General features: G+C 55.5%; 186 protein-coding genes, 1 tRNA gene and 26 pseudogenes (1 of these 213 cut by a window edge). 110 read left to right on the top strand and 103 right to left on the bottom strand.

Annotated elements, in window-relative coordinates; genetic code table 11:
* The 5 genes and pseudogenes from HAPAU_RS16420 to HAPAU_RS20245 all read right to left on the bottom strand — a co-directional run.
* Positions 1–204: the start of a sugar phosphate isomerase/epimerase family protein gene (locus HAPAU_RS16420; protein WP_211263611.1), read on the bottom strand. Its footprint begins 570 nt before the window's first position; 204 of the gene's 774 nt are visible here — the first part of the coding sequence; its start codon is at positions 202–204; the stop codon falls past the left edge of the window.
* Positions 201–1241, bottom strand: coding sequence for a Gfo/Idh/MocA family protein (locus HAPAU_RS16415; RefSeq protein ID WP_066384980.1), 1041 nt, complete (start codon positions 1239–1241; stop codon positions 201–203). The genes HAPAU_RS16420 and HAPAU_RS16415 overlap by 4 nt, the downstream gene beginning before the upstream one ends.
* Positions 1242–1321: 80 nt before the next feature.
* Positions 1322–2299, bottom strand: coding sequence for a Gfo/Idh/MocA family protein (locus HAPAU_RS16410; RefSeq protein WP_066384978.1), 978 nt, complete (start codon positions 2297–2299; stop codon positions 1322–1324).
* A gap of 5 nt (positions 2300–2304) precedes the next feature.
* Positions 2305–3297: a Gfo/Idh/MocA family protein gene (locus tag HAPAU_RS16405; protein WP_084383837.1), complete on the bottom strand. Its 993-nt coding sequence runs from the start codon at positions 3295–3297 to the stop codon at positions 2305–2307.
* A gap of 241 nt (positions 3298–3538) precedes the next feature.
* Positions 3539–3929 (bottom strand): annotated as a pseudogene (locus tag HAPAU_RS20245) (zinc ribbon domain-containing protein); the annotation flags it as partial.
* Positions 3930–4033: 104 nt separating this feature from the next.
* On the opposite strand from HAPAU_RS20245, the gene HAPAU_RS16400 reads away from it, so the two are divergent.
* A complete protein-coding gene (locus HAPAU_RS16400; protein WP_157078521.1) occupies positions 4034–5614 on the top strand; it encodes a hypothetical protein in 1581 nt (526 codons plus the stop codon).
* Positions 5615–5672: 58 nt separating this feature from the next.
* Here HAPAU_RS16400 and HAPAU_RS16395 read toward each other — a convergent pair whose 3' ends face one another.
* Positions 5673–6992 carry a neutral/alkaline non-lysosomal ceramidase N-terminal domain-containing protein gene (locus HAPAU_RS16395; RefSeq protein WP_066384975.1) on the bottom strand — a complete coding sequence of 440 codons (1320 nt, stop codon included), beginning with the start codon at positions 6990–6992 and terminating at the stop codon, positions 5673–5675.
* A gap of 132 nt (positions 6993–7124) precedes the next feature.
* On the bottom strand, positions 7125–9140 hold the full coding sequence (locus HAPAU_RS16390; protein ID WP_066384973.1) for an alpha/beta hydrolase family protein: 2016 nt from the start codon (positions 9138–9140) through the stop codon (positions 7125–7127).
* A gap of 105 nt (positions 9141–9245) precedes the next feature.
* Here HAPAU_RS16390 and HAPAU_RS16385 point away from each other — a divergent pair, with 105 nt between their 5' ends.
* Complete coding sequence (locus tag HAPAU_RS16385; protein WP_066384971.1) at positions 9246–10694, top strand: hypothetical protein; 1449 nt, start codon at positions 9246–9248, stop codon at positions 10692–10694.
* A 6-nt stretch (positions 10695–10700) separates the two neighbouring features.
* On the opposite strand, the gene HAPAU_RS16380 is transcribed toward HAPAU_RS16385, so the two are convergent.
* Positions 10701–12164 carry an amidase gene (locus HAPAU_RS16380; protein WP_066384969.1) on the bottom strand — a complete coding sequence of 488 codons (1464 nt, stop codon included), beginning with the start codon at positions 12162–12164 and terminating at the stop codon, positions 10701–10703.
* Between the two features lie 558 nt (positions 12165–12722).
* On the opposite strand from HAPAU_RS16380, the gene HAPAU_RS16375 reads away from it, so the two are divergent.
* Positions 12723–13616 (top strand): Gfo/Idh/MocA family protein, encoded by an 894-nt coding sequence (locus HAPAU_RS16375; RefSeq protein WP_066384967.1) that lies wholly within the window; start codon positions 12723–12725, stop codon positions 13614–13616.
* 107 nt (positions 13617–13723) lie between these two features.
* A complete protein-coding gene (locus tag HAPAU_RS16370) occupies positions 13724–15004 on the top strand; it encodes a DegT/DnrJ/EryC1/StrS family aminotransferase (RefSeq protein ID WP_066384965.1) in 1281 nt (426 codons plus the stop codon).
* Positions 15005–15106: 102 nt separating this feature from the next.
* On the opposite strand, the gene HAPAU_RS16365 is transcribed toward HAPAU_RS16370, so the two are convergent.
* Both HAPAU_RS16365 and HAPAU_RS16360 read right to left on the bottom strand, forming a co-directional pair.
* Positions 15107–16168: a Gfo/Idh/MocA family protein gene (locus tag HAPAU_RS16365; protein WP_066384963.1), complete on the bottom strand. Its 1062-nt coding sequence runs from the start codon at positions 16166–16168 to the stop codon at positions 15107–15109.
* Positions 16165–17145, bottom strand: coding sequence for an LLM class flavin-dependent oxidoreductase (locus tag HAPAU_RS16360; RefSeq protein ID WP_066384962.1), 981 nt, complete (start codon positions 17143–17145; stop codon positions 16165–16167). Before HAPAU_RS16360 ends, HAPAU_RS16365 begins: the two co-directional genes overlap by 4 nt.
* Positions 17146–17376: 231 nt before the next feature.
* Between HAPAU_RS16360 and HAPAU_RS16355 the strand changes: the two genes are divergently transcribed.
* The 3 genes from HAPAU_RS16355 to HAPAU_RS16345 all read left to right on the top strand — a co-directional run bounded on the left by HAPAU_RS16355 (position 17377) and on the right by HAPAU_RS16345 (position 21631).
* Positions 17377–19260, top strand: a complete 1884-nt coding sequence (locus HAPAU_RS16355) for an ABC transporter substrate-binding protein (protein ID WP_169802677.1) — start codon at positions 17377–17379, stop codon at positions 19258–19260.
* 225 nt (positions 19261–19485) lie between these two features.
* Positions 19486–20568 (top strand): ABC transporter ATP-binding protein, encoded by a 1083-nt coding sequence (locus tag HAPAU_RS16350; RefSeq protein ID WP_066384960.1) that lies wholly within the window; start codon positions 19486–19488, stop codon positions 20566–20568.
* Positions 20555–21631, top strand: coding sequence for an ABC transporter ATP-binding protein (locus HAPAU_RS16345; RefSeq protein ID WP_066384956.1), 1077 nt, complete (start codon positions 20555–20557; stop codon positions 21629–21631). The genes HAPAU_RS16350 and HAPAU_RS16345 overlap by 14 nt, the downstream gene beginning before the upstream one ends.
* Before the next feature lie 40 nt (positions 21632–21671).
* Here the strand turns inward: HAPAU_RS16345 and HAPAU_RS16340 are convergent, their stop codons facing one another.
* Complete coding sequence (locus tag HAPAU_RS16340) at positions 21672–21902, bottom strand: hypothetical protein (protein ID WP_066384955.1); 231 nt, start codon at positions 21900–21902, stop codon at positions 21672–21674.
* A 385-nt stretch (positions 21903–22287) separates the two neighbouring features.
* On the opposite strand from HAPAU_RS16340, the gene HAPAU_RS16335 reads away from it, so the two are divergent.
* From HAPAU_RS16335 to HAPAU_RS16325, 3 genes are all read left to right on the top strand, one after another.
* Positions 22288–23187: an ABC transporter permease gene (locus HAPAU_RS16335; protein WP_245634193.1), complete on the top strand. Its 900-nt coding sequence runs from the start codon at positions 22288–22290 to the stop codon at positions 23185–23187.
* 16 nt (positions 23188–23203) lie between these two features.
* Positions 23204–24226, top strand: coding sequence for an ABC transporter permease (locus tag HAPAU_RS16330; RefSeq protein ID WP_066384954.1), 1023 nt, complete (start codon positions 23204–23206; stop codon positions 24224–24226).
* Positions 24227–24738: 512 nt separating this feature from the next.
* Complete coding sequence (locus tag HAPAU_RS16325; protein WP_157078520.1) at positions 24739–24978, top strand: hypothetical protein; 240 nt, start codon at positions 24739–24741, stop codon at positions 24976–24978.
* Between the two features lie 59 nt (positions 24979–25037).
* Here the strand turns inward: HAPAU_RS16325 and HAPAU_RS16320 are convergent, their stop codons facing one another.
* Both HAPAU_RS16320 and HAPAU_RS16315 read right to left on the bottom strand, forming a co-directional pair.
* On the bottom strand, positions 25038–26366 hold the full coding sequence (locus HAPAU_RS16320) for a right-handed parallel beta-helix repeat-containing protein (protein ID WP_157078519.1): 1329 nt from the start codon (positions 26364–26366) through the stop codon (positions 25038–25040).
* 156 nt (positions 26367–26522) lie between these two features.
* Positions 26523–27698 carry a hypothetical protein gene (locus tag HAPAU_RS16315; RefSeq protein ID WP_066384950.1) on the bottom strand — a complete coding sequence of 392 codons (1176 nt, stop codon included), beginning with the start codon at positions 27696–27698 and terminating at the stop codon, positions 26523–26525.
* Between the two features lie 432 nt (positions 27699–28130).
* On the opposite strand from HAPAU_RS16315, the gene HAPAU_RS16310 reads away from it, so the two are divergent.
* The 3 genes from HAPAU_RS16310 (at position 28131) to HAPAU_RS16300 (ending at position 31094) form a co-directional block, all read left to right on the top strand.
* The gene (locus HAPAU_RS16310; protein ID WP_066384948.1) at positions 28131–28991 is read left to right on the top strand and encodes a GNAT family N-acetyltransferase; all 861 of its coding nucleotides are present in this window, start codon (positions 28131–28133) and stop codon (positions 28989–28991) included.
* A gap of 57 nt (positions 28992–29048) precedes the next feature.
* Complete coding sequence (locus tag HAPAU_RS16305) at positions 29049–29819, top strand: AAC(3) family N-acetyltransferase (protein ID WP_066384947.1); 771 nt, start codon at positions 29049–29051, stop codon at positions 29817–29819.
* Positions 29820–29900: 81 nt separating this feature from the next.
* Positions 29901–31094: a GNAT family N-acetyltransferase gene (locus HAPAU_RS16300; RefSeq protein WP_066384945.1), complete on the top strand. Its 1194-nt coding sequence runs from the start codon at positions 29901–29903 to the stop codon at positions 31092–31094.
* A 47-nt stretch (positions 31095–31141) separates the two neighbouring features.
* On the opposite strand, the gene HAPAU_RS16295 is transcribed toward HAPAU_RS16300, so the two are convergent.
* A complete protein-coding gene (locus tag HAPAU_RS16295; protein WP_066384944.1) occupies positions 31142–32113 on the bottom strand; it encodes a Gfo/Idh/MocA family protein in 972 nt (323 codons plus the stop codon).
* 181 nt (positions 32114–32294) lie between these two features.
* On the opposite strand from HAPAU_RS16295, the gene HAPAU_RS16290 reads away from it, so the two are divergent.
* Both HAPAU_RS16290 and HAPAU_RS16285 read left to right on the top strand, forming a co-directional pair.
* Positions 32295–32531, top strand: a complete 237-nt coding sequence (locus tag HAPAU_RS16290) for a hypothetical protein (protein WP_066384943.1) — start codon at positions 32295–32297, stop codon at positions 32529–32531.
* Between the two features lie 98 nt (positions 32532–32629).
* Positions 32630–33556 (top strand): dihydrodipicolinate synthase family protein, encoded by a 927-nt coding sequence (locus tag HAPAU_RS16285; RefSeq protein ID WP_066384941.1) that lies wholly within the window; start codon positions 32630–32632, stop codon positions 33554–33556.
* A gap of 12 nt (positions 33557–33568) precedes the next feature.
* Here HAPAU_RS16285 and HAPAU_RS16280 read toward each other — a convergent pair whose 3' ends face one another.
* The gene (locus HAPAU_RS16280; RefSeq protein ID WP_245634192.1) at positions 33569–34663 is read right to left on the bottom strand and encodes an RNA-guided endonuclease InsQ/TnpB family protein; all 1095 of its coding nucleotides are present in this window, start codon (positions 34661–34663) and stop codon (positions 33569–33571) included.
* A 145-nt stretch (positions 34664–34808) separates the two neighbouring features.
* Here HAPAU_RS16280 and HAPAU_RS16275 point away from each other — a divergent pair.
* Positions 34809–36105: pseudogene (locus tag HAPAU_RS16275) on the top strand (RNA-guided endonuclease InsQ/TnpB family protein).
* 74 nt (positions 36106–36179) lie between these two features.
* Here the strand turns inward: HAPAU_RS16275 and HAPAU_RS23240 are convergent.
* The 3 genes and pseudogenes from HAPAU_RS23240 to HAPAU_RS21175 form a co-directional block, all read right to left on the bottom strand.
* A pseudogene (locus tag HAPAU_RS23240) lies at positions 36180–36293 on the bottom strand (helix-turn-helix domain-containing protein); the annotation flags it as partial.
* A 6-nt stretch (positions 36294–36299) separates the two neighbouring features.
* Positions 36300–36527 carry a hypothetical protein gene (locus HAPAU_RS16270; RefSeq protein ID WP_066384939.1) on the bottom strand — a complete coding sequence of 76 codons (228 nt, stop codon included), beginning with the start codon at positions 36525–36527 and terminating at the stop codon, positions 36300–36302.
* Between the two features lie 3 nt (positions 36528–36530).
* Positions 36531–36683 (bottom strand): DUF2080 family transposase-associated protein, encoded by a 153-nt coding sequence (locus HAPAU_RS21175; protein WP_157078518.1) that lies wholly within the window; start codon positions 36681–36683, stop codon positions 36531–36533.
* A gap of 159 nt (positions 36684–36842) precedes the next feature.
* Between HAPAU_RS21175 and HAPAU_RS16265 the strand changes: the two genes are divergently transcribed.
* Positions 36843–37550: a Cdc6/Cdc18 family protein gene (locus tag HAPAU_RS16265; protein WP_245634190.1), complete on the top strand. Its 708-nt coding sequence runs from the start codon at positions 36843–36845 to the stop codon at positions 37548–37550.
* A 128-nt stretch (positions 37551–37678) separates the two neighbouring features.
* Here the strand turns inward: HAPAU_RS16265 and HAPAU_RS16260 are convergent, their stop codons facing one another.
* The 5 genes from HAPAU_RS16260 to tcuA form a co-directional block, all read right to left on the bottom strand.
* Positions 37679–38878 (bottom strand): tyrosine-type recombinase/integrase, encoded by a 1200-nt coding sequence (locus HAPAU_RS16260; RefSeq protein WP_066384935.1) that lies wholly within the window; start codon positions 38876–38878, stop codon positions 37679–37681.
* Between the two features lie 1584 nt (positions 38879–40462).
* Positions 40463–41233 carry an IclR family transcriptional regulator gene (locus HAPAU_RS20235; protein ID WP_084383832.1) on the bottom strand — a complete coding sequence of 257 codons (771 nt, stop codon included), beginning with the start codon at positions 41231–41233 and terminating at the stop codon, positions 40463–40465.
* A gap of 214 nt (positions 41234–41447) precedes the next feature.
* Positions 41448–42434: an aminopeptidase gene (locus tag HAPAU_RS16240; protein ID WP_066384929.1), complete on the bottom strand. Its 987-nt coding sequence runs from the start codon at positions 42432–42434 to the stop codon at positions 41448–41450.
* A gap of 237 nt (positions 42435–42671) precedes the next feature.
* Entirely contained in the window at positions 42672–43805 is a 1134-nt protein-coding gene (locus tag HAPAU_RS16235) for a 2-methylaconitate cis-trans isomerase PrpF family protein (protein WP_066384927.1), read from the bottom strand.
* Positions 43802–45211, bottom strand: coding sequence for an FAD-dependent tricarballylate dehydrogenase TcuA (gene tcuA / locus HAPAU_RS16230; protein WP_066384925.1), 1410 nt, complete (start codon positions 45209–45211; stop codon positions 43802–43804). Before tcuA ends, HAPAU_RS16235 begins: the two co-directional genes overlap by 4 nt.
* 111 nt (positions 45212–45322) lie before the next feature.
* Here tcuA and HAPAU_RS16225 point away from each other — a divergent pair, with 111 nt between their 5' ends.
* From HAPAU_RS16225 to HAPAU_RS16205, 5 genes are all read left to right on the top strand, one after another.
* A complete protein-coding gene (locus HAPAU_RS16225; protein ID WP_066384923.1) occupies positions 45323–46435 on the top strand; it encodes a zinc-dependent alcohol dehydrogenase in 1113 nt (370 codons plus the stop codon).
* Between the two features lie 967 nt (positions 46436–47402).
* Positions 47403–48380, top strand: coding sequence for an aminopeptidase (locus HAPAU_RS16220; RefSeq protein ID WP_066384922.1), 978 nt, complete (start codon positions 47403–47405; stop codon positions 48378–48380).
* 102 nt (positions 48381–48482) lie between these two features.
* A complete protein-coding gene (locus HAPAU_RS16215) occupies positions 48483–49535 on the top strand; it encodes a Bug family tripartite tricarboxylate transporter substrate binding protein (protein ID WP_084383831.1) in 1053 nt (350 codons plus the stop codon).
* Between the two features lie 91 nt (positions 49536–49626).
* Positions 49627–50250, top strand: coding sequence for a tripartite tricarboxylate transporter TctB family protein (locus tag HAPAU_RS16210; RefSeq protein WP_066384919.1), 624 nt, complete (start codon positions 49627–49629; stop codon positions 50248–50250).
* On the top strand, positions 50247–51773 hold the full coding sequence (locus HAPAU_RS16205) for a tripartite tricarboxylate transporter permease (protein WP_066384918.1): 1527 nt from the start codon (positions 50247–50249) through the stop codon (positions 51771–51773). The genes HAPAU_RS16210 and HAPAU_RS16205 overlap by 4 nt, the downstream gene beginning before the upstream one ends.
* A gap of 59 nt (positions 51774–51832) precedes the next feature.
* Here HAPAU_RS16205 and HAPAU_RS16200 read toward each other — a convergent pair whose 3' ends face one another.
* Positions 51833–53275 (bottom strand): SLC13 family permease, encoded by a 1443-nt coding sequence (locus HAPAU_RS16200; RefSeq protein ID WP_066384915.1) that lies wholly within the window; start codon positions 53273–53275, stop codon positions 51833–51835.
* A gap of 131 nt (positions 53276–53406) precedes the next feature.
* Between HAPAU_RS16200 and HAPAU_RS16195 the strand changes: the two genes are divergently transcribed.
* From HAPAU_RS16195 to HAPAU_RS16185, 3 genes and pseudogenes are all read left to right on the top strand, one after another.
* Positions 53407–53844: a universal stress protein gene (locus HAPAU_RS16195; RefSeq protein WP_066385200.1), complete on the top strand. Its 438-nt coding sequence runs from the start codon at positions 53407–53409 to the stop codon at positions 53842–53844.
* Positions 53837–54814 carry an NAD(P)-dependent oxidoreductase gene (locus tag HAPAU_RS16190; protein WP_066384914.1) on the top strand — a complete coding sequence of 326 codons (978 nt, stop codon included), beginning with the start codon at positions 53837–53839 and terminating at the stop codon, positions 54812–54814. The genes HAPAU_RS16195 and HAPAU_RS16190 overlap by 8 nt, the downstream gene beginning before the upstream one ends.
* A gap of 180 nt (positions 54815–54994) precedes the next feature.
* Positions 54995–55168 (top strand): annotated as a pseudogene (locus tag HAPAU_RS16185) (NADP-dependent isocitrate dehydrogenase); the annotation flags it as partial.
* A gap of 152 nt (positions 55169–55320) precedes the next feature.
* On the opposite strand, the gene HAPAU_RS16180 reads toward HAPAU_RS16185, so the two are convergent.
* A complete protein-coding gene (locus HAPAU_RS16180) occupies positions 55321–56115 on the bottom strand; it encodes an SDR family oxidoreductase (RefSeq protein ID WP_066384912.1) in 795 nt (264 codons plus the stop codon).
* Between the two features lie 816 nt (positions 56116–56931).
* Here HAPAU_RS16180 and HAPAU_RS23070 point away from each other — a divergent pair.
* Positions 56932–57225, top strand: a pseudogene (locus HAPAU_RS23070) (hypothetical protein); the annotation flags it as partial.
* 247 nt (positions 57226–57472) lie between these two features.
* On the opposite strand, the gene HAPAU_RS22450 reads toward HAPAU_RS23070, so the two are convergent.
* The 4 genes from HAPAU_RS22450 to HAPAU_RS22820 all read right to left on the bottom strand — a co-directional run bounded on the left by HAPAU_RS22450 (position 57473) and on the right by HAPAU_RS22820 (position 59758).
* Positions 57473–57901, bottom strand: a complete 429-nt coding sequence (locus HAPAU_RS22450; protein ID WP_245634189.1) for a type II toxin-antitoxin system VapC family toxin — start codon at positions 57899–57901, stop codon at positions 57473–57475.
* Between the two features lie 25 nt (positions 57902–57926).
* On the bottom strand, positions 57927–58211 hold the full coding sequence (locus HAPAU_RS20225; protein ID WP_084383830.1) for an AbrB/MazE/SpoVT family DNA-binding domain-containing protein: 285 nt from the start codon (positions 58209–58211) through the stop codon (positions 57927–57929).
* 176 nt (positions 58212–58387) lie between these two features.
* Complete coding sequence (locus tag HAPAU_RS16165) at positions 58388–59629, bottom strand: RNA-guided endonuclease InsQ/TnpB family protein (protein ID WP_066384906.1); 1242 nt, start codon at positions 59627–59629, stop codon at positions 58388–58390.
* Positions 59630–59758, bottom strand: coding sequence for a hypothetical protein (locus tag HAPAU_RS22820; RefSeq protein WP_281177895.1), 129 nt, complete (start codon positions 59756–59758; stop codon positions 59630–59632).
* 52 nt (positions 59759–59810) lie between these two features.
* Between HAPAU_RS22820 and tnpA (HAPAU_RS16160) the strand changes: the two genes are divergently transcribed.
* The 3 genes from tnpA (HAPAU_RS16160) to HAPAU_RS16155 all read left to right on the top strand — a co-directional run bounded on the left by tnpA (HAPAU_RS16160) (position 59811) and on the right by HAPAU_RS16155 (position 61746).
* Positions 59811–60209 (top strand): IS200/IS605 family transposase, encoded by a 399-nt coding sequence (gene tnpA, locus HAPAU_RS16160; RefSeq protein ID WP_066384904.1) that lies wholly within the window; start codon positions 59811–59813, stop codon positions 60207–60209.
* A gap of 227 nt (positions 60210–60436) precedes the next feature.
* Positions 60437–61312 (top strand): ParA family protein, encoded by an 876-nt coding sequence (locus HAPAU_RS20220; protein WP_084383860.1) that lies wholly within the window; start codon positions 60437–60439, stop codon positions 61310–61312.
* Positions 61309–61746: a hypothetical protein gene (locus tag HAPAU_RS16155; RefSeq protein WP_066384903.1), complete on the top strand. Its 438-nt coding sequence runs from the start codon at positions 61309–61311 to the stop codon at positions 61744–61746. Before HAPAU_RS20220 ends, HAPAU_RS16155 begins: the two co-directional genes overlap by 4 nt.
* A gap of 173 nt (positions 61747–61919) precedes the next feature.
* On the opposite strand, the pseudogene HAPAU_RS16150 reads toward HAPAU_RS16155, so the two are convergent.
* The 4 genes and pseudogenes from HAPAU_RS16150 to HAPAU_RS16135 all read right to left on the bottom strand — a co-directional run.
* Positions 61920–62736, bottom strand: a pseudogene (locus HAPAU_RS16150) (RNA-guided endonuclease InsQ/TnpB family protein); the annotation flags it as partial.
* Between the two features lie 480 nt (positions 62737–63216).
* Positions 63217–63461, bottom strand: a pseudogene (locus HAPAU_RS23065) (transposase); the annotation flags it as partial.
* A 416-nt stretch (positions 63462–63877) separates the two neighbouring features.
* Positions 63878–64660: an IclR family transcriptional regulator gene (locus HAPAU_RS16140; RefSeq protein WP_066384901.1), complete on the bottom strand. Its 783-nt coding sequence runs from the start codon at positions 64658–64660 to the stop codon at positions 63878–63880.
* 252 nt (positions 64661–64912) lie between these two features.
* Positions 64913–66067 carry an ABC transporter ATP-binding protein gene (locus HAPAU_RS16135; protein WP_066384900.1) on the bottom strand — a complete coding sequence of 385 codons (1155 nt, stop codon included), beginning with the start codon at positions 66065–66067 and terminating at the stop codon, positions 64913–64915.
* A 150-nt stretch (positions 66068–66217) separates the two neighbouring features.
* Between HAPAU_RS16135 and HAPAU_RS16130 the strand changes: the two genes are divergently transcribed.
* Positions 66218–67477, top strand: a complete 1260-nt coding sequence (locus tag HAPAU_RS16130; protein WP_066384899.1) for a mandelate racemase/muconate lactonizing enzyme family protein — start codon at positions 66218–66220, stop codon at positions 67475–67477.
* A 468-nt stretch (positions 67478–67945) separates the two neighbouring features.
* Here the strand turns inward: HAPAU_RS16130 and HAPAU_RS16125 are convergent, their stop codons facing one another.
* Together HAPAU_RS16125 and HAPAU_RS16120 are read right to left on the bottom strand one after the other, a co-directional pair.
* Positions 67946–68818, bottom strand: a complete 873-nt coding sequence (locus HAPAU_RS16125) for a carbohydrate ABC transporter permease (RefSeq protein WP_066384898.1) — start codon at positions 68816–68818, stop codon at positions 67946–67948.
* A gap of 1 nt (position 68819) precedes the next feature.
* On the bottom strand, positions 68820–69791 hold the full coding sequence (locus HAPAU_RS16120; RefSeq protein WP_084383829.1) for a carbohydrate ABC transporter permease: 972 nt from the start codon (positions 69789–69791) through the stop codon (positions 68820–68822).
* A gap of 198 nt (positions 69792–69989) precedes the next feature.
* Between HAPAU_RS16120 and HAPAU_RS21170 the strand changes: the two genes are divergently transcribed.
* The 3 genes from HAPAU_RS21170 (at position 69990) to HAPAU_RS16110 (ending at position 72826) form a co-directional block, all read left to right on the top strand.
* Positions 69990–70145, top strand: coding sequence for a hypothetical protein (locus HAPAU_RS21170; protein WP_157078517.1), 156 nt, complete (start codon positions 69990–69992; stop codon positions 70143–70145).
* 4 nt (positions 70146–70149) lie between these two features.
* A complete protein-coding gene (locus HAPAU_RS16115; RefSeq protein WP_245634188.1) occupies positions 70150–71217 on the top strand; it encodes a YeiH family protein in 1068 nt (355 codons plus the stop codon).
* Between the two features lie 322 nt (positions 71218–71539).
* A complete protein-coding gene (locus HAPAU_RS16110; RefSeq protein ID WP_084383828.1) occupies positions 71540–72826 on the top strand; it encodes an ABC transporter substrate-binding protein in 1287 nt (428 codons plus the stop codon).
* Positions 72827–72997: 171 nt separating this feature from the next.
* Here the strand turns inward: HAPAU_RS16110 and HAPAU_RS16105 are convergent, their stop codons facing one another.
* Complete coding sequence (locus tag HAPAU_RS16105; protein ID WP_066384892.1) at positions 72998–73882, bottom strand: dihydrodipicolinate synthase family protein; 885 nt, start codon at positions 73880–73882, stop codon at positions 72998–73000.
* Positions 73883–74045: 163 nt separating this feature from the next.
* On the opposite strand from HAPAU_RS16105, the gene HAPAU_RS16100 reads away from it, so the two are divergent.
* From HAPAU_RS16100 to HAPAU_RS16090, 3 genes are all read left to right on the top strand, one after another.
* Entirely contained in the window at positions 74046–75506 is a 1461-nt protein-coding gene (locus tag HAPAU_RS16100; protein WP_211263609.1) for an aldehyde dehydrogenase family protein, read from the top strand.
* A 126-nt stretch (positions 75507–75632) separates the two neighbouring features.
* On the top strand, positions 75633–78035 hold the full coding sequence (gene yicI / locus HAPAU_RS16095; RefSeq protein ID WP_084383827.1) for an alpha-xylosidase: 2403 nt from the start codon (positions 75633–75635) through the stop codon (positions 78033–78035).
* An 85-nt stretch (positions 78036–78120) separates the two neighbouring features.
* Positions 78121–78351, top strand: coding sequence for a hypothetical protein (locus tag HAPAU_RS16090; RefSeq protein WP_066384889.1), 231 nt, complete (start codon positions 78121–78123; stop codon positions 78349–78351).
* A gap of 580 nt (positions 78352–78931) precedes the next feature.
* Here the strand turns inward: HAPAU_RS16090 and gfo6 are convergent.
* On the bottom strand, positions 78932–80017 hold the full coding sequence (gene gfo6 / locus HAPAU_RS16085; RefSeq protein WP_066384887.1) for a D-xylose 1-dehydrogenase Gfo6: 1086 nt from the start codon (positions 80015–80017) through the stop codon (positions 78932–78934).
* Between the two features lie 99 nt (positions 80018–80116).
* Between gfo6 and HAPAU_RS16080 the strand changes: the two genes are divergently transcribed.
* Positions 80117–81304 carry a threonine synthase gene (locus HAPAU_RS16080; protein WP_066384885.1) on the top strand — a complete coding sequence of 396 codons (1188 nt, stop codon included), beginning with the start codon at positions 80117–80119 and terminating at the stop codon, positions 81302–81304.
* A 121-nt stretch (positions 81305–81425) separates the two neighbouring features.
* Here the strand turns inward: HAPAU_RS16080 and HAPAU_RS16075 are convergent, their stop codons facing one another.
* The 4 genes and pseudogenes from HAPAU_RS16075 to HAPAU_RS20205 form a co-directional block, all read right to left on the bottom strand.
* Positions 81426–84494, bottom strand: a complete 3069-nt coding sequence (locus HAPAU_RS16075; RefSeq protein WP_066384883.1) for an FAD-binding and (Fe-S)-binding domain-containing protein — start codon at positions 84492–84494, stop codon at positions 81426–81428.
* 896 nt (positions 84495–85390) lie between these two features.
* Positions 85391–85907 (bottom strand): annotated as a pseudogene (locus HAPAU_RS23235) (IS6 family transposase); the annotation flags it as partial.
* 449 nt (positions 85908–86356) lie between these two features.
* Complete coding sequence (locus tag HAPAU_RS20210) at positions 86357–86695, bottom strand: cupin domain-containing protein (RefSeq protein WP_084383826.1); 339 nt, start codon at positions 86693–86695, stop codon at positions 86357–86359.
* Positions 86696–87338: 643 nt separating this feature from the next.
* Positions 87339–87536 (bottom strand): AbrB/MazE/SpoVT family DNA-binding domain-containing protein, encoded by a 198-nt coding sequence (locus HAPAU_RS20205; protein WP_084383825.1) that lies wholly within the window; start codon positions 87534–87536, stop codon positions 87339–87341.
* A gap of 640 nt (positions 87537–88176) precedes the next feature.
* Here HAPAU_RS20205 and HAPAU_RS16070 point away from each other — a divergent pair.
* Both HAPAU_RS16070 and HAPAU_RS16065 read left to right on the top strand, forming a co-directional pair.
* Positions 88177–88839, top strand: a complete 663-nt coding sequence (locus HAPAU_RS16070) for a helix-turn-helix domain-containing protein (RefSeq protein ID WP_066384881.1) — start codon at positions 88177–88179, stop codon at positions 88837–88839.
* 1171 nt (positions 88840–90010) lie between these two features.
* Positions 90011–90316 (top strand): hypothetical protein, encoded by a 306-nt coding sequence (locus HAPAU_RS16065; protein ID WP_066384879.1) that lies wholly within the window; start codon positions 90011–90013, stop codon positions 90314–90316.
* A gap of 162 nt (positions 90317–90478) precedes the next feature.
* On the opposite strand, the gene HAPAU_RS20195 is transcribed toward HAPAU_RS16065, so the two are convergent.
* The 7 genes and pseudogenes from HAPAU_RS20195 to HAPAU_RS21150 all read right to left on the bottom strand — a co-directional run bounded on the left by HAPAU_RS20195 (position 90479) and on the right by HAPAU_RS21150 (position 96829).
* Positions 90479–91222, bottom strand: coding sequence for a YqcI/YcgG family protein (locus tag HAPAU_RS20195; RefSeq protein WP_084383824.1), 744 nt, complete (start codon positions 91220–91222; stop codon positions 90479–90481).
* A 25-nt stretch (positions 91223–91247) separates the two neighbouring features.
* Positions 91248–92108, bottom strand: coding sequence for an adenylyl-sulfate kinase (cysC, locus tag HAPAU_RS16060; RefSeq protein ID WP_066384877.1), 861 nt, complete (start codon positions 92106–92108; stop codon positions 91248–91250).
* Entirely contained in the window at positions 92108–92491 is a 384-nt protein-coding gene (locus HAPAU_RS16055) for a hypothetical protein (protein ID WP_066384875.1), read from the bottom strand. The genes cysC and HAPAU_RS16055 overlap by 1 nt, the downstream gene beginning before the upstream one ends.
* Entirely contained in the window at positions 92482–93705 is a 1224-nt protein-coding gene (locus HAPAU_RS16050; RefSeq protein ID WP_066384872.1) for a sulfotransferase domain-containing protein, read from the bottom strand. The genes HAPAU_RS16055 and HAPAU_RS16050 overlap by 10 nt, the downstream gene beginning before the upstream one ends.
* Before the next feature lie 1141 nt (positions 93706–94846).
* Positions 94847–96115, bottom strand: a pseudogene (locus HAPAU_RS21155) (RNA-guided endonuclease TnpB family protein).
* Positions 96112–96678 carry a hypothetical protein gene (locus HAPAU_RS16040; protein WP_157078515.1) on the bottom strand — a complete coding sequence of 189 codons (567 nt, stop codon included), beginning with the start codon at positions 96676–96678 and terminating at the stop codon, positions 96112–96114. Before HAPAU_RS16040 ends, HAPAU_RS21155 begins: the two are co-directional and overlap by 4 nt.
* Positions 96671–96829: a DUF2080 family transposase-associated protein gene (locus tag HAPAU_RS21150; protein ID WP_157078514.1), complete on the bottom strand. Its 159-nt coding sequence runs from the start codon at positions 96827–96829 to the stop codon at positions 96671–96673. Before HAPAU_RS21150 ends, HAPAU_RS16040 begins: the two co-directional genes overlap by 8 nt.
* A gap of 53 nt (positions 96830–96882) precedes the next feature.
* Between HAPAU_RS21150 and HAPAU_RS20185 the strand changes: the two are divergent.
* The 7 genes and pseudogenes from HAPAU_RS20185 to gvpM form a co-directional block, all read left to right on the top strand.
* A pseudogene (locus tag HAPAU_RS20185) lies at positions 96883–97014 on the top strand (transposase); the annotation flags it as partial.
* 682 nt (positions 97015–97696) lie between these two features.
* The gene (locus tag HAPAU_RS16030) at positions 97697–97957 is read left to right on the top strand and encodes a hypothetical protein (protein WP_066384866.1); all 261 of its coding nucleotides are present in this window, start codon (positions 97697–97699) and stop codon (positions 97955–97957) included.
* Between the two features lie 377 nt (positions 97958–98334).
* Entirely contained in the window at positions 98335–98850 is a 516-nt protein-coding gene (gvpH, locus tag HAPAU_RS16025) for a gas vesicle protein GvpH (RefSeq protein WP_066384865.1), read from the top strand.
* Complete coding sequence (locus HAPAU_RS16020; RefSeq protein ID WP_066384863.1) at positions 98843–99628, top strand: hypothetical protein; 786 nt, start codon at positions 98843–98845, stop codon at positions 99626–99628. The genes gvpH and HAPAU_RS16020 overlap by 8 nt, the downstream gene beginning before the upstream one ends.
* 7 nt (positions 99629–99635) lie before the next feature.
* Positions 99636–100097, top strand: a complete 462-nt coding sequence (gvpJ, locus tag HAPAU_RS22815) for a gas vesicle protein GvpJ (RefSeq protein WP_066384861.1) — start codon at positions 99636–99638, stop codon at positions 100095–100097.
* Complete coding sequence (locus tag HAPAU_RS16010) at positions 100094–100423, top strand: gas vesicle protein K (RefSeq protein ID WP_066384859.1); 330 nt, start codon at positions 100094–100096, stop codon at positions 100421–100423. The genes gvpJ and HAPAU_RS16010 overlap by 4 nt, the downstream gene beginning before the upstream one ends.
* Before the next feature lie 115 nt (positions 100424–100538).
* Positions 100539–100811, top strand: a complete 273-nt coding sequence (gene gvpM, locus HAPAU_RS16005) for a gas vesicle protein GvpM (protein ID WP_066384858.1) — start codon at positions 100539–100541, stop codon at positions 100809–100811.
* 128 nt (positions 100812–100939) lie between these two features.
* On the opposite strand, the pseudogene HAPAU_RS23055 reads toward gvpM, so the two are convergent.
* Positions 100940–101946 (bottom strand): annotated as a pseudogene (locus HAPAU_RS23055) (RNA-guided endonuclease InsQ/TnpB family protein); the annotation flags it as partial.
* Positions 101947–102011: 65 nt separating this feature from the next.
* Between HAPAU_RS23055 and gvpA the strand changes: the two are divergent.
* The gene (gene gvpA, locus HAPAU_RS16000) at positions 102012–102272 is read left to right on the top strand and encodes a gas vesicle protein GvpA (RefSeq protein ID WP_066384857.1); all 261 of its coding nucleotides are present in this window, start codon (positions 102012–102014) and stop codon (positions 102270–102272) included.
* A gap of 242 nt (positions 102273–102514) precedes the next feature.
* Here the strand turns inward: gvpA and HAPAU_RS15995 are convergent, their stop codons facing one another.
* Complete coding sequence (locus HAPAU_RS15995) at positions 102515–102820, bottom strand: hypothetical protein (protein WP_157078512.1); 306 nt, start codon at positions 102818–102820, stop codon at positions 102515–102517.
* 740 nt (positions 102821–103560) lie between these two features.
* Between HAPAU_RS15995 and HAPAU_RS15990 the strand changes: the two genes are divergently transcribed.
* Both HAPAU_RS15990 and HAPAU_RS21140 read left to right on the top strand, forming a co-directional pair.
* The gene (locus HAPAU_RS15990) at positions 103561–104343 is read left to right on the top strand and encodes a 3-oxoacyl-ACP reductase family protein (protein ID WP_066384853.1); all 783 of its coding nucleotides are present in this window, start codon (positions 103561–103563) and stop codon (positions 104341–104343) included.
* Positions 104344–105915: 1572 nt separating this feature from the next.
* Positions 105916–106503 (top strand): hypothetical protein, encoded by a 588-nt coding sequence (locus HAPAU_RS21140; RefSeq protein WP_157078511.1) that lies wholly within the window; start codon positions 105916–105918, stop codon positions 106501–106503.
* A gap of 328 nt (positions 106504–106831) precedes the next feature.
* Here the strand turns inward: HAPAU_RS21140 and HAPAU_RS15985 are convergent, their stop codons facing one another.
* On the bottom strand, positions 106832–107119 hold the full coding sequence (locus HAPAU_RS15985; RefSeq protein WP_066385197.1) for a PadR family transcriptional regulator: 288 nt from the start codon (positions 107117–107119) through the stop codon (positions 106832–106834).
* 193 nt (positions 107120–107312) lie between these two features.
* Here HAPAU_RS15985 and HAPAU_RS15980 point away from each other — a divergent pair, with 193 nt between their 5' ends.
* The 3 genes from HAPAU_RS15980 to HAPAU_RS15970 all read left to right on the top strand — a co-directional run bounded on the left by HAPAU_RS15980 (position 107313) and on the right by HAPAU_RS15970 (position 109790).
* Positions 107313–107633 (top strand): hypothetical protein, encoded by a 321-nt coding sequence (locus HAPAU_RS15980; RefSeq protein ID WP_066384851.1) that lies wholly within the window; start codon positions 107313–107315, stop codon positions 107631–107633.
* Entirely contained in the window at positions 107634–108158 is a 525-nt protein-coding gene (locus tag HAPAU_RS15975; RefSeq protein ID WP_066384849.1) for a hypothetical protein, read from the top strand. It abuts the gene before it with no gap.
* A 174-nt stretch (positions 108159–108332) separates the two neighbouring features.
* Entirely contained in the window at positions 108333–109790 is a 1458-nt protein-coding gene (locus tag HAPAU_RS15970; RefSeq protein WP_066384847.1) for an MDR family MFS transporter, read from the top strand.
* A 1250-nt stretch (positions 109791–111040) separates the two neighbouring features.
* On the opposite strand, the gene HAPAU_RS15960 is transcribed toward HAPAU_RS15970, so the two are convergent.
* Positions 111041–111328 (bottom strand): helix-turn-helix transcriptional regulator, encoded by a 288-nt coding sequence (locus tag HAPAU_RS15960; protein WP_066384844.1) that lies wholly within the window; start codon positions 111326–111328, stop codon positions 111041–111043.
* A gap of 490 nt (positions 111329–111818) precedes the next feature.
* On the opposite strand from HAPAU_RS15960, the gene HAPAU_RS21135 reads away from it, so the two are divergent.
* Positions 111819–112220, top strand: coding sequence for a DUF7344 domain-containing protein (locus tag HAPAU_RS21135; RefSeq protein WP_157078510.1), 402 nt, complete (start codon positions 111819–111821; stop codon positions 112218–112220).
* A 460-nt stretch (positions 112221–112680) separates the two neighbouring features.
* Here HAPAU_RS21135 and HAPAU_RS15955 read toward each other — a convergent pair whose 3' ends face one another.
* Complete coding sequence (locus HAPAU_RS15955) at positions 112681–113334, bottom strand: helix-turn-helix domain-containing protein (RefSeq protein WP_169802676.1); 654 nt, start codon at positions 113332–113334, stop codon at positions 112681–112683.
* A 713-nt stretch (positions 113335–114047) separates the two neighbouring features.
* On the bottom strand, positions 114048–114581 hold the full coding sequence (locus HAPAU_RS15950) for an Rrf2 family transcriptional regulator (protein ID WP_066384842.1): 534 nt from the start codon (positions 114579–114581) through the stop codon (positions 114048–114050).
* Between the two features lie 296 nt (positions 114582–114877).
* Here HAPAU_RS15950 and HAPAU_RS15945 point away from each other — a divergent pair, with 296 nt between their 5' ends.
* Complete coding sequence (locus HAPAU_RS15945; RefSeq protein WP_066384841.1) at positions 114878–115234, top strand: PadR family transcriptional regulator; 357 nt, start codon at positions 114878–114880, stop codon at positions 115232–115234.
* Between the two features lie 835 nt (positions 115235–116069).
* Here HAPAU_RS15945 and HAPAU_RS21130 read toward each other — a convergent pair.
* Positions 116070–116218 (bottom strand) — tRNA-OTHER (locus HAPAU_RS21130).
* 176 nt (positions 116219–116394) lie between these two features.
* Positions 116395–116654: pseudogene (locus HAPAU_RS23050) on the bottom strand (RNA-guided endonuclease TnpB family protein); the annotation flags it as partial.
* 627 nt (positions 116655–117281) lie between these two features.
* Here HAPAU_RS23050 and HAPAU_RS15940 point away from each other — a divergent pair.
* From HAPAU_RS15940 to HAPAU_RS20160, 8 genes are all read left to right on the top strand, one after another.
* The gene (locus tag HAPAU_RS15940; protein ID WP_066384839.1) at positions 117282–119276 is read left to right on the top strand and encodes a CocE/NonD family hydrolase; all 1995 of its coding nucleotides are present in this window, start codon (positions 117282–117284) and stop codon (positions 119274–119276) included.
* Between the two features lie 306 nt (positions 119277–119582).
* Positions 119583–120188 (top strand): DUF1326 domain-containing protein, encoded by a 606-nt coding sequence (locus HAPAU_RS15935; protein ID WP_066384837.1) that lies wholly within the window; start codon positions 119583–119585, stop codon positions 120186–120188.
* Positions 120189–120214: 26 nt separating this feature from the next.
* A complete protein-coding gene (locus HAPAU_RS15930; protein WP_066384835.1) occupies positions 120215–121015 on the top strand; it encodes a DUF2182 domain-containing protein in 801 nt (266 codons plus the stop codon).
* 490 nt (positions 121016–121505) lie between these two features.
* A complete protein-coding gene (locus HAPAU_RS20170; protein ID WP_157078508.1) occupies positions 121506–123380 on the top strand; it encodes an asparagine synthase-related protein in 1875 nt (624 codons plus the stop codon).
* A gap of 157 nt (positions 123381–123537) precedes the next feature.
* Complete coding sequence (locus HAPAU_RS20165) at positions 123538–125292, top strand: asparagine synthase-related protein (RefSeq protein ID WP_084383821.1); 1755 nt, start codon at positions 123538–123540, stop codon at positions 125290–125292.
* A gap of 810 nt (positions 125293–126102) precedes the next feature.
* Positions 126103–127362 (top strand): RNA-guided endonuclease InsQ/TnpB family protein, encoded by a 1260-nt coding sequence (locus tag HAPAU_RS15920; protein ID WP_066384832.1) that lies wholly within the window; start codon positions 126103–126105, stop codon positions 127360–127362.
* A gap of 170 nt (positions 127363–127532) precedes the next feature.
* On the top strand, positions 127533–127883 hold the full coding sequence (locus HAPAU_RS15915; protein WP_066384829.1) for a helix-turn-helix domain-containing protein: 351 nt from the start codon (positions 127533–127535) through the stop codon (positions 127881–127883).
* On the top strand, positions 127870–128265 hold the full coding sequence (locus HAPAU_RS20160) for a PIN domain-containing protein (RefSeq protein WP_084383820.1): 396 nt from the start codon (positions 127870–127872) through the stop codon (positions 128263–128265). The genes HAPAU_RS15915 and HAPAU_RS20160 overlap by 14 nt, the downstream gene beginning before the upstream one ends.
* Positions 128266–128409: 144 nt before the next feature.
* Here the strand turns inward: HAPAU_RS20160 and HAPAU_RS15905 are convergent, their stop codons facing one another.
* From HAPAU_RS15905 to HAPAU_RS15865, 9 genes and pseudogenes are all read right to left on the bottom strand, one after another.
* A complete protein-coding gene (locus HAPAU_RS15905) occupies positions 128410–128643 on the bottom strand; it encodes a hypothetical protein (RefSeq protein ID WP_066384826.1) in 234 nt (77 codons plus the stop codon).
* 331 nt (positions 128644–128974) lie between these two features.
* Positions 128975–130063: a CNNM domain-containing protein gene (locus tag HAPAU_RS15900; RefSeq protein WP_066385193.1), complete on the bottom strand. Its 1089-nt coding sequence runs from the start codon at positions 130061–130063 to the stop codon at positions 128975–128977.
* Between the two features lie 95 nt (positions 130064–130158).
* On the bottom strand, positions 130159–131265 hold the full coding sequence (locus HAPAU_RS15895) for a CNNM domain-containing protein (protein WP_066384824.1): 1107 nt from the start codon (positions 131263–131265) through the stop codon (positions 130159–130161).
* A 184-nt stretch (positions 131266–131449) separates the two neighbouring features.
* On the bottom strand, positions 131450–131644 hold the full coding sequence (locus HAPAU_RS15890; protein ID WP_157078507.1) for a hypothetical protein: 195 nt from the start codon (positions 131642–131644) through the stop codon (positions 131450–131452).
* Between the two features lie 1375 nt (positions 131645–133019).
* The gene (locus HAPAU_RS15880; protein WP_066384818.1) at positions 133020–133307 is read right to left on the bottom strand and encodes a PadR family transcriptional regulator; all 288 of its coding nucleotides are present in this window, start codon (positions 133305–133307) and stop codon (positions 133020–133022) included.
* 1316 nt (positions 133308–134623) lie between these two features.
* A complete protein-coding gene (locus HAPAU_RS15875) occupies positions 134624–135166 on the bottom strand; it encodes an Lrp/AsnC family transcriptional regulator (protein WP_066384814.1) in 543 nt (180 codons plus the stop codon).
* 1098 nt (positions 135167–136264) lie between these two features.
* The gene (locus HAPAU_RS15870; protein WP_066384812.1) at positions 136265–137617 is read right to left on the bottom strand and encodes a hypothetical protein; all 1353 of its coding nucleotides are present in this window, start codon (positions 137615–137617) and stop codon (positions 136265–136267) included.
* 1288 nt (positions 137618–138905) lie between these two features.
* Positions 138906–139145 (bottom strand): annotated as a pseudogene (locus HAPAU_RS20155) (helix-turn-helix domain-containing protein); the annotation flags it as partial.
* A 168-nt stretch (positions 139146–139313) separates the two neighbouring features.
* Complete coding sequence (locus HAPAU_RS15865) at positions 139314–139781, bottom strand: hypothetical protein (RefSeq protein ID WP_066384810.1); 468 nt, start codon at positions 139779–139781, stop codon at positions 139314–139316.
* Positions 139782–140232: 451 nt separating this feature from the next.
* Between HAPAU_RS15865 and HAPAU_RS20150 the strand changes: the two genes are divergently transcribed.
* Both HAPAU_RS20150 and HAPAU_RS15855 read left to right on the top strand, forming a co-directional pair.
* Complete coding sequence (locus HAPAU_RS20150) at positions 140233–140604, top strand: helix-turn-helix domain-containing protein (RefSeq protein ID WP_084383818.1); 372 nt, start codon at positions 140233–140235, stop codon at positions 140602–140604.
* Complete coding sequence (locus HAPAU_RS15855; protein ID WP_066384804.1) at positions 140601–141050, top strand: type II toxin-antitoxin system VapC family toxin; 450 nt, start codon at positions 140601–140603, stop codon at positions 141048–141050. Before HAPAU_RS20150 ends, HAPAU_RS15855 begins: the two co-directional genes overlap by 4 nt.
* Before the next feature lie 650 nt (positions 141051–141700).
* Here the strand turns inward: HAPAU_RS15855 and HAPAU_RS15850 are convergent.
* Both HAPAU_RS15850 and HAPAU_RS23045 read right to left on the bottom strand, forming a co-directional pair.
* Positions 141701–142359: pseudogene (locus HAPAU_RS15850) on the bottom strand (alpha/beta hydrolase).
* A pseudogene (locus tag HAPAU_RS23045) lies at positions 142356–143299 on the bottom strand (ring-cleaving dioxygenase). The pseudogenes HAPAU_RS15850 and HAPAU_RS23045 overlap by 4 nt, the downstream one beginning before the upstream one ends.
* Positions 143300–143503: 204 nt before the next feature.
* Here HAPAU_RS23045 and HAPAU_RS20140 point away from each other — a divergent pair.
* Both HAPAU_RS20140 and HAPAU_RS15840 read left to right on the top strand, forming a co-directional pair.
* Positions 143504–143848 (top strand): winged helix-turn-helix transcriptional regulator, encoded by a 345-nt coding sequence (locus tag HAPAU_RS20140; RefSeq protein WP_084383858.1) that lies wholly within the window; start codon positions 143504–143506, stop codon positions 143846–143848.
* A gap of 93 nt (positions 143849–143941) precedes the next feature.
* Positions 143942–145105 (top strand): low temperature requirement protein A, encoded by a 1164-nt coding sequence (locus HAPAU_RS15840; protein WP_066384802.1) that lies wholly within the window; start codon positions 143942–143944, stop codon positions 145103–145105.
* A gap of 12 nt (positions 145106–145117) precedes the next feature.
* On the opposite strand, the gene HAPAU_RS15835 is transcribed toward HAPAU_RS15840, so the two are convergent.
* Positions 145118–145657, bottom strand: a complete 540-nt coding sequence (locus HAPAU_RS15835) for a class I tRNA ligase family protein (RefSeq protein ID WP_066384800.1) — start codon at positions 145655–145657, stop codon at positions 145118–145120.
* Positions 145627–145713: a hypothetical protein gene (locus tag HAPAU_RS23040; protein WP_368085901.1), complete on the bottom strand. Its 87-nt coding sequence runs from the start codon at positions 145711–145713 to the stop codon at positions 145627–145629. The genes HAPAU_RS15835 and HAPAU_RS23040 overlap by 31 nt, the downstream gene beginning before the upstream one ends.
* Between HAPAU_RS23040 and HAPAU_RS15830 the strand changes: the two genes are divergently transcribed.
* Positions 145675–145956 (top strand): hypothetical protein, encoded by a 282-nt coding sequence (locus HAPAU_RS15830; RefSeq protein WP_368085900.1) that lies wholly within the window; start codon positions 145675–145677, stop codon positions 145954–145956. The genes HAPAU_RS23040 and HAPAU_RS15830 overlap by 39 nt on opposite strands.
* 392 nt (positions 145957–146348) lie before the next feature.
* Here HAPAU_RS15830 and HAPAU_RS15825 read toward each other — a convergent pair whose 3' ends face one another.
* On the bottom strand, positions 146349–147158 hold the full coding sequence (locus HAPAU_RS15825) for a CPBP family intramembrane glutamic endopeptidase (protein ID WP_066384798.1): 810 nt from the start codon (positions 147156–147158) through the stop codon (positions 146349–146351).
* A gap of 319 nt (positions 147159–147477) precedes the next feature.
* On the opposite strand from HAPAU_RS15825, the gene HAPAU_RS22420 reads away from it, so the two are divergent.
* Together HAPAU_RS22420 and HAPAU_RS15815 are read left to right on the top strand one after the other, a co-directional pair.
* A complete protein-coding gene (locus HAPAU_RS22420) occupies positions 147478–147627 on the top strand; it encodes a hypothetical protein (protein WP_245634181.1) in 150 nt (49 codons plus the stop codon).
* Between the two features lie 436 nt (positions 147628–148063).
* Entirely contained in the window at positions 148064–148414 is a 351-nt protein-coding gene (locus HAPAU_RS15815; RefSeq protein WP_066384796.1) for a DUF7344 domain-containing protein, read from the top strand.
* Between the two features lie 505 nt (positions 148415–148919).
* Here HAPAU_RS15815 and HAPAU_RS15810 read toward each other — a convergent pair.
* A complete protein-coding gene (locus tag HAPAU_RS15810) occupies positions 148920–149351 on the bottom strand; it encodes a universal stress protein (protein WP_066384795.1) in 432 nt (143 codons plus the stop codon).
* Between the two features lie 420 nt (positions 149352–149771).
* Here HAPAU_RS15810 and HAPAU_RS21845 point away from each other — a divergent pair, with 420 nt between their 5' ends.
* Complete coding sequence (locus HAPAU_RS21845) at positions 149772–149912, top strand: DUF7563 family protein (protein WP_169802674.1); 141 nt, start codon at positions 149772–149774, stop codon at positions 149910–149912.
* Positions 149913–149987: 75 nt separating this feature from the next.
* Here the strand turns inward: HAPAU_RS21845 and HAPAU_RS23035 are convergent, their stop codons facing one another.
* Entirely contained in the window at positions 149988–150194 is a 207-nt protein-coding gene (locus tag HAPAU_RS23035; protein WP_084383816.1) for a helix-turn-helix transcriptional regulator, read from the bottom strand.
* 1010 nt (positions 150195–151204) lie between these two features.
* Here HAPAU_RS23035 and HAPAU_RS15805 point away from each other — a divergent pair.
* A complete protein-coding gene (locus tag HAPAU_RS15805) occupies positions 151205–153796 on the top strand; it encodes a penicillin acylase family protein (protein WP_245634180.1) in 2592 nt (863 codons plus the stop codon).
* A 126-nt stretch (positions 153797–153922) separates the two neighbouring features.
* Here the strand turns inward: HAPAU_RS15805 and HAPAU_RS15800 are convergent, their stop codons facing one another.
* The 3 genes from HAPAU_RS15800 to HAPAU_RS15790 all read right to left on the bottom strand — a co-directional run bounded on the left by HAPAU_RS15800 (position 153923) and on the right by HAPAU_RS15790 (position 156781).
* Complete coding sequence (locus HAPAU_RS15800; RefSeq protein ID WP_066384788.1) at positions 153923–155431, bottom strand: hypothetical protein; 1509 nt, start codon at positions 155429–155431, stop codon at positions 153923–153925.
* Positions 155432–155918: 487 nt separating this feature from the next.
* The gene (locus HAPAU_RS15795) at positions 155919–156494 is read right to left on the bottom strand and encodes a VIT1/CCC1 transporter family protein (RefSeq protein ID WP_066384786.1); all 576 of its coding nucleotides are present in this window, start codon (positions 156492–156494) and stop codon (positions 155919–155921) included.
* Positions 156494–156781, bottom strand: a complete 288-nt coding sequence (locus HAPAU_RS15790; RefSeq protein ID WP_066384785.1) for a DUF211 domain-containing protein — start codon at positions 156779–156781, stop codon at positions 156494–156496. Before HAPAU_RS15790 ends, HAPAU_RS15795 begins: the two co-directional genes overlap by 1 nt.
* A 370-nt stretch (positions 156782–157151) precedes the next feature.
* Here HAPAU_RS15790 and HAPAU_RS23030 point away from each other — a divergent pair, with 370 nt between their 5' ends.
* On the top strand, positions 157152–157340 hold the full coding sequence (locus tag HAPAU_RS23030; protein ID WP_368085898.1) for a DUF5786 family protein: 189 nt from the start codon (positions 157152–157154) through the stop codon (positions 157338–157340).
* 13 nt (positions 157341–157353) lie between these two features.
* Positions 157354–157491 carry a DUF7563 family protein gene (locus HAPAU_RS23310; protein ID WP_449267239.1) on the top strand — a complete coding sequence of 46 codons (138 nt, stop codon included), beginning with the start codon at positions 157354–157356 and terminating at the stop codon, positions 157489–157491.
* Positions 157492–157827: 336 nt separating this feature from the next.
* Here HAPAU_RS23310 and HAPAU_RS15785 read toward each other — a convergent pair.
* Positions 157828–158292: pseudogene (locus HAPAU_RS15785) on the bottom strand (cytochrome P450); the annotation flags it as partial.
* A 372-nt stretch (positions 158293–158664) separates the two neighbouring features.
* Between HAPAU_RS15785 and HAPAU_RS15780 the strand changes: the two are divergent.
* The 6 genes and pseudogenes from HAPAU_RS15780 to HAPAU_RS21840 all read left to right on the top strand — a co-directional run bounded on the left by HAPAU_RS15780 (position 158665) and on the right by HAPAU_RS21840 (position 165126).
* A complete protein-coding gene (locus HAPAU_RS15780; RefSeq protein ID WP_211263608.1) occupies positions 158665–163392 on the top strand; it encodes a multicopper oxidase domain-containing protein in 4728 nt (1575 codons plus the stop codon).
* Positions 163393–163485: 93 nt separating this feature from the next.
* Positions 163486–163641, top strand: a complete 156-nt coding sequence (locus HAPAU_RS15775) for a hypothetical protein (RefSeq protein WP_245634179.1) — start codon at positions 163486–163488, stop codon at positions 163639–163641.
* Between the two features lie 273 nt (positions 163642–163914).
* Positions 163915–164208, top strand: a pseudogene (locus HAPAU_RS23025) (MarR family transcriptional regulator); the annotation flags it as partial.
* Positions 164205–164303: pseudogene (locus HAPAU_RS23020) on the top strand (type II toxin-antitoxin system PemK/MazF family toxin); the annotation flags it as partial. The pseudogenes HAPAU_RS23025 and HAPAU_RS23020, both read left to right, overlap by 4 nt.
* A gap of 149 nt (positions 164304–164452) precedes the next feature.
* Positions 164453–164620, top strand: coding sequence for a DUF1931 family protein (locus tag HAPAU_RS15770; RefSeq protein WP_066384780.1), 168 nt, complete (start codon positions 164453–164455; stop codon positions 164618–164620).
* A gap of 365 nt (positions 164621–164985) precedes the next feature.
* The gene (locus HAPAU_RS21840) at positions 164986–165126 is read left to right on the top strand and encodes a DUF7563 family protein (protein ID WP_169802673.1); all 141 of its coding nucleotides are present in this window, start codon (positions 164986–164988) and stop codon (positions 165124–165126) included.
* Between the two features lie 17 nt (positions 165127–165143).
* Here the strand turns inward: HAPAU_RS21840 and HAPAU_RS23015 are convergent.
* The 4 genes and pseudogenes from HAPAU_RS23015 to HAPAU_RS15755 form a co-directional block, all read right to left on the bottom strand.
* Positions 165144–165278: pseudogene (locus HAPAU_RS23015) on the bottom strand (CoA-binding protein); the annotation flags it as partial.
* A 203-nt stretch (positions 165279–165481) separates the two neighbouring features.
* On the bottom strand, positions 165482–166141 hold the full coding sequence (locus HAPAU_RS15765; protein ID WP_066385191.1) for an alpha/beta hydrolase: 660 nt from the start codon (positions 166139–166141) through the stop codon (positions 165482–165484).
* Between the two features lie 254 nt (positions 166142–166395).
* A complete protein-coding gene (locus HAPAU_RS15760; RefSeq protein ID WP_066384775.1) occupies positions 166396–167685 on the bottom strand; it encodes an MFS transporter in 1290 nt (429 codons plus the stop codon).
* Between the two features lie 4 nt (positions 167686–167689).
* A complete protein-coding gene (locus tag HAPAU_RS15755; RefSeq protein ID WP_066384772.1) occupies positions 167690–168802 on the bottom strand; it encodes an MBL fold metallo-hydrolase in 1113 nt (370 codons plus the stop codon).
* Between the two features lie 90 nt (positions 168803–168892).
* Between HAPAU_RS15755 and HAPAU_RS15750 the strand changes: the two genes are divergently transcribed.
* Positions 168893–169627 (top strand): helix-turn-helix domain-containing protein, encoded by a 735-nt coding sequence (locus HAPAU_RS15750; protein ID WP_066384765.1) that lies wholly within the window; start codon positions 168893–168895, stop codon positions 169625–169627.
* Between the two features lie 159 nt (positions 169628–169786).
* Here the strand turns inward: HAPAU_RS15750 and HAPAU_RS15745 are convergent, their stop codons facing one another.
* The 3 genes from HAPAU_RS15745 to HAPAU_RS15740 are packed head-to-tail and all read right to left on the bottom strand — an operon-like array spanning position 169787 to position 171377.
* Positions 169787–170569, bottom strand: coding sequence for a methyltransferase domain-containing protein (locus HAPAU_RS15745; protein ID WP_066384764.1), 783 nt, complete (start codon positions 170567–170569; stop codon positions 169787–169789).
* A gap of 12 nt (positions 170570–170581) precedes the next feature.
* A complete protein-coding gene (locus tag HAPAU_RS20120; RefSeq protein ID WP_084383812.1) occupies positions 170582–170755 on the bottom strand; it encodes a DUF1059 domain-containing protein in 174 nt (57 codons plus the stop codon).
* Positions 170756–170768: 13 nt separating this feature from the next.
* Positions 170769–171377 carry an OsmC family protein gene (locus tag HAPAU_RS15740; protein ID WP_066384761.1) on the bottom strand — a complete coding sequence of 203 codons (609 nt, stop codon included), beginning with the start codon at positions 171375–171377 and terminating at the stop codon, positions 170769–170771.
* Between the two features lie 560 nt (positions 171378–171937).
* Between HAPAU_RS15740 and HAPAU_RS15735 the strand changes: the two genes are divergently transcribed.
* Complete coding sequence (locus HAPAU_RS15735) at positions 171938–172912, top strand: calcium/sodium antiporter (RefSeq protein WP_066384759.1); 975 nt, start codon at positions 171938–171940, stop codon at positions 172910–172912.
* A gap of 379 nt (positions 172913–173291) precedes the next feature.
* Here HAPAU_RS15735 and HAPAU_RS15730 read toward each other — a convergent pair whose 3' ends face one another.
* Entirely contained in the window at positions 173292–174077 is a 786-nt protein-coding gene (locus HAPAU_RS15730; RefSeq protein ID WP_066384756.1) for a helix-turn-helix transcriptional regulator, read from the bottom strand.
* A gap of 56 nt (positions 174078–174133) precedes the next feature.
* On the opposite strand from HAPAU_RS15730, the gene HAPAU_RS15725 reads away from it, so the two are divergent.
* Positions 174134–174511: a hypothetical protein gene (locus HAPAU_RS15725; protein WP_066384755.1), complete on the top strand. Its 378-nt coding sequence runs from the start codon at positions 174134–174136 to the stop codon at positions 174509–174511.
* On the opposite strand, the gene HAPAU_RS15720 is transcribed toward HAPAU_RS15725, so the two are convergent.
* Positions 174501–177209, bottom strand: a complete 2709-nt coding sequence (locus HAPAU_RS15720) for a phosphoenolpyruvate synthase (protein WP_066384753.1) — start codon at positions 177207–177209, stop codon at positions 174501–174503. The genes HAPAU_RS15725 and HAPAU_RS15720 overlap by 11 nt on opposite strands.
* Positions 177210–178471: 1262 nt before the next feature.
* On the opposite strand from HAPAU_RS15720, the pseudogene HAPAU_RS15715 reads away from it, so the two are divergent.
* From HAPAU_RS15715 to tnpA (HAPAU_RS20115), 3 genes and pseudogenes are all read left to right on the top strand, one after another.
* Positions 178472–179632 (top strand): annotated as a pseudogene (locus HAPAU_RS15715) (RNA-guided endonuclease InsQ/TnpB family protein).
* A gap of 173 nt (positions 179633–179805) precedes the next feature.
* The gene (locus tag HAPAU_RS15710) at positions 179806–180372 is read left to right on the top strand and encodes a hypothetical protein (protein WP_245634178.1); all 567 of its coding nucleotides are present in this window, start codon (positions 179806–179808) and stop codon (positions 180370–180372) included.
* A 587-nt stretch (positions 180373–180959) separates the two neighbouring features.
* Positions 180960–181246: pseudogene (gene tnpA / locus HAPAU_RS20115) on the top strand (IS200/IS605 family transposase); the annotation flags it as partial.
* A 729-nt stretch (positions 181247–181975) separates the two neighbouring features.
* Here tnpA (HAPAU_RS20115) and HAPAU_RS15705 read toward each other — a convergent pair.
* The gene (locus HAPAU_RS15705) at positions 181976–183355 is read right to left on the bottom strand and encodes a M28 family peptidase (RefSeq protein ID WP_066384752.1); all 1380 of its coding nucleotides are present in this window, start codon (positions 183353–183355) and stop codon (positions 181976–181978) included.
* Positions 183356–183550: 195 nt separating this feature from the next.
* On the opposite strand from HAPAU_RS15705, the gene HAPAU_RS15700 reads away from it, so the two are divergent.
* From HAPAU_RS15700 to HAPAU_RS15680, 5 genes are all read left to right on the top strand, one after another.
* Positions 183551–185206: an ABC transporter substrate-binding protein gene (locus tag HAPAU_RS15700; protein ID WP_211263606.1), complete on the top strand. Its 1656-nt coding sequence runs from the start codon at positions 183551–183553 to the stop codon at positions 185204–185206.
* Between the two features lie 70 nt (positions 185207–185276).
* Positions 185277–186254, top strand: coding sequence for an ABC transporter permease (locus HAPAU_RS15695; protein ID WP_066384748.1), 978 nt, complete (start codon positions 185277–185279; stop codon positions 186252–186254).
* 4 nt (positions 186255–186258) lie between these two features.
* Positions 186259–187239, top strand: coding sequence for an ABC transporter permease (locus HAPAU_RS15690; protein WP_066384746.1), 981 nt, complete (start codon positions 186259–186261; stop codon positions 187237–187239).
* The gene (locus tag HAPAU_RS15685) at positions 187236–188273 is read left to right on the top strand and encodes an ABC transporter ATP-binding protein (RefSeq protein ID WP_066384745.1); all 1038 of its coding nucleotides are present in this window, start codon (positions 187236–187238) and stop codon (positions 188271–188273) included. Before HAPAU_RS15690 ends, HAPAU_RS15685 begins: the two co-directional genes overlap by 4 nt.
* A gap of 2 nt (positions 188274–188275) precedes the next feature.
* The gene (locus HAPAU_RS15680) at positions 188276–189382 is read left to right on the top strand and encodes an ABC transporter ATP-binding protein (protein WP_066384744.1); all 1107 of its coding nucleotides are present in this window, start codon (positions 188276–188278) and stop codon (positions 189380–189382) included.
* A gap of 65 nt (positions 189383–189447) precedes the next feature.
* Here HAPAU_RS15680 and HAPAU_RS15675 read toward each other — a convergent pair whose 3' ends face one another.
* The 5 genes from HAPAU_RS15675 to HAPAU_RS15655 form a co-directional block, all read right to left on the bottom strand.
* Positions 189448–190503, bottom strand: coding sequence for a succinylglutamate desuccinylase/aspartoacylase family protein (locus HAPAU_RS15675; RefSeq protein ID WP_066384741.1), 1056 nt, complete (start codon positions 190501–190503; stop codon positions 189448–189450).
* 335 nt (positions 190504–190838) lie between these two features.
* Positions 190839–192296: a metallopeptidase TldD-related protein gene (locus HAPAU_RS15670; RefSeq protein ID WP_211263605.1), complete on the bottom strand. Its 1458-nt coding sequence runs from the start codon at positions 192294–192296 to the stop codon at positions 190839–190841.
* Positions 192297–193174: 878 nt separating this feature from the next.
* Positions 193175–194182, bottom strand: a complete 1008-nt coding sequence (locus tag HAPAU_RS20105) for a threonine ammonia-lyase (RefSeq protein ID WP_084383810.1) — start codon at positions 194180–194182, stop codon at positions 193175–193177.
* Between the two features lie 154 nt (positions 194183–194336).
* Positions 194337–194576: a hypothetical protein gene (locus HAPAU_RS15660; protein ID WP_066384737.1), complete on the bottom strand. Its 240-nt coding sequence runs from the start codon at positions 194574–194576 to the stop codon at positions 194337–194339.
* A gap of 200 nt (positions 194577–194776) precedes the next feature.
* Positions 194777–195397: a DUF7509 family protein gene (locus HAPAU_RS15655; protein WP_066384735.1), complete on the bottom strand. Its 621-nt coding sequence runs from the start codon at positions 195395–195397 to the stop codon at positions 194777–194779.
* 98 nt (positions 195398–195495) lie between these two features.
* Here HAPAU_RS15655 and HAPAU_RS20100 point away from each other — a divergent pair, with 98 nt between their 5' ends.
* On the top strand, positions 195496–195909 hold the full coding sequence (locus HAPAU_RS20100; RefSeq protein ID WP_084383809.1) for an ArsR/SmtB family transcription factor: 414 nt from the start codon (positions 195496–195498) through the stop codon (positions 195907–195909).
* Between the two features lie 529 nt (positions 195910–196438).
* Here HAPAU_RS20100 and HAPAU_RS20095 read toward each other — a convergent pair.
* Together HAPAU_RS20095 and HAPAU_RS22810 are read right to left on the bottom strand one after the other, a co-directional pair.
* Entirely contained in the window at positions 196439–199417 is a 2979-nt protein-coding gene (locus tag HAPAU_RS20095; protein WP_169802672.1) for a bacterio-opsin activator domain-containing protein, read from the bottom strand.
* Between the two features lie 197 nt (positions 199418–199614).
* Positions 199615–199761 (bottom strand): rubrerythrin-like domain-containing protein, encoded by a 147-nt coding sequence (locus tag HAPAU_RS22810; protein WP_157078532.1) that lies wholly within the window; start codon positions 199759–199761, stop codon positions 199615–199617.
* A 344-nt stretch (positions 199762–200105) separates the two neighbouring features.
* Here HAPAU_RS22810 and HAPAU_RS21110 point away from each other — a divergent pair, with 344 nt between their 5' ends.
* The 7 genes from HAPAU_RS21110 to HAPAU_RS15610 all read left to right on the top strand — a co-directional run bounded on the left by HAPAU_RS21110 (position 200106) and on the right by HAPAU_RS15610 (position 211423).
* A complete protein-coding gene (locus tag HAPAU_RS21110; protein ID WP_157078505.1) occupies positions 200106–202232 on the top strand; it encodes a hypothetical protein in 2127 nt (708 codons plus the stop codon).
* 629 nt (positions 202233–202861) lie between these two features.
* The gene (locus HAPAU_RS15635; protein WP_066384727.1) at positions 202862–204235 is read left to right on the top strand and encodes a diaminobutyrate--2-oxoglutarate transaminase; all 1374 of its coding nucleotides are present in this window, start codon (positions 202862–202864) and stop codon (positions 204233–204235) included.
* Entirely contained in the window at positions 204232–205719 is a 1488-nt protein-coding gene (locus HAPAU_RS15630; protein WP_066384726.1) for a pyridoxal phosphate-dependent decarboxylase family protein, read from the top strand. Before HAPAU_RS15635 ends, HAPAU_RS15630 begins: the two co-directional genes overlap by 4 nt.
* Positions 205716–207545: an IucA/IucC family protein gene (locus tag HAPAU_RS15625; RefSeq protein ID WP_066384723.1), complete on the top strand. Its 1830-nt coding sequence runs from the start codon at positions 205716–205718 to the stop codon at positions 207543–207545. Before HAPAU_RS15630 ends, HAPAU_RS15625 begins: the two co-directional genes overlap by 4 nt.
* Positions 207542–208198: a GNAT family N-acetyltransferase gene (locus HAPAU_RS15620; protein ID WP_066384720.1), complete on the top strand. Its 657-nt coding sequence runs from the start codon at positions 207542–207544 to the stop codon at positions 208196–208198. The genes HAPAU_RS15625 and HAPAU_RS15620 overlap by 4 nt, the downstream gene beginning before the upstream one ends.
* Positions 208195–209580 carry a lysine N(6)-hydroxylase/L-ornithine N(5)-oxygenase family protein gene (locus HAPAU_RS15615; protein WP_066384719.1) on the top strand — a complete coding sequence of 462 codons (1386 nt, stop codon included), beginning with the start codon at positions 208195–208197 and terminating at the stop codon, positions 209578–209580. The genes HAPAU_RS15620 and HAPAU_RS15615 overlap by 4 nt, the downstream gene beginning before the upstream one ends.
* Before the next feature lie 4 nt (positions 209581–209584).
* Complete coding sequence (locus tag HAPAU_RS15610) at positions 209585–211423, top strand: IucA/IucC family protein (protein ID WP_066384716.1); 1839 nt, start codon at positions 209585–209587, stop codon at positions 211421–211423.
* 106 nt (positions 211424–211529) lie between these two features.
* On the opposite strand, the gene HAPAU_RS21105 is transcribed toward HAPAU_RS15610, so the two are convergent.
* A complete protein-coding gene (locus HAPAU_RS21105) occupies positions 211530–211832 on the bottom strand; it encodes a hypothetical protein (RefSeq protein ID WP_157078504.1) in 303 nt (100 codons plus the stop codon).
* Between the two features lie 206 nt (positions 211833–212038).
* Positions 212039–212286: pseudogene (locus HAPAU_RS23010) on the bottom strand (hypothetical protein); the annotation flags it as partial.
* Between the two features lie 93 nt (positions 212287–212379).
* On the opposite strand from HAPAU_RS23010, the gene HAPAU_RS15600 reads away from it, so the two are divergent.
* A complete protein-coding gene (locus HAPAU_RS15600) occupies positions 212380–212640 on the top strand; it encodes a hypothetical protein (RefSeq protein WP_066384711.1) in 261 nt (86 codons plus the stop codon).
* Positions 212637–213137, top strand: a complete 501-nt coding sequence (locus HAPAU_RS23005; RefSeq protein WP_368085897.1) for an HTH domain-containing protein — start codon at positions 212637–212639, stop codon at positions 213135–213137. Before HAPAU_RS15600 ends, HAPAU_RS23005 begins: the two co-directional genes overlap by 4 nt.
* Positions 213138–213470: 333 nt before the next feature.
* On the opposite strand, the pseudogene HAPAU_RS15590 reads toward HAPAU_RS23005, so the two are convergent.
* Positions 213471–213973: pseudogene (locus HAPAU_RS15590) on the bottom strand (zinc ribbon domain-containing protein); the annotation flags it as partial.
* 180 nt (positions 213974–214153) lie between these two features.
* Between HAPAU_RS15590 and HAPAU_RS15585 the strand changes: the two are divergent.
* Positions 214154–215473, top strand: a complete 1320-nt coding sequence (locus HAPAU_RS15585) for a PQQ-dependent sugar dehydrogenase (protein WP_084383807.1) — start codon at positions 214154–214156, stop codon at positions 215471–215473.
* Positions 215474–215501: 28 nt separating this feature from the next.
* Positions 215502–215756, top strand: coding sequence for a hypothetical protein (locus tag HAPAU_RS21100; RefSeq protein ID WP_157078503.1), 255 nt, complete (start codon positions 215502–215504; stop codon positions 215754–215756).
* Here the strand turns inward: HAPAU_RS21100 and HAPAU_RS15580 are convergent.
* The 3 genes from HAPAU_RS15580 to HAPAU_RS15570 are packed head-to-tail and all read right to left on the bottom strand — an operon-like array spanning position 215726 to position 218402.
* The gene (locus HAPAU_RS15580) at positions 215726–216730 is read right to left on the bottom strand and encodes a sulfite exporter TauE/SafE family protein (RefSeq protein ID WP_084383806.1); all 1005 of its coding nucleotides are present in this window, start codon (positions 216728–216730) and stop codon (positions 215726–215728) included. The genes HAPAU_RS21100 and HAPAU_RS15580 overlap by 31 nt on opposite strands.
* A gap of 2 nt (positions 216731–216732) precedes the next feature.
* Entirely contained in the window at positions 216733–216975 is a 243-nt protein-coding gene (locus HAPAU_RS23305) for a DUF7512 family protein (protein WP_066384699.1), read from the bottom strand.
* Complete coding sequence (locus HAPAU_RS15570; RefSeq protein WP_066384697.1) at positions 216972–218402, bottom strand: FAD-binding oxidoreductase; 1431 nt, start codon at positions 218400–218402, stop codon at positions 216972–216974. The genes HAPAU_RS23305 and HAPAU_RS15570 overlap by 4 nt, the downstream gene beginning before the upstream one ends.
* 149 nt (positions 218403–218551) lie before the next feature.
* On the opposite strand from HAPAU_RS15570, the gene HAPAU_RS15565 reads away from it, so the two are divergent.
* Positions 218552–219460, top strand: coding sequence for a helix-turn-helix transcriptional regulator (locus HAPAU_RS15565; RefSeq protein ID WP_066384696.1), 909 nt, complete (start codon positions 218552–218554; stop codon positions 219458–219460).
* Positions 219461–219874: 414 nt separating this feature from the next.
* Positions 219875–220861 (top strand): aminopeptidase, encoded by a 987-nt coding sequence (locus tag HAPAU_RS15560; RefSeq protein ID WP_066384694.1) that lies wholly within the window; start codon positions 219875–219877, stop codon positions 220859–220861.
* A 468-nt stretch (positions 220862–221329) separates the two neighbouring features.
* Here the strand turns inward: HAPAU_RS15560 and HAPAU_RS15555 are convergent, their stop codons facing one another.
* Entirely contained in the window at positions 221330–221962 is a 633-nt protein-coding gene (locus HAPAU_RS15555) for a LysE family translocator (RefSeq protein ID WP_066384692.1), read from the bottom strand.
* Positions 221963–222375: 413 nt separating this feature from the next.
* On the opposite strand from HAPAU_RS15555, the gene HAPAU_RS15550 reads away from it, so the two are divergent.
* The 5 genes and pseudogenes from HAPAU_RS15550 (at position 222376) to HAPAU_RS15535 (ending at position 225433) form a co-directional block, all read left to right on the top strand.
* Positions 222376–222657, top strand: a complete 282-nt coding sequence (locus tag HAPAU_RS15550; RefSeq protein WP_066384689.1) for a hypothetical protein — start codon at positions 222376–222378, stop codon at positions 222655–222657.
* A 24-nt stretch (positions 222658–222681) separates the two neighbouring features.
* Positions 222682–224011, top strand: a pseudogene (locus HAPAU_RS15545) (RNA-guided endonuclease InsQ/TnpB family protein).
* A 91-nt stretch (positions 224012–224102) separates the two neighbouring features.
* The gene (locus tag HAPAU_RS15540; RefSeq protein WP_066384687.1) at positions 224103–224288 is read left to right on the top strand and encodes a hypothetical protein; all 186 of its coding nucleotides are present in this window, start codon (positions 224103–224105) and stop codon (positions 224286–224288) included.
* Positions 224289–224566: 278 nt separating this feature from the next.
* Positions 224567–224872, top strand: a complete 306-nt coding sequence (locus tag HAPAU_RS20080) for a helix-turn-helix transcriptional regulator (RefSeq protein WP_394327298.1) — start codon at positions 224567–224569, stop codon at positions 224870–224872.
* Between the two features lie 288 nt (positions 224873–225160).
* Positions 225161–225433 (top strand): hypothetical protein, encoded by a 273-nt coding sequence (locus tag HAPAU_RS15535; RefSeq protein WP_066384686.1) that lies wholly within the window; start codon positions 225161–225163, stop codon positions 225431–225433.
* A gap of 519 nt (positions 225434–225952) precedes the next feature.
* Here HAPAU_RS15535 and HAPAU_RS15530 read toward each other — a convergent pair.
* A pseudogene (locus HAPAU_RS15530) lies at positions 225953–227156 on the bottom strand (RNA-guided endonuclease InsQ/TnpB family protein).
* A gap of 33 nt (positions 227157–227189) precedes the next feature.
* Between HAPAU_RS15530 and HAPAU_RS15525 the strand changes: the two are divergent.
* Positions 227190–228269, top strand: a complete 1080-nt coding sequence (locus tag HAPAU_RS15525; protein ID WP_066384684.1) for an AI-2E family transporter — start codon at positions 227190–227192, stop codon at positions 228267–228269.
* A gap of 188 nt (positions 228270–228457) precedes the next feature.
* Here HAPAU_RS15525 and HAPAU_RS15520 read toward each other — a convergent pair whose 3' ends face one another.
* Together HAPAU_RS15520 and HAPAU_RS15515 are read right to left on the bottom strand one after the other, a co-directional pair.
* Complete coding sequence (locus tag HAPAU_RS15520) at positions 228458–229147, bottom strand: TVP38/TMEM64 family protein (protein WP_066384677.1); 690 nt, start codon at positions 229145–229147, stop codon at positions 228458–228460.
* Between the two features lie 1072 nt (positions 229148–230219).
* Positions 230220–230686 (bottom strand): annotated as a pseudogene (locus tag HAPAU_RS15515) (archaea-specific SMC-related protein); the annotation flags it as partial.

The following is a 230686-nucleotide window of genomic DNA, read 5'->3' as shown; positions in this document are numbered from 1 at the left end:
GTAGGAGCCGTAGACGGGGATCTCGAGGCCGTTGGCGTCGACCTCCTCCCTGATCCGTTGGCAGTCGTCGGCCGTCCCGTCGCCGACGTGGTCGCGTCCCCAGATCTCGACACCGTCGTAGCCGGCCTCGCCGGCCAGTTCGATGACGTCCCCGACGGCGCGTTCCTTGCTCGAGATCGTGCAGAGGCCGACACGGATGCTCATCCGTTTTCACCCTCGCCGTCGATACTCGTCCCCTGCGAGTCGGGACGAATCGCCGTTCCGGACGCACTGGACTCGTAGAGCGCATCGATCACGCGCTGGACGGTCAGCGCCTCCTCGATGATCCCAGCCGGTGGCTCGCGGTTGCCCGCGACGGCCTCTACGAACTCCCGGTCCTCCGCAAGGTGCATGTCCGTCCCGCTGACGGAAACGGATTCGACCGGCTCGCCGGCATCCGCGCTCACGAGCGATAGCTCCGATTCTCCGACGACGAACGCTGCGCCGGCTTCGGAGCCGCGAACGACACACGAGCGTTCCGGAGCGCAGGTCCCGTGCCAGGAGACGTCGATCGAGATCGTTCGGCCGTCGGCCAGCCGGAGCAGTCCCGTCGCCGAGTCGTCGACGGCGTACTCGCCGTGTTCCGAGCGCACGGTACCGCTCACCTCGATTACGTCGGGATAGTCGAGGACGTGGAGTGCGAGGTCAATGACGTGAACGCCGAGATCCATCAGGACGCCGCCACCGGCGAGATCCTGGTTCGTAAACCAGCCATCGCCGCTGCCAGGGACGCCCCCTCGGCGCAGGTAGGTCACGTCGACGTGTGAGAGCGATCCGAACTCCCCGGCGTCACGAAGCGCCCGCACGCGTTCGGTCTGGCCCGAATATCGCATTGTGAACCCGACCATGCAGAACCCGTCGGCGTCACGTGCGGCGTCGGCGATGCGCCGGGCGCTTTCGACGGTGTGGGCGAGGGGTTTCTCTATGAGGACATCGACGCCGGATTCGAGCGCGTCGACCGCGACCCGCTCGTGAACGCCGTTCGGAACGCCGACGATCACCGCATCGACGCCAGACTCGAACAGCGCTTCGTGGTCGGGATAGGTCGGGGCGCCGAACTCGTCTTCGAATGTCGCTCTAGCGCCGGGATCCACGTCGGCGCCGGCGAGTTCGCCGCCGAGGGTGTCGATTCGATTCGCATGGATCTGTCCGATCGTGCCGAGCCCGACGATACCGACGCGGACCGGCGTATCAGTAGCCATCCCAGAAGTCATCGTCCGACCGGTACAAAAAGATATCCGCCGGGCTCCGTCCGCTCCCTTCGCTCAGTGCATCGCTCCGCTCAGTACTCCACGGCGACCGGTTCGTCCCGCTCGTTGGACTCGTAGACCGCGCAGACGACAGCCGCCTCCCGAAACCCGTCGTCGCCCGAGGTAAGCGGTGGTCGGTCGTTCTCGATGGCGTCGATGAAGTCCCGCAGGAGGCCGTCGTCCGGGATCGATCCCCAGTAGACACCGTCGACCCCCGCTCCCTCTCGCGTCCGTTTGAGCGTCTGATCGAAACAGTCGACGGAGATCTCACCCTCGGTCCCGATCAGGTTCAGCGTCGCGTCGCCCCAGTAATCCCAGTCGTCGGGGCGGTCCCACGAGCCGTCGAGCGTGAAGACGCTGCCGCCCGAGAGCTCCATCGAGAGGACGTTGACGTCCTCGACCGTGAGTTCGTCGTGCATCGTCGAGAGCTCGGCGAATACCTCGACGACCTCCTCGCCCGTGATCCAGCGCACAAGGTTCACGATGTGAACCGTGTGGTCCATGGCTGCGCCGCCACCGGCGTGTTCGGGATCGGCCGACCAACCGGTCAGGTGGCGGTCGCGCAGCCAGGCGCGGTTCGTCCCGACCGCGACGCGGAGGTCGCCGATCTCGCCGGCGTCGTACGCCGCTTTCGCCCGCCGTGCGGGAACGCTGAACGGGAGCGGCATGCACAGACCTAGCTGAACGTCTGCCTCGTCGCAGGCGTCGACGATCGCCCGGGCGTCGGCCACGTTCGTCGCCAGCGGTTTCTCGCAGAGGATATGGACGCCGGTGTCGGCCGCCAGTTCAACCCAGCGTCGGTGAGTCGTGTTGGTCGACGAGACGATCACCGCATCGACGCGCTCGACGAGTTCCGACGGTTCGTAGAATTCGGTGTCGTGTTCCGTGGCCGCTTCGCGACCGCGCTCAGCGTCGTCGTCGGTGACGCCGACGAACTCCACGCCCTCAGCCGCGGAGAGCCGCGACGCGAAGCCGCCGGTGTGGACGTGGGCCGTCGAGAGCAGCCCCATTCGGATCACGCCGTCACCTCCGCGACCGCGACCGGCTCGCCGCGCTCGGCAGACTCAAGCGCGGCGAGTGCGACGCGCAGGGTCTCGATCCCGTCCTCGAGCGTGATCGGCGGCTCCGAACCCGTTCGGACGCAGTCGACGAACGCCTCGAGCTCGCGCAGGTACGGGTCTTTCACGAGCGGTTCGTCGATCGGGTCGCGGTCAGGTTCGCCCGTCGCCGTCGTGCTGACGATATCGATCGGATTCACGTCCTCGCTGTCGAACTCGAGAAGTCCCTCGTCGCCAGCTATCTCGAACCGCGTCGCGAACGGGAGGTCGGGCCGTCGGGGCCAGCGGGCGTCGACGTGTCCGACGGCGCCGTTTTCGAACCGAACGGTCGCGAGCGCGTACTCATGGGCGTCCCACCGCCGACGGCGGGCGAAGACGCGCTCGATCTCGCCGATCGTCCACCGGAGGAAGTCAAAGTCGTGGATCGCCAGATCAAGCAGGACGCCGCCGCTCTTCACGTCGTCCGCGAACCAGTCCGAACGCTCCTCGAACGGCGACTGTCGGAGCGTTCGGATGTTTCCGGGTGAACCGATGTCCCCCACCCGTACTCGCTCGCGAGCCTTCGCGTACTGGGGAAAAAACCGGATTGTGTGGCCGGGGACGACCGTCGCATCCGAATCCGCGGCCGCGTCGGCGATCGCCCGTGCGTCCGCCATCGTCCGTCCGAGTGGTTTCTCACAGAGAACGTCCAGACCACGTTCTACGGCCGGTAGGACCAGTTCGCGGTGGGTGTGCGTCGGGGTACAGACGTCCACCGCGTCGAGCGATTCCGTGTCATACAGCTCGAGGGCGTCGTCGTAGACCACCGCAGCGTCGGCGTACTTGTCGGCGAACTCCGTCGGGTGGCTCGGCGACGCGACCGCTACGACCTCGACTCCGTCCATCTCGGCGTATCGCAGCGCGTGGACCGTCGCCATAAAGCCACGACCGAGGATCGCGATCCGTTCCATCACTCAAGGCCAACAGGGAGTGACACGATAAGTATTGTGACGGCCGATCGGCGGTCGCTTCCGCACGTTTCTCTACTTTCAGCACAAGCTTTCGACGTGGCTAATTCGGGAATACGATGGGTGGCAGTCGAAGACCTCAACGTGAAGCCGATGCTCGAAACCTCACAGTCGGCGAAGAACAAATAGGACGCCGCGTCAACTACCCCGGCGTAAACGCCGGGGCTTGTCGGTGAACTCCCGTTCAAGCCGAAACATCGGCGAACGTAAACTCGTCGCTTACGTTCACCGTTCCCGACTTTAGGGCGAGTTGACGGTTCGCCCGTCCATGCGGAGACTTCTGTCCCGCGCGGACATGCTTTATTCCGATATTCTTCGCCGTCGCAACGTCGCAATACGACGTTGCTGCCCGTCGGATATCATCCGACGACCGCGTTGTAGTCCGCCTGAACCTCGTAGTCACACTTCCGGCAACAGAACCGCTCCTGTTTGGGTCGGTTCCCCCGCTCGGTGTGGCCGCACTTCGAACAGCGTTGGGACGTGTACGCCGGGTCTACCTGCGTAGTCGAGATACCGAATTCGGCTGCTTTGTACTCGACGTACTCGTAGAGCCGCTGGAACGCCCATGCGTAGAACGCTTACCTACAGAATATATTTCTGATATTTATAGATTATTATTAAGGTTATTCGTTCCGGGTAGTTATACGCTTTATGCACCGTGTGTGTTACTGACATCGTTATGGATAGCACTCAAAACCGCGGCTCAGACGATGCGAACAAGGAACGACGGGCAACCGACAGGACGACTGAAACGTCCCTTAGTCGGCGGGCAGCGATGACGGCGGCGGGGATAGCCGGCATGGGACTTCTGGCCGGATCCGGATCGGCCAATGCTGCTCAAAATCAGCGATCGCGCCCGTGGAACCGGGACGTCGACGCACGGGAACACACCCTGTACGACCTAGGCACCCTCGAGATGACGGGTTCGGAGCCGATCACCAGCTTCGCGGGCGAGAACCTCTCCGTCGACGACGGCGTGCTGAACGCCACAGCCAGCGCCAACGACGTAATCAACAACGTCCGCTACGTCGACGTCGAGGAGGGTGCTACGGCGGTCCAGGAGGCCGTCGACCAGGCCGACGCTGAGGGTCACAACAAGGTCGTTGTCTACGGCGACAAGGGTGAGTGGAATCGGACGATCTACCTGCCCAGCGAGTTTACCTTCGAGATTCTCGACGGCGTCACCATCACGTCGACGATGACAGCGGAGGATACCGAGGTGTTCCACGGCGGCGCCGCGCTCATCACGAACGACGATCACGAGAACGGCAATCATGACATCACGGTCCGCGGGGGCCACATTGACTTCGCGGGCGTCGATTCGGACCAGGATGGCATCCGGTGGGGGCCCGTCTGGCTCCACACCGTCGACAACGCGCGCTTCGACTCGATCACCGTCGAGAACGTCGACTGGCGCTACGGGATGGTCTTTACCGACTGTACACGGTCGAAGATGGTCGACTGTCTCGCTCGCAACACCGGCTACGACGGTATCACCCTTCGGGGGACCTGCCGGCACGTCGACGTCGTCCGCTGTTCGACCTACGATAACGTGAACGGGCCGGGCATCCAGGCGGCGCCGAGTATCGGTGAGGGCGGCACCGGCGGTCATAACCTCAACTTCATTGACTGCCGGATGGACGAACACCTGGCGATCCACGGCGTCCGGGGTGGCATCACTGATGTCGGCATCCACGGCTGTTCGGTCCGGCGCATCGGCATCATCCAAGAGGTCGACGGGTTCCGTATTTCGGACTGCGACGTCGATACGATCGCGTTCTCGGCGTTCACCGGCGAGATCCGCAATGGCCGGGTCAATTCCTGTACCATGGCGCCGCGATACGCCGATCACGACGCCCAGATCCCGGCGGCGATCGTCCTCTGGACGTGGGACGACGACCTCATTGAGAACGTCTCCTTCAGCGACTGCACCGCGCGGAATCTCGATACGTTCGTCGAATGTCGGATCCTCGCCGAATCGTCCACGGTCAGGTACATCGACTTCACCGACTGTGCGTTCGACGTTGGCACCGGTGACGAACCGCGGGCGTTCATCGAACACACCTCCGACGGCGACCAGCCATCGGTGGGCGAACTCTCGAAGGTCCGTATCCACAGCTGTAAGGTCTGGAACGCCGATACCGCCGTCCTCGGTCCGATCAACGGCCTTCGCGTCCGGCTCTCGGAATTCCATGACGTCGGCGACCTCCACGACAGCAACGTGACGGATCTGGAGACACACCGAAACGACTGGTGGTAAGAGGAGACGAGGATCGCGACCGTCTCGCTGAGGAGCAGGCGTGGTTCATCCCGAGCAGTTATCGCTCGTCCGGCGGTCCGACTCGGCGAGCAAGCGCCGTCGCCGTCGAGAGGACCCGGTCCTCGACGCTGTGGTCGAACCTCGCGGGCAGCTCCGTCAGATGGACGAACCGGTCGGCCTCGTAGCCTCTGGCATAGAGGTCGTCGACCGTCGGGATGTAGGTCATGTAGTTGTTCGAGTAGCCCGCGACCCACAGCGGGCCCCCCAGTCGCTCCTTGAGCTTCAGCGAGTAGCTGACCAGCACTTCGCCCGTCAGCGCCACCATCGTCAGGTCGCCGCCGAACCCGATCGCCTGGATCGGATAGGGATGGCTACGTGGCAGCTCACCATGCTCGTTGAGTTCTCCGAGAAGGTGTTCGGCGTGGCGTCGCTCGTAGCGCTCCTCGGACTCGAGTCTCTCCTCGAGATCCGCTCGGGACGGGGGCTCCTCGAACTCGAGGGCGACCTCCTCCTTCACGCACCGCAACGGTCCGTGGACCTCCCGGCGCTTGGCGACGAGCGCACTCCGGACGGCCGTCGCGAGCGACTTCCCGTAGTGTTTCGTGAGTCCGAGGTCGCGCTGTGGGTAGGCCTTCTGGTCGCCGCCACACCCCTGAACGAAGACGGCAGTCGCCTCGGGATACACCTCTTCGAGGTGGTCCATTGCGTATCCCGCCCAATCGCCGCTCCACTCGCGGATGAACAGACTCGTCGGGTGACACGCATAGCCGAAGAGTATCCCCCGAAGCGTCTCACCGTCCGGCGATTCGACGGCGAGGACGGGCACGTCGTGATCGACCGGACCGTCCGGATACGGCTGGAAGCCAATCCCCTCCTCCAAGGGGAGACGTCGGTTCATCGCGATCCCACAGCGAGAGTGGCTGTACGTGAGCGACGCGGGAGCGAGGTCCCCGAGGGCTTCGCCGACAGTCTCGACGAGCGTCTCGATGAGAAACGATCGATACGCCCTGGCCTGAGCGCGCTCCTCGTCGTTCAGGGAGAAGACCTCGGTCTTTCGCTCCCGGTAGACCGGGCCGCAGTGGGTATGCGAGGCGTTCAGTAGGAGATGGGATGCGGGGAGGTCGTAGCGGTCCGCACAGACGGCCGTGATCTCCGCGTGCAGCGGCCGCGAGATGGCGAGCACCTCGACGCCGACGGCGACGAATTGCGTTCCCTTCTCGTCCTCGAGGGCGATGGCCTTCGCGTGCAACGGCTGTAACGTCCCCTCGGAAGGCTCTTCACGGGCCCCGTAGCCTGCCATCCGCATCGGTTCGGACGGCGTGATATCCACGCTCGCAGTCCCTGCGAGCCATTCGGTCGAGGCATCGGTCTCATTCATACACCCCCTCATCGACCCCCGGGGTGAAAAACACGACTGGTTTCGTAGTCGATAACGCTGCAACAATCATTCTCACGGTCTTGAAGGCGACCGGGCCTCTCTGTGCTCGATGGCTGACAGTCGGATCTCGGCTTATCGGAATCGGCTCAGATCCGTCCGCTCCCACGTCAGGTCGCGGTCCTCGAGTGCCGGTAGGAGCTGTGGCACGTCACACTCCCCGACGACGCCGTGGACGACGAGCCGAAAGTCGATGTCGTACTCTGTCGCGGTGGCGATCTCGTAGAATCCCGTCGGGACGTCCGCGGCATTGATCCGGCGGAATCGCGGGTCGGCCGCCGCGGCCACGAGCGCGTGCAACGCGCCGACACCGATCCCGTCGAGCGCGTACCCCTCCACGTCGTCGGGTTTGTCGCGGTTCCGAACGCGTCGTTCGAGATAGTCACACGCGCGGAGGACGTCGAACACTCGCATTCCGAACAGCGAGGTCCCGAGCATGAGCGCGTCGCTCGCCAGTTTGTACTCTGTCCCGTGGTAGTCGAAGTACTCGCCGCCGTTAGCCAGTGGCGTGTTCACGGCTCGTGACCGGACGGCACCGACGCCGCGCGGATCGAACGCCATCGCGATCCCCCGCTCACGGGCGTGGGCCGCGATCCGATCTTCGTGGGCACCGAACTCCTCGGTGCCGTGATCCGACAGGACGATTGTCGGAACGGTTCGCTCGGGCGGTTCGAGCGCGACAGCGACGATGCCGGCGACGAGCACGTCGGATTCGGCGTAGAAGAAAACCTTTTCCCAGCGAACACCGGCCGCCTCGTCGGTTTCGGTGTCGATGCGGCGTGGATGCAGTTTGGAGGCCGGTCTCGCGAGATCGAACCGCTCGGTGACGGTCTCGCGGACTGATTCCGCGTACGCGTCGTGGTCGTCGACGGAGGGTGCGCTACCGGCGTCTCCGTCTCGACTTCGAACGAACTCACGGTTGCGGTCGACGACGTGGGTCTCGTCTTCGTACTCGCCGTGAACCTGCCCGACTGCGGTACACAAGAGCGTCGCCTCGTCCTCGACGGGTGGATTGGCCGTCTCGAACGTCGGGGTCACACCCCGAAGGTGCTCGCGAAACCAGTTGATCATCGCCTCACGGAGCGGTGCCGAGAGGCCATGCGTGTCGTCGGCGACCGCGAGGTCCACGTTCTCGGGACTGTCGTAGAGTTCATACACGTCGCGGGCTCGCCGGAGCGTCTTTCGGCTCCCCTCGATACACAGGAAGTCCGACTGTGCGGAACCGATCAGTACGGGTTTCGGCGCGAATGCGGCGATAAAGTCGTCGTAATCGATCCCCCGTTCGATGGCCCTGTAGAGGATCTGCTCGCCGTCCTGGGCCTGCCCGGTCTTCATGTACTCCTCGCGGGACGTAACGAAGCAACACGGGACCGCCACGTCGAGTCGGTCATCCGCGAGCATCAGAAAACCCGTCTGCATACCGCCGCCGGAGTTCCCGGTCGCACCGAGTCGGTCTTCGTCGACGTCTGAACGGCCTTCGAGGTAGTCGAGCGCGCGTACCATGTCCCAAATGAGGTATCGCGCGAGGTTCGACCCGGCGACCTGACACTGCTGGCCGAGATACGTGTGCTCGCGGAGGTTCATCCGATCGATCTCGCCCGTTTCGGGGTCGTAGCTCTGGACGCGCTCGCCCTGTCCGATTGGATCGATCGAGAACGCGACGAAGCCGTTCCGGGCGAGCTCGATACAGGCTCGCTGGTAGGCCGGGCTCGCTTTGCCGGTCGCGGCGTGGCCGCACAGGAACAGTACCGCCGGGAACGGCCCGTCACTGTCGGGCCGGTAGAGGTTACCCGTCACGTGCATTCCCGGCAGGCTCTCGTAAACGATCTTCTTGACCGAGTACCCCTCCCGATTCACCACGCCGGTACACTCGGCGCACAACGACGTTCGTTCCTCGGGCAACCCGCCCAGTGCGTCGAGAAACGCCGCCCGAACGCGCTCAACGCGGCGCTCGTGGTCGGCCACCGACCGGATCGCGTCCTTTCGTTCTCGTATGGCTTCGAACTGCGCTTCGGCCCGTTCGCGGAGGTGTCTCGGGAGTTGGTCGCTCACGTCGTAGAACCCGTCGAGGTTTGCTCGAAAGCTGTCCATTACCCTCCCTCTCGCCACCGCTCCCTTCAACGTTGTGGCGATCCTCGAACCCTTGACCAGAACGACCACTCATACTTATCCCGTCGGCCGTCCGTCTTGGTTGATATGGAGATCGACGTGAAGCGAGCGGAGCGGTACGTAAGTAACCTCGACAAGCGGATGGCGTTTCATTTCGGAAACGTCGTCGCGACCGAAGGCCCCCACCACTTCCTTGAACTCACCCTCGGGATTGACGACGAAGAGGCGACCGGACTCTCGATGGTCGGGATGGCCCCGATGTGGTTCCTCAAGGAGCCTGAACTCTCGCTTGCCGAGGCGACGACGGCCCTTCTCGACGTCTTTCGGGCTGCGACCGAAACGGCCCTTCGTCAGGAGCCGTCGTCGACTGTCTTCGACCTCTGGTACGACCTCTTCGAGCGCCAGCGGGTGTGGGCTGTTGGGACGTCACACCCGCCGTTGCTGTGGGCCTACGGCGTGAGCATGGTCGAGCAGGCGGTGATCGACGCGTTCTGTCGCCATTATGGGATCACGTTCGCCGAGGCGGTCCGTAGCGACGTATTAGGCGTCGAACCTGGCCGGATCTACGACGAACTCGAGGGGGTCTCCCTCGCGACCTATCTGCCTGACGAGCCGACCCGCGATGCCGCAGTCCGGCACACGGTCGGTCTTTCAGACCCGCTCGAACCCGACGAGATGAGCGAGGACGACCGTCTGGACGACGGCCTTCCGCAGGCGCTCTCGACGTACGTGGATCGACAGGGGATCGATCACTTCAAAATCAAGCTCTCGGCCGATGCGGAGCGCGACGCGGATCGCCTCGCGCGGATCGGAGCCGTCCTTGAGGCGAGTTCACTTGAGTCGTATCGGTGTACACTCGACGCCAACGAACAGTATGACACCGTCCGTGCGTTCAAGGACCAATGGGAGCGCCACGCAACCGATCCCTCTCTCGCGGCGGTCGTCGATCACGTCGCGTACGTTGAACAGCCCCTTCCCCGGGCGGCGGCGCTGACCGACAGGACCCGCGACGTACTCACCGACTGGGAGGGGCGACCGCCGATCATCATCGACGAATCTGACGACGACCTCGACAGCGCCGGGCGTGCCCTCGAGTGTGGTTACGCGGGGACGAGCCACAAGAACTGCAAGGGCGTCTTCAAGGGGTTGATCAACGCCTCCCTGATCGAAAAGCGCCGCCAGGAGGATGGCGGCGAGTACCTCATGAGCGGCGAGGACCTGACGACGATCGGGCCGGTCGAACTGCTTCAGGACCTCGCCGTGATGGGAACGATGGGGTTGGACCACATCGAGCGCAACGGTCACCACTACTACCGCGGATTGAGCTTCCTTCCGGAGGATCTCCAGACCCGGGTTCTCGAGGCCCACGACGACCTCTACCGCCGTCACGAGGACGGATTCGTCACGATGGCCGTCGAGGACGGGCGGTTCCGGTTCGGAAGCGTCATCGACGCACCGTTCGGCCGGGGCTTCGATCTCGATCCGTCCCGATTCACGCCGGTCGAGGAGTGGGACGTCGACTCGATGCTCGCGTAGGATCGCTCAGGTGTCGAGTTTCGTCCGGTAGGCGTCGGCCCACGGCCGTTGTCGTTCGAACGCCGCACTCGCCGCGAGGACCGCCTCATCGCCGAATCGCGGGCCGACGAGTTGCATGCCGATGGGGCCCTCGTCGAGGAACGCCGCCGGGATCGACGCGGCGGGATGGCCGGTCATGTTGATCGGCCACGTCAGCAGCCACCCCGCCTGCGGATCGACCTTCTCCCCGTCAACACGGACGTTTTCGAGCGAATCGTTTTGAAGCGGGGGTCTCGAAAGCGTCGGCGTGACGAGGAGGTCGTAGTCGTCGAAGACGTCCTGAATGCCGTCGAACAGGACGGTCCGAACCTGATTCATTCGCCCGATATCGACCGGTGAGAACCGTCGACCAGCCTCGATCCGGTCGCGGAACGACGCCGGGACGGCGGCGGCCGCATCACCGAGGAAGTCGATCCCGTGTCGTCGTTCGATGGAATCCGCGATCTTGGCCGAGAATGCCTGCATTAACCCGAAGCGTGTCTTCTCGGCGAGTTCTTCCAGCGGATAGCCGAGATCGATATTGACGCGGTCGACGGTCGCACCTTCCCGTTCGAATGCCGATAGAACATCCTCAATTCGCTCGCGAACGGTTCCGGCGACCGGAAACACGCCGAGATCGGGGCTGTAAGCGATCGACCAGTCGTCGAGGGACCGGTCGAGGGCCCCGCGGTAGTCCGTGTCGCTCGCCGGGAGCGAGAATGGATCACGCGGGTGCGGATCGGCCATGACTTCGAGCGCGATCGCGGCGTCGGTGACCGACCGCGTCAGAACCCCCTTGTCGATGAACGGGGAGTGATACTGGAACGGGTTCGGCCGTGCCGGTTTGGGAATCCGGCCGAACGAGGGTTTCAGTCCGTAAACACCACAGCACGCCGCCGGGATCCGAACGGAGCCTGCGGCGTCGCTGCCCTGTCCGATCGCGACCATCCCGTCGGCCACGGCCGCCGCACTCCCGCCCGAGGAGCCGCCAGCGTTGCGCGCCAGATTGAACGGCGTCGATGTCGGCCCGACAAGTAGGTTGTCCGTCACCGGCCGGTGGCCGAATTCCGGCGTGTTGGTCTTTCCGACTACGATCGCGCCGGCATCCTCAAGTCGCTGCACGAACACGGCTGTGTGTGTGGCGACGTTGTCGGAGAACGCCTGACAGCCGAACGTGTGGTGAATCCCCTCACGAAAACCGGTGAGGTCCTTGAGCGCGAGCGGAACGCCGTGAAGCGGTCCGATATCGTCGCCGCGTTCGAGCGCCCGCTCGGCCTCGCGAGCCTGCGCTCTGGCGTGGTCGGTCGCCACCGTGATGAACGCGTTCACGTCGTCATTCCGGTCGTCGATACGTGCTAAAGACGTGTCGACGACCTCGAGCGGCGAGACGTTACCGTCCCGTATCCGCGCTGCCAGTTCGGATGCGGGTGCGTACCGAAGGTCAATGGTCATCGATTGTATGAGAAGGTCCGGGCAGCGAGAAAAACGTACTGGTCGATCGAGCGTCGAACGGATCACCGCCGGCTCGCGACAGAGATGGGTACACACCTTGACTACCGTCGTCCTCATCGCGTTTTGTATCGACAAACGCTGTGCGTCGATCACACTTACTATCTTACGCCTGTACAACTGTAAATGACGATGCCATTGCAGCTCGCGACGATTTGTAAACACTAATTCGTACACTTCTATATTATATTTCTAATAACGAAAATATGTGGTGCGCTCGACTACGGTTTCGAGCAGCTCCGCCGTGTCTTGCATCTCGGAGCGCGATTTGTTTAGTATTACAAAACTTCTATGAGTGGTGTTACCAAGGGAATCGTTTGTCAGCGAGTCGGGACTGTTCGAGTCACTCCGTATCGTTTCCGGGCGCTCATCAACAACGAATCACTTTCCGACCACCGCTCGCATGGCTGCGGCCGGGGAGACGTTCGATAGGCATCGTTAAGGAGGTAGGGGGGTATCGTGGGGACAGCGAGTCTGCTTCGAGGTAGCTCGTAGAAATATATGATCGACGTCGGCATCATCGGGCTCGATACGAGCCATTCCGAGAAGTTCGCTGAACTGCTATCGAGCCGGTCAGATACGACCGTTCGTGGGGTCTGGGACGGCGGCGACGTCCGCCCCGATGCGTACACCGAGGCGTTCTGCCGGGATCACTGTTCGTCCCGGTACGATCGTCCTGAGGAGATGATCGATCACGTCGACGCAGTGATGATACTGACGGTCGACTGGGATCGCCATCGACCGATCGCGGTCCGATTCCTCGAGGCCGGCGTTCCGACGTTCGTCGACAAGCCGATCGCCGGTTCGATCGACGACATTGAGACGCTGCGACGTACCGTCGAACGGAACGGGACGCCGTTCTGTGGTGGTTCGGCCGTTCCCTCCCATCCTTCCCTGGCAATCATGCGTGGAGACGCCGGGACACACGATCTGTTCGCCGCCGGTTACAACGACCCGTTCTACTACGGCGTTCACATCACCGACGCCGCACGTACGATCTGCGGTGCAGACTGGACCCGAATTGTCTCCGCCGATCACGGTGTGGCGACGACCGTCACCTTCGCCGACGGATCGAGCGCGACGCTCCGGTTCGACGGCCCGACCGAGAACGCGGCGTTCGGATTGCTTGACGTCGGAGGGGCGACCCGCACCGCTCGAATCGACGCTACCGCGGAGGAACTCAACCGGATGTACAATCCGTTCATCGAGGCGTTCGTCGAAACCGTCCGTGGAAATCGCGACGAGAGCGGTCGGCTGTTCGACGCCGCGACGCTCCTCCTCGGCGTGCAGGCCGCATTGGAATTCGACGTGGTGGTCACTCCCGAGAGCCCGCTGTTGGCCGATCTCACACGAGATGGGAGGTCGTTTACGGATACCTACGAGCCTCTCTACTGATCGATTCGGCCGTTCAACTTCGTCTCTTTGCCTCTTCGTCCCTGCAGCCTACTGAAATGATTGACTAGCTGTTTTATATGAAATGAACTACAACCGATGAATACGATATGTCCAGAGCGAGCACCCTTGCGGTCGATGGCGGTGATCCGGCCGTCACGATCGACGACCCGGAACGCTGGAAGCGCCCGATCGAGGCCGAAACGGAGATTGTCACGGACCTCCTCGAAGCGGGAGCGATCTCCGGATCGGGTTCGGGCTTTCCGCTCGAGTTCGAAGCGGAGTTCCGGGAGTACAGCGGCGCCGAGTACTGCCTGACCGTTGATCACGGTTCGACGGCGATCGAGAGCGCGTTCTACGCGGTCGGCGTCGGTCCCGGCGACGAGGTCATCACCCCGACAGTGGGCTACATCGGCGCGTACGCCGGCGCGCTACATCTCGGCGCGCGACCGGTCTTCTGTGAGATCGATCCTAAGACGCTGCTGCCGGACCCGGCCGACATCGAGCGCCGGATCACCGACCGGACCGCCGCGATCGCGATCACCCACTGGAACGGGCGAGTTTGCGATATGGACGCGATACTTGATATCAGCGATCAACACGACATCCCGATCGTCGAGGACGCCGCCCACGCACACGCCTCCGAATGGAAGGGCGAACATATCGGGAGCGTCGGCGACATCGCCTGCTTCAGTCTGCAGGGCGTCTCGCCTCACGGAAAGCCGATCGCCGCCGGCGAGGGCGGTATCGTTACGACCAACGTCCGGGAGTACTATGAGCGACAACTGTCGTACTGTCACCTCCATCGATCCGGCGTCAACGATGAACTCACGCTCGAACCCTACGATGGACTCGACTGGGAAGTGCTGGGACTGAAGTATCGCGCCCACCCGCTCGCACTCGGCATCGCGAAAGTCGGTCTCGAGAACCTCGATTACCGGGTCGAGCGGCGGTTGCGATATCGCGACCGGCTGTTCGAACGCCTCGAGGAGCTACCGGGTGTCAGACCGGTGTGGCCGTACGAGGAGTCCGAGACGGATGGCCTGTACGGTGGACTAAAAGTGGTCCTCGAACCCGACGAACTCGGCCGATCCCCGGAAGTCGTCGTCGAAGCGCTCACGGCAGAGGGCGCACCCGTCCGCGGTCCGGGATTCTCGTACATGGAACACCGCCGGACGATCTTTCGGGAAGGGTACGACCTCTGGGGACGCGGCCGGAGCCCGATCGACGGCGAGTTTTGCGGCCTCCCCGCCTACGAGGGATATCAAGAAGGCGACTTCCCGATCTCAGAAGCGCTCGACGAGCGCGTGGTCACCGTCGCCTCGTATATCGAACCGGAAGAGGGGTTCGTTGAGCAGGTCACCCGCGCCTTCGAGAAGGTCGCCCGATAGCACGGAGACCACGCTCCTTCTCGCGATCGGACCAGCGCGAGCGCCAACGGAATCGATTATCAGGACACGATATCGCGTGACCGCGTACGTCGAATCCGACACCTACGCCGTTCCAACGTCGACCCAGCGTCCCGTTTCGGCGGACTCGTAGGCCGCATCGAGGATCCGGAGAACGACCAGTGCGTCAGCGAGCGTCACCGGCGGGTCGCCGTCACCGTCACAAGCGTCGAAGAACGACTCGACGAACTCCCTGCCCCACGCACCGCCGTATCCCGGTTCCGGGTCGTAGTCATAAGTGATCGTTCGGTGTGGGGTGCTGGCCCACTCGCCACTCGTGTCGTCGAGTTCGAGTATCGTCGTCCCGTCGAAGCCGAACTCCCGCCCCATCGGGTCCCAACTGCTCCGACCGGCGGTCCCGTAGATGTCGAGTTTGGTATCGTAGAGGGTCTTACTCAGATAGTAGCCACACTGGAGCGTACCAAGTGCCCCGCTCGCCGTCTCGAATTGGAGCGTTGCGCCGTCCTCAACGTCGACGCCGTCGGTTCCGGCGACCATACTGGCGTTGACGCGGCTGATCGGCTCCTCGAGAAGTCGCGTGAGCAACTGGATCCAGTGGATTCCGAGCCACTGGAGGATACCACCTCGACTTGCCTCTTCGTCGAAGATGAAGTGTGACGTCTCCCGGTAGGCCAACTGGGAGGCGACGAACCGCGCGTCGAACGCTCGCAGTTCGCCGAAGAATCCGTCATCAACGAGTGAGGCGAGTTCCTGTGCGATCGGGTGGGATTGCCAGGGATACGAGACGCCGACCGTCGCGTCGCCTTTTTCCACGCGCTCTATGAGAGGTTCGAGTTCTGCTGCGGTCCGAGCCGCCGGCTTTTCCGTATAGACGTCGACGCCGGCCTCGAGTGCCCGGTCAATCGCGGCTGGAGTGTCCCGATTGGGTACTGTTAGAAACACGACGTCGGGAGCCGACGCCGCCAGCAGCGACTCGAGGTCGTCGTAGACCGGAACGTCGCCGAGACTCGGAACCGAGGATGGATCGAACGCGGGGTTGGGTTCACACGCGCCCGTAACCCTCACCGGCAATTCTCCGAGCGTCCGCAGGTATGGGTCCGCGTGGTGGTGGTCCAGGCCGACATAGCCGATGGTTTGGTCGGTCATTGAAACGCCGGCATGACCTTGGTTCCGAAGCGCTCGAGCGTCCCGAGGGTGACGTCCTGTGGCTGTCCGGGGAATTGGCAGCGAAGGTATATCTGGTCGACACCGAGGGCCTCGTACTCGCGGAGCTGTTCTATGCAGTCATTAGGCGACCCGAGGACGAATTTCTCCTCTAACTCCTCGTAGTCGACTTCGACGTTGTTCTCGTCCATGTAAGTCTGCCCCCAGCGAGCGTACCACTCATACATCTGCAGGAGGTACGGCTCGATTGTCTCACGGGCGTCCTCGACCGAGTCGCTGACGAAGCAATCGCGCATCAACACAACGTCGTGATCCGACCGCACCTCGTCGAACTCGTCGAGGGAGTCCTCGTAGACGCCGATCTGGTGTCGGAGGTTCTCGGTTGTCGACGAAGCGCTGGCGATCCAGCCGTTGCCGCGGTAGGCGGCCCGCTTGATGGCAATGTCGGCGTGGCCGCCGATCCAGACCGGGAGTTCGGTCTCCGGACGTGGACTGATGAAGATATCGTCGAACGACCAGTACTCGCCATCGTGGCTCACGCTCCCCTCATTCCAGAGGCGTTTGAGGATGTGAAGCGATTCGATAAAGGCTGAACTCCGGTCATTCATCGGTACGCCGAATGGTTCGATCTCCCGCTCCCGGTAGCCGATGGCCGCCCCGAAACGCATTCGACCACCTGAGAGACGATCAATCATCGCGACCTGTTCGGCGAGGTGGAGCGGATCGTAAAGCATCGGCAACATCGCCATCGTCGACAGGTCTAGTGTCTCCGTCCGTGCCGCGATCGCCGCCAGTGCAGTGATTGGCTCGACGAACCCCTCCTCGTGAAGATGCCGCTCGCCGAGGGCCGCACCGTCGAATCCGAGGCGTTCCATTGACTCGACCTGTTCGTACAGGTCCGTCACCGAGAATTCGCTCTCGGGTGTGTAGTACTGGTTTAGAAAGACGCCAAATTTCATGCGATACTCTCCTCCGTCCAATCCGTCTGACAGGCATACATGATCCGTCCTCGTCGAAGCACCCCATCGTAATGTACGTTATGATGGTCGGAATATCGCCATCTACGGTGCTACAGCCGCCGATATCAGACGTCTCGTTCTATATATTATATTTCGTATTGTAACTATTGATAGCATAGAGAAATTCAAAGGCGGAAAAAGCTTATTACAGAGTAGATGAAGGTATTGTCCATGGTTGATAATACCAATCGCCGCCACAGGTATCTCTCGAGGCTTGACTCAATCGACCGACGGCAATTCCTCGCCCTGACGGGGGGGACGGCCGCTGGACTTGCAGGCTGTATGGGAAGCGAAGGCGGAGAGACGAATGGCAACCCCACGCTAACTCGTATCTCGGGGAGTACTCTTCCCGACGAGTACAACTGGAGCCCGTACGGCGAAAACTGGCCGTCCCGGATGGTCGATTTCGCTAACGACCGCCTCTATATTCCGTACAACGACGGCGAAGTCGGGACGCCAGCCCTTGAATCGTGGGACTACGACGGGAACGAACAGGTCTTGACGAAACGGCTCCGGGACGATTTGGCGTTCTGGAACGGCGATCAGTACACCGCAGAGGACATGTACACCTGGGAGGAGATGAACCGTCTCATGTCTCCTGAGGGAAGCGAATACGAGGAAATCTGGCAGGAAGATAAGTTGACGATCAAATACCGGCTGAAAGAGCCGAAGAACCCTGCCCTCATCGAGACGCTGAATCTCGGCGTTGAAATGGGTGAGAACCTCCACACCCTCAATACGGCGACCTGGAAACCATACCTCGAGCGGCTGCAGGACGCGTCATCGGACGGCGCTCGGGACGAGGTCGCAGCGGAGATCCTCGATGTGACCATCGGGATGGACCAGTACATGGACGAGGGGCTCGGAACAGGTTCCTACGAGATTGTCGACTGGTCTATGGAGGCGGTCACATTCGAACCCGCCGAGCACCACCGCTATTCCGACGCTGTTCAGATCGAGCAGTACGAGGAACTGATCGCGGGAGGGGCCGCGGAGGACGAGTTAATAATGAACCAGCAGATCGATCTGGGAACGGTCGCACTGGAAGACAAGTACGCGGGGGGGCTTCCGGACCACTATCAGAACATCGCCCAGTACCCCTCGAAGTTCATGTACAAGGTATTAATCAACTGGAACCACACCGACGCCCTCGCCGACTACGCGGTGCGTCGTGCGATGGCGGCCGTTATCGATACGCAGAACGTGGTCACGAACTTCGAGACTGGGTTCCCGATCGAGGTACACACGGGGATCGAACGGGAGTGGAACAAAACGTATGTCGGCAACGATCTCGATAACTTCATCGACTACGCACCGAAAACCTCTGACTACGACCTCGCAGACGGATTCCTCGAACAGGGTGGCTACAGCAGGGAAGACGGGACGATATACGGGCCCGACGGCGGCGAGATCGACCCGATTGTCATGACGATCGGTACGGATGGCTTCTTCAACGTGCCGGGTCAGACTGTCCGTGGTCAACTCGAGGAATACGGCTTCCCGATCGAATTCGAAGGCGCGGAGCAATCGACTGTGAACGATCGGATCGAAGAAGACATGGACTGGGGAATCAGCATGTACAGCCACTACGCCGCCGACACGCTCCACCCAGTTAGTTTCTTTCGAACACACCACCTCTTTGGGTTACGGCTCGCGTCGACGACGGCGCTGGGTGGCGACTCTGCGGCCCGTGGACAGATCAACGAGTGGCTCGACGAGGGCCGCACCCACTCGCCCTACAACGGTAAGGCGTTACTGTGGGAGGTTCCGACCGAGATCGGCCAGCAGGATCTTTCCGGTGGGACCGAGGAGATCAACCTCCATGAGACGGTACAGGAGATCCACAGGACCGACGATACCGAGTGGACAAACGACCAAATCAAGAAGCTCTGCTGGATGTGGAACTTCTATATGCCCGATATCGACGTTCTGTACCGTGAATCTGGGCACTGGGCGAACACGAAGGACTTCGACTGGCCGATCGGCGACCGCAGGCTTCAGACCAACAACGGCCCGTATCCGTTGATCAAAGACGGAACGGTCGGCTACAAATAAACAACCACGGGTCGGATGATCCGTGGCTTTTAGGATCGATCTTATTTGGTTCGTCACAGTTCGCTTGATTCAATTATCTTTATCCTATCATATAGTATCATCTAACACAAAATTTATATAATGATATCACTACACGTTCGTATGGAAAAACTGCCGGCTTCATTCTCGGGGCGTGGCGTTGCTGGCAGCAGTAAAGCGAACAGTGTTCGCGAACGGTGAGAATCTGTGACGATACGCAAAACCCAACGACCGACTGCACGCAAGAATCAGCACGAACTCCTGCTCGAGGTCAGAAACGCGTCCGTCTCGTTCGATATGGACCGGGGCACATCAAAGGTACTGGACGACGTCTCGATCGACATCTACCGCGATGAGATCATCGGTGTCGTTGGCGAGAGCGGGAGCGGGAAATCGATGTTCGCTTCCGCGTTGCTGGACGCGGTCGTCGAGCCCGGCGTTCTCTCGGGCGAGGTCATCTATCACCCACCCGATGGCGAACCGTACAACATCCGTAAACTCAGCGATCGGGACCTCAAGAGATTCCGCTGGGAGGAGATCTCGATGGTATTCCAGGGTGCGATGGACTCGTTTAATCCGACGATGACGATCGGTGAACACTTCGAGGAGACGCTTTACGCCCACGACTACGAGCTCGAGGCGGGGATGGAACACGGTCGCACCCTGCTCAAGGACCTGTATCTCGACCCGGATCGCGTGCTGGAGTCGTACCCCCACCAGCTCAGCGGCGGGATGGCACAACGAGCGCTAATTGCACTCAGTTTACTCCTCAAGCCGAACGTGCTCGTGATGGACGAACCAACTGCGGCGCTGGATCTGCTCATGCAGCGCTCGATCACAAGCTTGCTCTCGAAGCTCCACGAGGAATACGACATCACGATCGTCTTCATCACGCACGACCTCCCGCTGGTCGCGGATCTGGCGGATCGGTTGGCCGTCATGTATGCGTTCCAGTTCGTCGAGGTCGGCCCGTGTCATGACGTTCTGAAAGACGCCGCACACCCGTACACGAGGGCGCTCCTCAAGGCCGTCCCGAACCTCGCCGCGGCGCTCGACGAGATGCAGCCGATCGAAGGCGACAGTCCGGATCCCGTCGACGTTCCCATAGGGTGTTCGTATCACTCCCGGTGTCCGCTCGCAAACGAGCAGTGCGTCGAAACTCAGCCGGCGTTTCGGAACGTGAGCGACCGACATCGAGCAGCCTGTCATCACTGGTCGGAAGCACGGGAGGTACTCCCCTACACGCTCAGCAATGAGACGCCCGAGGTGATGTTCGATGACGCGAAGTGAGGAGACGGTGGTTTCCCTCGAGAACGTCGGTGTCGAGTTCTCGAATGCATCCCTGTTCCAGACGCTTCGTGGAGATCGGGAGGTAGTGAAGGCGGTCGACGACGTCTCGCTTGACATCCGCGAAAACGAGGTCATCGTCCTCGTCGGCGAGAGCGGATGCGGGAAGACCACGTTCGGAAAGACAGCCGTCGGCCTCCAGCGACCGACCAGCGGCTCCGTGAAATACCGGGGACAGGACATCTGGGACGCGAAGGACGGAAACGGCGACGTCACCATTCCGTTCCCGGAGATTCGGAAGTCATTGCAGATCATTCACCAGGATCCGGGCAGTTCGCTGAATCCGAACAGAACGATCCTCAACTCCCTCTCGGTACCGCTCAAAGAACAGTACCCACAGATCGGTACCGAAGAACGGGAAGAGCGGATCTACAAACTGTTGGAATACGTCGGGATGAAACCAGCCTCGTCGTATGCGTCCCGCTATCCCCACCAGCTCAGCGGCGGCGAACAACAACGGATTGCATTGGGCCGAGCGCTGTTGATGAATCCAGACCTAATACTCGCGGACGAAGCCGTCAGCGCCCTCGACGTCTCGCTGCGGATCGAGATGATGGACCTCATGCACGATCTACAGCGGGAGTTCAACACCTCGTATCTAAACATCTCACACGACCTCGCGAACGCCTACTACTTCGCCGAGAAGGTCGGTGGGCGGATCGGGATCATGTACCTCGGAAAGCTCGTCGAGATCGGCCCGGCCGAGGAGATAATCCGAAACCCCCGACATCCGTATACTAGAGTGCTCCGATGGGCGACACCCGTAATGGACCCGGATTCGATAACGGAAGAATCCGACGAGCCACCAATCCGACAGATCGACATTCCGGACCCGAAAAACCCCCCGAGTGGCTGCCGGTTCCACACGCGTTGTCCCGAGGCGCGTGAAACTTGTGTAAACCGCGTCCCCCAGTTAACCCAGACCGGCGAGACCATCGAATCGGGGGTTGCCTGCTTCAGGCGCGACGAGAGGGACGAGTATTGGCAGAGCGACGAGATAGCGTAACCCACAATTCCAATCACAATCGGTTTCTAATGTTCACCCATTACCCATGACGCTTAGCGATCAATATCCCGACGCCACACAGGCCGATGACGAACACGAGGGTTCCGATATTCACGACAGTAATGTAATAGGCTCCGCTTCCCGGCGCAACGACGGTAAGCGAGACGACTGACAGGAGGAGGAACACGATTGAGAACGCGATACCGAGGACAAAGTAGTGTCTGTACGCACCGATCTCCCTCGCCAGCTCATCGGTGAACGAACGTCCCATACCGTCGAAGGCTTCTATGCGGCGATAAGTATTGTGGATTGAGCTATCCCGACAGTCCGGCTAAGCGGCGCTTCGACTTCGGGGAAACACTTCGTCCACATCGAATCTCACCGTCGATTCCTGATCGTCTCCGTTCGCGAAACGCTCTCAGTGATAAGCGTACACTGCTTCGAACTAAGAGCGGGCGACGTCACCGGAAACGAAATTTTGTCCTGTGGTCACACTGGACGTAAAACTTATACTCTGTCCAAGTGAGATATACTTTATGAACTATTACGCTAAGAGAATAGGTCAAGCAATAATTACATTATTTTCCGTGATAACAATAACGTTCGTTCTATATCGTTTGATGCCCGGTGGTCCGCTTGAGGCGATGCGAGAGCAGATGATACGGGACGCTGTCCAACAGGGCCAACCCGTCAATATCGATCAGGTAAACCGGATCATCGAACTTCGGACAAATGTCGATCCGGAACAGCCCATTCACGTCGCCTATTATCAGTATCTGGTGGACATCATCGTCTACCAGGACTTCGGCGAATCCATCTGGCGACGCGAACCCGTCTTCGACATCCTCTTTAGGGCGATGCCGTGGTCGATATTCATCAGCGTCTATAGTCTCTTGATCGGGTTTACCGCGAACATCCTCCTTGGAGCGGTGATGGCCTACAAGGAGGGAAGCTACTTCGATAATGTCGGCTCGATCGGTGCGACGTTTCTCAACTCGGTTCCCTACTACGTTGGTGCCATCTTGATGCTCTCGTTTCTCGGCTTCCAACTCGAGTTGTTTCCAACCAGAGGGAGATACGACCCGAATACCGCCCCCGGATTCAACATCTACTTCATGGCGAGCGTCGTCCACCATTCCATCTTACCGATCGCTTCAGGCATCATTGTCGGGTTCGGTGGAACCGCACTGTCGATGCGCGGTAACTGCATCCGTGTGATCGGCGAGAATTACCTCCACGTCGCACGGCTCCGGGGCATCAGCGACAATCGGATCGCCCTCCGGTACGTCGGACGGAACGCGATCTTGCCCCTGTATACGCGGTTCATGCTCGGTATCGCCGCGATCTTCAGCAGTTCGATCATCATGGAACAGATCTTCACTTATCCCGGGATCGGCTGGTACACGTTCGAGGCACTCACCCAGCGGGACTACCCGCTTCTCATGGGGTTACTCATATTCTTCTCGACGATCACCATCATCGGGATCCTGATAGCCGACCTCACGTACGGCGTGGTCGATCCACGAGCGGGAACGAGCGATCGCGAAGCATACTGAACACGGAGCACCAACAATGTCAGACGAAAACGACACGATGACCGACGGAGGAACAGTCCCGGACTTCCTCGTAGACACACCCGCATCGTCCAGACCGAACGTCTCGAGGATGGAACGCGCGACCCGGTTCGTTGACCGATATTTCCTGACACAGGCCAGAATCGCGTGGACCGATTGGCGAACCCGGTTTGGCATCATTGTCCTCGGTCTGTTCGTCTTTACCGGAACAGTGGGCGTCCATCTCGTTCCTGAACCAGGGATCAACGAGGCCGAAACGTACATGACATGGTTCCAGTCGTGGAAGTACCCGCTCGGTACTGACAACATGGGCCAACCGATCCACAAGCAACTCGTCCACTCGACGCCGGCCGTTCTCAAGATGGGCTTGGCTGGCGCCATCTTCGCGGCCGGCGTTGCAGTCGTTGTCGGAACGGTCGCTGGATATAGGGGCGGGTTCACAGACTACGTGCTAATGCTGGTCTCCGATATCCTGATGGTCATTCCGGGACTGCCGCTCATCGTGGTGCTTGCGGCAATCTGGCAGCCGCGAGACCCGTTTACGGTCGGCGTGATCTTGGCGATAGACAGTTGGCCGGGATTGGCGAGAACGATCCGATCACAGGTCCTGACGCTTCGTGAGGAGGAGTATGTGGAGGCGTCCCGTTCGATGGGCGTTTCGATCCCGTCGATCCTGCAAAAGGACATCGTTCCGCAACTCATGCCGTACGTGTTGATCAACTCTGCACAGGCAGCTAGGGGGGTCATTTTCGCGTCGGTTGCGCTGTACTTCCTCGGATTTCTCCCGTACACGGAGATGAACTGGGGGGTCATGATGAATGAAGCCTATTCGACGGGTGGCGCGCTCTCGAACCCGCAACGTGCGGCACACTGGCTGTACCCACCGATGCTGGCGCTCGTCCTCCTCTCGTTCTCGCTGGTGTTGCTCTCTCAGGGGCTTGATAGGGTCTTCAACCCCCGCCTCAGAGCGCGTCACTCGAAAACCGTCGATGACGACGGAGCGGAGGTAATGAACCGGTAATACCGTACTACTCTTCCCGTGTCTACCCGGAATCCGTCCAGCTGGATACGGGCGTATTTGGTATCGGAGCACTCACTGTGGCAGCGTTCATATTACAACGCGAAGCGAGCGGCGAAGTCGGGCCGATGGCACGGCCTTCACGGTTCAAGTGGGACGATCATTCATGGTGAGCGTCATCATGTGTTTGTCCCACCGAACAGCGTGAGAACCCGTAAGTCGCCTCCGTGGGTCGGTAGCTGAACCCAACGGAGGAATCTCGTCCCTTTAGCGGCGGGAGGATATCAACTGTATGGCTGGCGGTTCTCCGCGCTGACGTACTCCGTTGGCAATGGTTTCCCCTAAATTGCGAGGCGGAGGCCTCTTCCTCAACGAAGTGAGTGAAGCGAACGGAGTAGGGAGGGGAGGAGCCGACAATTCCGCAACGAACAACGTTCCCTCATTGTCCGAATTAGTATTCATCTGGGGAGACCAACATTTATATATCAATAGAGAGAATGATGAAAACACATCACATGGTAACAGATACAACGACGAAATCGCGCGAGGGGTTTTCGGCCGGTGTCGCATATCTCGAGAAGGTCCGACGGTCGAAGCCGCTACAGGGAGTCGTCTTTGGGCTGGTGCTGGTCGGGATCGGGCTGGTACTACAGGTCGGGGTGATGGCCGGAATGATGGGTATCTACGGTATTTCTGCGATTCTCGTCTCCACGGTCGCGTACGTCGCGTTGCGGGTGTTGAGGCGGGAGCCGTGATCGGGTGACTGATTGGAATAGTCCTACGGTTTGGGTAACAGTTCGGAGATGCGGGACCGTCACTCTCCGTTCGACTGTCGGCTTCGATCACGTCGAGGATCCCACGCGGTGCCTGCCAGTCCGATGTCGGCAACGGGGTCGAGTTTTCCAGTGATGTTGTTGAAGGCGGTAATCGCAGTGTAACGGTCGGTCCATTGGCGTATTGCACCGCCGCCGTCACCGGTTCCTTCGTCCGCGCTAAACGGCGGTGCTCGACTGGTGAAAAACCAGTTGCCGCGCACGTAGGCTCGTTCCCGTGGAACGCCACGAATGACCACTGCTGGCTGTGGAGAGCCGCTACGGATGCCCTCCTCTGACAGCACGACGTTGTTGTCGATGATCATTCGGACGCCGGCCTGGGGTTCGTCCATATCGTTGACGGTCCCCCCGTGAACGTCTATCGGTGCCAGACGAGTCCGCGGGCCGAAGAGGTTATTGCGAACGACGTAGTTGACAGGTAGGTCGCCGCCGACCCCGACAACGGATCGACGGTTATTATCGAAGTAGTTGTACTCGAGCAACGGGTCACCGCCGTAGACGTTCACGCCGTATCCAAGCGATGGCGAGGGGTTGTTCACGAACTCACAGTGATGGACGTATATGCCGTCACACCGGTAGTCGCCCCACATACCGACGCGGATGCCCGTGTACGTGAACCCGGAGAACTGGCAGTTGTCGATCTCGATCCTGTCGTCGTCGTCGATCGTCAGTGCCCATGTGATGCCAACGTCGTAAATGCTGCTTACGTCCCGCTCCTCGAGGTCCCAGTACTCGTGTTCGGGACCCGAGAAGCGAATACCCGTGATCCGAATGTCGTCACCGCCCGTCTTGAGGAAGGTGTTGAACTCGTTGTGGTCCTGATAGAGCAATGCACCCTCCGATCCGTCTCGACCACGATCCGACGCGATCGTCACACCGGATGCGAGCGTACACGAGAGGCCGGTCACGTCGATCGCGGCGTCACCCTCGATCCAGATCGTCGCATCGGATTCGGCAGCGTCGGTCGCGTCTTCGAGCTGATCGGCTGTCGAGACGACGTAGTCGCCGTCCGACCGAGCGAACGTGCCTCCATGCGGATAGCCGCTCGCACCGGCGAACTCGTCGGCGTTGTAGGCCGCACCGCCGCCAACAGCCGGATCGAACGGTCGTCGAACGGCTTCGTTGTCGAGTTCGAGGAGTTCGACTGTAGAGAGTTCAACGAGGTCGTCTGCGGTGTTGATTCGATTGGACGATTCCTCGGTGTCGTCCCCGCGACTCAGGTCTGATCGAACCCCGCGTCCCGGTGTCGTTCCGCCTAGAAGCATGCCGCTTGCGATCCCAACCGACGTGAAGAAATTGCGTCTGTCCATGTGAATCCGGATTATTATTTAATCTAGAAGTATATAAAATTAATTAAAATATATGAGGCTAAAATAAAGGACAGAACGATCCAATCAAGAATCGAGTTCGGACAGTACACACGGATCGGTTAGGAAGTGAACCACCGTGGGATTAGATTCCATTGATCAGGATCCCTCTATCGCCGATTCGATCCAGCGACGTTGGGTTTCGGACAGTAGACCGTGGTGGTAGAACGACAGCGGTCCGTCCACGTAGTCTTTGAGGGTGTCGACGAGTGCGTGCAGTTCAGACGCGGTTTCGACGATAGTCGGGTCGAGCGTCAGACCAGCGTCGACGGGACAATCGACCAACTCCTTAAGTTTCAGAACCCGCTCCCGAGCAACCGTCGGATCCGAAACGTAGCACATCGCAGTCATGCGGTCGAGAGACGCATCGAGTCGGTCGGGTCTGACGCCTGCGGACCACACGTCCTTGGGATCGGCACCGCCGGGTGACTCCGCGACGTAGTAGTTCATCGGGACGGTCCCGGCGGCGTCGGCGAGTCGCTCGACGAACGCCTCGACGACCGACGCCCGGAACTCGAACAGCGCGTCGAGAACCGCTTCCTCCCGGATCAGGGCGTCGAGCGATGGAGTCTCGGTCGTCGGATCCCTCAACGCTCTCTCGAGGAGATCTCTAACGCGCGCTCTCGCACGAGCGAGGTCGATCGGGTGTGATTCGGCCGCGTACTGGCACCCGTCACAGAAACACTGCGAAAGCAGCATCATTTCGGCCGGATCGGTCAACACCTGTCGCTTGTCGTGACCAAACTCCTGTCCGTGGCCGTGGAACGCGCTCGGGAACCCGATCGACTCGAGGTGAACTCCATCGATGGACCGGTCGACGAGTGCCTCCACGACCGTCGCAAAGTAGTCCCGAACCGCTGGGTGGGACGGACACAGCGAGTGGTCGTGGCTGTCGCCGAACGCGCTTTCGATCCGATACTCGGGGTTTGTCGTCCCGAGGCGGGTATTGTGTAGACACACCGTCCACGCGTTGACAGCGAGTCCATGATCGTGTGCGACGGCCGTGATCTCCGCGAGCGGGTCATCGAAGCCCTCGATGGCCACCGGAGATGGGGTGACAGGACACTCGTCGAACCGATCTGCGTCCGGCGAGAAGTGACATCCACCTGGGAACTGCCGGAAGAGCGCGTGTGGGAACTGGGGCTGGAGCGACCGAACCGAGTGGTAATGGCTCGAGACGGTTATTTCATCGAGACCGCGTTCGACGATCCCCTTACATGTCTCGTCGAGACCCTCTTGGGCCATCGTCCACGGATAGGTCCACAGTGCTGGCATACTCCGCACGAGGGAGACCGATGGTAAAACGATTTGTGTACCACTAACGGTGGATGTCCGGCATGAACTGTTTCGTATCACTAAACTCATTGTGCCGTGATAGCGATCTATGTGTCGACTGGCGCCGCGAATCGCATCCGTCGTCGCGTCAATCCGGGGTTCGCCTGAAAATATTTGGCGATAGTAAACAGACTACTAATCACCGATATTCAGTCTCAACCGTCCCTATTCGGCGTCCATGAGCTTCGAAGTCGGGAGGAGATTACATCTCTTACACTCGTACGATTGTAACAGTCGGCTCTACTATTGTCGATCGACGTTTTGAGGTCCCAAACGACGTTATAGCGGTATCGTCCGATCACTCGCCCAAAAATGCTGACTCACTCGACACTACCTTTAGGCTCCTGTAATGTGTACTGAAATCACTATCCCATGATTATCGAGATCGATCGATTGACGACCGAAGATGTCGACGACGCCTGGCGACTGTCGTCACAGGTCGGCTGGAATCAGACGAGCGACGACTGGCAGCGTCTTCTCAAACTGTTTCCGACTACTTGTTTCGCAGGCCGTCTCAACGGCGAACTCGTCGCGACGAGTACGCTCGCGACGTATGGGGACGTCGGCTGGATCGGCATGGTTCTCGTCGACGAGGCTCATCGACGGCGCGGGTACGGCAGCAAACTCTTCGAGCGGGCGCTCGATGCCGGCCACGATCGATCGCTCGAAGTAATCGGCCTCGACGCGACCGACGCGGGCCGGGAGGTGTACCGGCAGTACGGGTTCGAGACGGTCGTCGGAATCGATCGATGGGCCGGGTCCCTCCGGCGACTGGAGGCCGATGAAATCGAGGGTCACGACGCTGATCACGGTCATGTCGAGCCGATAGAGACGGTCGAGCCGATCGCCAACTTCGACCGCACGCACGTCGGTACCGATCGACGTGTACTACTCGAACACGTGATCGCCGCTGATGATGCGTTCGCACTGCGCGTGAACCGTAATGGGCGGACCCGAGGCTACGCCGTGGCCCGGTCCGGCCGCAGGCAGCAACAGGTCGGCCCGATCGTTGCGGTAGACGGCATCGACGTATTGGTACTCCTCTCGGGCGTCGCAAAACGGGTCGATGGGCCGGTCATCGTCGACGCCCTCCGTGGCGAGCGAACCGAGTCACTGTTTCGCCGGTTCGGACTCGACGTCCAGCGCCGACTCCACCGGATGACGGAGGGGAACCCGCGGTCGGTCCTCGATGGGGATGCGGTCGTGGCCGCGGCGGGATTCGAGTGGGGCTGATCCGTAAGGGACCCCTTGTCGAAACGGCTTTGATGGTTCGGCGCGGTCGTGAGGTCGATGTCGCTCTCACAGGACGAGCTCCGGGCCGGCCTTCGCGGTCTCGGACTCGAGTCCGGATCGCGGGTCGTCGTCCACAGTTCCCTCAGCAGTCTCGGCCGTATCGAGGGCGGGGCCGAGACGGTCGTCAGTGCACTCCTCGATGCCGTCGGCTCCGACGGAACGGTTGCAGTACCGGCGTTCACGAGGTACGACGAGCCCTACGACCCCGACGAGTCGCCGTCGATGACGGGTGCGGTGACGGAGGCACTTCGCCGGCGCGACGGGGCCGTCCGGAGTCCGCACCCGACGAAGTCCATCGCGGTCATCGGTCCCGACGCAGACGCGCTCGTTGCCGACCACGCCCCGGCGAACTCGATCGGTCCCGGAAGCCCGCTCCACCGACTGCTCGATCGGGACGGTCGCGTGCTCCTCCTCGGTGTCGACCACACCGCGAACTCCGCGATCCACGTCGCTGAACGGCTCGCAAACGTCTCGTACCGCGATCAGACCGCATGGACGGAGACCACCATCGATGGCTCGATCGAATCGGTTGAGGTCAATCGAGTCCACTGCTCCCGCGGGTTCGAGGTGGTCCGCCCGCTTGCCGATCACGCCGGAATCGTCTCGCGCGGCGAGATCGGCCGGGCGAACGCACGATTGCTCGACGGGCATGCACTCCTCTCAGTCGTTGTCGAACTGCTCGAAGCCGATCCCGGGGCGCTCCTCTGTTCCGTTCCCGACTGCGATCGCTGTCAGTACGCGCGCGAACGGATCGCCGACACCGACTGACCGAACAGTCGGTTCCGACTCGCTTCGGAAAGCGCTCTGTCGGCCACAACGGTGTTATCGGTTCGGCTGAAACCAACTCTCATGACCGCGTCCCTCGACGGCCCGCGACTTGCCCGACCCGACGAGTTTCGGGAGACGATGGCGCTCACGAACCGATGTTTCGGGTTCGAACCCGGCGGACTCGAGGAGCGGATGCCCCACTGTTTCGACGCGGCTCACCCCGAACGACACGCGATCATCGAGGCGAACGGCAACATCGTGAGTCACGTCGCCTGCGTTCCCGTGGAGCTACGAGCTGGCGACGCACGCGTCGAATGCGGCGGGATCGCCGGCGTCGCGACCGATCCGAATCACCGCGGAAACGGGTATATGCACCGATTACTCGAGTTCTGGCTCGACCGCCTCGATGATCGCGGCGTGCCGGTCGCAGAACTCGAGGGCGACCGGGTGCGCTACGGGCGTTATGGATGGGAGAATGCCGGTCGGGAAGATCAGTATCGAGTGACGGAGCGTTCGTTCGTCGCTGCGTTCGGAGAGAGATACGCCGACTTCGAGGCCGTTCGGCGCTTTCGCCCGCGGACCGACCTCGCGTTAGTGCAACGTATTCACGAGTCCGAACGCTACCGCGTGAACCGCGACCGCCGTCGCTTCGCTCGCCTCCTTGAACAGACCGGACTCGAGACGCTCATCTATGACACGGCTCGGCCGGCGTATCTCTGTTATCGCGGCGACAACCCCGTATCCGTCCTCGAGTTCGGCGGCTCTCGCGACGGGATCACGGCGTTGCTCGGTCAAGTCCTCGACGCCATGGCAGACGACATCGTCGTTTATACGCATTCACGCCATCCCTTAACTGGACTCTTTCGTACCGTCGCGACCGACTGGAGCCAGCACCCACACCGAAAACTGAACGTGCTCGATCTCCCGGCGACGCTCGCCGCGTATCGGCCGCTGCTGGAGGAACGATGGTTGAACACGGTCGATGCGTTCGGAAGTACTGCAGGGGACCTCACCTTCGAAATGGTCGACTCGACGGGTCGATCCGGGGATACCACAGTCGCTACGGACCAGCAGTCGACGACAATCATGTACGACGCGTCGGGTGTGAGCGTTAAGCGAACCGACCGCAACCAAGACGTTTCGCTCGGCCGGCGGGAAATGGTCGATCTGCTCTTCGGTTCACAGGACGCCTTCCGCTCGATTAAGCGATCAGAACCGTTTTTGGACGCTGTCTTCCCAGTCGAGTTTTATTTTTGGCAAACGGAGACGATCTGAGGACCCGGTTCGATTCGACGACGACCACCGATGGGCCCGGTCGTCGATCAGGAACGGCGCGTCTCGCCGACCGTGGCGATCTCACCCGTTTCGGCAGCGTCGATGACCGTCCAGTTGAGCGACAAGGTCCGGAGCGCGTCGGCGAATTCGGATCTAACGTGAGACTGATCGCCCGAACGCACCGCCTCGAGGAACGCCTCGACCTCGCGCCCGTATCGGTCGGTCGTGAAGTCGTAATGGATCTCGTCGCCGGCGACCGAGCCGGTTAGTTTCTGGGCAGCGTAGTCGAGTCGGAGCGAGACGTCATCACCGAGGACATCGAGTTCGGCGACCCACTCGGGGGAGGTAACGCCCGAACTGACCGTGCTAACGATCCCGTTTTCGTGGTCCAGTCGCGCGGCCGTCGCGTCCGGATAGTCGATCCCGTCGGTTCTGAGGCGATCGGTTCCGCTCGCGGACACCCGCTCGACGTCGCCGCCGAGATAGCGGATCGTATCATAGATGTGGGTCGTCCGCGTAACGATCTCCCCGCCCGAGAGGTCGAGTTCATTTCCCCACGAACTGGCGAGCAGGCCGCTCCAGTACCGGCCGTTCAGGAGGGATATCTCGTGGCTCTCGAGGAGTTCGAGCGCGACGTCGGTGATCTCGTCGTACCGAAATACGTAGCCGGTCCCGGTGAGGATATCGGCCTCCTCGATCGCTGCCAATGTCTCTCTGCCCTGGTCGGGTCGCAACGCGACGGGTTTCTCGACGAAGACGTCGATGCCGCGTTCGGCGGCCAACGACGCCTGATCATCGTACGCAAAAGGCGGGATCGCGATAAAGACGGCGTCGAGCGCTTCCTCGGCGTACAGCGTCTTGTGGTCGGTATAGACCGACGCACCGCGTGGTTCTGCCACCTCAAGAGCGGCCGCTTCGTTCACATCACAGATACCGGTGATGGTCGCATCGTCGACTGCGTCTACCTTTTCGATCAGCATACCGGCCATCTTGCCGGCTCCGACGAATCCGATCTCCATGCCACCTACTGCATCGAAACCCTCTTGTAATCTTCGATATATGTAAAATTATATAAATTAATATATATTGAATGAAATCCGACGGTTCTGTCGGTGGGTTCGCGAGCGCCGGTGGGCCGTGACTCGCGAGAGGATGAGACGGGAAACACCTTTGCTGGCGCGCATCCACGGGGAGAACGTCATGGATACACGCGAAGCGATATCGAGAGCGAATCTCGTTCGATACGTCTACACGCTCGGCGTGATGGTGACGGGCGTCTTCCTCAGCCAGCAGTCGGGTGGGTTCGACAGCTCGCTGCTTTGGGTGTCGCTGTTCGTCGTCGCGCTCGGCTGGGTCGGGTACTATCATGTCGTCATCGTCCCCCGATTCGAGCATCTTGATGGGCACAAGCAGGACGTTCCTGACCACGGCGGGTAAACTACCTATGCTGATCGTGGTCGATCAGTCATGTCTGCAGGGTGATGATTGGCCGGAAACATAATGAGCCGGCAGCGTAGACGTTCCCGGAGCGACGCATGAGCTACGACGAGTTACAAACCGATCTGGCTGCTGTCGCCTTCACGACAGCGACGCCGTTCAGTGACGACGGAGACGACGTTCTCATCAACGAAATAGAGACTACTGCACGGACACTGTACGACGCTGGTGCTCGCGTCTTCGTCCCGTGTGGCAACACCGGCGAGTACTACTCGCTTTCACGGACCGAACGGATCGATGTCGTTCGGACGATGGTCGAGTCACTTCCCGACGATGCGACCGTCGTCGGCGGAGCGGGCGGCAGCACGAAAGACACGATCGAACTGCTTGAGGCCTACGAGGACGCAGGGGCCGACGCAGCCATGATCATGAGCCCCGCTCACGCCTACGTTCACGAACGGGGACTGATCAAATACTACCGAACGCTCGCGTCGGCGACCGATCTCGGGGTCGTTCTCTACAAGCGCGGGCCGTACATCACCGAACGGGTTATCGACGAGCTCGCGTCAATCGAGAATATCGTTGCCGTAAAATACGCTATCAACGATGTGAAGGCCTTTTCAAGAATGGTCGAAACCGTCTCCGGCGACCTCGTCTGGCTCAATGGTGTCGCAGAGCGGTACGCGCCGGCGTATGCGCTTGAGGGCGCAGACGGGTTCACGACTGGGATCGGTAACTTTGTCCCCGGACCCGTACTGGAACTGTCTAGAGCGCTTGCTGAAGACGACTGGAACCGGGCGAAACGGATTCGGGATGTGCTTCGACCGTTCGAGGACTTCCGCGAGGAGGCTGGAGATCGGCCGCCGTTCGGGGCCGCAAAAAACGTCCCCGCAGTAAAATTCGGACTGGATCGACAGGGCATGTACGGCGGCCCCGTCCGCGAACCGCTCGTTGAGCTTTCCGAGGAGGATCAAGACCGTGTTAAAATGTACATCGACGAGATCGAACGGGCCAACCTCGAGTGACTCCTCCCCGCCCTAAAGGGCGGGGCTTCCTGTTTCAACGACGCGCTTTGCAGACACCGAATGGGTGTCCGTAGGGAGCGCAGTCTCCGCAGGCGTTGATTCGGGACAGCCCGTCCCTACCTTCTTGAAACCGCGAGAAAGAATGTTCAGTGCCGCGTTCGCGTCTCTATCAGCTTCGAACCCGCATGAGGGACACGAGTGCTCGCGTACCCATAGCGGCTTCTCGGTTTCGACGCCACAGTTGGAGCACTCTTTCGTCGTCCCTCGTGGATTGACGGGGACGAAGTACGTGCCTTCGCGTTCGCACTTGTACTCCAACATTCTGAGGAACGTCCCCCATGCCGCTCCAGCGCGGTTACGAGAGTTTGATGGGAGTTCCATCAGCCCTTTCGCGTCGAGATCTTCGACGGCTACGAGGTCGTATTCCCGAGCGTAGTAGTTCGAGAGCTTGTGAAGGAAGTCCCGGCGCTTTCGCTTCAGGTCAGCGTGACGCCGAGCAACGACGCGCTGTTGCTTCTCGTAGTTCGCGGAGCCGTGTTCTTTCCGCGAGAGCTTCCGTTGCTCGCGTTCAAGCCGTTCGCGTTCGTCGGACAGGTCGAGTGAGCCGACGGTCACGCCGTCGGTATCGTGAGCGTACTTGAGAATCCCCACGTCGATGCCGACACACCGCTCGGGATTCTCGGGCTTCGGTGGCGCGTCGTTTTCGGTTTCGATGCCGAGGACGGCGAACCACACCCCCGTGGGTTCTTTCTTGACCGTCACCTGCTTGACCGTTGCATCGTCGGGAAGGTCGCGGTGGAGTCGAACGGGTATTTCCCCGATCTTTGAAAGTCGTAGGACAGCCTGACCACTCGTGTTCTTGAGTTCGAAGCCGGACTGTCGGTACGTGAACGATCGGTACTCATTCGGTGCCTTCCACTTGAGCGACCCGACTGTTCGACCGTTGTCCTTCGCGTCTTTGAGGCGTGAGAGGTTGTCATACAATCTCTCGACGACGTTCTGAAGCGTTCGGGAGTAGAGGTCGGACAGCTCGGTCCACCACTTCTTGATCGACGGGAGTTCGTTGATCTCGCCGTACTTCGTAGTTCCGTTGGTTCGGTTCAGCATAATTCGAGGTGGAGCCTCCGAGCTCGAGGAGCGAGCGAAGCGAGCGAGTAGGTCGGAGAGGAAACCGACAAAAGACGACACAACCGCACGACGGTAGCTACCCGACTCCCGAAGCTATAAGTACCGTCGGGTGTTAATCTGAAACATGGAGGTGCGTCGAACCGCGCCGGTCAAACTCATCGTTCCCGATGAGCGCCGCGACGACCTCCACGAATCCGCCCGGCAGTTCCTTCACTGCGCGAACCGTGCCGCCGAGTTCTGTTGGGACGACGACTCCTACGCGAACTGCGTTACGGCGAACACGACCGCACGGGACGCGCTCTACAAGGAACTCCGAGAAGAAACGGACCTCACCGCCAACCTCGTTCAAGAAGCCATCCGACGCGCCGTCCAAGCGACGAATGGGTGCGTCGAACGGTGGAAACAAGGCAAACGAGTGAGTCAGCCGGAGTTCACGTCATGGAGCATGGTCTACGACAAGCGGAGCGCGACCTTCTACCGCGACCGTGTGTCCCTCTCGACTGTCAACGGGCGCGTCGAGTGCGACTTCGAACTTCCGGCGGACAGTCCGACGCCCTACGAGCGATATATTCTCTCGGAGGACTACGAGTTCCGGGCGAGCACACTGCAATACGACAAGGCAACCGACGAGTTCTACTTCCACATCACGACGCGGGAGTACGATACCGATGAGTCCGAGGTTTCGGAGGATACCGAGCACCAAACAGTCCTTGGTATCGACCTCGGCGTCAACAGCCTCGCGGTGGCCTCAACCGGTACGTTCTGGCAGGGCGACGAGTACGACCACTGGTGTGGCGAGTTCGAGAAGCGACGTGGTGAGATGCAACAGCGCGGGACGCAAGCCGCGCACAACGCGCTCCTTCGCCTCGGCAAACGCGAAGAAGCGTGGCGGAAGCAGTATATCCACACGGTCGCTAACGAGATCGTCACGGAAGCCGTCGAGAACGGGTGTGACGTAATCGCGTTCGAGGACCTCACAGACATCCGCGAGCGGCTTCCGCACGCGAAGTGGCACCACATCTGGGCGTTCCGACGGTTGTTCGAGTACGTTGAATACAAGGCCCCGGAGCGTGGCGTCACGGCGAAGCAGGTTGCGCCGAATCACACGTCCCAACGCTGTTCTCGGACGGACTGCGGGTTCACGCACCGAGACAACCGTGACGGCGAACACTTCCACTGCCAGAAGTGCGGATATGAGGTCAACGCGGACTACAACGCGGTCGTCGGATGATATCCGACGGGCAGCAACGTCGTATTGCGACGTTGCGACGGCGAAAAACATCGGGCTACGGTACGCCCGCAAGCGACACCACAGACTCCGTTCCTCGCCCAAGCCGGGGGGCGGAGACGCACCAGTAGACGTGCGTGTGAATGGTGGGACGTTGAACGGCAAGAGTCACCGGCAGATTGCCGGCGACTGATTGTCGGGAGTCCACATCAAAGCCCCACCCTCAAGGACCGAGGCGCGTATGCGCCGAGGGAGTAGGGTGGGGTAGTTTACCCGATGAAGGTAGTGGTTGTACACCTGCCGGTACAGGTCGCGGTGTCGGTCTAACACCTCTCGGACCGCGTTGGACGGGTCGAGTCTGTACCGGTAGTTGTAGCGCACAGTTGCCTACGCGGTGTACACGCCGTATTTTTCTTCGGCGTTCTCTGCGTGGTGGGGATTTTTGTCCCGGCACTCGGGACATATGTCGATATACCCATCTGCGGCTGTGTCGTGCTTCTCGTGAAAACGTTTGGTCGCCGCTTCCTGATCGCGGAAGCATCCGATCAGGTCAACGGTTGCCCGATCACTTGTTTCCCCACAGATGTAGCAGGTGAGTGGTGTATCAACGGTCATGGTCTACTCGCCTGAATCGGCATCGGGTTCGGAGATACGGACGACCTTCACGTCCGCTCCGATCCACCGTTTCGGGACGAGGACGTGCGCTCCGTTTCCGACCGGGCGAACGTCTCGGTCGAGGACTTCGTAGCCCTCGATTTCGTGCCGATCCATTAACTGTGTATATACTTCGTTACAACTTAAATCTACCGATTGCGTGGGCCTGCGGGTCGGCAGTATCGCATTGATGAAAGATGATGACGGCGCTGTATCCCCGCCCTAAAGGACGGGGTTTTAGCGCCTGCAATTCAGATAACCGTCGATGAGGACGAATTGATCGACCTAGCAAGTCAACTTCAGCCGATCCTTCGCCGCCGAGCAGCCAAAGCGTTCCGCGATACCGAACTCATTCCAATTGACGAGGTCGACAGCGCCATCGAACAAGTAGGGAGTATCGTTGAGATTGATAAATCTGGTCAGGAGTATCTATTTCAATGTGATGTATTAACTGACGATATAATCCTGCTCATTGCTGCACTGTCCGCCCAAGATACCGGAGACGCCCGCCAAGCGATCAAATACCTTCGAAAGGCTGGCGAACTAGCCGACAAACACAACGACGAGCAAGTTAGTACTGATCACGCTCGTGAAGCTCAGGCACTGGTCGAGCGTGAAGCCGTTGTTAAGGCGATGCGAGAAATGACGACGCAGTCCCATCTCGCGCTTGCAGCCCTTACTGCACTGGAACTCTCCGGGGATGCACCTGTACGTGCCAGGCCCATTTACGGCGTCTACAAAACTATCGCTTCACAGATTGATGCCGATAAACTCGGTCAGCGTCGGTTCAAAGACCATCTCCGTGAACTAGATATGCAAGGTATTGCTGACGGTGAAAAGGTAACTGCAGATTCGATAGGTGGGCCAGCCTGGGAATACCAGCTACAAGTTGCTAGCGAGATCGCTGTCGAGGTTATCAAAGATACAGCTCGGTTCGCCGATATTGACTTTCACAGAGTCAGCTCTGATCGCATCAACTCTTAGGCCACTCAATGACCCTTTCAGGTCACCCCACCGTTTCAGCAATTCCGGTTTCTAACGATTCATATTGTTCGCTCTATTGATGTACACACCCCCATTTCATCAATTCACTCGCTTCCAGACTGACCTGTCTAAGTGTCTTCAGATTGGTTGAGCATCTCGCTTGCGCGTTTGGCTCCTTCAGTCGCATCGATATGTGAATAATGGTCTTTGGTCGTTTCGAGACTCTGGTGGCGCATCAAATCCTGTGCGGTGCCACGATCCATTCGATAGAACGTATCGCCAATCCCACGGCGAGCCCCGTGAAGCTGGAGATACCCGGGACCCTCCGGTGGAGTCGGAATATCGAGCTCTGCGGCCTCACAGAGGCGTTTCATCACGCTTCGAGCGCCCGTCGTTGTGATCGCGGGTGGCGTGATACAGTACTCTCGTAACACCACCTCGATTGGATTCTCTTCGAGAATCGCTTCTATCGACTCTTCGTCCTCATTCTCTACTTCGCGAAGATGCGTTCGAGCACACTCATAGAGCGATGGGGCGTGTCTCGTCGGGAAGACGGGCCAGTCATCAGTCGGTGGATCGTTGATCGTCCGATAGCGTTCGACAGCGGGGATCGCTTGCTCGAGTAACCAGGCCGACTGGCGTTGTTGGTTTTTCCCGAGCACAGAGATCGTCTGTTCGTCGAGATCGACGTCGCGCCAGCGAATGCCTTGGCGACCGGTGCGGTTGTCGTGTTCGGAGCGAAAGACCTCGGATGCACGCACTCCTGTGAACGCGAGCACGGCGACGAGAGCGCGATCTCGTGCCTCGACATCGGCGTCGAGTCCTTTCTCATCGATGGCGTCGTGAGCGCGTTCGTTGACGTAGTTGAGAATCTGTGTCCGTTGCTCCGGGGTCCAGAACTGTTGTTGGGATTGTTGGGAGACGGACCGATCGGGCATCGATTCCTGGGCAAGCCCGGCTCGTGCGTAGTTCTCTTGGAGATAACCCCACTTGGAGGCCCAACTGAGAAAGGCTGAGACCGTGTTGTAGTAGGTCCAGGCGGTTGAGCGGGCGATTCCACTGTCGGTCGTCTCGGCTTCGTTCGCGGCGACACGACGGCGGAGGTGTTCGGCGTAGTGGGCGAGGACGGTTTCGTCGAGTTGCTCGAAGTGCTCGATGTCCCGTTGGTTGAGCCACTCAATCCAGCGAGTAATGACTCGTTTGGCATTGCGCCGGTAGTTTCCTGAGTCGTCGCCTTTGGCTTTAGCCTTGAGAAACTGCGTGAGTCCTTTTTCGAGCGATGGAGAGTCTTCTGTAGTGGTTGAACCCTGGGATTGTGGATTTGGCATGGGATTAGATGAAGTGAGGGCGTGGGGGATAGTAAATCCACTGTTGACTTTTGGCTTAATCAAAAGTAGATCACCGAATCGATGAATCGGCTGTATTCCGTAGATACGATGCTGCTATCTCGATAACAACATTTTATAAACTCCATGACGCTACATAGAATCTGTGCTATACGATTGTTGAAAGTGTTGGAATCACTTTTCACAAGAAGCCAAATAGCGAGGAGCAGGAGTAAACCGAATGCAACAGTAGCGGTGAGGAGGCCACCGAGTGCACGGAAGACAGGCGTCACATCCGTTCGGCTGACCCGGAGGCCGACGAATGACGCAATATTGATCGCGTATAGAAGCACAATCCCGACAAGCGCGGCGAGAACGATCTCACCAACAATCTGCTTACCGATCACGACAGCAGCAGTGGCGACAGCGACAACACACAGCGTGACATAAGGTACATTTGGTCGATTGCTCGTCGCGGCGAAGCACTAGGTAAGGTATTACAGTCGATGAGCGCCTGGAGGACACATGTAGATCTGGTCATGCCAACGAGTATCATTATGAAAATAGCTACGAGCGGCAACGCGTAATTCGCGAGAATCGGGAATCCCACACCGAGGACAACTGCCGACAGCAGCGTGGTCATCACGTTGTTCCCACTCGCGAACGAGGTCGGCGGGACCATGAGGTGAAGAGAGCATGACCATTGTATAGAACAGCGTCGTGATGAGGAGACTTCCGATAATTGCACGGAGAATAGCCCAAGACGGCTGTTTTACGTGAAAATAAGCGCAAAGCCTCGCCCTTCAGGCAGGGATACGCGCTGTACACTCCGCCAATCGACTGAAGTCTACAGTATAGTCGGCATCGTACAGTAGTTCAAGCCAATCACGTAAAGTATCAATCGGAAGCACCGGGGCCGCTTCCCACCGATATTGACGATTCCACACCCAGCGGTGACAAACCCGCCGGGGAGTACGTGGTTGAGATTCGTACGCTATCCTCACAGTACCCCTACCTGTCAATCGAGACGGGCGGCAACGCCTGCGTAAACGAGGTGGAGACGGCATACAAAAGTCTGCCCCGTTCGCGGTTGCACCTCGCCATCTCCGGCGGGGTACGGTTGATGGCACGACCTGTGTCCGCCCGCCGTCTAAAGGGGGTGGTCGCACGGTATTCGGACGCCTCGGTCTAGGCGGTATCGGGTGTGGCACAAGCAGATACCACGTCCCTCTCGGGCGCGCGAATACGCCTGCCCGTTGTTTCAAGGGCCGACTTGTGGCGCACGAACCTGTACTTTCCATACGGGAGAGATAGTTGCCTTCGGAGACTGACGGAACGGCCCGACGCCCCACGGAGGAATCCTCGTCGTTCACAGCGGGGAGGGTGCCAAAGTGGAGTAGTTTTACCGACTTATCAGTCACTCTTGAGTATTGTGAGCGGTTGGAACCGAACTCTTAGAGTCGAACCTCCCGATTGAGGCTGTCGCTAAGGAAATGCCTTATGAGACAGATATTTTATACAAGGCTTGTGACCCCTGTCGTCCTTCTTGAAGAGATAGAGACCTATATTACAAAAATACGGGTGTAATCATCCAGCATATTCGAGATTGAGTTCGATCTCATTTGTCGCTCCAAGGAGGAGATCTGGAATTTCCTTTTGCAGTTTATCGCCTTTGAACCGTTGAGCAGGTCCTGAGATGCTTATCGCACCGAGAACAGATCCATCTGAACGTTGGATAACTGTTCCGGCCGCATTCAGCCCTATTACTGATTCCTCCCTGTTGAAAGCCACCCCCCGTTCTTTGATTGCCTCAAGTTCCTCAAAGAGGGCTTTCCGATCTGTAATTGTATTCGGTGTTACTTGTGGCAGACCTTGCGTGTCAATGATTTCTTCAACTCGCTCCTTCGGTAGAGCTGCGAGGATTGCCTTGCCTGCTGCGCTACAATGAAGCGAGCCACGTTTACCGATATGGGCATCTGTCTGAACCGCATTTTCGCCTACGGATGCGTGGATATAGACTCGTTGGCCGTGTTCCTCCGTAATAAACTGGACCCGTTCGTTCGTCATCAACGCGAGTTGCTGGACCTTGTCCTTCGCAAGTTGATAGCCCCGTTCGCTGTATTGGATGTAGCCGCCGATAGTAAGAAACTGGAGACCGAGTTGGTAAACATCCCCTTCTTTCGTCACGTAATCGCGAGCGCGCAGCGTTGTGAGATGCCGATGGACCGTACTCGGCGCGGCATCGAGATATTCTGCGATCTCCTCTATGCGACCTCCCTCAAGTTTGTAGAGTGCCTCAACTACTTCCAAAGATGTTTCAGTCGTCTTGAGCCGTGATTCGATCGGTTCGTTTGTCATATTCGCCTCTTAGCAACCCTCCTATATAATATTCCGCAAAATGGGATACCTACTCCCGTAGAATATACTTTCAAGCTTGTATCGTGAATAATAGTGGTAAACGAACTAGCGATCCCATTCTGCGGAATGAGATGAGAACGATGAATAACTATTGCCCACGGCGCAGCTACTAGTCTGAGTTATCTTCAAAAGCGGATGGGCGATAGCTGCCCGGTTACTCCAGCAACTCTCGCCGCAACGCACCGTCGTCTACCACTGTTGTACCATCAAGTTTCACAGTCGGTGATTTAATCACGCCATCGAGATGGATATCACTCTTCAGCGTCCCACCAAGTGACTCGTTATCCCCGACTGCGAAATGGATCGTCCCTTCGCGTTTCTTGTCTTCTGCGGTGTTCCCGATCAGCTTCGCCTTCGGGTTCGTTCCGATGGCGAACTCGGCGAGGTTTCGAGCGTTCTCGTCGGCTCCCTCAAAGATCTCCTCTAGTTCTTCTGCTTGTGTTCCCCCTTGAACGTCGGTAACGAATCCGTTTTCGAGCGTCAGCTCGATCGGCTCTTCGAGATGCCCGAGGTTGTCCATCGCGACGTCGATAACGATCGTTCCGTTTGCCGTTCCTTCCGCTGGGTGTGTCGGTGCCTCACCCGGAGGGAGCGTCGCGAAGCCGTACTCCTCGTGGAAGTAGCCGTCAAGAGAGAACGACTGACATCCCTCTATACTGAACTCTACGTCCGTTCCTTGATCGCTGGTAACGACGGCCTCCTCGGCGTCCGTGATGATCTGAGCCATCGCTTCCGTTCGGCGCCGAAGCGCCTCGAAATCGACTGTCATCGCGCCATCGACCATCATGTCCTCAGTAACCCCCCGAAGCACTCCTATTCGAGTTCCCTCCCCCGCCGCTCGAAGCCGGGCCCGCGTATGGGTGATCGCGTGTGTCGTGCAGGTGAACGCCACGTCGGCCGTCGCCATCGCGTCAGCAACGGTATCGAGGGGCTCGTTTCCGTGACTTTCTAGTAACGGCATGACCGACGTCACGACGTCGGCGCCGACACCGTTTGCGGCTGTCGCGATACTCTTGCCGACGCCGAACGTCCTCGGATCCGTGAGAACCAGCACCTCCTCGTCGGTTTGAACGTTCAGACACTGTTCGACGATCGAACGCGAGGCTGTAGCCATCTCTAGCTCAAGCATGTCCTGTGGCATTACCTCACAGTATCGCTGATAGGTAATATATCTTCGTTTATTAATTAGAAGCCGCTGGCTCTATTGGAACCTCTTGCAGCCGTGCGATGTGCTGAGCAGCTTGTTTCGCATCGAATCCGTGAACTCCGATACGAAGAGTCGCTCTTCTCACTGTCACCGCTAAAGGATTTCAACAGAGCCAACCCGCTGGAACTGATCGCCACCGGTGAAATGGAGGAGGCCGGAGAAAGGTCCGCGCTAGTCGGTGTAGAAACCGGTGCCTTCCATCAGACGACGCTGTGTTCGGTACACCGTGACGCTCTCAACTGTCTCGGTTTCCACATTCACGTCCGCTGTTGCGGACATGGTCCCCTTCGGATGACCGAGCGTCACCGTCTCGCCCTCGAGAGCAGCCACCTCATTCGGAATGGTCCCCGGGAGAAGCGCCGCCGCAGCGGTACAGGAAACGCCGGTGACCGCGTAGACCGGATGGAGCTTCTGCATGCTCATATAACGGGCGACGAGGTTCACCTCGTCTGCCTGTACGGAATCGCCCTCGGGGGTCTCGTAGTCCGTCGGCTCGGCCACGAACACGAGCTTCGGGTACCCTGGCGATTCCACCGAGGCCCGCTCAAGGTCGTCGACGAGGCCGAGTTCCGCACAGATCGTCCCCCGGATCCGTTCGAGACGCTCGAGCAGTTCCGGATCGTTGTCGATCTTCTCCTGTCCTTCGGTCGCTGTGAGTCCGATATCGGCTGCTCGCACGAACGCGATCGGCGTCGTTACGTCGACGACGCTGAGTTCGAGCAACTCCCCGTCGATCTCGCGCTCGATCGTTGGCCCGCCGAGCGGGAACAGCTCGTCGGTGACGGCGCCCGCTGGTTCGAGGAAGGACGTATCGATCCGGGCCCCGGTCCCCGGGACGCCGTGGATCTTGAAGTCGCCGCGCGAGGCCGCCCGGCCGTCGTCGGTCAGCGGGACGTGCTGGTCGATGTACGAGTCGGTGTTGGTGTTGTAAAGGCGTAGGTCCGCCACGTCGGCCTCGGGGTCGACGTCGACGAGCCCCTCGTCGATGGCGAACGAGCCGATGGCACAGGTGAGGTTTCCGCAGTTGCCGCCGTAGTCGATCACCGGCTCGTCGATGGCCACCTGTCCGAACGTATACGAGACGTCCGCAGCCTCGTCGTCGGACGCCTCGACGAGCATCAGCTTCGAGGTCGTCGACGTCGCCCCGCCCAGACCGTCGATCTGTCGATCATCCGGGCTGCCGAACAGCGATAGGATGGCCTCGTCACGACCCTCTTCCGGTACCTCCTCAGCTCGGATAAACACGCCCTTGCTCGTCCCACCGCGGACGATCGCACACTCGAGTGCCCGTTGATCCCCGATCATTGCCCTTCCTCCACGTACTCCGCGCTCTCCTCGGCGGCGATCCGGCCGAAGACGGCGCCGTTCGCGAGGCCAGTGCCGCCGGGGTAGTTGTCGAAGAAGAGCCCACCGGTCGTGTTGCCCGCGACATATAGCCCGGGGATGGGGCGACCGATCGTATCGAGCGCGCGCGCCCGCTCGTCGGTCGCCGCGCCGCCGAAGCCGAAGGTGATGCCGCCAGTGACGCGATAGCCGTGATACGGCGGCTCCTCGAGGGGGAGCGCCCAGTTGGTCTTCTCGAGGTCGAGTCCCTCGGTTCGGTTGCCGTCGAGCGAGTCGGGATCGAACTCGCCGGGGTCGGTCGCCGCGTTGAACTCCTCGACGGTCTCGGCGCCCTCGGTGGGCGATTCACAGCCGAGCTCCTCGAGGACGCTCTCGACGGTGTCGCCGGTGACCCAGTCGCCGGGCCCCGTCGCGCGCATGTGCTCGGTGAGCGAGTCGTCGATAAGGATGTACGCCTCGTGGCCAGGCTCCTCGAAGATGAGCCGGCCGAGCTTGGCGTAGGTGTGCGCGCGGGCGTCCTCTCCCTCGTCGAAGAATCGCTCGCCGTCGTTGTTGATCAACAGGCCGTACTGATAGCCGTCGACGCGGTTTGCGCCGCCCTCGTAGTCAGGTGCTTCGCTGTCGATCAGCGCCATATGTGCCCCGCCCCACTGACCGGTCGCACGGCCACCTGCGTCAAGTACCATCTCGATCCCCTCCCCGGTGTTGTACCGGCTGCCACGTACCTTCATCGCATCGTAGTCGGAACCGTAGTACCGGGTCCGCTTCTCTTCGCTTGATTCGTACCCGCCGGCAGCAACGACGATAGCGTCCGCCTCGTATTCAACGTCCCCGTCGTCGGTTCGTGCCCGCAGTCCCGCCACCTTGCCATCCTTGAACAGAAGCTCGCGAGCCTCGGTTCGGTATTCGAACGTTGCGCCCTTGTCCTCGGCCGCCTCAACGAGCGCGCTCACCAGCTGTTCTCCATCAAAGAACGTCCGCGCGACCGTGTACCCGGAGTTGAGCGGCTCCATATCCCACTCGACGCCGCGCTCGGTGAGCCACTCGACGGTTGGGCCGATTTCGTCGACAATCGTCCGGGCCAGCTCATCGTCGGCCCGTCCATTCGTCTGGCTCATGATGTCGGCATAGAAGTCGTCTGGACTATAGTCGTCAATGTTGAACTTGTACCCATACTGTTCTAGATCAGCCTCAGTAGAGGCGACCCGGAACGATTCGCTGTGCCATGTATGTCCACCTCTCTTCTCTTTTGGGGATTTTTCCAGAACAGTAACGTCCATTCCGAGTTCGACCGCCCGGTTGGCTGCGCTTAGTCCTGCGATACCACATCCTACTACTATGAGGCGCTGATCGTTAGCTGCGTCCATCTCCACAAGGTACGTAAAAGGGAATCACTATAGACGTTTCGTCCTATAGTACGTCCTACTGGGTATTGCGCTCGTCCGAGGATATTTCTACTAGCCCGTGGACGGATCGATATGGATGCAATTGTCGTCGAAGATTTCGGATCGTTTAGTGTGGCGGATGTAGACCGCCCTGAGCCGCGGGAGAGAGAAGTACTGATTGACGTCTCACGGGTGCAATTGAGCGTGACCGAGTGTTCTCTCTATCGAGGTAAGGAGGTTGCCCATTACGATACCGTCGAACGGGCAATTACCGAGGGGGAGAATGGAGCTCAGTTGTTTGGCCACGAGTTCTGTGGCGAGGTTGTTGAGTGCGGCCCAGCTGTTGAGGAATTCAGCGTCGGCGACCGCGTGTACGCACCCGGAAAGATTCATTGTGGTTCTTGCCCGTACTGCCGTGCAGGATACACCAGCTACTGTCCCAACACTACTTCCATCGGCTACGACAGATCGGGGGCACTCGCAGAATTCGTTCGGCTTCCGATTGACCCGCTCCGACACCTCCCTGACGGCGTCTCTGATATCGAAGGCGCAGCGCTCCAGCCGTTAGCTAGCTCTGTCCTCTGTACTATCGACGCGGGGATTAGTCCCGGCGACAACGTCCTCGTTGTCGGTACAGGAGTAATGGGGTTTCAGTGTGCGTTGCTCGCTAAGCAATTCGGAGCGGGAGAGGTGTATGCCGTAGATATTAGGCAACGACCGCTCTCGATCGTTGCCAACCATGGCGTGACGCCGATAGATGCGTCCGCGACCGATCCGGTAGAAGAGATCAGGGCAGCCACGGACGGATTTGGCGCCGATGTCGCGTTCGCGGCGGTCGGTGGCGAGCAGTCACACGCTACTATGGGTGACGAACCTCTTGCCCAAGCATTTCGTGCGGTTCGATGCGGTGCAACAGTTCTTCAGGTCGGTCATGTCGAAGGAGATATCGAGATCACACCTCGTACTCTCCGTTCAAAAGCGGTTCGCTGGAAGAACCCACGAAAGGGCGTCGTCAACGTTGGTCCCGGGACCGATACCGGCGAACTCGCCACCGACCTTGTCGCCTCTGATGAAATTCCTATCGATGAGTACGTCACACATGAGTTCGACGGTCTTGAATCGTTCGGGAAGGCAGTAGATGTTACACTCGATAAACGGGAGTATGATGCGCTTGGACCGGCACAGATCATCCTCAGCGATAAGTGATGCCACACTATGGCCAACGGTTTGGACAATGCCTTGAACCGCGTCAGAATCGCCTTCGCGTCATTACCGGTAGCGAGGTTGGGGTTCCCCGCTGTGGAAGGTTTCGCTCTCGTTATGAATCGCAGCCGCCAAAACTCCGGCCTTCAGGGCGGGGATATGGCGGCGTCTTCATCTGTTCAAACGCCCGTATCGGAAAGATTAGGTGCCCTACGGACGTATACTCGGTCGTCAACCCCTCGGTTTCCCGCCGGGTCTTGACGTTCCACAAACTGACAGTTGACTCGGTGTTTGCTTCATCAAAACGTAAGCCCGTGGGACGCAGACCGACAGAAAACAATCACGTAACTCCGAGTCCTGAGCAGGAGAGGAGTAACAGCGGCGTGGCACCGCCTCCGGTTCGTTGGACCGGCAACCGTAAATCTCTCAACGAACCGCCTGTTAGTGGGCGTGGGAAGCCCGCGCCTTTAGGCGCGGGAGGATGTCACTGACGTCATAGTAATCGAAATTTTCGGTGGGCGGCCGTTCGACTATTTCTGTTCCGTACCCGAAGTCCCCTAATGAATAGAACACTGGGTATTCCTTGTAGATATCCATTTTGCCCAGTACGGCAGACCAGTACCGTCGAATATGGTTGCACCCGTGTCGATACACAGTCGTGCGAACTCGCGTGATTCGAATTGGTCATCCAAAGAGCGTGATCCGGATTGGTGTTGATACGGACGCTACGGAAACTCCAATTCGGAGTGTCTCGATCGACCAAACGGCTCGACTTTGGAGGAGTGGAGCGGCATTCGCCTCAGACCTTGATCAGGTATAGAAAGAGCGACCCAGAAGGCGTGTAAATAAGCTTAAAATTGGTACGGCGAATGATCGTCGAATATAGGAATGGATGCTCGGAAGTGAAGTACTGTGAAACAGGCTGGCCGGTTCAGGAACGTATTAGTATCCGCCTGTGTGATGTCGAGTCATGGACTCTGTCCAAGAGATGAAAGGAGCGAGTATTGTTGTTGAAACCTGTGCTGCAATCGAACCCGGTGAGGACGTCCTCGTGGTTTCTGATTGGCAGGTCGCCGATGTTGCAGAGAGAGTCGCTGCTGCTGCAAAGGAACGTGATGCGAATGTCACCATGACTCTTATGGACCCGCGAGAATATGACGGTAATGAGCCCGAGGAGGTTGTGGCAGCGGCAATGATGGAGGCAGACGTGATTATCACTCCCGTCCATCGATCCATCACTCATTCGTCGGCAGCGGCTGAAGCGAAGGAAAACGGTGCACGAATTATTAGCATGGTAAAGTTCACTGGCGAACAGCTCATTCGCGGGGGTCTATATGCGGATTATGTCGGGATGCGGCCCCATTGCGAAGAGATGGGTAGAAAGTTCGGCGAAGCTGATGAAGCGCGAATCACCTCTCCACAGGGTACGGATGTCACGGTGGGTCTGGAAGGAAGATCCGGAAACGCTCATCCCGGTATCGCTGACGAACCCGGCGAATTCACCGCACTCGTCCATATTGAGGCGAACATTGCTCCTGTCGAGGGAACAACCAACGGAACAGTCGTTTTCGACGGTGCAATTCCGAATCTGGATATCGGTGTTCTTGAAACACCTGTGGAAATGGAGATCGAAGACGGAGCAGTTACGTCCGTTGAAGGGGGGCGGGAAGCCGACCGTATCGCGAATGTCTGGTCTGAACACGATGACCCTGCAGTCTACAACATTGCTCAGCTTGCGGTCGGAATGAACCCTGAGTGCCCCGAATTCAACGGTTGGTTTTCTAACGACCACGGTCGGTACGGTAACGTCCACTTCGGTATCGGCACGAGTAGCAATCTCGGTGGAACAACGCGTGCCCCGGTTCATTTCGACGCGATGATGGCAGAACCCACACTGGAACTTGACGGCGAAGTCGTCCTAGATAACGGTGAGTTCACATTTTTCTAATCAGGTAGCCGAAATACACTGCAACTGCTGTATAATTCTCACCGTTCCTCATGATTGACCGACCAAAACATTTATTTGGTGTTACCGATGTATCACAGATGCATGAGGGAAGAAACCACGGACCATCACACTAGTCGACGGCGAGTTTTGAGAAATGTCGGTATAGCATCAACATTAGCAACTGGACTGGCGGGTTGCACCGAAAACCTGGCTGGAGGCGGTGGAGGGGATGGAGGCAACGGAGACGGGTATCCGAACGAGGATCTTCGATACATCATTCCCTTTTCAGAAGGTGGTGGTACTGACACGTTCGCCCGACAGATGATCCCTATCATGGGTGAGGAGCTCGGTACTAACATTGCTATCGAGAACATCCCGGGTGCTGCCTCTCTCCGCGGGACCGGCGAGCTGGCTCTGGCTGAGCCCGATGGCTATACCTTTGGTGGGTTTAATCCCCCGTCTACTCCGGTATCCGCGATGGTCAACCCCCCAGATTTCGATATACGGGAACTCAAGGGCGTTGGCGCATACGCTCGAACTCCGTTCGTTATTGTCGCCAACCCTGAATACGAGATAGAAGGGTTCGAAGATCTGGTTAGCCGGTACCAGTCCGGAGAGCTAGAGGCATTCTCCGGGAAGCAAAAGGGTGGGGTCGATCACGTCCTGGCACTGTTGATGAGGGACAACGAGGAGTATAACCTCGCCTGGCAACGCTACGTGGGCTACGACGGTTCCGGACCCGCCGTGCAGGCAACCACGTCAGGTGAAGTGCCTGCTGCGATTAGTACCGATACGGCCGCACAAGGTGCCGCCGAAGACGGGAGGATCGACCCTGTTGTTTCTCTCTCCAGCGAGGGTACGGGGGTCTTTCCCGACCTCCCGGCGGTCACCGATGTCGGCTATCCGAACATCGATTACCTCGGTCAACTCCGCCGATGTATGTATGTGCCACCGGAAACGCCCGATGAGCCCATTCAAACGCTTACAGAGGCACTTGAAACTAGCCTCGAAAACGAGGAGCTTCAGCAGTGGGCCGAGGATACTGGCAACGTACTTGAGTACGGCGGACCGGATGTCGCCGAAGAGGCTGTTAGCGACGCCTTCGAGAATATCCCCGACCAAGTCGACCTCGAAGAAGTCAGGGAATCCGCCTGAACCAGCTGTTTGCCACCCCTCTCAAAGAATCGCGATATGACCATGAATTACTATCAACATATGTTGTTCGAACCCCCCACACCAAATCACCATGACGTTTGAAGAACAGTACAAACGATTTTCAGAGAAGTTCGTTCATATGGAAACGTTACTTCTCCTCATTATGCTCGTGAGTTCGGCGTACATGCTCTGGGGAACGTTCAACTTTCAGAGCGTTAGTGCTGCCCGATTCCCACGGCTCACAGCTGGGACCGTGTTTATTGGCTCGGTATTACTTATATCCCGGAACTACCTCCCGGACCGTGTTTCGACTCTCCTCACCGAACAACCGGAGGTATTCAAAACTGATGATGAACTAAGCCAGAAGCTTGAGCAGTCTACATCGGAGCAGACAGCTTCCTCTTCAGAAGCAACCGAGTTATCTGTTGTCGGTCGTCCGATTCACGATTCGCTGTTCACTGCGATCGCCATAGTCGGCTATGCGGTGCTTAGCTTCGCTATCGGGATCTATCTCGCTACACCGATTTTTGTGCTCGTGTATGCCCGGTGGTTTAAGCTCTCGTGGAAGATGACTATTGCACTCACCGTTCTCGGGATCGTCATCGGTGACGTGTTCATGGGGCTGCTCGGTGTACCTCTCGATCGCGGTGAAATACTGTTCCCCTCGGGAGTATTGAACATATCTGGCATCTCGCTTATGGAGGCTCTCAAATGAGTGGACTCGGACTCGTTGCACAGGTGGGAGCGATCGGAGCACTGACCGAAGCGATCAGCCTCGTCTTTACTGGTCAAACACTCCTGTGGATCGTTGTTGGGCTCATCCTCGGTATGATCGGCGGTGCACTCCCCGGTGTTGGATCCTCGTTGAGCATGGCCATCATCCTGCCTCTTACCCTTCCGCTTTCACCAGTCAATGCAATTGTCCTTCTGGTGAGTATGTATAGTGGCGCAATGTACGGCGGTAGTATCTCGGCGATCCTCGTCAACGTCCCCGGCACCGGTGCCGCCGCTGCGACGACGTTTGATGGGTATCCGATGTCGAAACAAGGACGAGCAGTCGATGCGTTATCGATGTCCGCGACGGCTTCGTCCGTAGCCGGATTTTTATCGGTACTAACTCTCCTTCTCATTTCACCGTTGCTTATCGAGGTCGTCCTTCTGTTCGGCTCTCCGGAGAACTTTATGATGGCAGTCCTCGGTTTAGCAATGATCGCTATCGTTGCTCGTGGATCTATTGTCAAAGCAATCATTTCTGGTGGGTTTGGGTTGATGATAACAACGATCGGTATCGCACCGAACTCTCCGGAACTCCGGTACACATTTGGCCAAATCGGTCTTCGAAACGGGGTCGACTTTATCGCCGCGTTGATCGGTATGTTCGCTATCGCTGAAATGATAAAACTCGCCGGTCAGCAGGGTGGTATCGCTGATTCCGCGATCAAGATGACTGGCAATAGTCTCGCGGGCGTCCGTGAGACGTTCCAGCACCCTCGGACTCTCTTGAAATCGGGATACATTGGAATGCTTATTGGAGCTGTCCCGGGAGCTGGTGCAACCGTCTCGAACTTTATTGCATACGGCGAGGCGATGCGGAGCTCGGTTACTCCTGACCGATTCGGCAAGGGAGAGCCTTCAGGCGTGATCGCAGCAGAGGCATCTAACAACGGCACTATCGGTGGTTCACTCATCCCAACGATTGCCTTCGGAATTCCCGGTAGTGGATCGACTGCAGTCTTACTCGGTGGGTTGCTAATGCACGGGCTTCGTCCGGGACCGCAGTTGTTCGAGACGGATCTCCACCTGACGTACACCTTCCTTATCGCACTGCTCATCGGGAACTTCTTTATCCTGTTTGTTGGTGTCGTATTCGTCACGCGGATGGGACGGCTAACACAGATCGACACCCACGTGATCATCCCAATCGTCGTCGTCCTCTCTATGGTCGGTGGGTTTACCCTTAACAACAACTGGATGGACATCTTGACGCTGGTCCTCCTCGGTCTCATTGGCTATTTGATGGTCAAGTACAACTATTCGGTGATCGCGTTCGTCCTTGGGGTCGTCTTAGGGCCGATCGCCGAGGAAAACCTCCTACGATCGTTACAGATCTCTGGCGGTGAGTACTCCATCTTCCTGAGCCCAGGACAACAGCCTATCGCGTTCGGGCTCCTCTTGATGACGATCGTGATGCTCGTTGGACCGTTCGTAAAACCGCGGCTTGAACGAGCGCTGTCCTGAGATAGACCGGTTTTCGCGGCTTCTTTTCCGATCCTCCATAACTATTCTAATGGCAGCACTCAGGTAACGAGGGGCCAATAGAGGAACCATGACAGCGAGATGATGACTGCGGCGAGGCACATCGTCACGAAGCCAAAGCCGAACACTTCGCGGTTGGTGAGTGGTCCCCTATCGAACGAGATGAGAACTGCAGATGTGTTGAATGGAAGGAAGGTAGTCGACCCAATAAGGATCAGTACCGATAGCGCGAGATACAACGAGTTCGCACCACTGATCTCGCCGAACTCGAGGATGATCGGGAGGACGATAACGATCGCAGCAGAGGCGGTCGAGAAGAACACTCGAATGCAGACGGCCAATATCAGGAGGATCGTCACTGCCTGCCACGTTGGGAGCGATGAAAACGCTATGTATTGAGTTATACCATCGACCACATACCCAAGCGTGCCGGATGTCTCCATCACGCTGAGGATAGAGAACATCGCCCCGATGAGGAAGAGGACGCCCCAACTCACGTCCCGAATATCCTCGGTCGTGATGATGTCGATCCCAGGCATTGCCAATATCACTCCAGCACCGATCGCCGGAACAATCGTCGGTAGTCCGATGAACGACCCGATAACCCACCCAAGGATCGCGCCGAGCATCACGACTGCAACGATGCGCTGATCGCGAGTCAGCGGCGGCGGCTCCTCATCAACATCGGCTCCCAGTCCCCCTTCGTCGGCGCTTTCTTCGACGGTAACGGTATCATTGACACCGTAAATCAGTCCGGCGCTTATCGCTGCCAACCCGTAGAGGACCAACGTAGGTGGGATCATCAGGATCCCCCATTCGACCCAAGTGACGGCCCTGACCGTGGAATTGATGATCTCGGAAGTGATGATCGCCATGCCACCGCCCGTCATCAGTGCCATTGATGCGATGGGGTTTACATGACCGAGAAGAATGAACGAGGACCGAGTGAAGTTGCTGTTCTGGTCCAGTCCGTAAACCGTCGTCAGGCGGCGAACGACTGGGATGAACGTTACTGTCCGAGCCATGGCTGATGGCATGAAAAACGACAGGATCAGTAGGTTGCTAGCCAACGACCGAATTGTTCGACGAGGCGTGCTCTGTGACGACAGGAGTCCCTTCGCGACGCGGTCATCGAGTTCCACTTTGGAGATCGCGTTCCCTAACAACAGGAGGACGAACAGAAAGAAAAAGAGCGAGGATGCATAGCCAATAGCAGCTTCCTCGAACGTATCCGTGAGCTCTAACGTGAACAACAACACTACACTCAGAACGCTCGAAAGGGTGTAGGGAATCGCCTTCGTGAGCCATAACACGAGAGCGAAGAAGAACACTGTCAGAACTAGTTGTATTTCTTGAGTCATCCCTGCCGGAGGTGGAGAGAGAATACCGATGACGAGCACAACCAGTGCAAGCGCCAGTCCAAAGCTCCGCACAGAAGGAAGAAACGGTAGGATACGCGTCTCTCCGAACCGATCTAATCGCATTAACGGTGCTATTATCACTCCTCTGCAAAAAGTTACCGAAGCACTCGTTTTCGACCGGTAGTCCTGCTATCAGGGTGACGGTCGGAAGAGGTACAACTTATAATAGGGCCTAGTTTATGTATACGGGTAGCATGGTCGTTATTGCCGCAGTGGATAACCAAGAGTCCGAATCTGCTGTCGTGGATGAAGGACAAAGGCTGGCGAACGCGTTCAATGAACCGTTACATGTGGTGCATGTGTTGAATCAATCTCGATTTCAGGAACTCGAGCGGGCGAGCGTCGATGAGACTCGTCAGACGATCGACGTCCAAACGATCCGTGAGATGGCAGAGAAAATCGCCGATAACATCGCCGGTGCGACTGTCGATACAGAGTATACGGCCGTCGGTCTCGTCGGTGATCCCGCGGAAGAAGTCTTGAAGTACGCCGGTAAAGAGGACACATCCTACATCACTATCGGCGGTCGAAGCCGATCCAAGGTTGGCAAGGTACTCTTCGGGAGTGTGACTCAATCTATCTTGCTGAGTGCGGAATCTCCCGTTCTTACGGTGATGAGCGACGATGATTGAGCAATCCTCCGAGCTTATTCCCGGGCTTATCGACCAAGACGTCAAACCCCGTGATCGATTGCTTGAGCGAATTGACGATCGCTTCGCTCTTGAAGTCGGTGTTCCCCCAACAGAAACGGCCGTGATCGAGAAACTACGGGGGAAACAGGTCCTGTTTACGACGTCTCGACTACCGCTTACTGCTGACGTATTCAAAGCGGTGGACTCGTTACAATTGGTCTCGAAAATCGGAACAGGACTCGATAGCATCGACCTTGAAGCGGCGGCTGCCAATAATGTAGCCGTTCTCTATACGCCTGGGATGAACGCCCTTTCCGTTGCCGAACACGCCCTCTCGTTGCTACTGGCCGTGAACCGCAATGTCGTCATTGGTCAAGACGCTCTCCGGAACGGGTTGTGGCGAGATGAAGTCCCCAATGCACGGCCAGTAACAGGGACAACTGTGGGTATCATCGGGTTTGGGAACGTCGGGCGGCGGTTAGCTGGGCTACTTTCCGGGTTCAACACTGACGTGTTGACCTACGATCCCTATGTTCACGATATCGACACCGACGTCACTGGCGCCGAGCTGGTCGAACTACCGACCTTGCTTCGATCCTCGGACGCAGTCGTGGTGACTGCCGAACACACAGCGGAAACACACCATATGGTCGATACAGCCGTACTCTCGCAGATGAAGTCCTCAGCGATCCTCGTCAATACCGCCAGAGGAGCGATCGTTGATCAAGATGTACTCATCGAAGCACTAATGAACGAGGACATTGCGGGGGCTGGCCTCGACGTCTTCGAGGACGAACCGTTACCAGCCGATTCATCCCTCCATGATTTCGAAAACGTCGTCGTCACTCCTCATATCGCCGCTTCCTCGATTCGGGCGAGGAGTAATATCATCGATACTCTTGTGGATTGTACACACGACTACTTCGAGAACAACGCTATAGACGACCGGTTTGTAGCCGTTCTACCGTAACACTTCACGTCTTCCAATTCTCATTGGTAGCGTCCTGAACGATTGAGGATATCATACCCTTGTTATATATCATGACATTAAATTAGAAGATGAAACAAACACTTGAGTGATCGTCTATATTTGCGTATCTGCTGGCGGAATCACACTATTTTATAATACTGATGGATTTGTGAAATTGCTATGAGCTACGACAAGGTCGATGTCTCAGAGGAGGGAGAGACCATCGAATTCGACGGCGAGAAGCTCTCGGTCCCCGAAACGCCCGCCATCCCGATCATCTACGGCGACGGCATCGGCGTCGACGTCGCCCCCGCCGCCCAGACCGTACTGGAGTCCGCCGCCAACGCCACTGGTTTCGCCGATGCGATCGTCGAGAACATCGAAGAGCTGTCGTAAACAACTATTCTGACTCTTGGAGCGTCGTTGCGAGAATCTCACAAAATTAACGCCGAGCGGTTTTTTCCAGTCAAGTGGTGTCCAGCGACATCAGGTTTGAAACGCGGTCCTCAGAAGGCGTGTCTGTGCCACCCGCCGTCGACCGGCAGTACTGCACCGGTCACGTAGTCCGCAGCCGGCGACGCCAGAAACGCGACGGTGCGGGCAAAAGACTCGGGCGTTCCGAGGTCCGATACTGGGAGCTCCGCGACACGCTGACCGCGCGCTTCCTGCTCGGAGATTCCTTGCCGCTCAGCACGTTGAGAGAGCTTCTGCTCGATCCGGTCAGACATAATTCCACGTGGTGAGACGCAGTTGACGCGGATGTCGGATTCCCCATATTCTTCAGAGAGGACCTTCGAGAGACCGTAGATCCCGGGCCGGAAGACATTCCCCACCGCCCCGCTTGCTGACGGTTCCAATGCAGAAGCTGCAACGAGGTTTGTTATCGAACCTCTCCCATTGGAGAGCGCGGGTAGTGATTCCTGACAGACCTGCAGCGTGCTTCGAAGTATGCCCTGATAGGCGGTGTCAAAGTCTTCTAACGAGAGTTCAGAAAACGGGTCGATCCGCGGACCGCCGTGGTTGGTTACGAGGACATCTAGGCCACCCAGGTTATCGATCGCCTTCCACGTCGCGTCTTGAATGCTCTCGGGGTCGCTCAGGTCACAGACCGTGTAGTCGATCGTCTCCGTTCGTCCAGTCGCCTCCGTGATCGAGTCGACGGCCATCCGAAGGTTATCCTCGTCGTGCGACGAGATGATGACGTTCGCGCCCTCGCGAACCAGTTCGGTTGCGACCGCCTCTCCTAACCCGCTACTGGCCGCCGTGAGATACGCTCTCTTTCCTTCTAAATCGAGATCCATGCACTCCGGTGACGCGCATGGATCATATAGATACTGTCCGATAGAGCGCCGAGTTAATCGGTCCTCTCTGTGGGGAACCGAGGTGATTAACTACATTTATTACCCGGGTTTCTCTTACTGGTGGCCAATAGCATGGTCTCGAATCAGAAGACAGGCATTGCGCTGAGTTCGAAGCTGGTATATTACGTCCTGAAGAACGAAGAGAAGCTAACGCGAAAACAGATTACCGCCGAATCCCGCCTGTCCACCCAGACTACCCGTTGTGGACTGAAGCGTCTTGAGAGTTCGAACATAGTCAGGAAAGAGAAACCGAGCGTATCCGGGGAGTCACGGAACGTCTATTCCCTGGTATGACTGGCAGTCACCCTTCACTCGGAGCTGATCACGTTCGGTGTCGGATAGCTACCGCCGTTGGCGTGGATTACCTGACCAGTTATGAACGAAGCTCGATCCGACGCCAAGAAACGTCCGCGATCTCATGTTTCTTCCCAGCCGTTGTAGGTGTTATAAAATATTTTGACTTGCATGATGGTATTAACGGCAAATAGCGTATTTACTTTACATACTTTATATCATTGTAAGACATTCAAAACGGTACAGACATTACATCATGTACGAATAGAATGCCTACCATACCAACGCGACTTGCTGCTTACATTCTGAACGCTATTACTGTCTCTAATTGTGAAATGCGAGAATGACTGTGGCAGTTGCAGCGATCAAGGAGATGGCACTGCGTGTGTTGAACGGGGCTTCGTCGTGATCGTCGCGAATACTGAACCCGACGAGGAAGTTAACAGTTGAGATTGATACCGCGACTGCCACGTATCGGAGTTTCAAGCGGATATTAACGCGGTCGCCGGAACGGAGTTCCGACGGGCGGCCAGAAGCCGACGGCTTCTGGCGACGGCGGCAAAAATCGCCGATCGCGTTGACCCGTGGGGAGAGAGCGTTCCTTGGGAATCGGAACGCGATGACTCGCCACAGGACGGAAGCGGTAGTGACACCGCCACAGTCTCGTTCGAGACGGCTCCGCCGTCTCGTGATCACGAAAGACGAACGCGTCTTTCGAACGATACCGGAAGACGAGTGCGAACCCCGCACAAATGACGCTTTCGGCGTATTCGGACTGAAACCGACAGTAGCAGACTGGAATCCCCTTGAAAGGGAAGTCCTGCCGTGAACGCCGGGGAGGATGTCACTAACCGTAGATACGGAAATAGAGTACTTAGCATATCAATTCAATGAGTAGGTACTAGATTCGTCAAGCGTACCTTCCTAGTTAGGGACGATCCTATATTTCATCTCCTGCACAGCGGTGACCATAGCATCCTTACTAGGTCTGCCACCATGTTCTCTAATATCCTAAGTACTGGTTCAGAGTGATGAACTCTTCAGGAGAGAGAATGACCTTTGCAGTGAATTCGTCTATCTGTTTGAAGTCATCGTCGAGAGTGAGAACGGTCTCAATGCCCTCTTCGCGAGCGACTTGCGCGTAATATCCATCCCAGCCTTCGATGTTAGTCTCAGCTGCGAGAGTGAATCCTGCTCGAACGCTGCTCTCTGTTGTTTTCTCGTACCAGTGAATCTGCTTGGCGTCCATGAAATTCTGCATTAGTCGAGACGCTTCCTCATTCGAAAAACCATAGAACGATGATAGAACATGGTGTGCTCCGATGAGTGATGCATACGGGATGACTACTTCGATCTCTCCGCGAATTGCTTGCTTTACATACGAGAGAGGGGTTTCACTCACAGGGGTTCCCGCGTGCGCGAGCGCAGTCACACCGACATCGAATAGAAATGGGCCGTTACTGGTCACTGGATTGCTCCTGTTGGGCTCGCCGTTGTACTGTGTCTGCGTGATCTTTTGCTATCGGATCGAGTTCTCCATACGGTGTTGGAGATCTGGTTTCGGCAGCTTCTTCGATTATTTGATCCATTCGGTTCAGGATTTGCTCTGGCTTGTCTTCGGGTTCGACTACTGCTTTTCCTTCTTCTTCGTGAACTTCGACTGACGTTCCAGGTGAGATTCCGAGCCGTTCGCGTATCTCCTGGGGAAGCACAATCCGTCCCTTCGAGTCTACTTTCGGCATAGTCCCACCTACGGTGGGAATCAATATAACTGTTCTGTACAGTCAGCGCAATTCCAGAAGAGGGAATGAATTTAATCAACAGAACTCCCCCTTTCGCGACTATCTAGTTGGTTAAGACTGATCCCGGCCAGTGTCTTCCTGATGCGCTTTCTTCTCTTCGTGAACGTACCCCGCGGTCAAGCCGCGGGGCTTCCTGCTTCGATGACGTGCTTTGCATCCACCTGCCCTGAATGACGAGTGAACGCAGGGAGCACAGTCTGCACAGGCGTTGATTCGGACCGTCCCGGCCCTACATGAAGAGAGTTGAGTCCCCTGTCGAGGATGTTCTTTGCCGCGTTCAAGTCCCGATCTTCCGTGTGACCACACGCCGGGCACGAATGTTCTCGGACCCAGAGCGGCTTGCTCGTTTCGACGCTACACTCGTTGCACTCTTTCGTCGTGCCGCGAGCATCGACCCGAATGACGTGCGTTCCGTGCAAGTCGCCCTTGTATTCGAGCAGGTCGAGAAAGCGCGACCATGCGGCGTCCTGTTTGTTCTTTGCCGACTGTGATGTTTCGAGCATCGGCTTCACATCGAGGTCTTCGACCGCCACCACGTCGTATTCCCGAACGAGCCACGTCGAGAGCTTGTGTTGGAAGTCGAGTACCTTCCACCGGATTCGACGCTTCGCTTTGGCGACCTTCCGGCGTTGGTTCTCCCAGTTCGCCGACCCGCGTTGCTTGCGGTCGAGCGACCGTTGCTCTTTGGCGTAGTGGTCGTACTCGTCGGCGAGGTCCAAGCACTCGACTGAAAGGTCGTCGCTCGTATGGATGTACGACTGGATACCGAGGTCTACGCCGATACAGTCGGTGGGATCGATCTCGTCCGGGTCTGGTTTCTCTGGCGGTTCGACTTCGACCACGAAGCAGGCGAACCAGTCGCCGGTTCGTTCCTTCTTGAGAACCGCGCGTTTGACGTTCTCCGTCTCTGGCAGGTCGCGGTGAGCGCGAATCGGTATCTCGCCAATTTTCGAGAGGGTGAGCGTACCGAAGTCGTCGTCTTGACCCGTCGTATGATTGACGTTGAAACCTTCCGACTGGTACGCTACCGACCGAACTTCGCCCGACCCTTGCCACTTGAGACGCCCGGTCTTGCGACCGTTCTTCCGGTGCTCTTTGAGTACCTTCAAATCCTTGTGGATTTGGCTCACCGTTTGTTGGGCGGCATGAGCCGATACATCCGCGAACATCGACCACTGACGTTTCCACTCGGTGAGCTTGCGGTGTTGGTCGTAGGCACTCGGACGGTCGCTCCGGGGAGCGCGGTAGTAGTCGCGGACGGCGTGGTTGCGGATCTGCCGGTGGATATTGATGTGCCGCCACGCTTCGCTCTCGGTATCGTCGTCGGGATACGCACGAAAGCGAAGCGTGAGGTCCATCTATTCGGACTCCTTGCGCTGTTGCTCCCGAATCGCTTTTTGGAGCAACCCGCTCGGAGAGAGGTGTGGTTGGCTGTCCAACCACTCGCCTTCGTCGTCCGAGACGGTGACAGTGTATCTTTTGCTCACATGCAGTGTATGCATTGGAACGCCTTAAGCGTACTGGCGACGTATACTGTGCATGGAAGTTCGACGCGGGAACCACACTGTCTATACAATTAACTATCGCTTCGTGTGGTGTCCGAAGTACCGGCACGCCGTACTGGATTTGATCGAAGCCTCGCTTGAGCGGAGTATCCGCGGTGTGGCCGGACGGTACGGATACGATATTCTCTCGTTGCATATCGCGCCGGATCACGTGCATCTGTTCCTGTCGGCTCACCCGAAGCACGCGCCGAGCGAGATTGTTCGGATGATTAAGAGTGTCACCGCCCGAGAGATGTGGGAACAACACGAGCCGTTGCTCGAACAGATGTTCTGGGGCGGCGGTTTCTGGGAACGCTCGTTTTACGTGGGGACGGCGGGGGAAATGAGCGGGCGGACTGTGGAACGATACATCAATCGCACGGAGCATGTTTGAATCGAACGTACGCGATTCACCCTCGGGGTCAAGCCCCGAGGCACTCTCGCTATGTTTTCTGTAGAACAGATGTAGTAGCGGTGTGCATTGAAAATGTTCACTACACACATTCATTGATTGTGTTCATCACATTCATTCATAGGGGGTATTCAGTACGTTCTGTAGATGTCTGAATTACTGAATGTGTCTGACGAACATTGATGGGGGATCGCAGTATCGGAGAGAGTATGTTAGCGTATTCAACGTACAGTGAGGCTGGGGGGGTAGGGAAAACCACGACCGCAGCAAATCTAGCAGTTGCTCATGCGCGAGCAGGCCTCAAACCACTTGTTGTACCACTCGATCCACAGGATGGTGATCTCTCACGGCTATTCGGTGTTGATGACCAACGAACGGAACCTGTCGATAATCTCGCCCGGCATCTCATTCGCCGGCCCAAAGGCGATTTGAACGATCTCATCCGGACCGTAGAAGGCGTTGATATCATTCCCGAACACAATATGCTCTCTGATCTCGCAGAGTACCTCCAGCGCGAGAAAGACCAAGCAGAAGCAATGGGTGAAGCGTTTGGGATGCACTCACAGCTTCTGCGCGTCCTCCAGGAAGCAGGTGTCCCTGAGAACTATGATGTCCTCATTTGCGACCCACCAGCTACTGAAGGACCACATCTCTACAATGCAATCCACGCAACTCGTTCACTCGTAATCCCTGTCGAACCGAGTGCAAAGGGGAAGGCAGCAGTTCAAGGCCTTGAATCCCTTGTTGCCGGCCTTGAAGACCAACTTGACGTCGAAGTTGGTGTATTAGCAGCCGTCCCTATCGGCTTCAAAGACACACGCGACCAGCGAACGATTCTTAACGAAATCGAGTACCCTATTCCCGAAATCATTGGGGAGCGCGCTTCTCTCATGGAAGGATGCTGGATGCAGCAATGTTCGGCATTTAGATACGTCCGGGTGTTCCGTGATCGACGTCGTGATTACGAGATCAATACGCTCGCTCAGTTTGATTCCTTAGCTCGTCAATTAGAGGCTGAAGTTGGACTTGAAGCACCAAACCCACCTGAACCAGGAGATCTCGATCATGAGGTGGTCATTGCATGACGGGAATGAAACAAGGCGCCGGAGAGAACCCGTTCGCTGAGGACTCTGACACAGACAAGGAACAGTCACCAACTGTCGACGATAAACCTGATAGTGAGACACAGTTGATGGATGTTGACACCGAGAATCCAGGTATAGTCCGCTCAGAGGGTACAACGCGTTCAGAGAGCGGAGACTCATCTCAACCGATGCAGATTCCATATAAATTCCGGCGCGATGGAGTGCAAGATGGGCGTAATCGGGTCCCACTATTCCTTCACAGCGATACGAAAAGCGCAGAACGTGATGCACTTCGGGAATTCGAAGAGCAGTTCGATAGCAACGTATCACTAACCGATCTGCGAGAAGCACTCGTAATGACCGGTCTTGATCATCTCGACGAAGTTAAAACCCAACTGGAAGACTGGGGATATGGAATGACATTTGACGACTAGCGTACTGTGTTAACTCTCGTTTGCTCGAGTAACCAAGCCGACTGGACGTATACTTGGCAGCGTTCCGCTCCGACCTCAGTGACGACAACTTCGTAAACTACCCTACCCTACTTCGCTCACCCCATACGGGGTTCGCTCGTTGAGGGTAGGGCTTTGATGTGGACTCCCGGCAATCAGTCGCCAGCAATAGGCTGGTGACTCTTGCCGTTCAACGTCCCACCATTCACACGCACGTCTACTGGTGCGTCTCCGCTCCCCGACGTGGGCGAGGACCGGAGTCTGTGTGTTCGCTTGCGGGCGTACCGTAGCCCGATGTTTTTCGCCGTCGCAACGTCGCAATACGACGTTGCTGCCCGTCGGATATCATCCGACGACCGCGTTGTAGTCCGCGTTGACCTCATATCCGCACTTCTGGCAGTGGAAGTGTTCGCCGTCACGGTTCGCTTCGTGCGTGAACTCACAGTCCGTCCGAGAACAGCGTTGGGACGTGTGGTTCGGCGCAACCTGCTTCGCTGTGACGCCTCGCTCCGATGCCTTGTACTCGACGTACTCGAACAGGCGACGGAACGCCCAGATGTGGTGCCACTTCGCGTGCGGAAGCCGCTCGCGGATGTCTGTGAGATCCTCGAACGCGATTACGTCGCACCCGTTCTCGACGGCTTCCGTGACGATCTCGTTGGCGACGGTGTGGATGTACTGCTTTCGCCACGCTTCTTCGCGCTTGCCAAGGCGAAGGAGTGCGTTGTGCGCGGCTTGCGTCCCGCGCTGTTGCATCTCACCACGTCGCTTCTCGAACTCGCCACACCAGTGGTCGTACTCGTCGCCCTGCCAGAACGTACCGGTCGAGGCCACCGCGAGGCTGTTAACGCCGAGGTCGATACCGAGGACTGTTTGGTGCTCGGTATCTTCCGAAACCTCGGATTCGTCGCTGTCGTACTTTCGGGTCGTGATGTGGAAGTAGAACTCGTCAGTCGCCTTGTCGTATTGCAGGAGTGTGACGTATCAATATCTACCTTAGTCGTCGCTTTTGGCTTTGGTCTCAAGGAACTGCGTGAGTCCCTCATGAAGTCTTGGAGGGCCTCCTGTAGTGGTTGAATCTTGGGGGTTGGGGTCTGTCATGGAGTTAGCTTAGGAGAGGGCGTGGGGGTTGGTAAATCCACTATTGGCTTGTGAGTTAATCAAAAGTAGATCGTCGAATTGCTGAACCAGCTGTATTCCGCAGATACGATGCTGCTATCTCGGTAATAACATCTTATAAACCCCATAGTGCTACATAGAAAAATCGCTGATTGGAAGTTCGCAGCTTTAGAGGATAGAGTAATATTCGGCTGAATATTCGTTGATCATGGTGTTATTTTCCGACCAATCATCAATATCGGACCGTCGAGGGACTATTTGTCGGATGAATATGAGAAATTGCGCAGATTTGACGCTGCCGAATTGCGGACTCAGCGATGGCTCAGCCAATTTATCGGGCGGAGTCAACGCCGAGACAACGATATCGACACATTCGCCCGCGGTCAAGACGGGTGCGTAGTCCATCTCGCCGTTGACGCCCGCTTTCAGCAGAAAGTCGGTGAGTTGCTAGATGTTGTACAGCAACACGGCGAAGACGAAGTAGAATATCCGCCACGGTAGTTTTTCGAGGATGTTTTCGCTAGGAAGTCCCTCTTGATGGATTTATATTCGCCTTCAATTTGCCAGCGGCGGTTATAGCAAGCGAAGGCGGTGAATCAGCGCTGGTTCTGCGGCCATCCATATCTGATGAAACCGATCGATCCGAACAGCGAGCGTCTGGAATTACTTTCGATCAGATCCCGGCCAACGTAGTTGAGGGGCCGCGAAAATCGCACCGCGCGAGACACGAATCACGATACGAATTCAGTATGCAGCACACGCTGTCGCCAGACATTGTACGATGTCCAGTGTCGAGGTAATGTTCGAATTGCTCCGTCTTGTTCGGGTGCGAGACTACTTCCGAGTGGGTTTACGACTGCATGATATTGATTTACTACAGTATGTTTGTAATGGTGGTCCACGAATCGGACGCGTTTGCAGCTCGGAAACGATATCTCTACGATCCTGCACAGAATTATGCTTTTCCGCCACGCTCGTTTGTAGCTTGCAAATGCTACTGAACTTGGGCGGCGTTCACTTCGATTACGTTCGATGTGTGACGTACCATCTCTGCGATCTCCTGTTCGTGATGGTCGTCCTGCATCCTGCTGCGCGGTCCGGTGACGCTGACCGCGCCGATCACTTCGCCATCGTGGTCGAGCACCGGTGCGGCGACGCATTGCAGCCCCTTGAAAATCTCCCCTCTGTCGAACGCAAGGGCGCGCTCGCGTACGCGTTCGAGTTCGTCGAAGAGTTTGTCACGTTCGGTGATCGTATTCGACGTCTTCGCCGGAAGCCCGTGGCGGTCGACGATCTCGTTGACGCGCTCTTCGGGCGTGTAGGCGAGAATCGCCTTCCCTAGGGCCGTACAATGGAGTGGGTTGCGATTCCCGACGTACGAGAGGGTCTGGACAGCGTTTTCGCCCTCTGCCTTGGCTAGGTATACACCTCGGCCGTGTTCCTCAACCATGAACTGGGCAATCTCGCCGCTATTCTCGGCGAGCTTCTTGATCTCCTCCTCGACGATGTTGGAAATTCCAATCTGATCCCGGATGTATTCGCCCAAGTCGATGAAACGCAGACTCAACTGGTACTCTCCATCGTGATTGACAACGAGTTCGTTCGCTTTGAGCGTCGCAAGGTGGGTGTGGACAGCACCCTTCGAGACGCCGACGTGGTTCGCGACCTCTGTAACGCCGGCACCGTCGAGTGCCCGGAGCGCGTCGAGGATGTCACAGGAGAGCTGGACCGCTTTCACGGTGCGTCCGTCGCAGGATCGCCGCGGTGGTTTGCTCATATCGGTAGTTGAGGCACCTACCACATAATCGTTTGCACCTTGAAAACAGTTGTGGAACCGTACACTCGATCGCAGCTGATCCCGGCTGCTGCAGCGTAGCGCTACTACCTAAAGGTTCGATGTTTCATGCCCGCAAGAGGAGACAACGGGCCTACGTAGCGGCACAATGCGAAAAATATGATCACGACGAATTGCGAACGAGCAGAACAGAACGCCAGATTACCTGAATAGACACGAAATGGCCACGAGTCGTTACTCGTTGGATGGGACAATCATGTGCTTTTCCAGCGCTTCACCTTCGTCGATCGCTTCCCGGTTCTTGACTGCTTCACCGGTGCGCTGGTCAAACAGGTGAATCCGGTCGATCGGGAACATGACGTGAAGCTCTTGCTGGTTGTCGATGATCAGTTCGCCGCTGACGCTCGCAGTGAACGTCTGGTCGCCGATCTCCAGATAGAGGTAGGACACTTCTCCCATTGGTTCGACGACGTTGACCGTCGCGGGCACCGCGTTCTTGACGGAGGAATTAGCAAGCTCTATGTCCTGCGGCCGGATACCGAGAGTCAGCTCGCGATTATCGCTATCGATCTCCTCTTCGATCTCAGGCGTGATGTCGTAGGTGAACGACGGGGCTTCAAGCTGGCCGTCTCGATGAGATACGTTTATGAAGTTCATACTTGGTGAGCCAATGAATCCCGCGACGAACTTATTCTCTGGCTGATGGTAACACTCCAAAGGCGTTCCGATCTGCTGGAGCTTTCCGCGGTTGAGCACCGCGATTTGATCTCCCATCGTCATCGCCTCAGTCTGGTCGTGAGTGACGTACACCGTCGTGACTTCCAAATCCTGCTGGAGTTGCTGGAGTTCAGTGCGCATCGTAGTCCGCAGCTTTGCGTCGAGGTTCGAAAGCGGCTCGTCCATCAGGAACAGTTCGGGATCCCTGACTATCGCGCGCCCGAGCGCGACGCGTTGTTGCTGCCCGCCGGACAGATCCTTCGGATGCTTTTCCAGAAGATCAGAGATATCGAGGATGTCGGCTGCCCACTCAACTTTCTCTCGGCGTTCCTCCTTCGAGAGGTCGGTCGTCATCTTCAGTCCAAACGACATATTCTTCTGCACGTTCATGTGGGGGTACAGCGCGTAGTTCTGGAACACCATTGCAACCCCTCGCTCTTTCGGACGCTTTTGGGTAACTTCTTCTCCATTGATCTCGATCCTTCCGTATGTCGGCATCTCTAGGCCGGCTAGACACCGGAGTGTGGTCGATTTCCCACAGCCGGATGGACCGACGAGCACGAGGAACTCTCCGTCCTGAATCGTGACGTCCAGGTCGTCCACGGCGATGATCTCGTTGTTGCTACCGTCGTTGTAGATCTTCGTCAGATCGGTTATGTTAACCTGTCCCATGGGTGCTCTCCTGATACCATTGATTTGAATGGATCAATAATAAATCCCGTGGGTGCGTGCTGTGGAGCCACTCCGTGTGCATGCTATTCTGCCTCAATGCTTTCAATCGCAACGACTATAATGCTTTTCTCACTTTTGACGAGTGTACTCATGGAGGATAAACCAGACTACCGAATCCCGCAGGGTGGCGGCGTTCCCTGGCGCGACATGGGCGTCGAGGAAACCCACCGTCCGCCCGAACGCGACATCAAGATCACCGACATCAAGACCATGGCGATCGCCGGTAACTTCACCTGGGGGATCGTCAAGGTCGAGACTGACACCGAGCACTACGGTATTGGCGAAACGTTCCGCGCGGAGGCTGCCCTCGACATGGCCGGGCGACTGGCCGTCGACCTCGAAGGCGAGAACCCGCTGGACACCGACCGCATCGTCGAACTGCTCAACCAGCGCTACACCGGCTGTGGCCGAATCGGCCAGGCCGCGTTCACCGCCATCGAGACCGCCTGCTACGACCTCAAGGGCAAGGTCTTCGACGTGCCCGTCTACGAACTGCTCGGCGGAAAGTACCGCGACGAGATCACGATCTACTGCGACACCCACGGCGGCGCGTCGCTGGGCGAGGCTGAGGCGCACGATCCCCGTGAGGTATACACCCCAGAGTCGTACGCCCGCGCCGCCCGTGAGGTGGTTGACGAAGGGTTTGAGGCGCTGAAGTTCGACCTCGATGTACCGACTCATGCCAAATACGACGAGGCCAACCGCCGAATGGACAACGAGGCCATCGAACACAAGGTCCAACTCGTTGAGGCCGTCCGCGACGAAATCGGCTACGACGTCGACCTCGGGATGGACCTCCACTGGAACTTCACGACGGAGACGGCGATCCGACTGGGCAAGAAGCTCGAAGCGTACGATCTCGCGTGGCTCGAAGATCCTGTCCCGCCGGAGAAGCTCGACGCTCAGCGCCGGGTGACCGAGGCGCTCGACCTGCCGGTGCTCACCGGGGAGAACCTCGTCACCCCGGCCCAGTTCAACAAGTACGCCCGCGAGGGAGCGTTTGACATCGCCGCGCCGGACGTCAACAAGTGTGGCGGCCTCGGCGAGATGAAGAAGATCGCGACGATCTGTGACCTCTACGGGATTCCGATCGCCTCGCACAACATCTCGAGTCCGATCGGGACGGTCGCCGGCGCGCACCTCTCGGCAGCGGTTCCGAATTTCCTGTGTATGGAGTGGCACTCCCGGGACGTCCCGTGGTGGAACGAGTTGGCCGTGCGAACCCACGGGAGCGGGCCGATCCTTGAAAACGGCTCGATCGACGTTCCGGAGGGACCGGGCCTCGGCGTCGAGATTGACCGTGACCTCGCCGAGCAGCACCTCACCGACGACTCGGAACTGATCGTCTAAAGCGGTCGGAACCGCTCCGATCGGTAATTTTTTATTTTTGTCGAACAGGTAATGTATGTTGGGATATATTATGGTAGTAAGCGATCACGACTTTGACGACCTGGGCATGGAACGCGGCGTCCTGTCGGCGTGGCCGAAGTTCGCAACGCAGGCTGCGACTTTGACGCCGGCGCCAGCGTGGACGACGAGTTGATGGACCCAGACGGTTCTCAACCTGCAGTACGACATCAGTCGAGACCTGATTGAGCGAATGAGCGACTGCAGGATCGTCGCGCGCTGCGGTATTGGCATTGATAACGTCGGCCGAATCTGTGGTTGTAATCGTACGGTAACTTCGCCGCTGTTTCACCATGTGTAAGTGAAACGACGACCGGCTTTTTTCTCACTGGAAGGCGCTCCGTATCTTCTGAGGCTCTCCTCGCTACTATCGGTGAGGCGAGAATTTCTCCTCGAGGAAAAGGTCGTTTCTTAGGCTTTCCCGACGCCGGCGGTGAGGCCCTCGACGATCTTGCGCTGGAAGAACAGCATCAGCAGGAGCAGCGGAACGATCGACATGAACACCGCCGCCGAGATAGTCGCCCACGGGAACGTGAACTCGCCCTGGTAGAGGGCGATGCCCACGGTGATTGTCTTCATCGAATCCTGGGTCATGAAGGTAAGAGCGAACAGGAATTCATTCCACGCGTAGATAAACACGATGACTGCGGTCGTCGCCATCGCTGGCGCGGAGACGGGCAGGATGATCCGGAAGAGGACGCCGATGTGAGACAGCCCATCGATCAGGCCCGCTTCCTCCAGCGAGTCGGGGAGTTCTTTGAAGTATGCTTGGAAGATCCAGATCGCGAAGGGCAACTGGAACGCCGAGTAGGGGATGATTAGTCCGAGGTAGCTGTTCAGGAACCCGGTTTCGCGAGCTAGGTTGAAAAGCGGGATGAGCCGACCGAAGAAGGGCAACATTGCCGAGACGAGTACAATCATCAGCACGTGGAGCTTGAACCGGAACTCCAACCGCGAGAGGGCGTAGCCGGCCATCGACCCGAGTACGACACAGACGATAGCGGTCCCGGATGCCACCACGAAACTGTTGAATAGGTACCGCGCGAACGGCGCCTGCTCCAGTGCGATCCGGTAGTTCTCTATGATAATCTCACTGGGCAGGTATTTGACCGGGAACTGCACGATTTCCGAGGAGGGCTTAATCGAGGTGAGGAAGATCCAGATGATCGGGAAGAACGACACTAGACATAGCAGGATGATCGCCCCGTAGAAGCCCACCAACTCGCCGATCCGCTGGGGGTCGTAACGCTTGAACAGGGAGCGCTCTCGCGTGTCTGTACCCATCTCAACGCACCTCCGGTTCGTAGAGGGTGGCGACGTAGACGACGCAGATCACCATTGCGAACACAGTGATAATCGTCGCGGCCGCAGCGCCCTCACCGAACTCCAGTCGAGTGAACGTAATTTGGTGCGCCCAGAGTACAAGCGTCGTCGTCGACTCACCGGGGCCTCCACCGGTTAACCCGTAAGGGAGTCCAAACGCCTGGAACGCTGGCAATGTCCGGAAGATTAACGCCACTAGGATGACCGGCTTCAGGAGCGGCAGCGTGACGTACCAGAACTGCTTGACCTTGGAGGCGCCGTCGATTCGCGCAGCCTCGTAGAGGTTCTCCGGAATGCTCGCGAGCCCCGCCAGCAGGATCAGCGCGACAAACGAACTCGTCTTCCAGATTGTGACGAATAGCATCGACGCCAGCGCGATGTCGGGATTAGAAAGGAATGGATACGACGACTCGAGAATACCCACACGAATGAGCATATCGTTGATAACGCCGTACTCACCGTGGAACAGCCACGACCAGATCCGCGCGTTGATGATCGTCGGTAGCGCCCAGGGAAACAGGATCGCCGCCTGTGCGATGTACTTTCCCTTGAACCCGCGATTAACTAGCAGCGCGAGACCGAGCCCAATCACCATCTCGATTGGTACGCTGACGAACGTGTAGATCATCGTGACTATGAACGCGTTCCAGAACGACGAACTCGACACTACCGAGCGATAGTTCTCTAGACCGACGAACGTCTCTTCCTGGGTCGGAAGCACGCTGCCCTGATGCAAGCTCGTCCATATCGTATCGATGATGGGATAATACGAGATGAGAAAGAGGTACGTCAGCACCGGTGTGAGCAGCAGCGCCGCCATCTCGGGATCGGTAAATCGAAGTTGCTTGTAACGCCGATACTTGTCGCGTAAGCTTGTATCCCTGTCCGCAAGCCGCCGCGGATCTCCTGACACATCTGTCGCGTCGGTTGCCATCTATACACATGCAATGCCCAAACGCGTATATAAAACTATGTACTGTAGGACGGACCGAATGATCGATATGCCGTCCGAGTAACTCAGCGAATGTCGAAGAACCACTAGTCAAGACAACTCGTCCGCTGCGGTCGAGGGATGCTCCGTCTCAGCGAGAAGAGTTAAATAGCGAGCGATTCGACGCGTATACGTAAACGAATGTCGAACGACAGGCACGTAGTTGCCGCTAGACGGCGGGTGACAGCGAAGGTCGTCCGCCGCTGGGCGCAACTCGATACCGACTGGAAAAGCGTCGCGTGGGGACTAGCTATCGTCGGATTCGTCGTCGGGTTCGACGTCTCGATTCCGGGGTGACACCGTGCCCGAGGGCGGGTCGATACGGGGCCGGTTGAGGACGTTCCTCCCCGGCGTCGGAATCCTGGTGTTCGGTGCGATCGGAGCTCGCGCGATAGCGACCAAGCTTCCGGGCGTCAATGAGCTGCTGGTGGCGATTCTCGGGGGCGTTCTACTTGCCAACGTGGTCGATATTCCGAAATGGGCGACGCCCGGCATCCGCACGCACAAAGTGTGGCTCGGCACGGGGATTGTCCTGATGGGCGCGTCGCTTGCGTTCGACGCGATCGTCGAGAGCGGTCCGATCGTCCTGCTATTGGTCTGTTGCGTGACCGGATTCACCCTGCTGTACGTTGAGGCACTCTCACGGAACGTGTTCGGAATCACCGACCAGCTAGCATCGCTGCTCGCGGCCGGTGCGAGCATCTGTGGTGTCTCTGCCGTCGTCGCGGTCGCGGGAAGTATCGACGCTCGTGAGGAGCAGATCGCGTATGCTGCGGCGACAGTACTTCTGTTCGACGCGGTGACGCTGGTCGTCTATCCCGCGATCGGCGGTGCGCTCGATCTCTCTGCTCGGGTGTTCGGCGTCTGGGCGGGCGTGAGCATGTTCAGCACGGGCCCAGTCGTCGCCGTTGGGTTCGCCCACTCGGAAGCTGCCGGACAGTGGGCGACAATCACGAAACTGGCTCGGAACACGCTGATCGGCATCGTCGCCGCCGGCTACGCGGCCTACTACGCGCGCAATCGATTGAACACCGAATCGGCCTCGGCAGACGATTCAGCTGACAATACTGGTACTGGCGAGAGCGGTGACATTAGCCTGCGCGAACTCTGGGATCGGTTCCCGAAGTTCGTTGTCGGGTTCTTGCTGCTGGCGCTGGTTTCCAGTGCAGGGCTTTTCTCGTTGGGAGACCTCCGATCTATCGAAAACGCCTACGGCTGGCTGTTCCTGCTCGCATTCGTGGGACTGGGTACCGACCTCGAACTTCGAAAGCTCAAGTGCGCGGGAGTCCGACCGGTTTTCGTCGTGTTCGTCGCATTCGCGACCGTGAGCGTTCTGTCGTTGTTGCTCCTCCGAGCCGTTCTCGGTTGAGACTGGACGATGATATACGGCGGGCGAATCGTTCGACACTGAGGTAAACGGGTTCCTGCAGTCGCTCAGACGCGTCGAGACGACGGACGTAGACGAGATCTGGCTTTCAGGCGAGACGTCGCTTCGCGAGGAGTGCATGGACCCGATCGCGATCGACGATGAATTCTGGCAGAAAACCCGCGAACTGGACTAACGTTGGTCCTCGTAGCTCACTTCTTGAGCCGTGGTCACTGTGGTCCGTTCCGACTTTTTTTATTAGTTTCCGAGATCCTTGTGAACAATAGCAAGGATTATTAGCCACATCTCCGAAGTATGACTCTGTATGCCAAACGATACCAGGCGGAAGTTTATCAAAGCGACTGCGCTAGGCAGTGTCGCCGCTCTGGCAGGGTGCCTTGGCGGAGGCGGTAATGGCAACGGTGGCGACGGCTCCGGGAACCTCAAATTCGTTCACTTGGGGACGTTCGACGGTGAAGCCTCTGAGTTCCTCCCACGATTTCAGGAGCAGTACCCGGAGACCAGCGTCGAACACCAGCAGACTCCGGCACAATCGGCATCGAGCCGCGAGTACTACATCAACCAGTTCGTCGGCCAGGCGAACGACTTCGACGTTGGGCAGATGGACGTCATCTGGCCCGCCGAGTTCGTCGAGAACGGCTGGATCACCGAGATAGAGGATCCGGAGAACCACACCGATGCGATGCTCGAGACGCCTGTCGAGGCCGCCACGATCGACGGGACGCTCTATGGCATGCCCCTCTACACGGACGCCAACGCGCTGTACTACCGGAGCGACAAGCTCGAAGAATACGGGTACGAGCCGCCGGAGACCTACATGGAACTCGTGAACACCGCCCAAGACGTCATGCAGCAAGACGACGAGATCGACAACGGATACATTTGGCAGGGCGGCGCGAACGAGGGACTGACAATCATGTGGCTCAATTGGCTCTGGGGAATGGACGGAACAGTTGAACAGGACGGAGGGTTGCAGGTCAACACGGACAAGGGCGTCCAGGCACTTCAGCACGCTGTCGACCTGATCCATGAGTACGGCGTCACACCGGGAAACGTTCCGTCGAGCAACACCGATCAGAACCGGCAGACATTCCAGAACGGCAATACGCTGTTCATGCGCAACTGGCCCTACGCGGTCAACGTGATGAACGAGGACGGTTCGCCCGTCCAGGGAAGCTTCGATGTCACACCGCTCCCTACCCACGAGGACTATCCGGACGTGGACAACTCGTGTCTGGGCGGCTGGAACATCTTCATCAACGAGTACTCCGAGAACAAGGAGGCCGCCCAGCGCTTTGCGAGTTACATGGCCAGCGAGGAGGTCCAACGGGAACTCGCAACCGAGTTCAGCCGTTTACCTGTTCATCAAGGCGTCTTCGAGGACGAGTCGATCCGAGAGGAATTCCCACTGCTCGGCACCTTCTCGGAGAGCCTCCAGAGTACGCGTGTTCGTCCGGGAATCGCACAGTACCCGACGTTCTCTGAGATTGTGTACACACAAGCAAACACCGCGCTCGTTCAAGAGAAGACGCCCCAGCAGGCACTTGACGATGCGCAGTCGGAGATCGATAGCGAGATCAACAACGGCTAATTGCGCCGTCCGTCGTTGTATCGGCTCATCTGATCGAAGACCTAGTTCTGCGAGCAAACGGTTGCCAGCGCGATCGGTCACTCCACCTATTACGGACAGGGCCGGGCCACTCATCTTCCCGTTTCGGAAACCGCTCTCCTCGAGCGTCACGACTACAGAAAGAGATGATCGTTACGGTACCACTGACGCCTGGACAGACTCGTAACACCGATCGAGCGCCTCGCGCTGTGCGTCGCTGAGTTGTGGAAGAGGCGGTAGCGGCTCGCCGATGTCGTAGCCGCTGAGTGAGACAAGGTATTTGATCGCGGCTGCGGTCGGCAGATCGTTCATGGCGCTGACGACGGGATTGACGACAGCGTTCATGATCTGGTTAGCTCGAGCACGGTTGTCCGCCCGGTAGCTGTCGTGCAGCTGCGCGACTGGTCGGGGAAACACGTTCGCCGGCCCGGCGATGAGACCGTCGGCGCCGGCATCGAGCGACGCGATTGCGAGTTCTGAGGCACCTTGGAAGATATCAAACGACGAGGGCGTCGCTTCCACGATGTCGTAGAGAAACGTAAGGTCGCCAGAGGTGTCCTTAAGACCGACGATGTTCGGATGCTCGGCGAGACGTGTGACCAGATCGACGGAGAGTCCTTCGCCAGTCAATGCCGGGATGTTGTAGAGTACGACCGGCAGCGGACTGTCGTCGGCGATCACGTCAAAAAAGCGCTGGAGTCCGTGCTGGTTCGTGCTCAGGTAGTACGGTGTAACGACGACCGCGGCGTCAGCCCCTGCCCCGGCGGCGTCATCAACGTGGTCCCGTACGTCCTCTATGCTCGTGTGTCCACAGCCCGCGAGAACCGGAATGTCGTCAGCTCGTTCGGCTACTGTCTCTAGCACGTGCAAGCGCTGTGATCGTGATAGGCTGGAGAACTCGCCGATCGATCCACAGGGAAAGAGCCCGTGGATTCCGCTGTCGACGAGATGCGTCGTATACTTCGCGAGTGCGCTCGTGTCGACGTTCTGCCCGGTCGTTGGCGTCGGTATAGGACAGACTGTCCCCTCAAGTTGCATGAGTAGTTGGTTGCTAATGTGAGATAAAAATGTTTGGGTTAAACGTATTCGACAGTAGTAGCATAAGGGACGGCGAGCATGCGATTCGATTTTGGTTCATTTCGAAAACACGGCAGATACAAACGTTTATGAGAATCGGCGAAACATGTCTCGATCGAACACTATGAGCGTCGAAATCGAAATTCACGACGAGAAGATGCTCGTTAACGGCGAGTGGATCGACGCCGACGAGCGCGCCGACGTGGTCCATCCCTACGACGGTGAGGTCGTCGGCTCAGTTCCAATTGCTTCCGAACAGCAGGTCCAGCAGGCGGTCGCCGCCGCCGACCGGGCCGCCGAGGCCTCTGAACTGTCGGCTTACGAGCGGTACGAACTGCTCTATCGCACCGCCGAACTTCTGGAGAAAGAGGTCGAAGAGATGGCCCAGCTGATGACCGCCGAGCAGGGCAAGCCTATCACCGAAGCCCGCGGCGAAGTCGACCGGGCGATCCAGACTCTACGACTGTCGGGCGAGGAGGCAAAACGGATGTTCGGTGAGTACGTCCCGATGGATGCCCAGCGTGGGTTTGACCGCACTCACGCGTTCACCCAGCGCGAGCCGTTAGGGGTTGTCGCAGCGGTCACGCCGTTTAACTTCCCGCTGAACCTGATGGTCCATAAGATCGGCCCCGCGCTGGCGGCCGGCAACGCTGTCGTCGGCAAGCCAGCGACGAACACGCCACTGGTGTCGATCCGTCTGTTCGAGTACCTCGATCAGGCCGCCGAGGAGGTCGGCGCCCCTGACGGGCTCGTGAATGTCGTCACCGGGAGCGGGAGCACCGTCGGCGACGTCTTCCTGGAATCTGAGGAGGTCGAAGCCATCTCCTTTACCGGCTCGACGGCCGTCGGCAAGTACATTGCCAACAACAGCGGCATGAAGGAGGTCACCCTTGAGCTGGGCGGCAACGACCCCACGATCGTCTGGGAGGACGCCGACGTTAAGGAAGCTGCCGTACAACTGATCGGTGGGGCCTGCTCGAACGCCGGCCAGGTCTGCAACAGCGTCGAGCGCGTACTCGTCCACAAGACCGTTGAAGACGAACTCGTCGCCGCATTAGTCGGGCAGGCCCAGACGCTCACGCCGGGTGACCCGTTCGATGAGGAGACCGACATCGCCGCGCTGATCGACGACGACGCCGCCGAGAAAGTCCAGCGCATTTTCGAGGAGACCGTCGCGGCTGGCGCGACCGTCGAGTGCGGCGGCGACTACGAGGGCCGCAAGTTCGAGCCCACAGTGCTGTCGGGAGTTACCCCAGAGATGCCTGCTGCCGCCGAGGAGGTGTTCGGGCCGCTGGTGCCAGTCATCACCGTCGCGGACTTCGATGAGGCGATCGAACAGGCCAACAACACCGAGTACGGCCTGGAAGCGGGCATCTTCACGCAGGACATCGACCGCGCCAAGCGCGCTGCCAACGAAATCGACGCCGGCGGCGTCAACGTCAACACCGTCTCAGGGTTCCGGACCGACCACATGCCCTACGGCGGGTTCAAAGACTCCGGCAAAGGCAAGGAGGGGATCAAATACGCCGTCGAGCACTTCACCCGCGAGAAAATCGTCGGCTTCCACGCCGGCAAGAACGCCTGAGGCCGGCGCCCGCGATAGAAGCTGGTCACCCCAACTTTCGTGCGCTGCTTTCGGCTCCGTAAACGTAACCGAGATGAGCGCGAATTACACGCAAGCTATAAATCGGTGGGATGTACGAAACTGAACATGCAGAGAACAACAGTCGTGGGTGTAGCTGACTACGCATACACGTCCGATTCCGTGACGCTCGATTGCTGTATCGACGATGAGTTCACGGCGACCGACTGGAAGTATCGGGAAAACGCCAACGAGGGCGCCGGAGGGCGGACGGTCCCCGTCACTCTAGAATTTTACAACCCATCGACCTTCCGGTTCGAGTTCCGGGCGAATCCCGAAGTGGGAGCGACCGAAACGCTGAACGACCTCAACGAGGCCGCGATCCGTGACGACATCGAACTCGATGTTACCGAGACGAACGGTGAACTACGCGTCGAGACATCGGCTCTGCGCGTCGTCATCGGACTCGAGGAGTGGTCGTTCGCGGTGACCGAACCAGACGGGACTATTCTTTTCGAGGAACAGCGCGAGGACATCGACGTCCACGGCGACCTCCGCGTCGAGCCACTGGGATTCAGTGAGGTCGTCGACGACGCCGGTCCCGACAAGGTTGCGACGACCGGCACGGCGTTGGACCTGGCACCCGATGAAGGCGTGTACGGTCTCGGCGAGAAGTTCGTCGAGTTCAACAAGCGCGGCCGGGAAATCACGTCCTGGACGGTCGAACCGTACGGGACCGAAACGGAGAACTCCTACAAGAACGTTCCATTTCACCTCTCGACGAGAGGATACGGCCTCTTGGTCGACACGACGAACAAAGTCGAGTACGATCTCGGGAAGACAACGACGGCCAGCGCCACGATCAACGTGCACGACGACACGTTCGCGTTCGTGTTCTTTTGCGACCCTTCGTTCAAGGAGATTCTCCAGGAGTACACGGTGATGAGCGGTCGCGTCGATATGCCGCCAAAGTGGAGTTTCGGCGTCTGGATGTCGCGACTGGGATACGAATCCAGGGAACACCTCGAAGAGATCACGGCCGAACTCCGCGACCGAGAAATCCCCTGTGACGTCGTCCATCTAGATCCGTTCTGGATGCGAGACTTCCGCTCCTGTGACCTCGAATGGGATACCAATCAGTTCCCTGATCCGGAGGGAATGATCGAAAAGTTACGTGAGGAGGGGTTCCACCTCTCGCTGTGGGAACACCCATACGTTCCCGTTGGCTCGACGGCATTCGAGGAGGGTCGCGAGGGCGGCTACTTCGTCACGGACGGGACCGGGTCGCCGTACGTCATGGACAACCTCTGCCAAGGCGACTATCGGGGCGCCATCGTCGACTTCACGCATCCCGACGCGGTCGAGTGGTGGAAGGACAAGCACCGCCGGCTGGTCGAGATGGGCGTCGACGTATTCAAGACAGATTACGGGGAGGGGATCCCGGCCGACGCGGCGTTTGCTAATGGGTTAACCGGCAAACCGATGCACAACTTCTATCCTTTCCTGTACAACGAGGCGGTCTACGAGGCGATCGCGGACGTCAACGGCCGGGACGAGGCGCTCGTGTGGGGACGGTCGGCCTGGATCGGGAATCAACGATTCCCGATGTACTGGGGCGGGGACGCCCAGACCTCCTTCAGTGGGATGGCCTCCGCACTTCGCGGCGGACTGAGTCTCTCGCTGTCGGGCTTCCCGTTCTGGAGCCACGATATCGGCGGATTCCGGGGGACACCGTCGGAGGAGGTGTACGTTCGCTGGTCGCAGTTCGGTCTGCTATCGAGTCACGCCCGCTGTCACGGGACGACGCCGCGCGAACCGTGGGCATTCGGTGAGGAGGCCGTCCGGATCTTCAAGAAGTTCGCTCGACTCCGGTATCGGCTGTTGTCGTACCTCTACTCGTACGCAGCCGCCGCCCGCGAAACGGGGCTACCAGTGGTCCGTCCGCTCGTGCTCGAGTATCAGAATGACCCGTCCGTCAGCGATGTTGACCTCCAGTACCTCCTTGGCGAGGAGTTGCTCGTCGCACCGGTCTTCGATGAGTCTGGTCGCGTCGACATCTACCTCCCAGACGGCGACGACTGGGCCGACTACTGGACCGGTGAGCGGTACGACGGCGGACAGACGCTGCGCCGGGAGGTTCCGCTGGACCAGATGCCGCTGTTCGTACGAGCAGAGAGCGTCCTTCCGCTGCACGAGAGCTCCCAAACGGTCGAGGAGGGGACTCCAGATGAAGTGACGCTCAGGGTCACGCCGGCAGCGCGCGGCGATACGCAGACGTCTTTCGACTTCTACGACGAGGATTGTGACGAGTTCGTGGACGTCGGCTGCTCGATTCTTGAGGGAGAAATAGATATCTCGATCGACTCCGGAGAGAGAACGCAAATCTTCCAAGTCAAAATCGTTGATGTCGAGCGCGTACCGGACGCCGTCCGTACGAACGGGGCGAACTGCGAACACGTCGACGGGGCTCCTGGAGAGGGCAAATGGAGCTACGACGCCGAAGCGGAGACCGTTCACGTAAATCCAAGGTAAAATTGATGTTCCAATCGCCCGATTCCGATGCGCTCGGAGCCGTCAACGACATCGACCCGGAAGACTTTCCCTGTTTGCGCGCGCCGTGCACGATCGCGGTCCCCCGAGGACCGACGATCTGCGGACGGCGGCCGCGAACGCACTGGCCGAGATTGAGGAGATCACTGTCCTTGCACCCGGTTTGGAGGTCGGCATCACCGCCGGCTCCAAGGAGATCCACGATATGCCTGTAATCCTCCGCACGCTCGTCGACGAACTCGAAGACAGTGGGTTGAAACCGTTCGTCTTCGTAGCCATGGTGGCTACGGTGATGTGACGGCCTCAGGAAGGCCTGATCGCGATGTGCCCTCATAGTGGACCACCTGCTCAAATTTTTGCGTCTCCTCATATACAGTGCGTGCTATCAGGACACCTAGGAGACGGTTGTGTTCGTAGAAGATCTTGACACCGCGTTCAGTCGGTCTCAGAATTTCAAGTGAAGATTCCGCGTCGACACATTCGGTTCGTGGACGTAGACGTCGAGGATACCAGCGCATCACCACGCAGCCACGCACCGTCAACGGCGACGTGGACCACATCTGGACGAAGAAGCTGCATGTCTCGAAACACAGGGAGGTGAAGGTACTCATCACGGAGAAAGAATCAGACGGAGACGACGAGATGAGCGTCAAGTATATCGTGAGTAATAAGATCGACGTCGGCGGTGTCAACATTAATATACTCCGTGGGATCCGGGCGGACCACATGTCCTACGGCGGATTAAGGACTTCACAATCGGAAAGGAGGGAATCAAGTACGCGGCCGAACACTTCTCGCAAGAGAAACTCGTTGTATTCCACCAGGGATTCACGGACGTTTAGGTCGGGGTCCCAGACTACGGCATCGAACCTTTTCCGTCACTTGAGCGAGATCCACCGCCCTCCCTCCGCCCCCTCGTAGATCGTCTCCATGATTTCCATGTCATCGATTCCGTGCTCGCCGTCCGGGTACAGTTCCGCGCTCCCGCGTACCCGGTCGGCAAAGTAATCGAACTCCTCAAGCATCTGATCGACTGGATCGAGTTCAATCGAGGCGCGCCCGTCCCCGCGTGAGACGTGGAGGGTACGGCGCTGGTCCTGGAAAAACGCGGGTTCGACGCGGACCTGTCCCTCCGTTCCCGTTACCGTGATCGAACTGGCCTGACGGGCGTTGTGGCTGGCGTAACACCGCCCGGTCACGCTGTTGGGGAACCGGAGTGCGAACGAAACCGTCTCGTCGACATCGTCGAACGCGTCGTGGGTGCTTGAAGTGGTCCCCGTGACCGCGACCGGATCCATGTTGAGAAGGAAGCGAGCGGTGTTGAGGGGATAAATACCGATGTCGAAGAGTGCGCCGCCGCCCGCGAGCTCCTCGTTGAGTCGCCACTGGTCCGGGTCGGGGTTGATTCGGTCGAGCAGGCGCTGTGACATCTCGCCGTCGACGGCCATCGGCGTCCCGACGTAGCCGTCCTCAACGAGTTCGCGGGCCCGGCGAACGGCGGGTTCGGTGTGCATCCGGTAGGCGATCATCAACTCGACACCCGCGCTAGTGGCGACGCTCTCGAGTTCGCGGGCGCGCTCGCTTGAGCGCTCCATCGGCTTCTCACAGAGGACGTGCTTGCCCTGAGCGGCGGCGGTCTCGACGTACTCAAGGTGGAGGGCGTTCGGGGTGACGATATAAACCGCGTCGTAGGCGTCGCTGGCGACGCCGTCGTGGAACTGGTCGTACGTGATCCCGCGGATCGCTCCGTCCGTGTCGTCGGCGAGCGTCTGCGCTTTCCCGGCGGAGCCGCTGACCAGCACCGAGGGAACGCACCGCTCGCTTGCCTCGAGGGCAGGCAACGCCCGTCCTTTGGTAAACCAGCCGAGTCCGATCACCGCGAATCGAACCGGATCGATGTCCTTCGGGTCGACCGTCTCCCAGTCGCGCGCACAGCCGTTACCAATTGCTGTCTCGAGGTCCATGCCTACACCCACTGAACGCGCTCTATTAAATTCTAGGCGGCGGAAATCGTCTCGACCAGAACCTTTTTTACATGATACGACGGATTCGACTATGATACTGTGACTCAAACGAACAGCGTTGTCAGCCACTTCGAGTGCTACGACTGTGGCTCGACCTACGACTTAGAGCACACCGAGTTTCCCTGCCCGGAATGCGGGGGCATCCTCGACCCGCAGTACGACTACCACGACGTCGAGGTCTCCCGTGACGAGATCGAATCCCGGAACGGGTCGATGTGGAAGTACCGCGAACTCCTTCCCATCCTCGATACGGACGACATCGTCTCGATGGGCGAGGGAAACACCCCCATTGTGGAGTGTCCGAAACTCGCCGAGGAGATGGGCGTCGCCCGCGTTGCGATTAAGGACGAGGGACAGAACCCGACGAACACGTTCAAAGACCGCGGAGCGTCGGCCTCAGTCTCCGGGGCTTGCCAGCAGGGCATCCCGGAGGTCGCCATCCCGTCGGCTGGCAACGCCGGGCAGGCCGCCTCTGCGTACACCGCTCGAGCGGGTATCGACTGCACCGTCGTCCTCAACTATCAATCGAACGATATTCAGAAGACGATGGTCGAGGCTCACGGGGCGGACCTCCATCTCGCCGACGGGAAACTCGACAAGGCTGGCGGCACATTCGGCGAGCTGCGTGACGACAACGGCTGGTACACGGTCGCGACCTTCCAGACGCCGTTCAGACACGAAGGCAAGAAGACGATGGGGCTGGAGATCTTCGAGCAATACGACTGGGATAGCCCCGACGAGATCTTCTACCCAACCGGCGGCGGCGTCGGCCTGATCGGCATTTGGAAGGCCTACCAGGAACTCGCCGAGATGGGCTGGCTCGAGGATGAGACGCCGCCCAGCCTCCACGTCGCCCAATCGACAGGCTGTGCGCCGGTCGTCCAAGCCATCGAGGAACACCGCGACGAACACGAAGCCTGGGACTGTCCCGAGTCTATCGGCCGCGGGATCGAAGTTCCGGATCCCGGCGCCTCGCCCTGGATACTCGAGGCCGTCTACGAGACCGGCGGCACCGGCGTCGCCGTCTCCGATAGCGAGGCCCTCGAGGGTGCACTGGCGGCCGCGCGACACGCTGGCATCGAGATGTGTGTCGAACCCGGTGCGGCTTTAGCGGCGGCCATGCAAATGGCCGAGGATGGCAAACTGGACGAGGATGACGAAATTCTCATTATCAACACCGGAGCGGGAAACAAGGCCACCAATGCCCTGAGCTACGCGCTGGACTGACGCGGTATGGTCGGTTTCGTCGACACCAGTAACCCGCTTGAATGCGACCGTCGCTCAAGTCGAGTACACGGGTGCGATGCGATCCTACAATCGATTGACCGGTCGAGATATCGACTACCCATTACCGCGGGAGCGCGTCCGCGAGCGCTTGGATTGGCGTGAGCGTCCCCTCTCCATTGGCCGAGAGTAGGTCGTGGTTTGTGTCGACATCAAGATCTTCGAGTTGGGTTCGACAGGACGCACCAGGTGCGACGACGAGTTCTCCGGTGCTCTCACCGAGTTGTCCCTCAAGGATCTCACCGATAGTCGTACTCATCGCGTGGTGTTCTGCCTCGTAGCCGAAGGTTCCGGCCATGCCACAGCACGTCGAGTCGATCGGATCGACGTTGTATCCCGCCCGACGAAGAACACCGACCGCGTGGTGATCCTTCATGGTTGCCTTCTGGTGGCAATGTCCATGATACGAGAGCGCTACCGGGGACGAATCGAAGTCGATAGTTTCGTCCAGTCTGAACGTATCGAGATACTCACACGCCCCGTAGGTGTTGTCGGCGACGGTTTCGACGGCCATCCCCGAAAGCAAGTCGAGGTAGTCCGACTGGAACATGACGGCGTCAGAGGGCTCGATTAGAACGATGTCCCATCCCTCGTTGACGCGCGGGACGAGCGCGTCGACGTTCTCTGCGGCTGTCGCCCGGGACTGCTCAAGAAACCCCTTCGAGTGAGCGGGGCGACCGCTATCGGTCTGGTCAGCGAGTGCGACGTGGATTCCAGCGGCCTCAAGCACTCGAACTGCGGCCCGACCGACCTCGGGGTGGCTGTAGTTCGTATATGTATCTGGGAATAGAATCGCGTGACGGTCGGCCGCCGAGCGGGGAACTCGAGAGCCCTCGCGCGCTTGAAACCAGTCTTTGAGCGTCTCCCGTTCGAACGTTGGTAGCGTTCTCTCGCTGGCGATGCCGAGCACTTGTTCCGCGACGCGGCGAGCACCCGGCAGAGCGGGGAGGACGTTCGAGAGCGGCGCGGTCGCACTTCCGAGACTTGCAAGCGTATCGACGTTGGCGAACAGCCTGTCCCGAAGGCTGGCTCCCTCCCGTTGGTGGCGAGCATGGCTCACCTCGGCCTTGAGCTTGGCCATGTCAACCTCGCTCGGACAATCTTTCGTACAACCCTTACAGCCGATACAGAGGTCGAGTACTTCGGTGGCGAATTCCTCGTCGGTCGGATCATCCGGCAAGTCACCACTTATCGCCTGTCGGAGCATGTTTGCCCGCCCTCGCGTGGTTGTAATTTCCTCGTCTGCAGCACGGTAGGTCGGACACATCACCCCACCTGTGTTCTCTTCGGTCCCGCGACAGCCACCACAGCCGTGACAGAGTTCAACCATACCCTGCATGCCGTTCTCGTTATCCCACTCGAGGGTGGGCTCGAACTCAAGGTCGAACTCGTACTCGCTGTCGAATCGTAGGTTCTCGGTCATGTCGATATCGCCACAGACCTGCCCAGGGTTCAGGAGCCAGTCGGGGTCGAACGCTGTCTTCAGATCGCGAAATGCCTGCCAGAGGTCCTCGCCGTACAGTTTGCGATTCCATTGGGTGCGCGCGCGCCCGTCGCCGTGTTCGCCCGAAACCGCTCCGCCGAACTCGACCACGAGGTCGGTTACGGCGTCCGAGATAGCCACCATCGCCTCCCGATCTCGTGCCGATTTCGAATCGATGAGCGGACGAATGTGCAACACGCCGGGCCCGGCGTGACCGTAAAACGAGGCGAACGTCCCGGCCTTCTCGAGGACGTCCTGGAACCGGTCGACGAATTCTGGCAGGTGCTCGGCGGGAACGGCGCAGTCCTCGATAAAGCTGATGTGTTTGGCATCGGAGGTGCGCGAGAGCAAGATTGGGTTCGCGGCCTTGCGCATCTTCCAGAATGTCGCCCGCTTGTCTGCCTCGTGGGCCTCAAGGGCCTCAAGGGCACCCGCCTCGCGTCCGCTCCAACCGGATCGCATTTCGTCGTCGGTTCGCTTCTGATTCCTCTCGCTGGATCGAACCCGATCCTCGACCAACCTCGCGACCTTCTCTCTCCCCTCCCGGTCGTCACTCGCGTAGAACTCCACGAGCAACGCCGCGTTCGTCTCGTCGGGTAGTATCGAGACCACCTCCGCGAACTCAGCCGTCTTGCTCGCCAGCTCGAGCAGCATGTCGTCGATGAGTTCGACCGCTGCGGGGTCGTGTTCGAGGACGGGTTCGACGTCGGAGACGGCATCGTGCAGTCGCTCGTAGGTCAGGAGCGCGATAGCCTTCGTTTCGGGAACGGATTCGAGGGTAACCGTCGCCTCGGTAACGATGGCTAGCGTTCCCTCGCTGCCAGCGAGCAGGCGAGCGAGGTTCACTGTCCCGGTCGCGGCTTCCTCAAGTAGTCGGTCGAGGTTATAGCCGGAGACGTTGCGCTTGAGCGCCGGGTACCGCGCCTCAATATCTTCGGCGTGGTCGTCGATGATCGTGAGAACGCCTGCGTAGATGCGCGGCAAGAGTGCCGCGGCGGCGGGATCCGCTAGGTTCCGAAGCTCTGTGACCTCGATCTCTCCGAGGGTCTCGACGGTGCCGTCGGCAAGGACGACCTCGCAGGATTCAATGTAGGCGTCCGTTTTGCCGTACTTTAGGGAGTGGGCCCCGGTCGAGTTGTTGCCGATAGCGCCGCCGATCACGCTCCGGTTACCCGAGGCGGGATCTGGTGCGAACTTCAGATTGTCGGCAGCGAGTTGCCGGTTCAGGTCCTCAAGGACCGTTCCGGCCTGGACGCGGGCAATCCGGGCGTCGGTATCGGTCTCGAGTACGTCGTCCATGTGTCTCGTGAAATCGAGGACGATAGCCTCGTTGACAGTCTGCCCCGCGAGGCTTGTTCCGCCGCCGCGGGGGAGCACTGGAATCTCTCGATCAGCGCAGTATCTGACCACCGAGGCGATTTCCGCCGTAGTTCGCGGAAAAATCACGCCAATGGGAGTCACCTCGTAGGCGGAGGCGTCAGTAGCGTACAACTGCCGTGTATAGACATCGAAACGCACTTCGCCGTCGATTCGCTCGCGGAGGTCAGCGACTAGGTCGGGGTACTCAACATCGTCGCCGACGTAGTCGTAGTTCGACCGGTCGTCAAGTGCTGTACTGTCGTCTTCCTTCCCGGTATTGGTAGGTGTCATCAATTAGTACCTGCTATGGGATGACTCGTCTTTGGCTTTTGGGTCTCTCGCCGAATCAAATTTGACGAGGAGAAGCGCCTGAAGAGCATATGGTCGTTTCAGACAAGTAATTATTTTTTTGTAGTCTCGTTCTACCGTCTTCCCGATTAGAAATCGGCAAATGCATCTCTCAATTTCGGGGTCTTCGTTATATCGCAAACACGATTAACGACTATATTCGGTACCTTATCACTTAGTACAGGCAGCATAGGCCGAATAAGGATAGTACAGAGGTTGAATGAGTCAAGAACGGTGTTTGTACAGTGCAAACGATCTTATACCTTCTTTGTATACTTTGGTATATGAATGACCTCCAGATGAACAGGGACGAGCGTTGGATCGTGCAAGCAGTAGAAACATCATGTAATATTATCAATATACCCCGTGAACTGAATGAGGCGGGCGTGACCGAAATAGCAAATGAAGTGGATGAGAAGATTGCGTTCGATTAAAGAGATCTTCAAGGGTCTCTAGTGTGTTGCTGCGCCGGTAATCAACCAACAAGAAGAGTTGATCAAAGTAGTCAGTGTAGCTGGGCCAACCAGTCGCATGCAGGAACCACACTTAAATGACGAGATCGCTTTGAGGGTCTAGCACACCTCTAATGTGATTGAGGTAAACGCTGCCCAAGTCAGGTAATGTTCTCAAGCTGAGAACAGATTTTACGGATTCGCTTGGCTTTAAATGAAATTGAGGAATAGTCGTTCTCGATACGCAAACGTAAGTCGGGTGTTTGAATTACAATAGTATTGATGTAAATCAACCTTCTTATGTTATTATTGACTATTAAAGCATTGGTAATATATTCATAGAGTGATAATTACTCGAAAAATATTGACAGACGGTACTATCTAGTTCTAGATCTTCCCGACTAACGCTTTTCCATCAAGATCTTGATATGGTCTCTGACAGTTGCAATAATGCGTAAACTTTTCAATACACCCGCGAACGTTCACCTAATATTCTCCCATAAATTATGGAAGCGGTCAACTCGCATTATGTGGGTATGAAATCACATTTCGATGAGGATTCAATCAGTATAGTTAACCCAATTGCTCAGTTCTAACCGCGAGACAGAAGTCTGGTAGCCGAATTAATCGATGAAAAACTTAGTGTCCGAGAGATCGTGTTTTTCTCGGAGTTTAAAGAGGAATACAGCTGCCGGACTAGTGCCGTGCCAACCAAACAATGGGACATCGAGATCAACTTTGACCCGATGTCTATTGCAATATACAATCAAGACTACTTGGCGTTGATCTTGATAGCGGTTTCGTCAACCGCGACCCGCGACGGTGGTGCCGTCGCGGGTCGCTCTGGGCGTCGGAAAGCTTGTGCGTCCAAGTTCCAAACCGCATTGTGGGAACGATCCACCCCAAATCAGTCCAGCACCGCAACGATCTCCCGTATAGCGATAACCCCCTTGAATTGAGGCACATCCCAACACCTATTTGATGTTCAGATGCGCTCGTTCCCACAAACCTCATCACAATTACGTCTAATGTTTTCTGAGTAGATTGCGAGTGTTATGAGTACCACTCACTACGACCTGTTCGGTCCTCAAACTCCCTGAACCAGACAGTACTCAGTACCTGCTCGTTCCTTCTAAAAACAACAATAATATACTATAATTGTCATATCATGGCTGATTTGATGACGCGCCGATGCCTGATGAGGAACCAACAACGCGTGAAATGAAGACTCATATCGATAGGTTGCTAGTAGACGGAGAAGTCAATGCAGAGTTCAATCCATCCCGTGAATACTCTATTAAATAAAGCAACACAATTAAATGATGTGAATGAATAGCCATCTGGATTGTATAGTTATGTAGACCAGTAGGGAAACTCCCGACCGGGCGCGAAGATGTTTAACCCAGTTGTTGGTTCATTTCCTGGATTTTCACTCCAATGCTCCTCCCACCCATCCACCCATGCCGTGTCATATTGGTTAAGCACCACTGATTCCTCTTCTGTATGAAGGATGAATTCTCCACTGAGGATAACGAAAATCTGCTCGTTTTCGTGATTATGTTGTTCGGACTGATGACCCGGCGGTTTTTCAAACCAGTCTACCGAAACCGTGTCACGACTCATTAAACCTGTTCGTCGCCAACCTTCGGCTGGATTTTCGGTGTCTGCATCATCAAATTTGGTGTATTGCATGCTATTCCCGTCTATATGTTATAATAGTATAAATAAGTAAGGCTAGTACCACTCCATCATTTCAAAAATGTCGATAGGTAATTGTTTAATATTGTTTTATACACATAGAATGGTCTAGCGTTCGACTCTCGACAGCGTTCTCACCCCAGTCGATAGCTTCGACGGGTAGTTCCGGAAAGTGCTCGGCCGCCACCTCACCAGCATGGATCGCCGCGCATTCGCACAGTGCCGCTTTCGTGGCCGGAGGACTCTCACCACTCACGTTGCTCTCATCATCCTGAGTGGGCGCTGAATGGCTCTCAGTCGCCGAGGAAGTCCAGTCGCCGTCCGTTAATCGCGCTTGCTTCATCGATCAAATACTAATGTCGTATTTGTTCGCGAGCGATTCAACCACCGAGACCCGTTTTAGTCCTCGGTATCAGCCTCGACGTTTGGATTCGGTATGCGGAACCCCTCACGATAGCATGGCCAGCACGGAAGTTCCTCAAACGTCGGGAGGCAGTCGCAGTTCGCTGGCCGTTCATTGCCATGCTGTTCCTGAGCGGACGCACTGGCCGCTGAACGCTCGAGGGTCGTCCTACCGTCGGTCGCAACCTCCGTGAGTGACGAGTTTACGTCCGCCGCCTTTCGACTTGACGGGAGTTCACCGACAAGCCCCGGCGTTCACGCCGGGGTAGTTGACTTGATCTATTCGGCTCAGGATTTGCTCTGGCTTGTCTTCGGGTTTGACTACTACTCTTTCTTCTTCGTGAACTTCGACTAACGTTCCAGGTGAGATTCCGAGCCGTTCGCGTATCTCTTGGGGAAGCACAATCCGCCCTGTCGAATCTACTTTTAGCATAGTCCCGCTTATCGTTGGGAATCGGTGTAACTGTTCCGTACCCTCAGCATGATTCCAGGAGGTGACGGCAATTTAACCAACAAAGCCCCTTCCTTCGCAGCTATTAGTTGGTTATGACTGTCCCGGTTAGAGGCCTTCTTACTCTGTTTTCTCTCTTATTCGACCTGCCCTATTAGCGGTGTTCATTAAGAATGTTCACTGGATGTCTTCATTGGTTGTGTTCAGTACATTCATTCATAGTGGGTGTTCTCTGAGTATGTTCAGGATGTTCTATTCCATAGCAAATGTGCTACCGACCTGTGCCGCCTCCTGCCCAATTGCGGGTGCGTATGTTCCTAGTTCGCCGCGACATTGAAGAGAGATAGCACGCTCGTCGAGGCGACGTGAGCGTTTCTCTGTTCGTACATTTCTAATAGCTGCTCATCAGTTAGTGAAGGACTAGGTCATTGTCAACAGTTTCATCCTCTGAGAGTACTTGAATGGACTTGATAGTGAACTGGGCGATGTCCTCGGAAAGCATAGAGTAATTACTGAGTCTGGTGTCTTAACTTCTCCCCAGGTATGGCCTCTATTATTGACTCCAAGCTACAGGGCGGTTTGCTGTCACCAAGACTATAAGTCTTCCTCACCTTGTACCTGTATGGCCGCGATTATCGAATTTAAGCTTTCAACCAAGGATTTCGCACTTGAACACACATTGAGGACGCTTCCGGGAATACAAATAGAAATCGAGCGGGTCGTTGCTGATGACCCTAGCCGGATTACTCCCTATGTGTGGGTACGGGCCGATGACTTTGATGCACTCGAAGCGGCATTTGAGGATGATCCCACTCTCGAGGCTATGACTCAGTTATCCGAAGCCGATAATGAGCGTTCATACCAGATGGTATGGACTGGTTCAGTTGATTTCATTATCCAGTTGCTCACTGATCATCAGGGGACAATCATTACTGCAACCGGGTCCGATGAGGGGTGGGATCTCCGTGTGTTGTTTCCCGATCGGAAGTCTCTCTCTCAAGCACATGATTCTGCACAAGAAGCCGGCCTGCGATTTAATGTTCAATCGGTTTATTCCTCAGACGATACCCGGCACATCAAACACGGACTCACAGACAAGCAGCGCGATACCATGATCGCGGCCTTTGAAGCAGGTTATTTCAACGTCCCACGGTCTATTTCCCTATCAGAATTTTCTGAGCAACAGGAATTGTCTCACCAAGCGATATCCGAGCAGCTTAGACGTGCTACAGCCCATCTCGTTGAATCAACACTTATCTCGGGCAGAGATGTGAACGAAGAGTAATCTTCTTTGGAAAAACTCGCATGATCAACGGTAGAATCGAAGTATGGTGTAGCGTGGAGAGAATTCCTATGAATGCTTGACTACAAGTCCGAACGCGAGGAGGATCCTTCGCTGTTGTCGATTCTGCCGAAATTACGAAGGACGTTCAAGTTGCGGTATTTCGATTGATAAATCACTTTAATTTGGAAGTACTATGTCCATTATAAGATCCGATTTTGAGAGGGAATTACCCAAACCACTGTTTATAGAGCTCGTCTGTGTCTGTAAGATGACATTTTTGCTTCGCCACCTAATAATATTTCACCACTCGATCACGCAAGAGTGGCTCACCCCGATTCACTGCCTGCAGAGACTGCGTTCCCTACGGGAACTAATTCGTTCCTGCAAAGCACGTCGTAGAAACAGAAAGCCCCGTCTTCAGCGAGGTCGCAAGGCTGAGCAGGGTGGGGTAGTTTACGGACCAAGACAAACGAATCACCCCTCACCACAAGATTAAGGTGGAATGACATTATGGATGGTGTTTATTAATAGCGACACTACACGAACATCAATACGCTTGTAATAATGAGACTCAGAAAGGATTAGGTTGACAGATAAACTACTATCGGCAGATCGTTTTCGGTCAATGTGATACCAGCGTGTGTCGGAGTGAGAACTATCCGACAATGAATGCAGAACTAGTCCACTGATTCAGAAATGCAGATAAGCGTATAAGATTGGGATACTATCTCTGTCTCACAGTGTTGCCGCTTGCTGGCGTATCGTATGGCCAGTTTTGCAATGATGCATGATTACTTGGAGGTTGCGTTCATCTCGCGTAAGTTTCGATTTCTATCAGTTTGTGTTTGCCACTCACACTGTTCACAATAATGTATTTTCCTCCTCTTTTTGACGTATCGCTAAACAATTGGCTATGACTTCTTCATTTCTGTCTCTTTTTTCGGCTGAGGAGTAGTTTGGGGAATATACCTTGAGAAAAAGAGTAATCTCTATTCATTCTATATTTGTTTGCGCGATATCTCTCACTACCAACTGAGACCAATGGTAATGACGTTCCGCTCCAATAGATACCCAGATAAACTCCTGTGAATCCGCCCGGAGCAATAGATTCTCATTAAAAATAAGAGAAAACACCAAACACTATAGTTTTGCGTAGCGTAGGAACGAACCAATGATTGACCAATTGGAGGAAGAAGTTGAACTGATGGACCGTCATATAGATATTCTACTAAGAGTCATCGAAGATGAGCCGATCGGAATCATGAAACTATCGAACCAGGGGGAATATGACCATCACAAAGTGCGTTATTCACTCAGAGTTCTCGAAGAAGATGAGCTCATTGAGCCATCCGAGCAGGGAGCAGTTACAACCGAACGAACGGAAGAGTTTGTCAGTCATCTCGACGAACGACTGACGACGCTTGCTGAGAGGCTTGATGCAATGAAACTCAACGATCATGTCGAGAGTAACCTCTAACAGAGAATTTGAGGCGAAGCAAAGCCGATAACGGTCTGAGCTGCCGTTTAGAGACTACCCTCGTTTCGTGGAGTTGGCTGGTTGTATCCTCGATTGAGGAACGAACCGTACGCCATCTTTCCTTGCCCTTTAGGGCGAGATTTCTCCGCTGATAACAATGAGTCAAGACTGGATTTCAAAGGGAAATTCAGTCAAACTCTCCTCGTTCGATGCTGGAAGTAGATATTGTTTCCATTCTCGAGTTTCGGAATCGCCATAATCTCCAATGTCAGGGTGAGGAGCGATCTCATCATAGTCTTTTAACCGATCTCCGATGACCGAACGAGCACGTTGGCCTTTCATCGTATTCCCACTAATATCGTCAAGTACTCTGCGTGGCTGGATCGTTATTTCTAGTCCATATGGTGTATATCTGCTCTGTCGCTCCGTATAGAACGGAGCACGTCCGACTATGAACATTGGTTCTCCGGAGAAGCAGAATTCCCACTCTGGATCATTTGGGTCCCTAGGGATGCGGCTAGGCCATGGATCTGGATCCCGCTTGTGTAGGAATTCGAGAACTCTCCAAAATTGATCTCGATATTCCTGTTCGCTTTGCTCCTTGGGTGGAGGCTTAAAAAACACCACTAAGGTTGTTCGTTCGGTTATCGACTGATACTGTTCGAGATATTGTCGCAATCCCTCTCTGAGTTTAAGAAGTGCATCACGATCATTAGGAACCCCCACGAAGAGGTACCGAGCAGAATTGGTCCGTTCAGCGTTTACTGCAAAGTAACATGGATAGCGAGTGCTTTGCATCGTCTCCCTAAACTCGATGTATCTCTTTTTCTTCCACGCGATTAGCTCTCCTGTTTCGATCGCATCTTGTAATTCAGATCGATCAAACAGGAGCCCAGTCTCATTCATGAGTAACCAGAAGGATCGGGCATTACTACCAATCCTCGAAGTGTCGTCCTGCGAGGAGTTCACTCTTCTCGTATGCCTCGCGCATCGCTGTCCCACTGATCTCTGCGACTTCTTCGGGAACCGAGACGACCGAGTACCCGACGTCCCGTCCGATAGCGACGGTATCAACGTCCGGAATGATCATCGTCTTAACGTTCGGATAGTCCTCGTAGACATCCTCAATCAACTCCCGGCGCTCCTGTACGGTGAGCGGGTTTTTCTCGCTGAGTTCGGTGTCACGAATGGCGATGACGACATCTTTCCCGTTGTCGGCGGCCGAGTCAATGATCGTCCGGTGGCCGTCATGGAGTGGCTGCCAGCGACCGATGAAGATGTGGCTTGGATTGAGTTTGCGGTCCAGTTCCGCGTTGATCTTCTCGATACTCTTTTCCTTCGAGTGTGCCGCAGTGCTCACTTCGAGCCTGATCTCCTCTGCTTCTGGCTCTTCGAACGGCGCGTCAATACCGGTAAATCCCTCGATTTCGCCCCTGCGGGCCTGCTCGTACATTCCCTTTACATCGCGTTCCTCGCACACTTCGACGGATGCGTTGATGTGGATGAACGAGATGTCCTCGATCTTCTCGGCGATCAGTTTCCGCTGGGAACGATAGGGGGTGATAAACGACGCGACGACGTCGAACCCCTGCTCGTTCAACGCCTGTGCAACTCCAGCAGCTCGTCTGAGGTTCTCAGTTCGATCTTGCTTCGAGAACCCAAGATCGGAATTGAGGGTATTCCGAAGATAATCACCGTCCAAGTGGACCGTACTTGGACCGACTAACCCCTTAGCGAGTGTCGTCTTTCCGGAACACGGCAGGCCGAAGAGCCATATGGTTTCTCCCGACATTAATCGGCCCTCCCCGTACGACAGGCGATTTCACATCCCTTCCAACTCTCATCGACAGTAGTGGCTTCGACAATATTCGTCTCGGTCAGTTTCGATCCCGTGTTTGATGTGTAGTTTGGTATGGGCATTGCCTCCTCTGATGAGATCGCGTCGTTCATTGCCTGTCTCTCGTCACCTTCCTCACTTTCATCGAACTCGAGAAAACCGTCATAGCACTGTTCTAGCGGTTCGTGATTGCTGCTCTGTGCGGGGTGGATCGCCGTACGGTAATCCGAAGCAGACGAAGCACACCTAGTGGGTGCTAGCCAGTGTTGCTGATCTCGACCATCGACGTGAATCACTTCGCCGCTATCACCGTCTTGAGTCACTTCGCTCAGATCCATTCCGACTCCTCCGTGTACTCTAGTTCCTCGACTACCTCAGAATATGTCTCGTCGGCTCGATTGAGTGCGTCCTTAACAAGGCCCTCTCTGCTACGCCAGCGAGCACGTGCTGGTTCTTTCGTTGTCATCACTTTATTGGGATTTTCGACGTTCTCGGAAAGCAGCTCTGACTTGCCGAGATCGGCGAACTCGACGATCTCCTTGATGACAGAGTCGGTTTCGGTGAGAATATCCTCGAATCGGATTCGAAGGACGTCCTCGAATGCATCGCGGCTATTGAGGATGTGGCGGTGGGCTTGAACCCACTGCTGTAGACAGACGTCGATGAGTTTTCCCTCGCTACTCCAGTCCGGCGGAAGATCGTAGCACCACAGCGAGCCGTCGTATCCTTCAAGATTGAGATCACCCACGTTGTACGTCTGGAATCCCCTGTTCAGGCGCCACCCGTCATAGAGACCGTTGATCGACGCTGCTGGATTTCGTGTGAGGTGAACGACTTTGACCTCGGTCTCGGGAAATAGTTGCTCGCGAATCCATGGGAGCCGGTATGCGTCACCACTCGCTTTCAGGACGAGCGTTCGCTCGAAGTCGTCGGCTGTAAGACTGCGCTTGTGACCGTGCGAGGAGACGAACGGTCGGTCCTCAATTGTTTCATTTTCGAATGAGCTGTCTGCATCCCGCTCTGCATACTCATCGTACTGCAACGGCGAGATTCCGAATCGCTCGAGTATTTCATTGAGCGAAGTACCCTCAAGCAACTCCTTGCGTACCTGCTCATATGGAAGCTCTCGATCCGGGAACTGCAACGGAAGCCGAACGAGCGTGTTGTCCACACGATGCGTTCGGTCGCCGGATCGTTCAGTTGCGCCGACCTCGGCAAGGAGATCCGTCAGGAGTTTTTCCCTATCGAACGACTCGAAGTTAGCAGGAACGACATCAGACTCAAACGCTGGGTAACAGATTCCGTTCAGAGTGTACCATCGCCCATGTTCGCCATCGGGACTACACGTTTCTTCATGGTGCCGAAGAATATCGAAAAGGAGACTACTGCCTCCTCTCGGAGACGACGTGATAAGGACCACACTATCGAACTCATCGATTCTATGCTTCGATAGAAACGACCGTTTCTCCTCCGTGATAACCGTGTTTTTTACGTGTTCGTAGTTCTGTTTGGCTTGGTCTCGAAGATCGCTTGACGATTCTTCAAGACTCATTAGCCACCCCGCTTGCCGTATCTACTGAATCAACCCTTAGTCGGAACCGAGCCGTTGATTTCATCGTTCGTAGTCGCGCTATCATAATGTGGTCGTTCATCGACTGTTGCTCACGCAGCGACTGCAACTTCCTGTCGTGGGTCGGTCGCTGTCAAACGCGGATCGACGAATAGATATACGCTTGCGACGAATTAGCAAATGAACAACGCTTTCAGGTGCCGGGAGACCAAGAGAATACCCTTAAATCATGAATTTCGCCCTGTTTCTATCGACCTTCCCTATCATATGTGAAAATTCGAATAGCTATAGACTATACCGTAGTTAATTCGAATTACACTCGTCTACTCTCCATGAACCCGTTAGGGTGAGCGAAGTAGGGTGGGGTAGTTAACTAGCAGTACGCATCGATCGAGGGGAGAACTGAACACTCCCCTTACTTATCCGATATGGCGTCAAGATTCGGCGTTCTGAACCCGTCTCGGTAGCAGGGCCAACAGGGGAGATCGTCGAACGTTGGGAGACAATCACAGTCCGCTGGGCGAGGATCTGCGCGCTGCTCACACCCCGGTACGTATTTACGCGGCGGTCGCTCGGCCGGCAGTTCTTCTGAACTCATGAACTCACCCCGAAATAGAACCGTCGGCAGGTGCGACAGAGCGGGGATGGTTCGCCAAACGCCCGCACAAGCTGCACGTCCTCGCGGCTAAAGCAGTTCGGAGTGCGGCAGATCCGGTGGTCATGATCGTGATCGTGATTGCGCGTCTGTTCTCTGGATGATGGTGATTTCGTGTTCGTGCTCATCTCTGGTCAGTGGGAAACCGCTTGTGACGTCCAGCGACAGCAACCAACGTCCGGTCATCTCCCCGTGTGTGCTGGACAGTGGAGCTCCGTTCTCTCGTGCTCTCAATGAGCGTCACTCCCGTCCGTGCGTGAACGGGACACTCCGCTTCGGATCTCCGTTCATAGACTGGGCCCTTTAGTTTCTCTGAGGGCTGATCTGGTGCTGGTCTCGAACGACATGGAGCGTGTGACAGGCTCCGCCTGAATAGAGGCTCTCTATGGACAAAAGCACGCACCAACCGTAGTGAAAGTGAAGGCTAAGTGAACCGCCTCGAGGTCAAGCCCCGAGGCTTCCCGTGGATTAGTTGGACACTCCCACGATACCATCGACCTGATAGCCTCGAACGGTGTCATGGGTCACAGTCGGGGCGTCCACGGCCCCCGATGCCTGCCGTCGCACCTTCCGAACAACGGGAAGGCTATTGAGAGCAGGCACATTCCAATCGAGTTTCTTCACACCTTTCACGGCGATGTTGACGCTTGCACCACGGTCGCTGTGGTCTTGATGCCTACACGACCGACACTTGAACCGCTTTTTGTTGCGATTCGCACGCTCTGTATGCCCGCATATCGGACATCGTTGGCTCGTGTACTCGGGGTTAATCCACGCAGTCGGGATACCCTCGAACGACGCCTTATACGACGTATAGAACTGGAGGGCGCGGAAGGGAAAGTGGTGCAAGCGTCGGTTCATCCGCGTGCCGTAGTTGATACTGTCGCGCATCTCTTGAGGTCTTCAAAGACGATACACGGCTTCTCGAACTGACGGCTCCACTCCACGATGTGTCGAGACACCTTGTGGAGTCGGTCGCGGACGAACCGTTCTTCGCATCCTTCGAGCGTGTCGTGGATGCTGTCCTTTCCCGCGTTCTGCACGCGCTTTCGCATCGTGAAGTAACGATGGCGCTCGAACTTGATTTCAGGGAAGTCGATGACCAACGTGTCCTTGACACTGGTCTCAGTGAGCGCGGTGAGGGCCATGTTGTCTCACGTCCACGCCGATGACTGTCCGTGAGTCCTGCTTGTCTCGTACGGTCTGTTCGGTGTTAGTGACGTTGACGTGCAACTCGGGATTGTCGTTGTGGAACAGGGCTTCCGCCGTCCCAATTTTCCATTCGTTACTCGTGAGCGCGGTTTCGAGAATGTCGAGGTGGGCATCACCCCCTTTGAGGACGCCCTTGATGTGTTTGTAGGGTTTCGCGCTGATGCGGAACGCCACGTCGCCGTCGTTGGTGAGTGACAGGTTGTACCCTTCTTCGTAGTTCGCACGAAGCGGGTACGTGCCGTCCTTGGTGTGACTCGGTTGGTTGAAGTTGTCGTACTCGTAGTAGTTCTCCATCGCGCCGAGAGCCTTGGCGACGACGCGCTGAGTCATGTTTTTCACGAGGTTGGCGTCGTCGGCTACTTGGTCGGGGATGGTGTCCCAGTCCACGCCTTGTTTGGCGAGACGGATGGTTTCGTTGTACGCCGACCGTGCTTCGAGGGTGGCGTCGTACAGCAGGCTCTCGTTGTCACTCTGGATGTTGAGTTGGAAGTCCAGCGTCCTGACGAGAGCCTGTGCGTCGGTCATTTGATTCGAACGTCGATTAGAGTGCCTATCTCGTGTGTCGGAGAACTATACTGAATGTGGAAATTCGACTCATAGGTGCGTTTGTGACATTCTTCCGTTCTCTCGACATTAACCGTAACTGTCGGAAGGCCATCCCACAGTGGGAGGACTTCTTCTTCGCGCCCTTCTTCAATAGCTCGTTCGACTTCCTGCATCGAGATTTCAGTCTCTTCATCCCACCACTCTCTCGAAGCATTAATATCCACTATACATCGCTCAGGTGGGCCTTCAATTGGCTCTGTGTAAACGACAGAAGAGTCGATTCCCACGCGGTCAAGTTCCTCCATTTTAACTCCCCCGAAACACATGAGATACATCCCCTCGTCCTCAATCGAGGCGTGTTGTATCGTCACGTTCAACGTTGCCTTCGGAAGTGTGTCACTCTGATACGACCGGCCATCATACTTCTCAGTTGGGACACTAATCGTATCATCAAATCGGAGGACTACATCGCGTCCTTCGGCATTACTGAGAGTCCGAACAATTGATGACGTTCTTGAAGAGTTCTCTGCTGTACTACTCATTATCTCCCTCCTCTGCGGGTTCTGAGATTCTGACGACTTTTACGTCGGCCCCACGCCAGCGTTTGGGGACGGTGACGTGGGCGCTGTTCCCGAACGCTTTGACTTCGCCGTCGAGAATTTCCTCGCCCTTGATTTCAAATCGGTTTTCCATACCTGTGTATATCCTTTGGATATACTTAACTATGCCGGTGGTGTATCCCCAATATGGACGAGAAGCGGTCGAACCACACGATGTACAACGTCAACTACCACTTCGTGTGGTGTCCGAAGTACCGTCACGCGATTCTCGAACCAATCGAGGACTCGTTAGAAGCGAGTTTCCGCGACGTGTGCGACGGCTAACGACAGATACACGTCGGTGCTCGCGACGGCAGTTCAGATGTTCCTGTATTTCATTGTTATCGTTGTCGCACTCGATACGATGCAAGTCGACGTCGAGATCCTCTATATTTTCGCTGCAGCACTCGCCGGTGGACTTGGTCTTGCACTCGCAATCGGTTCGGAATCTCATTCGGATTTGGTGCACGTGGGTACGTTGCAGAGAACATTAAGGACTGGGCCGGACAGGCAAGTACCGAGATGGGCTCCGAACCAAGCCACGAATCACGCGGTTCAGGTACCGACTCTGAGTTCGATATGGACGACTGAGATTGACTTCGCGGCTAGCTCTACAGAGCCTATGCTCCACACTACGACAACCGTTGTGTGTCAGTTCTCGACCGTACTATATTGATTGAAGTTCAGCTTGTTCTCAAGTAGACTCCGAGACATCCTCGCAATAACCGACGAATTACGTCCACGAAATGGCTGATGAGTACTTGCTTGTCACTACAATGATGTGGAACGGTTGCAGGGCTCTGATGGTCACCCCCAGTTCCACGAGTTCAACGAGAAAGTTGAAATGGTGATTGGCTGCCCTAGATACCACGAATGGTGGTGCTATACCATAGTCGAATCGTCTATCCTTGCGTGATAATGCAGTGACACTAAGTAAAAAGCGAGCATTAGGTAGGTTGCCATGGAACAAACCGACAGTAGCAGCAACGAGATGGAGAATATGATGGAGAGCACTGAAAAAGCGTTTGATCCAATGTCCGAGCCAGTAATGCTTGCAGCTGCTGCATCAGTTGCCTTATCGTGGTACCTCTTCTACATGAAGGGGGACAAAGTGCATGGTCTCTTCGTTGGTCTCTGGGCACCAACCCTAACTGGAGCGGCGAGCTATCTCAAGCAACTAAAAACCGCTAAGAAGCTCGATAGTGGTCTTTCCTTCCGCTAAGCTAGCTCTTTCTTCCGTCATCTACCAGGTCACCGCTGTACTAACAGCGCGCTGTTGGTACAGGCGTTGGTCGGAGAATAGTGGGTCATTTCTGAACGTTACCGAATTGCACTTCGAAATGACATCCGCTACTTAAAAATCGGAATCAGCGACACCTACATAGACTACCTGCGACAGTAACCCGTAACGTTGTCTTGTTGGATGTCTAATCAATCATTGACGCTAAACGCATATCCTCGCAGGAAGTGAAAGTGTCCAGGGACGTAAAATAACCTCCTACAACGGTCATTCGTTGCGATTCTCGTAGAGGAGAAGACCAAACTCAAATCGGTAGAACAGGCACACAGCCAGCATAGCACCCAACATTCAGATACACAATGACAACCGACGACAACCACCACGAAGCCTCGTCGCTGCTCGATATTATTCGACATATTATCGAGACATTCCAAGATGCAGAACGCAGCGATGAGGACGAAACGGCCGGTCACGGGACGGTCTCAGAGCGATCTTTTCGAACCGACTACGCGTTTACCGTGAGTACAGGCCTCGATCTCGACCATTACTGGGATCGGCCCAGTATCAAAGAGCTGTCTGACGGAACCACAGCGACAATCAACGATACGAATGAGGACCGTCTTGTCGACGTACGCGAGGAGAGAGACGCTATCATCGTACTGGCCGACCTGCCACAAGCAACGGCCGAGAGCATTACTACTGAGATTGATCGCGAGCGAAACGAGTTCGTCATCGAACTCGGTGGAAAAATCATTAGGCAGATTCCACTCGACAACACTGCCATCACTGCGACTGACTCGACGTTCAACAATGGTGTCCTTGAGGTCCGTCTCCAAACTGGTGAATTCACCACAGAAGAGGCAGCCGATGAGTAACACCGAGACGCCGGAACAGCCGGTCCTCGTCCGATTAGAGGACCGTATACCCGGACTCACAGCCGCGCTCGAACGTCTTAAGATACGGATCGTCGAGAATAGCGACGATCCCGCTATCATCGAGGCTGCAGAAGAGATCTGGGACATCATAGAGGAAGCCGAAGATGTCCTCGAGACGGTCGATTTCGAGGAACTTCCCGACGCAGTCGATGTTGAGAAGCTTCCCGACGCAATCGATGTCGAGAGTGTTCCGGAGGCGATCTCGACGGGCGACACACGCGACGCGGTCGATCTCTCGAAACTGAAGGAGGCAGTTGAACTCAGGGAGCTGTGGGAGGCCGTCGACCTCTCGGAGCTACGCAAACAGAAACAAGAGCTCGACGAGGAGGTAGCGGACGTCACTGGCGACGGAAACCAAGAAGACGACGGGTTCCTTGACAGGGATGGAATGTTCGGCACTAGCGGTGCCAACATGGGGTTCGAGGTGGATGACCGCCAAGAGAAGATGCAGCAGCTCATCGAGACGGCCGTCGAGAAGTTCCGAACGACGCTGTTGGAGACCCACGACAAGGTCCGAGTACTCTATGAGATCAATCAAGAGAAACTCGGCGGCCAAGAGTCGCTGAACCCGACGGCGGTCTCAACGATGCCGAAGGGACCAATCCCCGACTCAGTATCAACGCGCGTCTCAACAGTGCCCTCGCAGGTGAAATATTCGCGAGCAAAGAATCCACGGCGGATCTATGGGCGGCGGTTTGAGCGTGCGAACACGAAGTGAACACACCATGAGTAGTGCAAAACCCACACGACAACAAAGCGATCTGGCAGATGTCCTTGAGCTGGTGCTCGATAAGGGAATCGTCATCAACGCCGATATCGCAGTAACGATTGGTGATACTGAGTTGCTCGGAATTGAAATCCGAGCAGCGATCGCTTCCTTTGAAACCGCCGCACAGTATGGTCTCGCATTCCCGAGTGGGACTGATATGCGCCGGGTTGAACAGGCCTCAGGGCGCGAGCCGCTCGAAATTGAGAACGAACAGGGCGAGCATGAAATGATCGATCTTGGGATCAGTGCGAGTGAAGGTGGCTCGAATGAAGAGGATGACGAAACAGCCGGTCGAAGGTCGTCCAGCAAACGGCCTACTCCTGAGAAGCCGACCATCACTAGTAGCGACGGTAGCGACGAATTGAGGGAGGGTGGTGATGACGATGAGAGCAACAGGAACGACAAGGACGGGTCATGAAACAGATCGACCTTGGCGGTGAGATTACCAAGGGACACGAGACGGACGCGGCGTCTGGATTGCTCGCACTCGTGATAACTATCGTCGAGCTGCTCGTTGAAACGATGGAGAAAGAGGCGATTCGCCGTATGGAGTCTGGTGTATTGAATCCGGAGGAGATCGACCGGCTTGGGACTCAGCTTCTGGCGATCGAAGACGAGATTGAGGCAATCAAAGAGCGTGAGGGGATCAACAACGGCGTTGGCAAGTTGCGAACAGAACTCAACGATCTGCTCAGCGAGGGAATCGAGCAAGTGTACGATGACCACCACGAGGAGATAGCATGATGACTGCTTGTCAACCCCTCTCACCCACGTCCACTGATCGCGAGTACTCTGACGCCAAGCTCAGCGGCTCATGGTCGCCACACCCGCACAGGCTGACTATTGGAGGTGATCGCTGATGGAACCGACACGCCCCGAAGGCCACGCTGTCGTCGACTTACTGGACGTGCTGCTCACTAAAGGCGCGATCGTGCAAGCAGATGTCGTTGTCACTGTCGCAGACATTCCGCTCATCGGTATCAACCTCCGGGCGGCGATCGCGGGGATGACGACGATGGTTGAGTACGGTATGTTCACTGAATGGGACGAGGAAGTCAGAAATTCAGAGCGGTATCGCCACTCGGAATTCGGCCGCCGGCCGCGTCCAGAGACACCCGTTGAGGACGAATAATACGGTCTCTTCGTGCGTTCCGATGTTCTCAAGTAGGATTCTAACAGCCAGTAAACTACTCTGTCCTACTCGCTCACAGCTTGCGCCGCTGGCTCCTAGAGGGCAGGCTTCCTGCTTCAACGACGTTGTCAGACTCTCCAGTCTGATAGCCAATCAGATTCCTCCGGAATCTGATGAACGCGCTTTGCAGGAATTGAATCGGTTCCCACAGGGAACGTAGTCTCCACGGGCGTTGACGAATCGCTAAGCGATTCGTTTGCCAACCAGAACGCGAAGCGTTCTGCTGACGTTGAATCGGCGTGAACTACTCCTACGTGTCGAGGCCGTGTGAGAGAATATTCAGCGCTGCGTTCGCGTCTCTGTCCGCTTCGAACCCGCACGAGGGGCATGAGTATTCCCTACCCATAGCGATTTATCAGTCGAAACGCCACAGGACGCACACTTTTTGGTCGTCCTGCGCGGATCGACGGCCCGAAGTGCGTACCCTCTCGGTCACACTTGTATTCGAACATCGGGAGAAACGCTCCCCATGACGCCCGGTTGTGGCTGTTCGACGGGAGTTCTATCAGCCCCTTCGCGTTGAGGTCCTCGACGGCCACAAGGTTGTACCCCCGGCGTAGTACGCGGACAGTCGGTGCTGGAAATCGCGGCGCTTTCGTTCTAGGTCGGCGTGGCGTCGAGCGACACGCGCTGTTGCTTGAGATAGTTCGCGGACCGTGTTCTTTCCGCGAGAATTTCCGTTGTGCGCGTTCCAACCGCTTGCACTCGTCGAATAGGTCGAGCGACCCGACGGCGTGACCATCGCTATCGTGAGCGTACTTAAGAATACCCACGTCGATACCGACGCGCTGCTCGGGGTTCTCGAGCAGTTCGGTAGTTCTCGATTCACTTCAACACCGCCGGTGGCGAACCACTTACCGGTCGCTTCCTTCTTGAGTGTAGCTTGCTTGAGCGTCGCGTCGTTGAGTATCCCGCGGTGAAGCTGTATCGGGATGTTGCCGATCTTGCTCAGCCACAGTATGTTGCAACCGCCCTTCTTATCGAGCTTGAAGCCGCGTTGCTTGTAGGCGAATGATCGGCAGTCCTGTGGCGCTTTCCACCGTAGCGACCCGACCCCATACCCGTTCCGCTTGAGGCCGGGACTTGCCAGTGCATGGCAAATGGTAACGTTACTGGGTGTCTTCTACAACAGTGAGTATAATGAGCCAAGCACGACCAAGCACGTCTAGCCTCGCGGAAGTCCTCGATCGAATCCTCGATAAGGGCGTCGTGATCGATCTTTGGGTTCGTGTGTCACTCGTGGGGATCGAAATCCTCACGATTGAGGCACGAGTCGTAATCGCATCGGTGGACACGTTCCTTCACTACGCAAAGGAGATCTCTAAGATCGAACAGGCAGAGGAATCCGGCGACTGGGAGGAACTTGAGGATATCGAAATAGCGTCTCGAGCATCGGCATAGGATTATTTTCACTACACTACCGATTTTATATCGTGTTATCGTAGTCAGAGATTTGGTTGATGAGCACCCTTAGAACAAGAGGTTACCAAAGACCAGTACAACCAACAGACGGGATCAGCACTTTCTGTATTGAGCAATACACTACTCCTCGATCGACTAAGCTCGCGGTAATTCCATCGAGAACACCCTCTCGACCGGGATGAGATTGCTTCCCTCCGTCCGGTCCTGGTAGTAGTCTTCAGTCACGATGTAGAATAGTTGGTAGTTTTCGGGACCATGAGCAGTCGGATACCTGAAAGGACGATAATTTCGTCGAGTGGGACGACAAGGCGATTATTGTCCGCTGCAATCGCTATGAGCTCTGTAATCGAGTCTACAATCACTTTTTCGAGTTCCGTTCGGGTGATTGCAGGCGGGAGTACAAGTTCTATGAGTGTATCAACACATTCGGGGACGGCGTGTTCGTGGGCTTCAATTAGCGTATCTGCCGATGTGAGCGCACCGTTTTCAGCTGCGATCCAATACTCTAGTTCAAGCCCAATTTTCATATGCGAGTCACCTACCGTCATTCAGTCGTCCAACAGCCCTGATCGCAATTGGTATAGTATGTATGTTATCTGACTATAAATCCCTTATGAGTATTTTAAGCAGATATAGATACCACCTACGCAATAGCATTTATATTATTATAGATGATAAGAGGATAAATAATTGATTTCGAATCTACATCTCACCTAAGTTCTACATAGAGCTGCACTCCGTATACTGAGTGTAGATCTATTTAGAGTGGGTGTGCATACTCACAAACGGTACACTGAAGACGGTCGTCATCTGGACGCATATCTCCCTGTTCACAGCGGGGGCAGGGTGATTTGCGAAACATCAGTAATTGGACTTGGGATTCCAACTTCGCTACGCGCTGGTTTTGCTTTTCGAGATGAACTTGGAGGTCACGCATTTCTACAGACATGGATCGCTCTAGCGTATTTATCTTCATTGTTATTTACTACGTACTGAGTAAGCATAAACTTTTGCCTTAGATAATCAGTTACGCTTGCCTCGACGAGTATCTCACTCCGTGAAGTAAATCATCAGTCTGGTTCGCGCCGGCTGAGAGCGGCGATAAATAACTGTCAATACCTCTGAGTCGAAGACGCTCTTGCCGACCCAAACGGCGTGCTGAAGAGCGTGCGCGTCTACACCATGAGGAACTTCTTCGTGGCTGGTTCTCGTTATCTATTGTCTCGCCAACTATTTCTTCTGCGCAGTAGAATAAAGAGTTAAGTCAATGTCACTATCCACACAATACGCCGAGAAGCAGCCAGACACCGGCCTCAAAGGGAAAACCATTGTCGTGACCGGTGGCTCGCGTGGAATCGGTCGCAGTATTGCAGAAAAGTTGGGGGCCCGCGGCGGGAATATTGCAGTCAACTACCGATCCTCGGAGGGCAAAGCCACAAACGTCGCCAACCGCATCGAGCAGGACGGTGGCGACGCCATCACAGTCCAGGGTGACGTTGCGGACTTTGAAGCCATGCAGACGATGGCCGATCACGTCCATGACGAGTTCGGTGCCGTCGACGTCCTCGTGAACAACGCCGGTATTACGATGGACCACTCATTCGAGAGGATGACCCCGGAAGAGTGGGACTCTGTCGTTGATACCAACCTGACGGGCGTTTTCAACACAACAAAGGCGTTCTACGACGATATCAAGGACGCTGACGAGGGCCGCATTATCAACATCTCCAGCCTGATCGGGGAGCAGGGGAACTTCGGACAAGCGAACTACGCCGCCGCGAAGGCCGGTGTCCACGGTCTTACTATGACGCTCGCCAAGGAGCTGGCCTCGACTGGCGCGACCGCGAACTGCGTCTCGCCGGGCTTCACCGAGACCGACATGTTCGCCAATGTCTCCGAGGATATTCAGGAGAATATCCGTGATGACATTCCGCTGTCTCGCTTTGCACAACCCGAGGATATCGCAGCTCTCGTTCGTTTTCTCGCTTCCGAGGAGTCGGGATACATAACAGGGCAGGTGCTTCCGGTCTCCGGCGGGCAAAATTTGTAAACGGCCGATATGGCGGCGGTCTCGAGAGGATTTCATCAGAATTTGAGGAAGACGTCTCAAGCCACCGATCAGACAGCGACTGGCTGGAGGATAGTGCTTGCCAGTACCTCGCACTCGATCGTCTATTCCGAAATGGCCGCTGAGATTCCATCCGTTCCGAGAGCTGGCACGTAGAGTGGTTCCGTGATGAGTTTCGAATCTGGAGAAGCCCCTTTTCGCTATAGTCGGGTGTCCAGCAACATCAATGTAGGCTGGGGGTCCCACTCTGTCGCTACCTTGGGGTCCAGTGTTTTTGTAGCCAGTCCCTCGGAGACTGGCAGAATAAGGACCGAGAATTCGGGAATCGAACCGTGCGATTATTAATCAGGGAGAGTAGGGACGGGAGTTATCTTGTCTTCTTCTCGCTGGGGGAGTCAGCGAGCTATTGCCCGCTGGGAGTCCCACATCCCACTTTAGTTCTCACTGACGGATTGGTACTCTCTGCCCCTGTTGGTAGTAACGCTCTTATCAGCCTTCTTGACGTCGGTAGAACTAGCTCTTGGGAGTCGGATAGCTGTCCTGTAGCGGTGTCTTGCTCTACTGGCGGTATTGTCCAGTCTTGTGCCGGTACTGTCGAAGCAGGGAGTCTCTCACCACCACCTTCTTGTGAGCAGCTTAGCTGACTGCAGAGTCGGCGATTCGGCTGTCAGTGTACTTAGTGTCGCTGACGCTGCTGTCTACCGGTAATCGCTTGTACCCTCTCGTTGATGGGGTACCCCGCTTCGAAGATAGATGGATACCCAGGCTCTACTGAAACCTACTTAGATCTCTTGGGTTGAGGCACCTCCTGTTCTTCTGTCTTTGCTCGTGGGGACCCCACACTTGCTTCGCTCTTCTTGGACCCCTGCCGATGCTCGCTCACCTACTAAGCAGTGTAGAGCTCGTGGTGTCTCCTCCATCGTCTATTCTAGAGTCTTCTTTGCCAGCGGAATCACTGATTGTCCGGAGTACTGGACTCGGCTTGCTCTTGTTTTTTTAGACACGGGACTTCCGATGAATAACTACCTATTCCGATAGTTTCTAAGACACGCCTCTCCCAAGATGAAGATCTCTTTGCCTCGCGCTGATCGACTCCCCATTGCTGCTGTATCGCCTTCCATGTCATCGGCCCTGTTTTATCGCCTTTTCAGAGCCATTTATTTTTCTCGAATTGAGTAGGTATTTTTCTTCATTGGCTAGTTCAGTGTTGTGAGGTCTGTCTTGTTTCGGTGCTCTCGCTCTTGGGACTCCCCCTTGTTTGAGCTTGGTTTGACTCCCAGTTTTGCTGTCTCGAGGTGGACTCCCAGTGAGCCCTGTTCGCTGATTCATCTACTTTTCCTGAGGGTCTGTTGGCTCGCTTGTGCACCAGCCCTTGGGGGTATCAGACTCACTTCGGAACTGGGTACTTTCCCTACTATACACTAACGCGCCGATTTTCTACGGTACATCGCTGTAGAATATACCGTTAAATTCGCTTGTAGATAGTTTACTGTAGAATATTAACGGCATTTCTTTACGGTAATCTTTTTCTGATAGTCTTTTCTTGATGTGACTATGACGTCGGATGAACTTGATCTCGATTGGCGATCAATCGAAATCCTGCAGGCACTCGCACAAGCTGACGGATCGCTCGAAACATCCACGATACGAGAGTCGACAGCGGTTGAAGACAACCGCAGAATCTTATATCGTATAACTGAGCATTTAGAACCAGCCGGGCTAGTCATAACGACGCAGCCTAATCGAGATGGCACAACCATTCCTCCAAAGAAAGTCACACTCACTGAGCAGGGACAAGAGGCTACACAGTCGATTCAGAACAACCGCGATGGAGACAGTACTCTCAAGGATCTACCCGGTCTTGTTGACCAGTTGCAGGCCGAGGTAGATGCGCTCACTGAGAAGGTCACGACACTTGAAGAGCAACTCACGCAGGTTGATAAGCAGTTAGGCAACTCGCCGTACTCAGCCACGATTAATTGGAGTAAGGCCTCAGTGCCCGCTGGTTGGTCAGAACTGACCGAAACGGCATCGTCTACATCATCCTCTTGTCCTGCCTGTGCAGCCCCGGAGCTAGCAAATAACCCGGCACTGCTGAGTGCTGCCAGAAGTCCCAGCGTGGACCGCCTGTTAATCGAATAGCTGTCGTCTTTCACCTCGTCCTCATTTCCATCCAACTGCTCTCCCTTCTCTATAGGCAAGTTCGAATTATCCGTTTTATTCCCCATCATCTGTTCGTTCTTCGATAGAATGTCGGAAATATAGAACTTTGGATAGGGGAGATTGATTCCGTTATTGAGTAGAGCGAATCAATTATTCGTGCTGGGTCTATGATCGCTTCCCCTGATGTATTCTTTTATTTATTACTTTTTGGCTACAATTAACTATTCTTATCGTCCCGTTGTGGTTGCTCTTTTCCCAATATCGAGAACCGTGGTGGAACAATGGAGTAACACGACGTCCACGGCTGTTATGTAGTTATAGCGGCAGAGAGATACTGTTGTTCCCACTCCCGTCGTGCTTCGATCTCACGCTGGCCTCGGGCAGTCAGTCGATAATAGTTCGCCCGCCGATCGGCCTCGCCCTTCTCAACCAGCCCCTTATTGACAAGCGTATCGAGATTCGGATACAGTCGCCCGTGATGGATCTCTTTTTCATAGTACGTTTCGAGTGTGTCTTTGAGTGCGAGGCCACTTGGATTATCTCGCCCAGCAATGACATAGAGCAGGTCACGTTGGAAGCCGGTTAAATCATGCATGAAGATCTTGTTCGTCGCCAAACCTACTAGTATTTGGAACATACCACACGATAAACGAGTAAGCAGTGGTTATTGGAGCACGAGGACCAGCTGTGTGACCACCCCAATACGGGGTGGTAGAACAAGTATTTCTGTCATTCTCGGTGAGCCGTGCGAGGGAAGTGTTTTACTACTGCGCTCACAATGTACACACATGAGTTCCGACGTGGAGAAAAAGCGCGTTCAGTTTCGCGCACCCCGAGGATTGGTCGATCGGGCCGACACCCTCGCAGCGGTATTCGAGACGGACCGGACGGATATTCTCATCTCTGCGCTCCAAGAGTACCTGCGGGACGCGGCCCACTCCGACGAGATAAAACAGGAGATTGCGGAAGCCTACTACGATGACGACATCTCCTTCGAGGAGTTGAAAGCCCTCGTCGGTCACGAGGAGGCGGCGAACTTTCGTCTCTTGAAGCAGCAATTGAGCGAAGCGTTCGTCGACGACGTAGCCGAGGAGCTGGCTGACGGATAGATGGGACGCATCGTTGCTGATATGTCTGTCCTCGTTAGTTTAGGGACCGTTGCGAATACCACACCAAACCCACTCGACCTCCTACTTGACTCACATGACGTCATTCTCCCCGAGCAGGTCATCGACGAACTCACCGAGACGGCCTCCTACAACGATGCCTCGGGGGAAGCGGCACAGGCCGTCCTTGACCGGCAGGCCGCATTCGACGTTCGCAGTGTCGAACTTGACGAGACGTTCCCGCTCGATGATGGAGAGAACGCAGCGGTCACACTGGCGAACACGATTGATGGAGTCCAACTGCTCTGTGACGAGTTTAACCGCTTAGCGCTGGTGCATGCATCGCTGATCGATACACGCCTCGTAACGACACCGATCGTTCTCACGGCGCTCGTTCGAAACGACGTGCTCGCCGCGGACACTGCCGAGGCATTCTTGGACGAGATGAGCGACGCCAAGAGTTGGTCAGCGAACACCTACGTCGCACGTGCGAAAGCTACGCTCCAACAGCAGCGAAACGGCGAGTAAGACGCCCCTCTCCTAATACTGGTAGAAACGGTTCTTTAGCTCCTTTACGCTGGCACCATAGCTGTTTGACTCCGATTCCAGCCAAGTTCTGGGTAAGTCTCTAACTGGTAGGCACTGCAGCGACTGTCGAAAACCGGCAAAGTCACAGATACCCCACTCTATAAGAGAACGAGTATGACGACAGATCGGCGGCTTACAACCCTAGGGATGATGCTCGGGATCTTTCTCGCGGGCATCGACGGGACGATCGTCAGTACAGCCATGCCGACAGTCGTCTCATCACTCGGTGGCCTCGAACTCTATTCGTGGGTGTTCGCAATCTACATGCTGTTTGCGGCGATCACGATGCCGCTATTCGGCCGGCTCGCAGATATCTATGGCCGCAGACGCCTCTTTTACATCGGGATTGGCATCTTCGTGATCGGCAGTGTACTTGCTGGTGCAGCCCAGAGTATGTCCCAGCTCATTGCCTTTCGGGCGCTACAGGGGATTGGCGCGGGTGCGATGTTCTCGATTCCCTATACGGTGCTCGGCGTGATCTATCCGCCAGACCAACGTGGAAAGGCGATTGGGTACGGGAGCGCCGTCTGGGGTGTCTCAAGCGTCATTGGTCCCTTGCTAGGCTATTTGATCGTAACGATACTCTCGTGGCGGTGGGTCTTCTATCTCAGCGTGCCAGTCGGCGTTGCAGCCGTGCTCGTGACTGCTCGATCGCTCGAGGAAACGACAGGGACGACTGAACAGCACGTTGACTTCGCGGGTGCTGCGACGCTCTCCGTTGGCGTGGGAGCGTTTCTGACCGCCCTAGAGGCGTTCGACACCATGCCGACGGTCGCCGCAGGACTCCTTGTCCTCGGTGTCACATGTCTCGGTGCATTCTACCTTATCGAGCAACGCGCTCGCGTGCCAATCCTCCCGCTATCGTTGTTCGATGATACAACGTTCGTTGTCACGAATGCGGCAGGCTTTCTCACGAGTTTCGCCGTCTTTGCCGCACTTACCTACGATCCCCTGTTCGTTCAGAGCGTTCGTGGCAGTGCGGCAAGCGCCGCGTTGATCGTTTTCCCGATCTCGATCGGGTGGTCGGGGACTAGCTTTGTCTCGGGGCGGCTGATCAACCGGTTCGGCGAGCGGCGTCTCGCCACGGTTGGGCCGCTCCTTATGGCCGTGAGTTTCGCAGTGGCGGCGTTTTGGAGCGCCACTACGCCGCTGTGGGCGATGATGGTGACAGTGTTCGTCACTGGTGTCGGGATGGGGACGCTTACCCCGCCGCTGCTCGTTGCCATCCAGAACCACTTCGGTACTGAGCAGATGGGACTCGCGACTTCCTCCCAGCAGTTCTTCCGGAATCTCGGGGGAACCGTTGGCGTCGCCGTGCTTGGTGTTGTCCTGAATGCCTCTATGCGTGATCGCCTCGGTTCAGTTCCCGGCATTTCGGACCTCGGAGATCTCCAGCGTCTCTTGTTGGGAGGCGGCGAGACGCCCGCAGGAATAGCGGCTATCATGGCCGACGGGCTTACCATCGTTTTCACCGTGGCTGCGGCGGTGTGTCTCACTGCTGCGGGAGTCGCTACCTATATTCCTCCGGCTCAGACGGAATCGAACACTAGCAATTCGCTGGACGATAATTGATGTTACTGAGGATTCTTTTGAGCTGTTGGAAGCGAGGAGCAGTTGATTGTTGTCACCGCTCGACTGGTTCTCCCTGTCCTTGAGTGTCGCTCTCCCTCTTCCCGAATCTTCCATGGACAGCCGTTGTCGAGAGTGGAACCTCTCAGAGAGGTCCGTGGCTAGAGCCGTCACCAGCCGTTCACGGGACGTACCCGCGCTAGTAATCGTACCGCTCGAACAACCGTCTCTGTGAAGGTCGATTCATATGTATTTGAGAGGTACTCTTAGTGTGCTAGTTCGTCCTGTCTCATGCGAGCGACCCACATTTCGAGGACATGATGGGGCTAATAGCGAACGAGCTCGTCTTTTATGTCAGTACTATTCATTCCACTATGGTGATAAATATCTAAATAAACAATACAGTTGACACTGTACGAATTAGTGCGGTTCACACCAACTCATGGTGCGTCGGTTGCTGACTGCCGACCCAACCGCTCTAGCTCAGAGCGGTTTTTCCGAGGAGAGGAGTGTTCGAACGCGTTTCGCGGATACCCTATCTCCGGACCGAAAACGAGCGCTTGGAGGACCAGATTGAGGAGTTGCGAAACTGGAAGGTCGACGAGAGCACGATCGAGGACCTCACCGGTAGGCTGCCCGGGAATACTGGAACACTATTCTTGGGGCAATCGAGATACGAGTCTAAGCGAAACCGATGACAGGTAATGGGGAGCCGCTTCACCCAGATGTGGGCGCTGCCGCGGTCGGGATAGGGGTTGGGGCCGTCCGCGACAGGTACAGCCACATACTGACGCCTTGTTAATGTTTCTGTAATATAGCATTTATTTATAAATTATCAGCTGTTACGGGGCGAAAGGGCGACACCTTCGGATGATGTGAGTAAGCAGCAGTGACTGCCCGATTCGAAGCCGGAACCACTCACCGACTCCGGCGGTGTCTTGCGGTTCTAATCCTGGCAAGGTATTCGTAATCGATTTGTCTGTTGGTTGTGCGTCGAAAATCCCTCCGAGTCGGAGAGGGTCTCATGAACGGGTAGGGGTGGGTGTGCGTGCAGCCGGGAACCAGTCAGGCTGCACTAACTCTTAGAACTTTAACTATATTAATTAATAGGTGTTTATCGATAGTATATAGAATTGGGTAGCCTTGTGCAACGCTTACCATCCGTGGACGTCGATGTTGCACAAGGATTGCTTATCGAATAGCGAATAGCGAAGAACGAGAATCGCTTATTCTCGGATCCAATGAGTAAGTGGCTATTCACCGGCGGAGAGGGCGACGTACTGCTCTTCCCACTCTTGACGAGCCTCGATCTCACGCTGGCCCCGGCCTGTCAGTTCATAGTAGTTCGTCCGGCGATCAATGTCGCCTTTCTCAACTAGCCCCTTGTCCCCGAGTGTATCAAGACTAGGGTAGAGCCGACCGTAATGAACCTCTTTTCCATAATATTCTTCGAGTTCAGCCTTGATTGCGAGGCCATTGAGCTTGTCTCCACCAGCGATTACATACAGGGCGTCGCGTTGGAAGCCAGTCAAATCGTACATAGGTACTCTGTTCGACGCCAGACTCACTAGTACTCGGAACATACCAGTCAAAAGTTAAATATTCACAGTTACCAGATCGGGTGTAAATATCTCGCAATCAATAAAATCCCCCCTCTAATTTCTGTCAATATCCACATACCAATGCGCATAGCGACCGTATTGCTAGTGCGGCATTAGAGGAGAGCCGGTGTTCGGTCATGACCTCTCCATAGTACCGTTCTAGGTACATATTTGGTCACAATGAGGGTGCACCGCACAGTCAAGCAGAGAGGGCCATACGTGGGTTGGTATGCCATCCCTTCTGGTTTTACCTATTGATAGTATAGGTATGATTCAGCGTCTGCCATCTGAGGGGGAAAGGGGAACGAGGAATACGATTGAAACCCACTGCGTTTATCACCACTCAGAGGTGGGCGCCCCTAACGGGTTGCCTCTGACACAATGAACCAGTATTCATCAGTCGAACACCGGCAAACACGGAGTAGCAACGATGAGTAGCAACATTGAGTCAATTGTGCCCGCTGAAACGGATGTCTTTGGCGGGACAACCGCTCATACGGCTGTCTTCAAGACACTCGCATCGCGATCATGCCGCTATGTCATCTACTATTTCTTAGCGACATCTGCCTCCAGTAGCTCAGTTGAGCAGTTAGTCACAGGAATTCAAACACTTGCAAGCCAGGAGAGTAAGCAATCAGCAGTAGTTGAGAGTAACCAGCTCAAATCGCTCTTGATAGAGGAATCGCTTCCCCGACTTGAGGGGCTTGATGTCATCGAATACGATTCCCGAAGTGAGAGTGTTCGATATCACCAGCAGCCCTTCGTTGAAGAGTACGCCGAACATGCGGCGTATCAAGAGCTGTCGGCGGATTTCGTTCGAGACGCTCTCTAGGAGACAGCCAGAAGAATCGCTGCTGCCTCACTGTAGCCTTCCGTTCTATCACTACCGTGCCTACAGCAGGGATCTGTTGCGCATCGAGAGAGATGTGGACTCCTGGTTACAAGATGTGGTTCTCCTGTAATGACGCCCACTTTAACCCGATGTTTCATATCGCTCTGTCGATCGAAGTCGCTCTCAGACTCAGCTGTCTGATGGCCAAACACAGAGAGGAAAGTCAGACCAGCCGGGCCGTGATGTGTCAGAGGCACTCCGGGCAGGAGTTGGCCCGACTGGCCCCATCCGATTGTCAGAGGCACCCCGCAAGGTGTGGGCACACCCTCAGGGTGAGTGGCCTGTCTCAGCGGCAGACGACTCTAATTATCAACGCTATATGCATAATAGTTGACTTGGTGAGCCATGATTTAGCCTCACCAAGCCTAATTCGCGTGTTCATTCGACTGGATACATTCACTCATAGCTGCTCACCCATGAGTGCATTTCGGGTAAGCGTTGCAATCGCTCGGCGTAATCGTTCCGACACCGCCTGATCGGAAATCCCCAGTTGCTCAGCCAACCCCTTCGTATCACACTGGCGGGGAATATCATAGTACCCCTCACGAACGGCTAACATGAGCGCTTCTTGTTGGGGTTGTGTAATTCCGAAAGCCTGGTCGGGTTGCTGCTCTGGGTGGTTATAGACGCGCAGAACCTCAATCGAGATTCGACTGTTCTCACAATAATCATCAAACGTGGAGAGTGCATGGTGGGTTTGAAACCGTACTGTGAATTGCCATGTTTCTGGTGATCCAGTTACAGAGAGAAGATGAACGGCGTTATCGCGAAAATACCGGAACAGATGATCATAGTCGAGTGCCCACTCGATTGCGTAGAGTGACCGCTCACTCAATCGTTCCAGTCGCTCGACTGCTGTCACTGTTGGGTGATCACCAATCCTGCTTTCAAGCGAATCATGGGTACCACTTTCAATCCAAACGAGTGGAGTCATCGCTCCCGGCAGTGGAACAAGGGACTCAAGCTCGATACGTGCCCCCGACTCAAGTCCTGCAAATACGCGTCCCAATTCGAATTCATCTGCGCCGACCTCCACTTCAACGAGAACACTCATCGTCTCATCTACCACTTCCTTCTAATCGTCACAAGTAATTTATTAGTTAGATAATTCATGAATTATGCTACTCATACCTATGTGTCACGTTCTTACGAGAGGGATCTAAAAAGAGGGACCCTGACGTGAGGAGGGTTTATTGGGATTCGCGGCTGCGATCAGGATGACTAGTCAGGGTCGTTTAAATAGGTTCGCGGGTTTTTTATATAGAACTCTAGTAATGCGGTTTGACAGGCCAGTGGTGAGAGCGATGACGGTTCCTATGATAGGGTGCCTCTGACAGGGTCGCTCTCTCCTGTAGATACGTACTATTGTTATTTAACTGTTATGTAATACTAGTTAACAATAGTCGGATGAATAAATTAACTGAGGGGTGCACACAGGGGTAGTCCCCGCGTCAGTCGTTCGTCATCTACACGTCAGACGCATGGCTGACTTACATATGTCACTCAGACAAAAGAGACAAGTAGGTGACTGCTGTATTTTTCAGTGCCGTCACCCATTGTCAGAGGCACTCCATGGGAAAGGGATGGTCCCTGCGTTCTTTCTCGTTGATAAGGTCTTAGTTAGTTAACCGCTGGTCTGTCATGGATGTACTCTTGATAGTACCACGGTTGGAGTGATGGGTCCCATTCTTCATTCTGGTTACGCACTGATCAGCACGATCTCCAGATGACGATTGGAGACACCGGTGTCGGCGGCCCACAAAGCAGTTAGTGAGTTGGTTCAGTACTGGGTGCTTCGATTTGATCGATCTGCAAGACGAGAATGTTGCTCGTCTCGTCGACTCCATCGACTAATCCCTCGATCGCGAGTTTCGCGACTGGTGTTGGACCGACGGTCATGCGGTCACCTTCTTTATACTCGCGGATGGATCCCTGAATATGGATTTCCGCGCGACACTGCTCGGGGTGGTGAACACTTGAGAGATCGATTTCCTGGATATTGGCCTCGTCGACGGACTCGCCGTTGTGCGTGAGCGGAACTGCTGCCGGTTCATCCAGTTGATCGATATCCAGCGCCTCAAAGGCGGTGACCGTTGGTTTGTACCCGCCTTTTGGACCGGGGACGCCTTCGGCTAACTGGAGGGCTTTGAGACTCTGCATCTGATTGCGGATCGTTCCTGGGTTTCGGTCGACCTCCTCGGCGATCGTTTCCCCTTTCACGGCGTGTTCTGCGTCTCGGTGTAGGTTTACGAGCGCCGTGAGAATGGTTTTCTGGTTTGGTGTGAGTTCTATGGCTGACATCAGTCTCCATTACCAGCTTCTCGGTTAAAACCACTGTGTCGTTGTTCTATTAATATCTCTATCATTAACAGTTAAAGAGAATACATTCGGATAGGGTATATAAAACCTAACAGATATAGCTAGATCGGCTACAGTTATACAGACAGAACACCGTTTACCACCGATGTGACTGACAGAGTATCTCTGATTACCGGGGAATATTGTCTCTGAATCATCAATTTACCCATCTACCATCATTTGTCATTCTGATATAATTATCCACAGATTTAACAGAGTGCATGTCGTAGAGACAAGGGATGTCAGAGGCACAAGCAGTTCACCAGGGCACCGAACAGCACACCGCATCCGAGTTGACCGCCTTCCAGCGAAACATCCTTACGATCCTCGCAAAGGAACCCCTGTACGGATTGGCGATCAAGGCTGAGCTTGAGGCGTACTACAACAACGAGGTCAATCACGGGCGACTCTACCCGAATCTCGATGAGCTCGTCTCGGAAGGCTTCGTTGAAAAAAGTAAACTCGACAAGCGCACCAACCAATACGAGCTCACTGACAAGGGATATGAGCTCCTTCTGGGCGAGCTCAACTGGCAGTTTTCGAAGCTCGTCACTGATGAAGAGCGTGCTGGGGACCTTCAGACACTCATCAGCTAACAAACCCGCAACTACTCGTAACCGCTTTTTGCACAGTGGCTCAGTAGCCGTTGGTCCCTCCAATTCCCTCTCACAGGCTCTGTTGAAACCCTCGTGCAGCCGTGCGATTTGCTGAGAAGCTCGTTTCGCATTGGCTCCGTGAAATCCAAGATGAAGAGTAGCTCTTCTCACTGTCACCGCTGACGAATTTCAACAGGCGGTAGCGAGGAATCCCCGTCCTCAACGAGCGGCGAAGCCGCGAGTAGGGAGGGGAGGAATCACGTGGCGAAGCTGGGCGAAACAGGTAGTATCGCCCGCCCCGTCGTCGTATGTAGTCCTGTGGCGGGCTTCAGACAGCCCAGCAATGGGTGCCGAACCAATATTGCGGTGCGGGGACGGTTTGATTCCTCGCTTGGGACGGGCCGCAGTCAACCGACCCCGAAGGACGGACCGACGACGTTGACGAGACGCTTCGCGTCTCGTTCGCACACCAGAATGCAACGCATTCTGGGGACGCGACCACTCCGAGCACGCTTGACGTGCCGCGAAGTCGCCGAGGTCACGTCCAATTACATTGCCTCTGCCGACCGACCGCACCGGCAAACAAGTCGGTCCGGGACCACAACTCTCGGCCGAAACCACGCAAGCCCTGTCCGCAGAACGTTCATGAGACGCGAAGCGTCTTGTTAGCCAATCAGAACGCCCCGCGTTCTGATGACGCCGAAGGCGTTCAGGGCTGGGTAGTTGACATACCAACCAATGCTGTTCCAGTAACTAATAGTCGACAGTATTCATCGTCCTCACGAATCGGCCGCGGAGCAACTGTTCTACTGCTTTCTCTGGATTGTAACTGCAATGGGTGCACGAGGACTTGAACCCCGGGCCTCCTATCTTAGTCACCTCGTCTCTCGTATGAAATCAGGAGATGTCGCGCGTATCACCCCTCACCATCATTTCAACGGAAGGTTACTAAGTAGGTGTTCTTCCAGTCTGAACTATACACCCATGCGAATCGTTATCGTCACTTCCAGTTATAAATTACCCGATTCTAATTGTCTGTACTTTGCTAGTCATTGTTCCAAGCAAGACAGACGATAACGGCGTTATCAGAACGCGGAACGTACTGGTTAGCTAACGAGACGCGAAGCGTCTCGTGAACGCTGTATCCCCTCCTTTCCGAACGGGTGTTCATCGTCTATCTTGCGGCGTTGTACGTTTTCCGTAGCTTCGGAACGTAACTACAGAGGGGCGCCTTCGCTTGATACGGAAGGTCAAACGGCGTCACTACGTCGCTGACGCCACCATCGTATCCGCCCCCGAATCGAACGCATCGTCTAACGCCTCGCGGTAGGTGGCGAGAAGATGACGAAGGCGAAACTCCTTTCCCCTGCGTCGGTGAGGCGAGGGTGGCTTCAAGCGTCTTCGTCACCATCTTTGCCATACTACACGCTACACACCATACACACGGAACTGTACCTATCCCATAGTAGGATTGTGGACCGACGAAACGTCACAATCCGAGAAGAACAGGACGAATGGATCCGTGAGAACCATATCAACCTATCAAGTCTCGTTAGAGAGTGTATTGACGAACGTATGGAATCCAGTTCAGCCGATTAACGGCGGCTGTGTAACGGACCGTACGCGATTCACGTCCGCCCTAAAGGGCGGGATTCTCTCGCTGTTTAAAGATAGTTATGCTCGATTCGATCGTTAAATTCAACTACCCTGAGTGAATTTGTCTATATGGCTTTCTTCCAACTCATGAAAGCCAACTTAGGTGGCTCTACTCACCTGAGTTTCAATATGCCCTGAGAGATTGCCTTCTACAAACGATGTCGACAGAGTGCTTCAAGGTTTGATCTCGAGAATGAAGGCTGCATACTCCGCTAAACGTGTTCCGTTGCTCGAGATACTTCTCAGTATATCGGCTGAAACGTCACCCACCGTCCCGATGTAGTAGAATGTCGCGGTTTCAGACGACAACAGCGGGCATACCCGTTCCTTACTCGTGCTTTCGGCCACTCATTGGGGTGAGAACCGTACCCGCCCGCAATCAGATAAATTCATGCTATCTAAAATTATATTATTATACAATATAATAAAATACTTATGTCTTAACGTGGGTATTGGTCTCATGAGACGTAGACAGCTTCTCAAATCAATCGTCATCGGGACTGCTGGGATCGCAAGTAGCGGTTGTGTAGGCGCTACCAAAGAGCGACTCTATTCGCAAGCGGATGGAGACATCGACTACGACGACACGTTCGCGAAAAAAGAATGGGGATACGTCCGCCACGATTGGGACCCGCCAACCGGTACCGATCGACCTGTCGTGTACACACACGATGGGTATATGGGCGCGAGTTTCGCAGCCAACGGCCCGACCCACTATATTCGGATGCCGGACGACACACTCATCGCGACGAGCGTTGGCGTGTACAGCGCGATCCCATCACCGGATCTCGGTGACGAATATGTCCACGTACAATCGAGTGTTCGAGCAACGGCGTGCTCAGCTGGCGATGCATCAGATTTCGGTGAAGTTTATGATAAACGGAGTCACGGATTGGATGGTCACGAGATTATCGAGTGGCTTGCGGCTCGTCCGTGGTCGCTCGATCGGATCGGATTGTTCGGACTCTCGTATTCAGGAATGACGTCTATTCGGGTCGCATCCACCCAGCCACCGTCGTTAGCGTGTGTCTCTGCGAACGTGATCATGGGTGATCTACTCCGAGGCCGCACGTTCCCCGGCGGCGTCGACAATCTCGCGTTCGACAACTGGCTCAATAACCTCCCAACACTGTGGTGGGATGAGGAGTCACAAGATATCATCCCAGAACAGGAGGATCCGTTCTGCAGACAGCATCGGGCGAACCGTGATCCACAGACGATCATCGATCAACATCCTACCTGGTATCGGAAGCGAACGGAGAACGATGGCTATCGACGAATCAATTTCATTGAGATGGCAAAGCAGATCGAAGTACCGACCTACATTAGCGTCGGCTGGCAGGATGGCCAAGTCGGTCAACGCGGCGGTCCCGCAGTGTACAACGCTCTCGATCCGGATCCGATTCATCCTGGAGATTTCCCGGGCCGACGCCCACCAAGCCCCGAGCTCCGTGAGTCACCCAAGCTCTTGCGGGCAACGAACGGAGTTCACGGCACTGCGTGGCGGGCACTCGGCCGCGATCGGGATGGTCGGCGTTGGTTCGACTACTGGCTTCGCGGGGAAAATACCGGTATCATGCAGGAAGCGCCTGTTCGGTTGGATTTCGGTATGGATACCAAGGACAGTCACGGCACGATGAGTCTTGATGGCTTCCCAGCATCAAACACGGACTGGACGCGCTATTACATCGGTGGCAACCACGAGTTGACGACCGAACGACCGACAACTGCAGGAAAGGAAACGTACACGAGTTCGAGTCCGGACTACTGGTACATCGATGATCTGACCGATAAAACACTCCTCAGTTACTGGTCAGCCCCATTCGAGAAGCCACGTGTAATCGCTGGCCCGATTACTGCAACCCTCTATTTGCAGTCATCGGCAGAGAATACTGAGATGTATGTCTCACTGGCCGATGTCGAGCCGGGAGATGAAGCAGTAACGTATCTCCAGCGAGGGATGTTGCGCGCAAGTCATCGCGAACTCAATGAGGCAAAGACACTCCGGAACGAAGCGGGGGAGATCATTCGCCCATATCATACGATGGTCGATCCAACACCAATCATCTCTGGAGAGCGCTATCGCTATGATATCGAAGTTTTCCCACTGGGCCATATCGTCTACCCGGGTCATCGGCTACTGGTCAATATCCATGCTCCACCTCAGGAAGAAGGTCCGGACCCGGCCCGTTATTGGGAGTATGATCCACTTGATAGCGGCAGTGAGAATATCCTGTCCTATGGTGGGGATACGCCTTCAAGCGTCCTCTTGCCGATGCTCGAATGGGGATCGAAACGAGGGAACCGAACCTCACCGTTACCACCCGAGCCGGCATGTGGCGAGCCGGATGGCTACACCTGTATGGAGGCCACGCTCCCTCAGTAAGGAACGTGCGAGAGAACGCAGAAGCCACTCACTGCTAACAAGGCAGATCACGGCTCATAACACACGAGATAATTGATCTGTCTTGAAGGCATAGCCACTCTGTGATCGGAGTCACAGTTGAGTTCAATCATCTGATATCTATATGAAACGATTCATTCAGTCAGGGAGCTGAGTGATTACCGTCATCGGTAGGCTTGGAGATCCATTTCAGTCACCGCATGAATGCCAGCAACTGCAAAAATATCACCAAGTGACTTCACTAGGTGACTACTTGTAATTTCTCGTGGAAGGAAGTGGTGACCGCCAATGACACAAGACTGGAACCTCAAAGGGAACTTCGTCGAAGCGTGCAACTGTTCGGTCCCATGCCAGTGTCTTTGGTACGAACCAGCAGATGACGGTGGTTGTACCTTCGCCGGATTCTGGAATATCGAAGAGGGAACGTATGGAGACGTATCCTTAGATGGGTTAGGAGCAGGGATGCTCGTCTTTGACGAAGGCATCCTCTTTGAAGGTGGGTGGCGCGTCGTCCTCGTGATCGACGAAGCCGCTGACGAGACGCAAGCAGAGGCACTCGAAAACATCTTCTCTGGGCAAGCCGGCGGATTGTTCGAAGCTGCTGCGCCGCTTATTGATACGGTCGAAGATAGTGTGGTGGTACCTTTCTCCTACGCAACGAAAGACGACCACCTCTCGTTCAGTGCTGGCGACATCGTCACCATTGAGACTGACAGCGCCGTTGGCTTCGGAGACGAGCAGGGGTCGGTATACCCTCATCCGTTCATTCAACCGGATGAACGAGCAAACACCGGCAAGACGACCAAAGCGACTGTCGCCTTCGATGACGACTTTTCGTGGGATGTAAGCGGCAATAACTCATACTTCGGAGAGTTCGAAATGGCGAATTCCTGAATTCACAGCTGCTATATCTCCTGAAGATGACTATACGAGAATCCGAAGGTCGGGGTCTTTTCATTCGCCAGCTCCCACTCATTGCGATCGTCATGTACGCCATCGCGCTCGTTGCGTGGACATTGATACTCTGGCAATGGGTACCGATGCCGGGAGACGAGATGAGTGAGATGGGCATGCAGATGTCCGATCCTGGTGTTCCGGAAGCGATGGCGATCGGACACGGTGCTGCTGGCGTGGGTCTCTATCTGTTAATGTGGGGGACGATGATGATTGCTATGATGTACCCGTCAACAGTCCCGCTGTTTCGGCTCTATAACGGGACACTTCAGGACCTCTCGAAAACCGCAAAAGCCGCCCGATTGGGCGCACTGCTTGGAGTATACACGCTCGTCTGGACACTTACGGGTCTGGTTCCACTCGTAGTTAACTCCGTAGTCCCGATCGCAGCACTCGTCAACGATCGTGGACTGCTCCTCTTCGGAGGTGTACTGGTAGTTCTGGGAGGATACCAATTGTCGCCGTATAAATATCAATGTCTGGATAAGTGTCGATCGCCATTTGGGTTTCTAATGACTTACCACCGGCCCGGAATTCGCGGAGCCGCGGACATGGGCCTGCGTTTCAGCCTGTTCTGTGTCGGATGCTGTTGGGCGCTGTTCGCGCTTATGGTCGCTGTCGGCTCAATGAACATCCTTTGGATGGCGATTATCGCGCTCGTGATCTCACTGGAACGAACGGTGTCGTGGGGGCCACAGCTGGCCAGGGCAGTCGGCGTCGTCGCTGGCGTCGGTGGAGTTGGCTTCATCGTAGTCTCGATAGTGTAGAACACTCGGGAATGATTGCGAGATATGCACTCTGTCTTCAGCACGACTTCTGGAATCCATCACCAATTGAAGGATCCCAGCCACGCCAAATCGTCGTATGACCCTGACCAAACCAACTCACTAAACGAAATAACGGCCAGCTCAATCCTGTACTGTATACTGGGGCGGAACATCAAAATCGGGTTGGCAGGTATGTTTTCGTGCTCACCTGAGCCAACCAGTTCGCTTCAAATTCGACTCGGTAGCCACCGTAGGTGTTAAAAAAAGCGCTCGTATCTAAGCTGATACCCATCTCCGAGCAGCTCCATTTAAAGAAATCACGGCTCCGACTGATGCACATCGACTCCCCTCCTTCCTGTGTACCAGGAGGTTACTAGATACTCTTGTTCCTCAGAGCCAGTGTACGTAGAAAGAGTAACACACATATCAATAGATGTATTCTGGGTAATTAGTCAATAGTAGCTAGATAACGTGACTGCTGAATACCATAATGTATATTGAAGGATCTATCTTCGGGAGAAAAGACCCAGCGATTACAGGTGGAGCGAACGTCTTTCACCACGAAGATACACTTACGGTCGCGACTACAAGCCACAAAAATATCTCGACTACATGCTCTACGCGAGATACAAATGAACCAGTTTGGTGGGTACTCGGTGAACTATATGGATTCGATGCAACTGTCCTTGATGGCCAGCGCGGGTATGCACGACGACCACTAGCTACTGATCCAGCGCAGTACTGTGCACGCCTGTATAACCAGTATGGCATCGAGTTTGTTCGTGGCTTAAACGGCAATTTCTTTCTACTCGGATATGATCCATCGCAGCAGCAGGTTTTCGCAGTCACCGATCGGCTTGCAACAGTCCCGATCTACTATACTACGCCAACACAATCAAGCGATCCGGTCGTTTTCTCGTCGAATATTCAGCGAATTCCTCTCTTTCCGTCAGTTGAGACATCTTACGATTCGGCCTATCTACACGAGTACTTCGCCTATAAACGAACATTCGGTGTGAAAACTCCTCTGAGTGGAATCGAGGAGCTACCACCTGGTTCAATCACGAGATTTGACCTTGCTGATCAAACAACTACTGTTAACCAGTACTGGACACCAGAATTCGCGCCAATTGATAAGCCATTTGGATGGTTTGTTGATGAGTTTGTTCACCGATTTACAACCGTCATTAACGAGTGGATAGATTCAGATCAAGAATATGGAGTATTGACCAGTGGAGGGAGTGATTCGCGGCTTATTCTTGCAGCATTGAATGGGAATGCGACTGCGTTCCATATGGCTGACTGGATGAATCGCGAAGCGCGGACTGCTGAACGTGTAGCGTCAATATCTGGAGCCGAGTTTACAGTGCTCTATCGTGGGGCAGACTATCAGGCTGGATCACTTGAGCGCAATCGTTCAATAGCGACTTTCAACGGATGGTTCACACAACCATATACAAGTGGTTTCGAGGATGAGATCACCACTACTGTTGATGCTCTCCTTTCTGGGTTGTACGGTGATACCCTCTTTAAACGTTTTCCGATCCCATCACCGGATCTATCGATAGGGCCACTTGGAACGGTCACACTCCCGCTTGAACAGCGCGTTGAGACTATTGATGAGTATATTGATTGGCTCCTTGATAGTGCGTTTGTCTCAGATATAGGGGAGATGCCAACTGATCTTCGGTCAGTTCTTGAAACCAATATCTATCGTGACGGAGACCAAATTATACACCATGGCGTTGCCTATAGGTCACTTGATGATCTTGTCTATTATAGTGCTTGTTACCCACTCTCGAATGATGATGATTTGATCTTCCATAAGGGCATCCAGAAGATGCTTCCGTATCGCTCGCCGTTCCTTGATAATCGACTGATTGACCTGTCCCTATCAATGCCGATTCGCTACCGACTTCGAAGAAACATCATCAGTCAAGCGGTTGAACGACTGAATCCCGCACTTGCAGCTATTCCGCATTCGAATACGGGGGCACCTCTTACTCGATCATTTCCTATCGAGTACCTCACTCGCAACCTTACAGCCCTGTATCGGACACGTCTTATGGATGAATCGCCGCCGGAGCCATACATGACGAATGGATCGTGGATCGACGACGCGGAATTACTCCGTCACCATCCGTTCTTTCGACAGGCCATTGAGAAGTATGGTCACTTAGCTGATTCTCTTCCAGGTTTGGATCAGGAAATACTTGAAACATACTATCAAGAACACTGCAATGGTCAGACCCACCTAACGGAATTATATACCATAATGACTGTCCTTTCAATGCCACTTACTGCGTATCTCGCTTCTGGTGATTTTTCACGAGAAGAACTGAGATCTGAACTAAACTCTGAGTGAAAGCAAAAAATAGCCCATAGAAGCCCCGTACCGGTTGATTTACAACCGTCCCTCTGAATTCTCTACTTGATCGTGACTCTCCCCAACCTGAAACTTGATTTACACACACTACTGGTTTTCTATATAATAACGTAAATCGAGGTGTTATTAACGATACATGAAATCGGAATTATTTGGAGTCTTCGGTACGAAATCTGATTTCGATCAGTTACGCTCCTCGGCAGACTTTGATCGTATTATAACTGGTAACTCAGTTGTCGTGGGGATTCGCGATCCAACTCTTGACTCCCCAGGTCGAACGAGCACACATGTTGATCAATCTTCGTCAGGGCTGTGTGTTGTCTACGGAGACGTATTTCTTCGCGGAGAATCAGTTGCGGTAAACTCCCACCAAACGACTGCAGCAACTCTCTACAACACCTTTCTGGATTGGGATTTCGATGCGCTTGGACTTGATCAACTAAATGGATCGTATCTTGCTGTTCTTGATACGGAAGACAAAGCGATTATCGCAACTGATCCAATTAGCTCGCGTGAGTGTTTCTATACGGAGACGCCGGTGGGTCGTGTTTTTGGAACAGATTTGTCTCAACTAGTCCGAGTCCAGAACGTCTTTAGAGATGAACTTCAGTGTAATGAACAAGGGTTACGGGAATTTCTACAGTTCGGTGTCGTCTTTGGAGATCAAACGACTCTCAAGGGAGTCAACCGGATTCCATTTGATGGCTATCTCACCGCAACAACAACGGGCACCTTGGCACGTTTCGTGTATGAGCCCCAGGCGTTCGATTACGTTACAGAACTTGCTACTCGTCTCGAACACGCAATTAAATACCGCGGACAGCTATCCCAAGAGCAGGCAACTACTGCTCCGGATACCAAAACCGGATTATTGCTAAGTGCTGGTTTCGATTCGCGAGTGATTCTTGCTGCCCTTCCAGAGGGTACTATTGATATTTGTTATACAATAGGATCACCAGAGACACCTGAAGTACGTGTTGCTCAAAAGGTGGCAGCTCAGTATGGGGCCGAACATGTAACGCTCCCTGTGACAACAGCCTATCTTGATATCTCTCCAGAAGTCACGCAATACACGAATGGACTTCGCGAATCACTCCATATTCACCACCGTGGTCATAGAGAGTCAATAGCTGTCGATCAGATGTTTCATGGCTTGTTTTTGGATACACTACTTCGCAATCGCTATATACCACGTGAAACGCTCACGATACCACTCCTCAATCGTAAGTTCCCCCTCTCAGACCTTGCCAAGAATCCAGATATTCCTGCATTGTTCGAACAGACTTTCGGGTTTGAATCTGGTGACCGAATTCTCGATGAATTTGATGTTTTTAGTTCAGGCAATAAGCAATATAGCGAAAGAAGTGGGAAGCCAATTGACCCTGAACAGTATCTTCACGAAACAATTGAACGTGAGTATCAAGCAGGGTTTACACGAACCGATTCGCCACACAACGCAGCGGCATTGTTAGGTATCAAATGTAAATCATCGTTGCCCTTCCGATCACAGTTATCTGATCAGTATACTGAAACTTTGATCGCTGCTGATGCAGGATTACTTGAGTGGCATCTGCAAACCCCACCAGAGTATCGGACGGACCGTACATATCAAGAAGCGCTCAAGCGAATTGATTCAGATATTTTTCGCTATCGGCCGCCAGATCGTCCTCATCGAACGTATCAGGCGAATCAAGTTGAGAAGTTTGTACGGAAGATTATACCAGGAATTTCTACATTTGGGACGCCATGGCCGGATCGCGATGAGATTTATGCCGAAGCAAATCTCGATCGTGAGTTTATGCTTCGTCCAGACCTACAGGGCCTCTCAACACGATCAAAGCTGCGAATCCGCGATGCAAAGCATTGGGGTGAATTTATAGAAATTATATAGGACAACGAATAGCTGTTCCTAAGAAATATTCATTTTGATAGACATGACTGGAGGGAAGCACTCAGCGGTTGCTTCAAGCGTTAAGGTACGCACAGCGACAAAGAGGGGTGAGACCTCCGTATCATGACCAATCAACACACGCATTCCTCCATCCAGGAGTTCGGTGTGTCGCTGTGCGCTATTCACGTATTAGTTTGCATCTATTTAAATTTAATTGTAATACAGATGTGAACAAATTAGAAGCAGACCGTCGACCCTAATAGTCTACTCTTCGAGTATCTGGATCCGGCAGTGAACCGTCTACCGGGCGGTCAGATGCATTGACCTCCTCCCGCGCCTAAAGACGAGGGTATGCGCTCGCAACTGTATCAGGGACGCAAGAACCAGTATCTCTGGGGTCTTCAAGGAGTGAGAGCTCGCCAAGGTCGTCGATCACAACGAGAGAGCTTTGTATACGTAAATACCTGTTAATTTGCCACCAAAGCCCCTCCGAATCGGAGAGGCTTGACGAGAGTTCGACAACGGATTGGCGACTGTCGGAGGGGATCAATCGCCACCAAGTGCTACACAGTCAAATGACTTAATTTTAAGGATGGATCAAGACTGTGATATTTGAACGAGGCGACATCCAAGGGTACACCTGAAGGGTGGATTATACGCTGAACAGGCACAATATCACGCCCTTCAGGGGTGGATACGCGCCGTCAATTGATGCAACAATCCACCGCCTGTTGCATGGCCGGATATTCTATGCTGGATCGGTAGTATTAGATTTTCGGGCTTCATAACTGGTTATGGAGTCAGAATCCGATGCGAACCCACCGAACATTCGAGGCGTCGATCACCAACCCACAGCAGGTGAGTGACGACCTCGATCAACTCGGACGGGCTGCATCGAAGCTCTGGAACGTCGGTCGCTACTACGCACAAGAACAGTGGGACGAAACGGGCGAGATCCCTGATGATGGGGAACTCAAATCCGAACTCAAAGGCCACGAACGCTATACGGATCTCCATTCTCAATCCAGTCAGCGCGTTCTCGAAGAACTCGCTGAAGCGTTCAACGGTTGGTTCGCAAAGCGTCGGAACGGCGATAGCCGTGCCCGACCGCCCGGCTACCGTAAGAACGGAGATTCGCACCCACGTTCTACCGTGTCGTTCAAAGCGGCTGGCTTCAAGCACGACGCACAGTTCACCCGCGTTCGCCTCTCGAAAGGACGTAACCTGAAGGAACACCGCTCGGACTTCGTGTTGTGCGAATACGAGATGCGCCCCGACGTAGACCTCTCCGAATGGGACATCCAACAGGTTCGGGCCATCCACAAGTACGACGAGTGGCGGCTTCACTTCGTTTGTCGAAAGGTGATTGATCCCGAACCGCCGGGAGACGAGACTGCCGGGGTCGACCTCGGTATCTCGAACGTCGCCGCGCTTTCGTTCGGCGGTGAATCGATCCTCATTCCCGGCAACGCACTGAAAGAGGACGAATACTACTTCGGACGGAAGAAAGCGAAGTGCGACGATAGCCGATCCAACGAGCGGCTTCGGCTGGATCGGAAGCGCACGGAACGCCGAAGCCACTTCTTGCACACTCTCTCGAAACATATCGTTTCGGAGTGCGTAGAGAGAGGCGTCGGGACGATTGTCATCGGGGATCTCGGTGGTATCCGCGACGACGAGAACGGCGATCCTCGAAACAGGGGGAAGCACGGCAACCTTGACCTTCACGGATGGGCGTTCGACCGTTTCACGTCGATACTCGACTACAAGGCGGAAGTCGAAGGGATCGACGTAACGGTAGAATCCGAACGAGATACCTCAAAGATGTGTTCCGCCTGTGGGACGAAAGACGGCAACCAGCGGGTCGAACGCGGGTTGTACGTCTGCGAGGAGTGTGATACCGTGGCGAACGCGGACGTGAATGGTGCGGAGAACATTCGGCGAAAAGTAACTCCGAGTCCCGCGAAGGATAGGAGTAACGGCTGGTTGGCACAGCCTTCAGTCCATCTGTTCGATCGTAGCGAGGGCAGTTTCGCCCCGCGAGAACAGGTCGTGGACTGTAAACCGTAATATCCCAACGGCGATCGGGATTCCACGTCGTTTACGGCGTGGAGGATGTCAACTCTATCAGTGCTTACGTGGGTATGGATAATAGCAGTCTAACTCCATAATGGAGTGATATATGCTATATCTCAATACACGTGGAAAGGGTTATGGCGTTTCTCGTGTCATAGAGAAGTATGGCAAAACCCGGTCCCTCACCGACGGTAACACCCGAGGACGTCCTCGAGGAGTTTCGCTCGCGAGATGATCCTAACGAGCCGCTCACCGCTCCTGAGATCGCCGACCGGCTCGGCTGTTCGCGAACAACCGCCCTCAACAGACTTCGCGAACTTGCTGAGAGAGGTGACGTCACCTCGAAGAAGGTCGGCGGCAGATCCCGAGTGTGGTGGCTCCCACCGACCGAGTCCGACCGTGACTTGCTGAAAGGCTACGGGTCATGGACGGGAACCGGCCTTGGGGCAGCTGTCGAGGAGACACGCGAGCAGCTAGACGAGGATCTGCGAGAGGACGAGCGTGTACTGTCCTGATACGAATTTCCTTATCGACTATCTCGACAGAGAGCGCGAAGCGTCAGCGGACGCGAAAGCGCTCCTCGAATCGAATCCAGATCGAGAGTATCGAATCCCCTCGGTCGCTTTGTTCGAGGTCCTACGGGGTGGTGCTCGTCTCCGTGGCGCGGCTGGTGTCGCCGATCTAATCGAGCAACTGAATTGGGCTGATCACCTTCCACTCACTCCGCCTGCTGCTCGTGAGGCCGCGCTTATCGACGGCGAGCTTGAAACGTCCGGCCAGAAGATCAACCTCGGGGACGTCTTGATCGCTGGCACCGTTCGCGAGGCAAGCGGGACGATCGTTACTCGTGATAGCCACTTCGAGAATGTCGACGGTCTGTACATCAAACGGTACTAAGCATAGTAGGGAAACAAGCTCGCCGGGGAATAGCTCGTGCTCAGCGATATTCTCTAGCAGGATGTCAAATAAATCTATTGACATTCTCCACGTCGTTTGGCGTGGAGAATGTCAAGATACTGATCGGAAAGCGAGTGCCAGTTGTTACTCTTCGAGTCTGATTTCGTCGTCCGTGACAGCTTCAACTGCGTCGTTATCCAACTCGTAGGTTTCTTCGTCACCGTCCCCCCAGCCGAGTTCGGCTGCAATTTCATCTGTCAAGCTAGGATCTGGCTCGACATGCGCCGTCGAGTTATCAGCATCAACGACAGTTCCTACTTTCGAGCCATCGGCAGTAACGACGGTTTTGCCTTCAGCACTTTCATCAATGGTTGCCATATCGTACTCTTCTACGCAGAGCCTCTACCAATAGGTAGTGCAGGCTCCTGCCATTCCGATGTGTATCTCTTGTGCTCTCGACGTTTGATCCAGTTTTGTATTCGTCGAACCTGACGTGCCCATCAAATATATCGCTATTCGTCGTCAGAAACACTCGATAGCTTCGCTGCAGCATCACAGTCCTTCAGAAGTTACCTTTTTGGACTGGCCGGTTGTTTCGGCTAGTTCGTCCACAGTGGAAATATTCTGCAGGACCATCTTTTCACCCCACAAGACACCAATGTCCGTACAGAACCCACTACGACCGCCCAAACAAAACTTTAGGGCATCTTCAGGTCCCGGTCGGTTCTCCTCTACGGTGCGCACGTCCGGTCCGCTCGTCTATCGGGTCTTCAAGGTCACCCATGACCTCTTCGAAGGCGTCCGTCGAGGTCAGGAGACCAACGACCTGCCCCTCCTCAGTGACAAGGGCAAGCTCCTGATTTTCCGTCTGGAAACGGTCGATGGCGTCGCTGATTTCCTCCTTGGCCGGGAGCGTCATCGGCGACGCAGCGATATCCGTGATGTCGACTTCGCCGCTCATGAGGTCCTCAAAATGGTTCGTGATCGTCGGGAGATAGACAATGCCGCGGAAGTCGTCTATATCCCCACCGACCACTGGGTAGCGAGAATGGGAGTGTTCTTCGACGAGCGCGAGGTTTTCCTCGGGGGTGTTCTCGGTCGAGAGTGCGACGATCTCCTCGCGCGGAACCATAATCCCTTTAACCGGGATGTCGCCAACGGCCAGCGCGTTCATCACTTCCTGTCGGCGCTCTGCGGGAACGTCTCCCGCTTCAAGGGCCGAGCCGAAGCGCTTGTAGAGGCCCGCACGCCCCTGCATGACGTCCTGTTCGGTTTCGAGCCACGCGCCGGTCATCTCGACGCCGAACAGCGAAAGCGTCCATTTCGCTGCCCCATCCCCAAACTTGATAACCGGCCAGATCGCCCGCGTCCACCAGTACAGCGGCGTCGCACAGTACCGAGAGACCAGTTTCGAACGCTCGACGCCGAGATAGGTAGGGGTCTGCTCGCCGTGAGTGAGATGGACGAGGTTGACGATGAGAAACGCGAGGATTGCCCCTGCGCCGACCGATGCGAGAACTGTCCCACCGAACAGCGGCTCGAAGATGGCCGTGAGTGCGGGTTCGGCGACGATACCGACCGCGATACTCGAGAACGTGATACCTATCTGACAGCTAGTCAAGTAGATCTCCAGGTTCTGCGTCATCTCCCAGGCGCGTTCGAGACCGGGTTCAACGAACTCCGCTTCGGAATACTGCCGGGCGCGGGTCAGCGCGAACTCGATGGCGACGAAAAACCCGTTGGCGAGGATGAGTAATAGACCAGCAATAAGCCTGATCGAGACTTCGAGCCCAGTCATCGCCATAGTAAGTTATTCGAATGGCAACACACAAAAACTGTTTGTCCGCGAGCTGATTCTTCGCGCTACGACGAGTACTGTTCCTACGGGAGGTCTCAAGCCGAGTCACTTCGAGAGTCCAGTCCCGATTCGTCGTCCTCGCGTTGTTCACGCTGGTAGACGTCGATGGGGTCTTCGAGCTCACCCATCACTTCTTCGAAGGCGTCCGTCGAGGTTAGCAGACCGACGACCTGTCCCTCCTCAGTGACGAGCGCGAGCTCCCGATTTTCTGTCTGGAAGCGGTCGATGGCGTCGCTGATTTCCTCGTCGGCCGGCAGCGTCATCGGCGGCTCGGCGAGGTCTTCGATGTCGACGTCGCCGTTTTTGAACGCCTCGAACTGGTTCATGACCGCCGCGAGGTAGACGACCCCTCGGAAATCGTCGATGTCCTCGCCGACCAGTGGAAAGCGGAGATGTGGATGCTCATCGATGACTGCGAGGTTTTCCTCGGGGGTGTTCTCGGTCGAGAGTGCGGCGATCTCCTCGCGCGGCACCATGCAGTTACGGATGGGGATTTCCTCGACTACCAGTGCGTTCATCACTTCCTGACGACGCTCTTCGGGGACCTCGCTGTCATTGAGCATCGACCCGAGCTGACGGTGGAGGTCTGTCCGTCCCTCGATGTCCTCGTCGTCGGATTCGAGCCACGCGCCGGTCATCTCGACGCCGAACAGCGAAAGCGTCCATTTCGCCACCCAGTCACCGACGCGGAGAATCGGTCGAATGACCCACGTGAACCAATACAGCGGCGTCGCGGCGTAGCGGCAGACCTGTTTCGAGCGCTCGACGCCGAGGTAGGTGGGGGCCTGTTCGCCATAGATCTTGTGTACCAGGCTCACGATGATGTACGCCAGGATCACGCCCGCGCCAATCGATGCAAAAATCGTCCCGCCGAACAACGGCTCGAACAGCGCTGCGAGCGCGGGTTCGGCGACGATACCCAGTGCGATGCTAGCGGCGGTGATGCCGACCTGACACCCGGTGAGATAGATTTCGAGTTCCTCGGTCATTTCCCAGGCGCGTTCGAGACCGGGTTCCATGAACTCCGATTCGGGATACTGACGGGCGCGGGTCAGCGCGAACTCGATGGTGACGAAAAACCCGTTAGCGAGAATCAACGCGGCACCCGCAACGAGACGGAGGAGTATTTCAGGTGCTTGCATTCAGTATAGCTTCACCAATACAGCGTTGAGGCAAAAAGCATGGGGCAAATGGGTCGTGTATTTCTCACTCCGCTTCGGTCGCTCCGAGACGGGAGTTCCTCGCTCGCTCGGGACAGTAGTGCATCCGCAAACACGGGATGATCACCGGCAGAAGGGGGGGATTCACCATAGACGAATGGTTCAGTCACCCAGCAATAGAACAGAGCAAGTTAGAGACGGTCGTGACGGGGAGAACCTCATTCTTCCCGTTGAGTTCCGCGAAATGCGTCAGGAACAGGTTGTGTTCTTTCTTTCTCTCTCCCCCGTCTTTGGGCTCTTTTTTCTCGAGGTCGTTGTCGTCTTTCTCGTCATGTACATTTGCGCTGCCGAGCGCGCTCATACCGAGGCTAGTGGTGCCGACCAGGGCGCCAGTACGAGCAAAGTACGTTCGGCGAGTGCTGTGCCGGTCTGAGTCGTATGGCATAGCCAACACTATAATCACTGGACGTGTCAATTGATATCCGGTCTATATGGATTGTGAGAAGCCACAAACTAGTGCAGAGAACAGAGAGAGGTCTCGCCGCCTATCGGAGTGCCATTACTCTCGTCTCACATCCCGCGTCTCCGATGTTCTTGCTGCAGTGAGGTTCATTGCTTGAGGGAATAGAAATAGGAATCGTGGCGACTTGTTGATCATGGGGGTGAGTTGTTTTCTGAATCGCCGGCTGAACCCCCTCTCGACCTTGCCTTGTGCAACACTCGTCTATGTAAGAGCGGGTGAGTGTTGCACAAGGATACCGGAATTACGATTCCAGCAGCTGACTAGTGGGAATATGAGGTAGGCGTTCCACCATCTGTTGCCGAGATCGGCTACGTGAGCACCATCAATATGGCCGATGGTGCTCAACTAGCCCCAAGACAGACTGTCGTCACTCATCCTCAAGTGACGTAATGAGACGGTATTCTTCCCTAACGCCGTATGTAGCCGATGAAATCTCAACCTATTGAAATAGTACCGTACAGAACTATACTAGCACATCATGGTTCAGGCTGAGGCTCAGGTAGATCCGGATGGTCGTTGGCATATCGCTATACCAATGAGAAAGAGCTGTACGACCGGTCATAAACTCCGAGAAAACGATTCAGGATATGATACCCTCACCGCGGAAGGGGTACCAGACCTCGCTCGTTGTCTCAATGAACGGCTGTATCAGACAAGAGAAGATCTTTGTAGGCAATGTGATTGGTGAATTCTCGAAACTGCTTGACTTCAGTTCGATCGAGGAGCTGTCTGCTAAGAGTGCGATTCGTTCCAGGATGTCCATGACTACTCTCGTGAGTGACCCGACAGAGAGCAGTATTATCACGGAAGCGAGAGGGGGACACCTTCGGGTGATTTGAGTAAACAGTAGTGACTGCCCGATTCGGAGCCGGAACCACTCACCGACTCCGGCGGTGTCTTGTGGTTCCAATCATGACAAGGTGTTCGTAGTCGATTCGCCTGTTGGTCGTGCGTCGAAAACCCCTCCGATTCGGAGAGGTTCTCATGAACGGGTAGGGGTGGGTTTGCGTGCAGCCAGGAACCAATCAGGCTGCACTAACTCTTAGAACTTCAACTATATTAATTAATAGGTTTTTATCGGTAGCATATAGAATCGGCCAGCCTTGTGCAACGCTTACCTTCCGTGGCCGCCGATGTTGCACAAGGATTGCTTATCGAATAGCGAATATCGAAGAATGCGAATCGCTTATTCTCGGATCCAATGAGTAAGCGGCTATTCGCCGGCGGAGACGGCGATATACTGCTCTTCCCACTCTCGACGAGCCTCGATCTCACGCTGGCCCCGGGCCGTCAATGCATAGTAGTTTGACCGACGATCGACCTCACCTTTCTCAATCAGTCCCTTGTTCTCGAGTGTATCGAGATTCGGATAGAGTCGACCGTGATGAACCTCTGTCTCATAATAATCGTCGAGTTCGGCTTTGATTGCGAGGCCGTTGAGCTGGTCTCCGCCAGCGATTACATACAGGGCGTCGCGTTGGAAGCCAGTCAAATCGTACATGATCTCACTATCACCTTCCAGACATACTAGTATTCAGACCATAGCAATCGACAGGGCCGTGGTAGGATGCTGGAACAACCGACTCACAGTCCACCGGTGGACTGGCTATTAGTAGAGTTGCAAGCAGTGTGCTCTCTCCGCTCTCCCGCTTTCCAGACCGTGTCTCGTAGTGTGACAAACCATGCTGTCTCTGACGATCCCGATCCAGCACGAAAGAAGGATGACGGCAGCTCCGCTGACTAGGTGATCACTCAACAAGATTGAGCGATGAGAGGAGAGGGGAAATGGGAACGGTCCCCAGCACACCGCGAACGCAGGTGGGCGGTGAGTGCACTCCTCTCTCTCGGTTTGACGGCATCACGGAGGGTCGTAACATGACCGAGCAGGTTGGTTTTTCCTCCGGAATGCCGTAGGACTACTCGGAGACGGATGTGTATTAGTATGAAGGAGGTACGGGGTAGTAAGAACGCCATACCAGTTGTTAGACGTTTATAGATGGGGGTGATAGTTAGTAGTTGAGTGGTGCCTCGGCGCTCACGGCTTTCTGACGCCGAAAATGTAAAGACAATACCGGGACCCCTGATGAATATGTGCATGCAGCCTCATAATCAGTATGGCAGTGCTCCGATTTCCTGAGAAGTCTGCCAGAAATCCATCATATCTGCTCGTGCAAACCGCTGTAAAAAGTAACCGACCCCACCCTCCTTCGTTCGCCCATACGGGCTCGCTTGTTGAGAGTGGGACTTTGATGTGGACCTCGCCGTCAAGTGGCGCGACGGAGCGTTGTGTGCGCCCCGCCTCCCGAACGCCCGTCCGGGGTCTACAGTCCCACCATTTCGGGCCGGGCTACTGCGGCCCGTACTGCGCGGGACGTATGCCAGCACAGCACTCCGTGACAGTACGGGTCGGGCTACCGTACTAGTTGCGCCCTGCTTCACCACGTGCTCCTCTCCTCCCTACCGCTCGCTTCGCTCGCGATTGAGGAAGAGGGCTCCGCGCTATCCGCCTTAGCCAAGCCAGACGAAGGATGGATCGACGCGTATCGCCACCCCAATCATTTCTCGAAACGACGGGGCGCGGTTATTCTGCGAAAATCGCAGATCTAGGACGTGATAGTGATATTTGAACAATATTATCCCGTACTAACTACTGCTTTGTTGCCCTTTCCAGGGCGAGAGAGGGGAACGAGGCCGTCAGAGGCACTACTTCTTCGGCGTTATCGTTCCCCTCTCAGCGTACACTATCGTAGTCAATCCCTATTAGTTTACTGCAGTACTATCTGTTCCCTGCGAAATTCGCATTGATTGTGACGAAATTCACTCTTGATCAGTATGTGGAGTGTGCTCGATTGTGGCGTCTTCTGAGACGTCAGGTCGGGACTGACTATGCTCGAAATAATTGAACGGCTGATTGAACGTATTCGTGATGATCTGGGAGGTATGAATATCCAGGTTAAGATTCCCGAGTTCACGCGTGATCTCGGTCAGATCCTGCGAGCTCGTTGCAATCACTTCAATACGGAGGTTGCGCTCACTCGTCACCATCCCTTGGACTGTGATGACACCGCCGATGTCTAATGCGTCGTGTGCCGTTTGATGACGCTGATCCATTGGGGCTGTGCAGACGAACTGCACGTGAAGCGAGAACCCCGCTCGTTCGTAGTCGAGTTCTGGAGAATACGTTTTGATGACACCCGCATCTTCGAGTGCGGTAATCCGATTGCGGACCGTACTCGGGGAGACATCGACTGTGGCACTGATCTCTTCGTGGGTCGTTTTCCGCGCATCTTGCTGTAATTCATAGAGGATTTTTCGATCGAGGTCGTCCAAAACGACGTTACCATCCTGTTCTTTGACCATATGGTCGGCTGCACGGCTCGAGTGAAATATGTTAGCGTTCTTTAGTTTCCCAGTCGCGAGAAACGAACGAGAAAACGAGAATGGAGAGTGTACCGTGATTGACAGTCTCCCGCGCCTAAAGTCGCGGGAATCCCCGAAGGGGAGTTCAAGGTTGCACGTTTCCTCAGGACGCAAGGACGCTTTCGCGTGGTCCCGTCATGGGTTGCCTCCCAATTATTACCGAGGGAGTGCGTTGCAGTGCGTATAGCCGTGTCAAAGCGGCCTTCCCACCCGGACGCGCCGGGCGTTTCACCGGAACGGAATACCGACCGTCCCTCCGCGAGAGGGTATTCAGCCTCTTGGGTACCGCCATTCGCGTCCGACCCGTGGGCCGGGACGTGGCGGACTGGTTCAGTGTCGACACTGGATTTCTTACCACGGAACGAGTCGATGCAAAGCATCGGTGCGGTCAACGACCGCGTTCGCCGACGTGGGAACTCCGGTACTGTAATTGACGGTGGGAGGTGTCATCAACCTTACGCGCGTATCCACGGCCTAAAGACCGTGGCATTGCGCTGTGCCTCCTGTAACCAACCACTTCCGTCTCTCTCACTGTTGGTTGCGCTATCGCTTGGTCAACTACCCGGTCCCCAACGAGCGCGTCAGCGCGAGTAGGACGGGGGCTTGCGTGTGTCTTCTCGGCATGAGTTCCATGCCGACGAAAGACGCTTGTAGCGCAGGGCCAGACGCCAGAGACAATTAAATTAGACGTGTCCTACACTCTACGCCCGCTCGGTCACGGGCGACGGAGAGGCACAGGGCGTCACGTTCGCTTCGTCGGTCTGTCTTTCGGGGTCGGTTGACTGTGGCCAGGAGTCGCTCCGACGCGGAGACGCCGAGCGCTCTGAATTCCACATCAAAGGGTGCGCGCTCCGCTGAGTCCTCAAGACGACTGAGAGCAAGTAGCGAAAGAATTCAGACTGAATTGATCCCGAGCCGTTCAAATTCTCCGGACTGTCGAGTAGCCAGATGACACCCTCTCGAAGCTCCTAATTGACGATATTAAGAGTAATCAGATAACTATGGTACGTTTGACGAACGTGTTTTCGGTGCGTTCAGCTAGTCACCTGAGTTGTTCCCTGGTCCATTGTTGTTCTCTGGACAGAAGACACGGAACCAGCAGACCTTCTTTTTCAAGTTACACGAGATTGTTACACAGTATTGACTGTCAACTGGCTCGGCCAGCACAGGGTCCTGCTCCTTACAATTCTCGTGGTTCTTATACGTCTGATCGTCGTGGTGCTTGTCATCTTTCTTGCAGTGCTTGTGATTCTTTTCCTGCACGGCATAGCTGACAGCGAACGGGAAGGGTGCACAGATCGTCACCTCCTCTCTGTCACCCTCAACCGAGAATGCATCCGGATCGCCTCCGGTTTCGACCTTCGGGCACCATATTCCCTTCTTCTTGTTGTATTTGTACACGATGTCGAGACCCGGTGGGCACTCCGGCGGTCTCCTACACGGTGCATCCTCTGCTGCCACGAACTGCTCAAACAGTACTAAATCATTGTACTCCACAGTGAGATGTTCCGGATCGCGATCCCCTGGGAGTTCGACCACTGCAACACCGGTCGCATCGACCGTTGGCGTGTACGTTTCCGTGGAGCCGTCCGTAAAGTCCACCGTCACATCCAGCGGCTCGTCTTCGTCAATGTTTGCGGTCTGGATGATGATCTGCGCACATGTGACCCGGACATCGGTGACGGCCGGCTCGTCCTCACATGGCGGGTCTGCCATCACACCCGCGTCGAACAGTATCAGGTTATCCTGATACGTAATCGTAACATGTACCGGGTTCACGTCACCGGGCAACTCAACCGTTGCCTGTCCGTTCTGGACCGGTACATCCTCATAGGTCTCCGTCGACCCATCCGCGAAATCGACCGTCACGTCGAGCGTATCATCGTCGGGAATGTTCGAAGTAGTAATAACGATCTCTTCACAGGAAGCCATCACGTCGTCAACTGCCGGGGGGTCCTCGTCGCCGCACGTGTAGAACGTTGCGTTGCTAATGTCCTGCGATCCTTCTGGTAGGCACCACGTAACGTCGCCTTCTGGATCCTCGGGGACTTCTCCCAGGAAGCAATTCTGACCTGCTTTAAACGTAATGTAGTCAGCATTCTCCGGGATCTCTTCCGCTGAAATCGTGAAGCAGGTTCCGGAAAGATCACTATAGAGGGCTACGGCAATCGGCTCATTCTCACACACATTACGCACACAGTTGATACACTGGCCTGCCTGCCCGCCTGGCGGCCGCTCTGGCGGTGTGCTCGCTTCACCGCAGAGCGGCGCCGGGAGCGGATCACCATTCTGGGCGAGCGTACTCGTTGCGAGCCCACTCATCCCGATGCCAAGCGCTGCTACTCCTTGCAAATAGTGTCTCCGTTTGACACTCCTTTCCTCGTTGTCCATTTCGTTGGGTTTTTCTTGCGACATACGCAATATAACAATGATAAGTCATGTACCTAACTATATACATAATTACAACCAATTAATGACTTGATAAGATGATATAGATGTGGAATGGAGATAAAATTCAACTCCCGGTCTACTACTCTCTTATCGTCTACGCCGAAAGGACTTGACAAGCGAGTTCACCGACGGGTAGCTCGCCGGAACAAGACGATTGCCCCGACGGCTACGAAACACGTGGGCAATGGCTCGCGGACACTATTGATGATCTCCAAACTGCGAACGAACGGCTTGAGGACGGGCCGAGGAATTTCGAGGATTCTAGAGGAATACGACGGGTTAGTATAAAATGGAACGACATGGTGGGATGGTTGTGGGATACACCCGATTTTGGGGGTAAATAATGTGCTTGCTGGAGCACAGTCAATCTCTTTTGTAGCTCGTTGGATACGGGTTGAACAATCAGATGCGTAACTATTGCGTAGTGTGTGAGTGGTCAGCCAGTCCACAGAGCAAAGAGTCACAGCAGGGGCATCCAGCAATTGAGCACTTCCTCGCTACCGGCCATTCTATTGCCTCTGACAGACAGTGCTCGGATTCCTGCGATAACGACTATCGAATCCAGCATGTCTTGAAGTAACGCCGCAGACGCTCGTGTCCAGACGCGCCGCAAGTGCGACGGAAGGAATAAATTCTACGACAGTTACTGGCTGTTTGATTAGTATACCTTGGTGACAAAGTGAGGGATTGCCATAGTGTCGGTTCCAAGTGACTGATGGACCGCCACACTGTGCGCTCATGGCACGACGGATCCCAGGGGGAAGGGAGTGCGAGTCAGACTGCCTCTGACTTCACCCTGAGACGGCTTGTGGATGGTCTCATCCTCCCTCTGCTGGCAATTGCTTACTCGAGAGGGGGATCTTTGTGTCTCTGACAACCGGTCCCTACCGGCAGGCTAGTATAGGGCACCAATATATGAATTCTTGGTACACCACCCCATCTAGCTATATCAGGCAGAGGAAGTCCCCCGAATCGAATCCTCTGCAGTAGAGGACATCATGGATACCACGTCTCTTCAAAATAGATAACTGGTATACCATATAGTCCCGTTGGTAGACCAAGCCCTTCGATCATAATTATAGGCGGAGTAACACGAGGTGGACATCATCTTCAGAAGCGGACTACAGTGAGAGACGGACCTGAGACCTGTTGTCCGGGCCTCTGACAGCCACTGGAGCGACACCGTCGCTATACACACCGCTCTCATCATCCCATTGTACACCCGTGACTACGACCGCTCAGAGCCGCCGACGCTACGTCTTCGGCGTGTCGTAGAAAACTGGACCGTATTCGAGACGAGGGTCACGATCGCCCGCCGAAGTCGCTCAGTGATCGCCTGATCCGACACCCCGAGTTCCTCCGCTAACTTAAGCGTCGTACACTGGCGTGGAATCTCGTAATAACCCCGCTCAATCGCCAGTAAGAGCGTCTCACGCTGGATTGGCGTCAGGCCGAACCACGGACCGCTCTTGGAGCGTTCACCGCGAGAGAAGCCACTAAATTGGCTTCTCACCCATCACATACAGTGGTCTATTACTAGCGGGTCTGTTTCAGTTTCGTCGTGTTTCGTATGGAATTCCACGGGAAACGGCTGGTTCACCCGTCACAACACTGTGACCGCTAAGCAGGGTATCTCCTATAATCGAGTCTGGATTTGGAAACCGGTTTCGTATCGAAGGACTTCATCCATGAAGATCTCAGTGATTACAAAGAATACGTTGGCCAGCACCACGCGCGGATGAACCAATAGATTGCAATCCTTGAGGAAGACAACGACCGGCTCACCGAACGCGTCGCCGAACTCGAGGCCCAACTCGATCCGGATCCGAACGGCAAGGAGTACGAGTCGATGAGTCGCGACGAGCGCGTACACAAGATCCGGACAACCCTTTTCGAGGATGCCCAGCATCGCCACAGTGGGAAATCCCAGATGACCTACAAGGAAATTCTCCGGCTGTTCGACAATCATCCTTCCGATGGGTATGCGTACAAGCTGCTGACACTTGCCGGTGCAGAGGAGGGTTTCGAGTACGCCGACTCGAACGGGACTGGAAAAGTGGTTCGCGTCGATACTGGGGCTGTGAACGATGAGACGCTCGTTCATGCTGGGAATAATCGAACCAGCCAGGAGGCCGCCTGAGATGACCTCAACTCGAACGAGCAGGGGACGCTGTTCTTCGAGATTGCGACAGAAACCGAACCAGCCTCTTCGAAATAATTCACTCCCTCTATCCCGTCATACACCGAAAGTGAGCGGGACTACCTGGAGTGTCCATGTCATTCCCAGATAGAACGAGTGTATCGATTCCAGAAACGTCGGTCATCGGAGGAAGTCCTTCTGACGCTTGGTCAAGAGATACACCGTAGTACACCATGGGTTCTCTCGCCCTTGACAACCCCACTCGCCTGTTCTAGCGGGCGAGACGATGCATTTCTATTCCAAATCCCTCCGAAGAACGAGTCTGTCTCTCAGACTCTCCGTGGTGTGCTGCGCTAACCCTATCGGTACACTTTGAAGTGCATACGCTTATAGCGATACACTACGTAGTGCAAGTATGAGCCGAAATGATCAGGGCGAGTACACCACCAGAATAACAGACGAGGACATCCTAGCCCACTTCTCACAGGCTGGGCGGCCCTTTCAAACAGCACAGTCAGTTGCAGAACAATTTGATGTAGACAGATCGCAAGCATACCGCCGACTGCAACAGCTCGCCGACGAGGATGCACTCGAAAAGGCAAAAGTCGGCGGCCGTGCCGTTGTTTGGTGGATTTCAGATAACGACGAACCGACCAGCAAGCCCCATGAGGTGAATCCAGACGACCCCATATTCGACCGCGATACCTTCCAAGCGGGAGAGCCGGACGACACCTCTGAAAAGATCGACGAAGTTCTCTATGGTGACGGGACGTCCGGAGCTGTATGAATCGGGACACGCCAGTCCCGTTGTTTATCGATACAGGTGGATTCTACGCGGCCTACGTTGAGGATGACACCAACCACGACCGAGCAGCAGCCGTATTCAAAGCCGTTCAAGCTGGCGAACGGTACGGGCCAATTTTCACAAGTCGGTATGTTCTTGCCGAACTCGCAACCGTGATTCTCTACCATAAGAGCCACCGACGGGCCGTTTCAACGATCAACGAGATACGGTCGTCCGAGACGATCAATATTCTTCCGGTCACCGAACGGACGTTTGACGCGGCATACGACCAGTTCGCTCAGTACAGTGACCAAGAGATCGCGTTCGTTGACCACCTGGGGGGCTCTCTTGCTCGAGAATACGATATCGGCCACGTTTTCACGTTCGACCCCGACGACTTTCGGACGCTTGAATTTACGGTCGTCCCCGATGATACCGGCGAGGCGTGACTGACTCCGTGATGTCGATAGTTGTGTGGTGGAGGATATCGATTCCTCGCCGTCTTCAGAGGTTCTTAGACAAGAGAAAACCGGCCTTGGCGTCTCTATTTGCAAGAACGAATCCACAAAACACTTGGTTAGTTATATCTATTTGAATATCGACTAAGATATGTTCAACTACGTCGAGAGAGCGCCTGCTGGGCTCGTGCTCAATCGTCAGGCGATTGCGAAGGTCATCACCTCCGTCAAAGGAACAAAACCACACACGTAGACTGTGGCTCGCGTCAGACTTCCTCGAAAAACTCGGGAAAGACGAGGTCGAACAGACGAAACGTCGCGGAAAGAAGCTCGTCATGGTGCAACAGATCACAAGGGGATAGTAGCTCGTCAGAGGCTACGGAGCTCATCCACGAGTGAGACGCAGGGTTGATGTCAGAGCGTCCTGCGTCCCTCTTCCCTTGTGGGCACCCGCACGTCGACCATGAGCGCGCGATAGTTGGTGCCCAAGCGCAAGGAGACGCCCCATCAGTGAACGTCTTGAGTCGGCAAATGCTTGTGAGTTAACAGGGAGGAAGAGACACTCAAACATGGCCTGTGAGTAACCATGGCTGCCGCCGCTCTTGTGTCTGGGATGGTCTCAACACCCTCGGACCGACTACTCAGACGAGTTGGTCGACGAATGTATCGATGGTCCGGATTTCATCGTCGTTGATGGCGTGCCCTAATCCCTCGTAGAGTCGGCTCGTTACCTCACCACCAAGCCGTTCAAACACGCGTGCTGTCTCGTGAAGACGAGCGGCGGTGATATAGGGTCGTCACTGCTGCACCCAAGAAAGATCGGAGTGTCATCGATGGAGCCGGCATACTCCTCTCTCACTTCTGGGCCGAGCAAGCTTCCCGACAGTACCACGAGTCCGCCGTAGCGGCGGGGGTTTCGTGCAACGAACTCGCTGGCAAGACAGCCGCCTTGTGAAAAGCCGAGCAAAAGCGTGCGTTCGGGCGGGACGCCAGCGGCGGCGGCCACGTTGAGCGCCTTCGAAATGCGGTCAAGCGCGGATGAGAACCACGGTTCGTTATCTTCAAACGGTGCATAGCCCGATCGAGGATACCACATGCGCCGGGCGGCCTGCGGAGCGAGGTACATCACCCCGTGATGATGGAACTCATCGATGAGTCGGAGGATGTTCTTCGCGGTCGAGCTGCGACCGTAAAGCAGTATGACAACTGCGTCTGCCGCTTCCGGCGGCGCACCCGCAGTTTCGAGTGGCTGTCCCTGGTGTGGGTCGTCTCTCGACTCGACCGTGAATGGGTCACTCATCCTCTCAGATCAAGTGTAGATGAAACGTCGAGCGGTTGGAGCTGTCCTTCGATCATTTCTCGGTCTTCCTCGAGCCACGGCGGGAGAAACAGCGACTGTCCGAGTGTGTCGAGGTCACCTTCGACTGTAAGTCCCGGTTGTTCCGTTGCGAGTTCGAAGAGGATGCCGCCGGGCTCACGGACATATAACGAGTAGAAGAAGTGCCGATCTTTGACCCGCGACACGTCGTAGCCGCGCTCTCGGAAGAGATCGTGCCACTCATAGAGCTGTTCCTCCTCCGGGACACGCACAGCGACGTGGTGGATCGACCCTGCGCCCTCCCGCCCGAAGTCGCTGTCGTGGTCGAGAAGATCCACGACAGTTGCCCGGTCACCCGGGGCCTGATACCGAACGCGGTCGCCCTCTTGATCGATGAGTTCGAATCCTAGCGTCTCCAGCACGCTTGCAGTAACAAAGACGTTCGTCGAGAGCAGCGTCACGCTATGAATGCCGCGAATCGCGTGTTGGACCGGAATCGGTCCGTCTGCCCACGGCTCAACGGGCGACTCGCCGGTGACGAGTTCGAGTTGCGTGCCGTCTGGATCGGAACATCGAACCACTGCCTCACCAAACCGTTTGGACGGCCTCTCAACGGTGATGTCGCACTGAGTGAGTCGGTCTCGCCAGTAGGACACCGAATTAGGTGGGATTACCAATGAGGCGTGATCTGCGGTTTCCCGATCCGGCCGTCGTCCTCTGCAGGATAGGGGAAGAACGTGAGATCCGTGCCGGGTGAACCGGTTTCGTCGCCGTAGAAGAGGTGGCGCGTGAACTTCTCGTTGAAGTTTACCGTCTGTTTGACGAGACGTAGGCCGAGAACGCCCGTGTAGAAGTCGACGTTCTGCTGGGCGTCGCGAACGATGCCTGTAATGTGGTGAATTCCGGGCGTATCTGAAAGCATGACTAATGAACAGGGAACTACCTTGTCGAAGAAAATCGCTCTTTGATTCCGCGAGAGTTGATTGAGTCTGCCTGTACTGGACTGTGTCTCGGAGAGTGATTTCTGTTCAATAGACAGGTGGCGACCATAGTTACGCTATGTTACTATGTTCGCCCGCGAACCACTATAAGTACTTGTGGACAAGTACAATACTAGGTGACAATGATGCCAGCACCCCAGCCCGCTTCAGGAGACGAGCAAAACCTCGGCAAAGATGCGTGCAACGTCGTTGAACCGATCAGTCAGCTTGGATCGCAGTGGCGACTGGTCGTCCTTTATGATCTCCAGCAGGGCGAGAAGCGTTTTAATGAGCTCAAGCGTTCAACGGGAACGTCTAGCCGAACTCTGTCGCGTATCGTGGACGATCTCCAAGAGCTAGGCTACGTTAGTCGACGCCTCGAAGAAGGTTCACCCGTGGCAACCTATTATAGCCTCACAGCAAAGGGGAAATCGCTTTGTCCGGTGTTCGACGAACTAGAGAAGTGGACAAAAGAATGGGGAGACAAGTAGACTCCTCTCGGATAGTCGCGTGAGTTCACTCTCAAGAGCGATAGCAATTAGCGATTATTAGGCCGCAATGACAGGTAACACTGACTGAGATTGATGAGCACAAAGGAAGCAGTAGCAGGTGATTCGGGTGATGCGACTCCGATGCCAGAGCAGGACGTCACCCCAATAGAGCTGTTTTTCGATCTGGTATTCGTGTTTGCATTTACGCAGGTCACAGGATTTCTCGTCGACCATCTCACCTGGACCGGTATGATACGCGGTGCGGCGTTGTTCGCGGCGTTGTGGTGGGCATGGGTCACCTATTCATGGCTCACTGGTGCCGTTCCTGCTGAAGAACGACTCCCCGCGCGGCTAGTGATCCTCACTGCAATGAGTGCGATGCTTATCGTCGCACTTGCCGTTCCTGATGCGTTCGGTGATGATGGCGTACTCTTCGGCGTCGCCTACTTTGTCGTTCGGGCGCTACACGTCGTTCTCTATGCCGTTGCAACCCCGCCCGAAACGCATGACGCCGTCCTTCGGGCCGCACCCGGATTTCTCGGCGGGCCGGCGTTTCTCGTCGTTGCTGGTTTGTTCGATGGTCCTCTTGCAGGCGGTCTCTGGATCGCAGCACTCGCGATCGACTATGGGATTGTGCTCGTTCGGGGTGTCGAGGGATTTCACGTCAATGTGGGTCATTTCGTCGAGCGACATCGGCTCGTCCTGATTATCGCCCTGGGCGAGTCGCTTATAGCGATCGGCGTCGGCGCGGAAGGGCTCCCCCTCAGCACCGATGTGGTCCTCGCAGCCCTGTTTGGTATCGCCCTCATTATCGCGCTCTGGTGGCTTTACTTCGACTACGTCGTCCTCGCTGCAGAGCAAACCCTCGCCGCGGCCAGCGGCCATGACCAAACACGGATGGCACGCGATTCATACAGTTACATTCACCTCTTGATGGTGGGGAGTATCATTTTCATCGCGCTCGGCATCGAGCAGACGCTCGCTCATGTCAGTGAGCCGCTTGGGACAGTCGCTGCGGCCGCTCTCTTTGGGGGCGCTGCCCTCTATCTGCTCGGGCATAACGCCTTCCGATATCGTGATCACAGGAATATTAGCCTCGAACGGCTCATCGTGACGATCATCGCCCTCATGTTAACTCCTCTCGCAGTGCAGGTGCCCGCCATCGTCGCCCTTGGAGGCATCACGATGTTGTTCATCGGGCTTGCGGCGTATGAGACAGTGCGGAATGAACACCGACACAAATTCCGGACAAGCTGAAACCAGATTCTATTATTCCTCAGTGCGTTGCGCTCGGAGCTGTTCATTGAGGACGTCTCTCTGCTCGTCACTGATTGGCTCGAACAGTTCGCTTGGTTCTCCAAATTCAACGGAGGGTGGTTTGACCATGGTGTCGAGCGTTGCCGTCTGAACAGAACTGGTCTCACCTAACTGCTCCCAGATCTGGGCCGACTTCCTTGGCATCACTGGCTCAAGAAGAACTGCGATGGTCTTGACGAGCTGGACACACTCACGGATGATCTGCCTTGCTCGCTTAGGATCGCTGTCAGTGAGCGACCATGGTTCGTGGCGTTGGAGATACTGATTGCCGAATCGAGCGAGCCTGATACCTGCGTTTGTTGCTTCGCGCGTCGAATACGCATTGATGCCATCTTGAAATGCCGTGCAGGCCTCGTCGATCCGATCACGGACTTCGCTCCCAAGGGTCTCGTTAGGTGTCCCATCGTAATTCCGAGCAGCAAATAGAAGCGTTCGGTAGCATAAGTTGCCGATCGTCCCGATCAGCTCATCGGTTCCTGGAAGTACTCCCACGAGAAGTCGAGGTCGTGCTGAAAGCCAGTGCCTGCCGTGATATCGTAGCGGTACAGATCGGAATCGAGTCCGGCATCGAGATAGTCATCGATCCAGACCGCGTGCTGCCTGCTGGCCTCGTGCTCAATACTAGAATCATCACGAAGTCATCCGCCGCTGTCGAGGGTTCAAAGCCTCACATACAAACTGTGGCCCGTGTCATGGATTTCCTCGAGAAGTTGGGCAAAGACGACGTCGAGCAGACGAAGCGTCGTGGGAAGAAACTCGTCGTTATCGACGAGGAGGCAGCCGATCGCTAGCCCGATCATTGTGATCGGGCAAACGAGCACCCCCCGCAGAGAGCGTGATGTCCTAACAACGGGACAATACGAAGACGCATAGCTCACGATAACCACCCCGGGCACGCCTTCCTCTCATAGTCACAACTCCGAGCAACCTCCTCCCGATTTAGTAGTGGGAGTAGATACGATTTCGTCGATTCGACCTTCGGAGGCATATCACACCACAGTGTGATCAGTCAGTATTTCGGAGTTCCTCCTTGAGTTGCTCCGCTACAAAAACGAACACGACCACAGTAACGGCCACGCTGGAATATTTAGGATATTTGTTGGTACAGTACTCGATAGATGGCAGAAACGCCGTTTTAGCCAGGAAAACTCGAGTCCTCTCGTATCAATGTCTGCAGAGATAGTCAGAGCAGTGCGACCTGGACGAGCGAAAGGACAACGAGCGGGACGTGAAACGAAGCGTGAGCCACCATCGCGGCCTCAAGGCTACGCCGCCAATAGAGCCAGCCAAAGAGGACGCCAGCGACCGCGTTCAGGAGGACCGTCCGCGCGATCAGTGCCGGAGTGAGATCGACTGATTGGGCGAGTGCGGGAAGGTGGCCTAGGCCGAACAGCACGGCAGCGATGACGATTGCAGCCCAGACAACGGCCGGTTGTGGACCATCCACCCGGGTACCAGTAATGCGCCACCCGGCGAACACGAGCACGGACATGAGTCCGAACCGAAGCATGAGTTCCTCGGTGATCCCTCCGTAGAGGAATCGGACGGGTACGTACGCGAAGACGTCAAGCACGGTCGGCCTCGTTGCTCCAATTACTGATTGGGGTAGGTCCTGGGCGACAAAGGGCATCATCACCGCATCGAGAACGACGATTAGGACGCCCGCGATGATACCGATTCCAATGGCCAGTCCGATGTCGCTTCGGAGGCGTTGCCAGATTCCATCACCAGTCCCCTTCCGGTCGATGACATACGACTGCAGGCCCACTCGCGGCGCTGCGTAGGCTCCGAACAGACACGCGACGCCGAGCAGCAACAAGGGGTTGACAGCTGAGAGGACAGCGAGGAGTGGGAGGGACAGCCCGAACGGGACAGCTGTCTCTGGCGTCGTGAAGTAAATGTAGCCAATGAGCGCCACGATTCCGGGTATGCCCAACAGCAGGGCTACACCGAACCGCTTGCCAAAGGACCACCCGTTCGTAGTCGGGGACATGGGTTCGTTGACTCCCAGCGTCGAGAAAGGCGTTGTGGAACTACCATCTTCCGCCGTCATGGAACCTCCGAACTGAAACCAGGAGTCGGCGACGTTGCTGCATCCGTCTCGCCCTGCACGTCCTTATCTACGAAAGCCGAACAATCGAAGACCGTTCAGCGAGACAAGGACGGTGGAGCCTTCGTACTTCATTCGTCCTTGAGACGTACAAGCGCACGCCCTCGAAGTTCGTGCTCCCATCGAGTTCCGTGCGGGATATTCTCGCGACCGAAGAGGAATCCCGCCCGCACAACGAGACAGTCCACCGCGTGATCGACTCGTGGACGATCTGGGAGAGACACTCGTCGAAGAACTGACCCGCAAAGACCGCAAGACGCTGGCCATCGATCGTGAGCGCTTCCAGGAGTTCAGCGACGAACTCCAAGCGACCATTGAGACAACCCAGCCACATCAGGAGGTGGCCGAATGAACCTCCTCACCCATCACACTGTTGTGGCGCCTGCGGGAGGTGCGAGTGTGACCTGACGCCGACTCGAGACGCTCTTTGAGCGTTCACCGCGAGAGAAGCCACTAAATCGGCTTCTCACCCGCTTCTTCTAGCGGTCTATTACTAACGGGTCCGTTTCAGTTTCGTCGTGTTTCGTATGGAATTCCACGGGAAACGGCTGGTTCACCCGTCACAACACTGTGACTGCTGAGCGAGAGTGTCAAGTCAGCGGAAGAGAAGGAGCGGCGTCTCTTAGTACGTGTCTCCAAACATGTTCCACCGTGATAACAGGCCTGTCTGTGGGTTTGCCAGGAACATCGTTATCTCTCTTCGTGATGCCTATATTGCATTGTGGGTAATAATATGATCACGGACAGCATCGAACGACAGGCACACCCGAAAGCAAGGAGGTGGTTGCGTGAGTGAGGAGAACACTGTTTGTCCTGTCACACTCTCACTGGAGACGATTTTCGAGCTAATGAGTGAGCGGCGACGCCGGTATACACTCTACGTTCTTACTCAACTGGACGAAGAGGGAATCTATCTTGACACTCTCGCTACCCAGTTAGCACAGCTTGAGGCGACAGACGACGAGACGTACGAGGATTCAGCTAAGACGTATCTCCAAGAGCAGTGTCTTCCCACTCTCGTTGATGTGAATCTTGTCGACTATGATCCGCGAACAGAGGCGATCCATTACTGGCAAAACCCATCGCTTGAGGAATGGGTCGAGCATGCAGCATTTAAAGAGGACAAAACCGAGTGGTGACAAAGTACTCTTTGTCACTACTAACAACTTACCGCTGGTACTCGACTGGGGAGGCCGAACCCAATTACCGGAACCACAGGCGAGTAATGCCCCTTCTTCAACGAGCGGCGAAGCCGCGAGTAGGGAGGGGATACGCTCGCAGTAATCGTATTTCTGACGTGTGCGATAGCGTGATGTACTATCCCACTGGAGTGGTTTTCGTGCGTGATAGTAGAACGGGTTGGAACCCCCAAACCGTTTCACACACTGCGCAGTGCGGTCAGATAGGCATGGGACGGGCCGAATTCACGCCTCTGGAGACTGCGACCGCTGTGGATTCCCTGCGAATCTGCAAGTCGCGTTCATCAGATTCCTCCGGAATCTGATTGGCTGTCAGACTCTCCAGTCTGACAACGTTGTTGAACGAGGAAGCCCCCACCTCAACAAATGAGTGGTGAGCAACCCCGAGCGCGGTAGGTGGGGGTAGTTCACGGCTCAATAGCGCTCTCCGCTCCGTTGTTTCTCTCTACGAAGTCTTACTGATTGGAACGAGCATCACTGGAAGTGCATGTGTATTAAGAACGGCTTCAGACATACTCGATAAGAAAAACCCCTCAATCGGTCCGCGTTCGATGTTGCCCATAACAATGTACTCATAGTCCCGATCAGGCGAATCGATCATATCGGCCAGTTGTTTCTGTTTTGAGATTGTCGATTGCTCGAATTTCTCTTGTACTGTCCCAAGATCCTCAATTGCTATCTCGAATTCGACAGCAGAGTTCGTTTGCTGTATTGTTTGTTCGATTTCAGCCTGTATTTGATCTGGAGACGTATCCTCGGGTTCATTGATATGGTACACGAAGAGGTCATCGTTTGCAGCCGCCGCGCGCTCAACGGCGAACTTGAGGACTGTGTTTCGATGGGGGTCCTTCCCGTATGGCACAAGAATAGTTCCCATTCTCGAATGTCTTTTTTAGGTACTTACTTCAATGTGTCTCCATCACAAGCGTGGTACTTACAACTACTTTATGAACGCCCCCGTTCTGATTACAGCTCCGAGCAACCTTCTTCTATTGTAGCAATGGCGGTATAGAAACTAATTCGTCAGTTCTGTCTTGGAAAATATGTCACACCACGGCGTGATCAGGCAGACAGTGCCTTCTGAACATTGTGACTCTCCAGTAGGGACTGTTGTACAAGAATCGATACTCCGTCTGGCTCGTCTGATTCCGTTCGGGCGGTACTCGCTGCTAACGTAGCCGGACTGACCGCTGTACGGTTTAGTGGACCTTCTGGGGCCCAGCAGTCCCGGGACGCTGCTGTCGCATCTCACGTATATCGACCCAATATTGATAACCATCCTACACAATAAGCGAGTATGCCCCAATGTGACGAGTGTGGTCAGCACGTGACGGCCGATTTCCACCGCGTCTTCGCTGACAACGATGGGACGCTCTATGGCTGTCCCAACTGTCTGAGTGCGACGGCAATCAAGAACGGGAAAGCAACTGGCTACTGAACCAATTACTGGCTGCCGACTGGTATACTTCTCACAACAGAGTTCGAGTCCATTTGCTCCGACTCCGAGCAGTAATCAGGCGCTTTCAGTCCATTCGCCGGCAATCCCGCCGAGAGACTGATCCATCCATTCACAGCGAGCTGTGAGTTCGCGCCGATTACGATCGGTTAGCGTGTACGCCTTCGTTCGTCCATCAACCTTGTCTTTTTGCACTAATCCTTTCTTGACGAGCGAGTTGCGACCTGGATAGAATCGCCCAGCATTTAAAATGTAAATCCACAAAAATTAAGTGCATTGACATAGTACCAACTGATGGCGGTTGCTCCCTGAAAACCGCCACTGAAGGAAACCCACCCTTCGGTCATGTTCGAACCTCTCCACTTCGGAGAGGTTTTTGATAGCAAGCCAATAGATAGTTTGTCGTTGAAATTGATTGTAAAGAATATAACTTCACGATTGTAGTGACCCTAGTAGTACTCACAGTCATTGAGAACGTTCCTCGAGGTAGTTCTCTTCCCAGAACCACATCCTTTACTAGTTGTAATTATTATATAAATAAAATAACTGTAGGGGTAAGACTTAACGGGGTTTGTCTCGTCTCAGTGAGTGTCGGCCGCTGACTGCCGACCACTCCCCTCCCCCAAGGCTTTTTCGGAAGACTTCGTAAAACGTAAGTTGAGTCTAGTCGTTCATTCCAATGGGGTGGGACGGGGATCTGCAGTGGTCGATTGTGCCAGTGTCAATCGTTCTGAGGTCATCTACTCTGTCTGTTGTTTTTATAGCGGAAGACTGACCGCCCAATACTTCGGTCTCACGTCCTATAAACGCCTTTTCGGGGCTTTTTTTAATCCGTATTGTCTGGCCCGAACACGTCCCGTTCATGTTTCCTCGAGTTTAGTATACTCTCGTAGACGGTCTCGAGTTTTATTGTAACCGAATTCAATACAAACGAAAAAATATGTTCTGCCTCAGCTGTCTACACCAGCTAGACAAATCAAGTCGAACAATCGCTTTCCACTCGGCTAAGCGGTTCGATCGTGGTCGTAACACCCTCAACAGGGCGAAGCGTCGGCGTTGGCCGTGAATTCCGTAGCTCCTGAGCAGCCACCTCGGTGTCAAATCAGTTCATACGGATCAACAACGACGACAATTTGTTATTAATAGAATATATAGTCAAGTATGGATTTTAGTATATACAGATAGAAATTTACGAATGTATTTTTTACTCTTTTACAATCTAAAAGAAATACGGAAAATCTACTTATAGATAGCGTAAGATGTTTTCCATGAACATGGTAGATGATAACTCATCCCATCAGAGAAAAGAAACAGATCAACTCGGGACATGGCCACTCACACGGCGTGCATTCGGGGGACTTACCGCCAGTACCTTGGGAGCGATTCAACTCAGTGGATTAGCTGCTGCCGCTACCAAAAACACACCAGACCAACGAGAATCGAGCTCGTATGAAGTTGCGGGACTAAAAGAATCTGCAGAGATCCTCGTCGATCAGTGGGGTGTGCCCCATATGTACGCTGATGATGTAGAGGATATCGCGTTTGTGCAGGGCTTCAACGCCGCACGCGATCGCCTCTGGCAGATTGACCTCTGGCGTCGGCGCTCATCAGGCGAACTGTCCGAGGTGTTTGGTGATGAATGGATCAAGCACGATCGTGGTGCGCGCCTCTTCAGTTATCGTGGCGATATCGATGAGGAGTGGGAAGCCTACGGACCCGATGCGGAAACTATCGCCACCGGGTTTGCCAACGGCGTGAACGCGTTCATCGATCAAACCGAAGAGAATTCTGATCTACTACCGGTCGAGTTCAAGGCACTCGATTACGAACCACGACGCTGGGAACCAGAAGATATCGTTCGGATGCGTGTCCATGCGATCACGCTCAACGTCTCAAGTGAAGTCGAGCGCGCGATCACATTCCGGGAGTTCGACGAGGATGTCGAACGGGTCCGTCAGTGGCTTAATCCCGACGATTGGGAAATCGAAATTCCGGACGGACTCGATCTCGATCTGATCCCCGAAGATGTTCTTGATGTCTTCGAGGCGGCAACCATGTCACATACGAGTGTTTCATTCAACGAGGACGACATTCGGAATCCCGAGGTACTTGACGATCTCTCGGTCCTCACGAACGGTGACGGTTCGATTGGTAAGGATCTGTCTAACGAATCGGATCAGATGAACGAGAAAGAAGAAATACCATCTGCAAGTAACAACTGGGTGGTCGGGCCTGAACTCACCGAAACAGGGCGACCGATTCTCGCGAATGACCCACACCGCGCTCACAACGTTCCCTCACTACGATATATCGCGCATATCAGTTCCCCTGAGTTCGACGTCATTGGAGCAGGCGAGCCGGGGCTTCCGGGGATCTCGATTGGCCACAATGGGAACACAGCATTTGGACTCACGATTTTCTATATTGACCAACAAGATCTGTATGTTTATGAGACGAACCCAAATAATCCAAACGAGTACCGCTACGAGGACGACTGGGAGTCCATGGACGTGGAAACGGACACCTTCGAGATCAGAGACGGCGACAATCAAGAAGTCGAACTGAAGTTTACTCAGCACGGGCCGGTGATTTACGAGGATCCCGACGAGAACATCGCATTCGCAGTCCGGACTGTCTGGACAGATCCCGGAACCACGGCCTACTTCGGCGGGATCGGATATATGCGTGCTGAGAATATCGATGAGTTCCAAGACGCAATGGAGGGCGAACTCACACCGGACATGCAGGGGTGGGGCGCGCCACCGGAGAACCAAGTCGCAGCCGACACGGACGGAAATATTGGATGGTTCCCAGGCGGAAGAACACCTATTCGGCCCAACTGGGATGGGTTACTTCCAGTCCCCGGGGACGGCCGCTATGAATGGGATGGCTATCAACATCAGTCCAATCTGCCACGGGAGGTCAATCCTGATCGAGGTTGGATTGCAACAGCGAACCACTTCAATCTCCCTGATGATTATTCAGTAGACGATCCGCCAATCGGCTTCGAGTGGGTAGCGCCATATCGGTACCAGCGGATCGCAGAAGTTCTCAGCGAATTTGACGAAGAGAATAAACACTCGCTTGAGGATTCCACTGACCTCCAGACAGATTTCCTTTCAATTCCTATTCGGATTCTCACCGAGGCGCTTGCTGAAACCGATCCAGATGAGGATCGGTTGATCAAAGCTCGCGACTGGCTCACCGAGTGGGATGCTGTTCTCGATGCTGATTCGGGCGAAGCAGCTTTGGCAGAAGTATGGTTTGAGAAGCATCTGCAAGAAGCAGTTACCATTGAACTTGTCGGGAAGGAGGCGTTTAATCACATCGGGACGGGTGATGTCCGTGTCATCCTTGAAGCAATCGAAGAACCCCAGCAACGCTTTGGAAAAGATCCTGTTGCCACTCGTAATGAGTTGCTGCTCTCAACGCTCGCTGATGCACTTGACGAGGTTGAAGAGTTACTTGGCGAGGATCGAGATGAGTGGGCGTGGGGCGATTTGAAGAAGGCCTTCTTCGAGCATGCAATGTCATCCGGTGTCGATGAAGACGCCACTGAAGCGTTAAACGTTGGACCAGAACCGATGGGAGGAAGCGGGTACACGGTGTGGAATGCAAACTACAATGATGAGTTCCAGTTGACCTCCGGTGCATCGTGGCGGATGGTTATCGATGTCGGTGGATGGGATAATTCACTGGCGATGAGCGTACCCGGTCAATCCGGTGATCCCGAGAGTCCGTTCTACGATAACCTACTCGAAATGTTTGTCAACGGTGAGTACTTCCCATTACTCTATACTCGCAATGCTGTTGAAGACGCCTGCACGAAGAAAATCGAATTAACTCCACAAGCCACAGATAACTAAATCCTGATACATGGAATAGAACTACTTATTTTTCTTCTCGTAAATCTACGTCGAACATAACACTACCGGTAAACAATAGTTGATATGGAATTGATATATGTCTACTATACGATTTTTCTGTACTACTTAGTTCTTCTCACATCTGCTTTCCTTGTTGTCCTTCTCGGTGGTGTTCTCATCACCTTCATTAACCGCCGTCGCTTCGGTTACCTGGACGTTCTCATTCAGCTGGAAATTCAACTGCTCAGCCACTGCCTCTCCACAGTCCGTCGCAAATGCGATTGCTCCAAACTGTTCGTTGACGTTCAACTGCTGGACGATCTGCAACTGATCGATCTCGATCTCAGCCACTTGCTGTTCAATCTCATCATCTCCATTCTCATACGCAATCGCCCACGACTCATCACCAGTCATATCTGCGCCATTGAGCACTGCATTTGCGCTATGAGTTCCGTCATTACTGTTTACGGCAGTCGCTGATGCGACTTGGGCGTTGAAATTCCCTTGGTAGCTTGCTTGTCGGGCTGTTGCCTCACTGTTTTCAAGCCCAACAGCGATCGCCGCATTTTGGAGATTAATATTCTCCTGTCCAACACTTTGAACCTGCGAAATATCGGCTGCGGCCTCCTGTGTATTGGATTGGCTCGACCCGTCCGTCGAGTATGACAGCTTCTCGCTTAGGAACTCTCCACTCATATCGGCCTTTGCGACAACGCTGTCGACTGACATCGAATCGAAGTTGAGTGCAGTTGCACTGGCGAGTTGTTCGTTTCGGTTTGACTGGAAACTGAGTTGTTGGGCCTCTGCAACGCTGTTTTCTCCAACCGCGATCGCAATGGCAATACCTTGTTCATTGACGTTCAGTTGTGTGACTTCTTGAGTCTGCTCGACTGAGGATTCGGCGCTCTGACTGTCGCTCTCGCCGATATTGACTGCAACAGCCTCAGCAGCTTGCAGGTTTTCGTTTTCCTGATAGCTCAGCTGTGATGCCTGTGAACAACTTCCGCCCTCAGCGATCGCAACAGCCGTATTCTGACTGTTGAAATTGAATTGATTGACTTCTTGGGTTTGCTCGATCGTTGCCTGAGCAGATTGATCCGGCTGATAGCTTTCGTCACTAACGACCCAGCCGGAATATTCACGACACTCAGTCTCTTCAGCGAAAACAACATATGCGTCGTTAATATCGCTGAAAGTATGGTTGTTCGTTTCCTGTTCTATATTAATTGATTCGGCGCTTCCAGATTGGTTATTAGAATTGGTTTGTTCAGCCGCTTGAATCGCTTCTGCTTCACCACCATCAACTGAGATGGCAACAGCATTGTTCTGCTGATTAACACTGATCTGCGTGACATCCTGATACTGGATGACTTGTGCAGACGCTTGCTGCGAGTTGGTGTGGATTTCGTCTCTGTGGTCTTCAACCCACGAATCAAGCTCGTCTGCAGAGGAATCGGCACCGAAAACGAGGTAGAGGTCGCCTCCATCAGCAGTATCTGTATTGTGGTTTTCAGCATGTGCATCTGAACGGCGAGTAGCCGTAGCTAGTGCACTGGTACCAAGCCCAGTTGCTGCGAGTCCTTTGAGATAGCCTCTGCGTTTCATTTCACTGTGGTTCGTCCTATTTTCGTCCATGCTACGATATACCAGACACTATAGTGACACTTAATTATCATCATCTAAATACTAATATTGAAATATTAATCATACTCTATTAGAGGACGATCTAATTCATTGCTATTTTTATCGACATTCATCATATCATAACATCATTTTTAATAGTAAATACGATAATCTAATGCCCAAATAAGAGAAAGAGAACAGTTAACGAGACCCCTCTAAAGAAGAAAGCAGCGAGAGTTCCACGGGTCACCCGACCCGTGGTACTTCACGTAACCCTTCTCTCCTAGTGATAGCTCCGAATATCCTTCTGGTTTAGTGATAGCAGAGAAAGGCGACACGAATTCGTTGGTTCTGCCTTCGGACACATATTACACACGGTATAATTAATTGGATCTTACCGTGTGAAACAGTAGTGTCTCAAAGGAGTCTGCAGTACCGAAAAGCAGTCTAACAATCGATTTCGCTCACCCCTTTGCTCTTCCCGACTCGCTGAGGACTGCTATCCGGGAAGGAAGATACTGATGACTGCTACGACGATGCCCGCAAGCCCCATCCGAATGCCAGCAATGTACCAGCGCTGGCGCGAAATCATCGACATGTAGGCTCCGAAGGTGAACAATACTCCGACTGTCACGGCGACTGAGAGGAGGGTGGCCTGAAACAATGAGAGAGGTGCCCCCTCAAAGAGAAATGGAATAAGTGGTAACAAGAGTCCGACTAACGGCCCAAGACCGCTCATGAGCGCGTTGACGACCTGCGTACTGGTTTTGTCACGCTCGACTTGCGTCTCACTCAAATCGGTGAGCATCGCCTCTTCGATATCATGCAGTTCTGCTTGCATCTCAGCACGTTCGATCTCCCAAACACTCCAGACGCCGGAAGTCGTAAGACCGACAGCCCCACCGAGACCAATCTTGATAACTGTAAAGCCATCCGGCACCCCTGAAAGGTACGCGCCGACGGTGATCCCGACGCCCGTGAGTGCACCGTCGAATCCGTTTGAAACGAAGTATCGCCGTGCAATCGGCCCAATCTTGTCAATCCCGATACGTTCTCGAATCGAATTCGAGGCCATCAGTCCTGTGGGGTCGGCGCGTTCTCGACGATGTATTCTCCACATACAACTTGATCAACTGAATGAATCGTGCCGCCTGCATCCTCAATAAGAGCCTCGATAGCGTCGTAGTCAATAGCCTCACCCTCGATCGTGAGTTTTACGTTTTGGACCTCCTTGTCGAGCTCGAGAAGTGTCGCATTGATTCCCGCGATGCTTTCAGCATCCCCTACCTGCTGGGTGAATGCCAATACCGGTGGCTCGTGGGGTTTCAGCACATCGACAACCAAGCGCCGAATCTGGGCCATGAAGCATCTATTTCATCGTATGGCAAAGCAGTACTGATACCGTCTCATGTAGAGGCTGAACTGTCATACGCATTTGGCTCCGTGATTTTGAGCAGTAGAAGCTCTGTTCGTTATGCCCGCGAGAGATACATGCACGGACACAGACCGGTGTCGTCACTGTGGTGTACCAGGACTGGGATGATGCTTGAAGTAGCGAAACGTCTGGATTCCAGCGAGCCACCGAATGACAACTGACTAACGGGGATTGCGCGCTCCTCCACGGGCTACAGACCGTGGTATCCCCACTGAGGTTTGTATGATTGTTGGAATCTGAATCGCACGATATCGCTATCTCCTCACGGCTCTAATAAGTACCACAGAGGAAATTTTCATGTCAATTGGAAGATTTGATGCAGAAGAATATGAGCGCCGCGAGAAGAGACTAAGCCGTATCCGAACTGATTCCGACGATCAACGACCGATCTTCAAAGGCCATCTCGAATACATCGGGGATGAGTCAGTCGACGAGCTCCTCGCTCAATGGGCTACACTGAAAGACACACAGCAGTCGAACCGATAGTACGACCGATCCAATGAGGAGTCTGTCTTGGTGGGATGAGTGTGGCCAGCACGTAACCGCCGATTTCCACCGCGTATTCGCCGATAACGACGAGACGCAGTATGGCTGTCCCGACTGTTTGAGTGCGACGGCAATCATGACGAGAAACTAACCGATCGTTGATCGTTTAGCAGCTATCGGCCTCTTGCAGCTAACCGGAGTGAATAGGACTCCGTTATTGAACAAGAAGGGATTCAGGCCTGCGCTCGCTCGACAATCCGCTCACGGTGCTGTTCGCAGACGTACTCCGAGAGCACCGTATCGGTTAGGACGTAGTAGTCGGCATCATGCTTACAGTCATCGGTCGCACATGGGCACGGCGTGTTCCGCTCGCCGAATCCAAGGACGAGATCGACACCCCTCTTGGTGGGACATATAGCTCTTCTAGATTCCTGAGAAAACCATACGTTCTGTCTCAGAGGAGAGAATTGCTGCAATCCCTTAAGTATTACCTCTCGACAATTTCAACAAGCAGCTCTTCGCGAGGTTGAGCAGTGATCGCAATTGCTCGCTCGAACTCTTTCGTCACTGGTCGGAACTCCCACTTACGAAGAATTATCGCAAGCGCCGTTTTGAGTTCGGCTTTCGCGAGGGTTTCACGAATACACACGTTCAGTCCACCACCGAACGGGTAGTACGCGAAGTTCGGGTTTTCCGATTCGATCTCCGATTCGCCTTTCCATCTATTTGGATCAAACGTATTTGGGTTTTCATACCACCGCTCATCACGCTGAACGGCAGACACAGGAAGAATAACTGTCGCGTTGGTAGGAATGTCATACCCATCGATCTCTGTCGGTTCTTGCGGCTTACGAAACAGACCATATACTGGAGGATAGAGACGGAGTGATTCGTTGATCACAGCGTCCGTATACGGAAGGTCGGCGAGTGCATTGATATTTGCCTGTCCGTCGCCAAGAACCTCCTCAGGGTGTGATCAGATTACGCCTTCTAATTAGAGACCGTCACTGGATCTCTTGTTCAACACTCTCCTTTTAGACCTCGCTTATTGTAGACGGATCTAGAAATGTATCCTCTTTTCAGCACTCATTTTCCGTCTCAGTAGCAGGTTCGTCGCTTAGGAAATGCTGCGTCTTTTAGGGACTTTTTTGACTACTTTATTATATGGTCTCTAATCCAATATGTAACTGTATAACTATAATACTCTCTCTAGATAGATGATTTGCATTATAGCATGACAGATTCGAATTCTGGAAATGAGCAACAATCGGTTGAAGCCAACGAAGAGGCCTTCGAGCATCCGTCTACATCGCGACGGAATTTTATGATCGGCGCTGGGACAGCTGCCACCATGATGGGTGGCGGGTACGCCGCTCAAGAAGATCTGCGCGCGGCGATGCGCGACGAACCCACGAAGGGTGGCAAGGTCCGGCACTTCGACGTCCACGCGGTCGAGGTCGACATCGTCTACAACGCCTTCGGTGTCCACCAGCCCAACGGCGCGATGTACGTCCTCAAGGAGAACAAGGAGGCCGTCCGGAAAGCCTCCGGCGAGATACCCGGTCGGGCATTCGACGACATCGAGGACACTCACGACATCGATCATTCCATCCATCGGGAGTGCGACGGAGATCACGACCACGAGGACGACTGTGACTGTCACGAGAAGCGTGACAGGGAGAAGCCGAGCGGGGTCGATACGTCAGTGATTCAGCCGCTCACGATCCGCGCGAACGTCGGCGACGTCATCGAGATCGAGTTCCATAACGACCTCGACCGGCGCGCGTCGATCCACCAGACCGCCCTGCCCTACGACGTCCAGGACTCGGATGGCATGTCGGTCGGATTCAACGAGGACACGACCGTCGCGCCGGGTGACTCGATCACCTATCGGTGGTTCGCGAGCAACACGGGCTCACACTTCTTTTACGACGGCGCTAACCAGGCCTACGACAGCGCCGACGAACCCCCACAAAAGGCGAACCTGCTGAGCCGGTCGCTGTTTGGCGCGGCCGTCGTCTACGACCAGGGCGTCACGTGGACCGACCCGAAGACGGGCGGCGAGTTGAACAGCGGCGTGCGTGCGGATATCCACGACCCCGAGGTGCTCGAGACGAGCTATCGAGAGTTCGTGACCTTCTATCACACACCCGAGGGAATCAAACCCGATATCGACTTCCCGGACAGCGACGTCGAACAGACGACCCACGCGATCAACTACCGCTCCGACCAGACCGGGATCCGAATCGAGGATCGCTGTCCTGATTGCGACCTTGAGGAGTTCTTCTACAACTCGTGGACGAACGGCGACCCCGGTGGCGGCGATAACGTCTACGAGACCTACAAGGGCGACCCGATCAAGTTCACCATTGTCGGCGCCTCCGTCGAGGAGAACCACGTCCATCACCTTCACCAGCACCGCTGGAAGGAGATTCCGCCGCGGACCGACGCAGACACGGTCGATGCCCAAACGGTGGGGTTGGGCGCCACCTACGAGGCGTACTTCCTTGCCGGCCATGGTGACGTTGAAGGCGCGACTACGGTCCGCCCCGAGATGACGTTCGAAGAGGCGTTCGAGGTCGGCGCCGGGTACGTCCACGGGAGCGCGGGCGACACACTGTTCCACTGTCACCTCTTCCCGCACTACGGCGAGGGGATGTGGGGCATCATGCGTATCCACGACAAGGAACAGAAGGACCTCCAGCCCCTGCCGAACACCGGGGACCTCGTTCCGCCTGACGGAGTTGGGTTCCCCGAGTTCATCCCCGGCGAGCAGGGCGTTAGGCCGCCTGAACGCCCCGACGACCGCGAGCCGACTCCTACCGAGGAGGAGGTCCTCGACGGGGTGTTCCCGGTCGCCCCGTACGCCGACCCGTGTGTTGACAAAGACGCGCCGAAGCGGACGTACAACATTGTCGCCCTCAACACCGACGTCGTCTACAACGACGCCGGCGAACACGACCCGGAGGGCGTCGTCTACGTGCTCGAGAAGCACGCCGATCTCGTCCGCGAGGGGAAGATGAACCCCGAGCCGCTGTTCATCCGCGCGAACGTCGGCGACTGCGTCGAGCTGAACCTCAAAAACGAGACCGAGCGCGGGATCTCCATCCACACCCACTTCGTCGGGTTCGACCTGCTTGGCTCGGATTCGCTTGCGACCGGATACAACTACGATCAGCAGACTCCTGCTGGTGAAAAACGCACCTACCGCTGGTACGCCGACGAAGAAGGCCCGATTTTCTTCCACGACCATATCTCGGGCATCGACGACGTGATGAACGGTTCGTTCGCAGGCCTCATCGTCGAACCTGAAGGCTCAGTCTGGCGTGATCCCTACACCGGAAACAAGATCAAGGCCGGCGCGCAGGCGATTATCGAACGACCCGATGGCGAAGACTTCCGCGAGCAGTGCCTGCACTACCATGACTTCGCGCAACTCCGTGATCGGGACGGTGATTTCATCACCAATCAGGAACAGCACAATGAAAACCAGGGGACGATGGCGATCAACTACCGCAACTCCCCATACTACAACCGCAACGATCCCGATCCAGCATACGTCCACAGTTCATCCGTTCACGGTGACCCCGAGACACCTGTCCTTGAGACATACCCTGAGGACACGGTCAGGATTCGGCTGTTCCAAGGTGCCTACGAGGAACAGCACGACTTCTTCCACCACATGCACCGGTTCAACGCGCGAAACTTGAACCCCGAGTTCACTGTCTCACAGGTCATCGGCACCTCCGAGGTGTTCACCTTCGAGTTGGATCTCGCCGAACAGGAGAACTTCGAGATGCTGCACAACCCGAGTGACCTTCCGGTCCATGACCACCTCTTCGGGTCGGCTATCGACGACGACCTCTGGACCGGAATGTGGGGGATGCATCGCCTCTTCGATGCGAAAGTCGATCATCTGCAACCGCTCCCCGATCAAGGCGTGCCAGACGAACGGATCACGAAAGAAGAGCTCCGCGAGATGGGTCACTGGGCCGGGTTCACCGATCGGTGGAAGGAACTGGGCCAGAAGTGGCGGTTGATCTATCCCAAGGGCGCCGATCGGGACTTCCCAGCGGACAAACAATTCCGCCAAAACAAGAACGTTGGTGAGATACCTCCGAAGGCGCCGGATCCAGGTGAACCATGTGAAATGGATGCGCCTGTGCGCAAGTACAAGGTCACAGCATTCAATTCAGATATCAAATTCAACGAGTACGGTGATCACGATCCCCACGGGATCATCTTCGCGCTCGATGAACATGTCGAGGATATCAAATGCGGGCGCCGGCCACCGACGCCGCTTGTCTTGCGGGCGAACCAAGGCGAATGCATTGAGGTCGAACTTACCAACGATCTCGACGAGTTCGACGGGGACCACGACCACCCCCAGATGCGGATCACTCGCGATTGGGATCGTTCGAAACGTATCTCCTTGCACCCCCAGCGGATTACCTATGACATCAACGGATCGGATGGGGCAACGGTCGGGTTCAACTTCGATCAGACGATCGAACCGGGCGATTCGATCACCTACAGATGGTTCGCTGACGAACTGCTAGATAACTGTGTACTCTGGGACATGGCGGACGTCCGGAGCAACCGCCACCACGGCTCGTTCGGCACGCTTATCGTCAGCCCTGCGGACACCGAGTGGCTTTCGCCGCGCACTGCCGAACCGTACTCGGATGGCTCTGATGGCACGCCGGCAGCATCTCTCCCTGATGCAATGATCAAGACGCCCGGAAACGCTACCGGTGGAGCCACTGGGAATCAGACTGGAGACACTACCGTCCAGCCAACCTCGGACTTCCGCGAGTTTACCCTCTCGTTTAGCAGCGGTCGCTATATCATCAACCGGGAGGATCCAGATAACTGCGTTGTTCCGGTGAATCCCGATGATCCTGATCAGGATCCTGATGCCCCGTGCAATCAGATCGGTGATGCTGAGGATCAGGGCTATGGAGCGATCAACAACCGTGCAGAGCCGTTCATTCGACGTTTCGAGCGCAATAGCGACGAACAGCATCTCGTGTTCAACTCCGAGGTCCATGGCGACCCCGCGACCCCCGTGTTGAATGCGTTCCAAGGCGATCCAGTTGCGTTTCAAGTCCAGACATCGACCGGAAAATCCCGTGGCATGCGATTTCACCTCTCGGATCATCAGTGGCCACGGTTCGTCGGTCCAGAGCGAAACCCGCCAGGTGAAGTACTAGCCAATCCGCCTATCGAAGGATCACCGACCATCGGGGTCGACGACCGCTTCGGCGTCGGACTCGGTCTTCGGTTCGACATGCTCGGGGGGGCAGGTGGTCTTGCTCAAAGCACGGGCGACTTCATCTACCAAGAGACACTTCAGCGTCGTCAACTCGAGGCTGGCCTCTGGGGAATCTTCCGTGTTCGCGATCAGCCACAGAAATTTGCCAACCGATGTCATCCATTGCCTGACCGTGCCAATGGGGTACCTATCGAAGAGCGGCCTGGCTGGATCGTTGGTCGAACAGACATGACCGACTCCGAGGGCGAGGATACCGCGATTATCGTCCCCGACAGCGACATGGGACCGGCCGGATCAATGGCCCTACATTGCTTCGCCGAGCCGCTCGAAGACGCGTCGATCCCTGATCTTGCCGATCCCGACATGCAGGTCGTCTTCCACGCCGACGAGGACAATGGCCGGCTCAACGCTACGGTCCATCAGCCGAGCGATATGGAACCCGCCAACCTCGTCGAGATGCTGAGCGATACGACCATTGAGGTCGTCAACGCGGAGATCATCGAACCAGTTGAGGCCGTCGAAGAGGGCGTCGATATTGATGCGTCTGAGGATCCTGATGAGATCGACGTCGATGAGTCTCTCTCTGAGATGACTTCTCCCCCATTGGATGGAGAGCAACTAAACGTCTTTGTAGAGACCGATCTAATGGTCGAAACTCCCGAAATGGACGAACCCGAGAACCTCGGTCCGCTCGTTGAGGACATGACGATGGAGGAGGGAATGATCACTCTTGAGTGGTCTAGCGGTTCGACTACGGAGTTCACAAATAACGGGTAAAGACTACTACCTCAGACGGGGATTTTGATTTATTTCGTTGCGTTCATTTCGATACGAGTTCTGCTCTAGCACACCCAAACTGTGGCCCGTGTTATGGACTTCCTCGCAAAACTCGGGACAGACGAGATTGAGCAGACGAAACGTCGTGGGAAGAAACTCATCGTCATCGATGAGGAGGCAGCTGACCGGTATCACGATTGTTGTGATGGAGCAAGTGAGCAAGCCCCCGAAGGAAGCGTGATGTCCTAACAACGGACTAAGAGGAAGGCTCATAGTTCGAACCAACCACCCTACGCACGCTCTCCTTTTTTAGTTACAACTAGAACAAATCTAGAATAGTATAGTAGTAGTGTCGGTAGTAGAAACGGTTTTGTAGGTTCTACCTTCGGACGCATATCACACCACGGAGTGATTAGTCAGACAGTACCTTGTGCAACAAATCCTCTTGACACACTCGAAAGTTGCACAAGGCTATCTACCAGTCAATTCCCATCAACGCCTTCATAGTCAACCCTCCTAACAGATCGAGCGTTTAAGGCCACAGAGATCGCCAGACAACTCGATCTCGAACCGGATACGGTAAGCACAGCGCTGACTCGACTCAAATCCCGCGATTTCGTCGAACACAAATCCACCTACTGGGCACTGACGAGCGACTCCAATCGCTTGCAGCACTCAGCGGACTATGAGCGTGCAACCCAACTCTTCAACGAGCAACTCGGAGTAGAAGAGAAAGCTGATTGGGAAGCACATGCACCGACTGAGCCACATCCAAGCGTCGAATCAGACGATAATACCGATACGAACGCCTCGTGACTGGGTCACCCTCGTCTCCTATTTATGAGTCAGGGGACGTCGTCTATGGGGTCGATCCATTCAAGCGATCAGAAACGGCTCGTCCCTGGCTTATAGATACCACAGCGCGGAAACCCGCGTCTAAAGGCGGGAGGAAGCGCGTTCGATTGACTATACACCGAGCATCTCTAGCGCGTCATCAGCACACTGGTGTCTCACAGTCCAAACAGAAAACATACAAGAGCACCCTCTGTAACGATAGCTGATGGCAGATCTCATCGTTCAATCGGCAGTCAAGGAGACGCTCACTGATCATAATGTATCGTCGGATTTCTACGACGCACTCGACGAGGAAGTCGAGGAGCTCCTCGAGGCGGCAGCCCAGCGAGCAGCTGACAACGACCGCAAGACCGTTCAGCCCCGCGACCTCTAAGACGGACCGCTCCGCCAACTACGGATTGTAGTGGAACTCCCACTGTAGCTGCGTTTCATAGGGTTCCCATTGAAAACCGGCCCAAGCAGTATCTCGGAGTTATGTACTAATCGTAATTGTACGCCACACACGATGTAACCAGTCAGACATTGCCTTGTGCAACATCGTGGCTCTCCAGTCGGGACTGTTGCACAAGAATCGATACACCGTCTGGTTCTGTTCGGGCGGTACTCGCTGCTAGCGTAGCCGAACCGACCGCTGCACGGCTCGGTGGATCCTCTGCAGGATGCACCACTCCCTACTCTACTGTTGCATCTTACGTATATCGACCCCATATCAATAACTATTCTACACAATAAGCGAGTATGCCTCAGTGCGACGAATGTGGCCAGCACGTAACTGCCGATTTCCACCGCGTCTTCGCTGACAACGACGGGACGCTCTATGGCTGTCCCAACTGTCTGAGTGCGACAGCGATCAAAAACGGGAAAGCAACTGGCCGCTGAACTGCTCCTTGGTTAGTGATTTCGTAGCCATGCCGCTGAAGGTACGCTGGTAGGATGTGTGCTGTCTTCTCGTAGGACGTCGATGCACCGATGACTTCCACTCGGCTGTAGCCGAGAATCCGCCGAAGTTCGTCGTTGTCCTCGATTGGTATACACGAACTACTACGGACCAGTAAATCAGCGTATCGCCGGAGATTTTTTTCGCTTTACGTCCAGATCGTTTCATAACTCAAGCTACTGTTGATCTCTCTCACTCATCCTCGATAGGGTCGTTAAACTGGGCAAAATTGAGGAGTTCACGATCGGTACTACCGCTCCGTGTCTAGGACGATCTCAACACCTTCGTGCCCGCTACTCAGACGAGTTGGTCGACGAATGTATCGATCGTCTGGATTTCATCGTCGTTGATAGCGTGCCCTAATCCCTTGTAGAGTCGGCTCGTCACCTCACCATCAAGCCGTTCAAACACGCGTGCTGTCTCGTGAAGACGAGCGGCGGTGATGTAGGGGTCGTCACTGCTGCACCCAAGAAAGACCGGTGTACCATCGATGGAGCCGGCATACTCCTCTCTCACTTCTGGGCCGAGCAAGCTTCCCGACAGTACCACGAGTCCGCCGTAGCGGCGGGGGTTTCGTGCAACGAACTCGCTGGCAAGACAGCCGCCTTGTGAAAAGCCGAGCAAAAGCGTGCGTTCGGGCGGGACGCCAGCGGCGGCGGCCACGTTGAGCGCCTTCGAAATGCGGTCAAGCGCGGATGAGAACCACGGTTCGTTATCTTCAAACGGTGCATAGCCCGATCGAGGATACCACATGCGCCGGGCTGCCTGCGGGGCGAGATACATCACCCCATGGTGGTAGAATTCGTCGGCGAGTCGAAGGATATTCTTCGCTGTCGAACTACGACCGTGAAGCAGTATGACAACTGCGTCTGCCGCTTCCGGCGGCGCACCCGCAGTTGCGAGTGGCTGTCCCTGGTGTGGGTCGTCTCTCGACTCGACCGTAAATGGATCGCTCATCTCACTCAGGTACAGATAGTACATCGAGCATCAGTCTGCTTTAACGAATCGAATAACGGAGCGTTCGATCCGTGCCGGTATCCGCTTCGTTAGCGCTCCATGAAATTAGTAGCCTTGTCAAAACCCTAAATCACTACTGAGTCTCAGGAGTCGTGCTGAATACACAGCGCATATTCAGCAGATAGTAAGCCTCTAGTTTTCCGTATCGAATTCAAGAGAACATTGGTAATCCTTAGAAAGAACGTTCTGCTGGCCTAGTCTCGAGAGACTGTTTGGGTTAGTTGCTCTGAAGCAGGTGCAGGCGGTTCGTGTGTCCCGAAGTCTGGATGCGTCTCCTCCATCCAAACGTAGACAACAGCACCGGAGATGAACATCAGGAGTGCCGTCATATAGAAGGCGGCCTCGGTGTTCACGAACTCCATCGAGAGGCCGATCAGAATCGCGCCGACCCCATAACCGGCGTCGCGCCACATCCGGTAGACGCCCATCCCTGCCGACCGCCACGTCGGATGGGCAGCGTCGCTCGGCACAGTCATCAAGTTCGGATACAGTAACGCCATCCCCAATCCGGAAATGGCAGCCAGCACAGCCCACGGGAGGTATCCCTCGACAAATATCATTCCGAGGACACCCGCACCTGCGATGAACATCCCCCAGATGACCGGCGGGCGGCGACCAATACGGTCAGCAAGTCCACCGGTTGCAATCTGAAGGAAGTACATCGCACTGTGGACGCCGACCACAACCCCGACTGCCGCAATGCCAAGACCTTGGTTTACCAGATAGAGCGGAACGGCGATCCAAAACAGTGTGTCGACGAAGTTCTCGATATGGCCAGCCTGCGCAGCGGCGAACAGCGTCTTATCGCCGTAGGTTGCACGTTTCAGCACCTCGTTGAACGGGAGATTCGCATCGTGGTGATCGTCCTCACCTTCGGCCTGCGCGTACTGGACGGTTTCCTTGATCAGGAAGATCGAAATGAGGAACGCTAGTACGACGACGACAGCGAGGAAGTAGAACGGTTCGGGCCGGAGGTTCCACTGCCCAGCGATAACACCAGTGATCCAGGCCCCGACAGCGACACCAGTGTAGCCAAATGCTTCATCGATACCGACTGCGAGCCCGCGTTGATCGGGGCCTGCGAGGTCGATCTTGGCATTGATCGCCATACTCCACGTCAACGCTTGGTTGATCCCCAGCAGGATGTTTCCGACAGTGATCCAGCCCCAGTTGGGTGCGAAAATGAGGATGATCGGGAGGGGAAGCGCCGTTGCCCATCCGAGGACAAGCACCGGTTTCCGGCCGTACTCCTCGCCCCATTTTCCAGCATAGAGGTTGAGCAGCGCTTTCACGAAGCCAAAAGAAACGACGAACGAGCCGATGACAAGGAACGACTCGACTCCGAGAATATCTTCTCCTAGAACGGGGACGACAGTCCGTTCGGAGCCAATGGTCAATCCGGTGGCGAACACCAGTAGGACGTGTAGTGAGAACTGCCCGAGGTGTTCGCGAATTCCTTGGTTGACCTCAGTTCCCGTACTCATAGATTCATTCGGCAGCGCAATTGTTGGGACCCAGTTCCAGTTCGGCCAACTCGTCAGCAGGGACCGACTCTTGACCAACGTTCGTTCGCTTGACCCGCTCGAAATTCGGGGGATGATTCGGGATGTCCGAAGCGAGCTCCGTTACAAACTCTTGGCGGTCACGACCGAGATCGCCGTTCCGTTCTTTGACTTCCTCAAGGGTCGCGGTCACCGGCGGTTCAGGCGAGCCGGGGTCATGTGCTGGTAGCACAACCGCATCGTTCGGCCGATCCAGCAGTCGCTGGAGGCTCTCGTAGAGCGTCGCGGCGTTTTGCTCGATATCGGACTCCTCGATGCCGGCTTCGACGCCGAGTTCGACGCGGCCAACGCTCTCGTGAAAGAGCGTGTCCCCCGTAATCACCGCCCCACCGGCGATGTCGAACGAGACACTCCCCTCGCTGTGCCCCGGCGTATGGATGACCTCAAGAGCGACCTGGCCGACTGTCACGATCTGCCCATCTTCAAGCGGCGTCGCGTCGATTGCGAGTGCATCCTTCGAGTGGAGATAATAGGGGGTGCCGTGTCGGTCAGCGAGTTCCACCCCACCCGAGACATGGTCGGCGTGGGCGTGCGTATCGAAAACGCCGATGAGTTCAGCGTCGTATGTATCGAGAATCGCCTCGTACTCATCGAGATACTGTGACGGGTCGAACACGGCGGCTTCACCGTCCGAAATAAGAATATGCGAAAGGCAGCCCTTCCCCGGCCGTGCGACCTGAACGAGCGTGCCATCGAGGTCGGCTGGCACTTCTGCGTGCCGGTGGACGCGACTCCAGCCATTCATTCCATCTGCAAGCGTCACAGCGTCGTAACCCAACTCTCGGAGGGTGTCCGTCGCAGTCTGTGAGACAATACCCGCAGCACAGACAGTAACAATCTGCTTTTCACGCGAGAGATCCGAGAGAGTCTGCTTGGTCTGTTCGGGATCTTCAATTAATTCATCGTAGACATCGATATTGAGGCTCCCGGGTATATGCCACTCCTTGAAGTCTTCTTGGTGGCGAATATCGAGGACAAGCGGCGTATCATCGCTATTCTGTATCTGTTCGCTGAGTTCTTCTGGCGGTAGTTCTTGCATCAGTATTCTTGAATAAGGGGGTATATTTGCATATAAGCGCTGCCGGACATGACCGGTACTGTTACTTCTGACCAGTTCATAATCGTTCGTATGAGTCTATACGAGACCTCGATTCGGGTCAAACACGAGTGTCCGTACCGGGAGATATCGGAACGGTACCCGGACCTGACTATCCGTGAGTGGCCGCTGAGCGACTGCCAAGTGCTTGAAATTACCGCAGAGACGACGCCGACTGACGAGTTGCTTGAGGAGATCGGTCAGATTGGAACCGTTCTGCACGAGTCGGAGGACGATGACGGGTATCACGTCGTCACGCAGTCCTGTCTCTGTTCACTCGAGGAGTCCATCATTGACCGCTTCGAGAAACACAATTGTCTATACCAGCCGCCGACGATCTACCACCAGGGCTGGGAGCACTACACAGTTGTCGCGTTCGATGGTGATGACATTCGGGGTCTGCTCAGTGATCTGCGATCCGACAGGGAAATCGAGCTGCTCTCGAAAACCTCGATTTCAGAGAAACAGATTCCCCATAGTATGTTGGCTCCGGCGAATCAACTGTTTGAGAACATTACAGACCGGCAGTTAGCAGCACTTCAACTGGCGCTGGAAAGCGGCTACTACGAACAACCCCGGAAGACCTCGCTGCGGGACCTCGCCGATCAGACGGCTGTCGCTCGCTCAACGTACGAAGAACACCTCCGGAAGGCGGAGAACAAACTCCTCACGAATGCGGGACAGTTCTTGCGGCTGGTCACCGCGACTTCGACGGCGGACCCATTACAAGTAAAAAAGATGCGGCAGGCCGAACAGGCTGCCGACTAGGCTATCAACCCTTCGTCCGTTCAACGCCGCTGTATCCCATCCTCTCCCTACTTGCGCCTTCGGCGCTCGTTGAAGATGGGGCTTAGCGCCTCGGTTACGGTAAAAAAATGGATCGGTTCCAGATCCGCTCGAAATACTCTTTCCTGAACTATTCGGTTGTTAGTATTTGTCGTTGATGTTGATTGCTACAAGCGAGACGCTCTTTACGCCGTACTTCTGGCATGCTCCGTGGGCTTGCTCCGAGATGAACTCATATCGGTCGTTCTCTCGAACATCCGTGACTTCAAAGCCAGACGTCTCAATCGTCGACGTGTAGTCGTCGATCTGATCGGCCCCGCCGATACAGGCTGCCCAAAGGTCCGCGTCAGTCTTGATACTCTCGGGCATCTGGGTTTCGCTGATGATGTCCGAGATCGCAAGCCGACCCTCGGGAGTGAGGACACGTCTCGCTTCCTCGAACACCCGTTCCTTCTCTGCGGAAAGGTTGATGACGCCGTTCGAGATCACGACGTCGAACATCTCGTCTTCGAACGGTAGCTCCTCGATATAGCCCTTCTCAAAGCGCACGTTGTTCATCCCCGCCGTATCACGGAGTTGCCGCGCGTTTTCCAGCTGCTCGTCGGTCATGTCTAACCCCGTGACGCTCCCACTCTCGCCGACGTAGAGTGCCGCAACGAATGCATCCATGCCTGAGCCACTACCCAAGTCAAGGACGTCATCGCCTTCCTGAAGGTCGGCAAAATCGAAATGATATCCTACCCCCGCAAACGAGGCGATCGCTTCCGGCGGGACCTGGTCGAGGTCCTCCGGCGGGTAGCCGAGCCGTTCGGCCAGCGGGCGTCCCATTTCGAAGTGGAACTCTCCATCAGGGGTCTGGGCAACATCTCGGTAAACCGCTTTGACTTCGCGTTCGAGCTTTTCAACGTCGAGTAATTCGGCCATTTACTCACCTCTTTAGACGACTTGCAGGTGTTCCGCTCGGAGTTCATCGTCTGAGAACTCCTTGCCGTGAACGTCCTTCATGTGGGTCTTGGCCAGTTCGAGTGCTTCGCTTTCGTTTTCTGATTGAATGATGAATCGGCAATCGGCTTCTGCCGCTTCACAATCGAGTTTGTGTGCTTTGCTCATGTGTAGTCACCTCTCAGTCGTCGGCCGCAACCTCCGTGGTGGTGGCGTTGACGGTAAGATCGATTTCCTGTGCGAGCGAGACGAGGGCGTAGACGGGAGCACGCTGTGCCCACGCATCGATTTGTTCGGCATCGAGATTCTTGCCTGTGATCTCGACCTCGGCTGTCGTATTCTCGAAGACCGATGCTGATTCATCGAGGTCTGCGAGGCCGAACAGCACCGCGGGGTCGAAGTCAGTTTGTACGTGTGTTTGAAGCTCCTCGATATCGACGCCGTTTGCGAGCGCGTTGATCGTAATGCCGACATTGATACAGGACGCAAGCGCGGAGAGTGCGACCTCGATCGGCTCCATTCGGTCAGTCGCACCAACCCAACCCCCGGCGTCCAAGACCTCCTTCCATCCGCCATACGGGATGGTGTACTCGCGGGTCTCGCGCTCGATTGTCTCGGTTTCAAGGGTGTACGCGTCCATCGTCGCGAGGCTATGCGCACACGTCCCCTCATAGGTTGATCGAGCCCCAAGCCCGAGCTGCACCTCGTTGGGGTTTGCGGCTGCGTAGTCGGCAAACGCGCCGAATTTGTCGATGTCTACACCATGGGTGATTCGCTGTTCGTTGGTCATGGTTTGCTGTCCTCCTCTCGCAAGAACTGATACAGCGAGGAAGATGATGTAGCTCTCTAGTGGAATTTTGCAGCAGCGTATCTGCTTGCAGAGAGCGAAAGAACTCACCCTCTGCAAGCAGGCTGAACCGGACTCTAGAAGCCGAGCAAACCAACCTATTCGTTCGCAGAGCGCGCCGGGTGGTATTACTGCAGCTACGAACTATTCGACGTGTATCCAGAGGTAACGATTAACGCGTCTACCGGCGGTACAGCGCGGATATCCTTTCCTCAACAGAGTGAGCGGAGCGGACGGAGTAGGGAGGGGAGGAAGCGCGCTCGGTAGGCTTTCGTCCATGGTAACGTAAGCCATACTACTGCCGAGCGGCCAAAACGGATGCTTGGTAGGAGCCACCGTAGACCGGTCGGGCTATATTGAAACCCGCAGAGCGTGACAAGAATGGCGTGCTGAATACAGAGCGTATATGAAGTAGCTTTCTTCCATCGTTATTCCAGAAGACCGAGTGGAGGGTAAAACCGAGAGCCCAACATTAATTGACTCGTCCGCGATACTCCCGTACGATGGTTCAGGGCGCCCCAATCATTCAGATCGCTGTGATCCTCCTCTCGATACTGGGCCTCTGGATTGGTGCACGGCTCTTAGTCGATGCTGTCGTTCGGTTAGCTCAGCGGTTTGGCCTCTCGGATCTCACGATCGGACTGACGATCGTTGCAGCAGGTACATCGACACCGGAACTCGCGGTTTCGGTCGATGCCGCGCTCAAAGGGTTGGGTGATCTCGCGGTTGCGAACGTCCTTGGATCGAACATCTACAACCTAGCGTTCATTTTGGGTGTAATCTCTCTGTTGAAAGTGATCCCAATCGCGGAATCACTCGTTCATCGTGATGGCGTTGCTCTGCTGGCAAGCACCCTCATCGGCGGACTCGTACTTTTCGACCTCCAGATTACGAGGCTCGAAGGGGTATTCTTGGTGGGGTCATTTGCCGCTTACACGGCCTATCTACTCCGTGCTAGCCAGTCAGAATCAGAAGGAACCACCGATCACCCACTTAAAGGAGGGGTGACTCGTCCAGTGACCGAGCAAGTAACGTTCCGTGGGCGAGACATCGTGTTTCTCGTGGGTGGATTAGCGTTAGTGATAGTGAGTGGCGACTATATGGTAGTGGCTGCCTCGGAGTTGGCCCGTGGTGTCGGCATCTCCGAGTGGGTTATCGGCGGAACGATCGTTGCAGCAGGTACATCGACGCCGGAATTCGCCGTCTCGCTAGTGGCGATCCAGCGGGGAAGTCTCGGTGTCTCGGTCGGCAACGCTGTTGGCAGCAGTATTTATAATATCACGGGAATTATGGGCGTCGCAGCAGTCGTTCGACCCCTTGTCGTGAGTGGCACGGCACTAGAGACGCTGGCGTGGCTGGCTGGCATTACGCTATTGATGGTTGCTGCCCTCTGGACCGGGAGAGTACTCTCTCGTCTGGAAGGCGCTTTGTTCACCACCTCTGAAGTTGTTCGGTGGGTTCTGGGTATCCTTGGGTAGAGCAGACAGCTGATTTACAAGCCTCATGAATGTCTCTCTACCAAGTCGACCCCCAGTACTGAACACAGCCTCTCTATTCAGCATGACTTTTGAAACCTATCACCGCCTAAGGCTTTCAACAAGACACCGATCCGTAATCCGGGGACGGTGACGCCACACGCAACGTGGCTGAGAACACCGGGAATTAAAGTCAGGTGAATCGGCTTCGGACGTTGACCACGGATGGAAAACCACGCAGGAATCCCCCTCCGTGTGCCCGTCTTGCCGACGTGAACCGCGCCACGTCCATGCACGAAGAAGGGGCAGAAAGTGCGGAAATTCACGAAAAGCCCCGTCCTCAAGAAGCGAGCCGAACGGCGAGCGAGTAGGGCGGGGTAGTTTACGCTACGAGAGTTTCCGGATTGAGCGGTCGAGCGTCACGTCTGTAGGACCTGTAGAGTTCTTTGGCCCACTGTCTTGCTTCGGGTGCGTCAGTATCGATCGCAACCCGCATCATTCCGGTTTCGTGGTCGTAGCCAGCAAGCCCAATGCGGTCATCAAAAATAGCGCAGGCGCACGGGAGATCGTCGTGTGTCAGAATGTCCATATTGCCACTCTCAATAGCTTTCGGGGCCTGTTCAGGGTGGAACGCCAGGACCGTTTCAATGAGAATGGAGGGAAATATCACCTCGATCTTCATCCCGTCGATAGCGCTCCGAAACAGTGCCTCCATATCCGACCTAGCGGTTGTTGGGGCGAATCCAAACAGGGTCTCGGTCTCGTTAACTAACTCAACGAACCGACTAACCGTCTGGTGAGGCGAGTCGAACTCTGGAACCGTGACAACCGCATCGGTAAACAATTGGATATCAAACCCGATCACCTCAGCCGGGAGCCACTGCAAAACATCCCGTAACTTCTGTTCGATGTTCATCGCCTCGTGTAGGTCTCTGAACTCGTTTACAACGAATTCGCCCAGCGGCGTCACCTCATAATAATGCCCGTCTCTGACGATCCAATTTCGCTCCTCGAAGCTACGAAGTACTCGGCCGAGGTTGGCTGGTGAGGCACCCGTCAGTTCTCGGAGTTCGTCACGACGATGAGGATGCTCGGCCACTGCATAGAGTATCTCGACACGATGAGCTGAGCGCGCGAGGAACTCGATTTCTCTGACCGCTGCATCCATACTCCTCGTACACACCCCCGAACGATAACTGTTAACACACTTAATATAGTGAACAGGTGGTCCCGGCACGCCGAGTCGATTCGGGTAATCCGGCCGATATCGCCAAGCAGACCGATCCTAACGGCGACCACGCGACCACCGATCGCGTCAACAAGTTCGAAACCGAAGTCGAACAGAAGGGCAACCGCATTGAGGATCTTGCGGAAGAACTCCAGGAGTACAAGCGCTTTGCGGGCTCGAAGTTTGCCGACGTGCGCCGCCGGCTCGACGACATTGAGACGCAAGCCAACGCGACAGAACTCACCGAGAATGAGTCCACGGCAACCCAGCCCACCGAGACACCGCTTGAACGGATCTGCACGCTGCCCGAGCATGTCGTCGACCGCTCTCGAAACGATGATCATGAAGACGGTTTCCCTCTTATCAACCGATGATTTCAACAATACCCTGGGTTCCGTCAATGCGAATTCGCTGCCCGGTCTCGATGCGCTCGGTTGCCTCAGAGACCGACACCACGGCTGGAATCCCATACTCACGGGCAACGAGTGCACCATGGCTCATCCGACCACCAACTTCCACAACCATCCCTGCTGCATTCAAAAACAGTGGGGTCCATCCAGGATCGGACGACGGCGCAACGAGAATTTCGCCGTTCTCGATCGTCTCCGTCGTGGGATCACGAACGACCCGAGCGATACCTTCAACGACACCACCCGAGACACCCGTTCCGGTGAGTGCACCCTCGGGGACGTCCTCGCGCTCTATCCGCCCGCTTGGTGCTTCACCCTCGCTAGTCAGTACCGGCGGTGCAGTCAGTGATTTGTACCGTTCGAACTCGGCGCGTCGAGTATCGATATCGACGGCAATCGACTCTCCGTCAAGCGCGTCGAGCAGCTCCTCGAGTCGAAGGAACCAGACATCTGTCGAATCCGAAAGCAGTCCGTCGTCAACGAGCACCTCGCCGGCTTCACAAAGCACGTCGCGCCACGTCGCGAACATATGCGCTGCTCCCTGTTTTGGATACTCACGCGTCTGAATATAGCCACGGTACGTCCGAATCAATTGCCGAACCAGTCGTCTCCGCACCGGCCCAAGTAGCCCATGATCGGCCCGTTGTTCAAGTGCAACGGCTGCCCCACGTGCCTCGCGTTCCATTTGTCGAATGTGACTGCGATGTGCACCCTGCTGTTCATGTTCGAGATTTGCACGAACCGTTGCAAGCAAGCCAGAGGGATTTTCCTGCCACCGTGGTCGACTAATATCGATTTCACCGGTCGCCCGATGGCCGAACTCCTCGAGATACGCTTCGAGAGCATCGATGAACTCTGCCCCTCCCGCAAGCGATTCGATCGTCTCAAGTGACGCACCCTCACGGAGCGCATCCGCAACCGCAGGGTTGGCGCGAGCCACGTCAGCAAGATCGCCGAGTCCGAGATTAATGCGTGTTACGAGTTCGTCCGGAAAGCCCCGCCCGACTGCGTTGACGTCTTCAGGAGCATCCGGAAACAGCTGTTCAAGCAATCTGCCCGCCACGAGTGCCGCAAGCAACGGCCCAACGGGTGGGTAATTGATAGCCACATTCAAGTTCGTACGAATTGCGCGAACGCGCTCACTGAGGGTATCCGGAGCATGAACCCGCGAAGCGATCCATTGCCCCCAGGTGATCCATTTGGCTTCCTCGTCTTGTGGGTCGGTTGGTTCCCCAATGAACGCGCCGACAAATCCATCAGCCATTGCTGAGAGAACTGGCCGACTCATCTTCGCTCCCTGCCATACTGACCGAGTAACTGCAGGCGTCCCTGCCACGATCTCAGGGAGTGACCGCTCAATACGGAACTCCTCGCTGCGCCGCTCGAGAATATTCTCGACTGCAGCCCCCATCGGTTCACTCGTCGCTCTGAGCTGATGCGGGAGGAGGTCCCGAACAACAGACACTTGCAGAAGACTTGTCATATCCATGTAGACCCGACCGCCGGCCTCAACTGCCCATGTCTCATGGGCGCTGAACCCGAACGCTTCGAACGTCTCCTCTGTGTATGCCATCCAGATATCCCGGACAAGCGGTGGCATCGCTTCGGCAAACGCCTGTGCATGTCCCAGACTGCAGTAGACGTGAAGCTGGTCGTCTGTCGGTTTCGGTGCGGGGACGGGAAACAGCGAGGTGATCGGACGGGATTGCAGGATGTAGATCGATCCGTCTTCGATGCACCATTCGATGTCTTGGGGCTGCTCAAAGAGGGCTTCAATCGTGGTTCCTAGGTCAACCAGCGTCCGAATCTGCTCGTCCGTGAGGACGCGATCCGGTCGTTCAGCCGCCTCTAACTCAACTGTCTCAATCCCACCTTCTGACCGGGCCTGGACTACTATCTGTTGGTCAGCCCGCTCGTACTCGAGAATCTCCCCCGTTTGTGTATTGACTCGTATAGAGTCGGCAGCCGCTGCACCCGATACGAACGCCTCTCCAAGGCCGAGTCCTGCCTCAATCGCAGTACGGTGCCGATTCCCAGTCATTGGATCGGCAGTGAAGAGAACACCGGAGACGTCCGGCGTAATCATTCGTTGTACGACAACCGCGAGAGCAACGTCTGTGTGTGGAATATCGTTTTTCGCTCGATAGGCAATGGCACGGTCCGTAAACAGGCTCGCCATACATGCCCTGCTCGCAGTAATGATCGCCTCGCTGCCTTGGACATTGAGGATGGTCTCCTGCTGGCCGGCAAACGACGCTTCGGGGAGATCCTCTGCTGTGGCTGAGGAACGAACGGCATACGCCTTGGTAGGCCCGCTGTCAGTTGCATTGATCTCATTCTCGATTGCTTCTCGAATCGTCGTCGGCATCTCGAGGGCTTCGATACGATTACGAAGACGCTCGCCAACGGTAGCGATCGCTGCGGTATCCGCCGGATCGAGTTCCGAAAGTTCGTCGAGAAGGCCGTCGATCGAGCCGGTATCAACCAGTTGCCTGAACGCAACAGTTGTTACACAGAACCCGTCGGGAACTGGGAGCCCGGCCTCAATGAGTGTCGCTAAGTTGGCACCCTTCCCACCGGCGAGCAGTCGATCGGTTGCCCTAATGTCACTCAGAGAGATGACGTGCTGACTGTAGGATTCGAAATCGCTACGATCAACCATTTGTTACCTCTGCCGAACGACCCAATTTGAGCTGCCCGCAGGCGAGCCACGTCCGAAGTTCTACATCCACGACCTCTACGCTAGTCATATGCGTGAACTAACCTTTGTTCTTGAATATAAGCGCGGGTGCAATAGGGTGGCCAATTTCCTCGCCGACAACCCCGGCGCCCGTATCCGCTTGCTCATAAATCATAGGTGTTGTTATAGCACAGGTGGAGTGGCAAAGCAGTCATAAAACACTCATATCAGAATCGGTACTAATATATAGGAACAGTTTGTATGTGCCTCTGTCACTTATGACACACCAGTGGGAGACAAGAGAGTCCAAGCGAAGAGGGGGAAAATCCTCTGCTGATGGTAATACTGACCGTCGCATGAATCACACATATTCGCCTCTTCGCATCGCGAGTATGTGCTCTGCCCTCGTAGACGGGCTCGTGCTCACAAGCAGTGAACTCGATGCCGATGGAGAGTTGGCCCGGTCTAGTATCAAATGGAAGCGAGCGACGCTGACAGCCCCGCTCACAGCCACCCTCGGCCACTATCGGAGCCAGCGCAGGCGAGACACTCCGAAGCAGTTACATATGTCGTTACTAGCAGTAAGAGGCTAATTAGTCCTCTGAGGAGGCTGTTTCATCACTCCAGCGGCCATGTGATGAGGGGTGCCACTCGTTAGGAACGACGCGATCGGGATTCTCTGGGCACATTGATTGATGCCCATTAGCCGCTTCTGAGGTCAGAAACCGTTTCCCACACCGAGGACACTCGGTCATTACTCTATATTATCATCTCTACTATTATAATATTCCGAAATTAATGATGTTGTTATTACAGTATCTCTAAACTAATTACAACCTACATACTGTTTCCTTTTCAAATTCTGTGCACTAGATTCACCTCAATGAACTGGGCACATACGTCAACCACGCCTGCCATCATCAACGGTTGGTTCATCGCTACGAGCTTCCTATCCTCACCGCGCGTCGGGCATCAAAACCCACGACCCCATTGGGCATGGGCGAGCGAACGCCGCCGAACTCGCCGGTTGCGGCCCAGCTTATCGGAGCACTCTGTCCCCGCGTCAGAGCGACTCTCGGCCGCAGTGTTCACCTAAATTGCGAGGCGGAGGTCCCTTCCTCAACGGAGTGAGCGAAGTGGACGGAGTAGGGAGGGGAGGAGCCGACAATTCCGCAACGAACAACGTTCCCCGGCAGTCCTACTCCCGGATGTTTAAGTAACACCACCGAGTTATGTGAAACATCGTGGAATACCGTCGAACCGCCGTAATCAAGCTCGACGTGTCTCAGGACGCCGATGCATCCCTCCGAGAGACTGTCGAGCAATTCAAATATTGCGCGAACACCGCGAGCAAATGGTGTTGGCACGGCGACGACGGATACCACGTTACCTCGAAGGCCAAAGCTGAACGCGCCTTGTACGACCAACTACGAGACGAAACCGACCTCACCGCGAACCTCGTTCAGAAAGGTGTTCGTCGGGCGGTCGAAGCCGTCAAGAGCGGTGTAGCCCGGCTGAAGCGTGGCGAACGAACGTCGTAACCCTACTTCTCCGCCGATAGCGCGGTCTACGACAAACGAAGCGCGACGTTCCACCGCGACCACGTCTCCCTTTCGACTGTCAACGGGCGCGTCGAGTGCAACTACATCCTTCCCGACGACTCTGGGCGCTACCCCCGAACCCGACACCGAGCACAGAACAGTCCTCGGTGTGGATCTCGGAGTGAACAATATCGTCGTTTCGTCAACCGGCACGTTTTGGTCCGCCGATGAGTTCAACCACTGGCGTCGAGAGTACGAGAAGCTCCGTGGCTCGCTTCAACAAACCGGAACGCGAGCCGCACACGAAGCCATCGAAGGCGTCGGATGCAAGGAGTACGGACGCTTCGAAATCTACTTGCATGGCGTAGCGAACGAACTCATCGAGGAAGCCGTAGAGTACGGTTGTTCCTACATCGTCTTCGAGGACCTAACGCACATCCGCAATAACATCCCGCAGGTGACATGGCAACACGTGTGGGCATTCCGCCGGTTGTTCCAATATGCCGAGTACAAGGCGGCAGAGCACAGCGTCGAAGCCGTACAAGTCCCGCCGAACCACACGTCCCAACGCTGTTCGACGTGTGGCTGTACTCATGAGGATAACCGCGACGGCGAGCACTTCGAGTGCTTAAAGTGCGGGTATCAGAACCACGCGGACTACAACGCGGCGAAGAACATCGGTTATCGGTATCTCCGTCGGAGGCAAAACGCAGCCGCCGGAGGCGCACCCGTAGACGTTGCGCTAAATCACGGGACGCTGAACGTGAGTGGGGAGTACGTTCCCCCTGCCTCTACGGCATAGAACGGGAGTCCACGCGAAAGCCCTACCCTCAACGAGCGAGGTCGTCAGACCAAGCGAAGTAGGATAGGGTAGTTTACACCTCTACGTACCGCCACCCTGCTCCGGCGGCTCGGACCCAGTAGACGCGGGAGTGTTCGCCGACTTTTTCGATATGAATCCACCGTTCTTCTTAGATGCTAAATTAAAATTTTTTATTACCACAAAAATTATATATACGCGCGTCGATGAGTGATGTATGAAGCGTCGACAGATGCTCATCGGAACTGGCACCATGCTCGCAACTGGCCTCGTTGGCTACTCCAGCGCTTCCTTAGCACACGAGAGCGAGGATGACCACACGAAATCAGAAACGAACGGGCACAAGAAACGAGGTTCGAAGAAACATAAAGACGAAGAGGAAGAAGACTACGACAGCATCCCCGGATTCGATCGCGAGGAGTTTGAGCTCGACAGCGATGTCCTCCATGTGAAGGACCTCGGATTCCACAAGGGAACGCTCGAACTCAGTGTGATCGTTGAGACGACTGACGGAGACGTTCTCGCTGAGGAATTGCAAGCGCTCATCCCTGCATTCAACCAAGCGATTCGTGAGGCGGATGCTGAGGAGTTCTTCGAAGCGGTCGAAGAGTTCAAATTCGCCCTCTATGATGAGTGCGACGTCCTCCGAGCGGCACTCTACCTAGATATCCAGTGGCTGCGTGAGTGCCTGTTCGGCGATCTCACGACCGAGGAGTTCGTGAACCGGATTCTCATGATCCTCGGAGCTGTCGGAGACGACGGACCAGGAAATCCTAATTCATAATCGTACGCTGTACCACCCGAATTCGCTTTTTTCGGAAGTCGAGCACTCAGTTGAAGAGTGGGCACACTCCGCTTAGGACTGTATGATTTGCTATCTATACACTAATATAATTAAAATAGTTTATAGATTAGGAGTTAATGCGTTTCACACCAACTCATGGGTTATCGGCCGCTGACTGCCGACCCTCTTTCACCAACCTTTCGTGCCCATAGAGGTGTTCGAGCACGACTCCCTGCCAGGATAGCCACCTAATAATTAATATAGTTGCTAGTATAGCAGTTGTTGGCGGCAGGCTTCCGCTAAGCCGCCGGTGAAGGATGCCACCCTTCAGCTGATCATGTCGAGCCTCTCCGATTTGGAGGGGTTTTCTGATTGGTAACAGTGTAGTCGATAGTCAATGAAAGGGTTGCTATTCGAGGTCGGCATAGAATGAGGTAGTAAGACGCTACCCACGATTCCGCCGTTGTTCAAACGCGATAACAAGCGTGCATCGTCGGTTGTGGCCGGCGAGTCGAATCGGTAGGAGTAGCTCACAGTCTCTCAATCTCCCCCGAACTGACAATCATCGAAGCAGGAAGCCCCGCGGCTTGACCGCGGGGTACGTTCACTATCATATAGTGTTCATTCCGGAGTATCGGGAGCCGCATCTGACGGGCGCAACCAAAGAACGTCTCAAAACCATCTTCGCGGAGATATGCGACGACAAGACCTCGAACTCGTCGAGGTCGAAATCATGACCGACCACGTACACCTGTTCGTGGGAAGCCCGCCGCGCAACGAATCCTCGTTGCTCGTTAATTGGCTGAAGGGTATCTCCGCGCGGTACTACAATCAGCGATACGACGACCGCATCAAATGGACGCGCTCGTACTACGGGAGTGAGAACCCTGAGAAAACTCCAGCAGTCGCCCGTACTGGGAATGAAGGCACTCCTGATGGCGCAACTGAGGTAAGCTGTGACGTGCTATCAAAAACCTCCCGGCGTGGGAGGTCAAACAATGATCGAAGGGGTAGGTACCCTCGGTGGCGGCGTACAGGGATCCAGCCGCCATCGATTACTACTCTGTTAATACATTTAATATTTTCTATGTATATATTTCGAATATTGAATCTCTAGTGAAGCATGTATGTCGTACTCTGTATCAACGATAGTACTACTATCTTATACATACTATGTGGGTCTGAAGATGACGCAGACTCCCGGCCCTGAGGCCACGGTCGGGAGTGGGAGGGTACTCCTCCCGTGAAATAATAGTAGTACCTACCTATTAGTTACCAGGAATCTAGCATGTTCGTTGTGATTTTTGCAGCGTTACTATCACCTGCTCCACTAGTCTGTTGTTTTCATATTACACTAATATCAATAAGATATCAATATCTATGATCTCCTGCATTATGTGAGTAAAGATAATATAGTATCAAGTATGATTATCTATGAATCAAAATGGTATACAATGGACAAAATGTCGACAAATATTCATGGAAATATGCCTGCCAGAACTGCGGAACCCCATTCAAATCAGAACCGACGCTGTGTTATGAGTGTGCTAGCAAGCAAATCGTACCAGTCTCGGAGATACTAACTCACTGAAGAGCAGACGGTTCAAAGTTTGTCCGCCCACGGCCAGTCTTTCGGTTTGCCCCATGGCCATGTATCAGTCGCTTTCATCCCCACGTCGAAGCCTTCGTCTACACACGTCTGTCGTATCATCTCATCATCTACATGCTCAACTTCGACGTCGCGACGGGCGAGTCGAGCGATGCCCGCGGCACAGAGAATCGACATATCCCGAAGGTCGCGTACGTCGAGTTTGTCAAAGGTATCTCCGTGGGTGTGACCCCATCCGCGTCCGCTTTCTTCCGAGGAAGACCGACCTTGAACGCCTGCGACGCCCCGTTGGACGAACGGCCAGTGGTCGCTATTCGGTCGGATTCCGTCTTCGGTATGGAGGGGGATTTCGTACTCTTCGCTGACAGTCTCGAACACGTTAGCCACCGTTTCAAAGCCGTGGCTATGAATCTCGAGATTTCTCGAGTAGCCTGCACCGTCGACGTTGACGATGCATTTCACGTTGTTTAAGTCGTGGGTATGGCTCCAGTAGTACGACCCGTACAGGCCAGTTTCCTCAGCCCCGAAGACAACGAGGCGGACTTTCGTCTCCAACTCATCTGCAATCAGCGCCAACATTTTCCCGACTTCGACGACCATGGCGGTTCCGAATCCGTTGTCGTTCGCAGCTGTTCCCACGTCGTGTCCGTCCACATGTGCCGTGAACAGTACTTCCTCGTCCGTATCGGGGCCGACGCTCCCTTCGATATTATGCGAGGTGCCACGACCGACCTCCGACTCGACAGATAACTCAACCTCGGTAGTATCGTCATCACAGTAGCGTTGGAGTCGTGCGCCGGTTTCTTTGCTCACGCCGAGAGCCGGAATAGGTCCCGGCCCGTTCACACTTCCGATGTTTCCGGTCGGCGGAAGCGCACCCTCAAGGTGATTATAAAAGACGAACGCTGCGGCACCGGATTCGGCGGCGTAGTGATATTTCTCCGAACGGTGAACCCACCGTCCGTAGTTATCGGGGGTAAGACTGGACGCCATCACAATGTCGCCCGAGAGGTCCACCGCCTCGAAGTCCTCGGGAAGACCATATCCCATATCCACGAGTTCGCCCGTCACATCACCCGACGGTGTCCCCGGTAACTCGACGAGTTCGTGCGACAGACCGAACGTTGTGTCTCTGTCGCCATGGGCCACGGTGAGGCTCGCGTCACCGCGCCACCACGCGGGGATCGGGAACGGCTCTAACGAGACGGCATCGAGCCCAACCGCCTCAAAGGTCTCGGCCACGCGCTCTGCGCCGACCCGTTCACCTTCGTGTCCCGGCATCCTGTCGTTGAGATCCTCCAATTCAGCAATGAGATCCCACCCGATCGTACTCCGGTAGGCCCGACCCACGACGTTGTCTGGTAATTTGGTCATTAACGTGCTGTGTGATATCGTTCACCAATAGACTTCCGATTTATGCCCAATAGATATGGTTGATAGATTGTGGATTGATAGTATAATGTATCATGTGCAATCACTACCTATTCATCCAGAAATTTTCCAATTAAATTGCCCATACGTCATTCATATAGAAAGGTTTTTATGTGGGGGTTAACGATAGACATTGTCATGGTTGAAAATACCAACCGCATAAGCCGTCGGAGCTTCCTTAAAGCAACGACGGCGGGCAGTGCTGTAGGGATGACGGCCTTAGCTGGTTGTGCTGGTGGAGGCGGCGGGGACACGTCCGATGGTGCCGGCAGCGAGGGTGCCTATACCTACGTCAACAACGCCCAGAGCTATAATCCGCCAAGACACGACGCGATAAACGTTATTGCGGATCAATTCAGTGAACTCGGACTGGACGTCGGGGTCGACGTACTCGAATGGGGGACCCTGTTTAGTCGCGTATCCGAGGAGTACGATTACAGCTTCGCGACGTGGCACACCTTTTTCGTCTCGGAGCCGGTAACGGAGCTGAACAACCTGTTTAACTCCGCAAACACCGACCCGGGACAGGGTAACTACTCCGGCTACGAGAACCCTGACCTCGACGAGATGATGGCGAATTACTTGGCCGAACCGGACGAAAACACCCGGATCGAACAGTGTCATGAGATCCAGCGGCTGCTGATGGATGAAGTGCCGATGATGCCCATCACGCAGATGCCACAGGCGGCCATTTATAACAGTAATCAGGTCGGCAACTGGCAGGCGGACCTCGCGAACGGGTTCAACTCCTACTGGACGATGATAAACCTCGAGATGAAAGGCGGCGAAAATACCCTGAAGGGCTACTGGCCCGAGACACTCTCAACGATGAACGTGCTTGGCCACAACGACGAGAGCAAGCACGTCTACCAGTTCAATATGTTGTACGATTTCCTGGTTCAGCTCAACAATGAGGCCGGACCGGATCCCGAGGTTAGTCTCGCTACAGACTGGGAGCGTGTCGATGAGACGACGATGGAGTACACTATTCGAACCGACCACTCGTGGCACGATGGCGAGGATCTCACCGCCGAGGACGTCGCGTTCAGCTACAACTACATCAGCGAGAACGAAGTCCCGCTGTACTCTACGCAGTCGGAGTACATTGACACCGCCGAAGTCGTCGACCAGGAGACGGTTCGCATCAACATGGCCGAGCCACTCGGTCCGTTCAACCTCGGGGTCGCGAACCTTATTCCCATTATTCCCGAACACATGTGGGCAGATCGGGAGAACCCCAGCCAACAGAATATACAAGAGCCAGTCGGTAGCGGTCCGATGATGTTCGAGTACTGGGAGCAGGGCAGCGAATTCGCTATGACACGGTTCGACGAGCACTTCGCTCCCGTCTCCTTTGAGAGACGGTTCTGGCGCGTCATTCCCGAGGCGTCGACGGTGTGGGAAAACCTCATCAACGGGGACCTCAATTATGAGCCATTCGGCCGTATCGACCGCAGTCTCGATCAGAACCAGGACAACGAGAACATTGGCACGACGTTCCAGACCGCCCCGACGTTCTGGATGTTCACGCCCAATGAGCGCCAAGAGCCCCTCGGTGACAAACAGTTGCGCAAGGCGCTGGTCGAGGCGATTCCGCGGACTCCCATCGTCGATCAGATCCTGTTCGGCTTCCCGGAGACCGGATCCAATATCGTCTCCTCGGCGTTCGGTGATCTCCACACGGAGGACGTAACGGAATACGAGGAAAGCCAGGAAGCTGCTCGAAGCCGACTCGAAGAGGCTGGCTACACGTGGGATGACAACGATACGCTTCAAGCGCCGAGCGACGACTGAACGGAGGCAAACCGACTCCGGTACGGGATCTCACCCACCTCACCGATAAACACGAATTCAATACAACATCATGGGAAAAGCGAATTTCATCATCAGACGGACGATCCAACTCGTCGTTACGCTCTGGGCGGTTGGAACGGTACTGTTCGGTCTATTTCGGCTCATGCCCGGCGACCCGACGTCATACGTGGTTTCCTCACAGATGACCCAAGAGGCGCGCCAACAGCTCATCGCGAGCTACGGGCTTGACCAACCGTTGCACATTCAGTACATTAAGTTTCTTGAGAATCTGATAGTGTTAGAGTTCGGTCAGTCCTTCCACTCGAATGAACCGGTTACGGATATCATCGTAACCTATCTGCCGAACACGCTTGTGCTCATGCTGACGGCGTTTATCGCGGCCTACCTCATCGGTATTACGCTCGGCGTGTTGTCGGGCTGGTACCGTGGATCCCGATTCGAGCGAAGTACGGTCATCACCGCACTGGTAGCCCGGAGCGTCCCGACGTTCTATGTCGGGCTGATCGTATTGTGGATATTCGGTGCCGGACTCGGAGTCATTCCGATGAGTGGGATGAGTGATCTGGGTACTGGTGGCGGGTCCTTTCTCGAGATGATGTTCTCATTGGACTTTCTGCATCACCTCCTCGCGCCAGCGTTGGTGCTGGGGTTCTACTTTATGGGGTATCCGTTACTCATCATGCGTTCGAGCATGCTTGAAGTCCTCTCCGAAGACTTCATCGACGTCTGTCGGGCAAAGGGATTGAAAGAACGCACCATAATGTTCAAACACGCCGCTCGCAACGCTCTCCTACCCATCGTCACGGCGGCGGCGATCGCTCTTGGCTACGCTGTCGGCGGGAGCGTCCTCATCGAGACGGTCTTCGCATGGCCCGGTATCGGTCGAGAGATGGTTCGAGCGGTGCTTCGGCGGGACTTCCCCGTTGCACAGGGTACGTTCATGGTCCTCGCTACGACCATTATCTTCCTGAACTTCGTCGCCGACCTGGCGTACGGCTATCTAGACCCCCGGGTGACCTACGACTAGAACAATGGCACAAGAAGAACAAACCGGTCGGTCGATATTTACCGACCTTGACGACAGCTCGTCCAGCAAGGAGATAAGCAAGTGGCAACGGACGGCTCGTCTCTGGCGAGAGACGCTTCGTGACCACTGGGGGAAACTGACTGATGAACTCTCGGTTAAGCTCTCGCTCATAACCGTTGCTGCGTTCGTACTCATCGCCATCTTCGCGCCGTTCATTGCAACCCATCCGCCACTTCAGCGCCAGTATCAGAGCGACGCCGGGATAATCATGGACAAGTGGGCCGAACCGGCGATACTCGGAGCAGATACCGGCTACATTCTCGGGACGACCGCAGAAGGGTTCGACATTTTCAGCCAACTCGTGTACGGCACGCGGGCGGCGCTGATGGTTGGGCTCATCGCAGCAGTGTTTACTGCTGGTATCGGAACGCTCGTCGGACTCATCGCGGGCTACTACGGTGGGAAAGTTGACGATGCGCTGATGCGGCTGGTCGACTTCCTGTACGGAATGCCGTTGTTGCCAACCGTTATCGTCCTCGTCGCGGTACTAGGGCCGAACCTCTGGAACATCATTTTCGCACTGATCGTTCTCCAGTGGCGCTCGACCGCTCGCGTTATCCGGTCACAGGCGCTGTCACTCCGCGAGCGACCCTTTGTGAAGGCCGCGGAGGTCGCCGGCGCGGGCGACTGGCATATCATCAGCAGGCATCTCGCGCCCAACGTTCTCCCGATGACGTTCCTGTACGGTTCGTTCGGAATTGCATGGGCTATCCTAGCCGAGGCAGGCGTTTCGTTCATCGGTCTCGGTGACCCGAACACCGTCTCATGGGGCACAATGCTCCAGGCATCCCGGGCGTACTCGGCGCTCGAGTTCGGTGCGTGGTGGTGGTTCGTTCCGCCGGGCATCTGTATCGGACTGCTCGTGATTAGCGGCTTCCTCATCGGCCGCGGCTACGAAGAGATCACCAACCCCAAATTACAATGAGTCTACTTGAAGTCAACGACCTCGAAGTCTACTACGAGACCGAAGACGGTCCAGCACAGGCGGTCGACGGCGTGTCATTCGAACTCGAAGAAGGTGAGAACCTCGGTATTGTCGGCGAGTCTGGCTGCGGTAAGACCACGCTCGCCAAAGCGATAATTGGAATTCTTCCCGATGCCGGATACATCAACGACGGTAGCATCGGTTTCAAGGGCGACGATCTCACCGAACTGTCCGGCCCCGAACGCCGCCGCCTCAAGTGGGAGGAGATTTCGATGATCGCCCAGTCCGCGATGAACTCGTTGGACCCCGTGTACACCATTCGCGAGCAGATCGTCGAAGCTGTTGAGACCCACCGACCAGGTACGGGCCGCATCGAATCCGATCAGATGGTGACCGAGATGTTTGAACTCGTCGGACTGGACCCCGATCGTGCCGATGACTACCCTCACCAGTTTTCGGGGGGCATGCGCCAGCGTGCCATGATTGCGATGGCGCTTGTGCTCGAACCGTCTCTGATGTTGGCCGACGAGCCGACGACGGCGCTCGACGTCATTATGCAGGACCAGATCCTCAAACGTATCAACTCGATCCAAGAGGAGATTAATTCCTCGATGCTGGTTATCACCCACGACGTAAGCGTCGTCGCCGAGACGTGCGACCGCGTCCTCGTGATGTACGCTGGAAAGGTGGCCGAGGAAGGGCCAGTCGAGGAGATATTCAACCAACCATATCACCCCTACACCATTGGTCTGAAACGAGCGTTTCCCAACATCCGAATGACGGATCAGGACCTGCTGTCCATCTCAGGTTATCCGCCCGAACTAGTGGACCCACCACAGGGTTGTCGATTCGCCGAACGGTGTCCGATGGCGACCGAGCGGTGTCGTGAGGAGGAGCCCGAAGCACACTACGTCAACGGTCTCCGGTCGTACTGCCACTATACCGACGATATCGACACAGAACTACGGCCGTATGCGGACGACGCGAGGACGTGGAACCAGACTGCCGCGGCTCAGAATATGGGAGGTGACTGAAGATGAAAAACGACGTGCTACTCGAAGTCGACGACCTCAAGAAGCATTTCAAGGTCAACCAGGGCTGGATAGCGAGCCTGATGCAATCAGTCTCCGGCGGGGAACCCGAGTACGTCCACGCGGTCGACGGCGTCAGCTTCAATCTCCACGCGGGCGAAACCCTTGGGCTGGCGGGCGAGTCAGGCTGTGGCAAAACCACCACCGGGATGTCGCTGGTGAAGCTCCACGAGCCGACTGCCGGCGACATCGTTTATAACGATAAAGAGCTCTCGAAGGCCACCGACGCCGAACTCAAGGAGTTCCGGCAGAACGCACAGATGATATTTCAGGACCCATTCGAGAGTCTAAACCCTCGAATGACAGTGTACGACATCGTGGCTGAGCCGCTGCGTATCCACGATATCCGGAATGAGACCGCACGGGTCCAACGCGCGCTGGAGTTCGCGGAACTTCTCCCGGCTGAACAGTACTTCGACCAGTACCCCCACGAACTGTCAGGCGGTCAGCGCCAGCGGATCGCCATCGCACGTGCGCTAGTACTTGATCCCGATTTCATCGTCGCGGACGAACCGGTGTCGATGCTTGACGTAAGCCTCCGAGCCGGAGTTCTATCGCTGCTTGACCGGATGACTGACGAGTTCGGACTCTCGGTCGTTTATATCAGCCACGATCTCTCGCTGCTCCGGCATATGTGCGACCGCCTCGCCATCATGTACATGGGAAAAATCGTCGAGAAAGGGCCGACGGACCAGATAATCGAGAACCCACAACATCCCTATACGCAAGCGCTCATCAATGCGGTCCCTGTCCCCGACCCGGACGTGGGACGCGAGCGTGTCGAACTTCAGGGCGAAGTAGGCGATGTTATCGACATCCCGACTGGCTGTCGATTCAAAGCACGCTGTCCGGAGTACATCGGGGATGTCTGCGATAAGGTCGTCCCGCCGCTGGAACAGAAGGTGAACGCAGAGCAGGACATCGCCTGCCACATCTACGAGAGCGCCGAGGGGTATGACCCTTACGAGCAGTTGGCGGACGAACGCCAGGAAAGAAACGTCGACGCGAGCGATACGAGCGACGATACCGAATCAGTTTCGGCGGACGACTAACGCCTCTCTTCTCACATCGCTCGTAGATGGGTTCCCGGATCCATCGATCGTCTCCTCGACAGCGATCACTCCGAGCAGTTCCGTAGCAGCGGTTCGTCGTCCAGAACGGCCATGTCGAGAAGGGGATCATTTTCGTACACTGCGACGCGCTCGTAGCGACTGAGGACGTACCCCGAGTGCTCGGCGTTCACTTCCGCCTTCAGCTCCCCGCAGGGGGTGACAATATCCGCAATTGCTTCTCCGGATTCAACCCAGTCCCCCTCTCGTACCCGGTACCGAACAAGTCCGGCAGTGTCCGTATGTGGGTGAACAAGCCGTTTGAGGTCGTCGTCAGCGGGCAACCCGAACTCCGGCGAGGATGTTGCCGGTTCGTCGACCATCCCGGACGCGTAGAGTACGTTGTACAGTCCGTCAACGGCCGCCTCGCAAACGTCCCGCTCTACGACGAACCGACCACCGAGCTCCGGAGTGAACGCCGGAATCCCATCGGCGATGGCTGCGCCGGTCAACGTGTGTTCCAGCGACCGCTGCGTGGTCTCGTCGTGACCGAACTGGTTGACGATGGGGAGGCCAAACGCCTCCGTGAGTTCGACGAGACGATTACGTAATTCGACTGCAACCGTTTCTTCTCGATGTTCCCCGTAGCTCACCCGCGGTCGAATCGTGTACGGGTACGTCGCAACCCAGGACGTATGAAGCGAAATGACCGCGTCCGCGCTCGTCTTGATCTCCTCGTAGACTCGCTCACAAATCAACTGCTGGACGCTCGGTGGCGTCTCGCCGCTTTCGCTCTCGACGCCGAAGTGCCTGTTCGGGTCATCACCGTGATAGTACGAGGTTCGGGTGTTCGTTCGGAGCCCTGACGGGTTCATTACTGGGACACAAACGACGGTTCCCCGGAGTGGTTCGTCCCGAATGAGAGTAACGAACTCGTGTACTGCTGCCATCCCAGTCGGCTCGTCGCCGTGAATCGTTCCGGTCACCCAGACCGTCGGTCCTGGCTCTTCCCCGTCAGCGAGGATAACCGGAACCTGTTCTGGCTGACCCGTCGGCAACTCAGTGACGGAGAAGTAACCAGTGGAGATCTCACCCGGTTCCGACTCTGCGGTCCCAAGTTTCATGGGTATCTTGGGTAGATAGCCACGCTGTTATGCGTCGTTGTCTTCGAATCGCACCGTGATCCGATCACTGAGTCAGGCGACCGGTTCAGTGCGAGGGAGACGGACCGTCGGTTGTGTCGGGTTCTTTGTTTTGTAACAGGGGAGCGTCTCCACCATGCTATAGAATCTCTGTGAAGCATAGTTAATCGAAGGTACCGCAGGAAAGTATCGTAAATCCACCGGCAACTGTGTCGTCGACGACACACTTGTCTGTTGGAACTACTTCCAAGAAACAGTTTTCTTATTGTCGCTATTGATGGCAATAGCTTTGCGGCCACGTTCTAACTTCCTTCCACTTACCCATCGATTCGCAGTGTCGCCGTAAGGCGAACGCCAGGCGCGGTCACCGCGTACGGGACGTGTGACTTGTGTTTTTCATCGACGCCTGTGACGGTACCGTGAACGTCCCCGATAGCGGTCACCTTGTGGAGCGTCAAGGGGTTGTACGTCAGCGACACGCCCTCAACACGACCGGCACGTTTGCCGTCTCGGAGTCGGTACCCCTCCGCGATGGGGAACTCGGCGCAGCCTCGGTCGGTTCGGTCATTGGTCTTCCGATCGATATCCCTTGCATAGAGAGCACTGGCGGGCATGGCGCCTGATCGCTGGACGCGTTCAAACTCGTCGCGAAGCCACGGTTCGTCGAACCGTTCAACGAGAACGTCAGCCCCGTTACGGAGGGCTGTGCGGGTGGCGTCGCCAGGTTCGACCTCCAGATGGCGGGCGTGAATCCGTGGCGCTTGCTCAAAGCCGAGACTATGGACCGCGTTTCCGGCAGGGAGGATATCGGCTTCGGCCCCAGTGGCGGTGTTGTGAAGGCGATGCGTTACGGTTCCGTTCTCGACTAGGTGCACCGGTGTCGGTGGTCGGAGTTCGGCATCATAGCCCTGGGCGGCCCACGACCCGGCGCGAACGCTATCCACTATCGTCAGCGACTCGGGACCGAGCTCGTCACCGATGTCGTACGGACTCAGACCCATCTCTGCCATGTCGGCTTCGAGGTAGTGCGAGACGAACGCGAACAGCTGCCCCGCTGCCCGTGGACTCAGAACGACCGTCGTCTCACCGGTCGGTGCGTCGGCTACAGCCGCCTGCGCCAATATCTGCGCGTCGGCGGCCGCGGCCGCGAATACATCTGGGAGTTCGTCGAGAAACGCCGCTCCACGCGTGGATCCGGCGTGGCGTCGAACCGTGGGTCCGTCTCGGATCGCAAGGATACATGTTATGCTCGCACGGTCCAACGTCGTGCGAACGGTGCTTCCGGTGGTTGTCGCCGCTGTCTGCTCGATGTGCGCGTCGGCGTAGTTGACTCGCCGCCGTTTGAGGTTGACATCCTCTGCTGCCTCGAGACCCGTTTTGACAGTTGAACGCTTCCGTTCTAACGGTACATCGTCGATTCGGTTGGCCGCCCACCCACTGTGAACAGCTCTGTGGGTAGTGAACTGATCGAATCGAGCAGGATCGACTTGCGCGAGGAACTTGCCGCCGCGAATTGCTCTCTCCGCCACATCCGCTAACACTGCCTCTTCTAAACTCGTCGTGTATCGGTAGTCGGCAGCTCCATCGCTAAACACGCGACACCAGACGCCAGCCTCATCGAATGTAAGCTCGCTTCGGGGTCCATTCTCAGTTACGACGAGGTCTGTTTTTGTTTGCGAGACGGCTCCCACCTCAGCGTACGCGACATCGTCGTCATCCTCAAAGCGGTTGAGCAACCACTCCATCGCTGCTACTGGCTCGTCGCTCTCGCTCATGCGGAATTGTTTCTAACCATGGGGTATGAAACCTCCGAACAGGGACCCCAGAACTGCCATGTACAACGCTCAAATGTATAAGAGTTCGACTTAGCTATCGACGATTCTTGCGTCGCTGTGTTTCTGCTTCCGCCTCATACGACTGGGCAACAACGTTGTCCTGTAGTTTTCGTCGGTACTCCCATATACCAGCTACTAGAACAAGAAGTCCCAATACTGCACCGCGTAACGGTGTTCCCACGAGTACAAAGTAAACGAATGCGCCGACGGCGAACACTACAGAGAATCCGCAACCGACCTTTGCCCATCCGTTCCGTCGTACTCGGGAGCTCGGCATGTGTATCCGTACCAGGAGCACCTGTATGAACGTTCGGGGGGTTGGATGCCGAAGATCATTTTATCTGATTAGGCGAGAAAACCCCGTCCTTTAGGGCGGGGATGAATCGCCGCATCGGTAGATTCACGAGGATACAGTCCGTCTGTGATACCAACCGAGGCGGCCGTGCCGCCCAACCTAATGAGACAGTATCGGGGTTCCCCTCGGTTGGTCGTAGGTATCCCCTTCGGCGACCGCAGTGGGATACCGTCAGAAAACAATCAAGTAACCCCGAGTCCTCTCCGGATAGGGGTAACGGCCGCGTGGCACGGCCCGTATCACGACGGGATGCAAACCGTAAATCTCCCAACTCAGCAGGACTGGTCCTGTGGGAAGCCTCGCCGTTCACGGCGGGGAGGATGTCACATAGGTGCCCTCACTATTCGTTACGACTCTATGCTTGTATCCCCTGAAATATTTCGGCCACTGTTATGATTAGTTCGTATGTACTTTGATAAGTAGTCTACTGTATTGATATTCTTCAGATAATTTGACGTCAAATTTATAATAATGCACTCAGTTTGTTCATTGATATATTCCGTCCAGAAAGTTGAATGACTACAGTCTGACTCGAAAGATCCTCAGTCATTGCAAGCGCTGCTGCGACTCCAGCTGCAGCTGCTCCTTCCAATAGTAAGTTCTCTTCTTGTATCATAACCTGGAGTGCGTTGCGAATTGCATCATCAGATACCGTTATCATATTTGCCAAGTTTTCACGAAGGATCTCTGTTGTCAGTGCGAATGGCACTCGGGACTGCAATCCCTCCGCGTATGTATCCGCCGTTTTCTGTTGCTGTAGATCTCCGGTTTGCCACGCTTGATACATTGCATCTGCGTTCTCTGACTGAACACTAATTATCTCACAGTCCGTTGCCTCTCCAACCGTCAGACAGTAACCAGCAGCACTACTCCCACCCCCCACTGGACAAATAAGAGTGTCAATATTCGGTTTTTCTTCTAATACTTCTAACCCTGCAGTCCCAACACCTGCAATAAGGAGAGGTTCGTTAGCAGAATGTATGTACCGGTAGCCCTGTTCTTGTGCCTGTTCCTCGGCCCACTCGCGTGCAGCGTCATAGTCTTGACCGATTTCGTGAACAGTTGCGCCAAATCGTTCTATTGCAGCGACCTTACTCGGATTCGGATCATCCGGTACTGCGACAGTAACCGGGATATCGAAGACACGACCGGCATATGCGACAGATTGTCCATGATTTCCGGTACTTGCGGCGATAAGACCTCTCTTCCGAAATTCTTCGTCTAACTGTGAACAAAGATTTATTCCTCCTCGAACTTTGAATGCGCCTGTTGGGAGAGTGTCTTCACGCTTTAGATAGACATCGGCTTTTAATTTTGCAGAGAGGTACTCACTTCGAACCAGAGGTGTTGCAGGTAGATACTGATGAACTGTTGAGCGCGCTTCGTAGATATCACCAAGTGTTGGGGGCATCAAGTCGTGATACGAAAATATCGTGGTTCCATCTGGTGACGGTATTGGTTCATATATCATGATAAGCAATAACAGAGGTCACTATTTCCCCCTACCGTAAAATTTCATTGTTCACCATATTGGATAATTCTAATATATAGTATTAATTTAATAAATAGGTGACCTGTCCGACTACTAGTAAACTAGGTTGTCTCGTGGTATCCGTTTATCTGATTCAGACCTCGACAAGATAGACCGCCTCATCATCGATTTCGTCTACGAGATCAGGACCGACCTCAAACGAGCGCTGTTCTGGGTCGTCAGTCTCATAGGTCGCCTGCACTTCCCCATCGAGACCTTCGTCGAGTTCGACTTGCGCGACCCCCTCACCGATCGCGGCTATTTCGCCAATTCGGCCATCGTTTCGGCCAATAACGGACTTGCCGACGTTTTCTTCCCGAAATTCTCGAACCATAAGCAAAGGGAGGTTCGTCTCCTCCGAAACAGTCTCGCGAGCATCTGCAGGCACGTTATATCCCACTGAAACCGACGAAACGACGTTTGACGGACTAATTGTTGGCGATCCAGACGATCTAATCTTCATAGACCGTAACGGCGATCCGAACGGGTACCGGGAGGATACTGTCGAATTGCTATACACCAAATCCGTACCAATCAATCGAGACGATCAAGCTCCCCCCGTCGTTCTTGGTGCATAATACTGCCAGCGAACAGTCGAAGTGTATCGACGAGCTCGGCCTCTGTTTCGTACGTTTCGACACTCAGATCCCACCGCTTCGCTGCCGACCGAATCATCGCACTTGTAACAGTGGCCTCGTGAACGAAGAGTAATCGATCACCGTGGGTTTCCAAGAGTGCCTCGAGAATACTGCTGGCCTCTTCACCAATACCGAAGTTGTGTCCAAGAAACGGCAGTATGAACGCGGTTGCATTGCTGCATTGGGTGTACGCAATGCTCTGGGTTGCCGCATCTACCTCGTTAATATCCACATCGACATCGAGCGCTAGAAACGCATTTATGCCGGGATCAACGCGAAGTTCACCCTGGACCCGTCGTAAGAGCGCTTGTGCCTCGTCGATATCGTCCTTACTCCGAAAGAGACGACGTAACGGTCCTGGAAGGTCTTCGATATCGATTTCGCGGCGCTGCTCGTCACTAAGGACGTAGTTGAGATTAAACGACTTATATGAACCTATCAAATAGAAGATAAATCGATCGTATTTCACCTTCCTGACCCGTTCAGCGATCAGGTCACGTGTAATCTCTACAGTCATAGGCTACCACACTCATGAGGGCTATTTGAAATCGGCTATTTTCGAACTTTCTCGGCTTGAGAATACCTAAGAGTTTCCCGTCCGTATTGTACAACAAGATGGCGACGAATCACACACGAACGTTCAGTGGTGACCCCCCAGAAGACCCGGGGGATCTGTTGCCCGACGATAGCATTCTCAGCCTTGATGAGTACCTTGCGATGCATGCCGCAGTCGGGCATCGAACCCGCTATGAAATCCTCTATCGACTCGTCCATGGTAGAGCGATGAGTCCCAAAGAGTTGGAAGAAGCAATTGATATCGACGACAGCACTCTCCACTATCATCTTAACAAACTCGTTGATGTCGGCCTCGTTGAGAAGCGCCAGCGGACCGAGCGAGGGCAGGAAGGGTTGTATACGTATTATCGGGCAACGGTGTTCGGGAACGTAACGCTCACTGAAGGCGTTGACGAACTTATCCGCGGTGAACAAAAGTTCGAAGTGATGTACGACAGTTTGACTGAGAATTGACATCCCCCATCTAACCTACTTCAGTGAGAGAATCCCACCGTGAACGACGAAACTCTCTCGTTGAAAGGCATATTGTTGCCCAAGACTGTTAAGTAACCAATAGTTCGATTCCATGGATCTATCCAGTAGTTAGCGCTGTATGTTTTGGGAAGATGCCCACTTTAGAACGGCTTTGATGAGACAGAAATTCGGCTTAGCCACTCGCTTCAAACTCTACTGGTTTGTATTTTGATAATTATCTCTTTATACCCTGCTCCCAAAGACGAGTCTGGATCGTGAACACGATCCCAATAGAGGGAAAGGAGCCCTCTATCGGTGGAGGGAGTCGTCAAAGGTTGTCAGAGGCACCTGTGACTCCCCACCCGTCCTCATCCACTTGCTCATGACCATGAGCGGAGAGGGGGCATATCGTCCGCACCTGTACCATGAGGTCAAGACGGGAAAGCAGTTAATGCTAGTATGAACAAATCACTATTAACAGCCCGGCTCATTACCTAGCCCAACAGATCCCGTATTCTTTGGAAGACTCCTATCCAGAACGATTCTTACGCTCATCAAATAACACCTCGTAGACGCCTCGTTGTGCCGCTCGAAGGTGATTCGAAAACGTTGGCTGAGAGATGTCCATCGAGGCAGCAACCTCTTTCCCCGTTCGAACCCGCGGCGACTCGAAAAACCCACTCAAGTATGCTGTTTGGAGGGCTGCTAGTTGTTTCTCAGTCAAGCGGTCCTCACAGACCATCCGGAATGTCTGTCGCGTTTTGAGCGCTCGGTTACGAGTGTGGCGTCCAATTAGATCGATCTTGGGAACGGTCTGCTGTAACCGTTCAACGAACTCGCGGGCGTCAGCCGTATGGGATAGATTAACGACAGCTGTCGCCATCCCTTTCTCAATGATGAGCGACCGGACAGCCGCACCTTGCTCGACAAATCGTGCCGCAAGCGTCGAATCGGTCACGCGGGCTCTAAAGAGAGTCTCGTCGTTACGTTCATTGAGACAGATCAATTCCTCAATAGCGACGGACTGCTCGCCGGCAATTTGGAGTTCTTCCGATGAGATATCCTTCGCAGTGAATAAGACATCCGCTTCACCCGTCGACTGAGAAACAAGGCCTTCGAATTCTATCGTACACTCTGTCTGACTGGCAAGTTGACACAAGGGGGTGTTCGGCTCTCGGCACTGGAGCGTGAGTTCGACGACACGGTCGGTGGGGAGTGTTTCTCGCGTCTCGACAGCATTGATCGTGTGCGCAATCGTTCGACCGAGTTCTGCTAAGACAGCGTGGTTTCGCTCGTCGGACGAGGGCTGATCAGCATAGGCTGTCAGGACACCGTACAGCGATTCTTCGTAGACCAATGGAACGCTGATACACGACCGTGCACCCCGTTTAAGAGTCCCCTCTCGTAGCGGGATAAATCGCGTCTCGGTGGTGAGATCTGAGACGATCTGTGTCTCTTGGGTGCGTATGGCGGTACCGATGGGATTGCACTCAGACGATGACTCGTCGATCGGGATCTCAAGGTTGTCGACGTAGTTACTATCGATGCCAGCCCACTCTCTCGGCGTAACCGTTTCTGTGGTCGGATCGCGTTCGCCGATCCACGCAAATTCGTAGTGGTTGGATTCGGCGAGTTGCTCGCAAACCGCTCGGTCAATCTCCTCGAGACTGTCGGCCTCTACCAATGCATCATCGATTGTTCGGATAAGGCTATTGAGGCGGTCGAGACGGGCTAATTCTTCGTTTTGCTTGGCTAACTGTTGTTCGCCATCGGCACGATCCCATGCCGCTTCAATGGTTGCTCCGAGCGTTTTGGCAAGGTCCACTGTGGTTTCATCGAGAGTCGCTTCTCGAGTAGAGCCGGCACAGAGAACCCCATGCCTACCGAGTGGGATTAGGAGTAGATGGTTCAGTGCTGATTTCGACCGAGGACTCATAGGAGAGGATGAGAGGTCGTTGGCCAAGTCAATGTCATTACTGATGAATGTCTGCCAGATTTGCTCGGAAATCTCATCTGAGAGGTCAATCGCATAGGAATCCACCTCTTGAGTGGTAGATCGAGTATATTGGCGAAAGTCACCGGTTGTCCTGTCGTAGTGCCACAGTGCAGTATATTCAACGCCGAGCACACTCTCTGTGAAGTCCGTAATCCGGTTCTTGATTTCTTGCGTGTCACTCTCCATTAGCTCCCGGCTCGCGGTATTGAGTTGCTCGAGAGCATCATGTGTTTCTTTGCGATCGGTGATATCGATTAAATACCCCAAATAGTGTGTGATACTGCCGGAGTCGTCGTAGACGATCTTCGTAGTATCTTTCACCCAGCGAATGTCACCGTCTTTGGTTTTGATGCGGTATGGAGCATGGCTGAATCGTTTGGTCGTTCCGTCGCTGTTCTCTTCAACCTCTTGGGCGATTCGCTCGACTTCTTCGTCAATCAACAGGTCCGTGTATGTGATTTCGCCCGCTGTGAGTTCCTCGGCTGTATAGCCAAGCAGCCGTTCGACGTTCTCGGAGACGTATTCGACTGGCCAACCTTCTCCGGCGTTGGGATCCCATCTGAAAACGACTGCTGGCCCCTCGGTGAACATATCACGCTCATCGGCTAGTTGCCGTTGGGTCCGTTTGTGCTCGGTGAGTTCGAAGGCTGCACCGGTCAGACCGGCGATCGCCCCAGATTCATTGCGGAGTGGCGCGACCATGAGATCGTACGTCACCTCGCCGCTCGGAGATTCGTAGGTCACCTCCTGACGAACCCTCTCGCCGGTATTCAAGGCAGTCTGCTTTGGTGCTATAACTGCATCTGCGGCAGCAGGCGGTAAGAGTTCGTCATCGCGCTTTCCGAGTACTTCCTTCTTCTCAAGATCCCCGCGGAGGTTTTTGCACCATGTGTATCGCAGATCGGCATCTACTCGGAAGAGGGTGAGCTGAGAGTTCTCGACTGCGACGTTAAGTTGCTCTTTTTCTATCTGGAGCTCCTCCTCTAACCGTTTTCGTTCGGTGATGTCTTGGAAGACAACTGCGACTCGTCGGCTGCCTGCACGCCCCGGTTTGAAAACGTAGAAATCGTACCATGTCTCATCTACCGTGGCATATTCTTGATGGCGCTCACTTTCACCCGTACTGGCTACACGATCGAAGATCTCGTATAGATCGGATCCGTATGACGGCTTAATCTCAGTCAACCATCGGCCTTCGAAATCTTCGTCGTATATCTCCATCACCGCGGGATTGGCCTCACGGCAGAGTATATCGAGCGGCTGTCCGTCTCTGTCGAAGACTACATCGGCGAAAAGAACCCCTTCATCGATTGATTCGAATAGTTCTCGATATCGATTTTCGTACTTATGAAGGACGCCTTCAGTCCGTTTGGGCTCCATGGCACCGTCAAACGTAGAAATGTGTTCGGAGAGTTCGTCGTGTGTACACTTACGAAGAGGACGCCACCACACCCGTCCGCGAGCGCTGACTTTCTTCGTCTCAAGCTCATTGTCATCGACGAGCGTGTCCAACTTATTGTAGATGGTACGACTTGTGCAATTGAATTCGTTGGCAACCTCAGGTGTTGTCAACGGTGTCCCCGGTGGAGCGAGCATAGAAAATACCGCTAGGACTCTTGTTGGAGATGGCGTAGACGAGCTCATGACCATTGTCGGCTAACGTCTCGTAAAAAGATTCCGTCGACAGAAACAATTTGCTGACCGTGTTTTTACTCGCGAGGGTTGCTGATATTTAGCATCTCACCGTCACAGTCTGGACATTCCATTGGATGATGGTCTGCCTCCAGTCTGTGCCCACAGTCCATACACTCGAATGTACTTAGAGGCAATTCTTTAGACAGTCGACTCTTTCCCATACGTACTATATGTTCGTCTACTATTATCAATGTATCCTCAACCAACATCCAGAAATCTCATAAAATGATACAACTATCTTTCTAGTATGACAGTCACTATCTACTGATTTCAATCCCAAATAGAACGGAACGATACGTCTTGTTCAAGCCGGTTAGCAAATTCAAGACGTACTCGTTGAGCTTGATTGTCGGAAATTGTCTTAGCAGCATAGAAACCTACATAAAACATTTGATAATAATACTACTTTCGTCAGTGCAAATCGATGACTCTGCGTACATGGCATTTTTATAGATAATAGTGTTGTGGACAAGATTTAAATTAATATAGCATAGTACTGCAATAGATGGCATTAAATCACGAATTGTCACGACGTCACATTCTACAAGGAATCAGTGGCATAGCAGCGGCAACAGGCATTGTTGGACAGGCAACTAGTAGTCAGCACAGAGACACCACTGTTCTTGACGGTAATATTCCGTCGAACCAGTCTGCATGGATTCTCCTCGGCGAATGGGATCAGTCGCTGGCAACCGTTATTGGAACCTTCCATGGTTGGAGAACATGTGGATCAACAGGCTCAGCCGGAGCAATTAGTATCGTTGCTTCCTCCAATGAGGATGCCTGCTGGCGTGCCAGTGCAACACACACAGACGCTGCCTCTGAAAAGCAGCCGGTCATTGGATTCGAACGGGTTGAGTATTCTGGCACAGAGTACTTCGCAGTTAAGCTCGCTGTGACTGATAATTTTAATTATGATTCCGGGATGCACTTTAGTGGTACAACGCACCAAGCAGCTCTTCAAATCGTCTCCGGTTCGGCTGTGAGTAGAGTTGAGGAACTCGGTGCTACTGGTCGTTATGATATTATCAATGACCTATACGCACATAACGAGGCGACGTTCGAGGACGGAATCACGGTCTCAGGAACATCGAAATTCAATGATCCCGTTCACATCCCCTCTCCGGACGCTAATAATCATGCTGCTACAAAGGAATATGTGGACACGTTTCAGGACCACTGGGAGCAGTATGATATCGTAGCCGAAGGTGGCGACCCAACTGGTGAAGAAGATGTTTCTACCATCGTTAAGAGTCTTGATGCCAATCGTGTAATGATTCTGTTTCCGCCGGGGCGGTACAGATGGGACAATGAAGTTAATTTCGAAGCCGATCAGCTCGTTCTTATCGGACTCGGTGACGTGTGGCTTGTTCCATCGTCGAAGTTTCCTGCGAATACAGCAAATCGTCTGACTGAGCGAATGATTGGTTTTGGGGGAACAGATGGGGGTGACGATCTCTTAATCAAGAATCTCAATTTCGATTTTACTGGCTCGAATATTGGGACCAGAGCCATTCGTGCTCGTGTCGCCGGGGGTGGGCGTATTGAAAGCGTAATAATCGATGGCGTAGCCGATACTGACAATGGACAAAAGCTGATTTCGCCTGAAGCTAGCGCACCAGATGCAATACTTGAGCTGTACCAGGTTCGTATTCCAGATGGTTCAACCAGTACCCTCGCGAATACGTCGAATGAATCAACGAATATCTATATTGGGGCCGCTCATAAGGGACTTCTACGTCTGACTGACTGTCTGAGTTTCTATGGACCGAATAACGGGGTCCGCATTTCAGGTGCCGAGACAAGTAGTGTAATAATTGATGGGGGTCAGTACGGGAACTCAGACCGGTGTGCGATTCGCCACAGTTCTGACGGGCAAGTACTCCTTCGTAATGCTCATCTCACCGTTGATGATCACCGCTCAAATTTCACTAATCTCCGTGGTGTTTGGCATACTGGTCCAGGATCGTTTGTTATTCGAAATTGTCAATTTACGATTGGGCGTATCCCTGAGGCCGGTCATGGAATCCGCACTACGACAGGCGGACAAATGCATGTCAACGAATGCTATTTCGACCACGAAGCCGATGAGCGCGTCTTTGAGATCGATCGTCGCGATGGAACACCTGAACGTGATTATCAAGTCTCCTTCGATGGCGTGTATGTTTTTGAGCAGGGCGATCGGCCTGATTATCGAATCAATGTTGATCGGGAGGATACGTTTCTTCGACGGTTTATATACCGAAATCTCTCGGGATCAATTGGGTCAACAAATACAGTGATCCATGTACGGAATGATAATTGTATTATCGAGTATCCGCACATTACTGCTCCGAATGCACGGTTCGGAATTCGCACGGCTGGTGGCTCGGGGCTCGAAGTTCGGCATGGTGAATTCGATGTTAGTACACGGGATATGCGTCTTGAGCAACCAGATGTAGTTCTTGAGGGAGACTATACGCTATGGGATACGGAGATCCCTCGCTTAGTGCAAAATGGATGGGGGCTCAACGATGGAAATCCAGCTCTAACCGGTGACTGGGAAGGGAATGGATTTGATGGGCTCATGGTTTTGGATACGAGCACGAACACACCCTATCTACATATGCTCAATAATTGGATCGCTCTCTAACCTCTCGCTCTATATCGTTGCCATTTTCCCCGCTCTAACGGGCGAGGATTTCTCGAAGAGGGTATTACGGTTACCCCTTTCCTCGGGGGCAAACGCTTTCGCGTCCCCCTCAATGGTCCACATTCGATTAATACCAAGGACGTCGTTTGCAGTGCGTATAGATGTGTCAAAACGGACATCCCACAGATATTTAGTCGGCACACCAATGGGACGGACTACCGGTCCATCCCTCTGCGACAGGGCGTGCGAGCAACGTCAGCCCAACCGCGGTTGTGACCAGAACCGCTCCCGACTCTTTGCGTGCTGGCTAGACGGACGGTTCTGCCATGTAGCCTTGTACAAGTGACATCCTCCCCGACGTGAATGCCGGGGCTTCCCCAGAGGGAATGACTGACTGATTTCCCTTTTTGAGCTGATTGATTCACTTGAGATTGAGGTATATATCAAATCATTCTACAGTATTTCTATGAACCGCCTCTCCAAATGTAAGGCACTTCATCTTTAGGTTGGCCTAAAATCCAGAACTTTTATTTATCTTTAGGCGAGCCTAAAAATCGGATGCGACAATTAAGTATACAAGCAATGACCGCCCGCACAGCAGTTCCAGCCTACTACGAAGGTATCGAACTATGAGCTACCAGAATACGGACAACGCCACTATACTCTCTCAACAGGCCAACCGAGAATCGAATGCGCGAACATACCCACGTCATCTTCCCTTTGCCATCCGCGAGGCAGAAGGGATACGCGTGACAGATATGGACGGGAACGCATACTACGACTGTCTCGCAGGAGCAGGCACACTCGCGCTCGGGCATAACCATCCACGGGTAATTGAGGCAATGGAACGGACTCTAGATACTAACCAACCGATTCATACTCTCGATATATCCACACCTGCGAAAGAGCGATTCGTTGACTCGCTCTTCAAGAGTCTCCCCGATAGGTTCAGTGAACAAGCAAAAATTCAATTCTGTAGCCCTGCCGGTACGGACGCCGTTGAGGCGGCGTTGAAGCTTATCAAGACCGCAACGGGAAACCGAAGCGTCCTGGGCTTTCAGGGTGCTTACCATGGAATGACGAACGGCGCACTCAGCCTGATGGGCGACACCGACGCCAAGGAACCGATCCCGGGGCTGATGAACGACGTTCATCACCTCCCGTATCCGTACGACTACCGCTGTCCCTTCGGTATCGGTGGCGAAAAGGGCTACCAAACGGCCAGCCAATACGTCGAGGGGCTCCTCTCGGATCCCGAGAGTGGCGTTCCGAATCCCGCCGGAATGATCCTTGAGCCGATTCAGGGTGAGGCCGGCGCCATTCCCGCACCTGACGAGTGGCTCCGGGAAATTCGGCGTATCACGCGCGAGCGAGATATCCCGCTGATCCTCGATGAAATCCAGACAGGCCTCGGTCGCACGGGCGAGCTGTACGCGTTCGAACGCGCCGGTATTACACCAGATGTCCTCACGCTCTCGAAGGCGATCGGCGGCGGCCTGCCGCTTGCAGTCGTCATCTACGATGAATCGCTCGACGTCTGGGAGCCAGGCGCCCACGCCGGGACGTTCCGCGGCAACCAGCTCGCAATGGCTGCTGGCGAAGCAACGATTGAGTACATCCTCGAACACGACCTCGCAGACCACGCCGCCGCCGTTGGCGTACGCCTGCGCGACCGACTTGAATCGACCGCCGAGCAGTTCGATGCTATCGGCGACGTGCGCGGTCGGGGCCTGATGCTCGGTGTCGAGTTCGTCGACCAAGATGCCGACTGGCAGGGGTCGGGTCCCCACGCTCCAAATGGTGACCTCGCTGAGTCCGTACAGGCCGAGTGTTTCGATCGTGGCCTCATCATCGAACTCGGCGGCCGGGAAAGCGCCACCGCGCGGTTCCTCCCGCCGCTGATCGTCTCCGCTAGTGAGGTCGATGAGATCGCAACGATCTTCGACGAAGCCGTCGCGTCCATCTTCGAGGGGCGGAAGCAAACCCAGGGGGTAAGCGCATGAGCGTGGACGGATTGTTTCTAGGGACCGACCGCGGCGACGCCAAGTACAGAGCGGCAATGGAGCGGGCAATCGACGCTGTGCTCGACGCGGTCGCGGATCGCGAGGAACCGTACTCGGGCGCCGCTCCCGACGCGCTTGTCGAGTCTTTCGACGACTCCGTCATCCCTGAGGAGGGCTGCGGGCTCGAGACGACGCTCGACGAGGTCACCGAGCGAGTACTGGCACACTCGGTGGACCCTTCGAACCCGCGGTGTGGGGCCCACCTCCAGTGTCCGCCAATGGTTCCGGGACTGGCCGCCGAGGCGCTGCTATCGGCGACGAATCAGTCGCTCGATTCGTTTGATCAGGCGCCCGCCGCCACGGTGCTCGAAGAGCGGGTCGTCGACGCACTCTGTAGCCTGTTCGATCTTCCAAGGGAGGCAGACGGTGTCTTCACGAGTGGTGGTACTCAGTCGAACTTCCAGGCGCTGTTGCTCGCCCGCGACCGGTACTGCGCCCACCAGTTCGACCGAGATGTCCAGAACGAGGGCCTCCCCCCCGAAGCCGACTCGCTGCGAATCCTCTGCTCGGCCGAAGCTCACTTCACCGCAAAACAGGCCGCCCACCATCTTGGTCTTGGGGAGGACGCCGTCGTTACCGTTCCGACGAACGGCGACCGCCGGATGGATCCCGAGGCATTGGAAGCGACGCTCGCCGCCCTCCGGGAGCGAGGAGCCGCTCCGTTCGCCCTTGTCGGCACCGCGGGCACTACCGACTTCGGCAGTATTGACCCGCTCGACGCTCTCGCCGACTCGGCCGCCGAACATGGACTCTGGTTCCACGTGGATGCGGCCTACGGCGGGGCACTCGCTGTGAGCGATAAGTACGGGGACCTCCTCAAGGGACTTGAACGGGCCGACTCTGTCGCCGTTGATTTCCATAAACTGTTCTACCAGCCGATCAGCTGTGGGGCACTCCTGCTTCGGGACGGCGCGGCGTTCCAGTGGATGGCCCGCAACGCCGCCTACCTCAACCCTGAGGACCACGACGACCGCGGGGTTCCCAACCTCGTCTCGAAGTCTGTCCAGACGACTCGCCGCTTCGACGCGCTGAAGCCCTACATCGCGTTCCGTACACTCGGACAGTCAGGGATGGCTACCCTCGTCGAACGGACCCTCCGTCTGGCCGACAAGACCGCCAAACTACTCGAATCGGCTGATGACTTCGAATTGCTCGGCGATCCAACGTTGAACGCCATTGTCTTCCGCTACCGACCCTGCGAGGGGATAACCGACGAAGAGGCGAGCCGGCTGAACGCCGCCGTTCGGCGAGAGCTCCTCGAGGATGGGCGGGCGATCGTGGCCCGCACTGAGGTCGACGGCGCAACCAGCCTAAAACTCACCCTGCTGAACCCGACCACAACTCTCGAAGACGTCGGAGCGATCCTTGAAATCGTGCGGGACTGCGGGACAGCGATCGGCGGGGCCCAGGAGGTGGTTGCATGAGTTCTGGCGTTGATCCTCGTGTAGCAGATGCGGTAACCGACATTGATCCCGCCGAGCGGGCCGACGACGCGACTGTCCACGCCCTTCTCAACTGCTATCTCCGCGAGACCGGCGAATACGACGTTCTTGATGGAGGTGCCATCGGCGTTGAGTCCGGATCCGACGGCCTCCTCCAGGCGACGCTCCCCGAACAGGAGATCGAACTATTGGCGCCGCTCGCATACCGCTCGCCGACGGAGCGACATCTGTTTGAGACGCCGGTTCGCTACCGGCTTCCGAACGGAACGGTCCAGCCAGTCGACACGGCGACCCTCGCTGCATTCGTCGTGAAGGATCTCACCATTGCGAGCGATGGTGACGCCGTTCCGGACGAACTGCTCGAACGGGTCCTCCGGAGCAAGCGAAACGTCGAATCGTTTGTTGCGGCGCGAGACGACGACGACAGTCGGCTCTACGCCGAAGAGCTGTCCTTCCGGGACGCCGAGCAGGCGCTCGTCTTCGGTCATCATCGCCATCCTACCCCAAAGAGCCGACAGGGGATCGCGAAACGGAATCGGATGACCTACGCGCCCGAACTGCGGGGCTCGTTCCCGCTTCACTACTTCCGAGCCGAGTCGGATCTCGTGACGACAGACTCAGCGCTTGAGCGAAGCGCTGCAACCTGGGTGAACGACACTCTCCGAGACGATCCGGCGGTTTCGGCGTCGTTCGTCGCTGAGAACGTCGAGAGCGATGCTATCCTCCTACCGGTCCACCCGTGGCAGGCCGAGTACCTCCTCGATCAGCCCCACGTTCGCCGTCACCTCGGTGATGGCCTTGAACACCTTGGCGCAGTCGGACGGAAGTTCTACCCGACGACCTCGGTCCGAACGCTGTATAGTCCAGCCGCGCCGTTCATGGTGAAGTCGTCGCTGCACGTGCAGATTACCAACTCTGTCCGGACGAACAAGCGCCCCGAACTCGAACGCGGCGTCGCCGTCGCCGAACTCCTCTCAACCGACTTCGGGGACGAGTTGGAGGCGGCGTTTCCCGCCTTCGATGTCGTTTGCGATCCTGCATACCTCGCGCTCGATGTCGGCGACGACCGCGAGTCGGGACTGGAGACGATACTGCGAGTCAATCCGTTTCAGGATGGGGCTGCCGAAAACGCGACCCCCCTAGCATCGCTATGTCAGGACGCCATCGCCGGCTCCTCGCGGCTTGGCCGGATCGTCGCGGGAATCGCCGGGCGGGAGAGCCGATCCACAGAGGCAGTTAGCGCGGAGTGGTTCCGCCGGTATCTCGAAATCGGGATCCGACCGGTGCTCTGGCTTTACCTCGTCCAAGGAGTGGGCCTCGAGGCCCACCAGCAGAATTCTATCCTCACTCTCGATGAGGCAGGCTATCCCGACGCCTTCCGCTACCGAGACAACCAAGGATTCTATTTCCCCGAATCGGTCTACTCGGATGTCGATGCGTACCTGCCCGGGGTCGGCGAGCGCGCGGACACTGTCTGTGCGGACGCCGTCGCAGACGAACGGCTCCGGTACTACGTGATTCTGAACAACGCTTTCGACCTGATCAACGCGTTTGGCTGTGCCGGACTCGTCTCGGAGCGGCGGCTGCTGAGGTTGCTCCGCGAGGAACTCGAACGCGCTTGTGACCGGTACGACCGACCCTCGTCGGACTTTCTCGACCCTCTGTTCGAGTCACCGACAATTCCCTGTAAGGCGAACCTGCTCACCCGTTTCCGGGGACTCGACGAACTGGAAAACGACCTCGAAAATCAGTCCGTCTATGCGAACGTGACCAATCCGCTCGTTACCGAATTCGATATAGGACAATGACAGAATCAGACGCAATCATCACGGCCGACTACGACTACCAGACCTACGACCACCGCATTGATCGAACAATTTCGCTCCGACAGGCGACCCTCGAGCGCGATCTCGGTCGTCTCCATTCGTGGCTCGGCACCGATCATGTGAAGCCGTACTGGCAGCTCGATCTTCCCGTGTCGGCGTTTAGCGACCGACTTGTCTCGAAGCTCTCGGACGACCACCTTACGCCCTACGTCGGCTGTCTCGACCACGTCCCAATGAGCTACTGGGAGTGTTACTGGACCGCCGAAGACGACGTTGCGAACCACTACGACGCGGTGTCGACAGACCAGGGCGTCCATCTGTTGATTGGTCCCGAGGAGTACCTCGCCCGGGGCTACGCCCGACCGCTGTTACGAGCCGTTATCGCCATGCAGTTTCGCCACTCTGAGACCGATCGGGTAATCGCAGAACCTGACGCCCGCAATGATCGCGCAATCGCCGTTTTCGAGGACTGCGGGTTCGAACGCCGCGGAGAGTTCTACTTCGAGGAGGCCGAGAAGGATGCTGTTCTGGTGGTCTGTGAGCGCGAACGGTTCGAGTCCGCGGCGTCCGTCGACGCCGGTAGTAGTGCCGACGGAGCGACCGCTCGAGCCGACACCGGAGGTGAGCATCAATGACCGAGATCGCCAACGGATCTGTCTACGATGTCATTGGCGTCGGTCTCGGTCCGTTCAATCTCGGTCTCGGAGCCCTGCTCGATGGCCTTGAGGAGGACGTCGACGCCGCCTTCCTCGAGCGTGATGCCGAGTTCCACTGGCACGAGGGAATGCTGCTCGAGGGAGCGACGCTTGAGGTGCCGTTCCTCGCGGACCTCGTAACGCTGGCAGATCCGACGAACCCCCACAGCTATCTCAACTACCTGCGAGAGCGAGGACGGATCTACGAGTTTTACTTCTACGAGCGATTCCAGATCCCCCGCCGGGAGTACGACGATTACCTCCGCTGGGTCGCCGAGCGTCTCGAGAGCTGTCGGTTCGAGCGGGAGGTCACCGCGGTTCGCTGGGATGGCGATGGTGAGCACTATGTCGTCGTCGCTGAGCAGCCCGAGACCGGCGAACGCTTCGAGTACCGCGGAAAGCACCTCGCACTCGGGATTGGATCTCGACCGCAGGTTCCCGGACAGCTGCAGGGACACTCCAAGGAGGACGTCTTTCACACCGCACGATACCGCCACAACCGCGATCACGCGCTCGAAGCGGACTCGATCACCGTCGTCGGCTCAGGCCAGAGCGCCGCCGAGGTGTTCCAGGACCTGCTGGAACGCCAGCCCGAAAGCGGCTACCGTCTCGATTGGCTGACCCGTTCGGATGGCTTTTTCCCAATGGAGTATTCGAAACTCGGCCTCCAGCATTTCACGCCCGAGTACACACAGTACGTCTATGACCTTCCCCAAGACGTCAGAGACGACCTCGTGTCGAATCAGGATCTGCTTTACAAGGGGATCGACCCAGGCACGAGCGCCGAGATCTACGACCTGCTCTACCGGCGCTCGATCGGCGACCGAGAGCCCGATGTCGGGCTCTTCGCGATGACTGAAGTCCGAGATATCAAATCGGTCGGCAATGCGTACGCACTCGACTGTCACCAATGGCAGGCCGAGGAGTCGTTCGTTCACGAGAGTGAGGTCACGATTCTCGGCACCGGTTACGAGCGGGTCGTTCCGTCGTTCCTTGCGCCGCTGGAAAACCGAATTGTGTGGGACGACCACGGGCGATTCCACGTGACCGAGGACCACCGCCTCGAGATCGACTTGCCGGGCGACATCTTCCTTCAGAACGCCGAACTCCACACCCATGGCGTCGGCGTTCCCGATCTCGGACTAGGCTGTTATCGCAACACGAAGTTTGTCAATCGGCTGGTCGGCTGCGAAGTCTATCACGAGGACAGCGACACCGTCTATCAGGACTTCTCGGTCGACCAGTTCGTCGACCGCACGCCAGGCGCCTCCCAGTCCGGGAGCGAACCGACCGCGAATACGACGCCACTACAAAACGATTGATACGATGAATCCAAACGATACCACCCGACGGGATGCGCTGAGCACGGAAATCTGGGAGACGGTCGAACGCCGCCTTCTAACGAAGATGTTAGAGGAGTTCACGTACGAGGAGATTCTCACGCCCGGACAGGTCGAAGCCGGTGAGGAGCACGCTACCTACCGCTTTGACCTCGGCGACACAGCGTATCGCTTCGAAGCGACCGAACGGCTGATGGACAGCATTCATGTCCACGAGGGAACCGTCGAACGACGTTCCGACGACACATGGAAGTCCCTCGATGATCCGCTTCGCTTACTACGGGACCTCGGTGAAGCGACCGATCTTGAGGGGCTTATTGAGGGCAACCTCGTCCGCGAGTACAAGCGCACGCTGCTGGCCGACGCCCACGTCGAGGCTCGCCGACGAAACCAAGAGGGGTTCGACCCGCTTGATCTTGATTACGCCCATCTCGAGGGCGAGATGGACGGCCACCCGTGGATCACCTACAACAAGGGCCGGCTCGGCTGGGGATATGAGGACTACAGGCGCTACGCCCCCGAGCGAAAGGAGCCGGTGACTCTCTCATGGGCCGCCGTTAGTAGGGAGAAGGCGACATTTGTCGGCACTGAGGATGTCGACCACGACTCGCTTGTCCGGAATGAACTCGGCGATACCTATGGTACGTTTCGGGACCGCCTCACCGACCGAGGCCTCGATCCGGATGCCTACTACTTCCTGCCGGTTCACGACTGGCAGTGGGACAACAGCGTCGTACCGCTGTTTCCCGACGATATTGCTGCCGACGATATTGTACCGCTGGGTGAGGGACCGGACGAGTACCTTCCTCAGCAGTCGGTCCGCACGTTTGTCAATCTCGATGACGAGTCAAAACATCACGTGAAGGTTCCGATGCGGATTCTCAACACGCTCGTCTGGCGCGGACTGCCAGGAGAGCGGACAGAACTTGCGCCCACTGTTACCAAGTACATCCACGGGATCTACGAGGACGACGAGTTCCTCCAAGAACAAGGGCTTGTTCTACCGGGCGAAATCGCCGGGATCAACTACGATCACTCGACGTTCACCGATATCGAAGGCTCACCGTACCAATATCACGAGTTGCTCGGGGCCGTCTGGCGGGAGTCGATCTACACATTCCTCGATGAGAACGAGCGCGCGGTCACACTCTCTGCACTCATGCACGTCGACGGTGACAGTGAACCGTACGTCTCCCGGCTTATCGAGCGCTCCGGCCTCACTACGGACGAATGGCTCGAAGAGTTCTTCGATACCGTGCTCCCGCCACTGCTTCACTTCCTGTACCGCTATGGAACGGTGTTTTCCCCGCACGGCCAGAATACGATCCTGATTGTCGAGGACGGAGTTCCCACTCGGTTGGCAATCAAGGATTTCGTCGACGACGTGAACGTGAGCGACCAACCCCTCCCAGAGCTGGAGGCATTGCCTGACGAGATGCACGCCGTGCTCCGAAAGGAGCCACCGGAGGGTCTCTGCCAATTTATCTTTTCTGGGCTATTTGTCTGTGTACTACGCTACGTCGTGGATGTTCTCGAGGACCATGAGGAGTATCCCGAGGAGCGGTTCTGGTCCCACACCCGGGGGGCGATCCTCGACTATCAATCCCAGTTCCCCGAGCTTGAGGAGCGCTTCGAGCTGTTCGACCTGCTTCAGCCAGAGTTCACGAAGCTCACTCTCAACCGCAATCGGATCTTCGAGTATGGCTACGATGACGCACCCGGTCGCCCACACGCTTCTGAGCATGGGACGATCACGAACGCTCTGTACGAAGTCGGTAACACCACCCCCGACGAAGCGAGACAATCGGGTGCCGTCGACCATTGATCTGAGATTGCTGGGATCGTAAATCCCGGCCCAATGAGTCAAAGTGGATCCGCAGATGCTGGGTCAGAAGGGATATCCGGTATTAGCCCAAACTCCAGCAGCGTTATTAGATCGGATCTGTACGCTCCTCGAACACGTTGTCAATCGCGAGCTCACGACCAACCAGAAACGCGCTCACTTCATCGCTCGGAGCGTGAAGGATTGGGCCGAGAAAGCGCCTGTTGGCCCCGTACTCGATAGCCAGACGATCGCGATTATCCACCGTCGTTGAGGGAATAAGCCCCATACCCAAACTATGGCCCGCGTTATGGACTTCCTCACAAAATTCGAGAAATACGACGTCGAGCAAATGCAGCGTCGTGGCGGGAAGCTCGTGGTCATCGATGAAGAGACAGCTGACCGATATCACAGTCGTTGCGATCGGGCAAGTGAGCAACCTCCTGCAGAGAGCGTGATATCCTAACAACGGGCAATACAAAAGAGCATAGCTCATGAATTATTGGAAGCAGAAACAGTTCGTCGGTTCTGCCTTCGGAAGCATATCACACCACGGTATGATGAAATACAGAGAGGTCGTCTAGTGCTTTCCTTCTTGTTCTTCACCGATTCGGTGTCTGCTAACTCGTCGTATTTCTTCAATACCAGATCGAAGTCGTCGTCATTAACCGCGGGTTCTACACTCGGTGGAAATCGTCACAGACGAACTGAGTCTCCTCCCGATCCAATCCATAGGCATGGAATGCGGCGGCGTCGATCTCCGCCTGTAGTCATTTCCGTTCCTCGGGATCAGTGACAGAGTTGATCCCACCTAACCGTTCGTGCATCTCCGCGAAGGCCTCCCCGTAGCAGTTCAACCGTGCGGCACACGAGGAGATTTGGTGCTTACATCACCCGGGACATGAAGACGGTGGTGTGACAGGTGGGCTGTTTACTGAACTGGCGAGCGATCCATCGCTGTGAACAAGACCCAACCACAGCACCAGCGACACGCAGACCTCGACCTGCCAGAAACGCTCGATACAGCCGACGCCAAACTCGTTTACCTCTATTTGCGGATCGAGAATGAAGCAACAATCGATGAGCTGCACACTGCACTCGGGATGAAGAAGATCACCCTCTACTCGTTACTCCAGATACTCACCGCAACGGACCACGTTGATCGGACAGGGACTCAGTATGTCTGCCAACCGCAGACAACAACTGGAGGAAATCTATGAGCAGAGACCCAGTCCGAGCGGTCGTTCGAGTGCGAACGTTGGGCCCCAGTGGGCTCAATCCACCCCAGATTAAGGTCATTGATCGCCTCCAGACGCTAGCTGACAGGGGCCCAATTGATGAGCTCGATATTGATGTGTGGGGACCATCGATGGGAACTACTCAGGATAACCGAGATCCAGCAGGCACACGTGAACGAGTGGCCGAATTCGAACAGTGGGCAACTCAACAGGGATATACGCTTCGGCCGGCCTTCGACTGGCGCTCTACTGACTCAGCAGGTGATGGGAAGAGTCAGAGACGAGAGATCGTCACGCCGCTGATCACCCTCGCCGTCTACACGGAAGGCGAGGATGATCTGCAGGCAGTGTATCCGCACGTAGACGGTGAGGATGTTCGGACGATCCACGACGGGGTCGAAATGCTTGAATCGATGGCAGGCGACACTAAACAGTCGGGAGACGAGCAGCGTGAGCAAGTGACCGTTCCGGCCGAGTAAGTCGAGTTGGAGGCGGCCACCGGTTTACGCATCGAGGATTCACACCTCCAAGGCGGACCCGCTCGAGACTTTCCTTCGACGCGCTTGTTATTTGGACGCTAGTTAGTCCGGGAACTGTCTCCACAGTCGCATATTGCTTACGGGCACGTTCCACGTACCCTAGTGGCGGCACTAGTCAGGAACCTCCTGAGAGAGCCCACTCCTGATAACGGCTATCCACAGAGAATGGATCCGTTTTTATTTTCTAATTCTATTCATAGTTTGACATCCTCACACGCCCTAAAGGGCGTGGAATCCCCAGCATGGGGAATCCAGCCTGCTACCGGAGAGGTTTCAGCCCCATTCCCCGAGCGTCGTCTGTGCGGGTTTCGCACTCAGCTCGGGGCGGGCTGTGGCACTGCCAAAGGTGCTCCCATCCTGAGGCGAGTCATCGCGTTCCGGTTTCCAAGGAACGCTCTTCCCCCACGAGTCTATGCGGCCAGCGATGTTCGCCGCCGTTGCCAGAAGCCGACGGCTTCTGGCTGCCCGCCGGAACGGGGTTCCGGCGACTGCGTTGATGTCCGCTTGGTACTCCGTAACCCAACACTCTGGGTTCGTGCATCGGAACGCCGCCTGCGACCCACGCCGTCCGATGTGTCCGCACTCGTGGCACGTCTGGGACGTATATGTCAGGTTGGCGAACCGAACCGGGATACCGGCATCAAGCGTCTTGTCCTCGGTCCGGCTCGTGAGGCGCGCAAAAGCCCATTCGTGAAGGCGTCGGTTCATCCACTTTCCGTAGTCGCGATGTTCACGATGTGCGACAAGTCTTTGAGGGCGATAACCGGCAAGTCGAACTGCCGGCCTCTCGCCCGCGAGTTATCCGCGTGTTTCTTCTCAAATGAGTGCACCGACGGTGAAACTCCTCCACAGATATTGTGAGACATCTTCGGTGGAATCCTGTTGACTGTCCTGAACACCGTAGACGTGATCTAGCGATTGGTGCCTTTTTTACGACGAGACTGTTTCAGGGAGTTATGTCTTGGGATCGACGACTAGTGACGCGACGAGGGACACTTGCTACATTGGGCTGTGTCGTCGCCGGTGGCTGTACGACACAACCGGATACTGGAGACAGAACGACTTCACCCGACCAGGACGCCCCCGAAACGGAGCAAACTGACAGTTGGGTTCCTACGGCCGCCTCACCTCTCGAAGCGACCGTGGAACCAACCAAACTCATCATCAATCTCGATGTACCGTGGGATCTCGCGTTCACACCGACGAATGACCTGTTCGTGACTGAACGGACAGGAACGCTGCTCCGGTTCGAGGCCGACGAGGTACTGGCTATCGCCGAGAACGAGGCGGCCCCGCTCGATGCCACTGCTGTCCCTACATCAGATCAACACAGCTTCCTTGGCGATCATCTCCTTGGGCTTACCACGCATCCGGAGTTTCCAGACCCATCGTTCCTGTATGTCTACGTGTCGATCGAGGAGGGATCGGAGCAGTACAATCAGGTACTCCGCTATGACCCGCAAGCAGACGATCCCGAAGCGTCACTCGAAATTATCATCGACCGCATTGAGGGCGATCACACAATTGGCGGTCGAGTCGCGTTCGGTCCGGAGGACGATCTGTGGGTGCCGATCGGAACGAAAGACGAACAGCGAGCGCAGGATCCCACCGTTCTCGGTGGGAGCGTCCTCCGATGCACGCCTGACGGCGATCCGGCACCATCGAACCCATCACTGGATGTCGATGCCGATCCACGGGTAGCGAGTTATGGCCATCGAAACCCACAAGGCATCGACTGGCTCCCAACTGGTGTCCCGGTTCTTACTGACCACGGACCCACTGGCCACGACGAGATCAACCGGCACTCCGACGGCGGGAACTACGGATGGCCAACTGTTCGGACCGAACCCGAATATGAGGCTCATCCCGACTACGATCGCCCGCTTGTTAACACTGGTCCGGACGAGACGTGGGCACCCGCAAATTGTGTTCGGTATACTGGCGATGCGATTTCAGCATGGCACAATCGTCTGCTCGTTGCAACACTTCAAGGGATGGGACTGTCGATCATTACGTTACGCCCGCCCGATACTGAGCAACCACCGGTAGAAGGAGATGCAACCCGGTATGACGCAGAGTGGTTTGACAAACGCTACACGGCAACAGCGCATCAGACACTGAGTGGGGTACTTGGCCGCATTCGGAACGTCGCTCAGGCCCCGGACGGGACGCTTTTAGTCTCTTCTTCAAATCGAGATGGATTGGCGCCCGATGACGGACAGTTCCCTCGTAAGCACGACGACGTACTTGTGCAACTACAGCCCGTCTCGAAGTGAGGATTCCAGTAGTCAGGATTATTCCGACGTGCTTGACATCCTCCCCGCCCTGAAGGGCGAGACTTTGTGCCTGTTTTCACGTAATACGCCTACGCCGGCGAATTTGCCAAATACCTTTGCGGAACTGCCGTTACTGAACAAAAAAGATGCAGACTTGTGCTCGCTCAACAAGCTCGGCAAAGAGAACGTCGAACAGATGAAACACCGTGGGAAGAAGCTCGTGGTCATTGACGAGGAGGGGGCCGACCCTGATCATAGCCTGTTTTGCCAGCATGGCGGTTGAGATTCACGCTCTCGATTCTTCCTAAGCGCATCGATCGAGGCCCGGATGATCGAACCACCGACTAGAACTGTAGTTCCAAAGATGAGGACTATACTCGCAGTCTCAAGCGTCTCGACACTGTATGCGACACTTACCTCCTTGCTTGCGATAGCGATACTCCCCGCGAGCAGTATTACTGCAAAGTATCCCGTCATGTCGGCCTCGTCTACCAGTAGTGTCGCACTCGCGCCCATACGAGCACCGAGCGCGCTTCCGACGAGTAACGCGGCGACGACAGGGATGTTGACGGCGTTCGACTGGGCGTAGACGAACGTCCCGAAAGCGCCTGAGACCGAGATCTGGAGGATGCTGGTCCCGGCAGCAATGGCAGCGGGCATGCCGAACCCATAAACCATGACGGGGAGCAAAAGGAATCCTCCACCGACACCGAGACTGCCAGACAGAATTCCGATACCCAACCCAACAGCAAGGATAATCCACATCGAAACAGTCCCGCCGCCAGGTAGCGACACCAATGGTGGAAGCTGGATCGCCTGAACCTCAGTAGCGACTCGGTCCGTTTTTACAGCAGTATCGTCAGTACGCGTATCTCGAAGGACGTAGAGCCCGACCGCACTAAGAAGGCCGACATACAGTACGCTGATGACGAAGTCAGCGCTGTCGAGCTCCGCAAGCAGAAACACGATCCGGGTACCGATCTCGATACCGAACGTCATCCCGAGAATCATCATCGCCGCCAGTGTATAGCTGATCTGCCCGTGATCGCGGTGTCTGAGTGCACCGATGACACTGGTACCGAAGACGAACGCGAGTCCGCTTCCAACAGCTACCGGCGCCGAATACCCGAGCACCAACAGTGCTGGTGTCACGAGAAACGAGCCGCCCATCCCGAAGAACCCGAAGAGAATACCGATGAGCAGGCCGAACCCGATGAAAAGGCCAATACTTACGATACCAAGACCGAAGAGCTCCACGGTCAGGTACCTACGAGTAGTTCACGGGCAGTCGAGCTAAGAAGCCGTGTCAGTGCTCCGTATCCCGCATACAGTACAAGCGCTTCCGCGAGGATGAAACCGACCGTAGTAGCAGCCAGTCCGAACGCACCGAATACTATAGCGACCAGCAGGACGCTCAGCGGGACCACCAGTATTATCGGGACGTCTCGGGCCGTCGATAACCGCCACCGAACTGGCTCGGATTGGTTGTTTCGATTACTCATAAGATACCCCCTCCGTCAGTCTGAGCGTTTCCAGACGGTGTAATGTTCTGATTGAGGCTGAACAGGTTCGTCGGGTCGTACTCGTCCTTTAGCGCGACCAATCGCTCGTACGTCGGCCCGAACGTAACCCGCATCATGTCATCGCCCCCCTCAAGGAATCCCGGGAAGTTCAGGTACACCGACCCGTCCGAGAACTGGCGCATGTCCTCAAGACAGTCACGCACCCACCCGATGTTCGCATCGTCGTTCTCCGAGCGCTCCCAGTTCGCTTCGACACCGAGCAGGAACGGAGCGTGTCGTCCCCCGAACGCACTCTCCTCAACGCCCATACGTTCAATCGCGCCTCCCAACTGCCAGACATCGACCGTCGAAAGCGGTGATGGCGCCACACCGGACCAGTAGATGATTCGATCGATAGCGGACTCCGACAGCCCGTCGAGATACAGCGACTTCCAGTAGTAGCGCATTCCGTCGGGGTAGTCCCCGTCGAAGAGCTGCTGAAACTCTACGTACGGCATCGGGCTGCTAAAGTCAGCGATCGGATCGTTGATCTCCCGCAGGGGTGCGAATGCACGCTCACCGTCCTCGACTGACCCAGCGTGACAACCCGCGATTGCGATCTTGAGTTCATCCACCACGTCTACTCCGAAGAGGTCCTCGTCGGGAATCACACCTGATAAAGTGAGCAGGCTGACTTCCGGGGGTGCATCCGCGACGTACTCTTGATAGGCTTCTAAGAATTCATCCATTCGGTCTCCCGGATAGAACACGAGACAGGTTGCTACCTCGGGTCCGACCGGGTATAGGTCGAACTCGAAACCGGTGACCACTCCGAAATTTCCGCCGCCACCGCGAAGGCCCCAGAAGAGATCCTCGTGCTCGTCGGTGCTGGCCGTCAAATAGTCGCCGTCTGCTGTGACCAAATCGACGGATGCGAGGTTGTCGCAGGTCAAGCCATACTTGCAGCGGAGATGACCAATACCACCACTGAGCGTGAGGCCTGCGATGCCCGTCTTAGAGACGGCCCCGCCCGGCGTTGCAAGACCGAAGACCTGGGTCTCGTGATCGACGTCGGCCCATGTGGCACCGGCCTGTACCCACGCTATCCGTTCGTCGGGATCAACCCACACACCCCTCATTTCGGAGAGATCAATCACGAGCCCATCGTTGCAGACAGCAGTCCCGGCGACATTGTGGCCACCGCCACGTACCGCTAATAGGAGGTCGTGTTCACGGGCGAAGTTCACCGCGCTAATGATGTCACCGACGCCACGGCACCGGGCAATCAGGGCTGGATACTTGTCGATCATCCCATTCCACACGGTGCGGGCGTCGTTGTAGTCAGTGTCGTCGGGACGAATCAAGTCGCCATGGAATCCGGCTTCGAACTGTTCGATCTGGTCGGTGGGGATAGCGTATTGTGCCATACACTAGTGGAGGACAGCACAGGTGTTGGCCTCATTCATCGAGTAGAGCTTGACGTCAAGAGTACCGTTTCAGACTGTGAGATGAATTTCAGAGAGTGTACGAGATAGAGTTACTATGTATGCCAACTATTGTCTAGTGGGGAAGTCCCATGGATTCCGACCAGTACGCCCGATCGGAGGACGATGGCCATCCATCGCCTGGCTCACCGATCTTCGAGGCGATCTTGGAAAACGAACGGAACCGCCGTTATCTCGGTGAGCGCCTAGACGCCGTAGACGATCGCATCGACACGGACCTACTCAGCGACATTGTCCGACACGGTCCGGTCCTCGAAGCGCTTTTGAAAGAACCGCTCGATCGCCGGGAGATCGAAGAACGACTCGCTGTCTCGCGGGCGACAAGTCACCGCTATACGCAGTGGCTCAACGAGCAGGAGTTCGCTAAGAAAGCTGATGGCCGATTTGAGTTGACTTGGCGTGGCGAGGTCATTGCAGAAGAGGTCCTCCGGTTTGAGGCGAACGTGCGGACCGCACATAGACTAACCCCACTTCTTAATGCGGTCTGTGACGACCACCGGGAATTCGTTGTTGAACCGTTTGTGGACGCGACGATTACCGTCGCCGAATCCAATGATCCCTACAGGCCCGTCGAGCGGTTCATCGAACTTGTCAACAAGTCGGAGACGTTCCGGGGATTTAATACGACACACATGGCTCCGTTAGTCCTCGGCGAGTTTCACCAGCGAGTGTTCGACGACACCGACAGCGAAATTATCTATCTCCCTCATATCATGGAGAAACTCTTCGAGACATATCCTGAACGAGCGCGAGAAGCGATTGATCGCGGGGACTTGGCCCTCCGAACGCGTGATGAACTGCCGTACGGTCTTGCTATCTTCGATGACCGCGTCGGCATCGGCGGCTACGATGAGACCACTGGCTTCATGCAGGTGTTTGTCGACACGGATGCACCAATTGGCTATGAATGGGCTGAGCGTGTCTACGCATCAATCAGAGCAGATTCGGAACCACTGGATGAGCCGGTGGATCTGCTCTGATAGTAGTAATCTCGTGGCACACTGAGACTACCCTTCAATGCACAGTTGAGTTTTTCAGTTGGAATCTCGCCTTTTGAGGACGGAATGATGTCAAAAAAATTAATCATCACAGTTGTCTAGTCTTCGCCCTTATCGTGCCTGTCACGCAAGTAGGAGAGTCAATACTTGCGGGCAGAGACGTCATCAAAACGCTCGAAGCGCTCAGTAGTGCGCGTCACGATTGGCCAGCCCGTGTACAGCGTGAATAGCTACTCGCTGATTTCGATTCAAGTACCGTCTTTCAACCGCGTGCCTCGCTCAGTCACGCGGGGTCCCACAGGCTGACTGAGCTAATTTCTCGGCTCGAAATGTCGCTATCAAAAAATATCGATAGAGACAACCTGCTAGAGGCAGTCTATCAGATCGATTGCTTCAATGAAGGAACTTGAATACAGTGGGGTCTGCCGAGATATTATTGAACAGGTTGGCGATGTGACCGCTGAAGAAGAAGTTGTCATTCTCACGGATCCCCTCATGGTCGATATCGCTCGTCCACTCGCCGCCACATCCCGAAGTATCGGAGCAACAACAACGATACTTATCAAACCACGACTCGAGGCACACAATGTTGAACCGCCTTCTGCTGTTGCTGGTGCTTTGCACAACGCAGATATCGTGTTCGATGTTGGGACGCACGATATTGCACACACAAAGGCTCGTCGAGCGGCAGCCGATGCTGGGACCCGATTTGTCCTAATGCGTGGAGTTACGGAAGACGTGCTAATTGATCAGATGGATACTGATTACGAGGACCTTCAGAAGGTGACCCGATCGGTAGCGGCGATCCAGACGGCTGCCAATTCGGCGCGGATTACAAGTAAACTTGGGACAGATTTGACTGTCGATCTCACTGGGCGAAATGGGTTTCCAATCGATGATGGATTTGATGAGGGGCTTGTGGTTTTGCCGGCCGGTAAGTCCGCAATTACGCCCGTCGAAGGGAGCGCTAAGGGAACAGTGGTAGTAGATTACTCGATCGATAGTATCGGCCGTCTCACTGATCCAGTCAAACTGACGATTGCAGATGGACAAGTAAAAACTATCTCAGGAGGGGCACAAGCGGAGAAACTCCGCGAACTCATTGTCCACAACGGCGAGTGCGCGCGAAATATCGCGGAGGCACCGTCCATCGGAACGAATCCGGATGTTAGCCTGACTGGTAACCAATCCACTGATAAGAAAAAGATGGGGACGATGCATATTGCGATTGGGGATAATGTAACTCTCGGCGGATCGGTTGCGTGTGATATCCATCTCGATATGACTCTCTTGAATGCGACCGTCACATTTGATGACGTCACCGTTCTTGATACTGGAGGGTTTCAACGGCAGACAGTGATGGACTATGCTGGCACGTTATGAGGGATCTGCTCACTACCCTAATCGCCGTTTAACGGGTCCATCGTCAATGAGAGTCGTGAGGAATTCGTAATTGAGGGACCAACCGGAATTAACAAAATATTACATGTGTCACTTTTTATTTGAAGAATACTCGACAGTTTTTGGTACGGAGAACAGCGTATAGAGAGTTCTGGTTGACACAGTAATACTCGAACTGAATCTGCCTTTGGTATCGAGTCAACCGAAGTGTGGTATACCGTAGTGCTACAATTAGTCGATTGTTTTTAAACCTAGATAGAATCACATTTCACATGGATACACTCCGACTAACTGTACCGATGTTCCGGTACCGGCTTTAGAACGGCCCGAATGGACGACTAACGACTACTTAGCACTGTCACGGGTCTGACTCTCTTAGAAACCCCAATAATTGGATGGGTTGATGGGAAATAGCTGTTCCGTAGAGATTCAAATTGTGTAGTATCCACTCTATGGGGTAGTTCGTTCCTCAAGCGCGAGGTTTACACCAAACCCAATGAGAACACTGCCACTTGCGGTACGAAGTAGTGTTTGGACGAGCTCGCGTTCGGAAATCACTCGCCGTGCTCGCGCTGAGAAGACTGCAAGCAACGCTTGATAGGCGAACCCAAGACTGGCAAATAACACGCCGAGAGTGAATATCTGCAAGGTAACGTTACTCCCCGACTGAACGAATTGTGGGAGGAATGCGAGGAAGAATACTGCTACTTTCGGGTTTAAGACGTTAATGAGGAGCGCACTTTGGAATGACTCCGTTGGCGTATAGCTGGTACTCTCTGTCGATATTTCAAACTCGTCCGACTTTCTGAACGTCTGAATGCCAAGATAGACGAGATATGCTGCACCGACGACTTTGACGACAGTGAACGCCAACGCCGACGTTCGCAGAATCGCTGAGAGTCCGAGTACAGCTCCCGTTGTGTGAACGATACTCCCGGCTGATGACCCCAGTGCGGCCATCACACCAGCAGATTGACCATCACTGACACTTCGGGTCAACGTGTAGATGCTGTCTGGGCCAGGTGAGACAATAAGGGCAATTGCAATTGGAACGAACGCAAGGAGTACACTAACGTCTAGCATACACCAGTGCCAACGCGGAGTAGTATAAATCTACGTGACACTATAGACTACCCTCTACAAACGCTCAAAACCGCTTCTGTGTCCAATGACCTGTGTTAAATATGCGTTCTGTGTGTGATGATTGGTACCAACTTCCGTTCCCAGCCAGAATGAGTGAAGCACCTGCGTCAAGGTAGGACGGATATCATCAGGACAGCGTATATGTAACTGAAGTCATCACCACGGCCCGATCGTTTTTGAAGTCGTCAGTCCAGAAATTCCCTCCTAGTTACAGCTCCGAGCAAGAAGTGATTTCGTCGGTGTTGCCTTTGCAAACATCTCACACCACGATGTGAGTAGTCAGGCAGTACCCCGAACAGCGGTCGACCTAGTCATAGACAGTTTCGAGGGGGTGTTCGATCGGCCCATTTCACATGCTCGATCTCGATGCGTTTGGCCGCATCATCACTCGCTGCTTGGATCTCTTCGACCGCCACGGAGTAGGGGTCATCGAAATCGCGCTGGCCACGTTCGACGGTATGGAGCTCGATGCTCACTTTGCGAAGATCAATGATGAACAGCATTCACCTAAATTGCGAGGCGGAGGCCCCTTCCTCAACGGAGTGAGTGGAGCGAACGGAGTAGGAAGGGGAGAAGCCGACAACACCGCAACGGACCACGTTCTCAAGCAGGACTACTCCCGGATGTTTAAGTAACACTACCATATTATGTGAAACGCCGTGGAATACCGTCGTACCGCCGTCATCAAGCTCGACGTGCCTCAAGACGCCGATGCGTCCCTCCGCGAGACTGTCGAGCAATTCAAACACTGTGCGAACACCACGAGCGAATGGTGTTGGCATGGTGACGACGGATACCACGTTACCTCGAAGGCCAAAGCCGAGCGTGCCTTGTACGATCAACTGCGGGACGAAACCGACCTTACCGCGAATCTCGTTCAGAAAGGAGTCCGCCGCGCGGTCGAAGCTATCAAGAGCGGTGTGGCACGACTGAAGCGCGGTGAACGTACGTCACAACCCTACTTCTCTGCCGATAGCGCGGTCTACGACAAACGCAGTGCGACGTTCCACCGCGACCACGTCTCGCTTTCGACCGTCAACGGACGGGTCGAGTGTGACTATATCCTTCCCGACAACCCCGACCGCCATCCACGGACGTACCTCGAAGATGAGGACTACGAATTCCGCATGGCGACCCTACAGCGTCGGGACGGTGAGTGGTTCCTTCATGCCTCAATGCGGAAGGTCGAAGCCGACGATCCCGAACCCGACACTGAGCACAGAACAGTCCTCGGTGTGGACCTCGGAGTGAACAATATAGCTGTTACGTCAACCGGCACATTTTGGTCCGCTGATGAGTTCAACCACTGGCGTCGGGAGTACGAGAAGCGCCGTGGTTCGCTCCAACAGCACGGAACGCGAGCCGCACACGAATCCATCGAAGACGTCGCTCGCAAGGAGTACGGACGCTTCGAAATCTACTTGCACGGCGCAGCGAACGAACTGCTCGAAGAAGCCGTCGAGCACGGGTGTTCGCATATCGTCTTCGAGGACCTAACGCACATCCGCGAGAACATCCCACAGGCGACGTGGCAACATGTCTGGGCGTTCCGGCGGCTGTTCCACTACGTCGAGTACAAGGCGGCTGAACACGGCGTCGAAGCCGTACAAGTCCCGCCGAACCACACGTCCCAACGCTGTTCGACGTGTGGCTGTACTCATGAGGATAACCGCGACGGCGAGCACTTCGAGTGCTTAAAGTGCGGGTATCAGAACCACGCGGATTACAACGCGGTCGTCGGATGATATCCGACGGGCAGCAACGTCGTATTGCGACGTTGCGACGGCGAAGAATATCGGCTTTCGGTATCTCCGACGGCGGCAAAATGCAGCCGACGGAGGCGCACCTGTAGACGTGCGCTTGAATCGCGGGACGCTGAACGTGAGTGGGGAGTACGTCCCCCCCTGCTACTACGGACGGTGGCATAGAACGGGAGTCCACGCGAAAGCCCTACCCTACTTCGCTCGGTCTGACGACCTCGCTCGTTGAGGGTAGGGTAGTTTACGCCTCGATTAAGTGGATCCTCACCGCCAGGAATGCGGGCGGATGTGTTGCCGTCGTCTTTGGTGAATTTCTCGAGGTGGTCAGTCTCGATCGCAAGAGTGTCGATCTCGTCCTTGGATTCGGCGAGCGGAATACACCCCGCTCATTTGCGACCGATGACTGTGAGAACGATGCCGACTACTACGTCCTAATCGATGCTGTGCTCTCGGAGTACGTCTGCGAACAGCACCTTGAGCAGATTGTCGAGCGAGCGCAGGCCTGAGCCCACTTCCTGTCGATCACCATGACGTGCACGGCTTAATTTATTTATATAATAATATTGTGGTAATCGAATGTATACATGATTAGTTATATTTACTATTACTGAGACAATCCACCTCGGATACCCGTCCCCTCGGAGATCGCGAGTTTGGACGGTTTTGCGGTCGTTGTTTATTGTGTCCCGACCGGCAGCCCTAAGCAGAAGAGGATCGACTAATATGTCTGCCATTACAATTATCGAACCTGTAACTATTAGGCTATAATACTATTGATGATAGGATGGAAGACCGAAATAGTATACCTGAGTTAACGAGTTTCCAGCGGGACCTGCTCTATGTAATCGCCGGCCTGAGCGAACCGTATGGGGTTGCAGTCAAAGACGAACTTGAAGCGTATTATGACAAACAGATCCATGCTGGACGACTATATCCAGGCCTTGATACGCTCGTTAATAAACGATTAGTGCAAAAAGACGAGGTTGATGGACGAACGAATGCGTATAATCTGACCGATCGTGGTCGGCGCGAACTCACAGCTCGCCGTGAATGGATGGATCAGTATCTCGGTGAGATTGCCGGAGAATGAACTGAAAGCGCCTAATTACTCCTCCAAGTTGGTGTGAGTGGACTTGGATGTTGTGAGGAGACGTAGCAAGGACTCCCAGTATCCCAGCAAGTTCCTCGCGGACAATTCGGAGGACAAGAACTCAGATAAGAAGCAGGCACTCCTCGATCAGACCTCGTTTACGCAGATCTTCAATATGGGACGAATCAAACGCGAGGTGATCCGCGAGTTCGTTCTGAACGATGCTCTCGTCGTACGATCAAGACGGACCTCACGCCCGCTCTCGACGAGGTTGGGTTCACCGAATGTGTGGTCAACGTCACGGACAACGACAAACCCGGCTGGCATCGCGTACAGGTCGAAGCCTCGTCCTTTGAGGACTACGTTCTCAACTACGATCCCGACGAGGACGGCGACTTTGACGCCTACATGAGTCGCTACTTGCACGGAAGCGTGCTCGCGCCGGTTGAGGAACAGTTCCATGGGGACGACGACCAATCCAGCGAGATTGAGGATAGGATTGACGAGAACGTCGCTTCGCCACTGGCCGAGATGTACGCGAACGCGGAAGCCAACGACTAACGAACCCACCGTTCTAACGGGGCGGCCATCTCAAGCGCGGCGGTGTAACACGTATCTCGAGCGAGCACTCGTCCGGAGCCGTCTCCATAAGCCCCCTCTAACAATACTGATATGACGGTATAGAGGAGATGGGACACCCTCGGCATATTCCATCCGCCAGTGAGTTGTTGGTGACTCATGGGGTGTCCTGCTATGATTCGTTGTAACTCTCCCGCTACTCGGCCCTCCATTATCCGGCGGGCGGTTCTCTCGTGAGGTGTGGTATGACCAGTGTCCCGAGCAAGGGTTCCGGTAGTCAGCTACGTACCAGTGGTTAGTCCACACTCATTGATCGTACCTGGAGGACCGAGAGATACAGAGAAATGATCAATAGATTGATCAGTAATATATCGGATATTATCTGTCTCAATAGTGCGGTAGTACAACAAATCACTCTTCTATGACGGTGAGTCGGTGACCGATTCGGAATCGGATGATTCCAGATAAATTTCAAGAATACCGTTCGTCAACTACCCCACCCTACACGCCTTCGGCGTGTTGAGGGTGGGGATTGTCCGTGAACTCGGCCTCGAATCCATTGGGGTAGGCGGTAAATCCGCCCTTCGGCTTCAGCGTTCCAGACTTGAGGGCGAGCTGACTGTCGCCCGTCCGCCGAGACGACTGTTGGCCTCAACGGACATACCGCATACCGATGTTCTTCGCCGTCGCAACGTCGCAATACGACGTTGCTGCCCGTCGGATATCATCCGACGACCGCGTTGTAGTCCGCGTTCGCTTCCGATCCGCACTTCACGCACCGGAAGTCGTTGCGCGACGGACGATTCTCGTCTGCCGTGAATCCACACTCGGAACACCGCTTCGACGTATACGCCGACCCGACTTGCTTCACCGAGATACCGACCGATTCGGCTTTGTACTCGACGTATTCGTAGAGTGTTCGGAACACCCACTTGTGACCCCACGACGCACCGGTTCGGTCGCGGATGTGGGTTAGGTTCTCGAACGCGATTACGTCACAGTCGTATCGGAGTGCTTCGTCTATCAGCGCGTTCGACGCTCGGTGAAGCACGTCGCGGACGTAGCGAAGTTCCCGACCACTCGACTGTTCGAGCGTCCGGTGAGCGCTTCGTGTTCCGGTCTGTTGCAACCCGGCGCGTACCTTCTCGAACTCGCGGAGGTCGTGGATTAGCTCCCGCCCGCTGAAGAAGTAGGCGGTACTGGTGACGGCGAGGTTTTCGATACCGAGGTCAACCCCGAGGACCGTTCCGTCCTCGGCGGTGTTCCGTTCGGTGTCGTTCTTGTGCCGGCGGAAGCCGATATGCAAGAAGAACTCGCCGTCTCGGACGGTGAGCGTACTTTCCGTGACGCTCCATTCGTCCGAGTCGAGGTACTGTCGCTGATAGCCATCGTCGGCGTCGGGAAGGTCGAGCGGACACCGGACCCGGCTCTCTGTTGTGGAGAGGGACACGGTGTCGTCATCGAACACCGTCATCGTCCGCGTATCGTACTTCACGGTCGGCGCGGTGAACGTTGGCTTGCTGACCTTCTTGCCCTTCGACCGGCGTTCGATACAGCCGGTGATGGCTTGTGCGGCTTGGTGGGTGGCGAGAATCGCGTGCTGACTACCGAGGTCGGTGTCTTCGCGCACAGAATCGTAGGCGAGGGGTTGCACGTCACCTAAAGCAATCTCTAGCGGTCGTGTAGTTCGATGAATGTCACGAATAACGTCTTATCTGCAACCGTCGTTTCGGGACATATGGGATGGGCTAAGTCGTTTTTCGATCCGCCAATTCGAGCGTGGGCCGGATGGTGGCTGTTCGCAGGGCTGCTGACCGCTGTTCTGCTCGTTATCTTGTCTCCGTACCTAGGATGGGCCACCTTTGGGATTTTCCTCTATTACGTTGCCCGTCCCATTACTAGACAGGTACGTCAACAGGGTGTGTCGTCGACCAGTGCGGCGGCGCTCACAGTGGGTCTATTCATTGTTCCACTCGTCGCCCTCTTACTGGCGCTCACGGCGTACGTGGTCTGGCAAGTCGCTACATTGGAACCAACGGACATCGAAAGCGTTCTCGAGGTCCTCTTTCCTGATATTGATCTCGAGGAACTACCGGCCTCTCCAGACGCGATCTACGCGCTCACAGACGGTTTTCGCACAGGTCCAACCGTCGAATCAGCGCTGCTCTGGCTCAGTGGCTTCATCGGCACGTTCGTGAGCCAGCTCTACAATGCACTTCTCACCATACTGTTCGTTTTCTTTCTCTTACGCGACGAGCAATCGATCAAGGACTGGGTTAACGAAAATATCCTTGAGGGGCGCCCGAATCTGATCGAGTACATCCAGACGGTCGATCAAGGGTTGAAGTCGATTTATTTCGGCTATACACTGACCCTGCTGGCGATTACGGTATTCGCTGCGATAATCTACCACACGCTCAACCTCATCGCACCATCCGGGCTCGCGATCCCACATCCAATGTTGCTAGCGATTGCGACGGGACTGACATCGGTGATTCCACTGGTGGGGCGAAACCTTCTCTACGGAGCCGTCATCGTATACCTCTCCGCTCTCGCTTTTCGCTCTGATCCGACGCTCCTCTGGTTCCCCGGCCTGTTCTTCCTCGTTATGAACCTCGCTTTCGACAACATCATCCGAATTTACGTTCGTCCTTCTCTGTCAGGACGGCTATTCCCCATTGGGCTCGTCATGTTCGCCTACCTCCTTGGCCCACCTATCTTCGGCTGGTACGGCATTTTTCTCGGGCCATTCGTGATGGTGGTTGTTGTTCAGTTCCTCCGCTATCGCTTACCGTTTCTCTTGCATCCCAACAGCTGATCAGTCACATGAATAAAACAAGTACTCACTCAACTTCGAGGGTTCCTGTACGGTCTCCGTTGTCTTCACTATTCTTGACTGGTACGCTGTTGATCTGGACTTTGAGTCCACCTAATGGACCACACTATACTCTTCACAGGGAGAGTTCTAAGCGAGACAACGTCTGCTCAGATGGGTCAGACAGACGTCTAGAAGTTTAGCCGCTGGACAAACTGTCGAATCGTGTCCTGTTTGTAGTAGCCGATTGCTGAAAGAACAATCACGACCCCGAGAAGTAGTAGTGCGCTACTCAATTGACCGCTGGCCAATTCACCGCCGGCGTACACAGTGAGAACATACGCTGGTAGACGACCGATAGTAATCAGTATAAGGAACGTTCGGAGCGACATCGTCGTGAGCCCACAAAGAAAACAGACCGCATCATCGGGAAGACCGGGAATGAGGACAAACACGAGTAGGCCTGGGATACCGACTCGGTCTACGAATCCATCAAAGCGCGTCATCAAGTCTTCGTGGAGAATCTCTTCAACAAACGAGCGCCCATAGCGCTTTGCAAGGCTGAACGCAATCGCACTACCAAGAAGGACACCGAGAAGACTATAGATAGTCCCAGCAACGGCTCCAAAGAGATACCCTGAGACGAGAGCAAGAGCCTGCCCGGGTATAGGAGCCACGACGACTTGTGTGGCTTGGATAACAATGAAGACGAGAGGGGCGAGGGGACCGAACTGGGAGATCCATATACGAAGTTCATCAGCATTGAAAATAAATGGCAAATACCGTTGAATAGAGAGATATAATATACCGAGAACAATTATTGCTATAATCGAAAACAGAATCCCCCGGAGTCGATGCTTCTTTGAAGAAAACACTTTCATTCGTAGTAAAGAACGAGCGGAACAGGCTTTAGTGTTCGTTCTTTCTTTCTTTCAGTCCTCATTGAACAGATCATGTTCGCTCTATTTTCATCCATCTGATTATCCGTCTCTGTCCTTGGCTAGGAGGGCGAAGGCATGCCTAGAATATCTGGTTCATATAGTGATATAAAGCGTCTGATCCTCGAGCAGCGAGAAGAGTACCACGAACTACAGCGCTACGTCGAGGACGAACTCAGTTACCGAGAAGCGGGACTCGGGACCCGCGTCAATGGTGGTAGTTCGGAAAAAGAGAAGATTAATCTTAAGTGACTAATTTGGGGGACACGCTCGTGTTAGCAGGATCATAGTCCCGACAGTTCCGCTCGATTGAGGATCCGCCCGACAGTCGATTAGGGGATGTCGGCGAAGCGTACGCGGTCGACCATTGCTCTCGCTCTTCTCGATTCACTCAGGGGATTCTCTATCAGATCTTTTCATTGTATATATACAGAACTAATTCGATATATTTATATATTTTTGAGTGACAAAGCAAGATGATGTGGCTAAAATCACTAATCAGTGATATTATCGCAGTCATCATGCTTTTTCTTATATTAGTCTCTGTAGGAGTAATTGGGCTTATTATAATTGGGCCTAGTGCGTAAGCGGTATTATTAATGAATTAAGGTATATTCGAGTTGACGGAGCTATCTAGGTAGATGTCGATAGCGTCATATTCGAACTCTCGGGTTTGCCGTTCACAAACGAGATCACGGCCGAGCTGGCTGGCCTGCAGCTAACGGATGACTCTCCTCTGCTCTGGATACGTTGCCATCAACCTCTACTAAGAATTTAAGTGAACGGCTATTCACCTATAAATTTCTTATACTAGTGGTCCGGAACACGGCCATATGAACCCCGAGACGGAGACTGGGAGATATGCTGGATCTTCTATTTCGCTCTCTATTCCAACTCGCGACCTAGATCTATTCAAACACAAAGAACCAGCGATGTGATACTATCAAAGACAATGTCAAATAATAGAGATAAATCAATTATTTTCGATAATTGTGAAATCTGTGTAGCAACTAAGTCAGATCTCTGCAACTCGTTGGTAGTCATCGTCGAGAGCGTTCGCGTCTTCAGGCAATAGTGCAACGACGATATAAGAGGCATATTCCTCGAGATACTCGACTAACTGTGCGATACGCTCGGAATCGATCGCTTCCAACGAATCAAGCAGGATAAACGGCATTTCCTCGTGTACGTCGTGGACGAGATAGCCTGCCAACGCTAATACTAAGCCGGTGACCTCCCGTTCGCTCTCGCTGAGGTGATCGATCGTATCCTCGTAGGTTGTGCCATCATCCGTTTGGCGCGTTACGTGCAGCTCGAAGGTCGCGTCTCCTCTTCCGTCCGGATTCCGGTACTCAAGCCAAATCCGCGCGAGATTTCCATAGTCCAGCAGGTCGACGACGGTTTCCATATGCGTATTGAACGCCTCGATCGCTTCACGCTCGATCCGTTCGATGCGCGTCCGAAGCTCTTCGAGCTCCGCGT

It is taken from the genome of Halalkalicoccus paucihalophilus (assembly GCF_001593955.1).
GTDB lineage: Archaea > Halobacteriota > Halobacteria > Halobacteriales > Halalkalicoccaceae > Halalkalicoccus > Halalkalicoccus paucihalophilus.
The sequence above is the reverse complement of the archived record's forward strand: the minus strand, read 5'-3'. Positions and strand labels throughout refer to the sequence as shown.

Bases quoted from the DNA above. Each gene is read 5' to 3' on its own strand.
- HAPAU_RS16280 (WP_245634192.1), bottom strand. From the start codon at position 34,663: ATGCTGAACCGAACCAACGGAACTACGAAGTACGGCGAGATCAACGAA.
- HAPAU_RS15745 (WP_066384764.1), bottom strand. From the start codon at position 170,569: ATGGCCGAATTACTCGACGTTGAAAAGCTCGAACGCGAAGTCAAAGCG.
- HAPAU_RS15555 (WP_066384692.1), bottom strand. From the start codon at position 221,962: ATGCTAGACGTTAGTGTACTCCTTGCGTTCGTTCCAATTGCAATTGCC.
- HAPAU_RS15610 (WP_066384716.1), top strand. From the start codon at position 209,585: ATGAATCCAAACGATACCACCCGACGGGATGCGCTGAGCACGGAAATC.
- HAPAU_RS15970 (WP_066384847.1), top strand. From the start codon at position 108,333: ATGACGACAGATCGGCGGCTTACAACCCTAGGGATGATGCTCGGGATC.
- HAPAU_RS15795 (WP_066384786.1), bottom strand. From the start codon at position 156,494: ATGGCCTCGAATTCGATTCGAGAACGTATCGGGATTGACAAGATTGGG.
- HAPAU_RS16135 (WP_066384900.1), bottom strand. From the start codon at position 66,067: ATGGGACAGGTTAACATAACCGATCTGACGAAGATCTACAACGACGGT.
- yicI (WP_084383827.1), top strand. From the start codon at position 75,633: ATGCAGAGAACAACAGTCGTGGGTGTAGCTGACTACGCATACACGTCC.
- HAPAU_RS15840 (WP_066384802.1), top strand. From the start codon at position 143,942: ATGAGCACAAAGGAAGCAGTAGCAGGTGATTCGGGTGATGCGACTCCG.
- HAPAU_RS15525 (WP_066384684.1), top strand. From the start codon at position 227,190: ATGGGATGGGCTAAGTCGTTTTTCGATCCGCCAATTCGAGCGTGGGCC.
- HAPAU_RS20210 (WP_084383826.1), bottom strand. From the start codon at position 86,695: ATGCAATACACCAAATTTGATGATGCAGACACCGAAAATCCAGCCGAA.
- HAPAU_RS21110 (WP_157078505.1), top strand. From the start codon at position 200,106: ATGGCATTAAATCACGAATTGTCACGACGTCACATTCTACAAGGAATC.
- HAPAU_RS15615 (WP_066384719.1), top strand. From the start codon at position 208,195: ATGACCGAGATCGCCAACGGATCTGTCTACGATGTCATTGGCGTCGGT.
- HAPAU_RS15585 (WP_084383807.1), top strand. From the start codon at position 214,154: ATGTCTTGGGATCGACGACTAGTGACGCGACGAGGGACACTTGCTACA.
- HAPAU_RS21150 (WP_157078514.1), bottom strand. From the start codon at position 96,829: ATGGAAAACCGATTTGAAATCAAGGGCGAGGAAATTCTCGACGGCGAA.
- HAPAU_RS15625 (WP_066384723.1), top strand. From the start codon at position 205,716: ATGAGTTCTGGCGTTGATCCTCGTGTAGCAGATGCGGTAACCGACATT.
- HAPAU_RS16140 (WP_066384901.1), bottom strand. From the start codon at position 64,660: ATGAGCAAACCACCGCGGCGATCCTGCGACGGACGCACCGTGAAAGCG.
- HAPAU_RS16190 (WP_066384914.1), top strand. From the start codon at position 53,837: ATGATTGAGCAATCCTCCGAGCTTATTCCCGGGCTTATCGACCAAGAC.
- HAPAU_RS15950 (WP_066384842.1), bottom strand. From the start codon at position 114,581: ATGTCAGCCATAGAACTCACACCAAACCAGAAAACCATTCTCACGGCG.
- HAPAU_RS15620 (WP_066384720.1), top strand. From the start codon at position 207,542: ATGACAGAATCAGACGCAATCATCACGGCCGACTACGACTACCAGACC.
- HAPAU_RS15690 (WP_066384746.1), top strand. From the start codon at position 186,259: ATGGCACAAGAAGAACAAACCGGTCGGTCGATATTTACCGACCTTGAC.
- HAPAU_RS20080 (WP_394327298.1), top strand. From the start codon at position 224,567: ATGGAAGACCGAAATAGTATACCTGAGTTAACGAGTTTCCAGCGGGAC.
- HAPAU_RS15700 (WP_211263606.1), top strand. From the start codon at position 183,551: ATGGTTGAAAATACCAACCGCATAAGCCGTCGGAGCTTCCTTAAAGCA.
- HAPAU_RS15730 (WP_066384756.1), bottom strand. From the start codon at position 174,077: ATGGATGCAGCGGTCAGAGAAATCGAGTTCCTCGCGCGCTCAGCTCAT.
- HAPAU_RS20100 (WP_084383809.1), top strand. From the start codon at position 195,496: ATGGCGACGAATCACACACGAACGTTCAGTGGTGACCCCCCAGAAGAC.
- HAPAU_RS20205 (WP_084383825.1), bottom strand. From the start codon at position 87,536: ATGCTAAAAGTAGATTCGACAGGGCGGATTGTGCTTCCCCAAGAGATA.
- HAPAU_RS16100 (WP_211263609.1), top strand. From the start codon at position 74,046: ATGAGCGTCGAAATCGAAATTCACGACGAGAAGATGCTCGTTAACGGC.
- HAPAU_RS15985 (WP_066385197.1), bottom strand. From the start codon at position 107,119: ATGCATGATTTAACCGGCTTCCAACGTGACCTGCTCTATGTCATTGCT.
- HAPAU_RS20220 (WP_084383860.1), top strand. From the start codon at position 60,437: ATGTTAGCGTATTCAACGTACAGTGAGGCTGGGGGGGTAGGGAAAACC.
- HAPAU_RS15935 (WP_066384837.1), top strand. From the start codon at position 119,583: ATGACACAAGACTGGAACCTCAAAGGGAACTTCGTCGAAGCGTGCAAC.
- HAPAU_RS16345 (WP_066384956.1), top strand. From the start codon at position 20,555: ATGACGCGAAGTGAGGAGACGGTGGTTTCCCTCGAGAACGTCGGTGTC.
- HAPAU_RS15680 (WP_066384744.1), top strand. From the start codon at position 188,276: ATGAAAAACGACGTGCTACTCGAAGTCGACGACCTCAAGAAGCATTTC.
- HAPAU_RS21170 (WP_157078517.1), top strand. From the start codon at position 69,990: ATGTCGAACGACAGGCACGTAGTTGCCGCTAGACGGCGGGTGACAGCG.
- HAPAU_RS15710 (WP_245634178.1), top strand. From the start codon at position 179,806: ATGAAGCGTCGACAGATGCTCATCGGAACTGGCACCATGCTCGCAACT.
- HAPAU_RS16040 (WP_157078515.1), bottom strand. From the start codon at position 96,678: ATGAGTAGTACAGCAGAGAACTCTTCAAGAACGTCATCAATTGTTCGG.
- HAPAU_RS16385 (WP_066384971.1), top strand. From the start codon at position 9,246: ATGGAGATCGACGTGAAGCGAGCGGAGCGGTACGTAAGTAACCTCGAC.
- HAPAU_RS16335 (WP_245634193.1), top strand. From the start codon at position 22,288: ATGATACGGGACGCTGTCCAACAGGGCCAACCCGTCAATATCGATCAG.
- HAPAU_RS15685 (WP_066384745.1), top strand. From the start codon at position 187,236: ATGAGTCTACTTGAAGTCAACGACCTCGAAGTCTACTACGAGACCGAA.
- HAPAU_RS15900 (WP_066385193.1), bottom strand. From the start codon at position 130,063: ATGACTGGGCTCGAAGTCTCGATCAGGCTTATTGCTGGTCTATTACTC.
- cysC (WP_066384877.1), bottom strand. From the start codon at position 92,108: ATGTCGGGAGAAACCATATGGCTCTTCGGCCTGCCGTGTTCCGGAAAG.
- HAPAU_RS16240 (WP_066384929.1), bottom strand. From the start codon at position 42,434: ATGCCACAGGACATGCTTGAGCTAGAGATGGCTACAGCCTCGCGTTCG.
- HAPAU_RS15740 (WP_066384761.1), bottom strand. From the start codon at position 171,377: ATGACCAACGAACAGCGAATCACCCATGGTGTAGACATCGACAAATTC.
- HAPAU_RS16130 (WP_066384899.1), top strand. From the start codon at position 66,218: ATGGAGGATAAACCAGACTACCGAATCCCGCAGGGTGGCGGCGTTCCC.
- HAPAU_RS16340 (WP_066384955.1), bottom strand. From the start codon at position 21,902: ATGGGACGTTCGTTCACCGATGAGCTGGCGAGGGAGATCGGTGCGTAC.
- HAPAU_RS21140 (WP_157078511.1), top strand. From the start codon at position 105,916: ATGACGTCGGATGAACTTGATCTCGATTGGCGATCAATCGAAATCCTG.
- HAPAU_RS15945 (WP_066384841.1), top strand. From the start codon at position 114,878: ATGTCAGAGGCACAAGCAGTTCACCAGGGCACCGAACAGCACACCGCA.
- HAPAU_RS15755 (WP_066384772.1), bottom strand. From the start codon at position 168,802: ATGCAAGAACTACCGCCAGAAGAACTCAGCGAACAGATACAGAATAGC.
- HAPAU_RS16125 (WP_066384898.1), bottom strand. From the start codon at position 68,818: ATGGGTACAGACACGCGAGAGCGCTCCCTGTTCAAGCGTTACGACCCC.
- HAPAU_RS16270 (WP_066384939.1), bottom strand. From the start codon at position 36,527: ATGACCGTTGATACACCACTCACCTGCTACATCTGTGGGGAAACAAGT.
- HAPAU_RS15990 (WP_066384853.1), top strand. From the start codon at position 103,561: ATGTCACTATCCACACAATACGCCGAGAAGCAGCCAGACACCGGCCTC.
- HAPAU_RS20225 (WP_084383830.1), bottom strand. From the start codon at position 58,211: ATGCCGAAAGTAGACTCGAAGGGACGGATTGTGCTTCCCCAGGAGATA.
- HAPAU_RS15875 (WP_066384814.1), bottom strand. From the start codon at position 135,166: ATGGTCAAAGAACAGGATGGTAACGTCGTTTTGGACGACCTCGATCGA.
- HAPAU_RS15940 (WP_066384839.1), top strand. From the start codon at position 117,282: ATGCTATCTAAAATTATATTATTATACAATATAATAAAATACTTATGT.
- HAPAU_RS16380 (WP_066384969.1), bottom strand. From the start codon at position 12,164: ATGACCATTGACCTTCGGTACGCACCCGCATCCGAACTGGCAGCGCGG.
- HAPAU_RS15810 (WP_066384795.1), bottom strand. From the start codon at position 149,351: ATGGGAACTATTCTTGTGCCATACGGGAAGGACCCCCATCGAAACACA.
- HAPAU_RS16355 (WP_169802677.1), top strand. From the start codon at position 17,377: ATGGTTGATAATACCAATCGCCGCCACAGGTATCTCTCGAGGCTTGAC.
- HAPAU_RS21845 (WP_169802674.1), top strand. From the start codon at position 149,772: ATGCCCCAATGTGACGAGTGTGGTCAGCACGTGACGGCCGATTTCCAC.
- HAPAU_RS16260 (WP_066384935.1), bottom strand. From the start codon at position 38,878: ATGCCAAATCCACAATCCCAGGGTTCAACCACTACAGAAGACTCTCCA.
- HAPAU_RS15750 (WP_066384765.1), top strand. From the start codon at position 168,893: ATGAGTCTATACGAGACCTCGATTCGGGTCAAACACGAGTGTCCGTAC.
- HAPAU_RS16020 (WP_066384863.1), top strand. From the start codon at position 98,843: ATGAGTAACACCGAGACGCCGGAACAGCCGGTCCTCGTCCGATTAGAG.
- HAPAU_RS15790 (WP_066384785.1), bottom strand. From the start codon at position 156,781: ATGGCCCAGATTCGGCGCTTGGTTGTCGATGTGCTGAAACCCCACGAG.
- HAPAU_RS15765 (WP_066385191.1), bottom strand. From the start codon at position 166,141: ATGAGCGATCCATTTACGGTCGAGTCGAGAGACGACCCACACCAGGGA.
- HAPAU_RS16075 (WP_066384883.1), bottom strand. From the start codon at position 84,494: ATGACACCTACCAATACCGGGAAGGAAGACGACAGTACAGCACTTGAC.
- HAPAU_RS16155 (WP_066384903.1), top strand. From the start codon at position 61,309: ATGACGGGAATGAAACAAGGCGCCGGAGAGAACCCGTTCGCTGAGGAC.
- HAPAU_RS16410 (WP_066384978.1), bottom strand. From the start codon at position 2,299: ATGGGGCTGCTCTCGACGGCCCACGTCCACACCGGCGGCTTCGCGTCG.
- HAPAU_RS15890 (WP_157078507.1), bottom strand. From the start codon at position 131,644: ATGAGCGCGCTCGGCAGCGCAAATGTACATGACGAGAAAGACGACAAC.
- HAPAU_RS15570 (WP_066384697.1), bottom strand. From the start codon at position 218,402: ATGGCACAATACGCTATCCCCACCGACCAGATCGAACAGTTCGAAGCC.
- HAPAU_RS15865 (WP_066384810.1), bottom strand. From the start codon at position 139,781: ATGAACGAGCGTCTCATCGTTCACAGCCCCAGTATCGACGCGAACCAC.
- HAPAU_RS16375 (WP_066384967.1), top strand. From the start codon at position 12,723: ATGATCGACGTCGGCATCATCGGGCTCGATACGAGCCATTCCGAGAAG.
- HAPAU_RS21135 (WP_157078510.1), top strand. From the start codon at position 111,819: ATGAGTAGCAACATTGAGTCAATTGTGCCCGCTGAAACGGATGTCTTT.
- HAPAU_RS16320 (WP_157078519.1), bottom strand. From the start codon at position 26,366: ATGGACAGACGCAATTTCTTCACGTCGGTTGGGATCGCAAGCGGCATG.
- HAPAU_RS16030 (WP_066384866.1), top strand. From the start codon at position 97,697: ATGGAACAAACCGACAGTAGCAGCAACGAGATGGAGAATATGATGGAG.
- HAPAU_RS16315 (WP_066384950.1), bottom strand. From the start codon at position 27,698: ATGCCAGCACTGTGGACCTATCCGTGGACGATGGCCCAAGAGGGTCTC.
- HAPAU_RS16205 (WP_066384918.1), top strand. From the start codon at position 50,247: ATGAGTGGACTCGGACTCGTTGCACAGGTGGGAGCGATCGGAGCACTG.
- gvpA (WP_066384857.1), top strand. From the start codon at position 102,012: ATGAGCCAAGCACGACCAAGCACGTCTAGCCTCGCGGAAGTCCTCGAT.
- HAPAU_RS16220 (WP_066384922.1), top strand. From the start codon at position 47,403: ATGGACTCTGTCCAAGAGATGAAAGGAGCGAGTATTGTTGTTGAAACC.
- gvpH (WP_066384865.1), top strand. From the start codon at position 98,335: ATGACAACCGACGACAACCACCACGAAGCCTCGTCGCTGCTCGATATT.
- HAPAU_RS15825 (WP_066384798.1), bottom strand. From the start codon at position 147,158: ATGTCCCCGACTACGAACGGGTGGTCCTTTGGCAAGCGGTTCGGTGTA.
- HAPAU_RS16215 (WP_084383831.1), top strand. From the start codon at position 48,483: ATGAGGGAAGAAACCACGGACCATCACACTAGTCGACGGCGAGTTTTG.
- HAPAU_RS15735 (WP_066384759.1), top strand. From the start codon at position 171,938: ATGGTTCAGGGCGCCCCAATCATTCAGATCGCTGTGATCCTCCTCTCG.
- HAPAU_RS16310 (WP_066384948.1), top strand. From the start codon at position 28,131: ATGATTATCGAGATCGATCGATTGACGACCGAAGATGTCGACGACGCC.
- HAPAU_RS15695 (WP_066384748.1), top strand. From the start codon at position 185,277: ATGGGAAAAGCGAATTTCATCATCAGACGGACGATCCAACTCGTCGTT.
- HAPAU_RS16065 (WP_066384879.1), top strand. From the start codon at position 90,011: ATGATTGACCAATTGGAGGAAGAAGTTGAACTGATGGACCGTCATATA.
- HAPAU_RS16395 (WP_066384975.1), bottom strand. From the start codon at position 6,992: ATGAATGAGACCGATGCCTCGACCGAATGGCTCGCAGGGACTGCGAGC.
- HAPAU_RS15550 (WP_066384689.1), top strand. From the start codon at position 222,376: ATGCTCGATCTCGATGCGTTTGGCCGCATCATCACTCGCTGCTTGGAT.
- HAPAU_RS15980 (WP_066384851.1), top strand. From the start codon at position 107,313: ATGAGTTCCGACGTGGAGAAAAAGCGCGTTCAGTTTCGCGCACCCCGA.
- HAPAU_RS16390 (WP_066384973.1), bottom strand. From the start codon at position 9,140: ATGGACAGCTTTCGAGCAAACCTCGACGGGTTCTACGACGTGAGCGAC.
- HAPAU_RS15675 (WP_066384741.1), bottom strand. From the start codon at position 190,503: ATGAAACTTGGGACCGCAGAGTCGGAACCGGGTGAGATCTCCACTGGT.
- HAPAU_RS16110 (WP_084383828.1), top strand. From the start codon at position 71,540: ATGCCAAACGATACCAGGCGGAAGTTTATCAAAGCGACTGCGCTAGGC.
- HAPAU_RS16370 (WP_066384965.1), top strand. From the start codon at position 13,724: ATGTCCAGAGCGAGCACCCTTGCGGTCGATGGCGGTGATCCGGCCGTC.
- HAPAU_RS15960 (WP_066384844.1), bottom strand. From the start codon at position 111,328: ATGTACGATTTGACTGGCTTCCAACGCGACGCCCTGTATGTAATCGCT.
- HAPAU_RS15800 (WP_066384788.1), bottom strand. From the start codon at position 155,431: ATGGACGAAAATAGGACGAACCACAGTGAAATGAAACGCAGAGGCTAT.
- HAPAU_RS16165 (WP_066384906.1), bottom strand. From the start codon at position 59,629: ATGGACCTCACGCTTCGCTTTCGTGCGTATCCCGACGACGATACCGAG.
- HAPAU_RS16010 (WP_066384859.1), top strand. From the start codon at position 100,094: ATGAAACAGATCGACCTTGGCGGTGAGATTACCAAGGGACACGAGACG.
- HAPAU_RS16300 (WP_066384945.1), top strand. From the start codon at position 29,901: ATGACCGCGTCCCTCGACGGCCCGCGACTTGCCCGACCCGACGAGTTT.
- HAPAU_RS15655 (WP_066384735.1), bottom strand. From the start codon at position 195,397: ATGACTGTAGAGATTACACGTGACCTGATCGCTGAACGGGTCAGGAAG.
- HAPAU_RS16325 (WP_157078520.1), top strand. From the start codon at position 24,739: ATGGTAACAGATACAACGACGAAATCGCGCGAGGGGTTTTCGGCCGGT.
- HAPAU_RS16295 (WP_066384944.1), bottom strand. From the start codon at position 32,113: ATGGAGATCGGATTCGTCGGAGCCGGCAAGATGGCCGGTATGCTGATC.
- HAPAU_RS16200 (WP_066384915.1), bottom strand. From the start codon at position 53,275: ATGCGATTAGATCGGTTCGGAGAGACGCGTATCCTACCGTTTCTTCCT.
- HAPAU_RS15855 (WP_066384804.1), top strand. From the start codon at position 140,601: ATGAATCGGGACACGCCAGTCCCGTTGTTTATCGATACAGGTGGATTC.
- HAPAU_RS16415 (WP_066384980.1), bottom strand. From the start codon at position 1,241: ATGGCTACTGATACGCCGGTCCGCGTCGGTATCGTCGGGCTCGGCACG.
- tnpA (WP_066384904.1), top strand. From the start codon at position 59,811: ATGGAAGTTCGACGCGGGAACCACACTGTCTATACAATTAACTATCGC.
- HAPAU_RS15895 (WP_066384824.1), bottom strand. From the start codon at position 131,265: ATGCAAGCACCTGAAATACTCCTCCGTCTCGTTGCGGGTGCCGCGTTG.
- HAPAU_RS15770 (WP_066384780.1), top strand. From the start codon at position 164,453: ATGGCAGATCTCATCGTTCAATCGGCAGTCAAGGAGACGCTCACTGAT.
- gvpM (WP_066384858.1), top strand. From the start codon at position 100,539: ATGGAACCGACACGCCCCGAAGGCCACGCTGTCGTCGACTTACTGGAC.
- HAPAU_RS15560 (WP_066384694.1), top strand. From the start codon at position 219,875: ATGAAGGAACTTGAATACAGTGGGGTCTGCCGAGATATTATTGAACAG.
- HAPAU_RS15760 (WP_066384775.1), bottom strand. From the start codon at position 167,685: ATGAGTACGGGAACTGAGGTCAACCAAGGAATTCGCGAACACCTCGGG.
- HAPAU_RS16400 (WP_157078521.1), top strand. From the start codon at position 4,034: ATGGATAGCACTCAAAACCGCGGCTCAGACGATGCGAACAAGGAACGA.
- HAPAU_RS15630 (WP_066384726.1), top strand. From the start codon at position 204,232: ATGAGCGTGGACGGATTGTTTCTAGGGACCGACCGCGGCGACGCCAAG.
- HAPAU_RS16180 (WP_066384912.1), bottom strand. From the start codon at position 56,115: ATGGATCTCGATTTAGAAGGAAAGAGAGCGTATCTCACGGCGGCCAGT.
- HAPAU_RS15920 (WP_066384832.1), top strand. From the start codon at position 126,103: ATGCGAACCCACCGAACATTCGAGGCGTCGATCACCAACCCACAGCAG.
- HAPAU_RS20165 (WP_084383821.1), top strand. From the start codon at position 123,538: ATGAAATCGGAATTATTTGGAGTCTTCGGTACGAAATCTGATTTCGAT.
- HAPAU_RS15520 (WP_066384677.1), bottom strand. From the start codon at position 229,147: ATGAAAGTGTTTTCTTCAAAGAAGCATCGACTCCGGGGGATTCTGTTT.
- HAPAU_RS20170 (WP_157078508.1), top strand. From the start codon at position 121,506: ATGTATATTGAAGGATCTATCTTCGGGAGAAAAGACCCAGCGATTACA.
- HAPAU_RS16055 (WP_066384875.1), bottom strand. From the start codon at position 92,491: ATGGATCTGAGCGAAGTGACTCAAGACGGTGATAGCGGCGAAGTGATT.
- HAPAU_RS15660 (WP_066384737.1), bottom strand. From the start codon at position 194,576: ATGGTTCGAGAATTTCGGGAAGAAAACGTCGGCAAGTCCGTTATTGGC.
- HAPAU_RS21840 (WP_169802673.1), top strand. From the start codon at position 164,986: ATGCCTCAGTGCGACGAATGTGGCCAGCACGTAACTGCCGATTTCCAC.
- HAPAU_RS15805 (WP_245634180.1), top strand. From the start codon at position 151,205: ATGGTAGATGATAACTCATCCCATCAGAGAAAAGAAACAGATCAACTC.
- tcuA (WP_066384925.1), bottom strand. From the start codon at position 45,211: ATGGACGCAGCTAACGATCAGCGCCTCATAGTAGTAGGATGTGGTATC.
- HAPAU_RS15915 (WP_066384829.1), top strand. From the start codon at position 127,533: ATGGCAAAACCCGGTCCCTCACCGACGGTAACACCCGAGGACGTCCTC.
- HAPAU_RS16120 (WP_084383829.1), bottom strand. From the start codon at position 69,791: ATGGCAACCGACGCGACAGATGTGTCAGGAGATCCGCGGCGGCTTGCG.
- HAPAU_RS15870 (WP_066384812.1), bottom strand. From the start codon at position 137,617: ATGGACAACGAGGAAAGGAGTGTCAAACGGAGACACTATTTGCAAGGA.
- HAPAU_RS16305 (WP_066384947.1), top strand. From the start codon at position 29,049: ATGTCGCTCTCACAGGACGAGCTCCGGGCCGGCCTTCGCGGTCTCGGA.
- HAPAU_RS15975 (WP_066384849.1), top strand. From the start codon at position 107,634: ATGGGACGCATCGTTGCTGATATGTCTGTCCTCGTTAGTTTAGGGACC.
- HAPAU_RS15635 (WP_066384727.1), top strand. From the start codon at position 202,862: ATGAGCTACCAGAATACGGACAACGCCACTATACTCTCTCAACAGGCC.
- HAPAU_RS16405 (WP_084383837.1), bottom strand. From the start codon at position 3,297: ATGGAACGGATCGCGATCCTCGGTCGTGGCTTTATGGCGACGGTCCAC.
- HAPAU_RS20195 (WP_084383824.1), bottom strand. From the start codon at position 91,222: ATGAATGAGACTGGGCTCCTGTTTGATCGATCTGAATTACAAGATGCG.
- HAPAU_RS15905 (WP_066384826.1), bottom strand. From the start codon at position 128,643: ATGGCAACCATTGATGAAAGTGCTGAAGGCAAAACCGTCGTTACTGCC.
- gvpJ (WP_066384861.1), top strand. From the start codon at position 99,636: ATGAGTAGTGCAAAACCCACACGACAACAAAGCGATCTGGCAGATGTC.
- HAPAU_RS15670 (WP_211263605.1), bottom strand. From the start codon at position 192,296: ATGAGCGAGAGCGACGAGCCAGTAGCAGCGATGGAGTGGTTGCTCAAC.
- HAPAU_RS20120 (WP_084383812.1), bottom strand. From the start codon at position 170,755: ATGAGCAAAGCACACAAACTCGATTGTGAAGCGGCAGAAGCCGATTGC.
- HAPAU_RS16105 (WP_066384892.1), bottom strand. From the start codon at position 73,882: ATGCAACTTGAGGGGACAGTCTGTCCTATACCGACGCCAACGACCGGG.
- gfo6 (WP_066384887.1), bottom strand. From the start codon at position 80,017: ATGGACCTCGAGACAGCAATTGGTAACGGCTGTGCGCGCGACTGGGAG.
- HAPAU_RS22810 (WP_157078532.1), bottom strand. From the start codon at position 199,761: ATGGGAAAGAGTCGACTGTCTAAAGAATTGCCTCTAAGTACATTCGAG.
- HAPAU_RS20105 (WP_084383810.1), bottom strand. From the start codon at position 194,182: ATGATATATGAACCAATACCGTCACCAGATGGAACCACGATATTTTCG.
- HAPAU_RS16195 (WP_066385200.1), top strand. From the start codon at position 53,407: ATGGTCGTTATTGCCGCAGTGGATAACCAAGAGTCCGAATCTGCTGTC.
- HAPAU_RS23305 (WP_066384699.1), bottom strand. From the start codon at position 216,975: ATGAGTAATCGAAACAACCAATCCGAGCCAGTTCGGTGGCGGTTATCG.
- HAPAU_RS16050 (WP_066384872.1), bottom strand. From the start codon at position 93,705: ATGAGTCTTGAAGAATCGTCAAGCGATCTTCGAGACCAAGCCAAACAG.
- HAPAU_RS20235 (WP_084383832.1), bottom strand. From the start codon at position 41,233: ATGACAAACGAACCGATCGAATCACGGCTCAAGACGACTGAAACATCT.
- HAPAU_RS15705 (WP_066384752.1), bottom strand. From the start codon at position 183,355: ATGACCAAATTACCAGACAACGTCGTGGGTCGGGCCTACCGGAGTACG.
- HAPAU_RS16365 (WP_066384963.1), bottom strand. From the start codon at position 16,168: ATGACCGACCAAACCATCGGCTATGTCGGCCTGGACCACCACCACGCG.
- HAPAU_RS15880 (WP_066384818.1), bottom strand. From the start codon at position 133,307: ATGTACGATTTGACTGGCTTCCAACGCGACGCCCTGTATGTAATCGCT.
- HAPAU_RS23310 (WP_449267239.1), top strand. From the start codon at position 157,354: ATGAGGAGTCTGTCTTGGTGGGATGAGTGTGGCCAGCACGTAACCGCC.
- HAPAU_RS20140 (WP_084383858.1), top strand. From the start codon at position 143,504: ATGCCAGCACCCCAGCCCGCTTCAGGAGACGAGCAAAACCTCGGCAAA.
- HAPAU_RS16070 (WP_066384881.1), top strand. From the start codon at position 88,177: ATGGCCGCGATTATCGAATTTAAGCTTTCAACCAAGGATTTCGCACTT.
- HAPAU_RS15995 (WP_157078512.1), bottom strand. From the start codon at position 102,820: ATGAAAATTGGGCTTGAACTAGAGTATTGGATCGCAGCTGAAAACGGT.
- HAPAU_RS16285 (WP_066384941.1), top strand. From the start codon at position 32,630: ATGAGCTACGACGAGTTACAAACCGATCTGGCTGCTGTCGCCTTCACG.
- HAPAU_RS21175 (WP_157078518.1), bottom strand. From the start codon at position 36,683: ATGGATCGGCACGAAATCGAGGGCTACGAAGTCCTCGACCGAGACGTT.
- HAPAU_RS20150 (WP_084383818.1), top strand. From the start codon at position 140,233: ATGAGCCGAAATGATCAGGGCGAGTACACCACCAGAATAACAGACGAG.
- HAPAU_RS15955 (WP_169802676.1), bottom strand. From the start codon at position 113,334: ATGAGTGTTCTCGTTGAAGTGGAGGTCGGCGCAGATGAATTCGAATTG.
- HAPAU_RS15565 (WP_066384696.1), top strand. From the start codon at position 218,552: ATGGATTCCGACCAGTACGCCCGATCGGAGGACGATGGCCATCCATCG.
- HAPAU_RS16210 (WP_066384919.1), top strand. From the start codon at position 49,627: ATGACGTTTGAAGAACAGTACAAACGATTTTCAGAGAAGTTCGTTCAT.
- HAPAU_RS15930 (WP_066384835.1), top strand. From the start codon at position 120,215: ATGACTATACGAGAATCCGAAGGTCGGGGTCTTTTCATTCGCCAGCTC.
- HAPAU_RS16330 (WP_066384954.1), top strand. From the start codon at position 23,204: ATGTCAGACGAAAACGACACGATGACCGACGGAGGAACAGTCCCGGAC.
- HAPAU_RS16225 (WP_066384923.1), top strand. From the start codon at position 45,323: ATGGATGCAATTGTCGTCGAAGATTTCGGATCGTTTAGTGTGGCGGAT.
- HAPAU_RS16235 (WP_066384927.1), bottom strand. From the start codon at position 43,805: ATGATCGGGGATCAACGGGCACTCGAGTGTGCGATCGTCCGCGGTGGG.
- HAPAU_RS16360 (WP_066384962.1), bottom strand. From the start codon at position 17,145: ATGAAATTTGGCGTCTTTCTAAACCAGTACTACACACCCGAGAGCGAA.
- HAPAU_RS16290 (WP_066384943.1), top strand. From the start codon at position 32,295: ATGGATACACGCGAAGCGATATCGAGAGCGAATCTCGTTCGATACGTC.
- HAPAU_RS15775 (WP_245634179.1), top strand. From the start codon at position 163,486: ATGGACTTCCTCGCAAAACTCGGGACAGACGAGATTGAGCAGACGAAA.
- HAPAU_RS23030 (WP_368085898.1), top strand. From the start codon at position 157,152: ATGTCAATTGGAAGATTTGATGCAGAAGAATATGAGCGCCGCGAGAAG.
- HAPAU_RS15780 (WP_211263608.1), top strand. From the start codon at position 158,665: ATGATCGGCGCTGGGACAGCTGCCACCATGATGGGTGGCGGGTACGCC.
- HAPAU_RS23005 (WP_368085897.1), top strand. From the start codon at position 212,637: ATGAGCAGAGACCCAGTCCGAGCGGTCGTTCGAGTGCGAACGTTGGGC.
- HAPAU_RS15720 (WP_066384753.1), bottom strand. From the start codon at position 177,209: ATGGTTGATCGTAGCGATTTCGAATCCTACAGTCAGCACGTCATCTCT.